Origin of the sequence: Legionella dresdenensis (assembly GCF_042649825.1) — a bacterium.
In the GTDB taxonomy this organism is placed as follows: domain Bacteria; phylum Pseudomonadota; class Gammaproteobacteria; order Legionellales; family Legionellaceae; genus Legionella_C; species Legionella_C dresdenensis.
Genome location: NZ_JBHSAB010000004.1, coordinates 47631 through 254601, shown reverse-complemented (window position 1 = coordinate 254601; position 206971 = coordinate 47631). Strand labels below are relative to the sequence as shown.

Sequence of the window (206971 nt, the reverse complement as noted above, 5' to 3'; positions counted from 1 at the left end):
GATGCCAGGCAAAAATTTGATAAGGCTTATGCTAGCCTCACATGTCAAAATTAAATGGAAATAGTACTAGATAATGATACTTTATTAGTTGGTCAAGAGGGCTGGGTAATTATCATAATACTCGAGTCGCGCTTAATGACAGCAGAATGATCTCTGATTTATTTCAAGAAAAGCTTGTAGGGCGCTCCCAATTGCTAGCCAAAATGCAACAACTTGCCGACTATGACGCCAGTCAGCTACAAGAACAACTGATGCAGCAGCAGCGCAGCGCCCCCAAAGGATTATTGTTTTAACTCATATTCCACCATTCAAAGAAGCATGTTTGCATGAGGGGAAAATAAGTGATAATGATTGGCTGCCTTATTTTTCCTCAAAAGCATCTGGTGATGTCCTGATGAATATTTGCACCACGCATCCTGATATCGACTTCCTGGTTTTGTGCGGCCACACGCACGATAAGGCAAAATACACCCCCATCCCAAATTTAACAATTGAGGCCGAGCATGCGGAATACGATCAGCCAGAAATTCAGAAAATGATAATTACTGAGCCATAACAGAGTCATAGAGTTGATATTTCAGAATCTGGAACAAGGAATGGTAAAAAAGTGATATCAACACAGTGTTTTATAACTTGAGAGGCGTTGAGTATAGTATGTCGATTTAAGCTCATTTAAGGAGTTTATTGTGAGAGGTTGGTGTTGGCCAGAACTACGATATCTTGTGATTTAATCATTGAGCATCACTCCTTATTCTATATTCTAGAATTTAAATACAGAATGCTATTAGTCAACTATAGAGTAGCTTTACCTAGCATTAATGCCTTTCTCAACACGAGGTCTTTGCTTGTTGTAAAGATATTTTTCCTCTGTAACGAGTCTTTAAATTTACGACTTATGTGTTTAAGCATCATAGAAAGTTCGGTTATAGCCAAACCAGATAAAAAAACATATCGTATAGTAGCCCATATTAATACCGAACCTTAATCAGTAGTTTCAAATTGACCTAACAGAGCACCTTCTAGTGAAGCATTTTTACAACCCGTTAGATCGGCCCCACGTAAATCTGTATTATAAAAATTAGCGCCTTTCAAGTTTGCATATCGTAAGGAGGCACCACGTAAATTTGCATTTATAAATTGAGCATCAGTTAAATCTGCTCCATCAAAATTTGAGGATATTAGTTGAGCATCATTAAAATGAACTCCTTTCATAGTACAATAAGCAAACATACTCATAAACCCTTTCAATTTTGATAAATCAGCATTATTAAACTTGCAATTAAAAAAAATTGCGTCTCTAGCGTAAGACTCAGACAAATCAGCATTTTCTAAATTACAGTCAATAAACACAACCTCTTGAAAATGATTTGAATATAAAACTCGCTTAGTAGCTTCAGAGCGTAAACTAAATTGGGTGAATTCGAAATCTGAATTTATAAATACAGACCAAGTAAAATGTAAATAAACAAAAACAGAATATGAAAAATTCATCTCAATACCTGCACACCAATTCCAATTTTCTATAATATTTAAGGACCCTTTATGTTTACGATAATCAAAATTTAGCCCTCTCAAATAAAGACTGGATAACTGAAAACGATTATTCACATATGCACATTTTAAAAGGTCCTTCTTTATCTTTTCTTTTCCAATATCGTGCTTCAAAAGTGTACGACATTCATTTCGAAGTAAAACAAAACCATCAGTAATAAATTTATCACAATTTTCTCGATATAAATAAAATAATCTTTGTAATGATACTTTAATTTTTTCTTGAAGAAGTAACCAATCTTTACTTTTAGCATGTTTGGCTAAGAGGTTGTATGCTTCTTTTTTTGAAATGTGGTTTATTTTTGAAATTTTTTTTGCATTTTCAGTATAAGTTTTAAAATAATCGTGCTCACTAGGATTATTGGAATAATAATCAATTAACTCGCAATTATTGAGTGCATACAACACCCTTTGAGCTAAATCCTTGTCGATTATATTATAGTTTGAATTAGTTATGCTTTTGTAAAATCTTTTAATAATTGCATTTCCCAAAAGATGATAAATCTGAGGATTATTTAAAGATGCTTGCAACATTTTATCAATTTGTGATTGATTAAACTCAGTATATTCTGAGAGAGACTCCACGGCCTGATAAATCTCATGAATAGCGGCGCTTTTTTCAAGTACTTTAATAGCTAATTCTTTTTCTAATTCCGTAGCTAATTTTATATCAGGGAAATGCTCTTTAAAAAATTGAGATAACCTTCGATAGGAAAAGACATTCGATTGTTTTCTCTCTTCCCATTCTTGTTTCAAAAACTGTTTAAGTTTATTATCATCTAATAATGAATAATAATCTTTATCATCTGTAACTATATACAGACATTCGCTATCAGGAATATTCTGTAAAAGACACTCCCAATTAATCGCATCGCCAAGAAGGTCATTTTTCCCTGGCGGGTTCCCGATATTTACCCTAAAAATTGCGCGATCAACTACGTTATAATTGATTTCAATTATGCGGGACTTAGAAAATAACTCATTAATATTTTCGTCTGCTTTAAACGTATTATTGGTAATGTCCGCATGTATTTTACTCATTAAGATATCAAAATGCTGATTGTATTTTTTTTCATAGCATTTTATCAATCTATAATCTTCATATTCTTTGCAGAACTGAGGAAATTGTCCATTGAGTCTTTGTTCTTTAAGTTTTTTAATCGCATCAGATATTTTATTTTCACGATTTCTATAAAACTCATCCATAACTTGCTTGGTAATCCACAGTTTAATTTCATTTTGTTCTAATAAGACTATTAACTTATGGATTTCCTCCAAATCGTCCTTAGATAAGTGAAAAAAAGAAAGAAAAATATTTGTATCAATAAATAAATTCATAACAATCCTAGTTGGATACCATCCTAAACATGATGATACAATATAACCCATATTCACAACACTAGTCACATGCAAACAAAGTTATGTTAATTTAAACTTCTTAAAAAAAAGTTTGAATATCAATGACCTTCAAATAAGATCAGATTTACTGTGCACAATTTCTTAAATTGTTGCTGTGGCAATACTGCAACCTGATTGAAAAAAATCCTTTAGAGTCCTTCTGATTTTTTAAACATAACACAGCTCGGATCACATATCTGAATGCTCAAGGATTAAAGCATTTTATTAATGACTGTTACAGAAGCAAGAATCACATGCGTACCAAGTTATATTTCAAATTGGCTGTTAGTACCTGAAAGTGAATATTTAAAATAAGGCACAAGATCTTTCGGTAATATCTTAAACCCTTTTTCAATTGTTGATTCCATTATTTTTTGATTGTATAAACAACCTGTAACTAATATTTTAGTAGCATCAAAAGGTGCATTTTCTAAAATATGTAAACCATTTTTATCCTCATTAAAAAATTCATAATCGCAAAAAATCACTATTTTTCTATTATTTATCTTTTTTAAAAAACTCAAAGCATCTTCCGCATTATAAAAGTGCTTGTAATCCGTATATTGCAAATCTCTTAGTTTCTCATCCCAAACATCATGTACAGATTTACTGTCATCGATGAAAATTAATAAGTCATCAACTTGAACCTGATATTCACTGATAGACCAAGGAGGAGTTATACAAAGGGGAAATGAAATATTTACTGTAGTTCCATTTCCTGCAGATGAAATTATATCTAATAACCCTCCTGCTTGCTTAACAAAATTAATTGCATGAGGTAACCCTAGATTAGTTTTTACTTTCTCACACTCGGCATTATCAAAAATACCTTTTACAAAATCGGGAGTCATTCCTCTTCCATTATCTTTAATTGCAATTAATACACCAATAGAATTGATTTCAAGACTTATTTCCACGACACCACTTTTTGGTAAAATACTATTAACAGCGTTATTGATTATATTAGATAACATTCTTTTTAAATTTACCGAACTTAAGTAAACCAGGAGGAAAACATTTTTCTGAGCGACATGAAGTTCAAATTCTATATTGTGTTTTACATACTCCATACGTTTTTCTGATAAAATTTCTTGTATGCAGGAATAGAGAAACACATAATTATTTTCATCAGCATGAACTGTTTCATTTTTATTTTTATATTTAGATAGCAAACTCCAAGCAATATCATTTAAGCGGCGAATTGCTCTTCTTCCTAAAATCCGCTCAGACTCATTTAGTTTTTTTTCTACTAAATGAAAAAGAGAATCTATAGCTAGCAATGGAGAACGTATATCATGTGCCACTTGGGCTAGACTTTTTCCAAGTTCAATTTCAAATTTATGTTCTTGATATTCTTCAATTTCCTTTGCAAGATAGTTAATTTCTTTTATATATTTGCGTCTCAAAGGTATATTATTTTTTAAATTTGTTTCAATTTCTTTAATAGGGTTTGCAAGGTATATATTGGTTAATGTTTTAACTAATTTTTGTGTTATCAATAGACCAAATGAAGAAATGAGTAAAATTATTATGGCAGGGATTAATAACGGGTATATGCTTGGTGAAATATGCTCTATTGAAATGAATTTTTTTTCAGAGTCACTAATGTAGAATGAACCAAATTTAGTCGAGCCAAATGGATCAACTTTTTCACATTTATAATATTGTTTTTTACATGCTTTTATATTTGCATTGATTCTAGAAAGTTGATTTAAATAATGATTTTTTGACATTAAAACCATAATGCTAGCATAACAATTACCAAACTGATTATTAATTTGTCCGCTCAGATAACAAAGATTAAGCTTTACATAAAATGCTGAATTAGTATCTCCAACACTCAATATTGGATCATTACCTTTTTTATAAACTTTTATGCCAGTAATAAGGTTATTATCAATAAAGTTATTAAATAGCAACATCATACTTACAGCATTTAATTTTCTGCTATACTCACCCTCATTAATATAACTGACAAAGTCCTGGTTATTTACCACTATACTAAGCTTTTCAGAAATATTTGACTGTAAAATTGAATTCGCATTAATAATTAATTTTTTATTATCGTTTTCGGATTTTTTTTCATATTGGTGATAACTTAAAAACATAGCACAAGCATTAAGGCATAAACCAAAAACGATCAAAAATGTGATCAGGCGATTTATAATTTTTTTATAAGAATCAAGATCATTAACTTCTAAAATAGATAAAAGCCAACTGGTAACTATATTTTGGCTCATAAATTAATTAGAATTATCTTTGCTAATTTGAAGCTTAATTTTATTCCAATTGTCATTATAATCTTTATCAAAATTTTCCACTGGTTGAATCATACGTAATTGAGAAAGAGTTTTTTTCGTTTTTTCATATAACTTAATATAGGATTTATCATCTATATGGTTTTTAAAATATGGAGAGAAATAATATGTCGATTTTTCAAAATGTTTTAATGTAGATTGATTTTGTAATACATTTGCAACGCAACTAGCCTCCGAAGTATCTTTCATTTGGACGATTAGATCTGTGCAAATTGAACTAGCATTAGATGGAATGACAAATTTATAGGGCTTCCCAGATTTTTTTATGTATAACAGTGCATCACCAGACCAAATATAGCTAAGTGCAAAATTTTTACTATCATAAATTTTATTAAAATCGCTCGTAATATATATTTTAGAATTTTGCGTCATACGTTTTAAATTTTTATAAGTTAATGAAACGGTGCCGTCCATATTTTTTTGAATATTCTGATCATCACTGAATCCAATTGTTAATAAATTTCCAATCTCACCTGCATCATCAACTAAAATTACATTGTTATCTTTAGCATCTTTAAAAATATCACTCATTTTTTCATCGTTCCTGATATGAATTAACTCAGGATTGTACATAAATCCTACTATGGCATGTGTAAAAAAAGCGGTATTATGTGAATAATTATGTGTTAGATAATATTTTTTAAAATATGGATAATAGTCATTAGATGATTTCCAAAGATTACTACTTTCTATATTGGGAAGTTGGTTTTTTATGCTTCCATATACCATATTGCTAAAAATCATTATATCATAGTAATTTCTCTGCTTATAAAAAGTATGGAGAAATTCTGCATTTGTATAATAAGAATCATGAAAAAACTTTACATTGCATTGTTTCTCAACGGCCTCTTTAATTTCAGGATCCTCTAAAAAACCATAAAAGGCTATTACATTGACCGTTTTTTGGGAGCCTAAATCACGCCGTTGGGAGGCTTGTAAATAATTTGCTAATGAAATAGCAATAAATAATATTAATAATTTCTTCATATTACATCTTATTTGATAATTTTTTTATTTTGTAGCATGATCTAACTGAGAGACAAGCTCTTGTGTACTTTGTATGCACGCAAATCCAAATGATAAATTTTTTAAAGTAGATAGATGTAAATCTTCGTTTAGCGTAGCAGTGGCATCATTGATAAAAAACACTCTGTATCCATGCATAAAAGCATCTCTTGCTGTTGTTTCACAGCAGCAATTTGCCATAACACCAATAATAATTACCTCTTTAATATTCTTTAATTTAAGCAAATTATCTAAATCAGTTTTAAAGAATGCGCTATATTGGTTTTTATCAATAACAGTCTTTCCTGAGGTATCAAATTCATCAATTAGTTTCCAGCCTTCACTACCATATTCTATTTTGTCTCCATTCCACCAATCTACCATGGACTTTGAAATTTCAGAGCTATCGTTATGTTGAACATAAATAATCTCCACTCCCGCTTTTTCAGAAGCTTCAATAATCGATTTAACATTATTAATTTGCTTATCACTTATTATATTTAAATCAGTTCGAAAAACATTTTGCATTTCGATAACAAGTAAGGCTGCCTGTTTTGGATTTACAATAAAGTGATGGGTTTTGTATTCATCTATTTTTTCTAATGAAAGGGTATAATTCATAGCTATTCCAATTTTAATATTTTTATATTTATTCTGCTAATTGCCCGGATTGAACAAGCATAACTCAGATGCAGGACCGGAATCCGGATTTCACTTCGTTTCACCCGGACTACATTAATTGGGAAAGGCCCGAAAAATATTCCATTCAAGGTGATGATCAAATGAATTGGTGGAGGCGGCGGGAATCGAACCCGCGTCCGCAAATCCTCTGCCGTTGGTTCTACATGCTTAGTTTTGTCATTTGAGTTTGACTGCGGTTCCTCCGACAAACAGGATTAAACGCAGCGAGTCTCTGAATTTTGCTTCCTGATGCGAGACACATCGGGTTGCTAGCTTATCTCTTATGACCGTTGATTCGATACCGATAAGCGGGCTCGGTCAACGGGGCGCTGGTTTTATGGCAGCACACGTTGGGCTTTCACTGCTTACGCAGCAATTGCACCTGCAAAGTTTTCTTCGTTTGCATTTATATTTACTTGAGTCTTATTAACGAGAGATCTCATTCTCGGCATGCCCCTCAGGTTTCGCAACCCGCGTCGAAGCCAGGTCGCCCCCAATTTGGTGGTCATTTTGATTATAGCATAAAAATATTGGAATTATACTGAAGGTAGTGAAAATGTTTTCCTTCTTCCGCTGTACGGGCGCCTTCTCCCGGTACGGGAGAAGGCAGATTGTTGGACGGTTAGTTTATTCCGTTGTGGCGCAGGAGCGCGTCTACGGTTGCCGGGCGCCCTCGGAAGTTTATGAAGGCTTCGGCTGCTTCTTTGGAGCTGCCTACTTCCAGGATGCTGTGTAAGAATGCACGGCCGGTTTCGGGATTCAGTACGCCTTCATCTTCGAAGCGGGAGAATGCGTCGCTTGATAGTACTTCGGCCCATTTATAACTGTAATACCCTGCCGCGTAGCCGCCGGCAAAGATGTGGGAGAAGCTGTGGGCGAAGCGGTTGTAGGGGGCGATGGGTACTACTGTGGTCTGTTTGCGCACTTCTTCCAGTATATCTGCCATGAAACCTGGGCGGTTGGTGAACTCCTGGTGGATGCGGAAATCAAACAGGGAGAACTCCAACTGTCGCATCATAGTCATGGCCGATTGGAAATTTTTAGCGGCAATCAGCTTCTGATACATTTCCTCTGGCAAAGGTTCGCCAGTATCGACGTGTTGTGTCAGCAGATCAAGCGCGCTTTTTTCCCAGCACCAGTTTTCAAAAATCTGGCTTGGCAGCTCAACCGCGTCCCACTCGACGCCATTGATCCCGGAGGCATCAATATAATCTACCCGGGTCAGTAAATGATGCAGGCAGTGGCCGAATTCATGGAACAGGGTTAACACTTCGTCATGCGACAGAGTTGCCATTTTATTGGCTGCCGGTTTGGCAAAATTGCAGGTTAATGTCGCTATTGGTAATTGTACGTTGCCATCGGGCAGTTTGAGTCTGCTCTGGCAGGAGTCCATCCAGGCGCCGCCTCGTTTATTCTGGCGGGCAAATAAATCGACATACACGTAGCCGCGCAGCTGGTTATCTTCATCAACCAGGCGATAGACACTCACATCAGGATGCCATGTATCAATCTGGTCGACTTGTTCCAGTTTGATGCCATACAAACGATGAATGATCGTAAACAGCCCTGTCATTACTTTATTTAATGGAAAATAGGGGCGTAAATCTTCCTGAGAAATAGCATAGTATTTTTGCTGCATTTTTTCTGAAAAATAAGCGAGATCCCATGGTTTAAGTTCGGTTATACCATATTCGCTGCTGGCAAATTTGCGCAGCTCTGCCATTTCCTGCTCTGCCTGTTTGTGGGCACGCTCAGCCAAGTCGGTCAGAAAACCGGTTACCTGAGCGGTTGATTCGGCCATTTTTCGGGCGAGCGATAATTCTGCATAGTTTGAGAAATCCAGCAATTTCGCCTTTTCATCACGCAGAGCCAGTATTTCATCAATAATCGCAGAATTATCAAACTCGCCGGCATTCGGGCCTTGATCGGATGCTCGAGTAGAATAGGCGTAGTGGAACGTCTCTCGCAAACTGCGATCCTCTGCATAGGTCACTACTGCGATGTAACAGGGAAATTCAAGATTTAATACCCAGCCATCCAGTTTCTTTTCTTCTGCCAATTCTCGGGCGGTGTTTATCGCGTGTTCTGGCAAACCAGCCAATCGTTTTTCATCTGTAATATGCAGACTAAAGGCCTGGCCGGCATCAAGCAGGTTGTTTTCAAATTGATTGGATAACTCCGACAGGCGTGTACTAATCGCTTCAAAGCGCTGCTTTTTATCCTCGGGCAAAGCAACGCCAGAAAGCTCAAAGTTCTGCAGGCTGTCATCAACAATTTTTCGCTGTGTCGCGTTTAACAGGCTTTGGTCTAATGATTTTATCGCCTGATATAGTGCCAGATTCTGACCAACCGCAGCATCATAGGCGGAAAGATGAGGCAGGCAAGCCTGATAACAGGCACGCAGCTCCGGCGAATTGACCACTGCATGCAAGTGGGTCATGGGAGATAAAAAACGCTCGAGCTTATCATCCATTCCCTCAAGCGGCTGCATTAAATTATCCCAGTTAAATGATTGTTGCGAGGTCAGCTTATCTATTGTAGCCAGATTGCTCTGCAACAATTGCTCAAGGCGTTTCGGATAAGTATCCAGATCGAGATGATTAATTGAAAATTGGGGTAATTGATTGGTTAACATAGCTATCCTTTAAATTTACGGCAATAAATAAAGCATAGCATTGAATAGGATGTGCCCTCAATTACAGTTATTAGCGGCGCGGAGAATTTCTAATGCCCTCTGTATCATATGGGGGCTCTTCCGGAAGCGCTGGTAGCGACAATCGCAAAGGCGATAGTTTTGGCGACAGAGCTACTGCTATCGGCGCAAAATCTGGTACCTCGATGTCTTTTTTCAGCTCATCGCAAAGCTCATAAGCCTTGTTTTTTCGGTTAAGCGCTTTTGAAATAATACAAGCTGTGATCGTGCTGGTTAGCAATAGTATTGCACCGACCAATCCAATCCAGGGAGAAACTGCCACTGAAGGCAGGCATAAGATAATGGCAACCAATAACACGGAGGTATTGACCACGCCAACCATCATTTTTTTTAATTCATGATATTCGCGTTCTTCGAGAAGAGCCATAAACTGTTTCACTTCAGCCTTTTCAGCTTTTAATTTCTTTTTTGTTTCTTCATCAGGCGCCTCTTTTAACAGACGCTTTATATCGACAACAATTTCTCTATATTGCGTAAGCATTTTCTGAAGACGCATATATTCAATGCCTGCTCGAATGCTGGCTAATAGCATGTCGTAGCCATACAAAACTGCATTGATCAACACACCAATATAAACGTGCGGCCCCAGCCAGACAAAGCAATTCAATACGCCGGCAATAAACCAGACGCTATCATTGCCCAATTCAAACCAGCGAAATTGCATTTGTATCTGCAAACGGGTTCCGACACCTAATTTCTTCTCGGTCTCGCTCATCCAGGTTCCAGGTATGGTATGCTTGCCCAGGAGAAAAAGGCTATTGGCAAGCCTTGGCGCAAAAAAGACCCAGCCAATATAGGCAATAACCGGATTAGTCACTCTATCAAGCGCCTTAACAATAGCGCGATAACGCTCGGCTTCCATTACCAAAGGAACAATGGCATTAAGTATGCGTTTAAACCGTAACCCGATTAGCCGTAACCAGTTTGTATCTCCCGTTGTTTCACCGACATATTTGGAAAATATGCCATTAAAGAGCAAACTGCTTTGGGTGCTGCGGCCTTCAAATTTAGCACGATACAGTTGTTGATATTTAATTTCGTGTTGTTGCAGCAAACGCCAAAAAATCTCCTGATCTTGCCGCATAGTATCCGCTTCACATTCAACGTTCACGCAGTAGGAATAGATATATTCCAATAGTTCAGCCATCATTAACGCCGAAGTCAGCTGGCTTATAAATTGATCTTTAGCAAGAGCTTCCGTTAATTTATAGTTTTCATTGAGCTGTTTTTTAATGACGCTATATTGCATTAATAACAAGGGCAGCTGAACGGCTATAGTACGATTCAAAACGATCTGCTGCTCCTCGTTTTTACAATGCTCTTGAACGAGATCCACAAATTTTTTGTTGGGTTTTTCCCAGAATCCTTTCACCAAATCCAGGGTTACAACTTGTTCTAACTGTTGTCTCAACGCGGTCATAAGCCCTCCTCCTGAATATTAAAAAGAAAAAATAACAAAATTTAAACAAAAAGTAAAATGTCAAACAACACCACACATATTTTCCCAATAATGCCGATAATTAAATCACTATAAACAGCTAACTTGCTGAATCGCCCTATCTGAGCGACAATAGCGCCTTTGTGATTGTAAGAAGAGAAGACATGAATTTTTCTAAAGATTTAGCTAATGCTATCCGGGTCCTGAGTATAGACGCCGTAGAAAAAGCCCAATCCGGTCATCCCGGAATGCCATTAGGCATGGCAGACATTGCCGCTGTGCTATGGCAGAAATTCATGAAACATAATCCTGGCAATCCCTTTTGGTTCAATCGTGATCGCTTTGTGCTGTCTAATGGTCACGGCTCCATGCTGTTGTATTCTCTTCTGCATTTAACCGGTTACAAGCTCTCTGTTAATGACCTTAAAAATTTCCGTCAACTGCATTCAAAAACGCCTGGTCATCCTGAGTATGATGAAACTCCTGGTGTTGAAACCACCACTGGTCCGCTTGGCCAGGGCCTTGCAAACGCGGTCGGGATGGCTATCGCTGAAAAGTTGTTAGCACAACAATTTAATCACACCGACTTAAACATCATCGATCATTTTACTTACGCCTTTGTCGGCGACGGCTGCCTGATGGAAGGAATCTCACATGAGGCGTGCTCATTAGCAGGCACATTAGGCTTGGGTAAACTCATTGCTTTTTATGATGATAACGGCATTTCAATTGATGGTAAAGTGGGCGGCTGGTTTAATGATGACACATCCGCCCGTTTTAAAGCTTATAATTGGCATGTTATTGGTCCTATTGACGGCCATGATTCGGCCGCCATTGCTGCTGCAATCGAGCAGGCGCAAGCCGAAACAGCCAAGCCTAGCCTGATTATCTGCAAAACGATCATTGGCTATTGTTCATCCGTTGCCGGCAGTGAAAAATCGCACGGAGCGCCTTTAGGCGCAGAAGGCGTCAATTATGTACGCAAACAATTAAATTGGCCGCATGAAGAACCTTTTTTTGTTCCTGATACTATCTATGCCGCCTGGGACCATAACGAACAAGGCCGGCATAACGAAAACCAATGGCTGGATTTATGCGAACAATATCAGCAAAAACATCCCGCACAATATGAAGAATTTTTAAGACGAATTAATGGCGATTTACCGGATAGCTGGGATACTGTCAGCGCTGAGTTTATCGATCACTGCCGCACGCAAACCAAAGCCCTGGCAACCCGCAAAAGCTCTCAATACTGTCTGGAACGCTTTGCCAAAGTCCTGCCTGAACTGTTAGGCGGCTCAGCGGATTTGACCGGCTCAAACAATACCGACTGGTCAGGCAGTAAAGCCATTACAGCGGATGATTTCAGCGGTAACTACCTTTTTTACGGCGTCCGCGAATTCGCCATGGCGGCGATCATGAACGGCCTGGCCTTGCATGGCGGTTTTATTCCCTATGGCGGCACATTCCTGGTATTCAGCGACTATGCCCGCAATGCTATCCGCCTAAGCGCGCTGATGCGGCAACGCGTTATTTATGTACTGACTCATGATTCAATCGGGCTTGGCGAAGATGGCCCGACTCATCAGCCGGTTGAGCATGCCGCCATGCTGCGCCTGACACCAGGCACGCACGTCTGGCGACCGGCTGATCTGGTTGAGACTGCGGTTGCCTGGCAACAGGCTATTGAACAACGGGGCCCATCCTGTATGTTATTATCACGCCAGAATCTGCCTGCCCTGCCGCATAATGACACCAGCGTCAGTCTGATTAACAAAGGCGGATATATTATCCGCGACTGCCAGGGCACGCCTGATGCAATTCTGTTAGCGACTGGTTCCGAGGTTCAGTTAGCGCTCACAGCTGCAGAAAAATTAACTGCCGCCGGGAAGCAAATCCGGGTTGTTTCCATGCCCTGCTGTGAACGTTTCCTTGCTCAGGATAGCGCTTACCGCGAGCAAGTCCTGCCTGATCAGGTGCGCAAACGAATCGCTATTGAAGCCGCAGCCAGCGGTTACTGGTATCGCTTTACCGGCCTGGATGGCGCGGTAATTGGCCTGGAGCGCTTTGGCGTATCAGCGCCTGCGTCTCAGGCCTATGAAGATTTGGGCATCACGGTTGACGCTATTTTAAACGCTTTCAATACACTTTAAAATTAGCCTCTATAGGCAATATAATAAATATTTGGAGAAGTAATATGACCCTTCGAGTCGCAATAAACGGTTATGGCCGCATAGGCCGTTGTATCCTGCGCGCTATTTATGAATATGGCCGTGAAAAAGAGTTTGATATTGTCGCAATCAATGACCTTTCAGGCATCGAAACCACCGCACACCTGACCCGCTATGATTCAACTCATGGCCGTTTTAATGCCGATGTACAAACGGAAGGCAATAAATTAATTATTAATGGCCATGCGATTGAAGTCATTGCAGAGCGCAATCCCGAAGCCTTACCGTGGAAAGAATTGAATGTTGACATCGTTTTTGAATGCACTGGCTACTTTACCGAGCGCGAAAAAGCCATGCAGCATATCACTGCCGGCGCTAAAAAAGTTCTGATTTCAGCCCCTGGTAAAAATGCCGATGCAACGATTGTTTTTGGTGTTAACCATGAGACGCTGAAAGCGTCTGATATCATTGTATCAAATGCCTCATGCACAACAAATTGCCTTGCGCCCGTGGTCAAACCGCTTCATGAAGCGATTGGCATCGAACATGGTCTGGTCAATACTGTCCATGCCTACACAAAAGATCAAATGTTGCTTGACGGCAGCCACAGTGATTTGCGCCGCGCCCGCTCTGCAACTCAGTCAATCATCCCGACCAAAACCGGCGCCGCTTCCGCGGTTGGACTGGTTCTGCCGGAACTGGCTGGCAAACTGGATGGTTTTGCAATGCGCGTACCGACATTAAATGTCTCTGTCGTTGATTTAACCTTTAATGCTAAACGCGAAACCTCGGTTGCCGAAGTGAATGACATTATGCGGCAGGCAAAAAACAATATTCTGCACATCAATGACACCCCTTTGGTATCCTGCGATTTTAACCATTACCCTGCTTCAGCCGTGTTTGATACCACCCAAACCAAGGTGCTTGGTAAACTGGTTAAAGTGGTAGCCTGGTATGATAATGAGTGGGGCTTCTCTAACCGAATGCTGGATACTGCAGCCTGTATGATGACCCGTTAAGGATGTAATCATGAACTTAATCCGAATGAGCGATCTGGATTTACGTGGTAAGCGAGTATTAATCCGGGAAGATTTAAACGTACCTGTTAAAGATGGCCTGATTACAAGTGATCAACGTTTACAAGCCGCGTTGCCGACTATAAAACAGGCGCTTGATGCCGGCGCAGCAGTGATTGTCCTCTCCCATTTGGGAAGACCGGAAGAGGGGCGTTTTGAAAAGCGTTTTTCCATGCAGCCGGTTGCCGATTATCTGGCAAAAAACCTGAACTACCCGGTACATTTTGCCAGCCAATACCTTAATGGCGTTGACGCTAAACCCGGCGAGCTGATTGTTTGTGAAAATGTCCGGTTTAATGTTGGCGAAAAGAGCAATAATAAGCAGCTCGCGCAGCAGCTTGCCAATTTGTGCGACATCTTTGTCATGGACGCATTCGGCACAGCCCATCGTGAACAAGCCTCAACCTGCGGTGTTGCGGAATACGCTCCCATTGCAGCAGCAGGCCCGTTACTGGTGAACGAACTCGAAGCGCTGCAACAGGTACTGAAAGAGCCTAAAAAGCCTATTGTAGCCATTGTTGGCGGTTCAAAAGTATCAACAAAACTCACATTGCTGAAACAAATGGTCGGCATGGTTGACTATTTAATTACCGGCGGCGGTATCGCTAATACCTTCCTGAAAGCTCAGGGTTTTGAGATTGGCGTCTCGCTGTACGAAGAAGGTTTGCTGGATGATGCGCGCGCTATTTTAAAGCTGGCTGAACAAAATGGTTGTCGTATGCCGCTGCCTTCAGACGTTGTGGTTGGTAAAGCGTTTAGTGAAAGCTGCCCTGCGTTTAATAAATCATTGGCCAATGTAGCCAGTGATGACATGATTATGGATATTGGCCCTGAAACTGTTGGTCGTTATGTCGATATTATCGATAAAGCGCACACCATTATCTGGAATGGCCCGGTCGGAGTATTTGAATTCCCTCAATTTGCCTACGGCACACGGGGTCTGGCAATTGCCATTGCTGACAGTGACGCATTCTCCATTGCAGGCGGCGGCGATACCCTGGCAGCTATTGACCAGTATAATCTAACCCAGCAAATTTCTTATATTTCAACCGGCGGCGGGGCATTTCTGGAATGCCTGGAAGGAAAAACACTACCTGCCGTAGCCATTTTGGAAAGAAGGGCAAATGATACTACGCCGCACTAAAATCATAGCGACATTAGGGCCTGCCTGCAGTTCGCTTGAAACGCTCCGCGCCATGCTGGTTGCGGGCGTTGATGTGCTGCGGGTTAATTTTTCCCACGCTGACGACAGCATTTTGGCAACAGTTGCCGCTGTCCGTCAAATTGCTCGGGAATTAAATCATCCATTAGCAATTATGGCTGATTTGCAAGGCCCCAAATTGCGAATTGGTACGTTTAAAAACGATCAAATCACACTGATTAACGGCCGACAATTCATTCTGGATTGTTCCCGCCAGACACCAGGAGATGAAAACGCTGTTGGCGTCGCTTATCAGACTCTGTGCTATGAAGTTAATCCCGATGATACCTTATTACTCGATGATGGCTTGATTGAGTTGAAGGTCACTGAGGTGAAACCGCCTTTAGTCATCTGTAAAGTCATTGAAGGCGGCTTGTTAAAAAATAAAAAAGGTTTAAATCGCCTGGGTGGCGGACTTGCGGCAGGTGCGTTGACCGACAAGGATCGTATCGATCTCGCCAAAGCAGTCAGTATGGCATCAGATTATTTAACGTTATCGTTTGTTAAAGATGCAGATGATATCGCCGAGGCGCGTAGACTGCTAGCCAGTGCCGGTGCGCCTGAACTTCCGGTCATTGCTAAAATTGAACGCACTGAAGCAATCCATAACCTGACTGAAATTATCCATGCAGCCGATGGTGTAATGGTTGCACGCGGTGATTTGGCAGTTGAAATCGGTGCAGCCGAAGTGCCGGCTATTCAAAAGAGAATTATTGAGCAAGCCAGACGGATGGATAAAATTGTAATCACTGCAACCCAGATGATGGAATCGATGATCCAGCAGCCTCAACCGACTCGGGCGGAAGTTTCTGATGTTGCCAATGCCATTCTCGATGGCAGTGATGCAGTAATGCTTTCTGCTGAAACAGCGTCAGGCAACTACCCAGTCAAAGTGATTACCATGGTTGATAAAATTTGCCTCAGCGCTGAAAAACATGCGGCTTTTTCCTATTACCGAGATGAAGACAGCTGCCATTACCGACGGGCTGATCAGGCTATTGCCATGGCAGCCATGTATAGCGCTAACCATTTCCCGATTAAAGCGATTATTGCTTTAACAGAATCCGGGGCAAGCGCACTGTGGATGTCGCGCCATCATAGCAATGTTCCGATTTTCGCCATCACTGCCGATGAGCGAACCATTAATAAACTCAGTCTGGTAAATAATGTTTTCCCTTTGTTTTTTAATTACCATGGCATGACGGCTACCCAAGCTAAACAGCAGATCCTGACACATTTAACCCAGTTTAATCTGTTGCAACCCAATAGCTTTGTCCTGCTCTCCTATGGTCAGGAAATAGGTAAATCAGGGGGCACTAATTGTATGGAAATTATCAAGGTTTAATGTGACTCGAACAAGTTAAGAAATTATGTCATTCCCGCCTTCGCGAGGAGTTTTACCGCATATCCAGCCCAAACTGGCAATGAGAAAGTAGCTATACTACAGATTAGCAAACAAGCATAATAATGGTATATTATTGGCTAACTTGTAAATCATAAAGTAATTTGGAGCGCAAATATGCCAGGCAATATCTATATTGAAGCATCGCGAGGTACTACCGTTAGTACCGGTTCTACTATAAGTTTCTTTAATTATACTTGGTCTAGTGGTCATTCCATTTCCTCCCGAAATGGTTATATTACGATTGGTAAAAATAATAAGACCTATACCTTTTTGGGAAACAACGTAAAAATCCATGGTGATCGATGGTTTGTTGATAATCGTGAGGTGACACCGTTAGATTCAGAAGAGATAAAACGCTATATTCCTACTTTGCATAGCCGATTACTCGCGTTAACGAGTCAATATTTGAGTAAAAAAGATATTACTCTTAACAAACGTCATTTATTTCAAACACTTAAAAATACGTTAGATAATAGTGGTGGCGGAACATTTTATCAGCGAATTGTTGCTTTTAAAGATGCATTGGAAAGCGCAGATCAGCAGCTGATAAGTCAGCACCGTACTGATACTTGGCTTAGGTATTTCTACAATGCGATTTCTTTGTTGACTATTATTCCTGCTCTAGTACGCGCAAAAAATAGCTATACGCAATACGGCACTCTCCAGTTTTGGAAACCTGATAGCTTGCAAGTGGCAGGAAGTTGTCAAGCGGCGACTAATTTGTTTGACTATAGCGCTGAAGAAAGTAGAGCAAGTAATTCAAATTCACTGTAAAAAATTTGCATGCTAGTGTCTATTAATATTCCATATAAAGCTGCTTCCATAAATCAGATTAAGTGAAAAGTCTGGTTTATGGCTTATTTTATGGGTTTTAGATACTCAGATTTAATAATAATAAATCAATTTTTATATTCAATTTCAAAAAAGAACGTTATAATCGCGCTTGGTTGTTAAAAAAATAGGACAGTACTATGTTTAAAAAAATAATATTAGGTTTATTAATCAGTTCCGCTGCCGGCTCCTCATTTGCTAACGAAACATTGTGCGGTTATAAAGATTTTTTTCACTTGGGTAATTCTACCGATGCAAATGTCTACATATACAGCTTCTTAAGTGACGGCGATATCCTATTGTATCCTGTAGGTCCGCGCAGTTTTATTATTGAAGATGGTGAAGATTGCCGCAAAGGGCACGGGCATGTGACATTTACCCATCCATTATGGGGCTCTTGCGTGCTGGATATTACTGACGGCCCCTATATGAGTCATCCTACTGTTGAAGCCAGTTGTAACGGTTATATGAGATTTGCCGGCATGACTTATGATGGTTATAAGACTTACTCTTACACCATCAATTTTGTTGCCTGATTCCGTACTCAACAACCAACTATTCCGGCCGGAGAAACTGGCCGGATTGTTCAGGCGTGCTTTGATGACGTCAAAATAATATTATTTGAGCAGTTTTCACACAGGCTTACATCCTGAAAATCCTCTTCTTCACCGGCGGCCAGCGGATCATAACTTGGCTCCAGATCATCACTATCTTCAATCTCGATTTTAGCGCCGCAAATATCGCAGGACTGAATAAAAGTCATAAAAATTCCTTGCATCATGTTATGCATTAGTAGTAGATAAGAAATAGCATAGCACGATTAAGGGGAAATAATATGATTTTTACTAATCCTCCTGAATTGGTAATTAATAACGAATTTAATGTGACGCTTGCCATCCAATGCCAACGAAAATGGGCAGGCTACGTCGAACAACAGGATAAAATCACAACTCCCGCATTGATTGCAGGGGTTGATATTGCTTACGATTATCCTAGTAACCGTGCTTTCAGCGCCGCTGTTGTACTCGATGCCAAAACGCTACAACCGGTCGAGATAAAAACTGCAATCAGTACCATTGAAATTCCGTATCGGTCCGGTTTTTTATCATTTCGGGAAGTACCGGCAATCAGCAAAGCGCTTGAACAACTGGAACATAAACCGGATTTAATTGTATGCGACGGCCAAGGTATTGCCCATCCGCGGCGCTTTGGCATTGCCTGCCATTTGGGATTATTGCATAACATTCCGACGATAGGCTGCGGCAAAAGCAGGCTTTATGGATTTGCCGAGGAACCACCAAATCAGCGTGGCGCATTCAGCTGGCTCTATGATAATAAAAAAAGTGTTATCGGTATGGTGTTAAGAACGCGCGTGAACGTCAAACCGGTATATCTCTCAATTGGTCATGGCGTGTCATTGCCTACCGCACAGCATATTATTTTACAATTAAGCCCGCGCTTCCGATTACCGGAAACAACACGGCTCGCTGACCGCCTGGCCGGAGAATTTAAGAAGGAAATTTTGGCCGAAATTAACATTTAAGAAGCTTGTGCCTATGTATTGCGCCAGGCCGCAATACGCAGGCACAATCTGGCAGAGTTCTACGGCAAGATAGGTGCGCCGCCGCTACGAGTCAACAAAAGTACAATCAATACCAGCAATATGACACTGACAATGCTCACGGGCCTATATCCCCACTCACGACTGTAAGGCCAGGTAGGCAATACTGCAAACAGGATTACGATTAATAATATCAGTCCTAACAGGCTCATAATAGGCTCCTTACAGCAAAAAATGTTATTTTTGTTTTTGTTATCAAACAACCCTGTTTGTGCAAAAATTGCTTGACATATAAATGTAAATTATTAGTGACTCAATTGTCAAAATTTATTTGTCAAATTATTATTAATCAGCCATCGGGATCTTCTCAGTAAGGCCTAATTAAATAAATTGTTAAATAAGAGGATTTATGAAAAAAGTCATCTACCATAAACAAAAGTTAATTGATTTACTTGGGAATTATGAAGATAAATCTATATTAGATTACGGCTGTGGTGATGGCGATTTTATTGATATTTTGCTTAAAAAAAACCAGAAACCAAACGTTATTTATGCGGTTGATGCAGAGCCAAAAATGATTGAAAAGGTTAACAACCGTTTTAAGAATTTAATTGATCAACAATTAGTTATCCCAAAACTGGTATCCACACCTCAGGAATTAGAACATTTAAAATTTGATAAAATCATATGTCATAATGTTTTAGAATGTATTGATGATAAGCTTACTTTTATCAATAATTTTAGTAAGTTGCTTAAGAGCCATTCCATTTTTATTCTTTCTCATCATGACTTTGATTCAGCATTATACAACAGTCACTTTAAAAATCTTACTCGTCAATTAGTGCATCATTTCTCGGATACCCAACAACAATGGCAAAAGTATTCTGATGGGCAGATGGGTAGAAAAATTCCTGGGTTATTGTCTCAAAGTATATTTAACGCACATTATCACTGTGAAACATGGCGGTTATTTGAAACGAAATTTATAGATGATAATTATGGCTTTTTAATGGCAGACATGCTGATGGATGCTGGAAAGGGACATTTTCCTGATTCGGAGTTACATCAATGGTATCAAGACTTGGTTAAAAAACATGATTCAGGCGAATATTATTTTGCAATCGATTTAGTTTATGCAATTTGTACCTTTACTATACCTTTTGCCACTCATAGCTGTAGCAATCGAGGCTCATAGAGGAGATAACTAGATTCTTCAGCACGCTACTCACTTATCACTTGCGTTGTATTTAATAAATTGCTTAATTAGCAAACAAGCCCCCCAGCAAGATTGAGCACGCCTGTTAATTAGGCTAGTATTTAATAAATCAGAATTAGTAGACGGTAATTATGGAATATAAAGATTATTATAAAATCATGGGGCTTGAGCGTAATGCCAGCCAGGATGACATCAAGCGCACTTACCGCAAACTTGCCCGCAAGTACCACCCTGATGTCAGCAAAGAAGCTGATGCTGAAAATAAATTTAAAGAATTGGGTGAAGCGTATGAGGTTCTGAGAGATCCTGAAAAAAGAGCCAAGTACGATCAATTCGGCCAATACTGGCAACAACAAGGTCAGCAACGCCCGGGGCAAGGCCAACAGCAATATCATTATCAACAAGGCTCAGGCCAATCCTCCGCTGATTTTGAAGAATTTATCAATAGTATATTCGGGCAGAAACGACAACAAAGACAGTCTCATTTTTACGAAAATTTTGATCAGGGACAAGATGTCCATGCCAGCCTCGATATCACCCTGGAGGATAGTTTTCACGGCGCAGAAAAAACGTTACAACTGCAGGAGCCTGTCGTTAACCCCGAAGGTTATGTCGAATACCGGCAACGGACAATCAAAGTCAAAATTCCCAAAGGTATTGCCGATAAACAGCAATTTCGCTTAAAGGGCCAAGGCGAAAAAGGCGGCGGTAAAGCAGGCGACCTTTACATCCAGGTCAACATTTTACCGCACGCTTTGTTTAACCTGAACAATAAAGACATTCTGCTGCAAGTACCTGTTACGCCATGGGAAGCGGCACTGGGTACAACTATCCAGGCACCAACACTGGGCGGTAAAGTTAATCTCAAAATTCCACCGCTGTCACAGGCCGGCAAACAAATGCGCCTGAAAGGACGAGGTCTGCCCGGCTCGCCTGCCGGCGATCAGATTATCACCTTACAAATTGTTATCCCCCCGGAAAGCAATGAGCAGTTAAACCACTTGTACGAGCAGATGGCTAAGACTGTAACCTTCAATCCGCGTGAAAAATTGGGAGTCGGTCATGGCAAATAAAGAATATATTACCGAGCAATGGTTTCAATTATCATTGCATGAGATTACTGATTCGTTTGGCGTCAGCGAAGAAACAATTATTGCCATTGTTGATGAGGGTATTGTTTCTGCTAAAATGAATGAACAGAATGAACTGCTTTTTGACAGTGATGCTGTCTGTCGCATTCGTACAGTCTTGCGTTTAAATAAAGATCTGGGTATTAATCTTGCCGGCGCGGGATTGGTGCTTGAATTGCTTGCAGAGATTGAAAGGTTGCGTAATCGGTTGTGATAATCGCAACTCGTCCGGACTGAGGAAGCCTTGCTATAGCGTGCGAAGCATAATGCCACGGCTTCGAGACAGTGCTTCGCACTTCCTCAACCCGAACGATTGTACAATTTCCTTCACTACACGGCTATCGGCGCCTTAATCGTTGGATGCGACTGGTAATTAAGAAATTCAAAATCGTCAAACTGGTAATCAAACAACGATGTCGGTTTGCGCTTAATCAACAGCTCAGGCAACGGCATAGGCTCACGTTCTAACTGAGTACGTGCTTGTTCCAAATGATTCAGATAGAGATGGCAATCACCGCCAGACCAGACAAACTCACCGACCTCAAGATTGCACTGCTGGGCAACCATATGCGTCAGTAACGCATAAGAAGCAATATTAAACGGCACACCCAAAAAGACATCCGCTGAGCGCTGGTATAACTGACACGATAATTTGCCGCCTGCGACATAAAACTGAAACAGGGCATGACAAGGCATTAATGCCATTTTATCAAGCTCGCCGACGTTCCACGCGCTAACAATTAGCCGTCTTGAATCCGGATTAGTCTTTATCTGCTCAATCACATCAGTGAATTGATCAATAATCCGGCCATCAGCGGCAGCCCAGGCTCGCCATTGCTTACCATAAACTGGTCCCAAATTGCCATTCTCATCGGCCCATTCATCCCAAATGGTTACTTTATTATCATTCAGATAGCCAATATTGGTATCGCCGTTTAAAAACCATAATAACTCATGCACGATACTGCGAGTATGTAATTTTTTCGTAGTGACTAACGGGAAACCGTCAGCCAGATTAAACCGCATCTGGTAGCCAAATACAGAGAGTGTACCAGTTCCTGTGCGATCGGCCTTCTTAAAACCGTTATCCAGAATATGCTGTAACAACGCTAAATACGTTTTCATCGTTTTTTCCACCATAACCATAAACCGCCAGCCAGCATTGGCAGCGACAACAGCTGCCCCATGGTCAGCCAGTTAAACGCGAGATAACCAATTTGCAGATCAGGCTCACGGAAAAATTCCACCACAATCCGGCATAATGAGTAAACTATCAGAAAAATTGCGGACACACAGCCAGCAGGCCGGGGCTTGGCAGCATACCACCAAACCACAATAAATAACACTACCCCTTCCAACCCAAACTCATAAAGTTGGGAAGGATGACGCGGTTGGCCATCAGAATTTGGAAAAATCATAGCCCAGGGAACATCCGTTACCCGGCCCCATAACTCGCCATTAATAAAATTACCAATCCGGCCGGCAGCCAGCCCTAACGGTACTAACGGCGCGACAAAATCGGATATTTCCCAGAACGAACGTTTCTCTTTGCGGGCAAAAATAATCAGGGCAACAATAACTCCAAGCAAACCGCCATGGAAAGACATTCCCCCTTCCCATAATCTGAACAACGACAGCGGATCGTGAGCCAGGCGAGGGAAATTATAAAACAGCATATAGCCGATACGTCCACCAAGAATCACGCCAAGCGCGGCATAAAAAATCAAATCGCCAATCTGGTTTGAATTCCAATTCAGCTTATAGTGACGCGCACGCCATTGGGCAAGCCCCCAGGCGGCAACAAAGCCAAATAAATACATTAATCCGTACCAGTGAACTTTAAGCGGTCCCAAAGTAAAAGCGACCGGTTCAATAACAGGGAATGTCAGCATAAGTCAGCCTTTATATAAATAACAAATTAATTGCAGTAATAACCAATATCACGATGAAACCATAAGTCAGCTGCTTTACTGGCAGCCTGTATGTCAGCCTGACGCCAACAGGCGCCGTCAGAACACTCGGAATTGCAACAGCAATTACCGCAGGCCAATAAATATAACCGGTTGCATAAGCCGGCAACCCGGCTTCGTTGGCGCCGGTAATTGCAAACATCAGGCTGCCGATTACCGCGACAGTCAGTGTACACAGCGCAGACACAGCAGCAATTTCATGCATCGTAACACCGCAATAGGACAGGTAGGGAATAACCAACGTTCCGCCGCCAACCCCAAGTAATCCCGAAACTGAGCCAATAACCATCGCCATCAGATTGTTAATCCATTGCCGTGGAAATTCATGCGTAAGTTTAACGGTATCGGTAAATGCCATTTTAAATGCTACGGCTAAAAGAAAGACCGCAAAAATCCATTTCAGCCAACCAGTTGAAATACTATCAGCCAGTAACGCGCCCGCTATTGTGCCGATAACGATACCTGGAGCCAGGCGGCGATACACATGCCATAAAATATTCCCTAATTTGTAATGTGCACTAATCGAAGCCTTTGAGGTTAGTACCATAATAGCCAGCGAAGTGCCTGAAGCCGCCTGCATGGCCAGCGCTTCCGGAACAACATGGGAATATTTAAAAACCGTTGCCAGCGCCGGCACGACTACAAGCCCGCCGCCCAATCCCAGTAATCCAGACATCAACCCGGCAACAACACCGGTTAATCCATAAGCAATAATACATAAAACAATTGACGATGAAATCACTGCTTTCCAGCCCTGACCAGTCCGCCCAGGCCCTCATCTTCCAGTGCCCGTTGCAGATACAATCTGATGGCATCAGGATGTTCCATTTCCAATACATCAGCCAAAATCTTGCGTGCTTTGGCCAGTGAAAAATTACGGATAACCCATTTCACCCGCGGCAGAGCGGCTGAATTCATGCTGAGGGTATCAAATCCCATTGCCAGCAACAAAATAACCGCCAACGGATCGCTTGCCATTTCACCGCAAATACTGACTTCAACACCGGCGGAATGCCCGCCATCGACTACTTTAATCAAAGTACGGAGCATAGCCGGGTGGAAGGCGTCATACAAATTGGCAACCCGGGCATTATTGCGATCGACTGCAAGCAAATATTGCGTCAGATCATTACTGCCAACCGACAGAAAATCTACTCGCCTTGCCAGTTCGCGGGCCAGATAAACGGCGGCCGGCACTTCGATCATGACCCCGACTTTGGGCTTTTCAATTTTACAGCCCTCTTCCAGCAATTCTTTATAGGCCTGATTAATCAGCAATAATGCTTCGTCCGCCTCACCCAGGGTGGTTATCATCGGCAGCATAATACGCAGGTTATTAATTTCCTCGCTGGCACGCATCATAGCCCGTACTTGCATCAGGAATACATCGGGATGATCGAGTGTTACGCGAATTCCACGCCAGCCGAGATAAGGATTTTCCTCTTCAATGGGAAAATAAGGCAACACTTTGTCTCCGCCGACATCCAGGGTCCTCATAGTGACATAACGGGGAGCAAACGCTTTTAAAATCTGGCGGTAAATAATATGTTGTTCATCTTCGGATGGAAAACGATCCCGGCTCATAAAAGGCACTTCCGAACGATAAAGTCCGACACCCTCGGCGCCGACGCTCATCGACAAACCGGCATCCATTTCCAGACCCGTATTGACTTGCAGCGACACTCGATAGTTGTCGCTGGTTTCTGCAGGCTTGTCGCGCAGGCTTACGAGACTCTGGTTTAATTCAAACTCTTCTTGCGCCAGCTTTTTAAATTCAGCCAGTAGCGTTCGGGTGGGCGAAATATAAACATGGCCAAAAAAGCCGTCCACGATTACTGCCCGTCCAGACAGATTTTCAAGTTTAAGGCCGCGCACTCCCATAACGGTGGGAACACCCAACGCACGAGCCAGAATGGCAACATGGGAATTATTGGCGCCCTTGGCAGAAACAACGCCAACCAGCTGACCCTCAGGAACTTCTGCAAGAGCTGAGGCAGGTATCTCATCGCCGACAAGCACTGTTCGTTTGGGATAGGCTATTTCCTGACGTTGGGAAAGCTGCAGCTCTGCCAGAACACGGCGGCCCAAATCACGAAAATCACTGGCTCGTTCGCGCAAGTAGTCGTCTTCCATGCTTTCGAACTGGTGAACATGCTTTTTTATAACCGCAGACAACGCAGCCTGGGCGCTTAGGCTTTCCTTGCGGATAATGTCTTCAACTTCCGCCCCCAGACTATCCTTATCAAGGATGCGCAGGTATACATCGAATAATGCATGCTCATCTTCGGCAACCGTTGCTTTCATGCGTCGGCTCAGACGCTGCATGTCTTCCCGTGCTGCCTGAAGTGCATCAAAAAAGATTGTGATCTCAGCTTCAATATCATCGACTAATTGCCGGGGCACTGCATCGATATCGGCCGGGGGATAAACAACAATAGCTGTTCCTATCCCAACGCCTGGCGTACTTCCTACGCCGGAAAAAGAGGTCTGCGGCAGACTGGTTTTTTGGTCTCCGGCCGGTTGCGGCTGAGTTAACTGCGCCAGCTCGCCGGTTGCTTCAGCCTGGGCGATAATGCCGCCCAACTGGGCGGCCAAGGTAATCAGGAATGCTTCTTCAGCATCATCAAAACGCCGTAATTCCGCCTGTTGAACAATGAGAACGCCATAGAGTTTACGGTGCTGGATAATCGGAACACCGAGAAATGCTTTTAGATGTTCTTCCCCAATCAGAGGATTTTGATGGAAATCAGGATGGTTTGGCGCATTCTCGACATTAATCGGCTCTTCACGCCGGCCTACCAGACCGATAATTCCGCTATCTAGCCCGACTCGTACCCGGGATTCAGCTTTTTTATTCAGACCATCGGTTGCAATCAGAACGTATTCCGCATTTTTGTTATCAATCAAAAACACAGAGACAGCGTCAGCGCTGACGGCTTTCCGCACGCGCTGAACAAGAATAGCCAATGCTTCACTTAAGTGACTTGCAGTTGTTACATCCTGTACTATTCGTTTTAAAGTCTTTAACATTTATCGATTCTGATTACCTCGTTTGCGACGCAGTCCGTAAGGCGTCCGTTTTTTCTTCAATAGCGGCTCAAGCTCTTTCATAGCCTGTGCATAAACTTGCCTTTTAAAAAATATCACTTGCTCTTGCGGCTCGTGATAATCTATCCAGCGCCAGCTGTCAAATTCTGGCGAGTCGCTTAAATCCAGCCTGAGTTTTTGCTCGCTGGAAATCAGCCTTAATAAATACCATTTCTGTTTCTGGCCAATCACTAACGGTTCACTGCCATGACGCAAATACTGCTTCGGCAAGCGATATTTCAACCACCGCCTTGTAACGCCGATAATTTCTACATCATCCTTTTCCAGTCCTACCTCTTCACGCAACTCACGGTACATAGCCTGCAGAGCGGTTTCGCCGGCCGCAAGGCCGCCTTGAGGGAATTGCCAGGCATCGTGGCCATTACGTCTGCCCCAAAAAACATGACCGGATTCGTTAACCAGGATGATCCCTACATTCAGCCGATAACCGGCTCGATCAATCACCATATCATCACTGCTTACACTAATCGCTAATTTGCTGATTTTTCCATAAATTGTAAGCTATTGGCAAATAAAATCGTATAACACGGGCAGAAAAACCTTGATTACGCTGCGCTGCATCAAGGCTACATTTATTTATATGGGTCAATAATAACATAAGCGATATCATTAAAATATGGTTATACTATTGTCATCAGGTTAGCTGGAATCGGCTACAATCTAGTATAAGATATGAGTTATGAACAAAAAGCGTATTCTAATCATCAACACTGGCGGTACTATCAGCAGTATCAAAACCGATCATGGCTATGAGCCGGCCAAAGGCTATGTCCAACAGGCATTAGCCAATATTCCTGCTTTGAAACATGCTGAAATGCCGGATTATGTAATCAAGGAATACGATCCTCTGCTTGACTCATCCAATATGACCATGACGGACTGGAACCGGATGGCAAGCGATATTGCCAATGAATATTCTCATTATGACGGCTTTATCATATTTCATGGTACCGATACCATGGCGTATACCGCATCGGCATTATCGTTTATGCTGGAAAATCTGGCTAAACCGGTCATTATTACCGGCTCACAAATTCCGTTATCCGAAGTGCGTAATGATGCGCTGGACAATGTCATGACCTCCCTATGGCTCTGCGCCCATCAACCAATAAATGAAGTCTGTATTTATTTCAATCAAAAGTTAATGCGCGGCAATCGGGCGCAAAAAGTCAGTTCCCAATTGTTAAATGCCTTTGATACACCAAATTACCAGCCGTTGGCATCTATTGGAATTACCATAGACGTTTTTAAAGAACTTCTTTTACCGCCGCCGGAAAAACCGTTTAATCTGCAGATGATAAGCCCGCATTATATTGCCAATCTGCGCCTGTTTCCCGGTTTTGCTACTGATATCCTGGCTTATTTGTTACGGCAGCCGTTGCAAGGCCTGGTGTTGGAAACCTATGGATCAGGCAATGCGCCGAATAATGATCCGCGCTTTTTACAATTACTGCGCGAAGGTTCCGAGCGGGGAATAGTTATTGTCAATTGCACGCAATGTCAGCAAGGGCATGTCAAAATGGGCGAATACGCGACCGGGCATTCTCTGAAACAGGCCGGCTTAATCAGCGGCCATGACATGACGCTGGAAGCGGCGCACTGCAAACTGCTTTATTTGTTCAGTAAGCAGCTTGCAGTGGATGAAGTCAAGAAGCTTATGGAAATTAGCCTTGCTGGAGAGCTTGGTTAAAGCGGGATTCCGCGCATAAAGCGCGGAACGTGGGTTTTGGTTTGATAATACATTTACTCTTAGTTAAAAAAATACAGATACAGCAGTTTGTGCAGGTTTAGCATGTGTTTTTATTTTAGTTTGAGACGCAGCGGGCTTATCTGCCACGCCGATAGCAACCTCTGCGTTCTTAATACATTTCAATAAATAACCTTGTTTGGGTCCAATGAAAGTAGGGATATTCGCTTGAACAGTGGTTCCGAATGCCACCCCGACCTCACCTTTAAAACCATACTTTCGCCCTTTGCACAAGGCAGCATTACCTTTTTTTAATTCATCCATTGCCTCGCCAACCCATATTCTGCGATTACGGAGCGTGTCATATTCTTTACCTCGTGTCTGTAAGTCCTTGAGACAGCCATATAGCGACAAAATAACCTGATCTTCTTTTTCAACTGATAAATCCGTCGTTTTTTCAGGCCACAGATATTTAGCGATTATTGACCCGACATTTTCTTTACTAGAGTACAAATGATTTATACAAAAATAATCCGCCATATGAAAGCAATACTGATTATAGGGTTCATCGTTGTTGTCCATATCCAGCAATCTGAATTCTGCCTTTTGCTTATGAATATGGTCTTTTTCCGCTATCATGCCCAGTATCTTAGGCAAAATTGGCTCAAGCTGCCTGGTTTCATTAAGAAATTTAAAATTTGGATTAATCCTGTCGAGCTCATCTTCAACTGTTTCACCTTCCGGAGTTATAACAGTGTAACATAATACCCCGCTCTTCAGCTCAAAATAAATTTTTTGCTTTTCAATAGCGCAATCAGGTGTCTTAAGGCAAATATCATACTCATCTTTACCGCCATTATACTTTTGAATTATTCCATTTTTTTGGTCTGATGCTGAAACCTCTATAATTTCTTTTGCTCTATCTTCTACCTCTTCAAACTTATTATACAAATCCTGTACAAATTTTATTAAGTGTTCCAGGCCCGGTTTAACAGTTCCTATGCCTGATTTCGATTGCTTATTTATTTTGTTTATTTTTTTGACATATCGATTGATTAATTGCTGTAAATCAAATAAATTCTGTAAATCAGTATAACCATCTTGAAATTTTTCAATTTTTCCATATAACTTATCGACCCAATTCGTCTTCGTTTCGGCAACTTCTGCATCCCTGAAAAATTTATTGATGGGGCTTTCGTTTTCTTTTGCTTGTTTTTTTTTTATCTCCATCAAGCCTGACAACAGATATTTTTTGCATATTTCCAAATAGATTGACATTACGCTACTCCCTTTGCGTGAACTTTTTTATGATAACAGTAATTTTCATCTTGGCAAGATTATGGCAGACTGCCTAGCTGAATTACTGCCCGTTATTAAAAGGCTCCAATTAAATAAGGAAACGACACAACTATGCCACTACATATTGTTATTCTTGCCGCTGGCATGGGCAAGCGCATGTTTTCTCAAGTACCCAAAGTACTGCACCGTATTGCCGGCAAGCCAATGTTATCCCGAGTGGTTGAATCTGCTCAACAATTAAATCCCACCGGAATCCATATAATTTATGGTCATGGCGGCGAATTAATCAAGCGCGAATTGGCAGATTTACCGGTTAACTGGGTTTTACAGGAAAAACAACTGGGTACCGGGCATGCGGTTTTGCAGGCATTGCCGCATATTCCTGATGACGCCCAGGTGCTGATTCTGTCGGGTGATGTGCCGCTGATTCAGGCGGATACCTTGCAGCAATTAGTAGCGCTGGAAGACGGCAAACGCCTGGCGCTCCTGGTTGCCAAAATGGCTGATCCAACTGGTCTTGGCCGGATAATCCGCGATATTGAAGGCACTATCCACGCAATTATCGAAGAAAAAGACGCGACTGCCAAACAGCGGCAAATCAAGGAAATCTACAGCGGAATCTGCTGTGCGCAAGCCAGTGATCTGCGCCGTTGGCTGCCCGCGCTCGGTAACAGTAACGCCCAGGGAGAATATTATCTCACTGAAATTATTGCGATGGCTGTTGCTGAAAATCAGTCTATAGCCTCGCTTTGCATTGAAGAGAATATGGAAATCCAGGGCGTGAATAATCGCCAGCAACTCCAGCAGCTTGAGCGGATCTGGCAACAAAAGCAGGCCGAGCGGCTGCTAATGGATGGCGTTACTCTTGCCGATGCCGCCCGTTTCGATTTGCGGGGTGAAGTGATTTGCGGTCAGGATGTGTATATTGATATCAACTGCGTTCTGGAAGGCAAGGTTATTTTAGGCAACAATAGCCAGATTGGCCCTAATTGTTATTTAAACAATGTCGCTATCGGCGCTGGTTGTGAGATATTCGCCAATAGCGTCCTTGAAAATTGTACTATAGGCGACAATTGCGAGGTAGGCCCATTTGCTCGTATCAGACCGGGCACCCGGCTTGGCAGTAATTGCAAAATCGGCAATTTTGTCGAGGCTAAGAATGCGGTATTTGGCGAGCACAGCAAAGCCAGCCATTTAAGTTATATTGGCGATGCCACGATAGGTAATCAGGTTAATATTGGCGCAGGAACTATCACCTGTAATTATGATGGCGCTAATAAACATCAGACTATTATTGAGGATGGCGTGTTTGTTGGCTCGGATACTCAGCTTATTGCTCCAGTCAGGGTAGGCGCACATGCGACGATTGGTGCGGGCAGTACTATTCGAAAGGATGTTCCCGCCGGGGAGCTCACGTTGACCGACAGCCGGCAAAAGACGGTTACCGGTTGGAAACGGCCGGTTAAGAAGGAAAAAATGTAGGTTTTGAGTTGGGCTTCAAAGCCCATAGCCTGGTCCAAATTTGAATTATTAATGTACGTTGGGCTGTAAAGCCCAACAACAGTGCTTAATCAGGGATCGAATGTTGGGCTTTACAGCCCAACCTACGCTCGTTTATGCAAGTCAGGGAGCTTTGACTCAACATAGCGGTCGCAGAGCGATAGAACTATGGGTAGGCAAATTATGCTGGTGATCAGCTTGTATACCCAGCTATTTAATACCAGCCCCATAATTTGCTCATAGGGATAAAAACCGGCAAACAGCAGGCTGTAATTTACCAGGCAGAGCAGCGAATTGGCTACCATATTGGCGATGATTACTCGAAATGCCCGGCTGGCGCCATAACTGCTCGCTTTCAGATTGCGTAATATCACTGTATTTGCAACCAGCGTTATAATGATGGCCGCCGTTGAGGCCAAAACCCTTCTTGGCATGACCAGCGAATAAAACGGGTTTAAATCAAAAAAATCCGGCGAAGGCAGCAAAATAATCGCCATCAATAAAAATTCAAACACCAGTTCAGCAATTATTAAAGCAGCAATCAATATACAATTGGCTTTAATATCATAAATTTCACTGACGACACTGCTGATCATAATCACAATGGGAAATAATAAAGCGCTGGATGTCATCAGCCAGCCATTGCCAAATTCAATTAACCGGTATTCGCACGAAAGGCAAATCAGCAGACTGATAACCGCTAAAATCGTCAATGAATAAAACAACGGCGGCTGATTCCGGGAGGGTTGATATTCAACATGCGGCGCTTGCATCAGCAGCGATAACAGGTACAGGATGCCGACAACCAGATGCAAAGCGAGAGTCACCAATACGGAATCAACCAGCATATGGCTAAACTGCTCAGCCTGCGGATCGGCAAACAGCAAGAGAAAATCAATAGTGAAGAAACTGAGCCCGCCGGCCAGAGCCAGCAACATCCGCTTTTTGGGATGTGACAAAAGCGCTTTATAATAATATCTGCTAAGAAAATAAGGAATATAAAAACAGGTTATAAACGCAGCCGTTGCAGAAAAAAACTTGCGCGGGATTGCTTCAAATACAATCTGATAAACAATATTGTCAAGGCCGCTGTCAGCGCCCGGCAAGTCCACTAACAGATAAATACCGATGGAAAACAGATATAAAGCCAGAAGCGACTGGTTTAACGCCTGTTGCTGTTCCTGCTCATTACAAAAAGATAATATTAGCAGGTAACACCCGGTGATTAGCGGCGAAATTAAGCTATTGGCGGTAAATAACAGATTTTGCAGCGCGATAATTTTAAACGAAACATTGATCAATACAATCAGGCAGCTTACTAACATGATGGTAAGCGGCAAGTAAGTTCGCAATTTAATTAGCGGAGTAAAATATCTCATAAAATGCCATGCTGTCCGTTTTTTTGCTTTCCTGCTGCAAAGTTTATCGCCGCTGGCAATATACCATTGATAGGTTTGGGTTACAATCAGAAAGAAATTTGGCTTGTGTTGCGCAGCGTATGCAGGGTTTAGTCATGTAGAAAGAAGGAGTATTGGGCTTTAGAGCCCAACCTATACTGATTTAATGCACACAAATTGAAATTGCAGTAATTTTATTTAACTCATACAATAAAATCCAGACTACAGCCAGGAGAGCATGATGGGAATAGGGAGTAGATTAAAGAGTTGGTTTATTGGTTCCAAAACTAATAATACCGCTCAAGGAGGCAATTCCAAAAATGGAAACAAGACAACTGGCAATAAAACCACTCCCGCAGTTGAAGAAGAAAGCAGCCCTGGTTTCATCTTGAATATGTTATCAGCCGGCAAATCGCTGGCCGCAGCAGTTCCTGCAACAGCGATGTCTGTTTACGCTCATCAGCCGACACGGGAACTGGCCGGAACCGTAGTCAAAATCTTGCGGGAAGATTTCGCACTGCCGCTCCTAATCTCTTTTGTAAATGATACTCTCGAGAAGGTGGCCCAATCCCAGGATGATGAACAGGATAATAATACCAATCCTTTTGTAAAGGGCGCTCTGGGCGTGCTTACACTTGTAGAATTGTATTATTGGATAACAAAAGGGTCACGGGGAACAGTCCGGCTTTTCGCCGTTGGAGCCACTGCCAGGAGCTCTCTGAATCTTCCCAAAGAAATAAACAATAATGAAATAGGAATCCGGACTGGGTCAAGGGAACTTGCGGTTGTAGTGGGTACCAAATTGTCTTTGTGGGGATTAAGTTTTAAAGCGCCTCTGTCTGCAAAGGTATTATCGCATATAACCTCTAGTCGTTATGCACTCAGTTCGAGAATTCCAGTACATGATGCTACAGCGCGCATGGATTATTTACAGCAGAATTTTGAATATGTCTTTTGTCTGGCTATAACTGAGGCTCTGGCTTCACTCTTGATAACCTATGCCATCGATTCTGACCCTAATATGATGCTGGAATTTTTAGTTGAGCAAATTGTTATGCTGGTTATGCTGAATTTAGTCGCACATATGACAGTGCCGAACGCGAATACGGTAAAACGCTGGATACCGGATCCTGTCGCCTATTATCAATCGTCTCTGGCGTTTGCGTTTGACCTTACCGTATTTGTCATTCAAAAAGCCATGCCTTTTATTATGAATCAGCCGCCGTCTCATTTTCCCTGGGATAAGGTCAAAGCATTTGCAGTACAGACCGTAGCTAAATTCAAGACACTCCGGCAAACGCCTTTCGTCCAGGAATGGATAGCGCCTACCGCAGTAAAAGTTGTGCCGGATATCTTCCAAAGTGAACTGCAGTTCAGGCTCGATCCGGTTCTGAGCCAATATTTAGGGCGTTTGCGTGTTTCTACTATCGAATTGATCAAGAGCATTGAGGAGATGCGTGAGACGCCTAAAGTCAGACTTGTTCTGTCGCTGCCAACCAGATTTGGCGCCTTCATTACAGCTTCTTTTGCTCATATCCATAGTAATGTTGCGAAAACGGCGCTGAAATTTTTCGCTAACCCGGAAATGATGCGCATTTTAGGCGATATCAGGCGTGTCTTGGAGATAACCCATACCACTCGCGCGCCCGCCGTAGAAACAGAAAGCAGCACGATTGCCATGGGCGAAAGTCAGGAAACACCATCACAGCCAGTCGAAAACCCGGTCAGGCATACTAGTCAGGAAGTCAGTGAGTTACTCAAAGCAAGCGCCGCGCAACCGGTAACGTCGACAGAAGACAAACCTGCTCCCAGATCCTCGTTGCAGGATATGGCTCAAAGGTTGGCAAAAAGCAAGAAAATTGATAAAAAACAACAGGTTGACATAAGGCTCAGTACGGTTACAGCGACACCGTTAGTAGTAACGGCGGCAGGCGCAGCACAACGGTCAACGCAAAAGCCGCCATCAAAAACCCCCGTAATTACGCCATCATCGCAACTTTTTTAAAGGGGAAGGCAGGATTTGATGCACGCTGTGTAATCATGGTTTTATATGAAGAAGTGTTGGGCTTTACAGCCCAATCTACGCTTTTTAGATTGTTTTTTCCGGGTATTCGCAGAGATCGTTAATCAGGCATTCTGCGCAGCGCGGTTTGCGTGCAACACAGATATAGCGGCCATGCAGAATCAGCCAGTGATGGGCATCCTTGAGAAATTCCGGTTCAATGTTGGCGAGCAATGCTTTTTCAACCGCTAAGGGTGTTTTGCCAGGCGCGATGCCTGTTCGATTTGCAACTCGGAAAATATGGGTATCAACCGCCATGGTTAGCTGATCAAATGCGGTATTTAAAACGACATTGGCTGTTTTACGGCCCACTCCAGGCAGCGCCTCCAGTTCCTCTCGCGTTAACGGTACCTGACTGTTGTGTTTTTCGATCAGTAGCTGGCAGGTTTTAATCACATTACTTGCTTTGCTGTTATATAACCCGATCGTTTTAATATATTCTTTCAGTTTTTCCACACCCAGCTCTAATATCGCTTTTGGTGTATTGGCAACCGGAAATAACCGCTGAGTCGCTTTGTTCACGCTGACATCCGTTGCCTGCGCAGACAGCATAACCGCAATCAGCAATTCAAAGGGCGTGGAGTAATCAAGCTCTGTTGTCGGATGGGGATTCGCGGCCTGAAACCGCTTGAATATCTCGCGCCGCTTTGCTTTATTCATTATTCTTTTTAGCCTTCAGACGAGCCATTGCCTGTTGAATATAGTCCTGTTTCGCCTGAATATCCTGCGTATCCTTATTAACCAGTTTACGCTTTTCACGATATGCCTGCTGTTGTTCATGCTGCTCACGTAAATGTCTGATCTGGCGTGCCTGATGATGAGCACGGGCTTGCTCTTTATCATAGGTTGATTCAACAACCGGATGCATTTCAATACAATCTACCGGACAAGGCTCAACGCATAAACCACAGCCTGTACATTCAGTGGTAATGATTGCATGCATTAATTTTGCACTACCGATAATGGCGTCCACGGGACACGCCTGAATACATTTGGTGCAGCCAACACATTCTGCTTCCCGAATAACCGCTAATGCGGGTTGCCGGGTATTGGCAATCGCCTGTTCAAAATAAGGCGCCGGATCAATATCCAATCGTGCAGCCAAAGCCTTAACCGTTGCCGCGCCGCCGGGCGGGCATTGATTAATCGCAGCACTGCCCTGCACTAACGCTTCGGCATAGGGCATACAACCGCGAAAACCACATTCGCCGCATTGGGTTTGCGGCAGTAAAGCATCGATTTCTTTAGCAGGAATTGTCATTTTACCTTCATGCCTGGTAATGCACCGCTATCCGGTTGTAACAGAAAAATTCCCTTCCCGTCGCCCGCTGCCAAAACCATTCCCTCGGAAATACCAAAACGCATGGTGCGCGGCGCCAGATTGGCAACCATAACCGTTAAACGGCCGATCAGTTCCTGCGGCTGGTAAGCTGATTTAATACCGGCAAAAACCTGTTTCTGGCTATCGCCCAAATCAAGCTGCAGGCGCAATAATTTGTCAGCGCCTTCCACCGGTTCAGCGGCCGCGATCCGGGCAATCCGTAAATCGATTTTGGCAAACTCATCAATTGAGACATAAGATTGCTCGGCAGACGTTGCTTTTTCGGTGCCGGCAACCGCTGTTTCAGCTTTGGTATCGGCAAGTATGGCATCAATTTTCTCGCGTTCTACGCGTACAATTAACGGGGTAAAGGCGGCAATTTTGTGCGTCAGCAAGGGCTTGTCAATCCCATCCCAGGTTAAAGGCGCACAATTGAGGAATTGTTCAACCTGTTCGGCCATCATCGGTAATACCGGCTTCAGGTAAGTCATTAGCACTCGAAACAGGTTAAGCGCCATGGTGCACACTGCTTGTACCTGAGCTAATTGCTCCGGATCTTTAACCAGTACCCAGGGTTTATTATTATCAATGTATTGGTTAACCCGGTCAGCACACTCCATAATCTGACGGATTGCGCGCGCATAATCGCGTTGGACATAAGCGTCAATGATCGCCTCACGCTCAGCAACTAATGCCTTATATAGTTCCGGCTCAGACAAGGTGTCAGAAAGTTGATTATCAAAGCGCTTGTTAATAAACCCGGCACAACGGCTGGCGATATTTACCACTTTACCAACCAAATCGGCATTTACCCGATTAATGAAATCATCAAAATTCAAATCCAGATCATCAACCCGGCCATTGAGTTTGGCAGCAAAATAATAACGCAGGTATTCAGGATGCAAATGGCGCAGGTAAGTTCGCGCCTCAATAAATGTACCGCGCGACTTGGACATTTTTTGTCCGTTAACCGTTAAAAAGCCGTGGGCAAAAACGGCTGTCGGCAAACGATGGCCGCTACCGGCAAGCATTGCGGGCCAGAACAGGGCGTGAAAATACACAATATCTTTACCGACAAAATGATAAAGCTCAGCAGTTGAATCCTTACTCCAGAACTCATCAAAGGACACACCATTACTATCGCAATATTTTTTGAAGCTGGCCATATAGCCGATAGGCGCATCAAGCCATACATAGAAATATTTATCAGCCGTACCCGGAATCAGGAAGCCAAAATATGGCGCATCACGGGAAATATCCCACTGTTTCAGGCCAGCAGCAAACCATTCATCAAGTTTGTTAGCTACTTCAGGTTGCAGATGGCCGCTTGTTGTCCATTCTTTCAATAATTTTTCATAGCGCGGCAAATCAAAGAAATAGTGCTCGGATTCTTTTTCCACTGGTCTGGCGCCGGAAATTGCCGAGACGGCATCAAGCAGTTCAGTTGGGGAATAGGTTGCACCGCAAGCTTCACAGTTATCGCCATATTGATCCGGCGTTTTACATTTTGGACAAGTTCCCTTGACATAGCGATCCGGCAAAAACATGGCTTTGGCAGGATCGTAGAATTGTTTGATCGATTTTTTTACAATGTCGCCGTTCTCTTGCAGCTTTTGGTATATTTGATTGGCCAGCTGTTGGTTTTCAGCAGAATGGGTTGTGTAGTAACTGTCGTAGTTAATCGCAAACGCTTTAAAATCCTGTTCATGACTTTGACGGATTTCAGTGGTTAGCTGCTCAGGCGTAATACCTGCTTTCTCGGCTTTCAGCATGATCGGAGTGCCATGAGCATCATCACCGCAGACACTGATGCATTGATGGCCCAGCATTTTTTGTGTACGAACCCAGACATCAGTTTGAATATGCTCGACCAGATGGCCAAGATGTAAATGGCCATTTGCATAAGGCAAGGCACTGGTTACCAGGATTTTACGAGTGCTCATAACGGTTTCCATCGCTCAAATGGCGAAGTATAACGCATTTATTACAGGCAATGAACCCTTTGACGAAGTGAATAGCGGATTACAAGCTGGTGAAAAAATCATTTTAAACCCGCCGGACTCTATTTATAATGGTGAATTAATCCGTGTAAGCAATAAAACAGAGCCATTATAGGAAATCATGACAAAACCACGTTTAATTATCGGGATCAGCGGCTCATCAGGTATTATTTACGGTATCCGTTTACTGGAAACGCTCTCAACGCTATACGTTGAAACTCATCTGATTATCAGCAAAGCCGCTCAACTGACCCATCACTATGAAACAAGCGCAATCACGCTGCAGCAGCTAAAAGGCATGGCCGATGTGCACCATGCCAATAGCAATATTGCAGCAAGCATTGCCAGCGGCTCTTTTAAAACGATGGGAATGATTATCGCGCCCTGCTCGATGAAAACACTGGGCGAAATTTCGCACGGCATTACCAGCACCCTGCTCACCCGGGCCGCAGATGTGGTTTTGAAAGAAAGAAGGCGGCTGGTTCTCATGCCCCGTGAAGCGCCGCTTCATCTTGGCCACCTGCAAAATATGACCCTTGCCACGCAGATGGGCGCCATTATTTATCCGCCCGTTCCTGCTTTTTATAATAATCCCCAGACTATTGATGATTTAGTCAACACAACCGTTGGCCGGGTATTGGATTTATTTGATTTGGACAGTGGTTTGGTCAAGCGCTGGGGAGAGGAATAAAAAAACGCGGCGTTTGCCGCGTTTTTAGATGCTGTACTACGCTTAAGTTATCCGTTTAAGCCAGAAGTCGCAGGAACATAACTGGGAGTAGAAGATTCAGCAAATACAGAGCTGGATTGGGGTGCTTCGTAAAAACTGGTTCCATGACCATGATGATGATCAGAAGGAAGTTCTTCTGCAACTACAGTCGTTTGTGGAGCTTCAGTTTGCTGGAGATGTTGGTTGTAGTAAGGATTTGTTGAAGTTGAGGTAATATTTTCATATTGCGCTTCTTCACGTCTCTCTAATACTAACTCATCAGAAGAGGTTTGTGTTTTAAAGCGATCAGTAAACAAACCAACAACATCTTTAACAACGCGTCTGACACCATCATAAACCAGACCAAGACCCAGTGCAGCAACAAAGCCAGCAACAGTCGCAACGGCTGGTGCAGCAGCAGCAATAATCATAGTGGCTACAGCAGCGCCGCCAGCAAAATTAAATAAAGAGAACAGTGGTGCAAAAATTGCAACGCCTTTAATTGAAACGGCAGCCAGAGCAGCAACTGCAGCTGGAGCAAAAGCATATACGAATACCGATGCCAAAGCCGCAACCAGTGCTAACGCAAGCAAGCCAAACAATATTTTGACATAATGTCTACCTAAAAAACCAGTAATTGCTTGAAACATAATTTTACTCCTAGGTTAAAAATCGAGGCCATAATAGCAACTAATTAATATAATTGAAATAAAAATGCCCAATAAGTTGTAACAAAATCGTAAATTTTTATCAAGGTCTGATTAAAAATAGATCGTTGGATCAGCACAACCAGCCTCGGCAAAACCTTTACGCCGATATTCACAACTATGGCATTTTCCACACGCTTCACCACCAGGCCCTGCCTGATAACAGGACACGGTCATAGCATAGTCTACACCTAATCTGCGGCCCGTCGCTATGATTTCCGCCTTGGTTAATGTCAGCAAAGGCGCATTGATAGTAATTGGCGCGCCTTCAACACCGGCTTTGGTCGCCAGTCTGGCCATTGCCTGAAACGCAGCCAGAAACTCCGGCCGGCAGTCCGGATAGCCGCCATAATCGACGACATTTGCGCCAATAAACAGATCATTAGCCTGCAAAACCTCAGCATAGCCCAAGGCAATTGAGAGAAAGACCGTATTGCGGGCGGGAACGTAGGTAACCGGTATTTCAGATTTTGCACTGTACTCAGGCACGTCAATCGCTTTATCCGTGAGCGCCGAGCCGCCGAATTGCCCGACATCCAGATTCACTATCCGGTGTTCGGCCACTTCAAACTGGTCAGCAATTCTTTTCGCCGCCTCTAATTCAGCTGTGTGTTTCTGACCATACATAAAACTAAGCGCATAACATTCAAACCCCTGTGATTTGGCAATTGCAACGCAAGTTGCCGAGTCAAGGCCGCCGGAAAGCAAAATCACTGCTTTGGCCATAATTAACCTCAATGGTGAAAAAATGAGATCTTAATGGATAGAAAAGTAATAACGCAAGAACCTTGTCGTTCCTGTGAAGGCATACTGCCGCACTGTCTTTCCCGCGAAGGCGGAATCCATTTCTCAAGTTGGCTCTTTACCTTGTTTGATGGATAGATCCCCGCCTTCACGGGGATGACAATTCGGTTAAGTGATAGATACTGTCATTCCCGCGAAGGCGGGAATCCATTTCTCCAGTTAGCACCTTACCTTGTTCGATGAATTGATCTCCCCCTCCGCAGGGGATGACACATTTTCTTAACTTAATGAAACGCACCTATCTCCAAACATAAGCTAAAATTATCTTTAGATAGGTTACATAATTGTAAATGGATATATTTTAGCCTTGTCCTTCAAATTCATACTGTGATATAAAAAAGAGCAAATTGAATTTTATAAATCACAAATCCCTTTATAAGGAGGCGGCATAATGACTGAAAGCAGCAGTAATAAACCAATGGCACCATTAAGCAAACTGATAGGCCAACATGGTTTAAATGCTGCTCGCCGCCGCTATCACGCCAGCAAAGGCGATTCCCGCAATCGCGATCAACTCCCGGGGATTGCCGAAATAGCAGAACTAAGAGGATTTTATCCGGCTTTGCTGGATTATTACCGTCAGCAATTAGACCAGACCAATTCTGCAATTTTTAAATTCCTGACTGAGCAACAGAAAAAAGCGCTGGCTGATAAGCTTATGCTCACCGGGTATTTACTGGATTTTCAAATTTTATTAGCTGAAGCGGAGCATCGAACTAAAGGCCTGGAAAAATTGCTTAAACACAAAGTCAAATGTAACCAGTTGCTGGAAATGCTATTACCGCAAGCTAATAACCCGGTTACCGCTGCAATAGCGCAAAATCACCAGGAAGAAGCCGCTGCAGCACAGCCAGGGTTTCTGCTAGGCTGGTTATTGGGATTAGGCAAAGCCATCGGCAAAACCATGATGAGTATTATGGACGATGGCGGCGAAAAATTGCTTACCTCGGCTGAAAAGAAAATGTCCAAAAGCAATGACCTTAGACTTTATTGGGTCTGGGGCGGAGGAATGCTGAGCGCCATTCTGGAAATGCTGCCGGCTGATTTTTATAATAACCAGCAGGCACAAGCCGCGCTAGGCGTGCCTGCGCCCATAACAGGTTACATGAGCTGGGTCTTATACTACACTCGGCTTGGAATTAACCTTTATCTGCTGACGAAACACGCTAATCCCTGGCTCAAAGACTCTCCGGAAGCGGAGATTCCCTGGCAAGAACGGTTTTTAACCCAATGGGATATGCGCAAATTCACAATATTGAATGACTTGTTCTGGGCGACAGCCAATCTTGCCTGTTATTTCTGGCTGGTTGGTTCAGGTGCGCTGGGAACAGCGGGTAATGCCGTAACCGCTGGCCTGTTACTGATGGACATTGCCTTGACCTGCTGGCGATTTTATGAAGAGCAAACGGCTTATAACAAAAAAATGCAGGACTATAAAGAAGCCATTGAGGATTTGGAAGAAGAAAAGACCAAATTAATCGCGGCCAAAGCCGATTATGAAAACGCTCTTGCCAAACTGAAAGAAGAAAAAGCCAACTTATTGGCAAACCAGGCTGGTAACCAAGAAGCGGTTATGAGACTAGAGGCAGCAGAAAAGGCAAGAGCCGAGGAAATCAGAGAAGCCCAGGAGTCACTGGAAACGATTGACAACCGGCTTGATGACCTCAGAAAGCAACAAGAAAATGAGCAATTTGAATGGAAATTCAAGCAGATGAAGCTGATTAACGATTTAACCTATGCCGTCAGCCTTTTCATTGCGTTTGTTCTGATGTGCAGCTTGTTTATACCCGCAGCGGCACCAGTTGCACTTGCACTGGGAGTTGCAGGCGCCGCCCTGAGTTTCGTCTTGACTCTAGCCACATCGGCAATCAACAGCGCGATTGAAATCGAACATTCAAAGCAGCTGCGCAATCGCATCAAAACCGACTGTGAAAAGTTGCTGCAGAAATTTGGCGAAGCGGAGGACGATCCGAATATGCAGAGGCAAATTTACCTGCTGCTGGCAGAACGGATGGCGGAGTCGGCTCATCAAAAATGCATGATCCGGTTCCAGGCGGTGCAATTGACTCGTTCGGTATTGATTGATGCATTGGTTCCGGCACTGGTCTTTACAGCCTTGGTCATGATGCCGATAGGCCCGGGATTAGGGGTGCTGGCGGCAGGTCTTGCTTTGGCAGTGCTTTCAAATATCCTTATTAACCGCTATAAGCCCACGCGCGGTAAACTGCCAGAGTTTAAAGAGGTTAAATTTGTCGCTTTTGAAGCCTGGTTCAACAAGGATCGCGCTCATTGCCTGGATCATTTCAACAAAGCAGGCCGCCCCGGACTTCTCCCATCCTTACCCAAGGCTGTCGATGAAGAAAAACCGTTGCTGCCCTCTGATCACTTCCAGGCCGCACCAGGCGCAGGCAATTAATTAATACTCCTGCCGCCGTCAACATTAATTGCCTGGCCGGTGATAAACGCATTCCCGGCCAGTGCAACTACCGCTTGGGCGATATAAACCGGTGAACCGTGACGCTTAAGCGGCGTCATTGCGATAATCTGTTGGCGCACGTCATCCGTTAACAGGTTTTCCTGTTCAGGCCAGGCAATCGCACCGGGAGCAACGGCATTTACCCGCACTTTGGGCGCAAGTTCGCGCGCCAGCGCCTTGGTCTGCATCAATAGAGCCGCTTTGGTCTGGCAATAGACGGCATACCCTTTTAACGGTTTTTCCGCATGAATATCAGTAATATTAATAATACTGCCTTCTTGCGCTTCAAGATAAGGCGCAGCCAGACAGCTTAACTGGAATGGGATTTGGACATTGACGGTAAATTGTTGTTGCCATTGCGCCATGTTCAAGTTGCCGCATGGGGAGCGGATAAATACTGATGCGTTATTCACCAGCAGATCCAGCCGGTTTTTCCAGGCTATTGCCTGTTCAATCAAACGCTCTGCCGCCTGGGGTTGAAGAAGATCCTGGCTGATAATCAGCGCGCTGTCTGGCCGGCGGCTATTTAGTTGTTCAGCTAAAGAACGGGCATCTGCGATGGAGTGATGACAATGTATAATTACGGCATAACCGTATTGATGAAGGTGTTCAGTAATCGTTGCGCCTATGCGGCGGGCTGCTCCCGTAATGAGTGCAATTTTTTCTGACATATGCATGAATCCCTGTTTAAGATGTCATTAATGTTGCCTGGGTGAAACGCGGTGGAACCCGGGTTACGGTCCTGCGGACCTCCACCCAGGCTACAGGCTACATTTATTATAAGATTCCACAAGTTTTTGTCGGTTGCTCCAGAGGCGCCTCATCCGGTGCGTGATGATAGAAGCTGTTGCTATTTCCGCCTATTGGAATCGCTACGAAGTCTTCTGCGGCTTTTTGAGCGCCGGGAACCGGCGGGCTCAATGGCTGCGAGAATACATTATCAGGCATATCGATATGATGACTGGCCTCTTGCACCGTTTGCGGCGCACATACTGGAGGCTCCCAGTGCTCAGGCATATCAATTCTGACATCATTACCGGGTGTTTGGGATTCAGAATATAGCCATTCAGGAGCTGGCGACAGGTTGTGTTCAAGGCCAGGTTCAGGTGCAAGCGCAGGATCAAAAACAGTTTCCGCATCCCGCAGCTCCGCTTTTTCCGATTCCAGCTGCGCGGCACGCGGTTTATGCCACCAGGAGGTAAAACCGGTTACAAGCTTATTAAGCACAGGCCCGACAGTCGCAACCGCAAAACCGACAATCGCACCAGTCGTAAAGGTGTTATTCAGCGTAGCCACAAACAGTGGGAGTTGGGCAATAGCCCCTGGCAGGATTTTGGTAACAACCACCGGCCAGGCAAAAGCGAATGCCGTACCATATACCGCCATAACCAGTCCAACAGCCGCAAACATAAATATAGCTTTATAAGCCAGATTGCTTCCTTTTACCGTCTCATAAATCCCGCGAATAAACTCAATAGGTGAAGTGAAAGCCTGACCAACAGTGTAAGCCAGCAAGGTTACTGCCATAGCAGCGTATAATAATAGCTGGATCAAACCTAAGACCACATAGCCAATAATCTCGCCAGGTTTTCCAAACAATCGAGATAAACCCTTTCCAGCCGACTCAGTGAGCAGCAATAATGCCTGTAAGGCAAAATAGGTTAAGCCGGGTACCAATTCTGTTACCGCTTTTACCAGATTCACAACCAGCCGTGATGGTGTTATCACCACATTTAATGGAATGGCAAAGAGCGCTGTTAATATATTTTTCCATCTGCTATGGCCCGGATTCCATCCCATAAAATTATTGAGAATCTCGGGCTCAGATTCTTTATCAAACTGACGGTTAGGCAAACCCAAAAACGAGGTTAACAAGGTTTTAAACCGGACCCGGTATGGATTTCCTATATAACGCTTTTCATCGCCATTGATGGTTTTTTTGATGTCATCAACGCCATCTGCCGGGTAGGTTTCAAAAATAAAATTAATAGCGGCTTCTGTATTGCCGCCAAGAGAAAGATCATGCTTCTGAGATTTTGTTAAACGATACATAGCAAACAATAAGGCTTTTTGCCTAAAAAATTAACATGCATGATGGTAACGATTTTGCGCTCTTTAGTCAAGCCATAGCCAACGAACAAGCTTGGCTTCATTGCCATTACACGAAGAAATTTATAGTTCCTGCGCGGGAATGACAATGAATTAACTCTTGTTTCCCGAATGAAAACGGAGTATTTTCCCTGTTTTATTCTCAACCAACTGTCCGATGAATTTACTTGAACGATTACGCGGCCTCATCCGGCAATATCAGCGGCTTGATTTTGCTGAATTCATGCAGCTTGCATTATATGATTTGCAATATGGTTACTATAGCAGTGGTTTGTTGAAATTCGGCAAGCATGGGGATTTTGTTACAGCACCCGAGCTTGGCCCGTTATTCGGCTATACGCTGGCCAATCAATGCCGCGAAGTGCTTGCCGGACTGGAAAAACCGGTATTATTGGAATTTGGCGCGGGCTCCGGCCGTTTATGTGTCGATTTATTGCGGCGGCTTGAGCAGCTTGATTGCCTGCCTGAGCAGTATCAGATCATTGAAGTCAGTGATAATTTGCGCCAGCGTCAGCAGCAATTAATCACAGCTGAAATCTCTCATCTGGCAAATAGGGTAAGCTGGCTTGATAGCTGGCCGGAAAAACCATTAAATGGCGTGATTATTGGCAATGAAGTATTAGATGCAATGCCGGTTCATCGTTTCCTGCAGACAGAGCACGGCATTGCAGAAAGTTATATTACATTGAATGATCAAAATGAGCTCATTGAGATTTTTGAGCCGAGCGCGAATGAGCAATTGCTTGCCCATGTAAAAAAGGTCTTGCCCGCTGATTATTCGCCATACTGTTCAGAAGCCAACCTGTTTATTGACGGCTGGATTGCGGAGTGCGCCTCTATACTTAATCAGGGGGCTATCCTGTTAATAGATTATGGTTTTCCCCGGCATGAATATTATCACCCGGATCGCAACCAGGGCACATTAATGTGTCATTATCGCCATCAGGCCCATACTAATCCATTGCTTCATATCGGCGAACAGGATATTACCGCCCATGTCGATTTTACCCATGTGGCCGAAGCGGGCCAGGCTGCCGGATTGCATGTGGCAGGCTATACTAACCAGGCTGCTTTTTTATTGGCGAATGGTTTGTTAAGCTTACTGGATGATATTGAAGACGGACCTGCACGTGTTAACGCGCAGCAGGCGGTCAAACAATTGACCAATCCCAGCGAAATGGGCGAATTATTCAAAGTAATCGCGTTGACCAAAAACCTTAATAAACCCTTAACCGGGTTTCAGCTATACGATAAGAGAGCGAGTTTGTAACCATGACCCGATATTTAACTACGGTAGAATTGCAAAAGGAGTCGATGAAATTTTCTGCCGGTCACACCACCATTTTTTCTGCAACGGAGCGAGAACCGCTCCACGGCCATATGTATGGCGTTTATCTGGCGCTCACTACCTGGGTGGAAGAGAATGGCATGACCTTCGATTACCGTTATTATAAACACCGGGTGCATAATCTCTGCCGTCAACTCAACCAGACTTTTCTGATGCCTGAGTTTTCTCCCTTTATGCAGATAAGCGAAGATGACGAATATTATTATTTTACGTTTAACCACAAGAAAATACCGTTTTTAAAGGAAGACGTCACCTTGATGCCGTTGTCTAATATAACAGTTGAAGAATTATCACGCTGGTTTGTTAACGAACTCATTAAGGATAAAGAAGAACTGGATCGTCATCGCATCGAAAAGATCGTGATTAAAGTTTTTTCTGCTCCCGGGCAATCAGCCAGCCATCAATGGCTGCGCAGCTGACATGACGGGTACGGATATTGTTCAGGTCTGTATCCCCAACACCAGCCGTGACTGGTTTGATTATGAGCCGGCAGGCTTGTTACCCGTGATCGGCGCCCGGGTGTGGGTGCCGTTTCGCAAACGGACCGAACTGGGCATTGTTGTCGGTTACGGCAAACAACAGGCCAATATCCAGCTTAAATCCATAAGCAGCATAATTGACGCCGCACCTTTAATAAGCCCGGCAATGCTGACGTTTTGCCAATGGATTGCGGACTATTATCAATCGCCTTTATCGGAAGTACTGCCGCTTGCCCTGCCAAAAAAATTGCGCCAGGGACTTGATGCCGATTTACCAGTAAGTCATTGGTATCAATTGGCCATGCCGGCAGATAACGCACATGCAGAGCTCAATCCGCGGGCGTTTAAGCAGCATGCCCTGCTTGATTATATCAATCAACATCAGCCTGCTGCAGAAAAAACGCTGGTTGCAGCAGGCTTTGGCAAAAAGCTGTTAACCACACTGTTAACCCAGGAGTTAATTTGCAGTCGGCAGGAACTGGATCTGGCGGCATATTGCGGCAGCGGCGAACAGGCGCCCTTAGCATTAAATGCGGAGCAACAACAGGCTGTCACAGCCATTAGCGAACGGTTAGGAAGTTATCATTGCTTCATGCTGCAGGGTGTTACCGGCAGTGGTAAAACAGAAGTTTATCTGCACGTGATCGCCCAGGTTCTGGCAGCCAAAAAACAAGTCCTGGTGCTAGTGCCGGAAATCGGGCTGACGCCGCAATTACGTTCCCGTTTTCATGCCCGTTTTAACGTGCCGATTGCAATTTTACACTCCAGTCTCAATGAGACGGAACGGGCAGCGGCATGGAAGTTGGCGCATGACAATCAGGTCAAGCTGGTAATCGGCACTCGTGCAGCGCTGTTCACCCCCTTGCCGGAGTTGGGATTAATTGTTATCGATGAAGAACATGACAGTTCATTAAAACAAATGGACGGCGTGCGTTATTCTGCCCGAGACGGTGCCTTGATTCGCGCTCATCAGGCCAATATTCCCATTATACTCGGTTCAGCCACGCCAAGCCTGGAAAGCATTCATAATTGCCAGCAGAAGAAATACACTTTATTGCGCCTTAATCAGAAGGCAATCAGCACCACGCCTTTATTTTATCAGGTTGTAGATTTACGTAATACTCCCATTCAACATGGGCTCGCGCCCGCGACAATTGCGGTGATTGATGAGCATTTGAAACAGAATAATCAGGTATTGGTTTTTATTAACCGCCGCGGTTTTGCGCCGGTATTATTATGTCATCAATGCGGCTGGATGGTTGATTGTAAAGCCTGCGACAGTCATTTGACCCTGCATACCCACAACCGCAGCCTGATGTGTCATCATTGCGGTTCAAATCAGGCAATTCCAACCTATTGCCGGCGTTGCCGCAGCCGGGAACTGATACCTGTCGGAGCAGGCACCCAGCGCATTCACGAATACCTGCAGCAAATCTTTCCCGCCACCGCAATGATGCGTGTCGATCGCGACGAAGTTCGCGGCAAACATGAACTGGATACCCGGCTGGAAATGATCAATCAGGAAAAAGTGCAGCTGATAGTCGGCACGCAAATGCTGGCCAAAGGTCATCATTTTCCGCGGTTAACGCTGGTTGTAGTCGTTGAAGCCGATGCCGGTTTTTACAATCAGGATTTTCGCGCCATTGAACAACTGGGACAATTGTTAACTCAGGTTGCCGGCCGAGCCGGCCGGGCGGAGCAGGCTGGCCAGGTATTAATTCAGACTCATCTGCCGCAACACCCCTTGCTCAATATTCTGATTCGTCAAGGCTATGATGCTTTTGCCGAATCTCTGCTTGCCAACCGCCAACTGGCAGCCCTGCCGCCGTATCAATATTTAGCCGTGATCCGGGCGCAGGATCGCAAGCAGGACAAAATCCTTCAATTGCTCCATGCAATGAAACAGTATTTAAACACCCACACTATCCAGACTTTAGGCCCGGCCCCGGCTCCGTTGGCGCGTAAGGCCAATTTATATCGCATGCAGTTACTGCTTAAAGCGCCGTCGCGAAAATTATTGCAATCGACATTGACCGCGCTGCGTCAGTGGTTAACAATTAATAAACACACTAATGGCGTGCGATGGAATATTGACGTCGATCCACAGGACTTATCATGAGCGAACAGAAAATCAAAATCCATGAAAAAACCTTTGCAATTGCCTGGGGTGATATGGATGCGTTAGGGCATGTTAATAATACCCGTTATTTTGATTACTTTCAGGAAGCCCGGATTGAATGGCTGGCAAGCCAGAATCTTGATATGAAGCAAAATATCGGTCCGGTTGTGATTCATATTGCGTGTACGTTTTTAAAACCGGTGGTTTATCCAGCAACGCTGACCCTGACCAGTACCATGCACAGCCTGGGGCGCTCCAGCTTTATTGTCGATCATGATTTGCTTCAGGATGGCCAACTCATGGCGCAAGGCACCAGTAAAATTGTATGGATTGATTATACTCAGGGCAAATCGGTTGAATTGCCTGAGGCAATTCGGAAAATGTTTGCTTAGGATTTAAGCCTGGGGCTTAAAGCCGCTGCGTCCTTGCAGCAGAGCACATCCTGTGCTGGTCCATGGCGCATTGACATCCTGTCAGACATTCCATGTCATCCCTTATGCTGAAAGTATATAGAATTCGCCCAAAAAATGCCTAGCGTGTTAAGCTGGTCGGCATCCAAGAAATATCTCAAAAGCGGCCAGGATTTTGGCGGAGTTGCTAAAATGGAGGGATATTGGAAGCAGGTTCCCGCTTGCGCGGGAACACCAAAGGGATGTTACATAACGCTGCAAGAACTGCCCGGATTTAAACCACAAACAGTTTTCTGACCCGGATTGCCCAAGCGTTTTTGATTGGTTGGGTTAGCTGCGCCAAATATTGAGTTCGTATTATTTCCAGGACTGGACTCAGCAGGCAGCTCTGTTGTTGCAGGAGCAGAGGTTGCAGATGCTGTCTCAGTAGCCGCTTCTGGAGCTGGTTGTGCCGCAGACGTTGCAGATGTTGTCTCAGCAGCCGCTGCTGGCGCTGCCGCAGGCGTTGCAGATGTTGTCTCAGCAGCCGCTTCTGGAACTGGTTGTGCCGCAGACGTTGCAGATGTTGTCTCAGTAGCCGCTTCTGGAGCTGGCTCTGACGCAGGCGTTGCAGATGTTGTCTCAGTAGCCGCTTCTGGAGCTGTCTCTGACGCAGGCGTTGCAGATGTTGTCTCAGCAGCCGCTTCTGGAGTTGGCTCTGAAATAGTCGTTTCAGAAGCTGGTTTATCAGCGGGTTCTGTACTTGTTGTTACTGGAACAGAATCTGCTCCAATTGTTGTCGTTTCCTCACTGCCGGAACGTTTTACCAATGCAGCATGCATAATACCAAATGATTGTTTTACTTCTTCATGATCCTCGGCATCGATTGCAGCAGTGATAGTTTGTAATTTTATTTTAGCTTCTTCTGTTGCTGATAACTTTCCAGCAATTGCCTGCTCTTGCCCCTTCAATTTACCAAACAATCTTGGGAAAAGATTAACCAGTTCACCGGTAAAACTGTTCCGCTTTACTATTTTCTCTGGATTATCCTGCAGCAGTGCATTCACATGCTTGCTGGCTTTGGTGGCCTGAGCCAGGCGTGTACCAAATGTAGTGCCAGCAAACGTATCATTAGCAACGTTTTTTAATTCGGCGCGCGCTGCTTTATTGTCAGCAAGCGTCATTGCAACATTTTCTGCATATTCAGCTTCATGTTTGGCGAAAAAATGCTTCGCTAACTCGGGGAACTGACGAAAAGCCTCTGTCTTAATATTGGCTACAAATTGCTCAGCAGTAGCAACATGTTTGGCACTACCGTTTATAGCTGCAATTTGAGCCCTTACTATACAGGCATTTTCTAAAGCTCTATAGATATTTACATAAGGTGCTGCGGCCTTCAATTTTCCGTGTAACTGCTGAAAATTGGCGTGAGAGCATTGTTTTACTAATTCTTCTGCCAGCGCATCTTGTTTTGCAGGTTCAAGCGCGTCTAAAGCTGGAGCATTTTCGGCCAAACCGCCATCAGTAGCGATCAATTTCTCATAAGGGTCCTGCATTATTTCTTCGTATGACAACACCATTGTTAATTCTCCTAAAACAACAAAAATAAAGCTCGCCAGAATCTTATACACAACATGATTAATTTTGGTCGAGTTGTCCTATAGTAACCAAAATGTCATAAAATGAATAGTTGTTACAATAATTCTTCTTGTAACGGACCATTCTGTAATCACTGCCATTAAGTTAAGGATTTTGTCATTCCCGCGAAGGCCGGAATCTATTTCTCAAGTTGACTCTTGACCTTGTTTGAGGGATGGATCCCCGCCTTCGCGGGGATGACAAATTTTCCCGCACGGAACTAAAAGCCAGGAGGATATTTTTTTAAAACCGGCTATACTTATTAATGTTGTTGCCTCAAACAATAAAAATAAGGAGAAGGCAATGTCTAAAAATCATCAGTTACAAGATCCGTTCTTAAATGAACTGCGCAAAGAAAAAGTTCCTGTTTCCGTATTCCTGGTTAACGGGATTAAATTGCACGGTATAGTGGACTCATTTGATCAATATGTTGTAATGCTGAAAAATGCCGTTACCCAAATGGTATATAAGCATGCGATATCAACGGTTGTACCTTCACGCATGATAAAAGTGCCTACTGGTGAAGACGAGGAAAATGTGGCAGACTGAGCAGACTTTGCTTAATAATCAGGTTTGTTGTGTTTGAACGTCCACAAGGCGGCGAGCGGGCTATTATAGTACAGCTGGCTCTTCCTGGCGTTGATGCTGAAAAAGCATTAGCCGAATTTGAAGAGCTGGCGGTTTCTGCACAGGCTGAAATTGTTGCCTGCGTTACCGGCTCACGGGCTACGCCCGATGCCAAATATTATGTCGGTCTTGGCAAGGCTGAAGAAATCCAGGAACTGGTTACTGCCTGTAATGCAGAACTGGTTTTGGTAAACCATGAACTCTCCCCTTCTCAGGAACGTAATCTTGAACGCCTGTTTCAATGCCGTGTCGTTGGCCGCAGCGGGTTAATCCTTGATATCTTTGCACAACGCGCCCGAACATTTGAAGGGAAATTACAAGTCGAACTTGCTCAGCTTGAACATTTGTCTACCCGGCTAATCAGAGGCTGGACTCACCTTGAGCGCCAAAAAGGCGGTATCGGCTTACGCGGCCCCGGTGAAACCCAGCTTGAAACCGACCGCCGGCTGTTACGCGAGCGAATTAAATCGATTCACAAACGGCTTGAAAAGGTCAGGCGCAGCCGTGATCAGAACCGTCGCGCCCGCCAGAAAGCGGCCATGCCGACTGTGTCGCTTGTTGGTTACACCAATGCCGGTAAATCAACGTTGTTTAATGCATTAACCGGCGACAGTATTTATGCCGCTGACCAGTTATTCGCAACCCTTGATCCAACCATGCGGAAACTGGATTTACCCGGCTCATCTGCCGTTATACTGGCAGATACAGTAGGGTTTATCCGTGATCTTCCGCATCAGTTAGTTGAAGCATTCCGCGCTACCCTTGAAGAAACGCAGGAAGCGGATTTATTGCTGCATGTAATTGATATCTCTGATCCGCACTGGCGGGAAAATGTCGCCGCAGTCCAGCAGGTTTTAGCTGAATTAGCCGTTGATGATATTCCCATGATTCAGGTATTCAATAAAATCGATCAACAGGAAGGCTGGCAACCACGGCTTGATCAACAGGATGATTCCTGCAAAGTCTGGCTTTCCGCTCAAAACGGCGCCGGACTGGATTTGCTGCAGGAGGCAATAGCAACAGCCTTACATGGCGCAGTAGTCAAAAAAGAAATTTACGTTGCGGTTGATCAGGCTAAATTGCGTGCGCGTTTATATGCTCTGGGTGCAGTATTAACAGAACAGGTTGATGATCAGGGCGGCTGGCAGATGACCATCAAACTTACCCAGACACAATATCAAGAGTTATTTCCGTAGGTTAAACATCTTAGCCCCATGAGATCAGTCATTCCCGCGCAGGCGGGAATCTATTTTTAACGTAGCACTGTGCCATTTTAGGAATAGATTCCCGCCTGCGCGGGAATGACATAAGATTAATCAAACAACCGTTTTGCAATCCCGGCCACATGTTTGCCCTGAAAACGCGCAATCTGACGCTCAATATCATTTGGCGTGCGGCTGCCGTCAGAACCGGCAATTGTGCCTGCGCCATAAGGCGAGCTTCCGCGCACTTCGCTTAAATCGGTTAATCCTTTTTCAGTATAAGGAACGCCAACCACAATCATGCCGTGATGCATGAGAGTATTCCAGAATGACAAAATGGTCGATTCATTACCGCCGCCAGTACCGGTAGAGACAAAAACGCTGCCCAGCTTACCTACTAATGCGCCGTTAACCCACAAGCCGCCGGTTTGATCAAGAAAATTACGCATTTGGGCGGCCATATTACCGAAACGGGTAGGAGTACCAAAAATAATGGCATCATATTCAGCCAATTCCTGAGGTTTGGCAATTTCGGCCTGCTGATTGAGTTTAACCCCTGCTTTTTTTGCAACCTCTTCCGGCATGGTTTCCGGTACTCGCTTGATTACCACACTGACTCCCTCAACTTCCCTGGCGCCCTTGGCGACTTCTTCCGCCATCGTTTCAACGTGTCCATAGCTCGAATAATACAGAACCAGTATTTTTGTCATTATTGCTCCTTGTCCAATTAAAAGCGGTGATTCCTGAAATCGTCCATTGCCTGCATAATCTCCGCCTGGGTATTCATGACAAACGGGCCAAGGCGGGCAATTGGTTCATGCAGTTTTTTTGCTGCAATCAGTAAACAACGGGTATCACTGGTCAGTGCTTTAAAGGTCAGGCTGTCGCCTGTGGTAAGCATGGCCAGATTGCCGGCTGGTATGGTATTGTCCTGGATTGATAATACACCGTCCAATACCAATACCATAGCCTGATGACTTTCCGGAATCGATTGGGTAATCGTAGACGGCAAGCGCATCTGAATATCAAACATTAACGGCGCGGTAGCAATACCGCTGATTGGAGAATGTGTTCCCTGCGCCGTTGAACCTGCAATAACTTTAATTGTAGTGCCCGAATCCTGTTGCTCAATGGGCAATTGCTCAGCGGTATATTCCTGATAGGCGGGCGTTACCATTTTGTTATCGGCCGGCAAGTTAAGCCAAAGCTGGATACCTGCAAGCCGCCCATGGTTTTGCGCCGGCATTTCAGAGTGAACCACACCCCGCCCTGCGGTCATCCATTGTACATCACCCGGCCCGATAATACCCTGATGCCCCTGATTGTCCTGATGCATCATTTTTCCGGCCAGCATATAGGTAATGGTTTCAAAACCACGGTGTGGATGGGCGGGAAAGCCGCCCAGATAATCCATAGGTTCTTCACTGTCAAAATAATCAAATAGCAGTACCGGTTCCCAGTCATTGCTCCGATCCGCGCCTATATAACGTTTTAGTTTAACGCCTGCACCCTCTCGAACAAGCATGCCATCAACAATCCGGGCAACATCAATCTCTTTCATAACCGTCTCCTTATTCCTATAGAATAGCTGAAAATGGAGAAGGATGCTTGAGGGTTTATGTTTAGTATCCCTTGATTATTTTTAAAAACAAAAAATGTGTTACCATCAATCAAAAGTAAGACGAGACAGATTATGTTACGGTTCCGATCCCTTTTATGCGGTTTTTTATTTTTCATCCTGCCTTTAGCCCATGCTGGCATCATCCTGACTACGCTTGAAGGTAAGCAAATCAATTTTTCAGCCCTGAAAGGAAAATGGGTATTAATTAATTACTGGGCAAGCTGGTGTCATCCCTGTATTGATGAAATTGCCGAATTAAACCGGTTCTATCAGACCCATAAAGACAATGTTGCACTATTCGCGGTTAATTTTGACGCCCTACCTCTGGCAGAGCAAAAAGATCTGGCTCGCAAATATGAATTGACTTACCCCGCATTGGCAGAAGATCCCGGCTCGGCATTGAATCTGGGCGATATTCGAGGCGTACCAGTAACCTTTGTGTTTGACCCTGAAGGGAATTATCGCGAAACGCTTTATGGCGGTCAGACAGAGGCAAGTTTGGCGAAAGCCGTAATGTAAAGCAATTCGATCCACGACGTCGGTTGGGCAAAACGAAGTGCAGCCCAACAATCGATGCCAGATTAATGAATGAATGTTGGGCTTTACAGCCCAATCTACGCGCGTCCATAGACATCTTCGAAGCGGATGATGTCATCTTCGCCCATGTACTCACCGCTTTGAACTTCAATCATGACCAGTTCCAGCACACCAGGGTTTTCCAGACGGTGTTTATGACCGGCGGGAATATAGGTTGATTCGTTGGCGCGGACAAACAGCTCCGTATCGCCATTAATTACCCGCGCCATACCGCTCACCACAATCCAGTGCTCGCTGCGGTGATGATGCATTTGCAGGCTTAAACTTGCGCCAGGACGAACCACAATTCGTTTGATTTTAAAATTCGCCCCTTCTTCAAGAACGGTATAAGTACCCCATGGCCTATGCACAGTACGGTGTAATTTGTGCGTTTCATGCCCCAGAGTTTTAAGCTGGGCATACAGATGCTTGACTTCCTGAGTACATGCCTGATCAGCTACCAGCAATGCATCAGGCGTATCAATAATCACCAGATTCTCTACGCCGACAGCCCCCACCAGACGGTCTTTGCTTTGTATATAGCAGTTAGACACACTATGCAACAACGCTTCACCTTCAATCCGATTGCCATTCTGGTCAGGACTTGCTAATGCGCCTAATGCATTCCAGGAGCCTATATCGCTCCAGCCGATATCACAGGGAACCACCGCGATTTTGTCAGAGCGCTCAATCACGCCATAATCAATAGAATTTTCAGCAACCGCGCTGAAGCTCTGCGGCTCAAGCTCCAGTTGCATAAAATCCTGCCCTTGTGCGGTAGCCGACTGTTCGCAGCATGTTTTCACTGCTAACAGAATATCAGGGCAGTATTGCTCCAGTTCATCAAGCATAGTGCCCGCGCTAAAGCAAAACATGCCGGAATTCCACAGAAAATTACCCTGCGCCAGGTACTGCTTCGCTTTCTCCAGAGAAGGCTTTTCCACAAAGCTTACTACCTGGTTGCCTTGTGCTTCAATATAACCATAGCCGGTTTCAGGACAATCAGGCGTAATACCGAAAGTTACAATTTTGCCTTGCTGGGCAAGAATTATAGCCTGATTCACAGCATCAGCAAATGCCCGCTGGTTTGCTATCAGATGATCGGCAGGTAAAGCCAGTATCAATGTCTCGCGATCAAAACGGGAAATAACCTGTATTACCGCTGAGGCAATTGCGGCAGCCGTATTTCTCCCGAACGGCTCCAGAATAAAAGAGGTTTTGATATTGTCTGAATTAACTTCATGAAACTCATCTTTGGTTTTAAAAAATAATTCGCGGTTAGTAACCGTTAATATTTCTTCAACACTGTTTAAAGCCGCGCCCCGCAAGAACGTTTTCTGCAGCAGACTCTGGCCATCGGCAAGACGAATGAACGGTTTGGGATGAAGTTCACGCGAAACAGGCCATAACCGTGAGCCAGCGCCACCACATAATATAGTTGGTACTAAGCGCATTTGCATCTCCCATAACCTTGAATAAACGCCGGTTATTATCGGAATAAGCGCCATACTTTGTCAATCACCCTGAACATTCATAATATTCCGTTAAGCAAAATTCTGTATAATGGTAGCGATTGCCAATTTCCATGTGGGTAGGATATGCCAGCTGACAGCGCTAAAAAAACTCTTGAAAAATACAATCACCGCCAATATGAACGCTTTCTTGTAAGCAGCGATGAAGAATTGCGTTTGCCGAAAGTTTCACCGGCTCCCGGTTTCAGCGCGTCAAAAAAATTGGACGTTTATACTAAAATCCGTCCCATTCATAACAGCCCGCATTGTGTAAATTTCATTCGGAAAAATGGCGAGCCTCATTCATTTGTATGGCAGACCACAGCCGCTCAGCTGAAAAAGGGTGTGCGTTGGGGTATTATCAAGCCTGAATCAATTACCGGCAAAGTGATTGCCTCGCTGGGGCAATATCATATTCTGGCGCATGAGCGTGTCGCCAAAGGAATTATCAGTAATACCCAATCGTTAAAGCTGAAACTGGTTAAATTAGCCCAACGGCGGATGGAAGCGCTCGAAGCCCTGGAGTCATTGGCAAACAAAAGTAATACCCTGGAAAAATATGACAAAGTATTCGACAATTACATCCGTTCACTAGAGGCAATCAGCCAGAATATTGACCGCCAGTTTGCCGCTGAAAACCCCGCGATAATTAATAGCGCCGTTAAACAGCAAATACGCGATGATTTGCAACAGGATATATCCCGCGCCCGCTCTTACCTGAAAGCGCTGAAAGACGGGCAAGTCTCGCTTAAAGAATGTAATCGCAGCCGCGGCCAGCATTCGATTGTTGAGTTCGTCAAACAACAGATGATGCAGAATCTCTATGAACTGCAGGGCATTAATCAGGATCTGTCATTCAGCCGCAAGCGTAATTTTACGCTGACCCGAGGCGAATTAAACGATTGCATTGAGGATGCACGCAAGGAAATCGACGATCATCGCGCCGATCCCCGTAATGCGGTAACCCGAAAGCATCATGGCGTGTTTTCTAAAAACGATGATGATCTGGTCACCTATGATTTTTCACATGATAACCTGACCCCAGCCCGCGAAAGGCAGGTTTTGCTTGGCATCAGCTTTATTGAAAAATGGGACAAAGTTGTCGGTAACACGGTGCAAAGCGGTAATAAGGAAGAAGCGCTTACCCCAATTAAAGCAACCCGCTGGCAGACACACCGTAATTTTAAAGCATTTGCCAAAAGCGTCGGCTATTTTCTGTTAAATACCTTAAAAAGCGCTTTTGATAATACCCGTACCTGGGAAGAAGAAGCCTGGAGTGATTCGGATTTCCATTTATTTGCTGCCAAATTGCGGGCTTACGCGACGCCAAATGCCCCAATGTGGAAAAAACCGGCTACTTTCATTAAACAATTTGCTTTTGCCATCCAGGATATTTTCCGCGGCGTTCGCGATGCGGGAGCAAAACTTGTTATTAGTTTGCCAATTGAAGTCCTGCATGACTGGGCATCAAGTAAAGCGCCAGAGGATTTTAACAAGGTAGCTGAAACGGCAAACAAAAAAATCAGCGAAATCGAGACAACTGAACAAAAGTATCTTGATGAAATTTTCTCCAAAATTCCAGATTATAGTCCGCCTGCGCTTTCGCCAGCTCAAAGTACGCTTGCCAGAACAGATTATACTTTAACCGCTGGCGAACAAAACGACATTTTAACCTCAGCAGTACGTGGCCTGACAGGTTTTTTCAGCTTCTTTACCCATTCTTATTATGGCAAAGATCCAGTAGGCGGGCTGTTATTTACCACAGGTTACCTAATCGGTGTCGGCGCAATCTTTATGCCCGGCTTAACCGCCTCGCTTTTTGGCGCCGGTTATGTTAGTTGGTTTAATAATTTTTCTTTCGCCATGGGATCGTCAAAAATGGGCGCGGCCGTTGCTGGCGGCTCGACTCAGGCCCAGATATTTGCATCACTCAGCGATCTCGTGAATAATGGCCCCAGCAGTGCAACAGTAAGCGCCGTTACCCAGCTTGCCGAAGACCCTCTGACCTACGGCAGCTATCTTGCTGCAGCATACGGATTAGGGTATGTCCTTGCCAATGGTGTTGCAGGTTACCCCATTCCCTGGCTAAGCAAGACATTGTCAGAGGATTTAGGCTCAGCGCCGGAAACAGGTTATCTGTTCATTGGCCTCAAATTCGCCCTGATTACTTACGAGGCCCTGGAGGAACACACGCAAAAGCCTTATCGGGTTGTTAAATTAAGCTATGATGGCAAGGAAATTGATCTGAAAGATTTTCATAAATCTGAACATCGACAGTTAGCGCAAAAAATGGCGCTGGCAAGCTGGCTTACTTTAAATACCGCTCATTTGCCCAAGCTCGACACTCACACGTTGTTTGCGATAGAGCAACAAATTGATACCCTCTTTACTTATAAAGAAGCAGCATCACTGAAAAAGCTGTTGTATCCTGCTTCGGCGCGCGAAAACTCCATTGCAGTGCAATTATTCTATATCCCATTAGCTTATATCCCTACCATTGCACGCGTTGGGTTATCGTTACTTCTGGGTGTGGCAGCCTTGATTATGGGCCGTCCGCATCCGGCCAGGCCGATTGAGCGAGCAGTGAACACCCTGACGGAAAAAACCGCTAAAGATATCTCTCGTGCTTTTGTCGCTGCTTCGGAAACCGCTCATTTTATGTTTGTTCTTGGTTCAAGCAACTTCAAGGCACTGGCGTTTACTATTAATATGGCGATTGGGCGGGTGGCTGGTTTATTTGATAGCCGCGTAGCCCATGCGATGCATAATGGCTTTGCCAAAGTACATATTTCCTTCCGGACTTTAGGCGAATTCCTCTATCCTGCACGCATGCTGAAAAAAGTGGTTGACGCACATCCGGCTCATACCATTATTGAAACTGAGCGTTCTTATAAGAAAATCCTGAAATCGTTGCCCCAACAAAAAGCTGAGCATGATATTGAACAGGTTAAACAAGAGCAGGAAAGACTGGTAGTGAAATATCCTGCTGGTGATGAACCTGTACTTGATGTGCCGAAATATAATACTGAGGTAACTGCGGCAGTAGGTATTTCTCTGTAAAGCCTTTCTGGTAACAATGTGTAGGTTGGGTCAAACGACCCAACCTACAGCACCGGGCGCAAACCCTGAGTTCATTTCACAGAGACTGTTCCAGTACCTTGTTTGCCTTGACTGCGCAACGCACATCTCGGCCGCCGGTCAGAGGTAAAATCATCCGTTCGACCACCACTCGAAAAGGCCGTAAAAACATGACCATCTGCCTGAGCGCCGCCCGGGTTTCAGCGGTAAGCGTCATATTCAATATTGCAAATACATTGCGCAATAACAGATCATCCTTTTTAGACGTGTATCTGGCGACATTATTAAGAAATAACCAGATATCGCGGGCCTGTGCCTGTGCCAGCGACATCACGGCCAGAGGCTCTTCTTCCAAATCAATAAAATAAATCGTCTCTTCTGCAAGAGTCATATCACGCAGCGAAGGACGGCCATGGCAGAGACCAGCCTGGTGCAATCTGGCCAGGCTATGTGCCGCAGCACAAAGGAGCTCCGATTTACGGGCATCATTATCTAACTGAGAAAGATAACCTTGTAATTGCAATCCGACATCGCTGGTAATAATAAATTCATCATTAACCGCAATGACCTCCGGAACAGGGATACTCTTTGACGCAAATAACCGCAATTGGGCAGCCTCTTGATTAAGGCTTTGCGCACCGCCTTTGGATACAGTAGACCGCAAGATCGGCAGACGAACCAGAAAGGTGAGGGCAGATTGCATCACATGCCAGAATCGCTTTTTTTCATGCGGCCGGCGTTTCACCCAAAAATATCGATCGCCATACTCAAGTTGAGTAATGAAATGTTGCGGAGAGGATATGAAATAATTTCGTGCCAGCTGAATCAGTGCCAGGATAGATGATTCAGGTAGCGGCTCTTGTTTAGTCTTGCACATTGATTAGCCCATGATTTAAGCCGTCAACACTGAACCGCCGCTTATCCTGCAGACGCAATGCAGTCAGTTTTCCCCCCCATAGACATCCGGTATCGATGGCATGAATATTTGGCACTGGACATTGCCCCATTAACGCTGCCCAATGGCCAAAAATAATATCTTCAGATAACGCCTTGCGTTCCGGTACTTCGTACCAGGGCATCAGATCTGCAGGCGCCTGCTGCAGGCTGCCTTTAAATCCCGCTGAGAAACACCCCTGAGCATCACAAAAGCGCATGCGGGTAAAAAAATTGGTTATCAGACGCAGGCGCTCATACCCGGTTAAGCCGTCTGACCAACACACTGGTTCATTGCCATACATATTCGCCAGAAAATCCTTATACTGCTCACCTGATAAAACAGCTTCCAGTTCACGGGCACAGTTTTTTGCCTGGGCGAGATCCCATACCGGGGCGATACCTGCATGTACCATGACCGCATTTAATTCACTGTCATGATAGAGCAGTGACTGTTTACGCAGCCAGTGGCCTATTTCTTCACAATCATCGGCTTGCAATATGGCATCCAGGGTATCATCTTTATTATTCCGCCCGCCCTGTTTAATGAAAATTTTATGCAACAGATGCAAATCATGATTACCCAGGGTAATTCGAGCCGGAACAGGCAAATTCATCACAAAACGCAAAACTTCCAGTGACTGTGGACCCCGATTTACCAAATCTCCGACTAACCATAGGCGATCTTGCCGATCATTAAAAGCAATTTTATCCAGCAGTTTCAGCAAGGGAGTATAACAGCCCTGAATATCCCCTATTGCATAATCAGGCACCGTGAGTAACCCCTTTATGTTGAGCGGGGGCAGGCTGTGAAACAGCTTGTTCCTGCCAGATTCCTGCCTGATTTATAGCCAGCAACGGAACAGGGGTCATATGTTGTTGCCGGGTAAAATGGTTATTATAGGGCGCCTGCTGAATCACTTCGACTGCAGAAGCAGTCTCTGTCTGGCCGGTATTGATATTATGAACCTGTACCTGATTAGGCAGCACAACACCATAGTGGCGTACCACAATGCCTTTAACAACGCGCTGATTATTGTTCTGCTCAAAGCTTGAATGGATATCGCCATCGGCTGACAGGCTATGCAGCCTGAGGGATAAAAATCCGCTTTGCACAGCCTGCCAGTTCTTATATTCAGGATGTGATCTGACAAATAATTTAAACATATCAGGCAACATCAGCAGTCCGCCAGGCACCATCAGCAGAGGCGCCTTGTTAACCATAATCAGGCCAGACTCCAGCGCATTGGTAAGCCAATGGATAAATTCAACGCCAATATGCTGTTCCAGTTCTCGAACGGCTTCAGGCGTAGTGCCTGTGAATGTGCCTGCCCGGCCAAAGCGGCCTCCTTTAAAAGCATTTTTCTTAAGCGCCAGTTGATTCAGATAACGCTGGATTGCAATGGCATCAGCCCGGATTAGAATTGCCCCTAAAGTGCCGGCGGAATAATAATCTTCGTTTAACAAAGCTAACCAGGTTTGTAATACGAGCGGTTTTGACGCTATCCAGGAGAAACCACTGGCCGGCATTAACATTTTGGCAAACACTATATTCAAGCGTTGCCTGAATGTCATTTCACCTTCTTTCTGAAAACTGTAACTGTAGTGGCTGCCTGTCAGGATCATATTTTCCAGTAACGGATTCCACTGCTTTAAGAACTGGCCGTTGTTGTCATACAACTCAACCGTATAATCAACAAATAATTTGCCTGCTCCCTGCAGAATTGCCGCAGATAGTAAGGCATATTGCCAGAGTTTCTGATCTTCAGAAAATTCATTGCTTTCATCGGTAATGACAAATTTTTTGAATAAACCCAGTGCCGCCTCGGTGCGATTCAGAGCGTAATCAAGCAGTCCGCAGGGTTCTGAATAATAACTGTGAGAACTGTCCGGGAGTTGTTGACAATAGTTAACCAGATTATGCACCAGCACTTGGCACAGACTTTCAAAACGGGCGTTTTCCAGCTTGCATTCCTCCCGGATCTGTTGCATCAGGGTAGTCCGTTTTTCGTCGGCCAGCAAATGCTCCGCCGTAGACATCCTGGTGAGATCTTTCAAGGGCTTTGCGTGTACGGTCACTCCCTTTTTACCCATTCGATGAAACAATTTTATCTCCACACAATTTGTTACTACTGGTTGGTTTGATGATTAGCCAAATCGACATATTGTGCAACCGTTATTTGTTCTGGCCGTAAACCCGGATCAATTCCCAGCGCTTCCAGCTTATCTGCGCTGATTAACGGTTTTAAATTATTTGCCAGCGTTTTCCGGCGCATTCCAAATGCCGTAGCCACCAGTTTTTCCAGCACATCAACAGCTACCCGCTTAAAAGGCGGTGTGCTATAGGGCGTCAATCTTACTATTGCCGAATCAACCTTCGGCATGGGCTCAAAGGCCTCTGGCGGAACATCGAACAGGTACTCAACTTCGCAATGGTATTGAACCATAACACTTAAACGTCCATAATCACGAGTACCCGGCTGACCTGCCAGACGTTCTACGACCTCTTTTTGCAGCATGAAATGCATATCCCGGATTATATGAGTATACGACAGTAAATGCAGTAACAAAGGCGTTGAGATATTGTAAGGCAAATTACCAACGATCCGCAAATCATTTCCCCACTGAGAGTAATTTATGGCCAATGCATCGGCACCGATCAGGTCCAGCTTTTCCTGAGCCTCCGGTAAGGACTGCCAATAGGCCTGCAAATCTTTATCAATTTCAATTGCTGACAGCTTATCAAGCCGGCGTAATAAAGGCTTGGTCAATGCGCCAAGTCCGGGACCGATTTCGACAACTTTGTCATCGTGCTGCAAATTAAGGGCGGCAAGTATGGTTTCAATTACAGGCTGGCTTTGTAAAAAATTCTGGCCAAAACGCTTGCGGGCTCGATGATTCACGGAAAACCTCATGCTAAAAGGCGTATTATATACCCAATAAGCTTGAAAAGGCGATTTTTGCTATTGCGGCAGTACATAAAATGACGCCGCAAAAAAATTGAGGTATATTTACGCAACCTGCCAAAAGCTTCAATTATCTATGTTAGGCCATTTACTCGAATTACGGCAACGCGCCATTAAAATACTCTGTACGTTCGGCGTTCTATTTTTACTCTGCTTTTATTACGCCGATTCCCTGTTCACCATTCTGGTTTCGCCCTTAATGCACGCATTGCCGGTTGGAGAGCAACTCATTGCGACGCAAGTTACCTCACCCGTGTTTACGCCGTTGGCACTCGCTACTAATATTGCTCTCTTCGCTACGGCTCCGGTTTTTTTGTGGCAGGTATGGCGGTTTGTTATTCCCGGTCTTTATCGCCGTGAACGTCGGTTAATGCAAGGTATTATTTTGACAAGTCTTGGGCTATTTTGTCTGGGTGTTTTATTCTGTTTTTGGGTTATCTTGCCGTTCATGTTCCGCTTTTTTCTGCAGGCAGTTCCTGCGGGCGTAAAAATGCTGCCGGATATGGCGAATGCAACTGATTTTATTACCCGTATGTTGCTGCTATTCGGTTTATGTTTCCAGGTACCGCTTATTGTCCAGACACTGGTTCAATTCAGGCTGGTTACGGTTGACCAACTGATCAAAATCAGACCTTATATAATCGTTGCCGCCTTTACCGTAGCAATGTTGTTAACCCCGCCTGATGTTATGTCGCAGATAATGCTTGCCATTCCATTATGCCTTCTTTATGAGTTTGGTATTCTACTAGCTCGCGGGCGACATTTTTTTGTCAAAAAAATACAATAATTGCTCAAGAAAAGTCATTGCAAACCGATAATTAAGGTGTAAGCAACGAATTGGGAGGCTGCGATGAACAAGACTGCAAAATTTAATATCGGTGACTGTGTTATGCATATGCAATTAGGTTATCGCGCTATCGTTGCGGACATTGATCCCCTATTCCAGGCTTCCGGAAAATACAACCCTCAAGCCATGCAACGAGCTTTCGCAACTCGCAATCCATGGTATCGATTACTAGTAGATGAGAGCAGCCAAGTAACCTATGTTGAAGAATGTCAATTGGTTCCTGACAATAGCGGCCTGGTCATCGACAACCCTAATCTCGATGATTACCTGGTAGAGGAAGGCGGACGTTTTTATAGCTGCTCACAACAACATTAAGGGTTCTGTCATTCCCGCCTTCGCGGGAATGACAATATTAAGTTGCTCTGACCAGAAACACCAGAAAAGCGACAAAAGCGATTAAAATCACCGCCAAAATCCCCATTGTCGAAAAACTTTTGCTAAAATTTTCACGGCTGAAAACATCAGGACGGCTCTTGACGCTGCGGTACATAAACCAGACGATTAAAACTGCACCAACCACACCCAAAACCTGATATAACGTTTCCATTTCAACTCCTGGCTTCAAAACTAAAGGCATCAGAATAAAGTCGTGACCGCTCAATCCCATGATCAAGCAGTTTGTCGCGTACAGAGTAAACCATATCAAACGGGCCGGCAAACACTATCTGATAATTGGCCAGATCATGGCCATGCTGTTTGAGTACCGACTTAGCCAGAGCATCCTTCTGGTTCCGATCCGAATGTTGGGAAAAATAGCTAAAATTACTGACATGAGTTTGCCATTTCTGTACCTGTTCATCCAGATACAAATCACTCTGGCTGCGGGCGCCCCAATAAAGTTCAAATTGCCGCTTATCGCCTGTCGCCAGTAATTGCTCTATCATGGCTTTAATCGGAGCAAAGCCTGTGCCGCCGGCAATAAAAATAATCGGTAACCCGGTATCAAGTCTGTTCAGATGACAATCACCATAAGGCAAACTGATAGTCACAGATCCCGATTCCCGGATTTCTTTAAATAAAGGCTGTTGATAAGGATTGCCTTTATGCCGGATGTGTAATTCATACTTATGGCTGCCCAGAGGCGCATTTGCAATTGAGTAGCTTAAGCGCTCGCCGGCGGAAGTAATTTGCAGGTATTGGCCTGGCTCATAATCAATATATTGCTCGGGAATCAGATGCAGCCTCAGGATGCTGTCAGTCAGCGGCATTATCTGATCAACCTGTGCTCTGGTTTGTTTAGTCACGCTCATAATCCCAGCTGCTGCCAATAATTATCTACAGTTTGCAGCACTTCCTCAGCCATGACAATGGGCTTGCCCCACTCGCGCTGAGTTTCACCGGCCCATTTGCTGGTAGCATCCATACCCATTTTTGAACCCAGGCCAGATATGGGCGACGCAAAATCAAGATAATCAATCGGAGTATTGTCTATCATGACTGTATCGCGCGCGGGATCCATACGGGTAGTAATTGCCCAGATAACATCCTGCCAGTTACGGGCATCAATGTCGTCATCACAGACAATAACAAATTTGGTATACATAAATTGACGCAGAAAAGACCAGACTGCCATCATGATCCGTTTTGCATGGCCGGGATACTGTTTTTTAATAGTAACCACTGCGAGCCGATAGGAGCACCCTTCCGGCGGCAAATAAAAATCGACGATTTCAGGAAACTGTTTTTGTAACAATGGAACAAAGACTTCGTTTAACGCAACGCCTAGCACAGCTGGCTCATCCGGCGGCCTGCCCGTATAGGTGCTATGGTATATAGGGTCTTTACGATGGGTAATTCGCTCGACGGTAAAGACTGGAAACGCTTGTACTTCATTATAATAACCGGTGTGATCGCCGTAAGGGCCTTCATCTGCCATTTCATCAGGTGCGATGTAGCCTTCAAGGATAATCTCTGCGCTTGCCGGAACATGGAGCTCATTTCCGATACAACGAACAAGCTGAGTGCGTTGACCGCGCAGCAAACCGGCAAAAGCATATTCCGACAAGGTATCTGGTACGGGAGTAACCGCAGCGAGAATTGTCGCCGGATCAGCACCCAGAGTAACCGCTACAGGAAACCGTTCGCCTGGATATGCTTTCTGCCAGGCTTGAAAGTCCAGCGCGCCGCCGCGATGGGATAACCAGCGCATGATTAATTTATTTTTCGTCAGCAGTTGCTGACGGTAAATCCCCATATTCTCCCGAGTCTGTTCAGGACCTTTAGTTGTCACCAGCCCCCAGGTAATTAAAGGCGCGGCATCTTCCGGCCAGCAGGTCTGTATCGGTAATCGGGTTAAATCGACCTCATCTCCTTGCCAGACAATTTCCTGACAAGGCGCGTTGCTAACATATTTCGGCGCCATATTTAGCGCCTGTTTTAGCAGCGGCAGTTTGCTGAACGCATCTTTAAATCCTTTTGGCGGTTCCGGCTCTTTTAGCGCCGCAAGCAATTTGCCTATCTCACGCAATGCCAGGATATTTTCTTCACCCATTCCAAGCGCCACCCGTTCGACAGTGCCAAACAGATTGGCCAGAACCGGCATGGTTGAATTTTTAGGATTGGAAAATAATAAGGCAGGGCCACCGGCTTTTAATACCCGATCGCTGACAACTGTCATTTCCAATTTGGGAGAAACCGGGTAATCAATGCGTTTTAATAAACCACGCGTTTCCAGCTGGCTAATAAAATCCCGTAAATCTGTGTATTTCATCAGGGCTCAAAATATAAAACAAAGTGTTTATTATGACATGGAATAGGTACTTCTCATAATAAAACCCGTACAGGTCGGACTGTAAAGCCATAGCAGTCAAGCTCACTGCTATAAGGATACGGTCATTCCCGCGAAGGCGGGAATCCATTTCTCATGTTGGCTCCTTACCTTGTTTGAGAGCTGGATCCCCGCCTTCGCGGGGATGACAAATTTCTTACTTAATAGCAGTGGCAGTCCAGCTATGCCCCGACTCCTGCGTGTATCAAGGCGACAGTTTATTTCGATATTGCGCTTGAAGATCAGAATCTTCACTGCCAGAGGCGGGGGGATAGAAAGTCGGTGTATATGCACGCTTTCCCATATAAATCAGCAAAGATTCTTCCCATTCCTGTAACATGTCTATCGCGCAATCAATATCAGCCTCGTTATTACTTTTTCGCTGATATTGGGCAAGCTTATTTTTCAGATTTAGCTGCTCGCCAAAGGCGGTACAAATATCCTGATAAAATTTGGTAGGCCATTCTCCATATTCCTGGATATGGACTAATGCAAGAACTACTATCAACCGTGCAAAGGCATACCGTGAAAAATAGTCGCCCTGCAGACGACCACATATAGTAAGCGCACTGCTTTTAAATTTATTGTTAAATTCATCCATAGGAATTTCTTCCTTGACAGTTACTTCTCCATCGTCTCTATATGTATTACAGATCAATTGTTTATCTGAAAAAATATTAAGAAAATCGTCCAGAAATGTTTTGGAAGCGGCCTTTTCATTCTTCTTTACTGTCTGCAGTAATGTGTCACGGAACTTTGAATCAAACATGCTTCAATCCTGCGTGTTTCTGATTTTTGTCTATACTTAATAATACAGATAAATAACTTACAGGAGCAATCATGACTTCAGTGACAATGAAAAAGGATAAAGACCAAAAGGAACAGGTGCAAAGTAAAAAACAGGAAAACCGTTATCAAACTTATAAACAACCGGTAATTGAGCAAAAAACCAAATCAAGCGAAGAAGAAAAACACTTTTTTCGGGGTTACAATTAATCGGTAATAAGGTATTGTTAACTGGATAGCATCTCCCTCTAAACGACAGGGAATTAAACATCGTCTCGCATTTTTGAACACCATTACTTATAATGAATCAATTTGCGAGGAGTTAACATGGCGTTTTTTAAACCTCTGTTAGATGCCGTTGGCTCGGGAGGCGGTGTTGCCTGGTCAGCGTTCGGAATTATTTCGGCAACGATGGGTCTCGCATCGGGGGGCGTTTTATCCCTGATTTTTGGCTATTCGGCAATTAGTGCTTTTTTGCTTATTTTTTTTCCGGTATTAATTCTTTCTTATCAAGCCGTCCAGAAACAACAGCAGCAATTGGCAGAAAAAATTATTGAAAGCTGCCAAATGCTGCAAATTCAGATCCGGGATTACCTGGAACTATGCCATAAACACTTTTTAAAACGTTCTCCAGGTGGCAATATTGATGAATTCCGTACCAGCTTAAGCCGTAAAATTGATAAAGATCTGAGAAAATTACGCCTATCGAATAAAGGTTGCCTGGCTGATTTTCTGCAACAGATTTTTGATAGAAATACCCTGAATCAATTTATACATCACAAATACAATACAGGCCCATTGCCTGAAATTAATATTAAGTTTCCGGCAGATAAGAGGGCACCGTTTTCGACCATAGCAATCGCCTCTTTTTTTGGCTTTATCGGCGGCTTTGGCGCCGTGGCCGGAGGCAGTGCAGGTATTAGCGGCCTGTTAATGGGAATGGGGCTTTTTGCCGGCTTTACCGCAATGCCAATATTGGGCTGGTCACTGCTTGCCGCTGCACTGCTTGTCGCGGCTCTTGCCGCATTTGTAACCGGTTATGACGCCAATTCAAACCATCAAATGGCCAAACGCCATGAGTTTGTCAAAAACCAATATCAGTCATTATTTGAGATCAATCTGGATAAAGATCTCGGCCTGGCAGTTTCTGTCGTTCCGCTGGCAAAAGAAGACAAACGGGCATTGGTATCATCAATAAAAGAATCGCTTATCGGCGTTAAATTGTCCAGGCACAAACTAAAGGCCGTTCATCCGGCCTTTTTCGAGGCATCGGATAACGGCATTGAAGCTGCTGAGAATATTGAAATGGAAGATTTAAACCGTCAGCTAATCGTACAGGGCATGGGTGCGTCAACTAGCATTAATGCCTCAAGATGAAGATCAGGTTGCGGCTTTTTCTGCTGCGGCATTGTTGATTGCGGCTGAGTATACCTGTTAAAAATTATCGCCGGTACACAACTGCGCAAGCAGGGAAACAGTATCTCAGGAATCTGGCCATCGAAGGGAATTTCGCGCTTAAGAAGCGCACATTGCCCAATCTTTTCAATCGCTTCTTTAACAGCCGCCAGCTGAGAATCGGCCAATTGGTTACAGTATATTTCTGCCTCTGTCAGAGAAAGCTTGTCACAGATTTCGGTGAGGGTCTTTTGATAATAAAGCCTCTCTTTATAGAGAGCTCGCGGCCAATGAACCTTATGATCCTCGACCAGCATTGCCAGAATCACTGTCCCGGCAATTACAATATCATAACGCTCCCTGCTGGCATCGGCAGCAATCTCTTCAAGCAAATAAGCCGCAGCGGAGAGGACGCTTCTGGTTTCGACTGCCGGCCGGCCGGCCGCAACATCCTCTTTTATAGCATTTATCGTTCTGGCTCTAAGGTCATTTTGACGAACGGGCATATCCATATACTCCATTGAGTTACAATTATACAGAACAAAAGCGCTATGTTTATTACTTTAATTTAAGAATATCGGGTTTGGCAACTGGAGGGAAAGAGAAAAACAAAAACCACTATAGCATAAATTTATAGTGGTTTTTGGGATAAGAAATCTTTATTTAGTTCTTGGGCTGTTAGTGCTGTGGCTGCTATGGCCAGTTGATTTTGAGCCCAGAGAAGCTGGATTGATATTGCCTTTTTGAGCATTACCTTTAGCATCTTTCCAAGTTTTGTCCTGGCTGCCTGAACGCATAGAGCTAGAGGAGGAACGGTCTATTGAACCAGTTTTGCCCTGAGTAGTATTACGTGAATCGGCAGAAATTTTAGTAGAAGAAGTGCTGCCTTTTTTAGCGCCAGCCAAAGTTTTGTTGGCAGTAGTATTGGTAGTCGTTTTAGAACCATTTCCTTTGATATCGCGAGAAGTCATTTCATTATCCTCATATTGATTAGTAATAAAAATTGCTTGTAGCACAATTAAGGCTAGTCAATGTTTATTTGTTTTTCCAATATTTATTGCAAAAAAACCGTAAAAAAACGTTAATTTTTTGTATTAATATAATTTTTGTCCCGTACAAAGATCATCACCATTCATTAAATTACCGTATTTTTTACCGTAATATATGCATAAATTACGATATATGATTGAAGTCAATCCTGATCGAGCGAGGATTCCTCGACCTGTGCCAACAGATTGAACTCAAAAAACTTGATACGTTAAAACGTAATTTACTAGAAAGCGATAGTAGAGAAGCATCATTTATTTTAGTTTGGCGACTCCACGCGTGGATTAGCCAAGCGCATATGAGCTGCCAGTTTGATCCATTAATTTACGAAGTGTTGAGTAGGATTTTATCTCAAGAATCAACAAGAGTGTCATACGGTTCAGACAGATCTGCAAAAAGTGGGGCAAGCCTAAATGGAAAGGCGAAAGCCATCGTTGAGTTAAAGCAGGCGCTTAATGGTTCTTATATTACCCCATTCCCAAATCATGATAGATATAGATTAAACAACCTGCTTAAGTCTATCCATACAGAAACATCCCCAAGGCAGTTATTGCGGTTGCTTGAAACTGCAGAACAAGACTTAGACTACGTAAAAAGCGCCAGAGCGCTTAAATTTATAAAAAAATCAGAGATAGAATTTATAGAAACTGCAATTATAATCACTGCAACTCAAATAGAAGAGAACGTGTATGATGAAATGAAAATGCTAGGTTTAAAACAATTATTACGGAATTATCCGAGTAAAAAACCTTATAGACCTAAGCCTTCAGAAACACTCACAACAACCAGTAACACTTTACAATTGACTGCTAACAGTGCAACTATCGCGAAAGAGGATAAATTGCATTTGGAATGCCTGTTTTTAGCACAAGAAGAGGAAGCACAGTCCTTATTTGCAAACAGTCCTCAATCCTTTTTTAAAAGGAAGCATTTAAATATAAATAAGAGCCGTGGAAGCACCGCAGTTATCCAGCATCATAACAAAAAATCTATGTGAAAATTGGGGAAGGAGTATATATGCAAGTTACCATTATCGGAATCGCTGGAGCATCTGGTTCCGGAAAGACAACAATTGCCAAAGAACTTTGTGCTCACTACGGTGAGGAGAATTGTACAATTATCTCGGCTGACAATTACTATAAAGGCTTGTCTTTAGAAGGAATCCCACCAGAAGAACAGCGAGATGTCAATTGGGACCATCCCGATAGAATTGATTTTCAACTTTTGGCTGAACATCTAAGCAAATTAAAATCAAATGAAACAATCCAAATTCCATTATATGATTTTAAAACCTCAAGCCGTATGGAAGAAACGAAAGAAGTCAAACCAAAGAAATTTATTATTGTCGAAGGCATTCTAGTCTTACATCCTAATTGTCTGGCGAAATTGTTTAATACTAAAATTTTTGTAAAAACTGACTCTGATTTATGTTTTATTCGACGGCTAGAGAGAGATACTGAAGAGAGAGGATTCACTCCAGCTGAAGTGGTAAAACAGTATAAGAAATCTGTAAAACCAATGTATAAAGAATATGTCAAACCGTCTAAAAAGCGGGCCGATTTGATAGTTGAGAACAATAAGGATTTTACAGAGCATTTACATTTTGACATGACCCCTATAACTCAAGCTGTAGAGCAAGCTGGAACTCATAAAAAACAGAAGCGATATGAATTATTTTCGAAATCTTTAGCACAAGAAGCGGGACAGGAGTCGTCTCTTTCCACATCTTCCTCTTCTTCCTTATTCGTAACCTTTTGCAAAAATTGAAATTTTGTATATGCTTGCAAATTCAGGCCAACATGAGGAATAATCTGGATTATGGACACTACCGCTGAAACGCTTTATCAAGTTCCAGTCACCACGATGAACAATGAAACAACAACGCTTGGCAAATACAATGATCAAGTGCTGTTGATTGTTAACGTAGCAAGCCGCTGCGGCTTCACCCCGCAATATGCGCAGCTGGAGCAGCTTTATAGCAAATATAAAGACCGGGGCTTTGCAATTCTTGGCTTTCCCTGCGACCAGTTTATGCATCAGGAACCTGGCAATAATGATGAAATTCAGGCGTTTGCAGAAAGCTGCTACCGCATCACCTTCCCTTTATTTGCCAAAATCGATGTCAAAGGTAAAAATCAGGCGCCTTTATATGCTTATATCAAGAAAAACCTGAAAAAGAGACCCTTAAAATTTATCCCATGGAACTTCAGCAAAATATTAATCGACAGGAAAGGAAATGTCCTGAAACAATTCCTCCCCACCACGTCATTTACCAAAATTCGCAATGAAATCGAAGGCTTACTTTAATGCAGGCCAATCGGTATAGCCATGTTCATCGCCGCCATACCAGGTTTCACGCGGAGCCTGAGCAAGCGGCGCTTGCAGAAGCAGCCGATCCACCAGGTCCGGATTGGCGATAAATGGCCGCCCAAAAGCAATCAAATCAGCCAGGTTGTCCTGCCTGGCTTTGATTGCCAAATCACGATCGTAACCATTATTTGCCATGTACAAACCATTAAATGAATGGCGCAACTTCTGAAAGTCGAATGTATTATTGGTATCACGCGGCCCTATTGTCGTTCCCTCGACGCAATGAATATAAGCCAGCTTAAATCGGTTCAGCTGTTCGGCCAGATAACCAAAAACGGCCTGCGGGTTACTATCAGCAATATCATTGAGTGGGCTAATAGGAGAAATTCGAATGCCAACCCGCTCTGCTGGCCAAACCCGGGTAACTGCGTCAATCACTTCCAGCGCTAATCGGGTTCGATTTTCAATACTGCCGCCATACTGATCTGTCCGCAGGTTCGTTTTATCGCGCATAAATTGATCCAGCAGATAACCATTTGCCGCATGGATTTCGATACCGTCAAAACCGGCTTTTTTCGCACAAGCAGCAGCATGAGCGTATTGAGCAATAATTCCCGGCAACTCATCCGTTTCCAGAGCACGCGGGGTTACAAAAGGCTTAAAGCCAGTATTGGTGTATGCCCGCCCCTCGGGTTTCAGCGCCGAAGGCGCAACCGGCAATTGGTTATCCGATTGCAAATCAGGATGCGAGATACGCCCGACATGCCAAAGCTGAGCAAATATCCGCCCGCCGGCTTGATGCACCGCACGGGTTACCAATTGCCAGCCTGCAACCTGTTCCGGCGAATAAATGCCAGGTGTAAACGCATATCCCTTACCTTGTGGTGAAATCTGTGTGGCTTCGGAAATAATCAACCCTGCAGTCGCACGTTGAGAATAATAGGTCGCATTCATTTCCCGGGGAACATCATTTTCCCCCGCTCGACTGCGTGTTAACGGCGCCATTACAATTCGATTAGGCAAATGCAGTGAACCCATTTGCACTGGCTGAAACAAATCGGATTGTTCGGAATTATTGTTATCCATAAAATTATGCCCTTATTAGTAATTTTACTGATAAGATTATCAGAGAAGCACGGCCGTTAGGAATAGAGTGTTAGGCTGTGAAGCCCAACACTCCTTTAAAAAGTTTGCTTCAAACCTGCAATTAAACAGGCTAATATAGAATGATTATTGTTGTCCGGAAAAAATATGCGTGAATTGAGTCTTGTCGATCAGATTATTTCAGAAATTGATGTTGCCTTGCGCACTGTGTTTCCCCCGCAAAACCGGGAAAGCAGCCGGCCGAATCCGGCTGTTGTAAGTGCTGACACGACCCTAAGCCAGACTCAAAAGAAACATATTGCTGGTCTGATGCGGGTTAATCATTCTGGCGAAGTATGCGCCCAGGCATTATATCAAGGGCAGGCGATGACTGCGCAGTTGACCCAGGTTAAACAGCAAATGGCGCAAGCTGCTGCCGAGGAAGCGGATCATCTGGCATGGTGTGAACAACGGCTCAGAGAGTTAGATAGCCAACCCAGCCGATTAAATCCAATGTGGTATTTCGGTTCCCTGACTATCGGCGCACTGGCCGGGTTTGTCGGTGATCGTTTCAGCCTGGGATTTGTTGCCGAAACCGAACGGCAAGTAGGCGCGCATCTGAAAAAACATCTGGAAAATCTTCCTAAACAGGATAAACGTTCACAGCAGATTCTGCAGCAAATGTATGATGACGAAACCCATCATGCCGAAGTAGCCAAAGAGGCAGGCGCTATGGAGTTACCGCCTTTTATCCGTAAGCTCATGCAGGGTGTTTCAAAAATTATGACTAAAACCAGCTACTACATTTAATTATATGAATAACTTGTTCTTGCTGTTACTTGCCGGTTTTCTGGTCCTGCTTAATGCCTTTTTCGTAGCGGCAGAATTTGGCATGGTCAGACTTAGGCATACCCGGGTCGCAATTATCGCTGAAAAATATCCCTGGAAAGGCGCTATTCTTGCGAAAGTACACAAGCAGCTCGATGCATATTTGTCTGCCTGCCAGTTAGGAATTACACTGGCATCGCTCGGTTTGGGCTGGGTAGGCGAACCCGCGTTCTCCAACCTGTTAACGCCCATGCTGCATGCCATTGGGTTGAGTCAGCCGGCTATTATTGAGTTTATCAGCTTTATTATCGCCTTCTCGTTGCTGTCCTTTCTGCATATTGTGGTTGGTGAATTAATGCCGAAATCGCTTGCTATTCGACAAAGCGAACAGATTTCCTTGTGGACTGCCGTTCCGCTTTATGGTTTTTACTGGCTGATGTATCCGGTAATCTGGTTATTAAACTCGTGTTCAAATCTCTTACTCAAAATACTCGGACTCGATGAGGCAAACCCCGGGGAACACTTCCATTCAACCGATGAAATCAAGCTTATTCTGCGCTCAAGCCAGGTTCATGGCGAATTGACCAATCAGGAAACCAATATTCTCGCCCACACTCTGGAGCTGGCTGATTTACAGGTTATGGATGTGATGCGCTCATATGACGATATGGTCACGCTGGATAATATCATTACCAAAAGAAAATTGATTGGCATACTTAATCATTACCGCTATAGCCGGTATCCGGTTTATAACCCGGAGACTCAGGAAGTCATAGGTCTGGTTCATGTTAAGGATTTACAGCCCATTTTGCATGAAAAACGCAGCAATGATGAAATCGATTTACAACCGCTGCTCCGGCCGGTGCCTGAAATTTCTTATAAAATGCCTGTATTGGCTTTGTTGCGTAAATTTCAGGGCGGCATGCCGCATTTTGCCCTGGTCAATAATCGGCAAGGCACCAGCATAGGCTTTGTCACACTCGATAATCTGCTTCATCTTGTATTAGGCGTAATTAAAGATGAATTCCATAAAACGCAGGATGCCTGGGTAGAACACAGCGATGGCACATTATCCGTTAAAGGCGATAGCCCATGGTTTGCGCTTGAACGCGCACTGCAGCATGAATTGACCCTGAGTCAGGAACAACAAGAAGAAACGGCGACTATAGCGGGTTTAATCCTGAATCAGCTTGGGGCGGTTCCTGTTGAAGGCCAGGTTATTGAGTTTACCGATTTTATCGCCACGATAGAAAAAATGCAGGGGGCGCGAATTTTAGAGGTCAGGATTCAGCCAAAGCCGCAAGCGGAGTAGGTTGGGTCTTTAGACCCAACAAGATTTCAATTTGCTGGTTTAAGGTTTTTCCGAAGCAGGCTTAACCAGGGTTACAGCAGTCTCAGGCTCTCCCTTGGCCAGATGACTATTGAAGCGGCTGTAGGCAAAATAGATCACTAATCCCAGCGCCATCCAGATGGCAAAACGCATAATAGTAAACATCGGCAGGTTAATAATCAGATAACTGCAACTGATAATGCCAAGCACCGGAACCAGCGGCATGAAAGGTGTTTTGAATGGCCGCGGCAATTCAGGATGGGTATAGCGCAGAATAATCACGCCGGCACACACCGTAATAAAGGCGAACAGAGTTCCAATATTTACCAGTTCAGCCAGATCGCTGATCGGCACAAACGCTGAAATGATGGCCATGGTAACACCGCACAGTACGATAATACGAACCGGGGTTTTGGTATTAATATCGACATAAGCAAAGAACTTAGGCAATAAACCATCACGGGACATTGCAAAAAAGACCCGGGTCAGCCCATAGAACAGAACTAACATCACAGTAGAAAGGCCGGCAATGGCGCCAACGCCAATTAAGCCCGCAGCCGCTTTATGCCCAAGCGCTAACATTGAATGACTGATCGGGGAAGCGACATTAAGCCCGCTATAATGGATTATCCCAGTCAACAAACCGGATACTACAATATATAATAAAGTACACAATATCAAAGAGCCGATAATGCCGCGCGGCAGATCCCGTTGTGGATTAACCGCTTCTTCCGCTGCCGTTGAAACAGCGTCAAAACCTACGTAAGCAAAGAAAATTAACGCCGCACCATGCATCACGCCGCTAAAACCAAACGGCATAAATGGCGTCCAGTTAGCAGTATCCACATTTAAACTGGCAATCATAATAAACAGGAATATAACTGACAGTTTGACGGCCACCATTATATTATTAACCCGTGAACTTGATTTAATGCCCCAGATTAATAATAAGGTGAGAATTAAAATGATTGCCATCGACAGAATATTTATTATACCGCCGGAAGCCGGGCTATGCAGCAAGTATACCGGCATGAAAACATGCATGGCACGCAACATGTCATTGAAATAACCGCTCCAGCCGACAGAAACTGCCGATACTGAAATTGCGTATTCGAGAATAAGATCCCAACCGACTATCCAGGCAACCAATTCGCCAAACCCGGTATAGGCATAACCATACGCACTGCCGCAGCCCCCTATGGAAGCTGCCAGCTCAGCATATGCCAAGGCTGAAAACGTGCAAGCCAAGCCGGCAATTACATAGCATAGTACAATCGCAGGGCCGGCCTGAGTTGCTGCCACAATACCGGTTAACACAAAAATTCCCGCGCCGATAATGGCGCCTACACCCAGCAAAACCAAATCAACCGCTGACAAACATCGGGCGAGACGTGCCTCATCATCGACAGAATCAATAATCGCTTTTTTACGAAACAAGTCCATGTTAGTATGCTCCTCAACGGATGATTAGGGGCTGAGCTTTTATTCGCTCTGGCACTAAAACTTGCTCAACAGGAACTATCGAGCCTTACATTTCATGAAAAAGATACCGGGTTTAATATTTTTTATATCATGTTTTTTTATATTGCAGGATGCAATTTCGATGCCAGCTCAACAACCCTGTCAAGGCTTGGGTAAATGGATAGAAAAGGCCTGCTCCCGCTTGCACGCCATCTGGACTGAGGGCGATGTCGATCTCTATCTGACAGGTTATGCCTGGCATAATCGTTATACTTATACCAGCGAACGCGTTAAAACCTATAATGAACAGGCATGGGGAACAGGGCTTGGCCGAAGCATGTATGACCAGGATGGCGATTGGCATGGGCTGTATGCTGTGGCCTTTCTTGATTCCCATAAAAACTTCGAGCCGACAGCAGGATATGCTTTTTTAAAAACTAAACACTGGCAAAATAAACTCAACGCAGGCCTTGGTTTTTCAGTACTGGTAACTGCCCGCCCTGACATTATGAAAGGAATTCCATTTCCGGGCGCCGTACCTATGGCATCAGTCGGGTATGATCGCTTTACTCTTTACGCGGCGTATGTTCCTGGCCGGCAGGACAATGGAAATGTTTTATTCGTCTTTGGAAAAATACGTTTTGATAAACTCTAGGAGTGGAGATGAAATCATTTAGTGAACAGGCTCAGTTCTACGGCCAGTATCATCAGAAAAAAGCAACACTTTACAGTCATTTAATTGGCGTACCATTGATTATATTCAGTCTGATGGTACTGCTTGGTTTTGTGAAAATCATTGTTCCTTCCGTATTCGCCACTACACTGGCGGGCCTGACCACCCTGGGCATGTTTATTTACTATCTACTGTTAAACTGGCGGCTGACGCTTTTACTCGCTCCGGTTTTAATAATTTTACTTTGGTTAAGTACTTTTTTCAGTCACGCCGGTCCTACTGCAACCGGATTATGGGTTTTTGCGATCACCTTTATCGCTGGCTGGACTGCGCAATTAGCCGGTCATGTGATTGAAGGCAAACGCCCTGCACTGGCTGATAATCTTGTACAGGCACTGGTTGCGCCCCTGTTTCTGGTAGCCGAAGTCTGTTTTATGGCAGGCTATATGACCGGCTTGAAAAAGGAACTGCACCCGGAAATGTAGGTTGGGTCGTTTGACCCAACTACAAACATTTACAACGCCTGAATCAGAAAACAGTGATGAATGCGCTGATCACGCTTAAAGTCCAGATCAATGGTTTCGGCGCTGATATCCTTAATCTGATATTTCTCCCTGATTTCCGGTAATAGCTTGAATTGTCGCAAATTGGTTGAAAAATAGAGACTGCCGCCCGAATTTAACAAACGCATAGCGCCATCAATCAGCATCAGTTGATCACGCTGGACATCCAGTGTTGCCTCCATGCGTTTCGAATTGGAGAAACTGGGGGGATCAAGGAAAATTACATCAAATTTATCGCGAGTCACTTGTAACCATTGCAGGCAGTCAAAGTGAACAAACTGATGGCGTGATAAATCAATCTGGTTCAGCCTGAAATTATCCTCCGCCCAGGTTAGATAGGTTTTCGACAGATCGACACTGGTAGTATACGCTCCAGCCAAAGCAGCATGCACGCTGGCAGTTGCTGTGTAGCAGAACAGATTCAGAAAACGGGTCTTGGGCGGTAAATTACCAAAACGCAACCGTAACGGCCTGTGATCAAGGAAAAGACCGGTATCCAGATAATCATAAAGATTAACCATCAGTTTTGCCCGCCCTTCCTGCACTACCATGGTGCGCCGGGTCTGGCCGATTTTCTGATATTGCTGACTGCCTTTTTGTTGCTTACGCTGTTTCACTACCAGCTTGTCTGGCGCAATGCCTAGCACAACAGGTACCGCCTGAATCACTTCAAGGCTGCGTTTTTCCGCTTTATGGGCTGCAATAGATGCAGGGGCGGCATATTCCTGTAAAACGGCGTAATCATTATAACGATCTATTGCAAAGGCATATTCCGGCAAATCAGCATCATAAACCCGATAGCACTGAATATTTTCCCGCTTTGCCCATTTCTGCAGATGCTGGAAATTTTTTTGCAGGCGGTTGGCAAACATTTGGGCGCCGGCAGAAAACGATGTCTTATCCGTATTATTCTTTAACTGATTATCGCTATTAATATTGATGCAATAAAGCTTACATTCCAATTGGCCATTATAAAGCGTATATTGCTTGCCGGCACGCAACCCTATTGCTTTCGCCAACATGGGATTGGAAGTCAGAACAGCCGCTTGCCAGCCCTGGAAATGTTGATGGGCAACAGCGCCGAGTTGCTGATATAACGGAATTAACTGCGTTGGTTCACCAAGCCTTTCACCATAAGGCGGATTACTTATTAATAAACCTTGTTCGGCAATAGCACGGCAATCGCTCAACTCCTGATGAACAAAGTCCACCATAGGCATGACACCTGCCCGTTCAGCATTGGCACGAGCAATGGCAATCAGTTTACCGCTGCTATCTGAACCCCTGAGCTTGATTTTAATCGGCTTGACCTGCTGCAGGGCTGTAGCACGTGCTTTTTCCCATAATGCCGGCTGGTGGTTCACCCAATAAATAATTGACTGATCATGGCGTAACAGCCCGGGAGCAATATGGGCAGCCATCATTGCCGCCTCAATTACCAACGTACCTGCTCCACAGAAAGGATCCTGCAACGCATAGCCATTAGCGGCAAGCGTTGGCCAGTTAGCCCGGATCAACATGGCGGCGGCGACTGTTTCTTTCAGCGGAGCTTCGCCAGCCTGAGTGCGGTAACCACGCTGGTGCAGGCTGTAACCGGTTAAATCCAGGCTTACGGTTATTTCGTCATGCTTTAAGTAGGCATGCAATCGAATTTGAGGACGCTCACGATCAATAGTTGGCCGGGTGTTATTCAGTTTGCGGAAGTGATCGACGACTGCGTCTTTAATCACTTGTGCGCCAAACATCGTATTCCGAAACTCGCGTGAGGTGCCGTGAAACTCAATGGCCAGTGTCTTATCCGAGGCAAAAACCGTCTGCCAGTGAAATTGATGACACAGTTGATACAGGCTTTGCTCGTTATGCGCCTGGCCGCTGAATAAAATAAGCTGGATTCGGTTGGCAAGCCGTGACCACAGGCAAAGCTGGTAAATAACCGGCAGGCTGGCTTCGCCATAAACGCCCTGCGGATTAACATGGCTGACTTTAAGCCCAAGCTCTTTTAATTCCGTTTCCAATAAGTATTCAAGTCCTTTTGCGCAACTGATAAATAGCGAATAATTCATTACAAACACGACCTTAGAAAACGAAACAGAGCTTTACTGGCGCCTATCGGTTTGCCGATAGTTTTTTCATCCACCGCTTTTTTAATTAACTGGCGTAATTGCTGCACATCCGCCGGCTGGAATTCCTCAATAAACTCGGTTAAAGCGTCTTTTCCATCTGCAATCAGCCTTTCTCGCCATACTTCCAGCTCATGAAAAACAGCATTTTGGGCACTGTGCTCGGCCATCATTTCCTGATAGCCGGCAAGAATAGCTTCACTGTCTGCCGCACGCATCAATTTGCCGATTAACTGAGCCTGGCGCCGTTTGGCGCCATGACTTTTAATCGCTTTAGCCTGGACTATTGCCTGACGCAACACATCAGTTAATGGCAATTGATCGAGCTTTTCCATTGGCAGCTCAACTAACTCCACACCCACTTTCTGTAATGCGTCAGCTTCACGTTTTTTCTGCGATTTACTTATAGGTTCTTCCATCAATCAACTCGGTTTAGGTGGCTTTAACGTCCGGCAATACCGCTTGCAAGTCTGTCTCACTGATTAACTGCGCCACTTTCTCAGCAATCATTTTATGGACAGCGGTTGTCGGATGCACTTGATCCCAAAATACATAGCCTTCACAATACGAAGGTTCATCCTGTACTGACCTGGGCAACAGGCTATACCAGTATGCTGCCAGCGCCGCTTCTCTCAGTTGCGGGTTGTTGCGAATCATTTGCCATTGTTCTTCCGTCATTTGCGGAGAACGTTGCTTCAGGCTTTCATATAACGTCTCATCATCGGATTTTAACTCGGCTAGCCAGCCGCTATAACTGCCAAGGTAACAAGGCTCCGTGGTATTGAAAAAGCCAAAGTCGCTGGCATGATCAATAGACTCATTAAACAGAGTATACGCATCGAAATAAATAAACAGGCAATCGGCATGCTTTACTTTCAAATGTTTAATCAATGCTTCCAGCTTGCGATTATGCGTTAAAGTTAACTCCGTTAACAGCCCCTTATGCGATGAATTGGATGCTTGCGGCAACCGGGCAAGATCGGGCAGGTTGGCAATAATAAACTTATTGCCGCCATGAGCAATGAGGCGTTCCACCCCCTCGCTGATGGCATCGACAACCCTGTCCGTTATGTTTTCAACATTGGTTGGGCCGTTAATGTAATTATTAGCGCCTATCCAAAGCGTATAAAGGCTGGTTTCCTGCCTGCCATAGGTATGCCAGTAAAAATAATCGTTCAGCTCGATCCCGAGAGTAAACGGTAAATTCTGCTTATAAGAAAGTACCGCGCCTGCGCCGCCGACAGCATAATCCTGAAATCCCCGCTGATTCATCCCATCAGGGAAATAGCTGTCATACAGGTATTCAACCCACACCTGACCATTGGCAAAATGGCCTTCAAAATAAGGCGGCGACACAGGTAATAAATGCCACAGGTAACGATACAGATTACCGTTATCGGATAAGCTGTCTCCAAAAATTACCATATTATCAAAGCGGTTATCGTATGCCCTGGCACCAAACGATAACAATACAGCCATCCAGAGAATCAGCAGTTTTTTCATTTTTCATCCTTAAAAGTAAATAATCCTTTTTGCTGTTGTTATCCCGCGCAGGCGGGAATCCATTAATCCGCTACCGCAAGTCCATCGCCAGCGTCATGGCGATTAATATAACCAGCGCGATTTTTCAAGTAAGTGCGGCTTATTGCATAAAAGTTATAGATTAAAATAATCAGTAACAATGAATGTAACCAGGTTACAGTCAGGCTGGTAAAAATCTGCATGGTCAGGAAAACCCCGATACAGCCGGAAAGACTCAAAATCAGGGTTTTTTTCAACGGAATACGATCTTGCTGCAGAAACACCAGAGTAGTTAATGGCTGCTGCATAGCGCCCGCAGTAGTCATAATCGGGAATGCCACCATTGGAGATACATTCAGTAAGAATAAAACCCCTTGAACCATAACAAACAAGCCAATACCAACTGACGTCAAACCACCGCAGATAATCATGGCAATAAAACCTGCCGCCAGCTTCCAGCCGTGAAGCTCGGTCACATCACCGCCGGCCGGCATAACATGCAGCTGATGACAGACCAATAACGTAATAATTCCGGCGAAACAGCAAATCATTGCCAGACGAATTGCCTGCTTGCTCAATTTACTGACAACCGCGCCACCGATTAAACCGCCGATGCAGGTACCTACTACCAGCGTCAGCATGGTTGTCAAATCAACATCAACCAGCTTCATGAAAAATAACGATTCTATAGCGCCGGGGATAACCTGCGCTCCATTATTCACTGCGGGCAACTCTTCATCAGGAAAAGTTCCCAGTAATTTGGCCAGCGCGACATTGACAGCAAAACTGCCAACGCCGAGGGTATCGGCGATAAAAGCAACAATGCCGCTAAAGCCCAATTTAATATAATCCACAACTTTCAGATGAACCGGAGGCTGCCTGCGAAGTTTGAATATCATTGCAATTACGCAGATAAAACTGATTAAAAGAATTACGTAGAAAATTAAATCAATAGCCATGAAAGCCTCACAAAACCGTATCACGCCGTCCTGAAATATCGCCGGACAAAGCTCGATTATACATGATTTAATGCAAGCCAGCCAAGGGTTTACTGGTTATTTTAAAAACTTGGTGTTTATTTTTTGATTCAAATTGGTTAAAATAGGAGCTGTGGATAAATTAAACAAGGAAGCGCTATGTATAATATCATTGATCCAACCTGCTTTTCACCCTCCGAAGAACAGCTCTTAATCGCCTTACTGCAATCCAAACCTGAAAGTGCCGTTTGGCAGCCAGGAAAATATTACTCGGTTAAGTTAGCTGAACCTGCGCAATCTGAACAAGTCCTGCTACCCTTTTATATTGTCAAAGCCCGATCCCGAAAACGCGGATACAAATACCATGTGGTTACCTCTGAATCCATAGGCAGTGGCTCCTATGGCGATGTCTATCCGGTTATAAGAAGTTATTGGATTGAAGAAATCGATGGTGTTTTACAGTTAAAATACAAAGAAAAGCCTTATGGAAAACGCAAAGTTGATAAAATTGTAGATACGCTCAAGCACGATGATTCAGAAAGTCTAACCATTAACGAATATATTCAGAATAAACGGACGCCAAGCCTTTCTCCTAAACCCTTAGTAAGATCCGGAACTGAAATTCATGCCATTATGAACCGGAAAGAAGGAGATGAATTATTTGAAATAATATCGGCTGAGCGTACCCCTGTCCGTGATCCGTTAACATTTGAAATGCGTCTACCTAAACCGCTAACAATCAAAGAGCGCTTTAAATTAACTATTAACTTACTTCAAGCGCTACAAGAGGAAGTAATTGATGCAGGTCTATTACATCGTGATATTAAACTCGAGAATATCCGGGCTGACGTTAAAACCGGAACAGTAAGTTTTGTCGATTTTAATCTGTCGCGAATTGCCACCGATGTTATGCTTCCGGGTTCAGATGGAGCTGGCTCCTACTGTTATGCCGCGCCTGAGATATTTCAAAATAAAGGTTGTTCGCTCCAAAGCGACTTGTTGGCCACAGGCAGAGTAATCGCGCTGATATGGGGAGATATCAACCCATTGATGGATAGTGAGGGAAGAATAGGCCGCGAAGCGGACATAGCGCTTGCTTACGCACGATCAAACACATTCCACAATTTGTTTTCTCAACCAGAGGGCGCCATGTCGAGTTTAAAACCGCAGGCAAGAAAGATTATTCTTGAAACCTTAATGCAAATGACTGCTTTTAATCCCAGAATCCGTACTGATTGCCAAAAAGCGCTTGAACAATTTAAGCAAGCTTACGCAGCACAATTTCGCCATGAATATGGAACTGACGAAAAAAAGAGCGCAAGAAGGAGCTTAAGCATTGCATTATCCAATATTGCAGAGGCAAGCGATGCATCGAAAAAGGCTGTCAATACAAAAACAACTGTAAAAACTGCACTTGGCAAAGCGCTGAACTTCTTTAAGCCTCATAAGTCACAGTCAGAAAAACAGGCGGCATTTGCACAAAAGGAGGCAAAAAGAATATCAGCTTAAGGAAATGCAGCCTTGATGCAGTGCAGTGTTTGAATAAAGCGTGTAGGTTGGGTCGTTTGACCCAACAAAAATGTTGCCAGCCAGTATAACCTTGAGGCATGCAGCGTAATCAAGATTTTCATTCCTGAAATCGTACCCTGGTACAGGTCCGCAGAACCGGAACCCGGGTTACACTTCGTTGCACCCAGGCTACAAGCTTATTTCTCTAAAACAGCATCCATTGTAATTTCGGCTTTGAATAATTTTGATACCGGGCAACCTTCTTTGGCATTTTTTGCTGCGCGTTCAAAAGCAGTCTGTTCTGCACCGGGAATTTTTGCAGTAGTCTGCAGATGAATTTTAGTAATGGCAAAACCGCCATCTACTTGTTCCAGAGTCACATTGGCAGTCGTGTTAATGCTTTCTGCTTTTAAGCCTTCTTTTTCCAATTGACCTGAAAATGCCATGGTGAAACAGCCTGCGTGCGCTGCAGCGATTAATTCTTCAGGATTTGTTCCATTTACTCCTTCAAAACGCGTTTTAAACGAATAAGGGGTGTTGGATAATACGCCGCTGTCTGCAGACAGAGTTCCTTTGCCGTCTTTCAACCCGCCTGTCCACATTGCATTTGCTTTAGCTTTCATTTGATAATCTCCCATTGATTGAATGTAACGCTTTAAAGGTAGACTAAAAACCCTTTTTGGTCGACAATAATTTGCGTGTGATTTCAACAAGGATAAATTTGCCATGATGGCTCTATTATTTCTGCTCTATTTTGCAGTCGGCGTTCAGATCGTTTTTGCGCCCAACCGCTTTATCTTATTGCAATTCCTGGCCTGCCTGCTACTCACCCTGGGTTGTTTTAACCTGCATAGTCATTTGGTGATATTATGATCAATCAACCTAAACTGCATTTTTGGGGCAATTTTCTCGGCTTGTTATTTATTTGCATCTCGCTGGCGATAGCTTTCTGCGATCAACTCATAAGCCATGACTTGCCTTGCCCGCTCTGCCTGTTACAACGCCTGTGCTTTATAGCTACAGGGCTGGCATTATGCATGAACATCCGTTATGGCAGTAAACCCGCCCATTATGGCCTGATGTTGTTATCAGCCTTGTGCGGACTGTCAATCTCGGTGCGCCAATTATTCCTGCACATTGCGCCGCAAGATCCTGGCTATGGCGGTGAAATCTGGGGCCTGCACTTATATGCCTGGTCTGCGATCATTTTTATAGGCATTATTACGACGATTGCAATTGCCTTGTTATTTGATGAGGGGTTTACCGAGCGGCCGGTTTTTATCAAACGCTGGGTCGATTTACTGATGAGTATTTTCCTGGTTCTTATCCTGGCAAATAGCGTCAGTACGTTTATCGAGTGCGGCTTTACCCGTTGTCCTGATAATCCGGTTGCTTATTATTTATTGGGGCAAATGCCCTGAAACGGAGTGTTGGGCTGTAAAGCCCAAAACATCATTACTTAACCCGCCAAATCTTCTGTCTATGGATCAGGCAAACACGGCTCTTTTCTCCAATCGCCTGCTCAAACGCCAAAGAGGCAATATCCAGACCGCCGGTATAACTGCCGAATGCCGGCATGACCAGTGTTTTCTGATTAAAAGCAAAACACTTGCCTCTCACTGCATTAATCGTTGCACAGGGATGATAATGGCCGATAATCTGGTAAACATCACCTGCCAATTTGTCATGACTGAGAATAATAGAATCGATAACATGGTCATTTACACAGGATATCGCGGCTAACTCAGGCGCTGATAATTCATTCTGATCATGATTGCCGATAATCCAGAGCCACTTTACAACTTTAGCGCTGATGGCTGCCAAAAGTTGCCTATGTTCAGGCAACATCCGTTTTAAGCCCTGCCAATCATGGACATTATCACCCAATGATACCAGTATTTTCGGCTGATAATATTCCACCATCGCCTGTAACCGAAGCAAGGTGTCCAGGGTATCATGGAGTGGCAATGGGCTCCCGTGCCGGGCAAGGAATGAACCTTTTTCCAAATGCAGATCCGAAACTATCAATATTTGATAAGCCGGCCAAAACAGGCAGGCATTGGCATCAAGGATCAATTCATGACCTGCAAATACTATCTCGATACTGCTTTTATGTCGCATTCAGTTCCCCATCAAGATCGGTTTTTACCGCATTAATCATCTCGACTGCCTGCGCTTCAATTTCCGCATAAGACAACAATTCTTCCTCGGCTTCACCCTGTATTTTTTCAGTTTTAAATGTCGTTAATATCGGTATCGCAAAAGGCGATGGTTTTGTCAGTTTTTTGATGACTATTTTATCAACAAAACGCATTAACATCGTAGATAATCTTTCAATATCCAGCAAGGTTTTTGTCACATCATGCCGGGTAATTGCCAATAAAACATGCTCAGGTTCGTGACGTACCAAAACATCGTAAATTAAATCGGTACTAAACGTCACTTGCTTCATCGTTTTACGCTGTCCGGCTATCTGACGCTGAGTTAATCCGGAAATTACAGCAATTTGCCGGAAAGTCCGTTTCAGTAAGGGTGATTGCTGCAACCATTGTTCCAGCTGCTGATAAATAATTGCTGTTGATAACAGACTATGAATTAATTCCGCAGATGCTTCACGTAAAGCTCCCAGGGCAAGACCATAATCTGTCGCGGTAAAATTTAACGGCTTAAGCCCTTTTTCTTCCATCCGCCGGCTTATTAACATGCCCAGCGTGTAATTGGCGCGCCGGCCTTCAAAACTGTAAATAATAATATAATGCGTTTTTCGATAATAAAATTGCTCAACCAGAATGGTATCATTCGCCGGTAATTGGGAGTAACGCTGCTGCAGCTTCAACCAGTTCTGCACTTTGTCGGGTAACGCGCCCCACTGTGCCGGACTATTTATCAACTGCCGGACTTCAGCTGCCAGATAAGTTGATAATGGCATAGTGCCGCCATTATACGAAGGTATTTTTGCTGTTTTCGCCTGCCCTTTTCGAACCTCGACCATCATATCCCGAATGGCCACAAACTCCAGGATTTCGCCCGCGAATAAAAACGTATCTCCGGGCGTAAGTTGTTGGGCAAAAGCCTCTTCCACATCACCGATTATTTTATCTTTACGTTTGTTAAGTACTTTAATTTTCAGCCGGGCCGCCTCAATAATCGTACCAATATTCTGACGGTGCCGGCGGGTAACCCGGGCAGACGCAATCTGATAACGGTACTTACCATATGGCAGCAAGCGATGGTATTGCTCATAATGCTGTAGGGTATATCCCCCATTGACGGCAAACTGAAATAACTTCTCAAACAGCGTTTTTTTCAGTTTACGGTAGGGGTAAGCCATACGGACTATTTTGTACACCTGATTTATGCTGACAGGACGGCTGCAGGCAGCGTTAATAATAAATTGCACAACCACATCAAGCGACCCGGGATGGAGCTCTTCGCCATCAATTCCGCCCTTATTGACAGCATTGATAGCGGCCTGGCATTCCAGGGCGTCAAAGCAATTTGCCGGCACCAGATAAGCGAGGCTTGATTGATCAAATTGATGGTTAGAACGGCCTATCCGTTGCAATAGCCGGCTAACCCCATGGGGCGCGCCAACTTGAATCACCGCATCAACATTACCCCAGTCAATGCCAAGCTCTAACGCCGAAGTGGTAACTATAGCCCTGATTTTACCAGCGACTGCCATGTGTTCTGTTTTCAAACGCTGTTCTTTGCTTAACGAGCCATGGTAAACAGCAATAGGCAGGCTATTTTCATTGGCCAGCCATAGCCGATGAAATAAAAACTCGACCTGGGCCCGGGTATTCACAAAAACGATCGTGGTATTATTGGTTTTTATAATTTGGTAAATGGCATCAACGGCATATTGCGCCATAAAGCCGCTATAAGGCACTGCATCGGAGGTCAATAAATGTAATTGCGGTTTATGGCTGGGAACAACCGGCAAAATAGTCACCTTTTTTTTCTGAAAAGATAACCAGTTTGCCAATTGTTCGGGCTTTGCAACGGTTGCGGATAGCCCGATAGCCATCAACTGCGGTGAAAAAGCATTAATTTGCGCCAGCGCAAGGGCGAGCAAATCTCCTCTTTTGGTTGGTACGATATTATGTATTTCATCAACAATCACCGCTTTTAACTGGCTAAAGTACTGATCCGCGTCCGGGTAGGAGAGCATGAGCAGCAATGACTCCGGGGTGGTTAACAGGATATCAGGCGGTTTCTGACGCATACGCTGGCGCTGATAAGACGAGGTATCTCCGGTTCGGCTTTGGATAGTGACATTTAATCCCATTTCTTTAACCGGCAATAATAAATTACGCTGAATATCATTGGTTAATGCCTTTAAAGGTGAAATATATAAGGTATGCAGGCCTTTATAATGATTTTGATGAATATCAACCAGACTCGGTAAAAAACTGGCAAGGGTTTTCCCGCCGCCGGTTGGAGCAATTAATAATACGGATTGTCGCCCGGCAGCCAATTTAAACATGCTTTGCTGGTAGTCGTGCATCTGCCAGCCTTTTTGGCTAAACCAGTTTATTATGTAGTCAGGTATCATCTTTTTTTACTAAAATGGTTTTATTTAACCATAACATACTTTTGCAGATCGGATCGTTGGGTCAGACGACCCAGCAGGATGTGGCACAAGATTTAAATCGGGATATTTTCGGTCAACGAACCGACACAGATACGCTGGATTTCAGCGCGAATTAATGCTAGAACTTAAAAGTCCAACGCCATTATTTGAACATGGAGCAGAAGTATGGAACATCCCAGAACCTGGTTATCCATAAAAAACGAAGGCTTATACTGTGAGCCCGGCCAATTTTATATTGATCCGCACTCTGCTGTGAATGCGGCCATTATTACGCATGGCCATGGCGATCATGCCCGCTCCGGCCATAACAAAGTTTTAGCGACGCCGGCGACCTGTTCAATTATGAAAAGCCGTTATGGTGAACATTGCGCCGTATCTTTTCAAAGCATGAACTATCAACAAGCGATAACCATTAATCAGGTTAAAGTGTATTTGCTTCCAGCAGGCCATATTCTTGGCAGCGCACAGCTGGTCATGGAATATCAAGGTACACGGGTAATCGTTTCCGGCGACTATAAACGGGCACCAGACCCAACCTGCACACCTTTTATGGCGGAAAACTGCGATATCTTTATTACCGAAGCAACATTCAGCCTACCCATTTTCAGGCATCCGCCAATTGAAGCTGAACTGGCTAAGTTATTAAATTCAATAGCAATTCATCCTGACCGCAGTCATTTAGTTGGCGCGTATGCCTTGGGCAAATGCCAGCGTTTAATTAAATCGCTCCGTCTGCTTGGGTATGAAGAGCCTGTCTATCTTCATGGCGCGTTAATCAAGCTCTGTGAGCTTTATCAGCAAACAGGAATCGACTTGGGCGAATTAAAACCGGCATCGGAATTAGATGCCAAAACCTCTGCTGGAAAATTGATAATTTGTCCGCCCTCAGCCTTACATGATCGCTGGAGCCGGCGTTTTGCCAACCCGGTAATCGGCAATGCCTCGGGCTGGATGCAAATCCGGGCTCGGGCTAAGCAGAAAGGTATAGATTTGCCGTTAATTATTTCTGATCATGCCGATTGGTCAGAACTTACCCAAACTATTTTAGAAGTGAATCCATCAGAAATCTGGGTTACGCATGGCCGTGAAGAAGCATTGGTGCATTATGCCCGGCAAGAGGGTTATCGGGCTCAGGCGCTCAATCTGCTTGGCTATGAAGAAGGTGAGGATTAGGCATGAAAGAATTTGCGCAATTGCTTAATCAATTATATTTCACCTACAGTAATCTGGCTAAAGCTCAATTATTACAACAATTTTTCCGCAACACACCCGATCCAGAGCGTGGCCTGGCCTTGGCGGTGATTGCAGGCACACTCCCCTTTCCGACATTTAAGCGGGCGTTGATTAAAGAGTTAATCAGCACCAAAATTGATCCGGTATTATTTGAGTTATCCTATGATTATGTCGGTGATCTCTCCGAAACGATTGCATTATTATGGCCCGATAATCATGCTGATGAACAAAGCGATTTACCTACTTTAAGTGAAATAATTAAGGCCTTTGGCCAATTGCAACCCGCAAAAATCGCTATCTATTTAAGTCATTTATTAGATAACTGCTCAAGCAGTGAACGTTGGGCATTATTAAAACTGGGAACTGGCGGCAGCCTAAGAATCGGCGTCTCCGAGCGCTTTTTGAAAAAAACTTTGGCGCAATACGGCAATGTGGAAGTCAGCGCCATCGAAAAAATATGGCATAGTCTGCAACCGCCCTACGAAGAGTTATTTGCCTGGCTGGAAGGGAATTCTTCCTTACCCGAATTGGCAAACAGCATTTTTTTTCATCCGGTTATGCTGTCTCATCCACTGTCGGATCAGGAATTGCTTGTGCTTGATCACCAGCAATTTGCTGTTGAACGAAAATATGATGGCATACGGGTTCAGATTGTGACCAATCATACCAGTAAGGCCTTATTTTCACGGACGGGTGAACAGATCAGCAAGGCATTTCCTGATCTGCTGGCTGATATCAACGGTTCAGTCGTTCTGGATGGCGAATTGATTATTCAACACTCTCACGGCGTCGGCAGTTTCAATGATTTGCAGCAAAGGCTTAACCGTAAAACACCAACCAATAAACTCATGCAAAACCTGCCGGCCGGGGTAATTTTATATGATATTTTAGCCGTTAACGGCGGTGATTTAACCCTGTTGCCTTTTAATGAACGCCGCCTGCATCTGGAGCAATGGTTTGAGCGTAATCAAACAAGCCGATTATTACTGTCAGATTTATTAACGATGGAAAACGGACAAACTTTGCTGCAATTAAAGCAAGACATTCTGGCTGAAAAACATATTGCCGTCGAAGGATTAATGTTAAAGCGTAAAGATAGCCCCTATATTCCCGGCCGGCCAAAAGGCTATTGGTATAAATGGAAGCGTGATCCCCATCTTATCGATGCGGTATTAATGTATGCCCAACGCGGTCATGGCAAACGCTCTTCTTATTATTCCGATTATACCTTTGGCTTATGGCGCGGCAACGATTTGCTGCCTATAGGCAAAGCCTATTTTGGCTTTACCGATGAAGAGCTGGCTTTGCTTGATAAATGGGTAAGGCATCATACTGTACAACGCTTTGGGCCAGTACGGGAAGTGGAAAAAGCCCTGGTGCTTGAAGTAGCTTTTGACGCGGTAAACCGATCCTCCCGTCATAAATCAGGAATCGCCCTGCGTTTTCCCAGAATTAGCCGTATTCGATGGGATAAACCTGCCAGCGAGGCAGATATCCTGGAAACGCTGGAAATACTTTGTGAGCCGAAATAACTACGTCATGGACGTGTTGGGCTGTAAAGTCCAACACTCTATCAACAGAAATAAACCTTGATTACGCTGCGCTGCATCAAGGCTACATTTGGCATCATTTTACCATTCTGATTATTTCGTTCAGTTCATCGCTATTAATTCCGCGATCATGCTCTTCAAATTTCCTGATCTTTTTAGCTAAATTACGGCGCTGCTCCAGGACATCGTGGAAAATGCCTGGTACAGAACGTGTTCCATGTTCAAGGTTTGTTTTCAGTTCCTTCGCAAGCAAATAGTTTGCATGGCGGTTAATTGCTCTTGACTGTGCAAAGAAGAAAAACCCTGCCGCAAAATCAATAACTTCTTTTCCCTTTACCGTTTTAGTGTTTTTTTCAATTCGATTGATATAGTGATTTAATTTGTTAATCAGCGTTGCGCTCCTGGAATCAGGAGGGTAGGCCGTAGATAAAGGGGTTGGTTGAGGCGGTTGATAAGCGTGCACTGTTGGGAACTGCGGCAAATTTTGCGCGTATGGGACAGGAGGAGGAGGATAAGCGTTTACCGGATAGGTGTGAGCATTAGGGTCATATGGGAAATCAGGGAGATAAACTTGCCCAGGCATCCGAAGTACATCGACTTCCGGGAGTGTGCCCACGGAGTAATGGCTGTGAATGTGGCCCAATGGATCACCAAAGTTGAATTGCTGGGGAGGCTGTATAGCATAAGGCGGCACTGCATAACTCTGGGCTGGTACTTCAGTCTGGTTGTGAGGTTCGGCTTGCCTGTTTTGTTCTTCCATCCTGCGAATTTGTTCATACATATCGTCAATCTGCTGACTCAGTCTTTTTTTCTCAAGCTCTTGAACCTTCTCGGCAATACCGGCATTATCTGGACCTGTCTGATCAAACAGTGTCTGATATTGCATAACAAACGCCTCTCTGGTCAAATTACCGTTTAAGTATTCCTCTTCCAAATGCTCGGTTTTCTGCTTTTTCTCTTCTATCTGCAACTTAAGGTTTATTTCATCGCCAGGCATAATACACCATCCTTTACTTATACAAACTGAAACTATTATAAACCAAAATGATTAATTGGCTACTCTTGCCAGCTAACCAGACGGCATGGTTCAAGCATTTCATCAGCGTGCCGGGCAGTTAGTAACGACCGTTGCGATAAATAGAGCATAAACGCACTATAGGGTAAAAAGCACACCATATCGAATGGAAATTTTAATAGGCCAATACCGCCGAAAGAGCCGAGATAAGAAATCAAGGATAATGAACTCATGTAGGAGACAAACCAAATTAATGGCGCGCCGCCGGTAACAGGGCTTTTACGATGATAAACAAGATAAATGCCAAGACCGAACAATAATGCGATATCCAATTTCCAAATTACGGAAAAACCGCACCAATACAACATTAAATTACACACATAAAATGCGGTATGTGAGAGCAACAGGCTATTTGCCAGTTTAAAAGGCCGATGCATATCAGGTTGCAGTTTACGCATTGCGAGTAAGCAAATGGGGCCAATACCATAAGAAAGAATACTGGCTGAAGACAAAAATGCCACTAATTTTTGCCAACCCGGAAAGGGTAAAAAAGCAAAACAACCGACTAAAAAATTAGCATACAGCGTCACATAGGGAATATTATGACGGTTTACTTTCAAAAACAGTTTCGGCAAATGATTATTTAACGCCATACCATAGATAATCCGAGAGGTGGCAGCGGTGTAGACGAATGTTGTTCCAAATGGTGAAAACGCGGCATCAAACATTAACAGGGTTGCAACAATACTCAGGCCTAATAATAACGTTAACCCCACTAAAGGCCCGCCATCGCCAGGGTAACTTAACGCATGCCAGCCTGCGCTTAAGTATTTCTGAGGAATAGCCGCAATAAAGCTGAATTGCAGCATAAAATAGAGAATAAGCCCGATTAAAACTGCACCGAGTATTGCAATGGGAATATTTTTCTGGGGATTTTTTACTTCCCCCGCAAGCATCAGACCATTTTGAAACCCGGTAAAAGCAAACGCGATACCGCCGGCAGAAAGAGCAGTGAATATTTCCACCCACTGCTCTTTGCCGGATAGGTCAATATGAATGTTTGCCAGTGAAGGCGATTGTTGGATCAAGGCAAAAATGACAATGCCGGGCAGAGCAAATTTAATAATGCTGGCGTATTTATTACATTCCGCCAAAAATTTAATTCCATAAGAATTCAAAATAACCACTAACAGCATAATCCCAATGGCGGCAATATAACCATAATTGGAAAGAGTAAGGGTTGCAGCATCATTATCGATTAAACTGGGAAAGAAGTGACTGGAGTATTGCAGGATAGCTTGTATTTCAATGGGGGTCATCACAACATAGGATAGCCATGACGTCCAGGCAAATAAAAACCCTACTTCACGGCCATGGGTAAAGGTTGGATAATTAGACATCCCGCCAGAGACCGGGAACATGGTTCCTAACTCACAAAGCGGCAATGCAATAAAGAGCATAAATATTGCGGCAATGACCCAGCTGATTAACGCATTGCTGCCTGCCATCTGTGCACTGATAAAGGGACTGAATAACCACCCGGACCCAATCATCCCGCCGGCAGAAGCGATTAATATATTTGTTGTTGATATATCCCGTTTTAACATGCGTAATCCTTCAATGGGTAAAAGGCATCGACATATTAGGGTAGCAGACAGCGCGAAAGAAAGTAATCAATTGTATCCATGACCGATAAAAAATTCTTCCTCATCAAGGAACATATTCCCCTAATAACTCTGCGATCTCCTCTTTGGAAAGCATTTTTCGTATCTCTGGCAGAGCCGTTCCGAAATTGGCTGCATTGAAATTTTTCAAGTCATGAAGAATATTTTTCTTTTCCGTAATATTGAGGGCTGGCAGGAGTTGTTTTAGCATTTCGACTATCTCATCGCTGCTCATACCCTGATAAATGGGTTTGTCGATAGCTCTGATCTCATCGTCAGTTGCCCGCTCTTGCAATAGGCTTAAAAAGCTTGTTTCTTCTTTATAAAAATGGACAAGATTGGATGCATAGAATTTTCTAAAATCAAGATATACCAGTTTTCCCTTGCAAACTCGAGTTGGAGGAGCGAGGTTCGAAATCATTTTAAGGACCTCGATTATTTTTTTCCCTCTGCTTTCAAGATTGGCGTGTTTTTCAAAAAATGGCAAAAGCTCTTCGCGGGTAAAGAAGCGATTAAAAATATATTCTTCTTCCCACCGGGCATGATTCTCCAGCGTGGTTACATAGTCTTCGACCTGACCGCAAATACTCCCGATTTCCCGCGTATCACGGAAATCAACTTTGGCCAGGCGAGTCAAAAGTTCGCCGCCAATGGCTTCAAGGTATTTATGACAAGCAAATAGATGTGAATCCCTTTTCATCGTCAGACCAATTTCCAACCCCGGAAATATAAATAATAGCACAATCGCAGCCTGGATGCAGGTCCTGAAGAATCGGAACTCAGGTTTTGCTGCGCTGCACCCGGGCTATAATTGCTTTTAACTATTTTTAAATTTTGAGGCAGAGAGCAAGCCAGGATCTGCTTTTTCATTACCCAAAATTTCTTTTTGGAATTTATCCAAGGCTTGTGACGCAGGCGTTTGATTTAAGGCAAAGAAAGTATTTGCAAATTGTTTGCGATGTTCCGATTTCGCTAACCCTTGACCGACTACGGCACCGAGAACCATGCCAAGACCTGCAAATAAACCCACGACCGCTTTGATTAAAACCTCAACTGCCCGGTATAACCAGCCATGCCCCATAATTTTATCTGCACTTTTAATGTTCTGTTTACAAAATTTACGAAAACCAGCAATTGCGGCTATTACCTCATTTTCCTTTGACTGCGGAGTCAAGGACTCGAAAAATTGTTCTTGCCGGTCTCTTAAAGAGACATATAATTCTACTCCCGCCTTTGTACAGGCAGAATCATTTTCAGTGTGCTTTTTGAGCTCTTTCTGCAGCTCCTTTAATCTGCTTTCAAATTGCGCTTGAATGTTGTTTTTCTTGTTCTCGAAATCACTGATATTTTTGGGAGCAGCGCTGCTATTCTGTACCAAAGTTATGCCTGAGGCCGGCACAACTTCTATCATCTCAGGGGTGACATGAGAAGTATAAAGTTCGGCCAAATGTTTATACCCTACTATCTGGTTATTTTCCGGGAGCATTGCATAGGCAATACCGTGTTTTGAATTATATGCAATTTCCGTCACTTTTGAGTCCGAACCAAATTGCCCCATGGCAAACATCGCCAGCACTACATCAGAACTTGCAAAAGACACGCCGTCATCGGTTGATCTTCCATTACCTGTAAACACTTGATTTTCCCAAATGTCATTCCCGGGAAAAGAAAAATGATCCCATGCCACGATTTTGATTAATCGGAACTTAGTATAATCAGTGCCATCTTTTGGAAACTCTAACTGAGATGCAACCAGGCCAGGCGCGCCTTCTGGCAACCCTCGTAATGGCCTTGCCATTAGCCTGATTTGAGTATTAGCTGCCTTGGCAACCGTAAATTCATCCTTCTCAAGCGTCTCAAAAGGATCATAATTCACCGTGTGAACCATATCCAATTTAGCGCCATGCGTTTCGAACAGTCTTTTTAAAACACGAGGCAATGCAGCTCTAATTGCCCTGGCATGAATACCTGCGAATTGACTGCACCCTATTCCAGGAATATTAATGACGAGCGGTATATTATCTTTTCTCGCTTGTTCATTTTGGATCAATAACCCAGGCAATAAACGACGTTCGTATAATTTATAAAAAGCCTCTTCATTCAACTTGCCATTAACAAGTACATCTTTCATATCAGAGGTCAGATGCCCATTATCATTTCTTAATAATGCGCCGGCTACAAAAAGAAAATTTGCAGCAAGAGGAGCAGCATGATCTTTGTATTGACGATAATGAGCGCCATTATTAAATGCGTGCGTGCCTGTTGTGCTGAATGCGATATCGCCAAGAATGGCATTTTCCTGTAAATTCCAGTCAGATCCATCGAGCTGCGGCTCGGTTTCTGCAAATATTTTCGGCTGGCGGGTGTTCATCAGCAAAGCGATTAACTGTTTCGCATCAACCACACCCTTAAATGCAGTTAAAATTTGAGCTAACCGGCGCCCAGGTTTAACTTGACCTGCGTTTAATGATTTTAAATAAGATTCGGCTTTTAACAATGTTTCTTCTGAGCAGAGGTAACGGCCTGTTAATTCTGGCATTTTTTCTCCATAAAAGAGGAATTCATTGGCTATATTTTATACTGTTTGTGCGTTTAAAACAAGAGCATTAGTATTCGATAGTCTGGGCGCTGGGCGCAACACTGGCGCTGACGCAAGCTTTAGATTACAATCCATCACGGCGTATCCTTGTTAATCTTTGTTCCCGTCAGAACAATCAACAGAATACGCCGCCTACTGAGATTAGAATTAAAAATTATCATTTAATCTATTTAAAAGATGCTTCAGAGCGCTTTTTTCTTCTTCTTTAAAGCCATTTAAAGCAAATTGATTTAACTCATAAACACACTGATCGATAATTTTCTGACAATCCCGCCCTTTTTGGGTCAGCCTGATTTCAATAGCACGTCTGTCCGTGGCGCTTCGAATCCTTATAATCAGCCCATCACGCTCCATACGATCAAGCGTTCTAACAGCCGTAGGTTGTTCGATACCGATCTGTTTATGCATTTCAGATTGAGTCAAACCATCTTGCTCATAAAGAGCCATTAGAAAATAAGTATAAGCATCTTTAAGTCCATAGGGCTTCAATAATTCGTTGGCTTTTTTAATTAATAAGCGACTTGCTTTTTTAATCAGAGTTGAAGGATACATTTTTCTGTCCAATTTACATAGCTTGCTATATATTAACAAGCTATGTAAAATAAATCCAGGCTCTATATTTAAGCTTAATTAATGAGGATAATCACATGCTCCCCCTCCATATTCAAACACCTCTTATTGAATCTCAATATTTAAAAAATAAACTAAATAAACAAATTTACTTTAAACTAGAATGCATGCAACCACCTGGCTCCTTTAAACTGCGAGGCATAGGCAGGTTGTGTCAAGAAGAATTACAGCAAGGCGCCAAGGCCTTTGTCGCTTCTTCAGGCGGGAATGCAGGCATTGCTGTCGCTTATTGCGGGATGAAATTAAATATTCCTGCTACTGTTTTTATTCCTGCCTCTAGCAACCCCGTTTATATTGATGCAATTAAATCATATGGCGCTAATGTCATTGTAGCGGGTCAAGTGTGGGATGAAGCGCATCAAGCTGCATTAAATTTTGCTAAACAACATGGGGCCGCTTATATCCCTCCGTTTGATCACCCTTCTCTCTGGAAAGGTCATGCTTCTATGATTACAGAGACAATACAACAAGGCCTTTCAAAACCTGATGCCGTAATTCTATCTGTTGGCGGTGGCGGCCTTGCTTGCGGCGTTCTGGAAGGAATGCATCAACATGGATGGGAGAATGTGCCGCTTGTTGCCGTTGAAACACAAGGAGCTGATGCGTTTGCTCAATCTGTAAAAGCCAATAAATTAGTTACTTTAGACGCTATTACCAGCAAAGCAACGAGTTTAGGGGCAAAACGAGTTGCACAAAAATTAATGGATTGGACAAAAATTCATAAAATAGAAAATATGATTGTTACGGATGACGAGGCTGAACAAGCATGTTGGAATTTTGCGCATGAGCAGCGAATTCTGGTGGAATTATCCAGCGGTGCTTCATTGTCTTTAATTTATAATGATCATCCCGCGCTTCATGATGCCGAATCAATTTTGGTTATTGTTTGCGGAGGGATAAATACTTCTTACTTTAATTTAAAGTAGGCATGCAGAAATAACTTCATGTTACACTAATAAGTTTTTACCTCAAGTACCGTACTCCGATTTAAAACCAATTGCTTGCTGTCTTGAAGTTGAAGAGTAACAAATAATATCGAGGCACCTATATTAGGGTGCTTTAATTTGAGCACACCTCTTTAAAGCAGTGACGAAAATGATAATATCTATAAAAAACCAGTAACGTTATAGTGGGCTTTTATGAAGCAATTAAATATAGATAAATTAAGAAAAGAAACTCCAGGATGTCAGCATGTTTTGCACTTTAATAATGCCGGGGCTTCTCTTTCACCTGCGCCCGTTATCGAGGCAATTAAAAGCCATCTTGAATTAGAGGCCACTATAGGTGGATATGAAGCAGCCACTCAGGCATTAGAATGCTCAAATAAAATGTACACTGCTGCGGCGCAATTGATTAATTGCACGTCTGAAGAAATTGCATTTCTGGAAAATGCTACTCGTGCCTGGGATATGGCATTTTACAGCTTTCAGTTCGCGCCAGGAGATAAAATACTAACTTGTGTGTCGGAATATGCCAGTAATTATTTGGCTTTCCTCCATCGGGCTAAACAGACGGGAGTGAGGATTGAAGTTATTAAAAATGATCATAGCGGCCAATTGGATTTAGATGACTTACGGCATAAAATTGATGGAAAGGTTAAATTAATTGCTGTAACTCATGTGCCAACGCAAGGTGGACTCATTAATCCTGCGGAAGAAATTGGCAAAATAGCAAAACAATTTAATATTCCTTACCTGCTCGATACAACCCAATCGATTGGCCAAATGCCTATTGATGTTCAAGCGATTGGTTGCGACTTTTTGTGTGCGACAGGCCGTAAATATTTAAGAGGCCCGCGAGGAACCGGTTTTTTATATGTGAATAAAAAAATAGTGAACCAATATAACCCGCCTTTTATTGATTTGCATGCGGCCAAATGGGTTGCAGACAATGAGTATGTTTTAAATTCAAATGCTCTTCGTTTCGAAACCTGGGAACAAAATATTGCTGCCAAAATTGGGCTAGGTGTAGCAATTGAATATGCTCTTGAATTAACCCTTCCTACCATTTGGGAGCGAATCCAACATTTAGCGCAATATATGCGGCAAAATTTATTGGATGTAGGGGTGCAGTTGCAAGATTTGGGCACCAACCAATGCGGCATCATTACATTCACTTCTTCAAAAAAATCTGTTGAAGAAATTCAGGCTTATTTGGCTAAAGAACATATCAACGTATCGATATCTCTTCAAGAATATGCAAGATTAGATTTGGCAAAGAGGAACATACCAGCTTTAGTGCGTGCTTCCGTGCATTATTATAATACTGAATCTGAAATAGATCTCTTTTGTTCTGCGCTTCGCAATTTATTAAAATAAAGTGCTGGCAAATTGCCGCAAACATGCAAGCGGGAGAAGGATCACGGAAAAGCTGAGGCCGCCTTAGCGGCCTCGAATGCTCTCAGGCATCCAATTTTTTAAACTCAACTAATTGGCAAGCACCAAAGAAACGTCCTAGCAATCTCTCCATGAACGCTGGTATATATTTACCTATACGAGTAACATGAGGCCTTGCGAAATAATAATTTTTTCGCCAAACTTCCTTTAAAGGAGACATGGCTTTCCTTAATTCAGCATCACTGAGAAATAGAGAAACAGGCGCATTATAATCAATTAATCGTCCTAGTTTGGCATGTAGATACATAAGGCTTGGTTTTCTATAAACCATAATTAATGCCTTGCCTCCCGGCTTAAGCATCCGATTAATTTCTTTACAGATTTCAGGAAAAAGTGGAGAGTGATGTATAGAACCATGACTGTAGATTATATCAAAATGTTCATCGGGCAAATTGGTTGCATGGCTAGAGGCATGAATAAGCGATAATTCTTTTCCTGGAAATACCTCCTGTAGAAACTCTTTGGCGAGATGGAGACTTGCTTTACTAAAATCCACCGAAGTTAACTTACTGCCCTTTTGAATTAGCTCTCTGGAATCAATACCGGTACCACAGCCCAATTCTAAAACCATTTTGTTTTCTAAAGACATCGTCCGCAGGTACTGATATATTTCAGGACAATCAATCTGGCGTAAAGCCATGAGGGAATCAATTTTTTCTACCTGGTTTTTACCACTTACAACCTCCATTCCACAGGGTTGAGTGTCCCAAAGTTCGCTTGCATCGTTATTCAGTTTAATACGCTGATCCATTTTAAATCTAAGTAAATCTTTTAATACAATGATTGACATTACTTTTTATCCTAAAATATAAATAACTAGAATTTTTATTCATAAACAATTTAAGACCTGGAGGTTTTCTCGACAGATTTGAATACACTTGCTTCTGAAAGCCGAATAGTTCAGCTTTTTAATAAAAGTTCCTTAAATATCATAAAGTATAAAGTAACTCAAATGCAACCGGTCTTGAATGGTCGCTCACTATATAAACAAAAGGCTATACCGGATCAAGTGATATGATCACATGCTTTAGATATGAGTTCCATACGAACTTCCTGAATCAAAGCAGGATTTTGTGGTGTTAGTGTGAAGTTAATTTTAAGGTTAGCCTTCTTGCCTTCTATAATAAAATGCCCGCTTAATAGATTTTCAGGAATTACTTCATTTATTCGAATTATGCCGCCTGTTTTTTCAAAAAAAGAAATAGACTCTTGTTTACGCGCAGCAATCGATGAATCCAGAAAAAAATTATCAGCCAAAAATGTAATTGCATCAGGGTTATCCCAATTTTGGAGTAGCTTAACCAAGATGGCTTGTCTGTCTTTTAATAATGTTGTAGGTGGAAAGACCCTGGGTTGTAAATTTGCGTCTTTTACCAGCTCGTTTAACACCTGAAGATTTACTTCGGCTGCGGGAGCATAAGTACTATTAGCAAACAGGATAACCCCAATACCATAATCAGGCATAATGAACCAATTGCTACCAAAACCAGGTAAGCCACCGCTATGGCCTACATAAGTTCTTCCTTCGCAATCTCTTAGCCATTTTAAACCATAACCATAAGCACTGGACATAGTACATTGATGCCCATTTAAAAATTGATAGTGAGTATTCAACTCTTGAAATCGCCAGGCTTGTTGCATCTCGCGTATCGAACTTCTTTTGACAGGGCCTGTTTCGGGATCATTACGTGGCGGCCATACATCTTGTTGAAGAGCGACATAATGGCTGAATGAATTAAGCGAGCTAATCATTCCCCCCATTGCACCAAAAGCGCCATCAGATAACATTTTTTCTTGATTCCACTGTGTCTTATTCCAATGATACCCCTGCACTAATTTTTGAGAGGGTATTTTGGAAACTTCCCAGCTCACATCGTTCATATTCAAAGGCTGCCAGATATTTTTCTCAATATACTCTTGATAAGGCATTTTTGATACTTCATCTATCACCATACCTAACAAAGCAAAACCCAAGTTACTGTATTCATAAGAGATACCCGAGGTATTTGAGAACGAAAGTCCTTTTTTTAAAAGTATCTTCAATTCCTTTTTGCTCATATTTAATTGCCTGTCGCCCCAGGCATTATCCAAAGGGAAGCCGGCTGAATGAGTTAATAAATCTCGTATCGTAATTTCTGAAGAATCGCTTGTTACATGCTGATTTTTAATTTCAGGAATATAGAGAGAAACGGGATCATCTAACTTTAATTGTCCATTATCTCTTAATTTTAAAATAGCCATCGCGGTAAAGCCTTTAGTCATGGAAGCTATGCGGAACATTGAGTTTGGATCAGAAGGTATCTTCTTTTCGATATTAACGTATCCTTCAGCCTCTGAATAAATAAGCTTTCCATCAACCATAATACCAAAAGCAAAAGCAGGAAAATGATTTTTTTCTGCATAATCTTGATAGATTTTTTTTATTTTAGGGAATACTTGCTGTATTTTTTCAAGTCTCTGCTTATCAGAAAATTCTGGGTGAGCATAAGATTTTTGAATGTTAGCATTCATAGTTAATATCGCCATAAATGAACAGAATGTTTTTACAAAAAATTTCATCATAATAAGTTGTACTGTATTATTTTTAGCAACTTTAAACTAAAAGATATATAGCAGACAAGCAGCATCAACTCGATTCTTTCAAATAAACGCAACTTTTTATCGAGGACATACAGTGCGCAATGTATGAAAACTTATGATGATTCATTGCGTCTTAATTAAGAAGTTGGGGCAGATATCATTCGCTCCTTAAAATCTTTCATGCCTTTGAAGATTGGTTGTGCAATTTTTTCTGGGAAGTGGCTCGGTAATTGTGCTGTGACCTCATCGATAGCAGAATCAATACGGTCAATCACTTGTTCAAAAATCTGAACTGCTTTAATTTTAGAATATTGAACGTATTTTGCTGTTTCAATAAAATGTCTTTTTTGAATACCGTCAATCTTATAATGACTATTTTTACCATATAAAGCCATTGCCATTTTCAATTTCTTAAAAGATAGCTGTTTTTGTTCCACGAGAGGATAGGCTGAAATGATGTCGTATAAGGGGGTGAGCTGGTAACCGCCTTGTGGTTGTATACTTATACTGAAATTTTTGGCATGCGCATCAATAGCACCAAGGCACCAGTAAACAACCTGTGCTCTGAAAAATTCATCTCTATCTTTTTGAGGCTGCTGTGAGCCATTAAGTAGCTGCATAATTTCTTTAATACCCGGGCCACCATCTGACTGATATTTTAAATTTGGTGAATAACCCAATGCTTGGCATAGGTCTTCTTGCGGTAACCTGAGTATATAACGGTTATCTCGACTCCATTTTCTATCAAATCTTTCGACAACCAGCACCTTTTCATCTTCGAATTGTAAGATTTTTGATTTTGCAACATCTAAACCAAATTTGCTGGCTAGTAATAAACAGAGATGTTCATTTTCACAACTCTCACTTAAATCAATTCCTTGATGTGGTAAATATCCAATAGGTAATTTGAATATGTGAGTTGTTGGTGTAGGTCCAAATGGTTTATGCCATTCATTTTGGTAGTATAGAAAAGCTGTTTTTTCCTGAGCACCAGCTATTGAAATTCTAAACTCATCATCCTCTTTATCCATTCCCAGCGGTGAGGTTTGGTAAGAACGTAAAGTATGAGCTATCTCGGCATCACTGACAACGTGACTTTCAATGCTTAGATGCTGTGCCTGAGGAATACGTTCAACAATTTGTATTGCCCCAACACAATCACTGCCAATTAACGCCAATAAATCAAACGGCCGCGATGATTTTGCCTGAAAACGAGCTTGAATTCTGGCTCTTATCTGTGGATTGTCGGGAAGTAAATTATCAAAAAAGTTATAAACAACTTCTCCTGAAAATTTTTGTTTTACTAACGGTAACGATAAAGATACTGGTCGTGAATGTGGCTTGGAAATCCAGTCCTCAACATAGGAAAAACCTAAGCCTCCTCCATTATCCTGGGTAAGCTCTCCCACGAGCTCATTGTTCATCAAAATGTATAATTTACGCATTACCATTCTATCTCTTCATGAGTTTTCTGCCCTTTTTCAACAAGACTAATGTTTAAATTTAAGGCGGACAATATCCTAAACAGGGTATCAACTCGGCTATTGTCGGGACTATTTTCAAATTTTGATATGGTATCCTGTTTTAAACCCACTAAATCTGCAACTTCAGATTGACTCATTTTAAGTTGCTTGCGCCTGTCATTCAAATATAATGCCAAATCTTTCGCTGATCGAATGATCATAAAATCCCCTCTTTTTACCCCCAATTGCCAATAATTTTTACTATACCCCCAAGTGCGGGTAAAATCAATTATACCCGCATTTGAGGGTAAAAATGATTGAATAATACTTTTCCACGGTAATGCTCCTTTTCTTGGCCGATTAGACATTACCATAATTTGCTTTGTATTAATCCGTTTGTTGATGCCTTATGTAGTGTGGCTCCCCTTAGTAAGTATATACGGAAGAGAGGGACAAGTGGGGCACTCATGTCATTTCTGATTTGGAGCAATCCTTCCCCATTTTTCACTACTGGAACGCATGGAACATTATATGTCCAACGATAACCTTATTGATAAAAAAAAATATCTCGATAATGGCGCTAATGTTGTGATGGTTGCCGAAAAAACAGACGAAATACCTAATCATACTCTTTTTTCAGAGAAAGCGATGGTTGTAGCGATTGATTTCACGGATGAAAAGCAGATAAATGCTGCTGTTAAAGCAAGCATTGAGCGATTTGGGAGTATAGATATCCTCATCAATAATTACAGTACTTTTAATTTTAAAAGTACCGCCGATACTACGCCAGAGATGTTTCATCAAGTGATGACCAATGTATTTGCTACGTTTTTCTTTTCACAGGCTTGCGCACCTTATTTGAAGCGCGCTGACAACCCGCATATCATCAACATATCGCCCCCTTTAGATATGGATGCCGCTAAATTGGCATGCGAGCATCATCTATTATTTTCAATTTCCAAATATGGCATGAGTTTCTCTACGTTAGGTATGGCAGAAGAATTTAGACCTTTGGGAATAGCGGTTAATTCGTTATGGCAAGAACGTCCTATTGCCACAAAAACACTCATCGATAATTTTGATAACGAAGTTGTGCGTGGGAGTAACCGTCCAGAAGTGTATGCTGACGCAGCTTACTTGATATCGCTCAAATCTGCTCAAGAATTTACAGGAAATTATTGTATTGATGAAGATATTTTGCGTGAATCAAATATCGATCTTGCTCAATATGCCGTTAATGCTGAGGCCTCGCCTGTAAAAGATATTTTTCTTCCAGGTGTTGATTATACGCTCCTAAAAACTGTATTTTGAAACAGCAAGATTATTGGTTTTAAGGTAGGGAGAGCCATGTTTATTATTGAAATTACTTACAAAAAATCACTGGAGCAACGATGAAGGCACTGCAATAGTTGGTGTAATAGTCTAGTTACCTCTATGAACTGCTATTATCACGTAGCCAAAAAAGGATGAATGAGTATGTTTTTCCTGGCTTAGGCGCAGGTCATATTATTGAGCCACGAAAACAAATGGCCAATGTAACCAAGCTCTCAGGCATTCATTTTACGGTTCATGATTTAAGACGAACGTTTATTACCATTGCTGAGGGTCTGGATATCTCGGCTTATGCTTTAAAGCGTTTGATGAACCATAAAATGAACAGGGATATCACTCCGGCTACATCGTGACTGATGTTGAGCGGTTGAGAAAACCAATGCAACAGATTACCGATTATTTTTTAAAGTGTATGGGTGTCCAATCGTCCACAAGACTAATTGCAGCTCAACAACAAGAAGTAGTTCATGATTAATAAACTCCAAGTTTTTACACGGCTTATCCTGAATTCAAAATTGGTGCACAAGCTGTGTCGCATTTACCATAAGGACATATTGTACGCCTTTTGCAGATGGTTAAAGATGACCGTTAGTGGCTGAATAAAAATTATTTACATGAAATTTTAATAAAATTTTTTGCAAAACAGATAGTGATTGCATATAATATAACCATGAATACATTAAAGCGTGACAACCTATATTCCCATATGAAAGCCGGCCTCGTTTACCGGAGAGAGGACTTATTATCTTTTTCAAGCAATTTGGATAGAGACCTCCATGCCTTGGTAGAAGCAAACAAGCTCAAAAAGCCAGCAACAGGCTTATATTACAAACCAAAGCATTCCCGTTTTGGATTACTACCACCGACTGACGAGGCACTTGTTAAAGGTTTTCTTAATAAACCTTTTCTCATATATTCATGGAATGATTACAATAAACTGGGCTTAGGCCTAACACAGCTTTATAACCAAGTAGTTGTTTATAACAGTGAACGCCATGAGGATAAAAAGCTTGGAAATCGTGTTTTTTCTTTTAAACGCCCAAGCAATGGTTTCCCAACTAAACTGACTAAAGAATTTTTACTGGTGGACTTATTAAACAATGCGAAATATCTAACGGAAGATGTGAGTCAATTACAATTAAAAGTTGCTAAAAACCTCGATCAGTTTGATAAAGTCCAGTTGATGAAACTATCTGTCAAATATGGCAAAGTTGCCACCAGAAAATATTTACAGTCTCTTCTTGGAAATTAATATGTTTTTACATGAATTACCTGATGCAAAAGATTTATTCATGGTTATTTCCGAAGAAAAAGGTATAAGCCCCAGCATTGTTGAGAAGGATTATTGGGTTATGCATGCCTTGTGGGGATTGCAACAACAGCATGATTTTGAATTAAAAGGAGGAACATCATTATCGAAGGGATTTAACCTCATCAATCGATTTTCTGAGGATATTGATGTCCAAGTACATCCCAAGCCAGAATTGAACCTGAAGATTGGCAAGAACCATGACAAGGCAAGCCACATAGAAGCAAGAAGCACATTTTTCGATGATGTATCTGACCAACTGACAATACAAGATCTGTCTTTTAGTCGTGATCACGAGTTTGACGATAAAAAAATGAGAAGTGCGGGAATCAGAGGTCAATATATCTCGCATTTTGAGCCGCTTAAAGCCCTGAAAGAAGGTATTTTGTTTGAAATGGGATTTGATAAAACAACGCCATATGAAGAAAAAGATATTAGCTCCTGGGCTTATGACAAGGTAATAACATCTGGTATTAAAGTATTTGATAACCGTGCATTAAAAGTTAAATGTTATTGTCCTGAATATACCTTTGTAGAAAAGCTACAAACCATCTCCACAAAATATCGGAGAAATAAAGCTGAAAAAACCACATCACCAGTTAATTTTATTCGGCACTATTATGATGTCTATATGTTATTACAAAATGAAAGGATACTTAACTTTATCCGTACAGAGGATTACGAAGCATACAAGGCTGAAAAATTTGGTCGAGATGATGAATTAGATCTATGCAAAAACCCTGCTTTTTTATTATCTGAAGCTGGAGAGTTGGATACTTTTAGCAAACTTTACGATCAAAAATCCGAAATATATTTTGGCAATCACCCGCAATTCAATGAGATTCTTGAACTTATTAAGCAGTTCAGTACAAAAATATAGGAAATCCACATATAAGGTAAATTTTTCCTGCACCTTTAGGCATGAAATTCAGGAAGAGTTTATTTTAATTTCATTATTTCGAGTAATACTAGAAATTTTAGGTTAAATATAAACCTTTAAAGTGAATCGGGCGCGTATTTCCTGAAATAATTCTTGTTTGTTATGCACTAACCATTTTCTGAAAAACAGGGATCTAAATGAAATCTTGAGTAATGCGATGGTATGCTCAGCTTTACCGACGAATTGAATTTGCGAAACGGTAAGTTTCGCAATTACTACGGGGCACATTGCACCTCTAATGCAGATGAGATGCTCTTTTAAAAATATACAGCGGATGAAGCAATTTGCCACGCTTGCCCTGAGTTAATAATTACGACACAAGCTGTGCAGCAATATATCTTATCTTAATCAATTCCCTTGATTTAATAGGTAGCTTAACGCGTCATCAAGCTGGAAAAATGATAACATTGAGTTATCATATAAGATAACATCTGGATTAAATTAAGTGCATTGGATTGGTGATTTTTATAATGAATACGTAGAGGAGCCTATCTTGAGAATGCCCCCAAAATAGAGAAAACGAGAGGGAAAAATTATGAGACTTAAAACATTAAAAGAGAAAGCACTTAAAAATGAGGACGTAAAGCAAGCCTATGACGCATTAGAGTCAGAATTTGCATTGATTGACTCTTTACTTTCGATGCGTCAAAAAGCAGGGTTAACTCAAGAGCAGCTTGCGGAGCGTATGGGAACACAAAAAGGAAATATTTCTCGATTGGAGAATGGGAGCAGCAACCCAAGTTGGAAAACATTGGAAAAATACGCACATGCCTGTGGTTTTGATATCTCTATGACATTTAGGCGAATTGCACCATAACGGAAAAACTGCGGGACGCCGGGGACAAGCGGGACAGCCGCGTCATTACTGGGTTTGAGCTGCCCCAATCGTTTATTGAATTGATGGGACGTAAGGGACACTTTGATTTTAAAAACTATTTTCAGCATCGATCAAAATCATTCGATAACACTTCTTTGAATACAGTCTTTTCCCCTTGGCAATCTTTGAGGGAATACGAGATACTTTTTCCGAGCTTGAGGTAGAAGCTTTCATAGCCAAAAGGCTAGTGAATATCAATTATTTATCCAAGTCTAGTTGGATAGGCATTTGAATTCATCTCCAGGGATGGTACAGGTCGGCATTATGCTGAATGAATAACCAATTGCGGAGATCCTTATGTCTGCTCAAAAACCATCCCGTTTACATCTATTAAACGAATTAATTACTAAATTGGCTCAAACTGGGGCTACAAATTATGAGCTGTTTAAAAAATTTGATCCTGAGGAACTAGAAAAAACACGAAAAAACCTCTGTTGTATTTCTGAATTTCAGAATTTCTTGACCCAAATCCATTGCTACACTTGCTGAAAAGACAGACAGCGGAGAGTTTTAGAACAATCGACACGTAAAATTTGAAACTTTGATGATTTGGCCTAAAAGCCTTATGGAGTGTGGCTCCCCTTAGTAAGTATATTACGAACTCAGAGGCGGGAGGAAGTGGTGAATTTTGGACGGTGTTATTCGTCAATTGCAGTTGTTAATGGGAGAATGAATTTTGGTGAGCAATCTTTGCAACCACGATTATAGTACTCTTTCAAGGAAGCTTGTGATAAATGATTTTTCTTGCATTTCCAAGATATTTGTTCTGTATAATTAACTGTTATTGGACTAAATTTATTGTTATCAAAGTCCCACTCCAATAATATAGAAGGGTATCTTATTGCAATTGAATCGATCCCAGGGACGTCGTTCAACTCCATGGGAAACTTATCTTGTATCCATAACTGAACTAGCTCGCACCAAATCTCTAAAATCAGATCCCAATCCATGGTTGAAGATTCTCCAGGAAGGTCATCTATTCCTTTAACAGACTGATAGTTACTTTCTGCTAATTGTTTTCTTGTCTTCTCCCACTCTTCTTCATCCAGGGGATATCGATTAAAAAATGTATCAATTTTTCTTAGTTTGCTCTCTAATTCCTTACCCAGATTAAAGCCTATTAATTTGGATAAATCGTATACGAAGTGAATGCGAGGAGCTTCTTTTTCATCCCAGATTAAAAAACCCTTTAATAATTGTTCTATAGCTAAATGACCCAGAAGAGAACTAATATCAAGATAATTCAAATCTGAGCTCAGCTTGTTGCCAGCTTCTAAAAATTTGGATGCGTTGCGTATAAATAATTTCGCATCCCATTTACCTCTTTGCTTATTTTTCATTTCTTTTGATATGGTCTAATAAGTTATTACCTTCAATAATTACCCATAACTGCCCAATGTGGCTGCCATTATAATTATTTATAAAATTTCTGGCCTCATTTTCCGAGGGGAAACTTTGAACCAGTTGTTCAACAAAGTATCCTTCATTCGCCTTAAATAATCGAACAATATATTTACCACTCATTTTGGCTTCCTCAGTTAGAAAATTGTAAAAACATTTATTTTCAATCAGTTATTTTTCGATTAAATCTCCATCAACTTCATTTATGTATTTCAACTTAAACTAACAATGGGGCATATTACATTTATCAAGTTGTGTAAAATTTCCATTAGATTGCCAGGAAAAACATTTACCTTCCCCAATCTTTTTGATTGCTTGTGCAAAGCCTCCTTCAATCATAGAGTGAGACAGTGAATCATCAATAACTATATGATTAAAACTCCTAACTTTTTTATCACCATTATAGACTCTCCGTACCAAAATATATGAATATGTGCTCATGTCATGGAATAACCATAATTTGGGGATTTCTTCAGTTCCTTCATAATGCTCAAGAATAAAGGGTCTCCCACCTCGTTCCAGATCTACTAATACCTTTTCAGTAACTGATTTATCGTTCAATTTTGTTTTCATAATATGTATTTCCTTATCCTAATGAAGTTAAATTCCAATTACTGGTGTCTAATAAGTATTAATTTCCGGGCATTTCCTTTCTCAGCTAATCATTCTAAAATCCTACAGTAACCATGGAATTGAGATGGCATTGCTCCTGTAAGCGGGTGATAGCCGTGACGTGAGGTGACGGCAATATAGGCTTTGTGGAAAAGGAATGTCTTTTTTTGGGGTTCAGAATTAATTTTTTTATCTCCTAAATATGATGGGAAAACGGTTGTGTATATAAAATTCCCTATTTCGGTTTGTTCAATAAAAGTAATTCCAGTTGGTGATGCAAAAACTAGAACATCCGTAGCCCCCATATTTCCTATCAGTCTAGCTCGCCCTTTACCTGAACTATCAATATTGTCAAAATGAATCGCATTAGAAAAACGATCTTCTTCTAGTTTCATCGATTTTCCTTTCCAATTTGCAAACGAGCCCAGAGGAAAATAGCATTCTATACTTTTTGCAGATTTGAGCTCATTGATGGCCATTTCGTATTCTGGGGGTAGCTTCCCATTGGCAGAGCCCTCAGCTATAGCTAAAGACGGCGCAATTAAAATAAAAAATAGAATACTCAATGCGAACTTGATCACGAGGCTCTCCTTTGCCTAATACTTTCAAATATAGCATAAAAATTAATCATAGATATTTGGGTATGATAATTAACTGCCTCTACGGAATGGCATAACTCCTTGAAATTTTTCGAATCGGTTAATTCTAAAGTAATTAACACAAAAATCATTGTTAAATAGGGAGAATCAACTAATTGAATATTGCTATAAAATCAGTCTGGCGTATGATGACCAACGAAAAAATGGGGTTAAACACCTGTTAGGTTTGGCGCTGGCCTTTAAATAGAAACTAAGAATATAATGAACTCTAAACAACCAATACACTTTTCAGAACATTTCAATGTAGATAAAGCAAGACTCAATGAATTAGGGGTTTTTGACCCTATATTGAATTTTGATACCAAGGTTTTTGTTGAGCCTCTTTTATTAAAAGATAGTGCAAACGAAATAATTAGAAACGCTTATAACACCTATAAAACCTTCTTTGCCAATCTGCTCCTCTTATTACAAAAATCAAACTACGTGGGAGATAAATGCTGGCGAGCGGCCAAAAGAATGGTGAACTTTCCTGAATATCAAAATACCTGCATTGGTTATAGCTCAGGCAATACAGAAGGACGAGGATCAGGTATCGAGTTTAATGACAAGATACTTCAAAGCGCGAAAGAGATTGTTGATTTAGCGGAGGGTAACCCTGAAATTTTCTTGCTCTTACCTTTGCTCGAAGACGGCATAGCGGGCGATAGAATTAGTGATATGGTTCAAAATATTATTGATGATGACATTTGCCGATACACACAAGAGATAATGGCTCAACTTGATATAAAGGGTAATCGTCCCCATACCTCAAGAAGTCATAACCCTTACAAGCTTCTTTTCAATCCTTATGCAAAACAAGCGATTAAACTTCTTCCTTGCGATATTTTGGTAAATCTACCCGTTGCAGATAACGTAGACGCTATTGTTGAAGAGTTAGCAGTTTATAACGAACGATTACGCGATGTAGTAAACAGGGACATAGGTAATATTTGGCTTGATACCACGAAGGCATATCGAAAAGAAATCTTGCTAAAAGAGTTAAAGACAAACAAAGCGTTTTTTGTTGAAACCTTAACGGCTTTAAAAGACTATAGCCCTCAACATTATGATTTTGAAAAAGACTATGAAGGGCTTTACAAGTGGCTAAAAGATAGCCAAGAATTTATCAGTGTTGAATTACCAAAGGAAGCCAAGGATTGCCCTGATAATCTTGAATCACTAATGCTTGCTGTAACCGGCATCATTCATCATTACAGGGATGCCATAGAAAATAAGGAAATGTGGCGTACATTCTGGACGCTGCACAATTCAGAGTATAAACATGTCAGAAGCCATTACTCCTATATGTTATTTTTTACGGTTTGCAGGGCTTGGTTAATCTCGCAGAATAGTAATATATCCATCAATTTTAAACAGCGTGACGGGCAGCCAACGCTTGAATTCACCATATCCGGTAAGAATCGCCTGATCCTTCACATTAAACATGCTAATAACACCAGTCTTGCTAAGGGTTATAAGAGCGTATTAGAAAAATATAGACACGTGAAGAATGAAAAACACTGCTATCTAATAATGAACTTCAAGGCTGCACCCGCTATCCAACTAAAGGAAATTAGAGTTATTCAAAATCCAATATGCGAGATATTTGAAATCGATGTGACTAAAAGAAGCGATGAACAAACCGATGAAATCTTCAAGCTGCTTGAGCCTGAGTTCGAGTTCAATTTATTAGAATTTGAGGATATGCTGTTTGAAGACAGTCCTTACACGGAAGAAAAGCGTAAGGGAGGGAAAAATTCATACCAAGCATACAAACCACTCAGGGAAAAGGTAGAAGCCCTTTGTAAAGAAGAGTTATCAAGTAAAGAGTATTTTTCGGCAAACCAATTATGCAACACTATCGCCAGTAGACTGGTGGCGGAGCATTCTGAATTGTTAAGCTCATTTCACCCCTACAACAACTATGAACTCGCAGGTAATGATTGGAAAAGACCCACCTTATATGAGTGGTGTAACAATCATTTTAAAGCAATAAAATCTAAGTCCAGCTTATCAACATCCGAAAGCTAGGCGATGATAGAAAGACTTCATCAGAACAAAAATCTGTGTTAATTCTCCTCCAATATAACTAAATATGATATACTGTAAGAGTATAAACACAAAAAATAGCCTATGAAAGCGCTTACTTTTATCAATGAATTACGAAGCCAAGGACGTTTTTCCTTTACCACTGCGGATGCAGAAAAGGCGCTCGCCCTCGAAAAAATCCCCTGTCTAAACGCCTTACATCGTTTGAAGAAAAACAACTTGATAGTCAGTCCGGCAAAGGGATTTTACCTTATTCTACCCCCAGAGTATCAAGTGTATGGCTGTTTGCCAGCTGATATGTTTATCCCTGATTTGATGCGTTATTGGGATTCGCCCTATTATGTTGGCTTTTTAAGTGCCGCTCAATATTATGGAGCAGCGCATCAGAAACCACAGCGATTTCAGGTAGTCACACTAAAAAATCGCTCACCTACTCATTGTGGTCGCATACACATTGAATTTATTGCCAAAAAGCAGATAGACAAGCGATTGCTTAAAAAATTTAATACGCTGGCGGGGGTGATTGATGTTGCTACTCCTGAACTACTGGCTGCTGATTTGGTCAGTTCGCCACAACATGCGGCAGGGATCAACAATGTAGCAACTATTTTATCTGATTTAGCTGAAACATTAGATGCCAAAAAATTATTAGAACTAATGCAGATTAATACTGAATTATTCTGGGTACAGCGATTAGGCTGGTTTCTTGAGTTCTTAGGGGTTGAAGATCTTGCTAATACGTTATATACCGCTTTGGAGGGGAAAACATTGCATTGGGTGCGCCTCGCGTCCCGTGTACCGTATAACCCCATTGAACGCAATAAAAAATGGCATGTGATTGTCAATACTACGGTGGAACCTGACGAATGATCCCTCTCGCACAAATTATCCAATGGAGACAAACTGCACCATGGACAGATGATATGCAGGTAGAACAAGATTTAATTTTATCTCGTGCTATTGTTGAGATTTTTTCTAATCCGTTTTTAGCAGATCAATTAGCATTTCGTGGAGGCACTGCCTTACATAAGCTATTTTTTTCACCCGCTGCTCGATACAGTGAGGATATCGACTTGGTTAGGACTTCCAAAGGTGGTATTAAAGAAATTATTGATGCGCTAAGAGACTGTTTAGAGCCATGGCTTGGACAACCCAAAACGCGGCAAACAGGACAAAGCTTCAAACTTTTCTTTTACTTTAATCCAGAAATTTCAGCGTCAAGCAAACAAAAGATAAAAGTTGAAATCAATATCCATGAAAATTTTTCTATCCTCGATCGTTTAAGTAAGCCCTTTACCGTTAAGTCTGATTGGTTTAATCAGGATGCAGAGGTTAATACCTTCCAGCTTGAAGAATTGCTTGCTACAAAATTACGCGCGTTATATGAAAGAAAAAAAGGACGTGATGCATTTGATTTATGGTTGGCGATCAAAGAACAAGACTTTGATCCGGCAAAAACCATGGCTGTATTTTCTGAATATATGACTCGTGGTAACAAAACAATCACTAAAAAATTATTTGTTAATAACTTAGATTTAAAGTTACAAGACTCTGCTTTTCTCGATGATATTGAACCCTTGCTTGCACCTCGATTAAAAAATAATCATTCTCGCCCTTTAGGTTTTATCACAGAGGGTGGTCAAGGTATTGCAACGGAAGGATGGAGCTTGTTGGATACAGTGGAAACGATTAAATATACCCTTATAGACCAGTTAAATTAAAGTTCTACAGTTTAAGGCCACAATCTGTGACCTCAAGTTTGAAGCAATACGTTATATTTGTTCGCAACTCGCCCTTATAAGCTTGCTCTGCTTTCGAAAAGTAAATCTAGTAAACCTCTTTATTTTAACGCCTTCTATTGAGGTCGAAAATTTCGACTTCAATTGTTCTCATTCCTCTTACAATACCGATACAAGAAGATACCATCATGTATGACCACTAGAGGTCATACATGATCTCTAGTGGTTGCTTATATTTTTATCAAAAAACCCATTATCTTGGACTTATACCGTTAAAAATTGTATGAGCCATGTCAAATTTGACCGATTCAATTAAAGAATATTACGAAGATATCTCAGCAGGGGAAGCACAGCTTGCCGCAGATAACTTGGTGAACCTCTTTAAGATTTTGGAACAAGTAGACGCAAGACTGGCTCAGTCTAAACAACATCATGAGCCTAAAAATGAAGATATCAGAAGTACACATTGAGTTCATCAAGCCTCGCGATGGGTTAATTGGTTTCGCAAGCCTTGTTATTGAAGACAGCTTTTATATTTCCAGTGTTGCTATTCATAAAAAACTAAATGGTGATGGTTATCGGCTGACTTACCCCAGTAAAGGCAATTTCACCATATGCCATCCAATCAATAAGACAGTCAGTCAAGAAATAGAAACAGCTATTTTCAGCAAATTAAAAAATGTAATGAATAAGGTGAATCAAAATGTTCAAATATTACAATTCCCACCTTGTTAAGCAATATCGCTCATATACCGTTGAGCAAATTTGCGACTTGTTCAAAGAGAAAAAGCTCCATCCTCAAACGGTTAGAGATTGGGTAAAGTCTGATGATCTGGAAACCATTACCAGAAAACCGATCTTGATATATGGTGCGACACTTAAAGATTTCCTAGAAAAAAGAAATGCCAGCCACAAGAAGCAGCTTGAGTTTAATCAATTCAAATGCCTGAAGTGCCAAGAAATAATTATCCCTCAAAATAACACCATATCCATGTACAAAAATAAAAATGGCAGCATTAAAGCGGCGGCTACTTGTCCTGCATGCAATAACAAAATAGCTCGCTTCTATAAACAAAATGAGCAAGTGAAATTAGTGGAGACCTTCGTTATCAACGAGGCTCAACTGGTGACAATATGTAATCTTTCACCCACCGCCTGCAAGACTCACTTAAATAGCACAGCAAATAATGGTTCAAGTGAGCCATCTCGAATAATGCAAGATACCTCTTAATGTTCTGCCTCAAAACTCATCGAGCACCATAATTATTATTAGCGGAGTACATATGAAAAAGACCAAGTACAACTCACAAAACGAGTTAATAAAAACCAAGTTTTTTGGAATGCTTGAAAACGCCAAAGGACGTGATCCAAAAACAGTGGATTGTTATGTTAAAGCCATCCATGAGTTTGAGGTTTATTCTAATTTTCTCGATTTCAAAAAATTTAATACCAAGCTAGCAGTGGGCTTCAAAGAATACTTGTCAGATAAGAAAAACATGCGAACTGGTCAAAATATTTCTAAATCTTATTTGCGGCATTGCACCTCTCAGCTAAGAGAGTTTTTCGAATGGCTAAGCAGACAAAAGGGTTATGACCGATATATCCAATATGATGATGTACAATATTTCACTCTTTCTCGAAATAACCGTAACAAAGCTAGAGCTACAAATTATCAGGAGAGTTATACCATTGAAGAAATTATCTCGACTATACGTAAGATGCCTTCTGGAACCCCCATTGAAATGAGGAATAAAGCCATTATAAGTCTGGCGCTTCTGACCACTCCAAGAATCAGCGCATTACAAACTGCACGTATAGGCTCTATTAAGTATTATAGAGATTTCGATGCATGGGCTTTTGTACAAAATCCAAATTTGGTCGATACAAAATTTGCGAAACATATTACAGCTTTCTTTATTGGAAACGTACAGGATTTATACAAGAATGTATTAGATTTTGTTGAATTTCTTAAACTCCAAGGCTTTACTGACACATGCCCTCTTTTTCCTAGGATAATATCTAGTTTTACCAAGGAAGGTTTACCATGCTTAGTATTAGAAAAGGATTTTGTTAAGTCCCAGTCCACCATTAGAGCGATTTTCAAACAGGCATTTCATAATAATGACCTTCCATATCATAAGCCTCATTCATTTTTAGACATGCAATCACGCGAAGAATGATGCGAAGTGATCGCTCCCCCTTGTTAATATCCAATTTAGCTCAAAATTTAGGACATGAGAAAGACCAGGGCGTTATCATTTCATGTTATGGTACTAGCCCTGAACATGACAGGGCGGGGATTTTAAAGGCATTTGAGCTGGAGTAGTAGCAATTTTAAAGAGGTAATGAATTATGAAAGCCGTAATATTCGCCAGAGTATCATCAAGAGATCAAGAAGATGGTCATTCATTGGATGCACAAATTCAATGCTGCTATGAATATGCCATAAAAAAGAATTTTAAGGTCATAGAGCAATTCAAGATTGTCGAAAGCTCCACCGCGACTGGAAGGCCAGAATTTTCAAAAATGGTCAATTTTGTTAAAGGCCAAAAAGATAAGATTATTGTTCTTTGTTATGGAGTTGACCGGTTGCAGCGAGATTTTGACGAACAATACATCGAGTTGCAACGGTTAATTAAACAAGGCCGGATCGAGATTCATTATGCGAAAAGTGAATTTATTGAACATAAGGATATGGATAGCTCCGATAAATTTAGAAAAAATCTTGATGTGCTGCTTGCTAATGATTACCGAAATAAAATCTCAGACAATGTGAAGCGCAGTGCTAGAAAAAAGCTGGCTGATGGTACGATCCTTGGCGATTCACCTCTTGGTTACCTCAATAGCAAACGGATGGATAAGAAAAAAGAAAAAGTAAACGTTTATATTGATCCGTTGCGTGGAAGCCTTGTTAAAAAAATGTTTGAGGATTATGCCACAGGCATGTATTCAATGAACGAAATACGTTTGAGAATAACCGAGGAAGGACTGAGAAGTAAAAAAGGATGCCAAATAGGCAAAAGTCAGGTTGAGCAGATTCTACAAAACCCGTTTTACTATGGGTATATGAAATACAATGACATATTGTACAAACATGTACATCCAGCGTTAATTTCTAAAGAGCTATACGATGAATGCCAATTGGTCAGGCAGGGCAAAAGAAAAAGTAAGTCTAAACGAACACAAAAGCCCTTCGTGTTAAAAGGATTATTAAAATGTCATCACTGCGGCTGTGGTTATAGCCCTGAACTAAAGAAGGAAAAATATGTTTACATGCGTCCCACGAAAAGCAAAGGTGATTGCTCTTACTGCCATCACTTGAGTGAAGAAAAAATATTGATTCAAATAGAGGACGTTTTAAAAGGGATAAAAATACCAGACAATATTTTAGCCGAACTAAATACCGAGCTTAAGAAAAGCTCCGCTGCTGAGTATGAGCATCAGATTCAAGAAAGCAATAAATTACAAACGCAGTATCAAACCATTCAGACTCGAATAAAAAGGGCTAGAGAGCTGTTTTTGGATGCTCAAGTCTCAAAAGAAGAATACGATGAGATGATGACAGGCCTACAAGCTGAAAGGCATAATGTAGAAGTGAGGCTGCAAAGATTAACCGAAGCAGACGATGGGTTTAATAAATCTCTATCAACTATATTTGCATTAGCATCCAAAGCTCATGATTTGTTCAAAAGTTCGGAACTGGAGGAAAAAAGACGAATTATCACAATATTATTTCCGAACTTGGAAATGAACGCAGGAAAGCTAATGTTTACAACGAGGAAACCGTTTGATGTCTTCTTAAATATGCCACATCGACCTAAGTGGCTCCCCGGACAGGACTCGAACCTGTGACCTAATGATTAACAGTCATAAAATTACGGCTTTTAACTCCTTTTACCAAATTTTAAATTATCCCAATAACCCTTTATTTATAAGGGTTATCGCCTATTTTTATAGCATAACTACTTTTATTATGTTTTAATTATTTCTTCGACACATATTCGACACGCTTGAATACGAGGTAAAATGAAAATCACAAAATCAGCCGTTGATAAATTACCCTTACCTGTTTCAAAGGCTCCGGGCAAAACCGCACAAAAAAGATATTACGATGATGCAATGAAGGGATTTGGTGTAAGAGTTACATCCGGTGGTACAAAAGCTTTTTTTATTGAAAAACTGATAAAGAACAAACTGTCTCGCATTACATTAGGCCGTTATCCCGAGCTGACAGTTGAAATGGCCAGAAAGGAAGCTCAAAAGTTGCTCGGGCAAATTGCGACAGGAATGGATCCTGTTGCCGAAAAGCGCGCTGAAAAAATGCGTCAGATCACCTTAAACGATGTATTCAATGATTACATCCAAGTCCGTAAATCGCTAAAACACAATACTCTTTATAATTACAAAAAGGTATTAGCAACAGGATTTGCAGGCTGGATTAATAAACCCTTGCTTGCCATTACCAAAGACGGCGTTGCAAAGCATCATAAAAAATTAGGGCAAGAACATGGAGAGGCTTATGCCAATTTAGCCATGCGTCTACTGCGCGCCCTTTTTAATTTTGCAGCCGGTCAATATGAAGATTCACAAGGTAAATCATTGATTACCGAAAATCCGGTTAAGCGCTTATCACAAACCCGAGCCTGGTATCGGGTTGAGCGTCGCCAAAGTTTTATTAAAGCCCATGAATTGGCTGCCTGGTACCTTGGCGTGCAACAGTTACAAAATGAGGTTTTGCGAGATTATCTATTGTTAATCATACTAACGGGATTGCGCCGACAGGAAGCTGCAACCTTACGCTGGGATCAAGTTGATCTAAACGCAAAAACGTTAACCGTACTTGATACTAAAAACCATGAATCTCATACCCTACCCCTTTCTAGTTACCTCTATGAACTGCTATTATCACGCAGCCAAAAAAGGATGAATGAGTATGTTTTTCCTGGCTTAGGCGCAGCAGGCCATATTATTGAGCCACGAAAACAAATGGCCAATGTAACCAAGCTCTCAGGCATTCATTTTACGGTTCATGATTTAAGACGAACGTTTATTACCATTGCTGAGGGCCTGGATATCTCGGCTTATGCTTTAAAGCGTTTGATGAACCATAAAATGAACGGTGATATCACTGCAGGCTACATCGTGACTGATGTTGAGCGGTTGAGAAAACCAATGCAGCAGATTACCGATTATTTTTTGAAGTGTATGGATGTCCAACCATCTGCCACTGTTTTAGAAATCCAACCACATGGAGTAGTTCATGAGTAAAGAAATTAAAGTTCAAGATGCCGCATTACACTTAAACCAAGATTACAAGCATTTTTTAACCGAAATCAAAACAAGGTTACAGACAGCTCAAATCCGTGCAGCACTGGCTGCGAATAGTGAGTTAATTAGGTTCTATTGGGAGCTTGGTACTGAGTTAATTGAAAAGCAAAAGAATCATCAATGGGGGTCGCATTTTCTTGAGCAATTCTCACATGATATGCGGCGGGCATTCCCTGAAATGCAGGGGTTTTCTAAAAGAAACCTTGAATACATGCGGCGATTTGCCCAGCTTTATCCTCAAATTGAATTTGCGAAGCAGCCCGTTTCGCAATTGCCTTGGGGACACATTGTGCGTTTAATGCAGATGGTTAAAGAGGAGTCAAAGCGAGAATGGTATGCTGAACAAACTATAAAAAATGGTTGGTCACGAACTATACTTGAAATGCAGATTGAGAGTGGATTATTTGAGCGCCAAGCCATTACCAACAATAAAACCTCAAATTACCACAAGCATTTACCTGAATTACAATCCGATTTAGCCAATGAAATATTGAAGGATCCTTATAACTTTGATTTTCTGACCATTCAAGGCAAAGCCCATGAACGATCTATTGAAAATGCGTTAATTACCCATATCCGCGATTTTCTCATTGAGTTAGGCCAAGGCTTTGCCTTTGTTGGTTCTCAAATACCCCTTACTTTTGATGATCAGGAGTTTTTTGTTGATCTATTGTTTTACCATCTGGAACTACGAGCATTTATTGTCATCGAATTAAAAAATACGAAATTTAAACCAGAACATACAGGGCAGTTGGGTTTTTACCTTGCTGCTGTTGATGACCAATTACGAAAATCTGGAGATAACCAAACTATAGGGATCTTGCTATGCAGATCGAAAAATAAAGTCATTGCAGAATATGCTTTGCGAAACATTAGTGCTCCCATAGGGGTATCAGAATATACCTTATCTAAATCAATTCCCACTGACTTGAAAGGTAGCTTACCGACGGTTGAAGAAATTGAAGCAGAATTAAATGAGTCGGTAAAAGAGGATTAAAGTGTGAAAATCCCAAAGCAGGAATTGAATTTGGCTTTGCAGAGAAAACGAGAGGTAGAAAAATTATGAACCTTAAAACATTAAAAGAGAAAGCACTTAAAAATGAGGACGTAAAGCAAGCCTATGACGCATTAGAGTCAGAATTTGCATTGATTGACTCTTTACTTTCGATGCGTCAAAAAGCAGGGTTAACTCAAGAGCAGCTTGCGGAGCGTATGGGAACACAAAAAGGAAATATTTCTCGATTGGAGAATGGGAGCAGCAACCCAAGTTGGAAAACATTGGAAAAATACGCACATGCCTGTGGTTTTGATATCTCTATGACATTTAGGCGAATTGCACCATAACGGAAAAACTGCGGGACGCCGGGGACAAGCGGGACAGCCGCGTCATTACTGGGTTTGAGCTGCCCCAATCGTTTATTGAATTGATGGGACGTAAGGGACACTTTGATTTTAAAAACTATTTTCAGCATCGAGCAATATCATTCGATAACACTATTTTGAATACAGTCTTTTCCCCTTGACAATCTTTGAGGGAATACGAGATACTTTTTCCGAGCTTGAAGTAGAAGCTTTCATAGCCAAAAGGCTAGTGAATATCAATTATTTGTCCAAGTCTAGTTGGATAGGCATTTGAATTCATCTCCAAGGATGGTACAGGTCGGCATTATGCTGAATGAATAACCAATTGCGGAGATCCCAATGTCTGCTCAAAAACCATCCCGTTTACATCTATTAAACGAATTTGAATCTGCGCCCCATTCTGCGCTTTTTAATCAACAAACTATCGCGGCTGTTTTAAGCTGCTCCACACAGTTACTTGAGCGTAACCGTTGGTCGGGCGGTGGTGTTCCCTATTTAAAAATTGGTCGCAAAGTTTTGTACCGAAAAAGCGATGTGCTGGATTTTCTTCAACAACAAAAAATTTATCGCTCAACCAGTGACGAAGGTCAGTTGCCACTCGTTGAAAATGCATAATTTTAAAAATCATCAGAATGAGTTTGCTTCATTTCGATGGTTTGAGTGTTGTTTGGAGAAAAATGTATGTCACAAAATCATGTTATCGAATTAGTTAATAGAAAGCAGCGCGCAATTGTCTGTGATTATGCTGGCGGCTGCTTTCGATTAACAGCTGAGGGGTTAACCTTTATCGGTATCGATAAGGATGGCAATCCATTGCCACCTCGCTGGATATGCGCGCCATTGTATGTCGTGGCCAAAACTCGGGATGCCCAAAGCGGTGAATGGGGTCGTCTGCTGGAGTGGCAGGATGATGACGGAATCACCCATCAGTGGGCAATGCCACTATCCTTACTGCAAGGCGACTCCTGCGATGTGAGGCGAGAGCTGGCACGATTGGGATTAAGTATTTCACCCAATCGGACTGCTCGCGATTTGTTAGCCTCCTATTTGCAAGTCTTTCCAGTAGACGCACGGGCACGATGTGTTGATAAACTGGGTTGGCATGGCGATGTCTTTGTCACAGCTTCCCAATGTATCGGGCAATCAACAGAAAAAATTGTCTTCCAGAATACCAATGCCATTGAGCCGGCTGTATCGGTCAAGGGTAGTGTTGAAGAATGGCAAGATTCAATAGGCCGGCTGGCATCAGGTAACTCAAGACTGGTCTTTGCCATATCTGTTGCTCTTGCACCTGTATTGGCAAAGATTGTTGGCGAAGACTCCGGCGGTTTTCATTTCAGAGGTACGTCTTCATCAGGTAAAAGCACGGCATTGAGTCTGGCTGCCTCGGTTTGGGGAAACCCTCAATCTTATTGCCGTTTATGGCGCAGCACTACTAATGGGCTTGAAGGCTTGGCGTCATTACACAATGATGGATTGCTGATTCTGGATGAACTTAGTCAAATGGATCCCAAGGAGGCTGGGGAAGCGGCTTATTTGCTGGCCAATGGCCAGGGAAAAACCCGTGCCTCTCGTGCAGGTACAGTCAAGCAATCCTCCCGATGGTTCTTATTTTTCTTATCGGCTGGAGAAGAATCTTTAACCGCACTGATGGCAAAATCAGGACTGCGCATTAACGCAGGTCAGGAAATCAGGCTTGCTGATATTGAGGCGGATGCGGGTTGTGGGATGGGGATCTTTGAAACGATTCACGATCAGCTAAGACCAGCCAGCATGGCTTTATCGCTGAAACAATATAGCAACCGATATCATGGCGCAGTTGGGTTAGGGTGGCTTAATCAGGTGGTTGCCAACCGACAAACAATCAGTCGATTTATCACCGATACCATTCAAACTTTTATTAATGCAGCCATCCAGCCTGATGCTACAGGCCAGATTATCCGTGTTGCCAGACGCTTTGCACTGGTTGCTGCTGCCGGAGAATTAGCCAGCCAATTTGGCCTGACTGGTTGGCAAAAAGGCGAATCTTTTGTTGCTGCGAAAACCTGCTTTGTTGCATGGCAGGCTGCTTTTGGAGTTGGTGGCCAGCGTGAAGACCGCGCTATTATGGCGCAAGTACGCGCTTTCTTTGAATCGCATGGTGCCAGCCGTTTTGATAATGCCAACTCACCCAACAATGACAAGATCCTTAACCGAGCAGGATTTTATCATACCGATAGCGAAGGATTCCGAATCTACATGGTATTAACTGAGGTATACAAAAATGAACTGTGCAAAGGCTTTGATCAACGCACCGTAACAAGAATTTTATTACAAGCCGGCTGGCTGAAACCCGCTCCTGATGGCAATGCTTCACACAAACCAAGAATTAAAGGGATAGGAACACCAAGGTTATATGTTTTTACCGGCAAAATTTGGGGAGGCGAATAAAAATTGCTTGTGCCGGCTGTTTTTTTCGTTGAGCACCGAAGGTGCGAATAAGACTCGTGAAGTTTGGCAACCAGCTCGCTGGTTAGCTAACTTCACCTATCTTGCCCTGCATTTTGAAATTTATATTGGAAACGCAATTGGGTAATTATTCGTTAATGAGCGTTATATAACGATTAATAACACAAAGAATCATTAAAAAACGGAAATAAATAATAAATTACCGAAAATTACCAAAAAGGGCTTGCCAGTGACTGAAAAGGCTGAAAATAAATAAAAATAAACTTAAACGCCTCTCTCTACGCCCCGCTGCTTGTCAGCGGGGTTCAGAGGGCTGTAACAAACAAACTATAAAACTCAAAAGATTGAATAAACCAATAATATGGAGAATCAACCATGAAAAAATCCTTAACAGAAAACATAATGACTTCTCAACACAAAACGAACGCCAGAACAAATAAAGTGGCATTCTTGGCTATGCGCGAAGACATTTCCGAAGCCCTGGAAAAAGGGTGGTCGATGACCGTCATATGGGAAACTCTTAGAGAGGAAGGAAGTTTTACTGCAACTTACAATACATTTAGGTTATATGTATTAAAATACTTGAATGGTCAAAAGCCAGGATATTCACAAAAAGATGCCAACGATCGGCAACCGAAGAAACTTGCAGAAAATCAGGACAAAGAGAAAAAGCCAACCGCTATGCCTTCATTTACCTTTAATCCAATACCCAATTTAAAGGAATTATTATGATGGAATGGATTTTTATTGGTGGGTACAAGTATTAATAAGTCCCACGTGCCCCACCTTAATTGCAAAGGGTGGAGACAGCTAAAACCTAGTATTGACGGGCCTGCCCCAAATATCCCCTTTGTCCCTGAGATTTCGGCAACATGTTAATCTGAATTACCTTCGTAATTATAAAATGTAGATCAACAAGCCTAGCCCATTCATTCATGCTGTACAAACAGAGTTTGGCGAGTGAATGGATTTGAAATATAAACCTGGGATACGGCCCTTTGGGCCTACTCCCAGGCTACATACTGATAGTTATAATTTTTTTAATTCTTATTCCATATTAAAAGGCACTATTGAGTTCATAAGGATAAATATTTATCTGATTAAATGTCAAAATCAGAAAATATTTGTACTAAAATTAAACTACCGAGAACATAAGGATTTGTTATGAGCCATAGTCCTCCAAGTATTTTTATAGGTAATGGGATAAACAAAGCTTTAAAGCTTATTAATCCTAATGCTGAAATAAATTTTGATTATGAAAGCATCTTCCAAGAAGTTTTAGAGCGTTTGAATTCCAGTGACGGGGAAATATGTGAGTTTTTAAGTATGGCTGAAAAGAATAAAAATAAGGATTTGGAGTACTTATTGTTAATTTTAAAAAACTCAGATGAATGTTTGAAATATGCAACAAAATATTACTGTAAACCTACTCGCGATTGCTCAGAAAAAATTGCTCACTATAGGAAAGTTTTAAAAAAAACTGTAATAGAAGTATTAACTGACTCTAAATTTCACCCATCTTATAATGCAATTTTTGGTGATTCCTATACTGAGGCTCCAGACTATATTAATCAGTGCGGTAAAAATTTACGAAATTTCGAGCGAATTTTTACTATAAATTATGATCTGATTTTATATTGGCTAATGATTGATCAAGGTTTATTAACAAAGACAAGCTCTTTAAATTCTTCTGCTCAAAGAAATTTCAAGGATGGCTTTTCTCAAGAAAATTGTTATTTTCATGATTTAGATGATGCAAATGAAGTTAAAGAGCATCTTTATGGTCTATCTATGAATAATAATCATCCCAATTTTTTTTATTTACATGGGGCTCTTCATTTAGTCCAAAAGAATAATAGTGCCTATAAAATCGTAAGAAAAGGCTCTTATATGACGCTGACAAATTTGAGAAATTTTTTATTAAAGGAATATCCAAGCCTGGAGAGTTTGATTATTTTTGATGCAACAAATGACGAAAAAATCGATAGTATTTTTGCCAATTCTTACTTGAATAAAGCATATGATAAAATTACACCGATCAAGGGTGACATAGTTATATATGGTTGTAATTTTTTAGATAATACAAAAAATAACATAAACTTAGGAAATGATATTCATCTGTGGCAAAAAATTATTAACTCAGATACTCAAAATTTATTTGTGAGTCTTGGCAAAGAACAATATGAGTTAGATTTATTTAATCAAAAATTAGGGGCTGCCTTTAAAAGATTAAAAGTAAGAGCTAATGTAGGTATCAATGTTCATTGTTTTTCTCATTATACTGTAGATATTTGGAAATCTAATAATTTTTACGATGATGTCCGCCTATCTGCTTCAAAGCCATACCGATTGAATTAGCAAGGATGGGTCAGTCATTTTGACCTAACCTACTCGCTCATATAATAAGTTAATGGAAAAATAATATGACAAAAGAGTTAATTACAGATCCCAATGAAGCTCGCAAACTTCTTCAGTTATGGTCTCAAGAAGTAAATTTAAATAACATTGTTAAGTTCCATAATGTAACAAAGGCATTAATAGAACAAGAGGTAAAGAGACTTTCTCTATTAGCGCAAGTGGAAGAAGATCCTAAAGAGTTAGAGCTACAGGAAAAAATATTTCAATCTGCTCTTCATAACTATAATGAGTATTTAACTGATAATGTATTTTTGATGATGTATTCTCATGTTGAAGAATGGCTTTTTATTCATGCCGATTCAGACACTGATCACGGAGGTGCGTTGGAGCGTTTTGAGCGTAGTCTTGTAATGAAGGGATTGAACACAAGCTCTTCAGAATGGCAAAGCTTGCTTAAGGCAGAAAAAATTAGAAATTGTCTTTTACATGCTAATGGACGGTTATCATTTATAAAAGCATCCGATAAGGCTTGTGTTACTCAAATCATAGGGCAGACTAAATATTTTGGAAGTAAAAATGATCGAATTATTATACAAAAACATTATTTACAGTATTTTAAGAACCAAATACTTAAACTATTTAAGCAATTTTCAAAATAGTAATATAGGGAGTCAGCTATTGAATGGTTCTGTGTTAATTACATTCTTCCTTGAATAATCTGTCTACATTACGTCTACATAACTTTTTCGAACTCACTGAAAACTACCGTAACTACTTGAATTTATTGATTGATCCACTAGGACTTAACGGATTATGGGTTATATATAAATTTATATAATAGATCCCAAGCTTCACCTGAAACTTCGACACATATTCGACACGTAAAATTTGGAACTTTATTGATTTGGCCTAAAAGCCTTATGGAGTGTGGCTCCCCGGACAGGACTCGAACCTGTGACCTAATGATTAACAGTCATCCGCTCTACCGACTGAGCTACCAGGGAATATGGCCGAATCTTAAAGTGATTCGGCCTTGACGTCAATAGTTTTTTTGAATTTTTTACTGGCAGAAGCGTTTTAGTCTGTCCATTGCATCGCGCAGGGTTTCCATGCTGGTTGCGAATGACAGGCGGATGCAGCCTTCGTTGCCGAATGCGGAACCTGGGACCAAGGCGATGCCGGCTTCCTGAAGCAGTTTTTCAGAAAATTCGACATCGTTAGCGTAGCCGCGTTTCTCAATAATTTCCTGCACGCTTGGGAAGCTGTAGAACGTACCGTCAGCCGGAATAACTTCTATGCCGGGGATATCATAAAGACGATCAACCAGGTAATCATGGCGCTGGTGGAAGGCTTCGACCATTTTCTCTACTGTTTCCATACCGCTGTTTAATGCCGCTACGGCAGCGCGCTGGGCGATTGAACAGGGATTTGATGTCGATTGCGACTGGATGGTTTTCATAGCATTAATCAATGGCGCAGGGCCTGCGGCGTAACCGATGCGCCAGCCTGTCATTGAGTATGCTTTTGATACTCCATTCATAACTACTGTGCGTGAATATAATTCTGGCGTCGCGTTCAGAATGTTGGCGAACGGCTGAGTCCAGAGAATATGTTCGTACATGTCATCCGTTGCGATCAGTACATGCGGATGCTTTTTCAGCACTTCACCCAATTGTTTCAACTCGTCCAGCGTATAAGCAACGCCTGATGGATTGGATGGGCTGTTTAAAAATAATAATTTTGTTTTGGGCGTAATTGCTTTTTCAAGCTGCTCGGCAGTAATTTTAAAACGGCTGGCTGGCGTTGAAGGGATAATAACCGGGGTTCCGCCTGCGAGCAGTACGATATCGGGATAGGATACCCAGTAAGGCGCAGGAATAATAACTTCGTCGCCTTCACTAATGAATGCCTGACAAAGGTTATAAACGCTTTGCTTACCGCCGACAGAAACCAGAATCTGATTTAATTGATATTCCAGGTTATTATCGCGTTTGAATTTGTCGCGCACGGCCTGTTTTAATTCAGGAATACCATCTACCGGGGTATATTTGGTGTAACCAGCAGCAATGGCTGCTACAGCGGCATCTTTAATGTGCTGGGGCGTATCAAAGTCAGGCTCGCCAGTACCAAGACCGATAATATCAAAACCATCAGCCTTCATTTGAGCGGCTTTTGCAGCCACAGCCAAGGTAGGTGAAGGCTTGACCTGTAAAACGCGGGGGGCTAAAACAATAGTCATGTATGCTCCTGTCTGAAAATTTACAACCTTTTTTTGAATAAAATTGTTACACTAATCAAGTAATCGGTTATAGTTAAAAAAAGACTCCTGATAACTGCGATTTTATGCAACTCTCGCATCGATGCAAGCAATTTTATAAATTTAACAAGCAGACTGGCTATTATTTTTCATTTTTACCGGTGATCACGCTATGAAAAATGTATTTAAAATCGACTCAAACTACACGCCCGCTGGCGATCAGCCAACCGCGATTGCCTCGTTAATAGACGGTGTGCAGTCAGGACTTGCCCGGCAGATCCTGCTTGGGGTTACCGGCTCGGGTAAAACATTTACCATTGCCCATGTCATTCAGACATTGAAGCGCCCTACTTTAATTATGGCACCAAATAAAACACTGGCAGCCCAGCTTTATGGCGAGTTTAAATCATTTTTTCCGGAAAATGCGGTTGAGTATTTTGTTTCCTATTATGACTATTACCAACCAGAAGCGTATGTCCCGGCATCCGACATGTTCATTGAAAAAGACGCCTCCATAAACGAGCATATTGAGCAAATGCGCCTGTCGGCAACTAAAGCGCTAATTGAGCGCAAAGACGCGATTATCGTTGCCACCGTCTCGGCAATCTATGGCTTGGGCGATCCGGATTCGTATTTAAAAATGGTGTTGCATGTCTCTCGGGGCGAGCATACCGACCAGCGCAAAATTCTGAAAAGGCTGGCAGAAATGCAATACAAACGTAATCCGCAATCGCTTGAGCGCGGCCAGTTTCGAGTCAATGGCGATATTATTGATGTTTTTCCGGCTGATTCTGAAAAGGAAGCCGTGCGTATAGAGCTGTTTGATGATGAGGTGGAAAACATTTCCCGCTTTGATCCGTTAACCGGCGAAGTAATCCAGCGGCTGCCCAGGATTACTATTTTTCCCAAAACGCACTATGTCACCCCACGCGAACGCCTGCTGCAAACCATTGATTTGGTCAAAGAAGAGCTAAGAGGACGAATTGAAGAACTAACCCGGGAACATAAGCTGGTTGAAGCCCAACGCCTGCAGCAACGCACTGCGTTTGATATCGAAATGATGTTAGAGTTGGGCTATTGCTCAGGTATTGAAAACTATTCCCGCTATCTCTCTGGCCGCAATGTTGGCGAACCACCGCCGACCTTGTTCGATTATTTACCGCCAGAGGCTTTACTGGTTATCGATGAATCGCATGTTACTGTTCCCCAAATCGGCGGAATGTACCGGGGGGATCGCGCGCGTAAAGAGACTTTGGTCAATTATGGTTTTCGCCTGCCATCAGCGCTTGATAACCGGCCATTGCGTTTTGAAGAATTTGAAGATCGCTCGCCGCAGACTATTTATGTCTCCGCCACTCCCGGTCCTTATGAGCGGGATTATTCTGATAATATTGCCGAACAGGTAGTAAGGCCAACCGGACTGATTGATCCGCAGGTTATTATTCGTCCGGTCAAGAATCAGGTTGATGATTTGCTATCGGAAATCAGAACGGTTGTCGCCCAGGGCGAGCGGATTTTAGTAACAACACTGACTAAGCGAATGGCAGAAGATTTAACGGAATATCTGCATGAGCACGGGGTTAAAGTACGTTACCTGCATTCGGATATCGATACGGTTGAGCGGGTAGAAATTATCCGTGATTTAAGATTAGGCGAATTTGACGTGCTGGTTGGAATTAACCTGTTACGTGAAGGGCTCGATATGCCGGAAGTTGCCCTGGTTGCCATATTAGATGCCGATAAAGAAGGTTTCCTGCGTTCGGATCGCTCCTTGATTCAGACTATTGGCCGTGCGGCGCGTAATGTGAATGGCCGTGCCATTCTCTATGCGGATAAAATCACGGGCTCGATGAGCCGGGCTCTGGAAGAAACAGACCGCCGCCGGCAGAAGCAAATTTCATTTAATGAGCAACATGGCATTACCCCCAAGGGTATTAAAAAAGCCGTTGACGATATTATGGAAGGCGCTTATAGCAGTAAGCGCAAAAGCCAGGTTGCAGAAAGGCAGCCGGCTTATCAACTGCTTGATCCGGAGCAATTGGCAAAACAAATCAAAATGCTGGAAAAACAAATGCACAGCCACGCGCAGAATATGGAATTTGAACTGGCAGCAAAAGTACGGGATGAGTTGTTGCGGCTGAAAGAACAGCTAAAAACCTGATAGAGCCCGACAGACTGGATTTTGAACCCTGAGGTTCAAGTGGGAAGCGAATGAGCCAGTTCAGGCTTCCCGTTCAGGACGGGCATGCACAACACTGTCAACAGGAGGCTCCCCTGGATATCAATATTGGTTCAGAAAATCACTCACTGCCGGGTTAGCCGGATTATAGCAGCAATTAAATTGCGCTATCAATCCGCTTGCTCGGTCTGGGGCTCGAAATGTGAACCGCCTTGCACAACCTGGTTGATTTTGTTTTCCAGCGAATTAATAAACTGGGTCACCTGATTGCGTTGTTTTTCCTGTTGTTTCTGGCAGGTAATCAATTCATGGCTGATATGGAGCGAGGCCAGAACCAGATTCTGGAAGTCATCAAGCTGTTTGAATTTGCGTTTGTTTGAAAGCAATTGCTCATTCAGACGCTCTGCCGCTTTTTGCAAATTAGCCGCTTCATTTTCAGGGCATTTGATTTCATAACTTTTATTTAATAATTTTACTGAGCATGATTTGGTAGCTGTCATAATTAATTCACCTTAAAAGGTAATATGTAAACCAAATAGTAACAATTTTGTTTTGCAGGGGCAAATTGCTCATGCAATAAAACATCATTTCACAGAGAACACGGCCACGGGAAAAACGAAACGAACCCGGATTTCGTTCCTGCGGATCTGCACCCAGACTACATTTACAAGGGTAATCTAGCGTTTTTATTTCAATAACGGGCTCAGATCAGTTATTATTATAATATTATCTTTTTTACAATGAGCAGTTTTTATATGTCCGGTGAAACCCCTCTTGAGCATTTGCCTCCCTATAATACATTTAGTGAAAATATCGCCACTCTGGCATTACCGATATCAAGCAGTGAATTGCATGGTATTATGTGCGGTTATTTGTGTGCCGGCGCCTATAATCAGGGCGAGTCCTACCTGCAGGCTCTGATTTCCATGACCACGCGTCAAAAAGACGATATGGTTCGCGCTGCAGCGATGGCTATGTTCGGTGTTTATACTTTAAGCCAACAGCAACTGATTGCCCTTGATTTTGATTTTCAGCTCATGCTGCCAGACGATGAAGAAACCCTGGCTGCGCGTGCGCGCGCCTTCAGTGAGTGGTGTGACGGCTTTACCCAAGGGCTTGCCATGGCCGGCATTACCCACGAACACTTTGAAGATGAAGAATCACAGGATGCACTGCAACATTTAATCGAATTTGCCCAACTCGATTATGAGAATCTTGATGTCAGCGAGGAAGATGAAAAAGCGCTGGTTGAAGTCAGCGAGTACGCAAGAATGGCCATATTACGTTTATGTAATGATTTACAGGCCAGCAAGCGCATAAAAACTGGCGGCGGCTCGTCAGGCACCAGGCATTAATTGGTTTTAATAAGGATATAACCATGATAACCCAACAAGAATATCAGGACCGGCGACGTTCATTAGCCAGTCAATTGGCGCCGGGCTCGGTCGCATTAATCTGGGCAGGCAAGGAAGCAATCCGCAATGGCGATGCACATTATCGCTTCCGGCAGGCCAGCGATTTCTACTATTTAACCGGTTTTGGCGAGCCTGATGCATTGCTGGTAATTATGGCTGGCGACAATGGTGAAAGCTATTTATTCAATCGCGAGCGTGATCCTGCTCAGGAGCAATGGACTGGCAGACGCCTTGGTCAGGAAGGGGCCTGCAAGCAGTTGGGTATGAAAGATGCGTTTCCGATTACCGAAGTAAACCAGATCTTACCCCAGCTGTTGGCTGGCCGATCGGCCGTATATTATGCCATCGGCCAGCAAGCCGAGCAGGATCAACAGGTTCTGCAAGCCACACAACGGTTAAAAGAGCAAGTCAGAAGAGGGATAAAAGCGCCTGAGATATTTCAGGATATTTCACCCCTGATCAGTGAAATGCGTCTGTTTAAAAGCGAAGCAGAAATAGAATTAATGCGCCGTGCTGCTGAAATTTCAGTATCTGCCCATATGCGGGCAATGTTCACGTGTTACAAATTTGACAATGAATATCAACTGGAAGCGGAACTCTTGTACGAATTCAGCCGCAATGGATGCCGTAGTGTCGCTTATGATCCGATTGTAGGCGCTGGTGCAAACAGTTGTATCCTGCATTACACCGACAATAATCAGCCCTTGAACCAAGGGGATTTGGTTTTAATAGATGCAGGCGGCGAATATGAAAATTATGCCTCTGATATCACCCGCACTTTTCCAGTCAGTGGTCAGTTCAGCCCTGCACAGAAAGCGATTTACGAACTGGTACTGAAAGCACAAAAAGCCGGTATTGCCTGCATTAAACCAGGCGCCCTGTGGAACACGGTTCAGCAAACCATTGTACGGATTTTAACTGAAGGCCTGTGTGAGCTGGGTATTTTGCACGGTGATGTTGATACGTTAATAAGCAATGAGGCATACCGGCCATTTTATATGCATAACTCTGGTCACTGGCTGGGGCTGGATGTCCATGACAGCGGCCATTATAAAATTAACGGTGAATGGCGGCCATTTGAGCCGGGTATGGTATTAACTGTTGAGCCCGGCTTATATATCAGTGCCGACATGGATGCGGTTGATGAAAAATGGTGGAATATTGGCGTACGGATAGAAGACGATATCCTGGTTACCGCTGATGGTCATGACAATTTGACCGGTGCGCTGCCAGTGGAAATTGAAGAAATTGAGGCTTTAATGCGTGGCTGAACAACAAGTTGACATTTTAATCGTAGGCGGCGGCCTGACCGGCGCCGCCTTAAATCTCGCGCTTGCAGGCAGAGGGCTTAGCATACGCCTGATTGAAACCAACTCCTTTGATACCCGGTTAAGCCCTGATTTTGATGCCCGCACTATTGCCTTATCGCCTGCCAGCGTGCGTATTTTACAAATGCTGAAAGTATGGCCATTATTGGAATCGCACGCGACGGCAATAAACACCATTCATGTTTCTGATCAATATCATTTCGGCACGGTCAATCTTCAGGCCAAACAAAATCATTCATTAGGGTATGTGGTTGAAATGCAGCAAATTAACCGTGCGCTGCATCAGCTGCTTGATCCGGCAACGATTATGGCGCCGGCAAGTCTGATTGAACTTGATGTGAATTCAGCAGTAGCAACCATTGAGCAAAACGGCCGCGCCAGCCGAATCAAAGCCAAACTGATTGTCGCTGCCGATGGCGTCCATTCTTCGGTACGCACGCTGGCCAATATGAAAGTCAATGTTAAGGATTATCAGCAGCAGGCTATAGTTGCCAATATCGGTTTAAACCGGAGCCATCACAATTATGCTTATGAACGCTTCACCGCCAATGGCCCGCTTGCGCTGCTGCCAATGAGCGAACAACGCGCTTCACTGGTCTGGGCAGTCAAACCGGAACGCGCCCACGAGCTGCTCAAACTGGATGAAACACAATTTCTTAAGCAATTACAACTCACTTTTGGCTATAAAGCTGGCCGTTTTATCAAAGCAGGCAAACGCTTCGTCTATCCCTTACGGCAGGCAATTATGCCGATACAGGCAGCCTGGCCGCTGGTTTTTGTAGGCAATGCCGCCCACACCCTGCATCCGGTAGCCGGCCAGGGTTTTAATCTCGGCCTGCGTGATGTCGCAACACTTGCGCAGTGTCTGATTAAAGATGGCTTAAGCGCGATCATGCTGGGCAACTATCAACAGATGCGGCGTTATGATCAACAGGCGACAGCCCGCTTTACAGATAGTCTGATTGCCGTTTTTACCAATAAAATTCCGGGTTTTGGCATGGCGCGCAGCCTGGGATTAATGGCTGTTGATAATTTACCCGGTTTAAAAGCATTATTAACCCGCCATGCACGCGGGTTTGCGGGCACGGTGCCTGATTTGGTCTGCGGTATTGAATTAGCAGGAGGGAATAATGAAACAGCCATTTGATTGCCTGATTATTGGCGGCGGTATTGTCGGCCTGTGTACAGCGATTGCCATGGCTGAGCGGAAACAGACAGTCGCGTTGATAGATGCCGGCTCGCTGACTACGGACACCAGCAAACAGGATGCCCGGGTCTATGCGATCAATAAAGCCTCTGAGTATTTGCTAAACCAGTTACAGGTTTGGCCTTTAATCAAGCCAGAACGCATTTCGCCTTATCGTCATATGCATGTCTGGGATGCTGTAAGCAAAGGATGTATTGATTTTGATGCCCGAGAGATTGCGGATAGCAAGCTGGGAGTCATCCTGGAAGAATCGATATTGAAAGAAGCGCTGCTTAATCGGCTGGCAGATTTTCCCAATATACAGTGTTTTGCCGGTAGCCCGGTTACGCAGCTGGATTGCCGAGGAGAAATTGCGCTGGCAGGCAGCGCAAAGCAGCAGTGGCAAGGCCGATTAGTACTGATTGCTGACGGCGGCGAATCGCCGGCACGTAAACGTTTGAACGTCGGCATCACAAGCTGGCCTTATCATCAGCATGCCTTGGTAGCGACAATCCGCACCGAAAAACCGCATCAGTATACTGCCTGGCAAGTATTTAACCCAGATGGTCCACTCGCCTTTTTACCGCTGCCGGATGAGCATTATTGCTCAATTGTCTGGTCAACTACTCCAGCAAAAGCTCAGAAGCTGGTCGATGTAGAGGAGCAAAAATTCAATGAACAACTGGCAAGTGCATTTTCCCATAGGTTGGGCCAGGTAGAAGTGGCAGGCAAACGTTATCAGTTCCCATTAACCATGCGCCATGCCAAACAATATGCCGGAAAAAACTGGCTGTTACTGGGCGATGCCGCGCACACTATCCACCCATTGGCCGGGTTAGGTTTAAACCTCGGCCTGGCAGATGTCGCAGCCTGGCTTGATTGCTTTGATAGGGCCGCGAATCCTTTTGCTGCTAAAACGCTGGGGCGTTATCAGCGCCAACGGAAACAGGCGGTCTGGCAGGCAATCTGGTTAATGGAAGGATTAAAAATGCTTTTCGCCAATCCACTACCACCAGTCACCGCATTGCGTGGTCTGGGGATTAACTTATGCAACTCCTTATCTCCAATTAAACGCCTGTTTATTGAGCATGCAGCAGGGGGATAATAACACTATGCTATTGATAGCTTTAGTGTTTCGTTTTATAGTGTAGCGTTTAACCCTTTTGAAATGTTGTAGTTTTAAAGCCATGCTTATGTGTTTATAAGGCTTATCATAATTTGCGATAGGTTGAGGGAATATTTGATACTAACATAGGACGTTTATGTATTATAGGTTAGTCATATTTTATCGAAAAAAAAGTTATTTGTTACTTTTAGCAATTTTGAATTTATGCGCAACCACAGTAAACGCTCAGCCGACTAACCCCAAATTTGAAGATTCTAATCGTTATATAATTGGTCTAAATACTGGCTCTTCCTGGTCATACCCTGGTAAAACCCAGACATTTTATTCAACACCTGAAACAGAAAGAACCTATGCTGCCATCACAGCGAAAAATACGTTAGTAAATGCAGAGTTATTTTTAGGTATACAAAAAGCCTTAACTACTTTTTTGCAAATACAGCTTGGTTTGGCTATAGCAAAAACGGAAAAAGCGACTCTTTCTGGAAATATTTGGGATGATGCTGATCCGGAATTTAATAATTATAGCTATATATACACCGTTCGGCATCTGTATTTAGGAGTGAAAGGGAAAATCCTCGGCAATCCATACCTACGTGTAAAACCTTATGTTAGCAGTAGTTTTGGGTTCGGATTTAATCAAGCATCAAATTTTAATAATGCTCCACTCGAATGTGGTGTTGTTGCCGTACCTAATTTTAGGGGTAATACCTTGGCACAATTTAGTTATACTCTGGGAGCAGGATTGCAATATGATTTATCCAAAAATTGGCAAATTGGCTTGGGTTATGAATTTTCAGATTGGGGAAAAAGTCAGCTAGCTAGAGCGCCTCAACAAACATTAGGTAATGGCCTAACCCTCCATCATTTATACACCAACGGATTATCCTTCAATTTAACTTATTTGGCATAACCATCATTATGAAAACAAATTTTCTAATTAACATATTTCTCGCTAGTTTAATTGGGTTTTTATTTGGCTTTAATGTAAATGCATCACCTACTTTAGAATTATCACCTAGTTCAAATTCAAACGCATTACAACCTTTATGGACATTTACTCCCCTTACTGCTACCACTATATCTGTGGCAGCTAATGCTACAGCGATTATTCAATATCGCGTTACCAACCAATCCCATAGATCACATACCCTTATGATGTCGCCTATTCAAGGGATTACTCAAATCACTTCTGGTGTAGGAATCTGTGGTGAGGCCTTCACATTAGCTGAAAAAGGATCTTCTTGCATTCTATCTTTACAAGTGAATGGTGCTCAGTTAAAAAACAATATTACCAGTGGCCCTCTTATCTGTCAGAGAAATTCAAATGGCCAATGTTGCATACCATGCCCATCAGACATGTTGAATATTACTCTGATTGATCCGCAATACACCATTGGCGGAGGAATCAGCGGCCTGAATGCAAATGGACTCGTTTTACAAAATAATGGCGGCGATAATTTAAGTGTCAACTCTGGTGATACCTCTTTCACTTTTGCGACCCCAATAACCGAAGGCAGTAGCTATAATGTTACAGTACTAACCCAGCCTTCCGGATTAACCTGCACAGTTAGCAATGGCTCCGGCATCAATGTGTCTACAAATATCACTACTGTTAACATTACCTGTAACTCTAATACTTTTAGCATTGGCGGTAGTATCTCAGGCTTAAATGCCAGTGGACTGGTATTACAAAATAACGGTGGAGACAATTTAAGTGTAAGTTCCGGGGACACTTCCTTTACTTTTGCTACCGAAATCGCCTATGGCGGCGGTTACAACGTTACGGTGCTAACTCAACCTACGGGTTTAGTCTGTACAGTTAGCAATGGTTCTGGCGTAAATGTGACGGCAGATATTACCAATGTTAATATCACCTGTGCTGCCGCTACTTTTACTATTGGTGGTAGTATTGCCAATCTCAGTGCCAATGGATTAGTGTTACAAAATAATGGCGGAGATAATTTAAGTATTAGTTCTGGTAATACGTCCTTTGTCTTTGCAACTGAAGTTGCTTATAACGGAAGCTATAATGTCACTGTTCAAACCCAGCCTACGGGGCTAAACTGTATTGTCAGTAATGGCTCAGGTTCAAACGTGACCGCTAATATTAATAATGTCAGCATAACCTGCTACCAAAATTTTTTCTATGTAGGGAATGTAACTAATTTTACGGTCACGCTTTGTAATTTTTTATCTAATAGTGCTTTAAGTTGTAGTGGTCCAACAGGAAACGTTGTCTTTACTCAACCCACCAGGGGAGTAACCGCAACATCTGCTGCAAGTACAACAGGCGCACATGTTTATATCACTTATTATAACGGCGTGAACTATTCTATTTATGTTTGTACAATTCAAAGCACTGGCCAATTAGATGGGTGTGTTGAGCAGGTACTAGCTGGTTTTAATAACCCGTTTAAAGTTGCCCTTAACTCTACTGCAACAAAAGCCTATATAGTGAATGCTACAGGGAACGATGTTCTTCTTTGTGATGTTACTGCAGTGACAGGCTTATTAACTGCTTGTGTATCAACAGCCTCTGGCTTTAATCGCCCAGAGAGTATTACTATTAATCCTTCTAATACCTTTGCCTATATAACCAATTTTAATGGCAATAATGTTTATCGCTGCGCGATTAATGGGACCACTGGCGCTTTATCAGCTTGCGCGGTAGTGGCAGCCGGGATTACGGGTCCAGAAGGTATTGCTATTGATCCGAGTGGTACACATGCTTATATTGCTAGTTATAACACAGGTAGCGTTTTTTGTTTTAATATTACCGCGGGAACGGGTGCATTAACGGCTTGTACTCCGGCTTCAACAGCTGGTTTTAACTTTCCGACGGCTGTTGTTATTAATCCACAGGGAACCTATGCTTACATAGGTAATTATACGCTCAACACTTTTTCCTACTGCAGTATTAATCCCAGTAATGGTAATTTAAATTCCTGTATTAGACCTACTGGGTCTTTCTTTAATGGTCCCACTTCAGCGACAATCAGTGGCTATTAGTATTTTAAATCTGAGTTGATAGCTGGAATCATTAAAGAGAACGCTGAGTGATAAGTGATTTATAAAAGTAGTGGATTTATTTGATTATGATATAGTACATCCATAGTCAGTTAGCTCTTCAAAATCTGGCTGGTTGTGTCGGGATAGATTAGTGAGATCAGCTACAGCAGCTTCCAGTGCACTAACGTAGAAATTTAATGTCGGCGTACTAAAGAAATTTGTTACCGCCCCAAAAAGCCCGCCTGCATTATTATCCTGAATAGCAAATTTTCGTTTATATTTGGCGAGCAGTAATGATATTTTTTCCTGAAAAATATGGATATCCCGCTTTATAATATCTTCCGGATTTTGAAAAAAATTATCAATCTGTCTTTGTAATTCATCGCTGAATAACTCAAGTAAATTTAGGTGATTTATATTTTTCATATTAGAAGGAGGTGTATTTACATTGCAGGCAAAAGCCAGTGGCATGACTACAGCGCCTCGTAGGTTACCATATCTTGGATTGTTTTGGCAAAAAACCGTCAGGTCAAAGAGTTTTTTATAAACATTTGCTATCTGAGGAATCTTTTGATTTAACACAATCTGCGGCTGATTAACACTTAATAATTCATCACCAATAAATCCTCGGCCAAACTCCTCATAATTCTTTTCGCAATACTTAAATTTATGTATTCCTTGAGGAAAATAATTAATTTTATTTAGCGCTTCGATTAAACGGACGATTTCAGGATTTGAGCGTATATAATGATCAATTTCCTCTTCTGGAATAGTTTGATTTTTAGGGATAATCACTACTTCCATTTTATTGGGACAGGGATCACGGGTGATTTCAACATACTTTAACTCTTTAATACTGTTGCGAAATGGTTTTAAGCGGGGGCAGCCGCTAATAACAATAAAACCATCATCGCGAGTCATATCGTAAATATTTTCAAACCCGTTTCTTTCTATTTCGGGTAATTTAAGTTTTGATAAATATTCAGGCGCAAGATTATAGGCATACCAATCGAGGTTTTCCAGAAAAACGATTTCAAAACGCTGGTAAAGATCCTGAGGTAGGGTTGTTGTGACATCAAAAACAAAATCCGGTTGCAAATGCTGTTGGATATCAATAGAGTAATAGTCTTCCTCCGGATGAAGTTGCCCTTTTTCGGAACAATGTCCATGATTATGGCCGCATCCGATAACTGCGTATTTTTTGTTAAATTTTGCCAGATTTCGAGGCATAAAATTCCATAAGACAGAAAATAAAAATTATTATATAAAAAATTGCTTAATGATTTATTAACAAGTGTTAATTTTTGGCACTTTGCGCTGAACCATATTAATCACTGTGTGAGTTTTGGGTTTGTTTGAAAAAGAACCTTGTTGGCCCGAAACGATTCAACCCACATCTGGTGCATTATGATAGTATTTTCATTAAAAATATGTTTTAATTTTAAACATTATTCGGTTATGGTAAAACAATGGCTATAAGGCATACGTTTTCAGCCTGCGGTATGATGCTGATTCACGGCCTGTTTAGTGTGAATATCTGGGCAGCATCAGCACCGGCAGCGCCACAAAAACCGGCTGAATCCTCTAGTCTGTATCGATGGGTGGACAAGCCGCATGACGAAGCATCTCGAATTGATGCGGCTCAGACACGCCTGCAACAAGCTATTACCCAACCTGAATTTATGCTCAACAACTGGCTGGAACTACCCTCTTCGCCCGATGTAAAAAATAAAAAACTGTTTCATTTAAGCCTGCGCGAAGCTATTTTGCTGGCGTTACGCTATAACCCCAATATTCAAAATGCCGAGCTTGACCGTATTATTCAACGCTATCAGCTTCGGCTGGCCAAAAATGAATTTGAGTTGCAATATGCTCTCGCTGGCTCAGCCGCTATTGAAAAAAGTCATTTTCAGGGCGTAGGCAGTTCAGAAAACAAAAACTTTCTGGCTACTCCCGAACTCAATTTAAAAACCAAAACCGGTACCCAGCTTACCCTGAATATGGAAAATAATGTGTCGGGCTATAGCAGCTACAGCCCTGTGCTTAATTTTTCTGTTACCCAGCCGCTGTTGCGCGGCTTCGGTAAAGATGCCAATGAAGCGGCGTTATTAGATGCGCTTGATAACGAATGGCTTAATAAAATCAATTTGCAACAAGCGGTCATTGACCAGATTACCCAGATTATTAATGGCTATCGTGCCTTGATCCTGAGCGGCAATAATCTTGAAAATCAAAAGCGACAGCTTGACGAAGCCAGAAAAACTTTCGAAAGCAACCAAAAGCGTATTGAGGCAGGGCAATTGGAGCCTACTGGTAATATCCAGCCGTCTTACCAAATTGAATCGCTCAATCTGATGGTTGAACAGGCTGAAAATGACTTTAAAACCGCCGCCCAGGATTTACTGCAAATGATAGGCCTTGATCCCAATATGCATATCGCCGTACCAAGCGACATCAACGTTGATAAGATCACGATTCCCAATTTACAACAGTCAATAGATATCGCCCTCAATCACAATGTGCAGTTTCTGGCGTTGAAAATGCAACTGCGGGCTGATGAACGCGCTTACAAAGCCGCCAAGAACCAGCAATTATGGCAACTTGATTTAGGCGCTAACGTCCAATCCGGGATGGTTTCAGACGTTGGAAATAATACTCAGGGAATTCAATCAATTTATAATGGCCGTAATGTCAACGAGTCAGCACGCCTGACTCTGACTATTCCCATCAATGACATCAGCCGGCGCAGCACGCTGATTAATGCCAAGGTAAAACTTGAGAAAGATCGTATTAATATGATCGCAGCCCGCCGGGCATTGATTACCAGTATTACCAATATTATCAATTCAATTGAAAGCCAGGCCAAACGCTACCGGCTAGCGGAAAAACAGGTGAAACTCGCTGAGCAATCCTACAATCTTGAAAAGAAAAAACTGCAGGCCGGCATTGCAAGCTCGCTCGACGTCAATAATACTCAGAACCAGCTCATTCAGGCCCAGGCAGGTCTTATTGGTGCAAAGATTGCTTACCTCAACCAGTTGTCTGCATTGCAACGATTATTAGGTACAACCCTGTCCGAATGGCAGATTAAACTCAGGTATGGCTCATGAAAACCGGCATAAAAATTTTAGTAATAACATTACTGGCAAATCTGCTCATTGCTTGCAGCGACGATAAGGCAACCGATACTCCACGACAACGCACTTATGAAGTGAAGAGCGAGCAGATTCATAAAAGCCTGTATTTTACCGGCACTATAAAACCGCTGCGTGAAAGTCCGCTGACTGCACCGTTGGAAGCCAATATTGAAGCAATGAATTATCATTATGGTCAGATGGTAAAAAAAGGCACGGTGGTATTTATTTTAAATTCCGCAGAATTACAAAAACAGTTTAATGACACGCTCACCGATTATCTGAAGGCCAAAGACAGTTTTACCGTCGCCAAAGCCAAATTCAATGGCACTCAGGAGCTTTGGGATGCAGGATTAATTTCCAAAAATAATTATTTAAGTGAAAAATCAAGCCTTAATACTTCACGGGTGACGCTCATTCAGGCTACGCGCAAGCTGAGTGAAATGCTGGATAAAATGGATGAAGATAATAAACAGGATTTATCCACACTTAATATTGCCGAGTTTGAAAAAGTCCGGCAGGCATTAACCGGACAACATAATTTAATCCGCTTGAAAGCCTCTTCCGAAGGCATTTTGCTGTATCCGCCCAAATCAACCGGCGATGAAGGCAGCGGACAATTAACGGTTGGCTCTTCCGTCAAATCAGGCCAGGTTTTGGCGTTAATCGGCGATTTAAACGGCGTAAGCGTTGAAATTGATGTGCCGGAAATCGACATTGATAAAATCCATGCCGGGATGAAAGCAAGCATTACCGGGGTTGCACTCGGCAAACAGACGCTGAAAGGGGAAGTCGTTTCCGTCAACGCTCAGGCAGTTGCCGGCAGCAGTTCGTCTTTACCCTCATTTACTGCTGTGGTCGAGGTGAATAAGCTCACCCCTGAGCAAAAAAAATGGATTAAGGTTGGTATGAGCGCATCTATTGCGCTTGAAGCCGATACCGAATCGCAAATACTGGTACCCCTGCTTGCTGTCCGTCAGGAACGAGGATTAAGCATGGTTACCGTGCGCACCCAAGATGGCCGCCTGATAACAAAACCCGTGGTTACCGGCGGCGCCCAGAGCGATAAGGTAATTATTCAATCGGGTTTGCAGGCTGGCGATGTGGTGGTTTATGACCAGTAACGCATTGATTGAGATCAAAGATATTGTTAAGAGCTATACTATAGGCGGCGTGACCAGTCAGGTTTTGAAACAAGTCTCACTGACAGTTAATGATGGCGATATGCTGGCCATTGTCGGTGCATCGGGTTCTGGTAAATCGACCCTAATGAATATTATCGGCTTGCTTGATAAGGCCGATGAGGGCGATTACCTGCTGAAGCAACGTAATATCCGTGATTTAAACGAAGATGAGCTGGCATTACTGCGCAACCAGCATATTGGCTTTGTTTTTCAACAATTCAATTTATTGCCGCGCTTTACTGCCCGTCAAAATGTTGCCCTGCCCTTGATCTACCGCAATACAGTGCCTGCTGAAATCGAGCGCCTGGTTACCGAGGCGTTGGCTCGGGTTGGGATGGCAGCGTATGGCGATCATAAACCGACCCAACTTTCAGGCGGGCAGCAACAACGGGTCGCAATCGCCCGCGCGTTGGTTGGCAAACCCCAGGTGATACTTGCCGACGAACCCACCGGTGCACTGGATTCCCGTACCGGTACGGAGGTTATGAGTTTATTTCTGGATCTGCATCGTGAAGGCCGAACGCTTATCATGGTTACTCACGACAGCCATGTTGCAGCCCAATGCGCGCGCCAGATTACGATTGCCGACGGCCAGATTGTCAGTGAGACAGCCAAATGAATTTATTCAGCCATTTTCAGCAGGCAACCATTACTTTGGGAGCAGCCAAGCTCAGATCATTTCTGGCGGTTCTGGGCATTCTGGTTGGAACCGCCGCAGTGGTGGCATTAATCAGCAGTGGCCAATTGGCTACTGAAAAAGCGCTGGAGCAATTCAAGGCGCTGGGTACAGATTTGCTCGCTGTGTCGGTATTTGAAAAAGACCGCGGTTCATCGAGCAATAGCGGCAATACTGTTCCCATCGAATTATGGCGCGATCTCGCCGGCCGGATTCCGTCGGTTAAACTGGTAGCGCCTTATACTACGGCTTATCAGTCAGTAAGTTTTGAAGGCAATAAAATTCAGGGAAGTATTATCGGTGCCGACGAAGCATTGGCTCAAATTGTTCATATTGAAGTAGCGCAGGGAAATTTTGTTTCGTTTGTTGAAACTTATGAACATTATTGTGTAATCGGTGACAGCATTGCCCGGCAATTACGGCAGATTACTATTGATAATCCGATTGGTAAACAATTACGAATAGGAAAAACGCTCTATACCATTGTCGGCACCCTGAAGCCCTGGCAGGAAAGCGCATTTTTTAACGAAGATGTTAACCAGGCCGTTTTTATTCCCATTCTGGGTATGCCGCTAATTAGTAAAGACAGCAAAATTAATAACGCCATTTTAAAATTAAAGCCCGATAGCCCTATTGATACCGTCATCAACCAGATTAAACAGATTATTAATAATCAGGCACCCCAGTTAACGGTGTTTCCACGCAGTGCCAAACAAATCATTGCCAGCATGGAAAATCAGGGGCAGATTTTTACGTTATTGCTGGCGGTAATTGGCGGTATCTCGTTACTGGTTGGCGGCATAGGGGTAATGAATGTCATGCTGGTATCGGTCAGTGAGCGCAAAAAGGAAATTGGAATCCGCAAAGCGGTTGGCGCAAAAAACAGTGAAATTCAGGCGCTATTTCTGGTTGAATCGGTCATGCTTTCGCTAGTAGGGGGAACGTTGGGTGTACTGTTGGGGCTAATCTTTACCTGGCTTGTAGCATATTTCAGCCAATGGCCGTTTTTTATTAACTTAATGCCGCCCCTGGCTGGTTTTGCGGTTTCGGTTGCGACCGGAATTTTCTTTGGCTTCTATCCTGCGAGGCGTGCTGCCAAATTGCAACCGATGGAGTCATTGCGGAGTGAATGAGTGAGAAATTGCTCCCTCTCCCGTATCGGGAGAGGGTTGGGGAGAGGGCAATACATCAGCACCGATCCTGAAAGCGCTTACACAGGACCACTATAGATCGGACTATTTTTATGGTAGTATGAAGCTTTGTATTAACTCCAGAACACTCCTATGACCAACCGCCAATACCTACTGCTCATCTCAGCCCATTTATTCATTATCTGCCTGAGTAACTTGTTGGTGCAGCATCCGATGGTCATTATGGGATACCATACAACCTGGGGCGCGTTCAGCTATCCGCTGATATTTGTTTTATCGGATTTGACTACCCGGCTTGCCGGCCCAAGAGCAGCGAGAATAATTGTTTATTGTGCCATGCTCCCGGCGTTATTGCTTTCCCTGGTGATCTCAAATTGGGCTGAACACGGACAGCTATTCGTTTTAAACCTGCTGGTCCTGCGCATTGCGGCTGCAAGCTGCTGTGCCTATACAGTTGGCCAGTTAATTGATATCGCTTTTTTTCAGAAATTACGCCAGAAACAACAATGGTGGATTGCGCCTGCCGTATCTAATATTTTCGGTAATATTCTTGATACTTATATTTTTTTCTTTGTCGCCTTTTATCAAAGCAGCAACCCGTTTCTGAATCAACATTGGCCTGAAATAGCCTGTGTTGATTTATGTTTCAAATTGTTAATCAGCTTCCTGTCTGTAATCCCGCTGTATGGCCTGATTTTGAAAAAATTACTATCACGGCGACAAATTGTTGCGATTAACTAAAAAAATCAAAAAAATATATTTTTTTTGTTGAAAATCAATTAAATTAACGAAAGGTTTCTTAAGGATAAAACAATGAACTACAAGACGTTAATTTTAGGCGCTACTTGCCTGCTTTCTTTTCAAGCAACCGCTGGAAGCATGGGCGACATCTTACCTTCATGCTCAAAAGTTATTACTTTTAGCGGGGGCCCTGCCTGGTACAATGAAGGCAGAAGCCAAACAATCCAATTACAAGAAGACGTTACCAAATATTATCAGGCGCAATCGTCAACCAAAGCATTGGCAACGGGCGAAATATTTTTTGGCGTTAGCTCTCCCTTGTCAGAAACTTTTAGCGGTCAATTAGGTTTAGCCGTTGCTCACAATGGCTCCGCAAGTCAAAGAGGTTTTATTTGGGAAGATGCCGATCCCAATTTTAGCAATTATCGCTACGACTATAATATCAGCAATACCCGAATAACGGTGAAAGGGAAATTATTATCCGCTACCCCATATCCCTGGCTGAACCCATATATCAGCGCTGGTGCAGGTATCGGGTTTAATAAGGCAGATAATTTTTCGATAACGCCGCTTATTTATCAGGAAGTTGCCGCACCGCCTTTTGCCTCCAATACTGAAACAGCTTTCAGCTATACGGCAGGAGCCGGATTACAATTCCCGCTCAATCCGAATTGGCAGGCAGGGATTGGCTATGAATTTGCGGACTGGGGTAAAAGCCAGTTAAACCGGGCCAGTAATCAAACGATGAATACCGGGCCGAAACTGAGCCATTTTTATACCCATGAATTACAAATCAGTCTGACCTACATTATTGGTTAAACCAGTTTACCGCGAACCCGTTTTCTGACATATTCCCGTGATTAATTCACGGGAATCCTCAAAACCGTGCAAAACGGTATGAATCCTGCTTGTCTGGAAATATGAATAAAAATTAAAAAGGGGAATGGCGATGAAAACATCAGGCGCGCGGTGGCTTGGGCTGGTCTTGATAGCAGTATCCCAACTGGCTTTAGCCAATCAGCAAAGCTGGAACAATTGGGTTGCCGGTGTACGGCAGGAAGCGTTGGAACAAGGCGTTTCACCCAGAGTCTTTGATGAAGCATTTTCTGATATCCGTGAGCCGAGCCGGCAGGTAAAAAGCCTTTTACGCTCGCAACCGGAGCATAGACTGACTTTCAGCAAATACCTGCATTCACGGGCGGATAATTACCGCATTGCCATCGGCCGCAAACAATATACCCGTAATAAAGAACTGCTCGATGAAGTCGGGCAACACTTTGGAGTTGACCCCTGCTTTATCGTTTCTTTCTGGGGCATGGAAACAAGTTATGGTACCTACATGGGTAATTTCCCGGTTATTAAAGCGCTGGCAACTCTGGCTTATGAATCTAATCGTAAAGACTTTTTCCGTAAACAGTTATTAATCGCGTTAAAAATCGTCAATGACGGACACGTTACCCTGCAGAAATTTAAAGGCGAATGGGCAGGAGCCTCTGGCCAGCCCCAATTTTTGCCGTCAAGCTGGGTAGAATTTGCCGTTGACTATGACGGTGATGGCCGCAAAGACATATGGGAAAGCAAAGCTGACGTTTTTGCCTCTATTGCTAACTATATGAAAAAGAACGGTTGGCAAACAGGCGAGCCCTGGGCAATTCAGGTTAAACTGCCAGCAAATTTTGACCCGAAACTTGAAGGTAAAACCATTACCAAGCCCGTCAGTGAATGGAGTGCAATGGGTGTACGCACGGAAAGCGGCCAACAACTGCCCTGGCAAAACCTGCAAGCAAGTATCGTTCAACCTTATGGCGGCCCGGTATTCCTTGCCTATCCAAACTATAAAATGATTTTACGTTATAATAATTCTATCTACTATGCTGGTGCGATAGGGTACATGGCGGATAAGATTTGCGGCAGGGTGAAGTAAAACCCTCTTCCGCCCAGCGGCACCTTCTCCCATACGGGAGAAGGAGGGAGAATACGACATGGCAGCATTCGTTGATAAAATTAACAGCCTGACGCCGGCGATAAAGCGGATAATCTGCTATAAGGCGACAGAATACCCATTTACTGGTCAATATAATAAAACAACCAGTTATGGCACTTATCTCTGCAGACGCTGTGGACTGGCACTGTTTCGTTCGGACAGCCAATTCCACTCGAACTGCGGTTGGCCAAGCTTTGATGAATCTATCCTCAAGACTGTCGCTCAGGTTCCCGATCCTGATGGCGAGCGCACAGAAATCACGTGCAGCCGATGCGCCGCTCACTTGGGCCATGTTTTTACCGGCGAGAATTTTACCGCGAAAAATTTGCGGCACTGCGTCAATTCCGCAGCGCTGGATCTTGTAGCCGGCAACCAGGTGCAAGACACCGAAGAAGCCATTGTTGCTGGCGGCTGCTTCTGGGGCATTGAACATTTTATGCGGCAAATTCCAGGCGTGTTAAAGGTTGAAGTCGGTTATATTGGCGGGATAAAGCCTGAGCCAACCTATGAAGAAGTCTGCAGCGGATTAACCAGGCATTATGAGGCGGCCCGCATTGTATTTGATAATAGCCAGACAAATTACCATACCGTTATAAAACGTTTTTTTGAGATTCATGATCCAACCCAACGCAATGGCCAAGGTCCAGATATTGGTTCACAATACGAAAGCGCTATTTTTTATTACAACCTTGAGCAGCTTACGGAAATTCAGGATCTTATCGCCTTACTGAAAAAACGCGGGTATCAGGTTGCTACCAGCTTGCGGAAAGCGGTAACATTCTGGCCAGCAGAAGATTATCATCAGGCCTATTATAGCAAACAGGGTACATTACCTTATTGCCACCACCCCGCTGATCGGTTTGGCTAACGGTCATATTTGACATGCTTTTGTTGATAATTCGGCAAAATTTTTGTTTACAGAGCATGTAAATCATTTATTATCAATAACTAAAACAGTAATTATACTATTTGGTAAGGGAATACTATTGTGAAAGTTATATATAAAAATATTAGAATTTTATGTTTTATTTTGGCATACCTTATTTCGCATAACATCCATTCTAACGCACAAGTAAAATTTAGTATAGTTCCTTTAACAAGTACGGTTATTAATGTTCCGTCTAATACAACCGCAACAGTCCAATATGTGGTGACTAACAATACCCCGGTTACCCGTACTTTGACTATGCAGACAATTCAGGGAATAAGTCAGCAGACAGCGGCGCCAGGAACATGCCAGTTGCCCTTTACTCTCTCTCAGGGGCAATCCTGTACCTTGTCTCTGCTTTTGGATGGCAGCGCTTTACCTGCCAGGGTAACAGGCGGCCCTGTTGTCTGTAAAACTCAAGGACCCAATAATCCAAATCCCGATCCATTTTTATGCTCACAACCGCAACTTCCTCATATTTTGCAAATTACTACAACCGCGCCCAAACCAACTTTAGCCATATCAGGTTCAAATAATATCAGTATGTTTGCAAATGGTCCGTTTACACCTTATTTTACTGGTCAGGTAACAATTACTAATACATCGACCGTAAGCACTGCCTACGACATTGCTGCCGAAATTCCTCCAGGCCTGGGAGGACTGCGTCAAGACGCAAACAATTGCAAAACATTGCCGCCGGGTGCTTCATGTCAATTAATTTTTGACTCAGGATATGCAGCCTTTAGCAGTACTGCTGTACAAGTTAGCGGTAGTAATACCTTGGCTCCGGTAACAATTTATTTAACAGTTAATGCGCCATGGGTTACCAATGGCGATGTTAACGCTATCGCTTATAATCCAGCTACCAATCTCGTTTATCTCGGCGGTCAGTTCACCCAGGTAGGACCAAGAACCGGCACTGGCGCTCCTGTTGATGAGACAAATGGCCTATTAGTAACACCCTATGGTTTGCTAAATAATTACATTGAAACAGCCATATCAGATGGTTCAGGCGGCTGGTATGTGGGCGGTAATCTGTTCTATGTCAATGATGCCAGTTCTCCATATATCGCCCATATTCTGGAAAACGGCAACATCGATAATAACTTCCAGGCTAAGGCAAATAATCGTGTTAAAACTATGCTGCTTGATGGCTCAACACTGTATGTCGGGGGGCTATTTACCAGTATTGGCGGCCAAACACGTAACAGGCTTGCCGCCCTGGATGCATCCACAGGACAAGCGACCAGTTGGAATCCAAATGTCACTGGCTCCGAGGTCACAACCATGACGAAATTGGGAGGCACGGTTTATATCGGCGGGTTATTTACCCAAGTAGGTTCAGATAGCAGAACCAATATTGCGGCAATTGATGCTGTATCGGGAGCCGTAACAGCGTCCTGGTTAAACAATCCGGCAAATGGGCAGGTGGTAACACTGATTAACGATGGCGCGCTAATTTATGCAGGTGGCGCATACTCCACAATAGGAGGCGCTGCGCGTACCCGCGTGGCTGCACTTGATCCTGTAACAGGCGTTGCAACTGCATGGGCGCCTACTGTAAATAATGCGGTTTTAGCTCTGGCAATTGGCGGCGGCAAGGTTTATCTTGGCGGTTGGTTTAATGCCGTCGGCGGACAGACCCGTAATCGTATTGCCGCAGTTGACCAGATTACTGGCGCTGTAGATATGGCATGGAATCCTGATGTAACCGGCCCTAGTTCAACTGTTTATGCTATGCATTTGCATAATTCAAAACTTTATTTTGGAGGAGTATTCACGGCCGTTACAGGCCAGCCACGCAATTATTTTGCGGCGGTAGATGCATCAACCGGTAATCTTTTGCCTTGGAATCCAAATGCCAATTCCGAGGGAACTACTCTCGCATCTTACAATTCAATAGTGTATATCGGTGGAAGATTTACCAGCTTAGGCGGTCAAAGCAGAAGCAATCTAGCGGCAATTAATGCAAATGATGGTACATTAAATACAGCCTGGAATCCTGGGGCCAACAATATTGTTTATGCTTTACTGGCAAATGGCTCTCAAGTGTATGTTGGTGGAGATTTTACTACAATTTCTGGACAATTAAGAAATAGAATTGCCGTGTTGGATGCTGCCTCGGGAACGGCTGGGAGTTGGAATCCATATGCCGATAACTCTATAAGAGCTTTTGCTGCTAATGGTGCAATTATTTATGCCGGGGGCCTTTTTGGAACAATAGGGGGACAAATCAGGAATCGTATTGCCGCCCTTGATGCAACGACTGGCCTTGCTTTGCCCGGTTGGGATGCCAATGCAAATAATCCCGTTTACAGTTTGCTTACTGATGGCGCAAAACTTTATGCAGGCGGGGCGTTTACTACCATAGGCGGCACTGGCCGTAATCGTATCGCCGCCCTTGATTTAACTAATGGTTCAGCATTGCCTTCCTGGGATGCAAATGTCGGTAATAATAATGTCTTTACTCTTGCTTCATCTGGTACAACTTTATATTTGGGTGGAGACTTTACCAGTGTAGGCGGAATTGCCCGTAATCGAATTGCTGCAGTGAGTCTTGCTGATGGAAGTTTAGTGAGCGCATGGGATGCGAGCGCAAACGCGGCAGTTAATGCACTTGCAGCCAATACATTGTCGCTTTATGCTGGCGGAGCATTCGCAACAATCGGAGGCAATTCATCTCGGCGTTTTGCTACATTAAATTTGCTTACTGCTGCTCTTATTCCACCTAGCTATTTTCCAAATAACACAGTTAAGGCATTAGCGTTAAATGGTAATTATTTCTATGCAGGGGGGAGTTTTACTGTGTTTGGTGATCTACCCAACTCCTATTTTGCTATTGGATACGCTCAACCTGACTAACAGGCAAAAATGCTTTCTTAAACAATAGCCGCGCTGCCTCATGATTGATTTTAGTCGTTCATGGCTAAAATCAACCCGCCAGTGTGCGAAGCTAAAGGCCAAGACTTGTCCTACGTCCGCTCCCACCAGCCGCCCAGCGCCTGAATGAGTGCGACATTATCAGCCTACCGATTGGCCTGGGCACGAATTAAATTAAGTCTTGCCTGTTGATAGAACTGCTGGATAGCTACCAGCTCTAATGCGCTAATATCACCTAACGTTAATTGCTGCCTTGCAATAAGCAGACCTTTAGCGCCGCCTGTTCAGCGCTAACCGCGGTTTTTAAAGCCCGCGCATCAATTTGTATTGCCTGCAGGCTATCTGCAACATTTAACTTTCGTCACTACCTGCGGGATAGGCGGCTCCTGAAACAGTGACACCGAGGCAGTTCCCCGGACATGTCTCAATACCGAAATAATTTTATTGCTTATTTTGCGCGCTTCTTTCAAATCATTACCGTAAACACGCAATGCCAGAGGACTATGGGCACCGCCGACTGAATCGTTGATGCCATCATAATAGGCTGGCTAATCCCGATTGCAAAGCCTGGCATATTCGCAAATCGTTGATTTAATTTGCTGATAAACTCTGCCTTGGTTTCCTGATCCGGCCATTCTTTATAAGGTTTAAGACCAACCGGAACCTCGATATGGGAGGGGGTCCACGGATCGGTTCCGGCATCACTGCGGCCTAGCTGAGTCACAACATAGGAAACCTCGGGGTATTCCAGCAAAGCCGTGCGTAGTTCTTCTGCCATTTCATCCCTCTGCTCCAATCAAAACTCCGTTTCGCGTCTATTCTGGCTGATGGCCGGTTATTTGTAACATTTTAAATGTGCTGGGATAAACAATGTGCAACTTACTGTTCTTTTATTTAAAATGGAGTGTTGGGCTTTACAGCCCAAGATTCATTCATTGCAGATTCCGATAAACGGAATCTGCCTGCTCTGCTTTTCGCTGGTTTTCCTGCAGCTGTTGGCGCGCAAGTTCTGCCTGCCATAATTGATTGGCCTGGTTTTTTAACTGATTAAATTTTTTAACCGCCTTGGCAACATGTTCGGCCAACATAGGCAACTTCTCCGGCCCGAATACAACAATGGCAACGGCCAGAACAACCAGTAATTCACCGCTCATTATTTTGATTACCAGAATCGGTTTCATCATTCAGCGCTTTTTTAAAATTCTTGATTGCACTACCCAAATCAGTACCAATATTTTTTAATTTATCTGTTCCAAACAACGCTAAAATAATCAATAAAATTAATAATAATTGTAAGGGACTAATTCCGCTTAAACCCATAATTAACTCCCGTCAGTTGAACGATGCATAAAAGCGACAAAACCGCCGGCAAAGGCAGCAAGAAGAGCAATGCCAGTCAGTCTGTCAAAATCTATCTGCTCCAGATAGCTGAATCCTGCCAAAGCCGTCATGGCAATAAAAACCCCAAGACCAAGACCACGGTAGAATCCGTTGCGTTTAGTTAATTGATCCTGTTGGCTGCTTAAACGATCTAACTTCTGCAATTTTTGCTGTTTGCTAAGCTGCAGCACTTCAAACATCAGCTTTGGCATATGAGGCAGCTGCTCGGCAAAAAATGGCCGGTTTTCACGTAACTGGCGTAGCAGAGAACGAGGTCCGATTTGCTCTTTCAGCCATTTTTCCAGGAACGGCTTTGCGGTTGCCCATAAATCCAGTTCGGGATAAAGCTGACGTCCAAGACCTTCAATCGCCAACAGAGTTTTTTGCAACAATACTAATTGAGGCTGTACTTCCATATGAAAACGCCGTGCAACCTGGAATAAACGCAGGACGACCTGGGCAAAGGAAATATCTTTTAACGGTTTTTCAAAAATAGGCTCGCAAACCGTGCGGATAGCGCTTTCAAATTCTTCCACTCGTGTAGTGCGTGCAACCCAACCTGATTCAACATGCAATTCGGCAACCCGACGATAATCGCGATTAAAAAAGGCGAACAGATTTTCAGCCAAATAGCGTTTGTCATTATCATTCAAGGTGCCGATAATGCCAAAATCAATACAGATGTATTTCGGTTCATCAGGATGATGATAAGAAACAAAAATATTTCCCGGATGCATATCAGCATGGAAAAAACAATCGCGGAATACCTGGGTAAAAAAGATCTCAACCCCTCTTTCCGCCAGTTTTTTAATATTAATCCCGTATTCATTCAAAGTTGCCACATCAGCAACCGGAATACCGTGAATACGCTCCATAACCAGAATATTGTCCCGGGTATAATCCCAGTAGATTTCAGGGATATACAACAGAGGCGAATCCTGGAAATTTCGTCTTAATTGGCCAGCATTGGCCGCTTCACGCTGTAAATCCAGCTCATCAATCAGGTTATGCTCAAATTCATTAACAATTTCTTTCGGTTTTAAACGCTTGCTATCCGGCAAATAACGATCGGCTAAGTTGGCAATCGTATGCAGAATACTCAAATCCTGTTCGATAATCGGCCGCATATTGGGGCGTAAAATTTTAACCACAACCTCTTCGCCGGTTTTTAATTTGGCTGCATGCACCTGAGCCATGGATGCCGAAGCCAGCGGCAGCGGATCAAACTCGGCAAAGACCTCAAAAGCTGACAGGCCATAACTTTCTTCAACAATTTTTAATGCCTGCTTACTGGGAAAAGGCGGTACTTTATCCTGTAATTTGCATAACTCCAGCGCAATATCGGGTGGTAAAATATCGGGGCGAGTTGATAGCGCCTGACCAAATTTGATGAAGATAGGCCCTAATTCTTCCAGCGTTTTCCGCAAAGCTTCCCCTCGGCTTAATTTTGGCCGGCTGAGCCATCGCCGCGGATGTAAATAGATAATAAAACGAAATAATGCAAATAGCGGAAAAGCAATTATTACTTGATCCAGGCCGTTTCTAGCCAGTACATTATTGATATAAAGCAAGCGCCATAACTGTTTAAGTGATTTCATTACAAGCCATTAATAAGTTTACATTCGCCTGCAACCGCTCGGTATCCAGGGCAAGTTGGTCGATATCGTTAAAAAAATCGTTAATTTCCTCACGCGGCGGAAATACTCGCAATTCTTCCTGCAGATAATCAGTCATATTATGGCGCAGGGAATTATCAACATGTCTGGTAAAAGCCAATCCTTGCCGAAACAAAGAGCCTACCTGGTTAGCAATCACGTCGCCAGTAAAATTGGCCAGGTGGCCTTCCCAATCGATATCAAGCTCATCAAAAATTTTCTTAATCTGCTGGCCAAGCTCAATATCACCCGACATCCGTATTTTATCATTAAACAGCGAGCGCGCTTTTGAAGCCGGTAAAAAGCTGAGCCTGATTAACCCCAGCGGGCTGCTATGGATAATTGTATCAGGCCGCTGGTCATAATTATCGAGCAAAACCAGTGTTTTATCCCTAAAAGCGATATAAAAATTAACGCTTAATGGCGCGACAATAATTTCAATCACCTTGCCTTCAAGCGCTGCCAGCCTGTCAGGCATACTGACATCCAGTGCGAGGGCGTGATTAACTGCCTTTTGCAGTGCCTTTAGTGTATATTTTTTAATCATAACACTCTCAATACTTATACGCGATGTGTAATGCAACAATACCGCCGCTTAGATTATGGTAATGACAATCCTCAAAACCGGCATCCTCAATCATCTTTTTTAACCCTTGCTGGTCAGGATGCATACGGATTGATTCTGCAAGATACTTATAGCTTTCAGCATCGCCGGCAAAAAACTTACCCATTTGAGGCAGTATATTAAACGAATACCAGTCATAAACCGGTTTTAAACCGGGAACAACAGGGGTGGAAAACTCCAATACCAATAACCGGCCGCCCGGTTTGCATACCCGATACATAGAGCGAAGCGCCTGCTCTTTATCCGTGACATTCCGCAAGCCGAAACCGATAGTAATGCAATGAAAGCTGTTATCGGCAAACGGCAAGTATTGGGCATTTGCCTGCACATATTGCACATTGGTAAGCACCCCTTTATTCAATAACCGATCACGGCCGACATTCAGCATCGCCGCATTAATATCCGCCAGAACCACCTGGCCTTTTACCCCGGTTTTTTTACTTAATAAATAAGAAATATCGCCGCTTCCGCCAGCCAAATCCAGCACAGACTGCCCTTCTCTGACCTGGCTTAATTCGACAGCAAAGCGTTTCCAGACATGATGGATACCCAATGACATCAGATCATTCATTAAATCGTAATTTTTAGCTACCGAGCGAAAAACCTCACCCACTTTTTTTTCTTTTTCATCCCAGGCAACGGATTCGAAGCCAAAATGAGTCGTTTTTTGATCTTGAGTCATTGATTGTTTTTGTCTGGTAATAATATGACTATATTACTCTAGTGCGGCAGATGTTAAAACAAAAAAGTTGGTATTAGGCGGGGAATAACAACAGGCCGGTTCAGGTTAACCGGCCTGATGATGTCACAATTAAGATTGTGGAGCAGAGTTGTCGCCTGAACCATTGGAAGTATTGGTAGTTGTACTGTCGGTACCAGTAGAAGTACTGTCAGTAGATGGCTGAGTTGTAGTAGTAGTTGTCGTTGTGCTGCCATCAGGGTTAGTAGTAGTTTGTTGAGTAGAAGTGCTATCTTGTGATGTAGTAGCATCAGAAGTAGCGAATGATGCAGAAGCAACGAAAGCCAAAGCCATAACAGCAACTAATTTTTTCATGGGTCTCTCCGTAGATTTATAAAAATAGTTAGTTAACCAACTAATCATAGCTTAAAAAAATAAAAAAACCAGTCTAACCTTTTATTAAATTCGTTAAATAAGTCAAATAATTATCCTCATTCGGCACAGTTCGATCACGCTGAGCTTGCCACAGGCACTCTGCCAGACAATCCATCATCAAATGCTCTGCTGTTAAGCCATCGCCTTTCTTTTTTGATAGCTGCCGGTAAATTTTTTTAATCCCGGCAGGCCGGTCAAGACTAATCTGATCACGAACCGCCAGATGCAATCCCAAATGCAAGAAAGGATTCACTTGCCCCAGTTCGGGAAAATATGCCTGTTCAACCAATTGCTCTTCGTGATTAAACATTGCGTGGTATTCGGGATGGCAAATAATCACATCCACTATCTGCTGCTCCAATTGGGTCAGGGGTTGTTTTGCCAGATATTTGCGCCAGCTGCCAAAAAACATCTGCCGGGTATCCTGCACTTGATCACCGTAAAACATACATTCTCTCACTCTAACATCAATCACATAGTTTACGGCAGGCAAATCAAATAGACAAACAGTTGACAAAAACAACTTGTTTATGAGATATTAACCTTGCGAGGTTGGACTTGCTATGTGTCATTCCACTGGGTCAATTGGCGACACACTGATTGACCCTTTCTAATATCCCTTATCCTGATAATTCTTTCTATTTTACGCTTTATATCTCCAGATTTGCTCGATATTGCGCTGAAGATTTTGCTTTGGCCATAACCTTAATGATATAATTAATAACATTCTGCTTAATATTTACCAGGAAATTTATGCCAACCCCAGCTGAAACCATTGAGCAATTGACGCGAATTATTGACTATATTGAAAACACCATGTCATTTAGTGCCAAGTTAAATACCGGGACAATTCCATCAACTGTAATGCTTTTTCACAGCCAAGGCTTATCTGCCTCTGATTTTCAGATTCTTCGCCAGCTCCTAACCAGATATGCCAACACATTACCAAGATACGATCAGGAATTCATATTACCCCAAAAGGATGTCCTGAAAATCCTGAATGATACACTGTCACAACTTCAAGCCTCAACAGCCCATTCTACGGATCAAGCTACGCCAGCGGGAATTACGCCTTCAGAGCCGGCAGCACCTCTGTCAGAAACACCTGCGGTTACTGTTAATACGGCTTTGGAGGAAAGAGAGGAAAGTAGCGTGCTATCGCGTTTAATACAACTACGGGATCACCTGGTTAAAATGGATAATGAAGTGTCTGGATATGCCGCAGCATCAACAAACCATCCCGATAATCAATCTGCACCAGTGGGAGTTACGACTTCAGAACCGGCAACACGTCTGTCAGAAACACCTGCGGTTACTGTTAATACGGCTTTGCAGGAAAGAAAGAAAAACATCTCACAATCGAACTTAAGACAAATACTGGCATCTTATAAATCAACTTCTTTTTTAGGTTTTTTGAGTTCGTTATGGTTTTTCTCTTCATTCATCTCGCCGATGAGAAGCAAAGCCATGATAGAGTTGAATTTGCTGCTTCAATATCAGGAAATAAGCAGTGATCAGATTAAGCAGGCAATTTCCAAAGACAGTGATGGGAAACGGCGGCTATCACTCTTTCAATCAGAAGATAATGCTATAAAAAATAATAGCTCAAGCACCGATAATGTAATTGAGCAATTAAAACAATCTTTAATGTAAACAGGCCTCTTCAATCCTACAGCCTTAATTCCTTACCTTTAGCACTGCTTCACCCCCCTCTCCCGTATCGGGAGAGAGCTGGGGAGAGGGTAAACCTTGCTTCTCATAAATATGAAGTCTGTGTCGGTACAATTTTTCTTTTTCCCTCTCCCTAACCCTCTCCCGATACGGGAGAGGGGACTTGTTTTTCAGCACTGCTCCACCTTCTCTCCCGATAGAAGAGAGGGGATTTGTTTTTCAGCACTGCTCCTCCCCCTCTCCCGTATCGGGAGAGGGCTGGGGAGAGGGAAAATCTTACTTCTCATAAATATGAAGTCTGTGCCGGTACAATTTTTCTTTTTCCCTCTCCCTAACCCTCTCCCGATACGGGAGAGGGGACTTGTTTTTCAGCACTGCTCCACCTTCTCTCCCGATAGAAGAGAAGGGACTTGTTTTTCGGCACTGCTCCACCCCCTCTCCCGCATCGGGAGAGGGCTGGGGAGAGGGAAAATCTTACTTCTCATAAATATGAAGTCTGTGCCTGAACTATTTTTCTTTTTCCCTCTCCCTAACCCTCTCCCGATACGGGAGAGGGTATTTGTTTTTCAGCACTGCTTTACCCCCTCTCCCGTATCGGGAGAGGGCTGGGGAGAGGGGACTTGTTTTATTGTACCCGGGTTAAAATCAAAAAAGTTGCTTTCTCCCTCTTCAATCCTGCCAATATTTATGCTTACAATTCAATTTTTCAAAGGATGGAGAAAAGCATGCCGTTAGATAATATTCTCAATAACCATTTCGATCCCAAGTCCAGGGAGCATCTCAATTTTATTAGCGAAAAAACCAGCGCATTTAAAGCGCTCGTAGTCCGAGTGCATGCACTTAATACAACGGAAGCCCGAGCGGTTATTGGAGCAATTGGGGGGTATGCCGCAGCATGGACATCCTTACCATTCATTGCCTCATGTGGTGGTCTTACGCTGCTTATAGCAGTCGCATGCGGCGGCTACATGCTGAGTACATGGTGGAAGGCTCATGTCCAGTTTGCACAACAACTTCAAGAGTTGAAGGAGGTATATAGCTGGGTAATGAAGGATGATACAGTTCCAGTAAGAAATAAACTTGGTTATACAGAGTTTCAGAATTTGATTTTAACATTGGGACCGTGGGTTGACGAGGGTTTTGCCTGGGGCTGGGATGAGAAGGATTTACAGGAAAGCAGTTCTGTTGCCACTTATGTGGCCAGTTATATTCCCGTTTTCTTTTCCCCAGTGCCCGCAGATAGAACCGATATTGATGGAAAGATATTAGGAAGTTTAAAAGATTTAATCAATGGTAAAGCCGAAAAACAATCTGCATGGGCGTTAACTGCCGGCGCATGGGATGCTACATGGATTACGGCTCAGATTGATCGAATGACAGCGAATATAGAGAGTAATCTGCCGGAGACAATGACAGCGGCGGCGGTAAAAAAAGTAATATGAATGGTGTAGGTTGGATCGTTTTGACCCAACATTCTTTTTTATCTGGCCATCTTTTGTTGGGTCAAACGACCCAACCTACTCGTGGTAATAATTTAAATCAAGCTCTCTGGCTGCCTTGACGTCATCCAGCCGTTTAACGGGCAGAGTATGCGGCGCATTCTGCAGCAGCTCGGGATTCTGTTTTGCTTCTTGCCGGATTATCTGCATTGCCGCGACAAAGCGATCCAGTTCTTCCTTGCATTCCGTTTCAGTCGGTTCGATTAATAAACACTCAGGAACCAATAGCGGGAAATACGTGGTTGGCGCATGAAAACCATAATCAAGCAACCGTTTTGCCAGATCCATTGCCGTCACGCCAAATGCTTTTTTCTCCTGACTGAGAGTCAGTACAAACTCATGACTTGCCCGCCGTTCAGGATAAGCTGGGGTGAAACCAGAGGCGGTTAATTTGGTCAACAGGTAATTGGCATTAAGCGTCGCATATTCCGATACCCGCAACAGGCCTTCTTTACCCAGAGTCTGAATATAAAAATAGGCGCGTAATAGAATACCGGCATTGCCCATAAAGCACGACAACCGGCCTATGCTTTGCGGATAGTCCGTCTGGGTTGCCCAGCTGTAACCTGTATCACGCTTAACTACAACCGGCAATGGCAGATAAGGCAACAACCTCTTGCCTACTGCGACCGGACCTGAACCGGGACCGCCGCCGCCATGAGGGGTGGCAAATGTTTTATGCAGGTTCAAGTGCATCACGTCAAAGCCCATATCGCCTGGCCTTACTCGCCCGAGAATCGCATTCAGATTGGCGCCGTCGTAATATAATAACCCACCAGCCTGATGAACTATCGCCGCAACTTCTTTAATCTGCCGCATAAACAAGCCAATCGTTGATGGGTTGGTCAACATAATGCCTGCCGTTTTTGGCCCGACTTTTAACTTGAGTTGCTCAAGATCAATATCGCCGTCTTTGGCTGTGGGAATTTCCACCACTTTAAATCCACACATTACGGCCGAAGCAGGATTGGTGCCATGCGCCGCATCAGGGATTAACATTTCATCACGTGCGGTGTCGCCGCGTGATTGGTGATAAGCCTTAATCATGGCAACCCCGGCAAACTCGCCCTGCGAACCGGCCATAGGCGTTAACGATACACCAGCCATACCTGTAATTTCAGCAAGATAGTTTTGCAGGGTATATATGGCATGCATAAAGCCCTGGCTGGCGTACTCAGGCGTCAGCGGATGGCGGTTAATAAAACCAGGCAAGGACGCTGCCTTATGAACGCCGCGCGGGTTATATTTCATCGTGCAGGAACCAAGCGGATAGAAATTGCTGTCAATAGCAAAATTCTTCTGCGACAAGCGGGTAAAGTGACGCACGACCTGTAATTCCGAGCAGCTTGGCAAACGCGGCGGTTTCTGACGAAGCATATGGGCAGGGATCAGTGTTTTGGCAAGTGATTTGCCAGGAGCCTGGGCAATGGCCTGTCTTGCTGGTTGTGAAAGCTCGAATATCAACATAATTTCCCCTCTGAATCCTGAACTATATCCTTTAATTGCTCACAATGCTTAACCGGAACAAACTCGATAAGTTCATAATCGGTAATCTCAGCCAGGTGGTAAGGATCCTTCTGCAAAATTGCCTCAAGATAAGCCCGGTCTTTGGTTGCCGCAATAATAATTCCGCCGGTACGGGGTTTTAATGGGCCAGACATGATTAGTAACCCTTGCTTGTAATAATAATCAAGAAATTCCCGATGAGCCTGCAAATACTTGTCTACTTCCACCAGCGGCGCTTTATACGTTAATTGGACGATAAACATGGGTTACCTCATTTGGTCATAATCTGTTTTAAGGTCTGGGCATACAATGCAACATCAGCATCGGTCCGCGTTTCGGTCGCACAAACCAGAATGGTATCCGTTAACTCAGGATAATGGCTCTGGACAGGATAACCGCCGTTAATGCCCGCTGCCTGCAATTGATTAAGTACTTCGTCAGCCGGTTTATTGATCTTTAATAAAACCTCATGGAAATAAGGACTTGTGAACACTTGATCTACACCTTCGATTTGCGTTAACGCCGCTACCAGTGCAATCGTGTTGTGATGACATTTTTCAGCAACCTGCTGGAGACCTTCAGGACCAAGCAAACTCATATGGATAGTCGCCGCAGTAACCAGTAATCCCTGATTGGTACAGATATTGGAGGTTGCCTTGCCGCGGCGGATATGCTGTTCGCGTGCTTGCAGGGTCAGAGTAAATCCGGTTTTACCGTCTTTATCTACCGTACGCCCGATAAGACGGCCAGGCATTTGTCTGACATGCTCCATGCGGGTACTTAAAAAACCAAAATACGGACCGCCCGAAGCCATAGGCGCACCAAGCGGTTGCCCTTCGCCGCAAACGATATCAACACCATGATCACCCCATTCCGAAGGCGGTTTGAGCAAGGCCAGCGAAACCGGATTCACGCATGCAATTCTCAGCACATCGTTGGCATAAGCCCAATTGGATAATTCATCAACCTGCTCCAGGCAGCCAAAAAAATTAGGCTGGGCAATGACCAGAGCAGCGATATCCACGCCATCATACTGTTGCAAGGCATCGAGCCGCAGCGTACCGAGCACTAGGTCATAAGGCAGGGTAATAATTTCGATATGCTGATTTCGGACAACGGTTTCCAACGTTTCGCGGTAAAACGGATGGAAAGTACCTGCCACTAAAACCCGATTCGACTTACTCTTCTTATGACAGCGCACCGCCATCAACACGGCCTCTGCAACCGCTGTTGCCCCGTCATAGAGCGAAGCATTGGCGACATCCATGCCGGTTAATTCGGCAATCATGGTTTGAAACTCATACAATAACTGCAGTGTTCCCTGGCTGGCTTCTGCCTGATAGGGCGTATAAGCGGTTAAAAATTCCCCTCGCGAAGCAATATCCCAGACAGCTGCCGGTATATGGTGGTCATAACAGCCTGCCCCCATAAAACAGATACTGTTCTGATTAAGCGTTGCCAGCTGCTGCGCTTCCTGCAGCATCGCCATTTCATTGCTGCCGGCAGGAATGTTCTTCAACTCGCTATACAGCAGCTCTTTGGGTATTTCATCAAATAATTCTTCAGTCTTGCTAATACCAATATCGGCCTGCATAGCCCTGGTGTCTTGTTCAGTATGGGGAATATAAGGCATCGTTAATCCTCGGCGATTTCTTTACTGTATTGCTCACTGTTTAACAACTCATTCAATTCAGCGCTATTGCTGGCACGCAGTTTCACCAACCAACCAGCGCCGAAAGGATCGCTGTTTACCAGCGCAGGGTTTTTACTCACTGCCTGATTGACTTCGACAACCACGCCACTCACGGGCGCATAAAAATCGGAAGCTGCCTTGACGGACTCAACAACACCCAGTTCGTCGCCAGCACTGACTTCATCGCCTTCTTCCGGCAGCTCAACGAAAACCATATCGCCTAATAATTGCTGGGCATGATCAGAAATGCCTATTACCATCACATCACCATCAGCCTTTAGCCATTCATGAGTACGGGTAAATTTTAAATCGCTCATTTGTTGTCCCTTATTATTTATAAAAGTGATTTTCCCTGTTTAACAAAGCGTGGTTTAACAACCTGGGCCGGTATCAGTTTGCCACGGATATCAACCATGACCTGCGAACCGGTTTCAACCGGAACGCGGGCAAGGGCAATTGATTTTTCCAGGGTTGGCGAATAGGTGCCGCTGGTGATAACGCCATCATTATGGCCGGCTACAATAACGCGCTGACCAGAGCGCATAACACCGCGATCTTCAAGTACAAGGCCAACCATCTTACGCTTGATGCCGTTTTGTTTTTGAAACAGCAACGCCCCCATGCCGATAAAATCGCGATCTTCCGGCTCAAGTTTAACCGTCCATGCAAGGCCCGATTCAAGCGGCGTTGTCGTCTCATCCATATCCTGGCCGTATAACAACATACCTGCTTCCAGTCTGAGTGTGTCGCGAGCCGCTAACCCACAAGGTTTGACGCCGGCAGCAAGCAAGTTATCCCAGAACGTTTCAATTTCAGCGGCAGGCATAACAATTTCAAGACCGTCCTCACCGGTATAGCCAGTGCGGGCAAAGAAGTAATTGTCAACATCAACGCATTCAAACGGGCGCAAGGTAGATATAGCATCAGCCTGGGCAGGCGTCAGTATAGTCGTGGTTTTAGTGATCGCTTGCGGGCCTTGTACCGCCAGCATGGCATATTCTTTGCGCTCCTGCAGGCCAACAGCGAAGCCTTCGCTTTTTTTCTGCAGCCAGGCCAGATCATCACTGCGGGTAGCTGAATTAAGGACGACCCGGTAATTGTCAGAGGCACGCTGATAAACAATCAGATCGTCAATGATGCCGCCATGCTCATTACACATGCAGCTATAGAGCGCAAGCCCGGTATGGTCCAGTTGATCAACGTCATTAGCCAGTAATTTGCGTAAAAACAGACGGCCGCCGGCACCGAGGATATCAACAATAGTCATGTGGGAAACGTCAAAAACGCCGGCATCATTACGAACGGTATGGTGTTCTTCCAGCTGTGAGCCATAGTGAAGCGGCATTTCCCAATCGTGGAAATTAACCATCCGAGCTCCTGCCGCCAGATGTTTAGCGAATAATGGTGTTCTTGCAATCATTGCGTTCCCCTCTTCGTAAGGCATTATGCAAATGATTATACGCTCTTGAGACTTCTCGGCAAGTAGCCAGGGTGCAATGACACTCAACATAAAAAAACCCGGTAATAACCGGGGAGAACTGGCGTGTCGCTTAATGACACGCCCCGCCAAAGAGGGGCTTTGTTGAATAAATAGAGAGTAGCCTTGATGCAGCGAAGCGTAATCAAGGTTTCTATCACTGTTTAGGCATCAGTACCTGAACGCGAGATCAATCCTTGATTACGCTTCGCTGCATCAAGGCTACATCTATTTATTGAACAAAGCCCTTCCGAGACGGGAGAGGGCGTAATTTCAATTTCTGCAAAAAGAGGGTACGATGAAGGCTAGTATTAATCTGCGAGTAACTAATGATTAACTGGCTTTTATCCTGGCGCGGCCTTATTGATATTGCCTGGCTTGTTTTTTTATTGGCCATGCTCCGCCATTTCTGGCAAGAGCGCTGGTTTTTAAGTGAAGCCCGTTACTGGTTAATCGTCAAAGGCCGAATTACCCGGCTGGAATGGAGTCAGGAAGGGAGTCGGTTGTGGCCCAAAATTGAATATAGTTATCAAGTCAATGAGCGGGACTTTCTAGGCGAATACCTGTTTCTGGATACCTCGCACAACACGCCAAACAGCCGCTACGCCCGCAAGCTTGCTTACCAGGTCGCTATGGCATTCAAAAAGGATGAAGAAATTACTGTCTTTTATAATCCCGACAACCCGACACAATCAGCCCTTGATGTCCATATTCCAACAAAATTAAATCTGATTATCGGGCTGATTATGTTTTTGATTATTGTACATTTAGGGGTAATTGTGTACCGCCTTCTTTAACCGGCACACACTGACAGGGCGGCTCAGCTGCAACGGACTGCAGGTGGGTGATCGCAAACCCGCGTACCCCTTGTCCTGATGGCGCCTCACCAAAATCAATCGTTACATTTAAGGTCTGTTTCTGCTGGAATTGCACATTTTTATAAACCACCAATACCGGCATCACCGCCTCCCAGTTATTGCCGATTTGCTTAATTTCCGGCGGCATGGTAGCTACCGCACTTACCGTATAATCATTTTTAAGCACTACACTCGGCACGCCAGATGTAGCCAGGGCTGAACTGTAAGCTGTCCAGCCATCGGCGGTAAAATACTTCGCCAACGCTTTTTGCTGATCCATAAAATTCTGATAGTCAAAAGTATAGGTCGCAATAATGGCTTCATTTGCCCAAACCGCAAGCTGGGTTTTGTCAGGCGCGGCATAAGCTGTCGGTATGCTGCATAAGGCTGCAACGGCCATAATCAGAGTGGTTAGTCGCTTCACGATAACGTCCTGTTTAAATGATTATAATGTCTAATTGTAGAACGAGTTTCGCCATAAAAAAACCCCGGCTTGTATGCCGGGGAGAACTGGCGTGTCGCTTAATGACACGAAACCCCATCCAAGAGGGATAGACGGGATTGAGCCTTCATGGAGAGTGCTCATTAAGTTAGACACCGGTTGGGCAAAAAAGTTCCATTGACAAATATTGAGCTTTTTGTCCAATTAATCTATAATTGCCCGCTGTTGTTTATGTCGTTCCTGCGCAGCAGGAATTTTCAGTGCCAGGAAACTATTCATGCCCAATATTCTTTTTGATCGTAATCACATTAAAGAAGAGGAAATCAAAAAACACGGAGGGTTAATCGCTGATATTTTAGCCGGTACGCTGCGCTATCCCAAGGTTAAACAACTGAAAGGAGCAGACTACCATGGTGAAAACGTTTTTCGCGCCAAAATCAATAAAAAGGACCGGTTAATTTATACCTGGCATAAACATCAGGATCAGAACAAACTGTTTGTTCTGGCAATAAACGATCACAATTACAAAAAATTAAAACGGCAATTTATTGACCGAAGGACTCCCAACTATCAAGAGCTGGAAATAGCAGACGGTGATGCGCCGCCAGTGATGAATCCTCCGGCCGAAAAGGAGCAACCCTTGGAATTTACGCCTGTAATTCCATATAAAGGTAACATTTTAATTCTCGATTCCAGCCAGCTGAATACCTACCGCAAACAGAGGCCGCTGGCTCTCATTGGCCCACCGGGTGCAGGGAAAACCAGTATCTTGTACAGCCTCATGCAACAGAAGCGCAATGAGAAACCCGCTATTGAGGAAACGCAGCAACCGCCAGTTCACCCGGCCTTGTTCCTCTCCCCCTCTGAACCACTGGTTAATAACCACCGGGATATGTACCAGGCAGAAAGGTCGGCGGAAGAACCGGATGGCGGTGTGGTGTTTATCACTTGGGCAGGCCTGCTGCAAAGCAGTTACCCGAATTATACAATGCTCAATAATGATGCAGTTTTTGCCCAATGGCTGGGCAGCGAGAAAGAACAAGCGCCAGCTAAAATCGTCCATTACGAACTCAGCCTGATTGTCGCACTGGGAGTTGAGAAATACCGTACGTTGGGACAGCGCCAATGCCATTATTCCGCCAAAGATCCGATTCATGGCAAAGAGAATGCGGCCAAGCAGGAGACATTCATCAGCCTGCTCGCCAAATGGCAGACTTATCTGGAAGAAAACCGCCTCATCGACCCCATGGTCAGCACTCTGCCGCCACAGGCACACCCTTATTCAAGCATTTATCTCGATGAAACTCAAAACTTGCCTCCTGTAGCGATTAGCTCTGTAGTGCCTCTCGCTCTGAACGGCCAGATAGTCGCGGCCCTGGACAGCGATCAAGCCCTGTTCTCATCGCCTTATATGCACAACTGCCTGAAAGAAATCTTTTATAGCACTATAAAACAATATAACGAGCATCAACTGACCACCGACTGGCGCAGTTGTCCGGAAGTTACCGCAGTCGGCAATCATCTTATTAACATGAAATATAAGATGGATAGCGGCGACAAACGCCGTCCTTACAAAGATATCGATTCAGCTCTCCCCCAAGGCGGACAAGTCAACTGGATTGATAACTCCCATTTTGCCAACCTGAAACCATACGGGCAATATGCCGGAACTGTGGTCATCGTCTTTCAGCCGCCTTCGGATGAAGAGCGCGAACAGATTAAAAATTCATTGGGCTGCGACAATATTTTAACTCCGGCGCAAGCCATTGGGCTCGATTTTGATACCGTCATACTCTGGAACCCGTTTTCACAGGCACCGGGGATTAAATCCCTTGCTAAAAAAAATGCCGGAATGGAGCTTTCTCTGGATCAGTGGAACGCCTTAAACGCACTCTATGTGGCCATCAAACGCGCTAAATTCCGCGTCTTTTTTTACGACAAGGAACAGCTGCGATGGCGAAATCTCGCTAGCACCTTGCTCGGCAAGATTACGGCCATGGAAACAAACCATCTGACATTACCCTTGCATTCCGATAATGAAAAAGTCCGCTGGCAACAGCAGGTTGAGCATCATCTGCAAAACAAAAATTATCTCGAAGCCGAAAATATTATGGCAAACCATTTGCAGCGGACTAAACAGGAAATTGAACTTACAATCAATCAGGCCAAAGGAACACAAGTTCCGGCCACTGCCGCAACAGAGGCTCCTGCTTCGTCCTCTGGCAAGCGGCGAAGACGGAATAAAGCCCGTAAAAAAGCAGCTCTGTCAACTACAGCAGCACTCACATTACAACCGGCAACGGCCACGCCAGAGCAGGTGGCTCAAGCTCGTAAAAAACCTGTAGAGGAAGTCGATCTTCGCCAATTGATTGCATTAATTCAAAGAAATATTCGCGGCTCTATTACAAAATTGTTAAAGCTTCCCGATGCCGAGCGCCACTTGATCAATACATCCAACATGAAATCCGTCAGCATCCTGGAATGGCTGATTGAGGATCATAAAAAACAACTATTGGCGGCGATGTTGGAGGTACTCTCGGAGCGGTCAAATACAACTGAACAACTTATGAATTATATGCGCACACTCTGCACTATGCACAATGGCGCTTCTCTGTTTAAAGCATGCTTCATTGAACTGGTAGAAAGAAACCCTGTTTTAATAAAATCTATTCTCGAACAAGTTGGAGATGAGCCTTTTGTAGCTGCCTGCTTAAATGCGCCTGGTAAGAATAGAGAATACTTAGTCTTGGATTGCGCTGCCTACGGCCATCCGAAAACACTGCAATATCTGAAACTGGCAGGAGCCGACCTGGATGTAGCTAACAGGCACGGTTCGCGTCCTATTCACATTGCAGCGTTATATGGTCACGTCAAAATAATTCAATTCCTGAAAGAAGCGGGTATAAGTCTGAAAACGCCCAATAACCATGGCACAACACTGGCTCATATCGCTGCTCAAAACGGTGATATAGACTTACTTGAATACCTGGGGCAAGAAGGGGAAAACCTCGATACACCAAATAAAAAGGGGGAAACCCCTCTTCTGGTTGCAACTAAAAAGGGATTTTTTAAGCTAGTCCAACTTTTATGCCTGAAAGGGGTTAATTTGAATACCTCTGATAAGGAAGAGTTAAATATTGCCTGTATGGCTGCCGGTAGCGGCAACGTTGCGATAGTTAAACTTCTTCAGGAAAAAGGAGTGAACTTTGAAACATCTCCTGAGTCCGGCATGTCCCCCATTCTTCATGCAGCCGAAAATGGACACCTTGGAGTAATCAAATTCCTGCATAGGGCCGGTATTAAGCTCGACACAGCCCGTAAAGATGGTATGACTATGGCTCATTTCGCTGCTCGAGAAGGTCATCTGAACATACTTTTATTTATGACTCAGGAAAAGGTAGATCTCCATATCAAAAATCAGTATGGCGCAACACCGCTTCATTATGCGGCGCAACAAGATAACGTTGAAATAATGAAACACCTTTACAAAGCCAAAGCTGACCGCAATGCCGTCAATAATGATGGTGAAACCCCAGCATATATTGCAGCCTGGGGCGATAAGATTAAAGCACTTGAATACCTGCATCAGATTGACGCAGATCTAACGATGCCAGCTAACGATCACTCAACCCCTCTGACTGCTGCTGCATCGGCAGGACGTGTTAAGGCCATCAATTTTCTCTGCAGCGTTGGCGTTAATCCTAACAAAGCCGATGCAGGAGAAGGGTATACTCCGGCATATGTTGCCGCCCGGTTTGACCAGGTTGCCTCCCTCAAAGCCCTGAACATGCTTGGAGCTGCTCTCGACACACCAGCCAGGGATGGTACTACGCCGCTTTTTATCGCTGCAGCCTATGGCAAGCTTGATGCCGTTGAGTTCTTATTAGGCAAGCAGGTGTCGCCGCACACTCCCGTAACGATCGCGGTCGAGGTATTGCATCAAATTATGACCGAAACGCCTCTCAAGACTCAAAAACGGGTAGAAAAGTTCATACAAGATAAACTCGGCTCTCCGCATGCAGAAAAACAGGATATCGCCATCTTGCCTCATGAAATCGCACAAATGATGGGGCATACAAGAACTGAAAGCGCTCTGCTGCAACATCGAAAATCTCTCAGTGCGGCCGCCCAGATTGGCTTTTTCAGCGCCCAGAAACCAGCATTAGAACAAAAAGCAAACAAGCTTAATGCGTTTATCCAGGAAATCATAAAAGGCACAAAAGATGCAATCAGGCAACTGCTGGCATCGCCTGACGCAGAAGAGCATCTGACCAATAAACCATCTTTCATGACAGTCAGCGTACTGCAGTGGCTGATTGCAGAACATAACGATAGCCTTCTGGCTACAGCTATTGAAATACTTTCTGATCAGCAAAAAAGCCCCCATGAACTTTTTCCATTGTTGCGCGTTCTATTCAAAATAAACCATTCTACGGCCTATATTATTTCCTTAATGGCCGTTGAGTACGGCCGGCTTGAAATAATGAAGTTCCTGGATGAGGAAAAGATAGACCTGAACCGTATTTCCACTGTCAATGGCGCAACCCTGACTTATATTGCTGCGCAATATAATCAATTAGGGATAATGGGCTTTCTGATCAAGAAAAAAGTAAATATCAATACTCCTACAGATAAAGGCGTTACACCGCTACATATGGCCGCGAGAAATGGCCAGGTTGACGTAGTCAGGTTATTGTGTGAAGCTGGTGCCGATACAACAGTAGCCAATAACGATGGAATGACTTTGGCTTACGCTGCTGCTTATAACGGTCATCTGGCAGTACTTGAATTCCTCAAACAAAAGCAGGCCAAGCTTGATATCCCGGATAATAATAATTTTACCCCGCTCCTTATTGCAATTCAACGAGGCCACCTTGCAGTAGTTCGCTTCCTGTATGAATCAGGCGCGAATATTAAAGCAGTTGATTTTAATGGTGCGACAGCAGCCTATTTAGCCACGCTGCATAACCGCCTGGATATACTCCAATATTTGCACCAGATTGGCGCCCCTCTTGATACGCCTATAAAAACAGGCCCTACACCTCTTGTAACCGCGGTCAAGGGCGGGCAGCTCGAAATTATGAGCTTTTTATTAGACAATAATGAATATCCTCTTCAACCCGCGACTATGCATATCAAGCTGCTGAAGCGTTTTATTGCCCAATCTTTGATCTCGGATTGGGAACGGGTAAATATATTCATCCATAATAAAATCGGCTCTTCGCCCAAAAAAGAATATATTTCCATATTGCCTCACGAACTGGCACAACTTATGGGCAATCAGGAAGCCATAAACTTGTTGAAGGAACATCCGAAATATAAAGCACACTATAGCAAAGAGCTTGCGGTTGACCTTTTCAGTCCGGAAGAAATCAGGCTTACAATAGCGGCAATATAGACATATTGAACTTATTATTTTTATTAATTTATACTATTTCTGTACACAGGAACACCATTCATGCTCAGCATTTTGTTTGATCTTAACCATATTACAAAAGAGGAAATCTTAACCCACCAGGAACTGATTCAGGGTATTCTATCCAACGAACTGCGCTATCCGCAGGTTAAGCCCCTGAAGGGTGCAAATTATCAGGAAAAGCCCGTTTTTCGCGCTAAAATTAATAGAAAGCAGCGGTTAATTTATACCTGGCTCAAGCATGAGGGCAAGAATAAACTTTTAATCCTGGCAGTGAACAATCACAATTACAATAGATTAAAACGGCAGCTTGCAAGCCTTGGCGAGCCAAAGCATCAGGAGCTGGAAATACCAGAAACTCAAACACTGCCTGCGAATAATCCTCCGCCAGCACCAGAACAACCGTTGGAATTTGTTCCCGCTATTCCGTATAGAGGAAGCACTTTAATTCTGGATAGCGGCCAGCAAAAAGCCTGTGAACTCTCTAAACCAATAGTATTCTTAGGGCCGCCGGGTGCAGGGAAAACCAGTATCCTGTTCAGCGTCATGCAACAAATGCTTAATGCGAAACCCGTAATTGACAACGAAAAACAGAACGAAGTCCTCCCCTGTCTGTTTCTATCACCCTCTGATCCATTGGTTAATAACCATCAGGCCATGTATCAAGCAGAGTGGTCAATCGAAGAAGCGCCTGCTATCTCCGCGGTATTTTCGACCTGGCAAAGATTGTTGCAAAATAATTATCCGGATTGCAGAATGCTCAATAGCGCTGATTTTGCCGAATGGCTGAAAAGCCAGAAAGTGGATGAGCCCGCTAACACTGTACATTACGAGTTCAGCCTGATTGCAGCGCTTGGCCCTGATAAATACTGTGAATTGGGTCAACGTCAATGCCATTATTCCGCCAAAGATCCGAGCCATGGTAACGACAATGCGGTCAAACAGAAATTGTTCATCGGCTTGCTCGCTAAATGGCAGGTTCATTTGCTGGCAAACGGTTTTCTTGACCCCATGGTCAGCGCCCTGCCCCAGAAGGCTCCATGCTACTCCAGCATTTATCTCGATGAAACACAAAATCTGCCGCCAATAGCAGTAAGAGAATTGGTTCGCCTGACCAGGGATCGGCAGGTAGTCGCCGCCCTGGATAGTGATCAGGCCCTGTTTTCATCGCCTTATATGCACAATTGTCTGAAAGAAATTCTGTACGATATAAACCATCCCTATACTGAACACTCACTTCTCACCGATTGGCGCAGCCGGCCGGAAGTGACCGCAGTCGGCAATCATCTTCTGGACGTGAAATACGAGATGGATACTGGTAGCGGTAAGCGCCGTCCATACCGAAAGATTCAATCAGCCCTGCCCGAGGGCGGGCAGGTCAACCAAATTCATAATACCCATTTGCCTGCTATCAAACCGTATGGACAGTATGCGGGAACTGTCGTTATCGTCTTTGAGGAATGCTCGCAAAAGGAGCGCGAGCACATTAAAGACGTGCTAGGCTGCAGCAATATTCTAACGCCTGCACAAGCCATTGGTCTTGATTTTGATACTGTGATTCTCTGGAATCCGTTTTCACAGGCACGCGGGATTAAATCTTTGACTAAAAAAAATCCCAACCTCGAGTTAACCCTTGACCAATGGAATGCTTTAAATGCCCTATATGTCGCGCTAAAACGCGCCCAACTGCGACTTTTTATTTACGATAAGGAACAGCCGCGATGGCAAAAACTCGCCCAAACACTCCTCGGCGAAATTGCAGTCCTGGATGCGAACAACCTGAAATTACCCGTAAAATCAGAGAACGAACAGGCCCGTTGGCAGGCTCAGGCGGATCATCACCTGCAAAACAGCAATTTTGAGCAAGCCCGAATCATAATGAAAGACCATTTGCAGCTTCCAGATCAGAAAATTGACCATATCATCAATTCGTCTTTGGAAGCACAAGCCGCAGCTAATCCCACAACACTTGCTCCATCAGTCAAAGAGCCGCAACCAGCTCCCAAACCAGTAGCCAATATACCTGCGGCTCAGGCGGCAGGTCGCAGCCGACCTGTAGTTGTATCCTCCGTAAAACCTAAATCGGAAAAAAATACACGTGCAGCCTCTCCAGCAGCAATAGTCAGGAAAAATCAGGCTGTTAACAACCTGGTGCAACAAATTAAAAATGGCACAACAGGCGCAATCAAACGGTTACTTGAATCGCCGCAGGCAGAACAATATTTACTCGACACCTCAATTCTCACAATCACTCTTATGGAATGGCTGCTTGATGAGCATCAGCCAAAATTACTGGCAACAATTAATCAACTGTTTCCCGCCCCCCAGAAAAATACTAAAAAAAATTCCGTAAAACCTGTCCCTCGATCCGTAATACGCGCTCTCTGTACTACATACAACGGCATCTCCCTTTTCAAACAAATTTTCTGTGAATTAAGCCATCACAATCCGGCCTTGTTGAAACGTATTCTTGATAGCGCTGGAAAAGAGCCTTGTGTAGCAGCCTGTTTAAATGCCACTGTTACATTGGGCAGAAGAAAGGCAGGGTATTTTGCTATAATTTGCGCAAAGAACGGCGATTTGGAAACACTTCGCTTTTTAAAACAAGCCGGCGCTAACCTGGATATAGAGGATGAACAGGGTCGTCGTCCCATGCATGCGGCAGCTAAAAATAATCATGTTGAGATACTCGATTTCCTGCTCAAGGCTGGCGCTGCTATCGATGCGTCAGGGGATGATTGCTCGACTCCGCTTTTTGTTGCAGCCCGGGCAGGAGCTATTAATGCAGTCCAATTTCTCCATCAGGCAGGCGCCGATCCGCAAGCGGCGAATAGTGATGGCGATACCCCGGCATACGTCGCCGCAGTTAATGATCAGGTTGAAGTACTCCAATACCTGCAGCAAATTGGGGTTAATCTTCAAAGTCCTATCGAAGATGGCTCTACCCCCTTTTTTGCCGCCGCTCTGGGCGGAGCTGTTAATGCGCTTAAATTCCTTTATAAAGATGGTGCAAACCCCAACGTTGCTGACAGTATCGGAGAAACCCCGGCGTATGCTGCTGCTCAGTATGGCCAGGTTGAAGCGCTCCGGTTTCTGGACCTCATTGGCGCAGATCTCAATATTCTTACCCCGGAAGGATATACCCCGCTCTTTATCGCTGCAGAGTATGGCCATGTCGAGACAGTCCGCTTTCTACACCAGGCGGGTTCCGCTCTCGACATCGTTGCAAAGGATGGTTTTACGCCTCTTTATTGCGCAGCGGCGGAAGGCAAACTCGAAGTCATTAACTATTTACTAGAGCACAATGTCTCTCCATTTAACCCCGTCACAGTCAAGAGCGAATCATTAGAATTGTATATAGCCCGGAAACAGTTCCTGGCTCTGAGGCAGGTAAAGCAATTCATCAAAGATCAAACCGACTTATCGTCAGAAGCGCCAGACATCTCTGTATTGCCTCATGAAATAGCAAAACTCATGGGCCATACAGAGATCGCTGCTTTGCTGGAACAATACCACCAGAACCAGAAGCAGCGCAGTCCGATAACTCGGATTGGGTTTTTCAACCAGCCGGAACTTGCGCCAGAACAGACAGAAAACAGGGCCGTTACTGCCTCTGCATCATCCAGCCAAAATGAAACGCTTGAAAGAATTATTCAACAAATCGGCAAAGGAAAAGCAAGCGCTTTCTGGCGATTGCTGGAATCATCTCAGGTAGCATCCTATTTGTCAGACATGTCGATTTTTACTTATATGTCAGTATTAAAGTGGCTGGCTACAAGACATTCCTCTTCCCTGAAAACTGCAATAATACAATTAATTACAGCTATGCAACAGAAAACTCTGAATGAAGCTGAGCTAAAACATTTCAGGACTCTGATGTTCTCTCAGGACCAGGACGATCTTTGCCTGTTAATAATCATTGGCCCAGAGATTGGGGATAACTATAATTTACTCGAATTTCTCCTCAACATACTGGGCAAACAAGAAGTCAAGTTATTCTTAAGCAAGCCTTTTGCCGGGGATTCAATTATACCCGCCATTTATGAACCCCATAACACAAAATGGCTGCAATTTTTAAAACAGGCTGGCATTTCGCTGGATCAAACGTTCAAGCAGGACATTCATCTTACCCATATTGCAGCAGCGGCAGGCGATATAGCGACCTTAACATTCTTAAAAGCGGAGGGAATACGTTTTGATAAGCACTCTACAGAAGGAATGACGCCTGCATTTTATGCCGCAGCCAGAGGCCGTGTTAATGTTCTGCAATTTTTACATGAACAAAAAATTAGCCTTGATGATGTTAATACTGAGAACCAAACTGCTGCTCATGTTGCTGCCCGGTATAATCAGATAGATGTACTTGAGTTTTATCATTCATTGAAATTGCCGCTCGATAAGCTCGACAGCAATGGACTCTCGCCAGCCTTCTTAGCCTCTTTACTTGGAAAACAGGAAGCCGTTTCCTTTTTACTGGATCACCAGGCTTGTGAGTGTGTAGCAAGTACTTTTCCTGTCAACGCACTGAAAGCCCTCGCCAATTTATTACACAAGAAAGAACTGCATAACAAACTTCAAACCTTGCTGGATGACAAGATTCGTCTCTTTCCTCAGTGTGAAAATATTCCTATATTTCCTCACGAAATAGCAGCGCTTCATGGAGGCAAAAAGTTGGTAAACCTGATTCTGAACCATCCGCATTATCAGCAACCTGATGTATGGGGGAAATACGCCTGGACTCCATAAGCTGTTTTTAGTAATTGTACAGAACCTAAAACTACCTGGACTGGTTAAAATTGTGATACTCTTACGGAGCTGACTGATTTCCGGTTATTTACGGCTTTGTTGAATAAATAGTACTGTCATTCCCGCGAAGGCGGGAATCCATGTCTCAAGTTAGCTCCTAACTTTGTTTGATGGATGGATCCCCGCCTTCGCGGGGATGACAAATGGCCGGTTTGATTATTTTACATACAATCAAACTTTCCCAAATGATTTATTCAACAAAGCCGTTATTAACCGGAAAAAGGAACAGTGTATACCCAAGATCCTTCATTACGTTCAGGGTGACAGATACGCTGTGTACGACAGGCATGTCATTTTACTAATTATATCTGCAACGTTTATTTAAATCAGGAGAAAACTTGGTGCGCAACAGCCATTTTTACTTTGCTAACCGTGAAAATGTCGGTCGCTTCGTTAATCGATGGGACTTGCTGCTGCTAATTTTGATTTTATCAACTCTGTTTTTCCTGGGCTGGGCCGGCAATCAGATGGCAACGCCTTATCAGCTTGGCCAGCCGCTGCCAATTTCCCTTGATCCGTTTCATTTGCCTTTTTATGCGTTAAGAACTGTATTACGCATGTTCATTGCGTTAGCGCTTTCCATCCTGTTTACTTTTGCGGTCGGCGCTCTGGCCGCTAAAAATCGAAGAGCGGAACAATTGATAATACCGGCTATTGATATTTTGCAGTCAGTACCGGTTTTAAGCTTTTTATCCATTACGGTAACCGGCTTTATTCATCTGTTTCCCGGCAGTTTGCTAGGGCCTGAATGCGCATCCATTTTTGCTATTTTTACCGCTCAGGTATGGAATATTACCTTTGGGTTTTATCAGTCGCTGAAAACATTACCGCATGATTTAAAAGAAGCGTCCGCCATGTTTCAGTTGTCAGCCTGGCAACGTTTCTGGAAGGTTGAAGTACCTTTTTCCATGTCCGGTTTATTGTGGAATATGATGATGTCGATGTCAGCCAGCTGGTTTTTCGTTGTGCTGTCTGAAGCAATTGCCGTTGCACACCAGGATATTCGCCTGCCCGGCATAGGTTCTTATATTGCCCTGGCTATAGAACAACGCAATCTCCATGCTGTCGGCTATGCAATATTAACCATGGTTATTGTTATTTTCCTGTATGACCAGATTCTGTTTCGCCCGCTTATCGCCTGGTCAGAAAAATTCAAGGTCGAACAAACCCAGGATGAAGAAGAATATCAATCCTGGTTAATTGACCTGTTGCGGCGCAGCAAATTGATGCGGCGGATCGGCGGCCATTTCGGCGCAATCAAAGAGCGGTTTGTTAATGCTTCCCTGCTGACAAAACGCGGGCCTGCCCCGGTCAAGGAAATTGACTATGGCCGGCAGAAAAAACTCGACTGGCTCTGGAATATCTCGGTACTTATGGTGATTGCTGCCGGTGGGTGGTTATTGCTCAACTTCATTTTGGCAGAACTGACAACCAAAGATATTGTCCATGCATTTGCGCTGGGGGCGGCAACGGGGCTGCGAGTGATCGTTTTAATTGTTATCAGCTCTCTGATCTGGATTCCGGTCGGAGTATGGATAGGATTAAGACCGCGCATTGCCCAGAAAATACAGCCAGTCATTCAGTTTGTGGCCGCATTTCCGGCTAATTTATTTTATCCCTTATTTGTTATTGCTATCGTCCGCTTTAATTTAAGCGTTGAAATCTGGGTAACGCCGTTGATGATTTTAGGCACCCAGTGGTACATCCTGTTTAATGTGATTGCCGGGGCGTCAATGATTCCACGCGACCTTTATCTCGCAGCCGACAACCTTGGCCTTAAAGGCTGGTTATGGTGGAAGCGTCTCGCTTTGCCAGGCGTTTTCCCATTTTATATCACCGGAGCCATCACCGCAGCAGGCGGCGCCTGGAATGCCAGTATTGTTGCGGAATGGGTAAGCTGGGGCCATACTACCCTCAGAGCAACCGGCCTTGGCGAATACATTCAGGCGAGCACTATAGCCGGCGATTTCCCCAAGATCGCCCTGGGAACAGCCATGATGTGTATTTATGTCCTGGCTTTTAATCATTTAATCTGGCGTCCGCTATACCGGCTAGCGGAAGAGCGCTTTAATTTTAATTGAGTATCATATGTCTGAAACCATTATCGCTCTGGAAAACTGCACTAAGTCATTCAAAAAAGCATCAACGCAAGATCTGCTGGTGCTTGAGGATGTCAATTTTCAATTGCGGGAAGGTGAAATTGTTGCATTGCTTGGCAAGTCAGGTTCCGGTAAATCAACGCTGTTGCGTATTATTGCCGGCCTGGTTGCGCCAAGCTCAGGCAAAGTAACTTACCGCGGCCAACCGGTTACCAAACCGGTTCCCGGGATTGGCATGGTATTTCAATCCTTTGCCCTCATGCCCTGGCTGACGGTATTACAGAATGTGGAACTTGGGCTGGAAGCACAGGGAATCGGTCGTGAGGAACGCCGCCGCCGGGCTATTGAAGCAATTGATATTATCGGCCTTGATGGCTTTGAATCCGCTTTTCCGAAAGAATTATCAGGCGGGATGAGACAGCGGGTCGGTTTTGCACGGGCGCTGGTCATTAATCCGGACGTGTTGTTAATGGATGAACCGTTTTCCGCACTTGATGTATTGACCGCCGAAAATTTAAAATCAGACTTGCTTGAACTATGGCAGGAAAAAAAAACCAACACCAATGGCATATTACTGGTCACGCATAATATTGAAGAAGCGGCAATGCTGGCCGACCGAATTATCATTTTTGGCAGCGATCCCGGCTACATTCGCGCTGAACTGCAAGTAACCATGGAACAACCGCGCGATCCGGAAACTGTCGAATTCCGCGCAATTGTAGACAAAATCTATACCTTAATGACAACCGGCCCCAAAGAGCGGGCAAAACGCGCTATACGCGAGCGCCAGATTGGACTTGGTTATCGTTTGCCGGACGTTGATCCGTCAGAACTGTCAGGCTTGATTGAAACCATGACTTCATACAATGAACGGATCGATTTGCCAGAGCTTGCCGATGAGTTAATGATGAATATTGACGATTTATTCCCATTATTGGAGACATTGGAAATTCTGGGCTTTGCCAAAGTTTCCGATGGCGATATCCAGTTAACCCCGCTCGGCGGACAGTTTGCAGAAGCTGATTTGCAGTCACGCAAACAGTTATTCGCTCGCCGGCTGTTGGAGAAAGTACCCCTTGCCCGCTATATCAGACGCATACTTGATGAAAAATCAGGCCACTATGTATCAGAAGAGCGCTTCCTGACCAAACTGGAAGATTACCTCAGCGAGAAAGAGGCGGATCGCGTATTGCGTACCATGATTGACTGGGGCCGTTATGCCGAAATTTTTGCTTATGATTTCAATACCGGAATTTTAAGTCTGGAAAACCCCGGGAATCCGGATGACGAAGTGATGTAATCTGTAGACTGTCATTCCCGCGAAGGCGGGAATCCATTTCTCAAGTTGGCTCCTTACCTTGTTTGATGGATGGATCCCCGCCTTCGCGGGGATGACAAATTTCTTAACTTATTGGCAGTGGGCCCGCGCCCTCAAGCTCCCGCCTTATTCACCAAATAATCCAGAATCCTGATAAACCGCTCTTCGCTCTGAGCCATCCGAAGATCCGTTTTATACCTATTGCTAATCACTACTGCCGGCACGCCGCTGATCTGATAACGCCCCATCATGGCATTGCCTTCATTGACTTTCAAATCAACAATCGTAGAATTATTAAACGCGCTTTCTGCCGTTTCCTTATCGACTCCTTGCGCGACAAAAAAATCCACCATCGCCTGATTGTTGGCCAAATCCTGTTTATCAGTCTGGATCGCTTTAAATAATTTCGGATCCAGTTTTGCACCCAGACCAAGCAGATTAGCCGCATAGTAAGCCTTGGCGTAATAAGCCCAGCTCTTGTTAAAAGCAACCGGAACCCGGGAAAAATTGATTTGCCCTTCATGTTTTTTAACCCATTGATTTAATGCCGGTTCAATACGAAGACACCATGGACAGCCATAGCTGAAAAATTCGGTCACACTGACCTTGCTTTCCGCTGCCGGCGCTGAACCAATCAGTTCATAATCCTTGCCGGCAACAAACTCATCAGCAAAAACCAGGGTTGGAATCAATAAGGCGATAGCCAGAAAACGTTTTAACATGGTTTTACCCTCTAGTAATAATCAATGAAGCCCCTGAATATAATAAGCGACAGCGGCCATATCTTCAGAGCTTAATTTAGCACTGATGTCCTGCATAATGCCATTTAAATCATTCGTGCGCTTGTGCTCTTTAAACGCCTGCAACTGCTCGATAATATAAGCAGCATGCTGCCCCGAAAGCGAAGGAAATCCGGCTTGGCCATTCCCCGTGCCTTTTGGGCCATGGCAAGCGATGCAAGCAGTAATCTGTTTGGCAAAATCCCCGCCGCGATAAAGTTGTTCACCCCGTTTTACATAGCGCTCGGGCGTAGCGCCTTCAGCTATCGGCTGCAGGCTGTAAAAAACCGCCAGATCAGCCATATCCTGTTCACTTAAGCTGTTGACAACCGCAGACATGGCGGCATCATTACGGCTGGCGCCGTGCTTATAATCCTGTAATTGCTTAAGAAGATAATTGCGGTGCTGGCCTGCGATATTGGGCCACTGCGGATTAGTGCTAATGCCTTGAGCGCCATGACACGCGGCACAAAGCGCTGCATTTGCCGGCGGACTAGCATTTTCCGCGGACAGAGTGCTAAAATGCATCAACATCAACGCAATAGTTAATACTATTTTTTTCATACTGGCTCCGCGGCTTAACACCGCATAATGGTACACTGCCGGGTCTGAAAACCCAAAACGAATTTACTAAAATGTTAACAAATCCTTATTCTAAAGCAGAATTTCTCAAAAGCGCAGCCAAAGTTAGCCAGTTACCTGATGATCTGGGCTACGAAGTAGCATTCGCCGGCCGCTCCAACGCCGGCAAATCAAGCGCCCTTAACTGCCTGACCGGCATCAAACAGCTGGCCCGTACCAGTAAAACACCTGGCCGTACCCAGTTAATCAATCTGTTTAATCTCGATCCGGAACGAAGGCTGGTCGATCTGCCAGGCTATGGCTATGCTAAAGTTGCGCAAAAAGTTAAAGAAGAATGGCAAAAACATCTGGCCCATTATCTTGAAGTCAGAGAGTGTCTGCGCGGCCTGGTACTGCTTATGGATTGCCGTCATCCGCTCAAGGATCTCGATAAAACAATGATTGACTGGGCGATTGAGTGCGAACTTCCTGTACATATCTTATTGACCAAAGTTGATAAAATCAGTAAAAGCGATGCCAAAAATACTGTTAATAAAGTTGCTGGACAGTACGAATTAATGAATGATCTGATTACTGTACAGGCTTTTTCATCTTTAAATAAAACCGGACTTAATGAGTTAATTGTTAAATTAAATCAGTGGTACGAATATAAGTAGGTTGGGTCGTTTGACCCAACATTACCCCGCCCGCTGCTTTATCAGACTCTCAACAATTTGCGGATTAGCCAGTGTTGAAAGATCGCCTAAATCATTCATAGTCACCGGCGAACCGGCAATCTGACGCAGGATTCGGCGCATGATTTTTCCAGAACGGGTTTTAGGCAGATCTGGTACAAACTGGATTACGTCCGGTTTCGCAATGGCGCCAATATTGGTTTTTACAAGCTCCATTAATTCATCGCGCAATTGCTCGCCAGGCTCATGACCAAGTTTCAAGCTGACGAAAGCGTGAATGCCTTGCCCCTTTATTGCATGGGTTATCCCGACTACTGCCGCTTCAGCAACAAATGGATGGGAAACCAGCGCGCTTTCTATTTCTGCCGTACCAAGACGGTGGCCGGCGACATTGAGCACATCGTCAACCCGACCGCTAATCCAGTAATCACCGTCTTTATCACGGCTGGCACCGTCGCCAGTAATATAATAGCCATCGGCAAAATAGGTTTTGCAGTAACGGTCATGATCGCCAGCGATTGTTCTTGCTATGGCCGGCCAGGGTTTTCTAATTGCCAGCAATCCCTTGCCGACTCCTTCAATTTCATGATGTTCTTCATCAAGCAATACCGGAAAAATACCGGGCAAAGGCTGGCAGGCAGCGCCGCCTTTATTGGTTTCAGTTTGCGGGCATATCATTATCCCGCCGGTTTCAGTCTGCCACCAGGTATCGATCATCCGAGCCCGGCCTTCGCCTACCTGATCACGATACCATAACCAGACTTCCGGATTGATCGGTTCGCCGACACTGCCAAGCATGCGCAGGGACTTCCTGGAGCTGGTTGCAAGCCATTCATCGCCAGCGCGTTTTAAGGCCCTGATTGCGGTTGGAGCGGTATAAAATACACTGACCCGATATCTATCAATAATTTTCCAGCTACGATCCGGTTCAGGCCAATTAGGAATTCCGGCATACATTAATGTAGTAATGCCATTGCATAACGGTCCATAAACCAGATAGCTGTGTCCGGTTACCCAGCCGACATCTGCCGTACACCAGAAAACTTCCCCCGGTTTGCAGTTAAAAATATGCTGGAAACTGTAGGCGATCTGCACCAGATAACCGCCTGTAGTGTGCACCAGTCCTTTAGGCTGCCCCGTACTGCCAGAGGTATATAGCATAAACAGCGGGTCCTCGGCATCCATAATTTCAGGAGCGCATTCGGAACTTGCCTGCTCACGCATTTCATGCCACCAATAATCGGTTTCCGGCTTAAAATCAATTGCATTTTTACCATGCTGCACGACCAGTTTTTTGACTGATAACTGGCTGCAGGCTTCATCAGCCTGTCCTTTTAACGCAAAAAACTTGCCGCCGCGGTAATAACCATCTGCAGTAATTAAGACTTTGCTTTGTGATGCGATTAAGCGTTGATGTAAAGCGGTTGAAGAAAAACCGGCGAACACGACGGTATGAACAGCGCCAATCCGGGTACAGGCCAACATAGCAACTGCTGCTTCCGGTATCATCGGCATATAAATCGCAACCTTATCGCCTTTAGCGACACCCAATGTTTTCAAAACATTGGCCATCCGGCAAACTTCTTCATGCAGTTGAGCGAAGGTCAGCTGCTGCTGTTCTTCTTCCTTATCACCCTGCCAGATAATCGCCGGCTGGTTTGCTTTATCTGCGAGATGACGATCAAGGCAATTAAATGATACATTCAGTTTGCCATTAACAAACCATTGGATATCGCCCTGATCGAAACCGCCGCTGACGGTTGTCTGCCAGGGAGTGAACCAGGTAACGTATTGTTCGGCAATTTTTGCCCAGAACTCGGCAGAATCACCCATGATCTTTGATCCTGTTAATAATTGCTGAAAAATCTTTCTGCCCAAAACCGTCATCATTAAACTGCTGATAAATACGGGTTGCCAGTTCACCCAGACTAATATGGATGTTTGCCTGTTCAGCAGAATGCTGGCTAAGCAGAAGATCTTTCAACATCATCGCGGCGGTAAAGCCTGGTTGATAATCATTATTGGCCGGCACATTGGGTAACAGGCCAGGAACAGGAACATATTTACTCATGGCCCAGCATTGGCCCGAGGAGTTGTTAACTACCTCAAATAACTTGTCGGCCGATAAACCGAGCTTATCCGCTAATACAAACGCTTCGGATACGGCAATCATTGAAATACCAAGAATCATGTTGTTACATATCTTGGCTGCCTGCCCATTACCGCTGGCGCCGGTATGGATAATGTTTTTTCCCATGGCCTGCAGAATAGGCAACGCGGCGGCAAAAGCGTCATTGCCGCCGCCAACCATAATCGTCAAGGTACCGGCTGTTGCACCTCCAACACCACCCGAAACTGGCGCATCAACTGCGAGCAACCCTTTTTCAACCGCAGCCTGATGTAACTGCCTGCTGCTTTCAACATCAATCGATGAGCAATCAATATGCAATGCCTGATTGGCCAATGCATATAAACCTGTGGCTCCGAGGCAAACCTGCTGAACCTGCTGCCCGGTCTGCAGCATGGTAATGATGATTTGTTGCCCGCGTGCGCAATCGCCTATGTCCTGAGCACAACGGCCGCCTTCATTGGCAAAAGCCAGCATTGCGCCCTGACTCAAATCAAATCCGGTCACCTGATGACCAGCCTTGACCAAATTGGCAGCCATAGGCAATCCCATATGACCTAACCCGATAAAACCGATATTTGCCACTGTTATCTCCTGTCAACAGGCTTTAGTCATGCGTTGGCATGACAAAGGAATTTTCCGTCATAGCGCTTACAGGCCACTTGGTCGTGATCGTTTTCAACTGAGTGTAAAAATGGATACTCTGACTGCCATGCATATTAGTATCGCCAAACACCGACCGCTTCCAACCGCCAAAAGGATGGCTGGCAACCGGTACCGGAATAGGGATATTGACGCCAACCATACCAGCCATCACTCGTTGGCTGTATTCCCGAGCGGTATAACCATCACGCGTAAAAATAGCGGTACCATTACCGTATTGGTGGCGATTAACCAGGGCGAGCGCTTCATCAAAGCTGTCAGCACGCATAACAACTAATACCGGGCCAAAAATCTCATCCTGATAAATCGACATTTCTTCAGTTACCTGGTCAAAAAGGGTAGGTCCGAGATAATAGCCTTGCGGGTGTTGTTTGTGTGTAAAAAATCGGCCGTCAATAACCAGCCTCGCCCCTTCTTCAATACCTTTGTCAATTATAGTCAAGACCTTTTCCCGGTGCCTTTTGCTGATTAACGGCCCCATATCGCAACCAGGTACATCACCGCTATCGATATTGATTTTATTGATTAACGGTATCATTCGGGATAACAGCTTATCAGCGGTATCATTACCGACGGTTACAATAACTGAAATCGCCATGCAGCGTTCGCCGGCCGAGCCATAAGCAGCGCCGGTCAAGGCATAGGCTGTCTGATCCAGATCGGCATCCGGCATGACCACGCAATGATTTTTTGCACCGCCAAAGGTATGGGCGCGTTTGCCCTGGGATATGGCGGTGGTATAAATATATTCAGCGACCGGCGTTGAAGCGACCGCAGTCATCGCGCGAATATCAGGATGGTGCAGCAGATAATCGACCGTTAATTTATCGCCATGCAGGCAATTGGCCACACCTTCCGGTAAGCCGGCATCAGTTAACAATTCCAGCAAGCGCACCGGCGCCGATGGATCTTGTTCAGAGGGTTTCAGGATAAAGGTATTACCGCATGCAATCGCCGGAATCATCATCCAGACCGGCACCATAACCGGAAAATTAAACGGTGAAACACCGGCGCAAACCCCTAACGGCTGGCGAATGGTATGGCAATCAATATCTTTAGCGACATCGGCTGAAAAATCGCCCTGTAACTGGGTGATAAGACCACAATGCAATTCAACGACCTCAATTGCGCGTGCCACGGAACCCCGGGCATCATCCAGGGTTTTGCCATGTTCACGGGTAACTATTGCAGCCAGCTCATTTTGGTTTTTTTCCAGTAAATCGCGGAATTTGAACAGAATGCGCGCCCGCTTTACCGGTGCTGTTTCAGCCCAGGCAGGCCAGGCCTTTTTTGCAGCTTCGACCGTTTTATGGCAAACCGCCTCATCGGCAAACTGTACCTGACCAATTACTTCACCCATAGCCGGGTTATAGATAGCCTGCTTTTTTCCTGAATCATGTGGATAAAGCTGACCGTTAATATAGTTTTTTACTGTATAAGCCATTGCTAACTCCTTTTAGCGGTGGAGCTACCTATTTCATATAGGTAGTTAAAGTTACCTGATACTGCCGTTTATCATTAGCCATTTGTGAGCTACGCGTTTCAACAACCATAAGCTGATTATACTCTTTCGCTTTGTTTAACGCTTCTTGCAGCGCATCTTGTAAGCTGGTATCGGAATACCCGGTATGATCTTCGGTTTTTATCGCAGTCATTTGCAACCTCTCTTTTTCCAAAAGCAGCAGTGTAACATGTTCCAGGCCTATGAGTTAAGTGTCGGTTCCGTTGCAGAATTACCAATCTTCCTGATTGTTTCCTGGCTTTATTTATTCAATAATGGCTAGGGGTCTGCGAGCAGACCCCTAGCCAACGCCAAACAAGGAGTTAGTCGCAATGCCAAATAGAACAATTGTAAGGGTTGAGGAAGGCACTCAGGTTTCTAATGATGTATACGAGAAAATCAAAGAAATTATGGGAACTCCCGAACTGATAAAGGAAGAATATCCAATCGCCCCTGATTTGGAAAAAAGTTACACCGACCGCATACAAATATTAAGAGAATCACTGCAATTTATTATCGACAACTTTCCTCGAAAACGAGGCGCGCTCAGTGATAATGATTTCAACCGATATTTAGGCTGGATCGACCGGTTTCTCCCGTTAGAAAAGCAGCAAACTCTGGAATATTACCAGCAAAGGCTTTTTGACTATAACGTTATGGTACTTGGATTATTGATCAACAACTGGGATCTTCCTCATAAAAAAAATAAAGAGACCCCAACCACTCAGGCAATTGAATGGCTTAATCGGGCAGAGCAATTCGTTTTATTGCAAAAGGGCCGGGATAATCTGGCGACTTTATCAGAAATTTCTTTCACGAATGCTGAAAACAAACAAGAAAAAAAACTGGTTTTACAAGTTGATAAAATACTGAATCCCTGTACTGCCGACGCATTAAAAGAATTAAAGACCATACAAAATAAAGAAAAAAAGAGTTCAATACCCAATCAAGTGCCCGACTGGTTTAATGAGTTAACCGTTTTTCAAAAAATGTTTTTATATCATTTTGAATCAAAATCACAGGGAAAAACCGATATAGTTTCCTTTGCCCAAATGCTTCTGTACCACTTTAAGGAAATGTCCAGGAAACCAGAGTTTGCCCAAATTGTGATAGATATTCATAGCGGCAAAAAACCCAAAAACTATGCGCAATATAATGAGTACGAAAGGTTTTTAATAGATTATCTCATTGATGAAAAATATATAAACAGGGACTGTACGCTAGAAGCGTCGATTATATCAAACCTGGAGGAGCTTAAGCAGAAACTTTCAGACATGGATGAGAGCTATTTTGAGGGTAACGAAAGCCCTCGCCGGGCTATATCCCGACTTCCGGTATGGTATCTTCTATTACAGCCTTTTGAACAAAAAATGCTTAAAGCTGCTCTTGATAAAATAGATTTGGATAAACCAATAGCGGTTTCCAGCCGTTTACGTATTTTGCCTGTATTGGCAAATGCGACCGGGCATGTGATGTATGTGGTTGAGTATGATGGGCGCATTATTTTTCAAACAGATGTCCGCCTGAGAGCAAGCCATTTGGCTTCGCGCGACATCCTTGATCTGCCTGGGTTAATCAATACCCTTTATACGGAAAGAAACATTAATTCCATTCTGGCGTTGTCAGAAGGCAAGGACTTATTGATTCAAACACTGATAAGCCCTATTGGCACCGAAGGAGTTGCGGCGGATATTGCCAAAATGTTTATACCAGATGTCAAGCTTGACCGGGAACTGAGAAAGCAGATTGCTAAAATCAAAGAAAAACAGGAAGGCCGATCAGAGAAATTATTTTTTACTAATCATCCTCAGAATATGGCCGCTCTGGTATACCGTACTGAAAGCAATGATCCTGAATGCAATGCGTTTTTAAATCATGCCAAAAGCCATTTGGCAAAACTTGAAGGGCTGCTGATATCAGACCAAACAGGGGAATTGGAAAAAACTAAAAAGTATATCGAAGATCTCAGTGTACTTATCAATGAGTATGATCTGGTACTTCATCACCTTAAACAAAGTTCTAGCAAAATAATCCAGGCCGTCAAATCAGTCATCGTAGATCCCGTAATTGATCCCTTAATTGATTACCAATATCAACGGGAACTTCAATTAAGTTCTTTGGAAAGCCTGTTAATTCACTATATTGAAGGCTCCAGTTTCGGGTGCTGTGTTAGCGCTAAAGATCGCAAAGGGCTGGAATTTTTGCATACCAATGCCATGTTTATTCATCGTCTCTTTAGTGGCCGCTGGCCAAGCTGGAATGATGAAGGAAGCGCTCGTCAGTCCTTTGATAATTTGTTTGCCGATCTCTATACAACCTGGCATGCTCAGGAAATTGCCGGCCAAAATGCCAAGGGCGCAAATGGGATAAAAACGCCTGATGGTTATCTGCGAAAAAGCACCATTGATGCAATTAATAGCAGAACTAAAAGTAAACTGGAAAGCAAAACAGGGCGCAAAACCGGTCCTGTTGATATTGCAAAAATTGATGAATATATAGCAAGTAATAACGAAATCAAAGATATCAAAGGAAAACTAATCGGCAGCAAGACTACCGTTAAAATGAAAAAAGTGGATTGTCAGAAAGAGTCCGCATTTATGCCGGCTTTGCTTAAAATGAATGCGGCAAGCATGGCTACTCTTGCCAGCCTTTTCAAGTCAATAGCAACAAACTGGTCTGAACATAAAATGGGAATTAAATATCTTAGAACAGCAGCTTTTCCGGGCGGGATCAGGCAAATGAAAGGGCAGTTACATAAGAATGATGCCGAAATAGTGAATGATTTTTTAAAAATTATCGCTGATCATATCGATAAAAATACAGGCAAAAGGAAACCCGAGACAACACATTTTTATGGGCTAATAAAAAGAGTTTCGGAAATTCTGACTGGCTCCCGGAATGAGGATAAAGGTAAGGATATTGAAACATTGCTGCAAGAACCCATAGCCGGGCTGGAATCGCTTTCAAATAAGTTGATAGCCAGAAAAAGAGAGGCCGGCGCTGAACCGTTCATCCCCAAGAGTGTTTCTGCTCCCTCGTTGTCATGACAAGGATCAAACCAGGCCTCAACGGCCAATTGCCGCGGTTTTTCCGCGGCATCCATATTACAAAATCGCTTCCATCCCATACAGCAATTTATCCAACTGCAGCACTTTCAGACAACATAAAACCACGCCTGGCATAAAGGATGCCCGATCAATACTGTCATGGCTAATGGTTAGTGTTTCTCCCTGATTCCCAAAAATAACCTGCTGGCGTGCCAACACCCCTGGTAACCGCAAAGAATGGATCGCGACGTTATGATGCTTACCGCCTCTGACCCCGGCAATTGCCTCATGGGAAGATAGATGTTTGGGTTGCTCCGCACGTGCCGCAGCCATCATTTCAGCCGTTTTAGCCGCTGTACCCGAGGGTGCATCATATTTCTGCTGGTGATGGATTTCGATAATCTCCGCCTCGGGCAGATAGCGTGCAGCCTGCGCGGCAAATTTCATCATCAGCACTGCGCCAATTGAAAAATTAGGCGCAATAATTCCCCCAAGCTTCTTGCTGGCAGAGATTTCCTGAAGGTGAGCAACTTGCTCTGTGGTTAAACCGGAAGTACCAATCACCGGATGCGCGCTACTGTTGATAATAGTTAAAGCATTGGTATACGCCGCATCAGCCCGTGTTAAATCGACAACGACTGTCGCACGCGTATCCTTAATGGCTAAAGCCAGATCATCGCCGCGGGTAAGCTTGCCAACCAAAGTAAAATCAGGATGCTTCTCAAGCGTTTCACAGGCCAGCGCGCCCATTTTTCCCAATGCCCCATTAACAATCACTGCGGTTTGCATGATAGCTTCCTTTGTTAAGATGTTTTTTTTGTTTTTTTATTTTTTTGTTCCCGTTCCTTAACCAGACGCAATGCCCAAAGTCCAGCCGGCAACCAGCCAATAATTGTCGCCTGCATCGCGAGCGCAACAAACGCACCGCCTGGATTATCATACATGAGTAAAACTACCCACGGGAAAGCCAGAGCAAGGAATTTTAGAAATAATCTTCTGAACATAATATTTTACTCACTTGACGGACTTATGCTAACTAAGAAAAAACACGCCTACTATAAATTAGTATAGAATAAATAATAATATCAATAAGTAGTATATCAAGTTAAAGGATTAACCATGAAAAAAATAATTCTTACTGCACAAGGGCTGGCACTATTATTTTCACCGGCTTTGTCGCTGGCGGCAAACGATCCATTGTCACTCTGGAATGATACTGCCGATAAGCAAAAAATTATCCAGTTTGTGACCGGCATCACTACAGACAGCAGTCCAACTGCTTTGCCTCCTCCAGAGCGGGTAGCCGTGTTTGATAATGATGGCACGTTATGGGCAGAAAATCCTGTACCGCTTCAATATCAATTCGCTATTGATCAATTAAAAGCCGTTCAAAATCCCAATGTTCCAGGTCTTTCCGCCAGCGACATACAAAATTTGCTTAAGGATCCGGCGAAAGGACTGGCTGGATTAAACGCTGATCAAAAACAGGCGCTGCTGAAAAAAACCCATACATTGACTCCCATTGAATACAAACAGGCAGTCACTTATTGGCTGGGCAGCGCCTCCAGCCAGGCACTAGCCTGTCACTATAAACAATTAGCTTATGCGCCTATGGTTCAACTGGTGGATTACCTTGAGCAATCCGGTTTTAAAATTTATATTATTGCCAGCCCTGATTCTGTGGATTTTACTCGAATTCTGGCAGAGCAAATGTATGGTTTGCCTGCAAGTCAGGTATTGGCTACACCCAATACGGATCAGACAAACGAGCTGCGGCTTGATCGCATAATTGGTAAAGAACCTGTCTTCGCCGTCGGAAATTCGGATGCGGACATTCCCATGCTGCGTTATACTTCGCTTAACTCACCTGCTTTGCCTGTGTTAATTCATCACACTGATGCCGCCAGGGAATGGCAATATGATCATGATGCTGCTTATGGCCAAATGGACAAAGCCTTAAATGATGCAACGCAATATGGCTGGCTGGTGATAGATATGAAAAATGATTTTAAAGAAATGTTTATGGGCAATAATTGCCATCATTGATTGCTATTTAGCTGGCTAGAAATTTTTCCTTTATTTTTAGCCAGTATATTTGTTAAATAATAAGAACTGTGGCAATATATGTTGCGTTTCAACCCGCTATAATGCACAATATGTAAATATTTGAAGCACATTTTAAAAATCCAACCTAAGGTAATTTATGAGTAGGCAAGAACTTCATCCGCGTACAATTATTATAAACAAAGCACAAAAATTACAATCAAAAAATGCACGTAATGATGCCTTAAGCTGGCTTGCCGAGATGTTTCCAGAAGTATTTGATAACACCAAACGTATCAGACCTTTAAAAACAGGTATTATGACTGATATCCTGATGCATGCTGAAAAAGCGGCGGAAGCAGGAATATCTAAAAGTAAAATCAGAGAAGCTGTTGTTTTGTTTACCCGCCGCATCGATTATCTTACCTGTCTGAAATCACGCGAAATGCGGATTGATTTGCAAGGCAATCCGGTTGAAGCAGTCACCGAAGATGAAGCGGAACGCGCTGCGTTGAAAATTAAGAAAAGAATTGAAAAAAGCGTGCGAAATGCCCGTAAAACCGCAGCGACCAAAATCAACCCGGCAGTAACTCCACAGCCATCACGATACACGACGTATAACAAGCCCGTTCAGGCGGTACAGACAAGTTATTATACCCGCTCCGATCGCAATGATTTTGATTTAGCATATTCCGATCGTCAGTCGTCCCAGGGCTTGGGCGGTAATTTCACCACCGCAGCAAGATCATCAGCTGTTGTTGTTAAACATAAAACATCAAAACAGTTTGATCCCAATGCAGTTGCAAGGCTGAAAGAAAAATTGGGCTTATCAAGAAAAGCAGAAGAAAAAGAAACAGTAGAGTAGGTTGGGTCGTTTGACCCAACGTTTTTGTCATTCACCATTTTTGTTGGGTCAAACGACCCAACCTACAATTAGACGTCAATATTCTCAGCTTCCAGCGCATTACTTTCAATGAAATCACGTCTGGGTTCAACCTGATCCCCCATCAGCGTAGTAAAAATTTCATCAGCAGCAACAGCATCTTCAATACTGACTTGCAACATACGGCGTACAGCAGGATCCATGGTTGTTTCCCACAGCTGATCGGGGTTCATCTCACCCAACCCTTTATAACGTTGGATAGTCTGACCTTTTTTCGCTTCACCCATTAACCAGTCCAGGCCTTGTTCAAATGATTCAATAGCAAAGACTTTATCGCCACGCTTAACATATGCGCCTTCTTCGATTAAAGAACCAATTTTAGCGCCCAGGCTAATCATTTCCTTATAATCTTTTGAGAAGAAAAACTCGGCATTCAACACAAAATGATTATCCATTCCGTGTTGAGTGATTGAAACCCGAGGCAAGTGATGATCATTTTCTTCATGATGGAGCACTTCTACCCGGAACTGATGGTTTTTATGCCCCAGTTGCTGCAGACTCTGATGCAGTTTCACCGACCAGCTGTTAATAACTTCCCTGTTATTAAAATCTACATTTTGCAATGCAGGTAAATAAACCATTCGTTTTAATACTTCCGCATTATAACGACGGGAATGGCGATTGATAATTTTCTCTACTCGTCTGAAATGTAAAACCAAATCCTCCAATGCTTTGGCAGAAATCGACGGTGCATCTTTAGCAGGAAATAGTTCTGCATTATCAAGCGCACTCTGGGTCAGGTATTCATACAGCGCTTCATCATCTTTAACATACTGTTCCTGCTTGCCGCGTTTTACTTTATAAAGCGGAGGCTGAGCAATATAGATATAGCCTCGCTCAATAAGCTCACGGGTCTGACGGTAGAAAAATGTCAGTAATAAAGTACGAATATGCGAACCGTCAACGTCGGCATCAGTCATGATAATAATACGATGATAACGGATTTTGTCTGGATTATACTCATCTGGGCCGATGCCGCAGCCTAAGGCTGTAATCAGAGTTGCAACCTCCTGCGAGGAAAGCATTTTATCAAAACGCGCTTTCTCAACGTTAAGGATTTTACCTTTAAGCGGTAAAATCGCCTGAAACTTACGATCACGGCCTTGCTTGGCTGAACCACCCGCAGAATCACCCTCTACGATATACAACTCAGATAAAGCCGGATCTTTTTCCTGGCAATCCGCCAGTTTTCCAGGTAAACCGGCAATATCAAGCGCACCTTTACGGCGTGTCATTTCACGCGCCTTGCGTGCCGCTTCCCGGGCGCGGGCAGCATCTAGCATCTTGCCTACAATCGATTTGGCAGCAGCAGGATTTTCCAGCAGAAAATCATTAAATTTCTCAGCGACCAGTGATTCAACAGCAGCTTTTACTTCTGAAGAAACCAGTTTATCTTTTGTTTGAGAAGAAAATTTGGGATCAGGCACTTTAACGGACAATACAGCGGTTAAACCTTCACGCGCATCATCACCGGTCGTTGTGATTTTCGCTTTTTTGGCGAATCCTTCATTTTCGATATAATTATTGAGTGTACGGGTCAGCGCCGCTCTAAAACCGGCAAGGTGAGTTCCGCCATCCCGTTGTGGAATATTATTGGTAAAACAAAAAATTGTTTCCTGAAACGAATCATTCCACTGCATGGATAACTCAACGGTAATTCCATCCTTTTCACCGCTGAAAGAAAATACAATCGGGATTATTGGCGTTTTATTACGGTTAAGGTGCTCAACAAACGCTTGTATTCCACCTTCATAATTAAAAGTATCTTTCCGTTGTGTCCGTTCGTCATATAAATGGATACATACGCCAGAATTCAAAAAGGACAGTTCACGTAATCTTTTTGCCAGAATATCGTAATTGAACTCAATATTGGAAAAAGTCTCGCTGCTTGGTTTAAACCAAACCTGCGTTCCGGTTGATGTCGCTTCGCCCGTGACAGCCAGCGGCGCATCAGGTACACCATGGCGGTAATGTTGCTCATGAACCTTGCCATGCCGTCTGACCAGCAAATGCAGTTCCTCTGACAAGGCATTAACAACCGAGACCCCTACCCCGTGCAAACCGCCGGAAACTTTATAGGAGTTATCATCAAATTTACCGCCAGCATGCAAGATCGTTAAAATAACTTCTGCTGCCGATCGGCCTTCTTCTTTATGGATATCAACAGGGATACCGCGGCCATCATCTTTTACCGTAATGGAATCATCGGCATGGATGGTAACAAAGACCTCTTTACAATAACCGGCAAGCGCTTCGTCGATGGAATTATCAACTACCTCAAAAACCATATGGTGCAAGCCAGTACCATCATCTGTATCCCCAATATACATTCCAGGTCTTTTTCTAACTGCATCCAATCCTTTTAAAACTTTAATGTTAGATGAGTCATAACTGGCATTAACACTCATAAATGATCCTCTTTCACTCTGCTCGACTTACGGCCGCAAAAAAAGGTAATTATACCATGCTTTGTCAATCGTTTATATGGTTGTGCTCGGTTTAGAGTAGTGCAATCTTTTCGATCATAATAAAAAGCAATCGACCATAATGTTTTAATTGTGATAGCATTTCGCTACTTTAATGCTATTCATGGTATATTATGGTCAAGCCAATTGAAGTAATCCGAGAGAAATTATCCCAACTCCCGGATCCGATAGATCCCGGCAATAATCAAATTCGTTATGGGCAGCTCTATCGCGATGTGGAAATTCATGATGTCAGAGCAAGCGAGAATGAAGCAACAAGGAATGAACGCCAACGATTTTGGGATGAACAGAAAATCCAACGCCATCTAAAGCAGCGGCAGAGACAGACCAGATATCAGACTTCGTGGCGCAATTGGGAGTCTGACCATAAAAGAAAACAGCAATTGCGCCGACAAAACCGTAGCCAATTCTGGCAAAATCGATCTGAAAGATACCGTCGACAAAATTTGGAACGAGAACAATACTGGCAGGAATATTGGCAAAGCAGAACTGAAACCCGGCAAATTAATGATCAGAATCGCGAGAGCCACCATTCCAACTTATCAACAGTCCGCAGTGAAGAACGTAATCAGTCAAATAATCTGAGAATTCAAAACCGGGAAAACTTCTGGCAAGTATATCGGGATAGTGTACCAAATCACGAACTGCGTACTACAGCCAGACAAAACCAACGTCAACAGCTCAGGCAGGATAATAATAATCAGCTTAACGAAGCCATTTCCTATTGGACAGGGTATTGGCCCGAGCAGGAACGAATGGCAACGCAGGACAGAGATACTGATGCTCTGGTCTGGTCGCATTTCTGGCAAAATATGGATGATAATTATCAACACCAAGACCGTGAAACGGCTAACGAACGCAGTTTAAGATCAACAGCGCGCGCTGAGCAATACACGATTGAAACGCAACAACGGCAAAATGACAGAAACACAGATCGGAACGCCCGCTCAGAAGCGCAGCAGGCTTTTATCCAGGCAAGAGAAGCCTATTGGCAAAATTATTGGTTAAGCCGCGCACGATCCCATACTGAGCAGCTACAGACCCAACGTCAGAACCACGATATTTTTCTTCTGCATCAGACTACTGAGTATCATAATAACAGGCAACAACGTGTTGCTGAACAGGAAAATTATTGGACTGATTATAACAACGCTAATGACGAAGAGGATAGGCAAAGAGCGCAATTCATAAATGATTTCTGGGGTAATTTTTTTACTAGTAATGCTATTATCGACGATAGTATTGCTCAGGCCTGGCGCAATTACTGGCCCAATCAGGCCATCAGCTACGAAGAGCAGGACTGGATACACAGCCTGGCAAGTTTGCGCTCGCGAATAAATACTTCACTTGCTCGTCAGCAACAAGATATCGCCCGCGAACAAAACAGGTTCAATACTCGCCAGTTACAACAACGCTACGATGAACAACTTGAACAGCACTCTGCGGGTTGGCAGCAATTCTGGATTAATGATACTGTGAATGAACGTGCTTTTCTGCAACAGTCTACAATCAGAAATAATCAGGTTTGGTATGCTCTTAGGGCTGAAGCAAGCGGGGCAGAAAATGCATTAACAGACATATTAACGCTGTTTGCTAATTCCATCCAAATCCAGTTAAGTGCTGACTATCTTGCCATTCAAAACAGTACCCATTTGTTCTTACAATTGCGGGAACCGATTTATCTTCAAAATATTGCAACAGCTCAGCGTTCTTATACAGTAAATAGCATTGCAATAAGTACGACTTATCAACAACTCAAACAACAACATTTGTTATATTGGCAAAACTACTGGCCTGGTTTGGCTCAGGAACGCGCTGGCAATGATGCTGCTCGTTTGCTGGAACAAAATAATGAATGGGAACAACGCTATCAGGTTAGCGCGTATAAAGACGAAGCAAGACGTCAGGGTTGGCTTGCCTACTGGCAAGATCGAAACAGCGCCCAAACGTTCAACGGGCAACAGTTTAAACTGCAATGGGAAAATTTTTGGCAGAACCGAAGAGAGACCATTGAAAACGCTGACAGGCAAATTGGCGCTGACCGCAGTGAATTCTGGCATCGACTGACTGAAGAGCGTCGCTGTGAAGACGAACAGGTTTCTGCCCGAAATAATTTCTGGCGTGATAATAACTTTTATTTACCAGTCTTTTATGGCGCTTTAGCACATGGAGCTACCCGCATTTTTTCACGGCCGATTCAGAATATTCTTTTTAAAAGCTATGAATTTGTTATTGATTTTTGCCGTTTTGTAATCCGTTTTTTTGCTGATGCTGGCTATTACAGTTACTATTTATTTTCTTATGCCATAAGATATTTCAATCGCGCAATATCTTACGCACTACTACTAATATATGAACAATTACAACTTATTGCTATTCCAGTTGTTCGCAACAATTACCATGCTATATTGCATGCTGGCGAATACGGTTATCAGGCAGCACTCAAAGTCGGCCGCGTATTATTTTCTGGATTAAAAACGCTGGAGCAAAATATAAAAGCAAGCTACCTGTTAATAAATAAATGGTACCACCATACCCTCCTTTTTCTTACTGCCCAATTACGGCTTGCTTATCTTACTCTCAGCTTTTGGCTATCTTATCCCTTACGGACTTTATATCATGGGTTGGCTCTCCTGGAGATAATCATAAAATATCTCTTTATCAAGCTCAGCTCACTGATTGTTGTACTGTTTGTTAAGGCAGCAGCTACATTTTTAAGCCTGTCCTTCCTGGCAATTTCAATCTGCAGTAGTGTTTCCAATTCATTTGCACTTTCCATTTACCAGCTTTTGCATACTGCCGCTTATAAAAGCGCTGAGCTTATCAGCTTATGGTATATAAAGCTTTCTCATCTGTGGACAACGCACACAACTGCATTTATTCACAATCTGACTGATAGGTTAAGGCCTTATTATCGCTTCGGCGCTGACTTTTTTAATCGTAGCCTTGAAATGCTTGCAATAGGCTCAATTTATTCTTATCGTGTTGTGCACGGCATTTACAGATATTGTGAGTATTATTTAACCCGTTTGGCACGATTTATTCATCGTAATGGAAGTATTGCTTTTTACCAGGGCAATTTTGTAATTACAGGATTTATTGAACAAATAATTCTGCGTAACATTTCCATCTTGTTTAAAAAAGCTCTTGAAATGCTTCAGGCTATTTATTATCCATCAGCCTATGCCTTGGCTATTGGTTTTCATTATGTCAAAGAGTTTATTTTAACTGCTGTGATCAAAAGTTGGCGTGCCATAACTTCTTTGACCGCGTTCTTGCAACAATGCGCGGAAAGATTGTTCATCCCACCTGCTCTTAAGCTACATACTGCGCTAAGCGAAAGTTATCTGGCCCTTAAAAATCTGGCCTTTCATAGCGGTTATCACTTGCATACAGGTATGATACAAATAAGTAATAAATTTATCGATTTTACTCATTTTTGTAAGCGTAAAGCAGGTATTGCCGCTTATTATTCTTTGGAAAAACTGCAGATAATCATTCATCATGGCATACGAGCGTTACACTGGTTAGCCAGTCAATTCAGTTTATTGTTAGTAAAAATTTATTATCCTGTTCGTTCTGCTATTTCTCTCAGTTCGTTTACCTTGCTTAATCTGTTCACTGATTGCTATCAGGCGATTATGCGTGCGGCAGCTTATCTATGGCATATCTGTATTGAAGCGCTTGAGGATATTTTTATCCCTTTAGCACAGGCAATTTATGATTCAAGCCTCGAAATCGTTTATCTCACAGAAAATATTTTAATAAATTCTTATCGCACCCTTGAAGGGACTGCTATGAGTGCTGCTGAATATATATCTAATCCCCTAAATCATGCCCGCCAGGCGTTAGGCTTTTTTGCTCATAAAACTAAAGATGCAGGCAAATCTGCTTCCGATCATACCAGCAAAGCCGTTGATTACTCTGTGTTGGCAGCCAGCGAGATGATTGGTGCAGTAGCAATTAAAGGAAAAGAGTTGTTCCAGGATATCGCGAAGCATGGCGAGGAAGCGGGGGAAACTACAAAGCGGGCTATTTACCGTTTTGCCAGCGATCTCAATCCTACATCTGCTTTCTGGCGCCGATATGAAGAGCGTGTTTTATTCACTAATGCAGATGAATATCAACGTTTACCTAATATTCGTGGCGGTGCAGCAAGGGAGAGTACGTTAAACACACAGGATATTCCAATTCCTGCTCCTAGGTGATTATTTCAAAGCAGATGTGATGTTCAATTAGTGTTGGGTTGGGCACATCCTTCTGACAACACGATTTCCTTAATATCACCATCAATCAACCCGGTAATATGAATATCATCCGGGCGTAAAGTTATAAAAAACTGCCCTTCGGTGGTACTGATATAATTCGTCAAGCGCTTCACGTGTTCCTGATCAAGCTCTGATGTCATATCATCAATAAGATACACACATGGCTTATTAATCAATTTTGTTTGCGCAAATTTTAACGCAAAAAGAATAATTTTCTGCTGTCCGCGCGACAGGTAATGTTTCGCTTTAAATTCTTTACTGGAAACCAATAAATCAGCATGGTGAGGGCCATGCTGTGTATATTGACGCTGCATGTCTTTGTCATAATTTTCAAACAGGATTTCTTCAAGGCTTTTTAAATCGTCCTTTTTCCCCCAACCACGCTGATACTCCAATCCACATTTCAGTGAGGTTAGTTGCTGCAGAATTTCTTCAAATTGGGTATTCAATTCGACAATGTATTTCCTTCTCATACTATCGAGATCTGCAGCCAGACTGCTCATTTGTTTATCCCAGGGGATTAATAAAGATTGCCTGGCTTTTTGTTTTAGCAATGCATTTCTTTGCTTAAGTACTCGTTTATAGTTTTTCCATACTGAAAAATAATTATGTTCCACGTGAAACATGCCCCAATCAAGCAAGTTCCTCCTGATTGCAGGGCCAGCATCAATAAGCTGAAAGATATCCTGATAAAAAACTTGACATGGCAAAAACGCTGCCAGCTCACTGCTTGATTGACAAGGAACTCCATTAATGCGGGCAATGGTGGGTGAATTAAGCGCTTTTTGGATACTTATTTTTTGTAAATCTGTTGTTTTAGCATAAATAGTTAAAAAATCCTGGCCATGATTTATCAAGTGAGAAATTTCCCGGGTACGAAAAGAGTGACCGCTACTTAACAGATATATTGCTTCTAAAAAAGAGGTTTTACCGCTTCCATTGACGCCCGAGATAAAATTAATTGCAGGGTGTAACGTTACTGCCAGAGAGGTGATATTTCTCAGGTTAGTAACCTTTAGCTCATCGAGCTTCATATTTTCATCGGCATAATAATATATTGATAATTTTCATCCGCCAAAGACTCGACCAAAATACTTCTATCGGTTGTTGACATTGATAATCTAACAAGTCCATCAGGCAAGAAATTCAATACATCCATTAAATAACCGGCATTAATCCCAATTTTAATTTCATTACCATCTATACTGGCTTCAATGGACTCCATTGCTTCTTCCTGTTCAAGGTTATTGGCAATCAAAGTCAAACTATTAGGCTGAACCTGCAGCATTACGGCTTTTGATTTTTCATGAGCAAGAATAATGATCCGCGCCAATGCACGTTTCAATGAATCCTTATCAATTAAAACAAACTTGTCATTATCAACAGGTATCGCTTTACCATAGGGAGGGAATCTTGCCTCAATTAAACGCGAAACAAAAGTATAGCCAGAACTTGTTATCCGAAAATGTCCTTTTCCGGCAGCAATAACGATTTCTTCATCCGTTATTGCACTTAATAAGCGCAGCATTTCCTGAACACCCTTGCGTGGTAATAAAAAACGATGACTGCCAAGATTTTTTTCACAATTCAGCTTACAAATTGCCATTCTGTGACCATCAGTAGCAACTGTAGTCATATGATTACCTTCAAACTCCAGCAATAAACCATTCAGAAAAACTCGAACATCCTGTTGCGACATGGCAAAATGAGTAGACTGTAACAAATGCATAAATTCATTTTTGGATACAGTATGCTCAATATCAATACTCTCCTGCTCACTTACTGGAAATTGATCCGCTGGCAATGTAGCCAACTTAAATTGGCTTCGCCCTGCTTTAATAACTGCAGTATTGTCCTGCACTTTAATTGTAGGTGTAACTTCTTCATCCAGAGAGCGAATAATATCAATAAACTTTTTCGCAGGAACTGTAATTTTTTCTGAAGAATGGCTACCGCAAGGCAAAAAAGCAGAAATTTCAATTTCAAGATCAGTTGCGGTCAGAACAATCTTCTCACCCTCAATTGCAATCAGAATATTCGATAAGATCGCTAATGATTGACGTTTATCTACAGCGCCTGCTACGGTTAACAAACAGGGAAGCAACTGGGCTTTATCAATGGTTAGCTCAAACATATCTGATTTCCAATTTAAGACGACAATGTTCTAAGTAAATTTTTATAATCCTCGGCAAAATCACTTTCTTCCTGGATTAATTCCTTAACCTTACGGCAGGCATGAATAACCGTAGTATGATCCCGTCCGCCAAAGTGATCGCCAATTTCCGGCAAACTATGATTGGTCAATTCTTTGGCTAATGCCATCGCCATTTGCCTCGGCCTGGCAATCGATCGGCTACGTCGCTTTGATAATAAATCAGCCACTTTGACCTTATAATACTCAGCCACGGTTTTCTGAATATTTTCAATTGTTACCAATTTATCCTGTAAAGCCAAGAGATCTCTTAATGCTTCATGAACAAAATCAATAGTGATCGGTTTGCCGGTAAAATGAGCATTGGCAATAACTCGCCGCAGCGCACCTTCCAATTCGCGGACATTAGAGCGTATACGTTTGGCAATAAAAAACGCCACCTCATACGGCAGGGCAATATTCGATTGTTCTGCTTTACTGATTAAAATAGCTACTCGTGTTTCCAGCTCAGGCGGTTCAACGGCAACAGTAAGCCCCCATCCAAAGCGCGATTTTAAACGTTCTTCTACCCCGTCTATTTCTTTAGGGTAACGATCGCTGGTGAGAATTATTTGTTTTTGTCCTTCCAGCAAGGCATTAAACGTATGAAAAAACTCTTCCTGTGATCGATCCTTTCCAGCAAAGAACTGAATATCGTCAATTAATAACGCATCAAGAGAGCGGTAAAAGCGTTTGAATTCATTAATAGCATTGGTTTGAATGGCTTTAACCATATCGGCTACAAAACGCTCAGAATGCAGATAAAGCACTTTAGCTTCTGGATTATTCTTTAAAATAGAGTTTCCTATGGCATGCATCAAATGGGTTTTACCCAATCCTACGCCGCCATATATAAATAAAGGATTGTATGCGTCGCCTGGCTTTTCAGCTACTTGCAAAGAGGCAGCTCGAGCCAGTTGGTTAGAATTACCTTCAACAAAACTGCCAAAATCCATTTTCTTATTGAGAAAACTACTCTTGTAATCAGCAGCTGCTTTCTTGGGCGCTTCAGTTTTATTAACCGTTTTGGTATCAATGACTTTATTAACAACAACTGGTTGAGCAGCTTTGGTGCCCACTTCAAGGCTTACTGATGAAATAAGGTTTCCTCCATGCTGAAGGACTAATTCTTTAATCCGGGCAAAAAAGTTATCTTTGATCCACTGAACAACAAATCTATTTGGAGCAAGAAGAACCAAATTACTGTCTTTAATTTCATGCTGTAAAGGACCCAACCAAATTTTAAATTGAGAAGGATACTCAACAGCCAAAAGATCTCGGCACTTTTTCCAAATATCTTCAGACACAAGTTCAGACACGCATAACTCCTCTCCAGAACAATGCCAGCAATAATACTGCTGCCACAGAGATCCATACTGCCATTGAATGCATTATTCAGGCAAGCAAAATCAATTGCTCCAGGACAATAATAAAAAAGGATTACAGAATAAGCCTACACAGAACCGGAGATTATACCGCTATCTGAATAAAAAAATAGAGTTATCCACAGAAAAAAGTAAATTGGTTGATTTTATCATCATAAAGATATTGTTCAATTATACCTCAAAATAACTGAGGATAACTTAAATAATAACTTACTGATAACATCAGGATAAGAAGGGTAATAAATACCGGCTTTCACATTTCAGGCTTAGTTAGCCAGACTTTACTATGAGATTAATCAGACATTACCAACAGCAATAAAAATCATGTAACTTATTGTTTTTATTTGTAAAAAACAAATTACTCACAGATTTTATAAAGCTAATAAATAATAACAAGAAAATGATCATATTAAATTATAATTATTACGCCGCCTGATAATGACCCAACCTGCACTTCATAATTTCATAACACCGTTCAGGCTGGCGAAGAAATTAACTTTCTACCTTTCATCACACATTCGGACTGAGGAAGCGCTTTAGCACTGTCTCGAAGTCTTTAGTACAGTGCCAGGTCTTCGAAATAAACTGCACATTTTACTCAGGCCGAACGGTTATGAGTTTTATAGCTCATATAAGAAGATGTGAATAAGCTAATAGTATTTCCCTTAATATATTCAGGATAAGATCCTATAAGAGAACCGGCTTAAAAGATAATCACAATACAAAAATTGCTTAACCACCTGTTTCCAACAGAGTTTATTAAATCATAACTACTTGAATTTAATGTAAAATACATAGTTATTAACAGTAAGGTTGAACTATATAATAATAAAAAAATATAAGAATATTAACTTATAATAATTATAGGCCAGCCAAGAAATGCGACAATCACGCCTGCCGGTATATGCCTGGAAATACTATGCAGATAAGGGATTTTCGCTTTAATTGTTACTAACATTTGACAGCGTATGTAAATTTTTCTATCATTGCCAACCTCTAAAAATTATTTCTACAGGTTTTTTAAAAATGAAACGCACTTTCCAACCCAGTAATTTGAAAAGAAAAAGAGATCATGGTTTCCGTCAGCGTATGGCAACACGTGGCGGCCGTTTGGTATTAAAACGCCGTCGTGCTAAAGGACGTAAACGTTTATCAGCTTAAGTGTATTGTTTTAGCAAGGCACGGCGACTAGTTAAGAAAAGTGATTACAATCGCGTGTTTGATGGCGCGAATAAAACTGTAACACCGGATTTTGTGATTTTGCATTGTGCAAACACATGCGGACGCGCCCGAATTGGCTTGGCGCTATCGAAAAAAAAGATAGCGAAAGCCTGTCTCCGTAATAAAGTTAAGCGTTTATTACGAGAGAACTTTCGTAAACAGCTTTTACCACCGATTGATATGGTTTTCCTGGCTCGTTACCCAATGAAAAAGGTAGAAACCAAAACTATCACGGCAAATCTGGAAACGGCATGGGACAAATTAATTACTTTTTACGCCAGATGATTATGTTACCGGTAGTCCTGTACCGGTTATTCATCAGTCCAGTTATTAAACCATCATGCCGGTTTTATCCAACCTGTTCTGAGTATGCCCTGGATGCCATTCGATACTATGGCATCCTGAAAGGAACCTATTTAATTTTTCGCCGAATATTACGCTGTCATCCCTGGTGTGATGGAGGCTATGATCCTGTATTACCTAACAAAGAGAAACATTAATGGATACAAGACGAGTAATTTTATATGCCGCATTTGCCTTGATTGTCTATACCCTGTGGACAAAATGGCAGATTGACTATCCGACGCAGCCTGTGCCTGCAAGTTCAACTCAGGCGCCCGTTACCAACGGTAACTCACTATTGCCGGATATGTCCGGCGGGCAGGCTTCTTCAGAGCAGCAGGCAACGATTGTGAAATCCGATACGCCTGCTTCAGAGAAATCACAGCAGATTCGGGTTAAAACCGATGTAATGAATCTGGCAATCGACCTTAAACAGGGCGACATCGTCAATATGCTGTTACCTGCTTATCCTGTCAGTGCAGACGAACCTGAAAAGCCAATACAATTGCTTTATGACCAAAACGGCAAGCGTTATGTAGCAAACAGCAGTATTTTTACCAGTTCAGGTAACAATATTGAAACCATGGATTTTAATTTTACCTCTGCCCGGGAGGAATATAAACTGGAATCGGGGCAGAAAGAGTTGGTAGTTACACTCAATGGTAAAACTGATAACGGTCTGGCAGCTCAAAAAACATTTATTTTCACGCCTGGCAGTTATTTGATTAAAGTAAACTACCAGCTTGAAAATCAGAGTGATAAAGCCTGGCTAGGTTATTTCAATACCCAATTGCTGCGCAGCATGCCGGAAGAGGATAAATCAAGCATGTTCCATGTGGGCACATACACTGGCGCATCCTATTCCAATCCAGGTAAACACCGCTATCAGAAAGTCAGCTTTAAGGATATGACCAAAAACAACCTGAATGCCGACGCACAAGGCGGATGGGTAGCTATGCAGCAGCATTATTTTGTTACCGCCTGGGTTCCCGCTCAATCAAGCAAAAATATTTTATATACCCGTAATAGCGGTGACGATTACACCATTGGAACAGTTAGTCAGTCGTTAACGATTGCGCCGGGTGAAAATAAAACTATCGGCGCTGAATTATATACAGGCCCTGAAATTACAAGCGATTTAAAAGCTATTGCTCCAGGTCTTGATATGACGGTTGACTATGGTTTCTTATGGTTTTTATCTTCGGCCCTATTTTCACTGATGAAGGCAATCCATTCATTTCTGGGGAACTGGGGATGGTCTATTGTCGTAGTAACCATGTTGATAAAACTGGCTTTTTACCGTTTGTCTGCCACCAGTTACAAATCTATGGCTGGAATGCGCAAGCTACAGCCTAAATTACAGGCACTGCGTGAGCGTCATGGGGATGACAAAGCTAAATTAAGCCAGGCTACTATGGAGTTATACCGTCAGGAAAAAGTTAATCCGCTTGGCGGCTGTTTGCCTATCCTGGTTCAGATTCCGGTATTTATCGCGTTATATTGGGTTCTTCTTGAAAGTGTCGAATTAAGGCAGGCACCGTTCATTTTCTGGATAAAAGATTTGGCAGCGGCAGATCCTTACCATATTTTACCAATCATTATGGGTGGAACTATGCTTATCCAGCAACGGTTAAATCCTGCGCCTCCAGATCCGGTACAAGCCAAAGTTATGATGTTTTTACCGGTGCTGTTTACCGCTCTGTTCTGGAGTTTCCCTGCCGGACTGGTATTGTACTGGATAGTAAATAATACCCTGTCTATCCTGCAACAGTGGTACATAACCCGTAAATACAGCGAAGAAAAACCACAACACAAGAAATTAATACCTGCCAAATAATATGTATAGTCAGGATACTATCGCAGCGATTTCGACTCCGCCTGGACAGGGCGGAGTTGGAATTATCCGGTTATCAGGACCAAAAGCCTGCCCTATTGCCCTGGAGCTGACCAGACTGGAAAAACTTGCCGTGCGTATGGCGACTTATAATGCTGTTTATAATCGTGCGGGTGAGGTGATTGATAACGGAATTATTTTATATTTTAAAGCGCCCCATTCATTTACTGGCGAAGATGTGGTTGAACTGCAAATCCATGGATCGCCGGTTATTCTTGATTATTTATTGACTGAATGCATTGCTTGCGGCGCCCGGATTGCCAGGCCTGGTGAGTTTTCCGAACGTGCTTTTTTAAATGATAAAATTGATTTAGCCCAGGCTGAAGCAATTGCTGATTTGATTCATGCCAGCTCGCTGACGGCGGCTCGGATGGCAGTACGTTCATTACAGGGTGATTTTTCCAGCCAAATCAATCAGTTTAACGAAAAGCTTATCCACTTACGGCTGTATGTAGAAGCGGCCATCGATTTTCCAGATGAGGAAATTGATTTCCTTGGCGATGGTAAAGTAGCTGCCTTACTCACGGAGTTACTTGCCGAGTTACTGGATATTCGCGCTAATGCAAGCCAGGGTGCGTTAATGCGCGAAGGCATGTCTATTGTGATCGCTGGCCGTCCGAATGCTGGCAAGTCTACGTTGATTAATTGCCTTGCCGGCCGTGAAGTGGCGATTGTCACCGATGTTGCCGGTACTACCCGCGATGTCATGCGCGAACATATTTTAATTGATGATTTGCCGGTTCACATTATTGATACCGCCGGCTTACGTGAAAGCGATGATATTGTCGAACAGGAAGGCATACGGCGTGCCTGGAAAGAAGTAGCACAGGCGGATTGTGTTTTGATGGTAGTTGATGTCAAGCGACCAAGCGACAGCGAATTATTGATCAGTGAAATTCAGAATAATATTCCTTCAGAAGTACCCGTTCTCAAAGTGTTTAATAAAATCGATGAGACGGGTATACAGCCCGCTGTTACCGAGAATTCAATTTATTTGTCAGCCAAAACAGGCAATGGCGTCGCCCTGCTAACAGAAAAAATCAAAGCACTGGTTGGTTATCAGCCCGCTGAAGGAAAATTCATTGCCCGCCGCCGGCATTTGCATGCTATTGATAAAGCTTTGGATCTTTTGAAAAACGGCGAACAACAGTTATCCGAGTATCGTGCCGGCGAATTGCTTGCGGAAGATTTGCGGCTGGCTCATCAGGCTCTGTGTGAAATAACAGGTGAGTTCAGCTCAGATGATCTGCTCGGGAAAATTTTTTCAAGCTTCTGTATCGGCAAGTAGGTTGGGTTTGAGTGTTGGGCTGTAAAGCCCATAGCCGTCAAGCTAAGGAATTAAATTTCTACATTTCACAATATCGTTCGGGCTGAGGAAGCGCTTTAGCGCTGTCTCGAAGCCTGTGATACAGTGCCACGC

Annotated in this window: 184 protein-coding genes, 1 tRNA gene, 2 other RNA genes and 1 pseudogene; 98 read left to right on the top strand and 90 right to left on the bottom strand. The window is 43.3% G+C overall.

The features are described 5' to 3' along the window. The first annotated feature begins 146 nt into the window (after window positions 1-146). Entirely contained in the window at window positions 147-293 is a 147-nt protein-coding gene (locus tag ACFORL_RS04840; protein ID WP_382341633.1) for a hypothetical protein, read from the top strand. A 101-nt stretch (window positions 294-394) separates the two neighbouring features. Beyond that, window positions 395-556, top strand: a complete 162-nt coding sequence (locus tag ACFORL_RS04835; protein ID WP_382341631.1) for a hypothetical protein — start codon at window positions 395-397, stop codon at window positions 554-556. Window positions 557-981: 425 nt separating this feature from the next. Here ACFORL_RS04835 and ACFORL_RS04830 read toward each other — a convergent pair whose 3' ends face one another. From ACFORL_RS04830 to ACFORL_RS04800, 7 genes are all read right to left on the bottom strand, one after another. Beyond that, window positions 982-2889 (bottom strand): PIN domain-containing protein, encoded by a 1908-nt coding sequence (locus ACFORL_RS04830; protein WP_382341629.1) that lies wholly within the window; start codon window positions 2887-2889, stop codon window positions 982-984. A 326-nt stretch (window positions 2890-3215) separates the two neighbouring features. After that, window positions 3216-5189 carry a hybrid sensor histidine kinase/response regulator gene (locus tag ACFORL_RS04825; RefSeq protein WP_382341627.1) on the bottom strand — a complete coding sequence of 658 codons (1974 nt, stop codon included), beginning with the start codon at window positions 5187-5189 and terminating at the stop codon, window positions 3216-3218. Window positions 5190-5192: 3 nt separating this feature from the next. After that, on the bottom strand, window positions 5193-6254 hold the full coding sequence (locus ACFORL_RS04820; RefSeq protein ID WP_382341625.1) for a hypothetical protein: 1062 nt from the start codon (window positions 6252-6254) through the stop codon (window positions 5193-5195). A gap of 24 nt (window positions 6255-6278) precedes the next feature. Next, on the bottom strand, window positions 6279-6893 hold the full coding sequence (locus ACFORL_RS04815) for an isochorismatase family protein (RefSeq protein ID WP_382341623.1): 615 nt from the start codon (window positions 6891-6893) through the stop codon (window positions 6279-6281). Window positions 6894-7060: 167 nt separating this feature from the next. Continuing rightward, window positions 7061-7448, bottom strand: a transfer-messenger RNA (tmRNA) gene (ssrA, locus tag ACFORL_RS04810). A gap of 127 nt (window positions 7449-7575) precedes the next feature. Then, window positions 7576-9588 (bottom strand): M3 family metallopeptidase, encoded by a 2013-nt coding sequence (locus ACFORL_RS04805; RefSeq protein ID WP_382341621.1) that lies wholly within the window; start codon window positions 9586-9588, stop codon window positions 7576-7578. A gap of 70 nt (window positions 9589-9658) precedes the next feature. Next, window positions 9659-11086: a hypothetical protein gene (locus ACFORL_RS04800; protein ID WP_382341619.1), complete on the bottom strand. Its 1428-nt coding sequence runs from the start codon at window positions 11084-11086 to the stop codon at window positions 9659-9661. Window positions 11087-11268: 182 nt separating this feature from the next. Between ACFORL_RS04800 and tkt the strand changes: the two genes are divergently transcribed. From tkt to ACFORL_RS04770, 6 genes are all read left to right on the top strand, one after another. Further along, the gene (gene tkt, locus ACFORL_RS04795) at window positions 11269-13257 is read left to right on the top strand and encodes a transketolase (protein ID WP_382341617.1); all 1989 of its coding nucleotides are present in this window, start codon (window positions 11269-11271) and stop codon (window positions 13255-13257) included. Window positions 13258-13301: 44 nt separating this feature from the next. Continuing rightward, the gene (gene gap / locus ACFORL_RS04790; protein WP_382341615.1) at window positions 13302-14294 is read left to right on the top strand and encodes a type I glyceraldehyde-3-phosphate dehydrogenase; all 993 of its coding nucleotides are present in this window, start codon (window positions 13302-13304) and stop codon (window positions 14292-14294) included. Window positions 14295-14304: 10 nt separating this feature from the next. After that, complete coding sequence (locus ACFORL_RS04785; RefSeq protein ID WP_382341613.1) at window positions 14305-15495, top strand: phosphoglycerate kinase; 1191 nt, start codon at window positions 14305-14307, stop codon at window positions 15493-15495. Next, window positions 15479-16897, top strand: coding sequence for a pyruvate kinase (gene pyk, locus ACFORL_RS04780; protein WP_382341653.1), 1419 nt, complete (start codon window positions 15479-15481; stop codon window positions 16895-16897). Before ACFORL_RS04785 ends, pyk begins: the two co-directional genes overlap by 17 nt. A 174-nt stretch (window positions 16898-17071) precedes the next feature. Then, entirely contained in the window at window positions 17072-17731 is a 660-nt protein-coding gene (locus ACFORL_RS04775; RefSeq protein ID WP_382341610.1) for a hypothetical protein, read from the top strand. A gap of 197 nt (window positions 17732-17928) precedes the next feature. Continuing rightward, window positions 17929-18324, top strand: a complete 396-nt coding sequence (locus tag ACFORL_RS04770; RefSeq protein WP_382341609.1) for a hypothetical protein — start codon at window positions 17929-17931, stop codon at window positions 18322-18324. A gap of 50 nt (window positions 18325-18374) precedes the next feature. On the opposite strand, the gene ACFORL_RS04765 is transcribed toward ACFORL_RS04770, so the two are convergent. Next, the gene (locus ACFORL_RS04765) at window positions 18375-18551 is read right to left on the bottom strand and encodes a hypothetical protein (protein WP_382341607.1); all 177 of its coding nucleotides are present in this window, start codon (window positions 18549-18551) and stop codon (window positions 18375-18377) included. Window positions 18552-18623: 72 nt separating this feature from the next. On the opposite strand from ACFORL_RS04765, the gene nfi reads away from it, so the two are divergent. Then, a complete protein-coding gene (gene nfi, locus ACFORL_RS04760) occupies window positions 18624-19331 on the top strand; it encodes a deoxyribonuclease V (protein WP_382341605.1) in 708 nt (235 codons plus the stop codon). Between the two features lie 59 nt (window positions 19332-19390). Here nfi and ACFORL_RS04755 read toward each other — a convergent pair whose 3' ends face one another. Further along, window positions 19391-19561 (bottom strand): DUF3309 family protein, encoded by a 171-nt coding sequence (locus ACFORL_RS04755; protein WP_382341604.1) that lies wholly within the window; start codon window positions 19559-19561, stop codon window positions 19391-19393. Between the two features lie 197 nt (window positions 19562-19758). Between ACFORL_RS04755 and ACFORL_RS04750 the strand changes: the two genes are divergently transcribed. The 3 genes from ACFORL_RS04750 (at window position 19759) to ACFORL_RS04740 (ending at window position 21909) form a co-directional block, all read left to right on the top strand. Beyond that, entirely contained in the window at window positions 19759-20544 is a 786-nt protein-coding gene (locus ACFORL_RS04750; protein WP_382341602.1) for a methyltransferase domain-containing protein, read from the top strand. A gap of 152 nt (window positions 20545-20696) precedes the next feature. Continuing rightward, window positions 20697-21638, top strand: coding sequence for a DnaJ C-terminal domain-containing protein (locus ACFORL_RS04745; RefSeq protein WP_382341600.1), 942 nt, complete (start codon window positions 20697-20699; stop codon window positions 21636-21638). Further along, the gene (locus ACFORL_RS04740) at window positions 21628-21909 is read left to right on the top strand and encodes a chaperone modulator CbpM (RefSeq protein ID WP_382341599.1); all 282 of its coding nucleotides are present in this window, start codon (window positions 21628-21630) and stop codon (window positions 21907-21909) included. Before ACFORL_RS04745 ends, ACFORL_RS04740 begins: the two co-directional genes overlap by 11 nt. A gap of 116 nt (window positions 21910-22025) precedes the next feature. Here ACFORL_RS04740 and thyA read toward each other — a convergent pair whose 3' ends face one another. The 5 genes from thyA to ACFORL_RS04715 are packed head-to-tail and all read right to left on the bottom strand — an operon-like array spanning window position 22026 to window position 27220. Further along, a complete protein-coding gene (gene thyA / locus ACFORL_RS04735) occupies window positions 22026-22820 on the bottom strand; it encodes a thymidylate synthase (RefSeq protein WP_382341597.1) in 795 nt (264 codons plus the stop codon). After that, on the bottom strand, window positions 22817-23587 hold the full coding sequence (lgt, locus tag ACFORL_RS04730; protein ID WP_382341594.1) for a prolipoprotein diacylglyceryl transferase: 771 nt from the start codon (window positions 23585-23587) through the stop codon (window positions 22817-22819). The genes thyA and lgt overlap by 4 nt, the downstream gene beginning before the upstream one ends. Before the next feature lie 10 nt (window positions 23588-23597). Continuing rightward, the gene (locus ACFORL_RS04725) at window positions 23598-24407 is read right to left on the bottom strand and encodes a sulfite exporter TauE/SafE family protein (RefSeq protein WP_382341593.1); all 810 of its coding nucleotides are present in this window, start codon (window positions 24405-24407) and stop codon (window positions 23598-23600) included. Then, window positions 24404-26695 (bottom strand): phosphoenolpyruvate--protein phosphotransferase, encoded by a 2292-nt coding sequence (gene ptsP, locus ACFORL_RS04720; protein WP_382341590.1) that lies wholly within the window; start codon window positions 26693-26695, stop codon window positions 24404-24406. The genes ACFORL_RS04725 and ptsP overlap by 4 nt, the downstream gene beginning before the upstream one ends. Continuing rightward, window positions 26696-27220 carry an RNA pyrophosphohydrolase gene (locus tag ACFORL_RS04715; protein ID WP_449280258.1) on the bottom strand — a complete coding sequence of 175 codons (525 nt, stop codon included), beginning with the start codon at window positions 27218-27220 and terminating at the stop codon, window positions 26696-26698. Between the two features lie 232 nt (window positions 27221-27452). Here ACFORL_RS04715 and ansA point away from each other — a divergent pair, with 232 nt between their 5' ends. Further along, window positions 27453-28463: an asparaginase gene (ansA, locus tag ACFORL_RS04710; protein ID WP_382341589.1), complete on the top strand. Its 1011-nt coding sequence runs from the start codon at window positions 27453-27455 to the stop codon at window positions 28461-28463. Between the two features lie 63 nt (window positions 28464-28526). Here ansA and ACFORL_RS04705 read toward each other — a convergent pair whose 3' ends face one another. Continuing rightward, window positions 28527-29738 (bottom strand): hypothetical protein, encoded by a 1212-nt coding sequence (locus tag ACFORL_RS04705; RefSeq protein ID WP_382341587.1) that lies wholly within the window; start codon window positions 29736-29738, stop codon window positions 28527-28529. Between the two features lie 132 nt (window positions 29739-29870). Here ACFORL_RS04705 and glmU point away from each other — a divergent pair, with 132 nt between their 5' ends. Beyond that, the gene (glmU, locus tag ACFORL_RS04700) at window positions 29871-31241 is read left to right on the top strand and encodes a bifunctional UDP-N-acetylglucosamine diphosphorylase/glucosamine-1-phosphate N-acetyltransferase GlmU (protein ID WP_382341585.1); all 1371 of its coding nucleotides are present in this window, start codon (window positions 29871-29873) and stop codon (window positions 31239-31241) included. 122 nt (window positions 31242-31363) lie between these two features. Here the strand turns inward: glmU and ACFORL_RS04695 are convergent, their stop codons facing one another. Then, window positions 31364-32638, bottom strand: a complete 1275-nt coding sequence (locus ACFORL_RS04695) for a VUT family protein (RefSeq protein ID WP_382341582.1) — start codon at window positions 32636-32638, stop codon at window positions 31364-31366. Between the two features lie 256 nt (window positions 32639-32894). Here ACFORL_RS04695 and ACFORL_RS04690 point away from each other — a divergent pair, with 256 nt between their 5' ends. Then, window positions 32895-34661: a hypothetical protein gene (locus ACFORL_RS04690; RefSeq protein WP_382341581.1), complete on the top strand. Its 1767-nt coding sequence runs from the start codon at window positions 32895-32897 to the stop codon at window positions 34659-34661. 84 nt (window positions 34662-34745) lie between these two features. On the opposite strand, the gene nth is transcribed toward ACFORL_RS04690, so the two are convergent. From nth to metG, 3 genes are read right to left on the bottom strand one after another with little or no spacing between them, the layout of a single operon-like run. After that, on the bottom strand, window positions 34746-35378 hold the full coding sequence (gene nth, locus ACFORL_RS04685; RefSeq protein ID WP_382341579.1) for an endonuclease III: 633 nt from the start codon (window positions 35376-35378) through the stop codon (window positions 34746-34748). Next, the gene (locus ACFORL_RS04680) at window positions 35371-35979 is read right to left on the bottom strand and encodes an RnfABCDGE type electron transport complex subunit B (protein ID WP_382341577.1); all 609 of its coding nucleotides are present in this window, start codon (window positions 35977-35979) and stop codon (window positions 35371-35373) included. Before ACFORL_RS04680 ends, nth begins: the two co-directional genes overlap by 8 nt. Next, complete coding sequence (gene metG / locus ACFORL_RS04675; protein ID WP_382341575.1) at window positions 35976-37982, bottom strand: methionine--tRNA ligase; 2007 nt, start codon at window positions 37980-37982, stop codon at window positions 35976-35978. The genes ACFORL_RS04680 and metG overlap by 4 nt, the downstream gene beginning before the upstream one ends. Between metG and ACFORL_RS04670 the strand changes: the two genes are divergently transcribed. Beyond that, on the top strand, window positions 37975-38154 hold the full coding sequence (locus tag ACFORL_RS04670) for a hypothetical protein (protein ID WP_382341573.1): 180 nt from the start codon (window positions 37975-37977) through the stop codon (window positions 38152-38154). The genes metG and ACFORL_RS04670 overlap by 8 nt on opposite strands. Window positions 38155-38157: 3 nt before the next feature. Continuing rightward, window positions 38158-38730: a UbiX family flavin prenyltransferase gene (locus ACFORL_RS04665; protein WP_382341649.1), complete on the top strand. Its 573-nt coding sequence runs from the start codon at window positions 38158-38160 to the stop codon at window positions 38728-38730. Window positions 38731-38777: 47 nt separating this feature from the next. Here the strand turns inward: ACFORL_RS04665 and ACFORL_RS04660 are convergent, their stop codons facing one another. Continuing rightward, window positions 38778-39398 carry a hypothetical protein gene (locus ACFORL_RS04660; RefSeq protein WP_382341571.1) on the bottom strand — a complete coding sequence of 207 codons (621 nt, stop codon included), beginning with the start codon at window positions 39396-39398 and terminating at the stop codon, window positions 38778-38780. A gap of 111 nt (window positions 39399-39509) precedes the next feature. Continuing rightward, the gene (gene queC / locus ACFORL_RS04655) at window positions 39510-40181 is read right to left on the bottom strand and encodes a 7-cyano-7-deazaguanine synthase QueC (protein ID WP_382341569.1); all 672 of its coding nucleotides are present in this window, start codon (window positions 40179-40181) and stop codon (window positions 39510-39512) included. Between the two features lie 469 nt (window positions 40182-40650). Here queC and ACFORL_RS04650 point away from each other — a divergent pair, with 469 nt between their 5' ends. Further along, window positions 40651-42675, top strand: a complete 2025-nt coding sequence (locus ACFORL_RS04650) for a hypothetical protein (protein ID WP_382341567.1) — start codon at window positions 40651-40653, stop codon at window positions 42673-42675. Here the strand turns inward: ACFORL_RS04650 and ACFORL_RS04645 are convergent. After that, a complete protein-coding gene (locus tag ACFORL_RS04645) occupies window positions 42672-43406 on the bottom strand; it encodes a pteridine reductase (RefSeq protein WP_382341565.1) in 735 nt (244 codons plus the stop codon). The two genes, ACFORL_RS04650 and ACFORL_RS04645, sit on opposite strands and share 4 nt — an antisense overlap. A gap of 106 nt (window positions 43407-43512) precedes the next feature. Beyond that, window positions 43513-44787: a hypothetical protein gene (locus ACFORL_RS04640; protein ID WP_382341564.1), complete on the bottom strand. Its 1275-nt coding sequence runs from the start codon at window positions 44785-44787 to the stop codon at window positions 43513-43515. A gap of 214 nt (window positions 44788-45001) precedes the next feature. On the opposite strand from ACFORL_RS04640, the gene ACFORL_RS04635 reads away from it, so the two are divergent. Genes ACFORL_RS04635 through ACFORL_RS04620 form a run of 4 tightly spaced genes read left to right on the top strand, consistent with a single transcriptional unit; the run spans window position 45002 to window position 49182 of the window. Further along, window positions 45002-46114, top strand: coding sequence for a class I SAM-dependent methyltransferase (locus ACFORL_RS04635; RefSeq protein WP_382341562.1), 1113 nt, complete (start codon window positions 45002-45004; stop codon window positions 46112-46114). A 2-nt stretch (window positions 46115-46116) separates the two neighbouring features. Beyond that, complete coding sequence (locus tag ACFORL_RS04630) at window positions 46117-46611, top strand: 6-pyruvoyl trahydropterin synthase family protein (RefSeq protein WP_382341561.1); 495 nt, start codon at window positions 46117-46119, stop codon at window positions 46609-46611. Window position 46612: 1 nt separating this feature from the next. Then, window positions 46613-48790, top strand: a complete 2178-nt coding sequence (locus ACFORL_RS04625) for a primosomal protein N' (protein WP_382341559.1) — start codon at window positions 46613-46615, stop codon at window positions 48788-48790. Continuing rightward, a complete protein-coding gene (locus tag ACFORL_RS04620; RefSeq protein WP_382341557.1) occupies window positions 48787-49182 on the top strand; it encodes an acyl-CoA thioesterase in 396 nt (131 codons plus the stop codon). Before ACFORL_RS04625 ends, ACFORL_RS04620 begins: the two co-directional genes overlap by 4 nt. Window positions 49183-49445: 263 nt before the next feature. On the opposite strand, the gene ACFORL_RS04615 is transcribed toward ACFORL_RS04620, so the two are convergent. Beyond that, on the bottom strand, window positions 49446-50759 hold the full coding sequence (locus ACFORL_RS04615) for a hypothetical protein (protein ID WP_382341555.1): 1314 nt from the start codon (window positions 50757-50759) through the stop codon (window positions 49446-49448). Between the two features lie 361 nt (window positions 50760-51120). Between ACFORL_RS04615 and hfq the strand changes: the two genes are divergently transcribed. Together hfq and hflX are read left to right on the top strand one after the other, a co-directional pair. Next, a complete protein-coding gene (hfq, locus tag ACFORL_RS04610; RefSeq protein ID WP_382341554.1) occupies window positions 51121-51366 on the top strand; it encodes an RNA chaperone Hfq in 246 nt (81 codons plus the stop codon). 29 nt (window positions 51367-51395) lie between these two features. After that, entirely contained in the window at window positions 51396-52640 is a 1245-nt protein-coding gene (gene hflX / locus ACFORL_RS04605) for a ribosome rescue GTPase HflX (RefSeq protein WP_382341552.1), read from the top strand. 116 nt (window positions 52641-52756) lie between these two features. On the opposite strand, the gene wrbA is transcribed toward hflX, so the two are convergent. Together wrbA and ACFORL_RS04595 are read right to left on the bottom strand one after the other, a co-directional pair. After that, window positions 52757-53356 carry an NAD(P)H:quinone oxidoreductase gene (gene wrbA, locus ACFORL_RS04600; protein ID WP_382341550.1) on the bottom strand — a complete coding sequence of 200 codons (600 nt, stop codon included), beginning with the start codon at window positions 53354-53356 and terminating at the stop codon, window positions 52757-52759. A 17-nt stretch (window positions 53357-53373) separates the two neighbouring features. Next, window positions 53374-54207 carry a pirin family protein gene (locus tag ACFORL_RS04595; protein WP_382341548.1) on the bottom strand — a complete coding sequence of 278 codons (834 nt, stop codon included), beginning with the start codon at window positions 54205-54207 and terminating at the stop codon, window positions 53374-53376. Between the two features lie 132 nt (window positions 54208-54339). Here ACFORL_RS04595 and ACFORL_RS04590 point away from each other — a divergent pair, with 132 nt between their 5' ends. Further along, the gene (locus ACFORL_RS04590) at window positions 54340-54786 is read left to right on the top strand and encodes a TlpA family protein disulfide reductase (protein WP_382341547.1); all 447 of its coding nucleotides are present in this window, start codon (window positions 54340-54342) and stop codon (window positions 54784-54786) included. Window positions 54787-54881: 95 nt separating this feature from the next. Here the strand turns inward: ACFORL_RS04590 and ACFORL_RS04585 are convergent, their stop codons facing one another. Continuing rightward, window positions 54882-56297: a mannose-1-phosphate guanylyltransferase/mannose-6-phosphate isomerase gene (locus tag ACFORL_RS04585; protein WP_382341545.1), complete on the bottom strand. Its 1416-nt coding sequence runs from the start codon at window positions 56295-56297 to the stop codon at window positions 54882-54884. Window positions 56298-56441: 144 nt separating this feature from the next. Between ACFORL_RS04585 and ACFORL_RS04580 the strand changes: the two genes are divergently transcribed. Beyond that, window positions 56442-59414 (top strand): hypothetical protein, encoded by a 2973-nt coding sequence (locus ACFORL_RS04580; protein WP_382341543.1) that lies wholly within the window; start codon window positions 56442-56444, stop codon window positions 59412-59414. A 76-nt stretch (window positions 59415-59490) separates the two neighbouring features. On the opposite strand, the gene ACFORL_RS04575 is transcribed toward ACFORL_RS04580, so the two are convergent. From ACFORL_RS04575 to rsmA, 4 genes are read right to left on the bottom strand one after another with little or no spacing between them, the layout of a single operon-like run. Further along, on the bottom strand, window positions 59491-60309 hold the full coding sequence (locus ACFORL_RS04575; protein ID WP_382341542.1) for a hypothetical protein: 819 nt from the start codon (window positions 60307-60309) through the stop codon (window positions 59491-59493). Next, window positions 60296-61138 (bottom strand): symmetrical bis(5'-nucleosyl)-tetraphosphatase, encoded by an 843-nt coding sequence (locus ACFORL_RS04570; protein WP_382341540.1) that lies wholly within the window; start codon window positions 61136-61138, stop codon window positions 60296-60298. The genes ACFORL_RS04575 and ACFORL_RS04570 overlap by 14 nt, the downstream gene beginning before the upstream one ends. Further along, window positions 61131-62471 (bottom strand): conjugal transfer nickase/helicase domain-containing protein, encoded by a 1341-nt coding sequence (locus ACFORL_RS04565; protein WP_382341537.1) that lies wholly within the window; start codon window positions 62469-62471, stop codon window positions 61131-61133. Before ACFORL_RS04565 ends, ACFORL_RS04570 begins: the two co-directional genes overlap by 8 nt. 23 nt (window positions 62472-62494) lie before the next feature. Next, complete coding sequence (rsmA, locus tag ACFORL_RS04560) at window positions 62495-63268, bottom strand: 16S rRNA (adenine(1518)-N(6)/adenine(1519)-N(6))-dimethyltransferase RsmA (protein WP_382341534.1); 774 nt, start codon at window positions 63266-63268, stop codon at window positions 62495-62497. 139 nt (window positions 63269-63407) lie between these two features. Here rsmA and tatC point away from each other — a divergent pair, with 139 nt between their 5' ends. Both tatC and hspQ read left to right on the top strand, forming a co-directional pair. Continuing rightward, complete coding sequence (tatC, locus tag ACFORL_RS04555; protein ID WP_382341532.1) at window positions 63408-64118, top strand: twin-arginine translocase subunit TatC; 711 nt, start codon at window positions 63408-63410, stop codon at window positions 64116-64118. Window positions 64119-64181: 63 nt separating this feature from the next. After that, window positions 64182-64493, top strand: a complete 312-nt coding sequence (gene hspQ / locus ACFORL_RS04550; protein WP_382341529.1) for a heat shock protein HspQ — start codon at window positions 64182-64184, stop codon at window positions 64491-64493. A gap of 37 nt (window positions 64494-64530) precedes the next feature. Here the strand turns inward: hspQ and ACFORL_RS04545 are convergent, their stop codons facing one another. From ACFORL_RS04545 to ACFORL_RS04530, 4 genes are all read right to left on the bottom strand, one after another. Further along, on the bottom strand, window positions 64531-64725 hold the full coding sequence (locus tag ACFORL_RS04545; protein WP_382341527.1) for a hypothetical protein: 195 nt from the start codon (window positions 64723-64725) through the stop codon (window positions 64531-64533). A gap of 1 nt (window position 64726) precedes the next feature. Continuing rightward, window positions 64727-65386 (bottom strand): NAD(P)H-flavin reductase, encoded by a 660-nt coding sequence (locus tag ACFORL_RS04540; protein WP_382341647.1) that lies wholly within the window; start codon window positions 65384-65386, stop codon window positions 64727-64729. A gap of 38 nt (window positions 65387-65424) precedes the next feature. After that, window positions 65425-66888, bottom strand: a complete 1464-nt coding sequence (ubiD, locus tag ACFORL_RS04535) for a 4-hydroxy-3-polyprenylbenzoate decarboxylase (RefSeq protein ID WP_382341525.1) — start codon at window positions 66886-66888, stop codon at window positions 65425-65427. A 262-nt stretch (window positions 66889-67150) separates the two neighbouring features. Beyond that, a complete protein-coding gene (locus ACFORL_RS04530; protein WP_382341523.1) occupies window positions 67151-67714 on the bottom strand; it encodes a hypothetical protein in 564 nt (187 codons plus the stop codon). A 71-nt stretch (window positions 67715-67785) separates the two neighbouring features. On the opposite strand from ACFORL_RS04530, the gene ACFORL_RS04525 reads away from it, so the two are divergent. Further along, window positions 67786-67941: a hypothetical protein gene (locus ACFORL_RS04525; RefSeq protein ID WP_382341522.1), complete on the top strand. Its 156-nt coding sequence runs from the start codon at window positions 67786-67788 to the stop codon at window positions 67939-67941. Window positions 67942-68058: 117 nt separating this feature from the next. Next, window positions 68059-69108 carry a hypothetical protein gene (locus ACFORL_RS04520; protein ID WP_382341520.1) on the top strand — a complete coding sequence of 350 codons (1050 nt, stop codon included), beginning with the start codon at window positions 68059-68061 and terminating at the stop codon, window positions 69106-69108. Here the strand turns inward: ACFORL_RS04520 and ACFORL_RS04515 are convergent. Together ACFORL_RS04515 and ACFORL_RS04510 are read right to left on the bottom strand one after the other, a co-directional pair. Continuing rightward, window positions 69054-69632 (bottom strand): hypothetical protein, encoded by a 579-nt coding sequence (locus ACFORL_RS04515; RefSeq protein ID WP_382341517.1) that lies wholly within the window; start codon window positions 69630-69632, stop codon window positions 69054-69056. The two genes, ACFORL_RS04520 and ACFORL_RS04515, sit on opposite strands and share 55 nt — an antisense overlap. A 153-nt stretch (window positions 69633-69785) precedes the next feature. Beyond that, window positions 69786-70097 carry a hypothetical protein gene (locus tag ACFORL_RS04510; protein WP_382341515.1) on the bottom strand — a complete coding sequence of 104 codons (312 nt, stop codon included), beginning with the start codon at window positions 70095-70097 and terminating at the stop codon, window positions 69786-69788. Between the two features lie 215 nt (window positions 70098-70312). On the opposite strand from ACFORL_RS04510, the gene ACFORL_RS04505 reads away from it, so the two are divergent. The 3 genes from ACFORL_RS04505 to ACFORL_RS04495 are packed head-to-tail and all read left to right on the top strand — an operon-like array spanning window position 70313 to window position 72480. Then, a complete protein-coding gene (locus tag ACFORL_RS04505) occupies window positions 70313-71170 on the top strand; it encodes a hypothetical protein (protein WP_382341513.1) in 858 nt (285 codons plus the stop codon). 20 nt (window positions 71171-71190) lie between these two features. Beyond that, the gene (gene udk, locus ACFORL_RS04500) at window positions 71191-71940 is read left to right on the top strand and encodes a uridine kinase (RefSeq protein ID WP_382341511.1); all 750 of its coding nucleotides are present in this window, start codon (window positions 71191-71193) and stop codon (window positions 71938-71940) included. A gap of 51 nt (window positions 71941-71991) precedes the next feature. Continuing rightward, window positions 71992-72480: a glutathione peroxidase gene (locus tag ACFORL_RS04495; RefSeq protein ID WP_382341510.1), complete on the top strand. Its 489-nt coding sequence runs from the start codon at window positions 71992-71994 to the stop codon at window positions 72478-72480. Here ACFORL_RS04495 and ACFORL_RS04490 read toward each other — a convergent pair. Further along, entirely contained in the window at window positions 72472-73569 is a 1098-nt protein-coding gene (locus ACFORL_RS04490) for an alkene reductase (protein ID WP_382341508.1), read from the bottom strand. The two genes, ACFORL_RS04495 and ACFORL_RS04490, sit on opposite strands and share 9 nt — an antisense overlap. 165 nt (window positions 73570-73734) lie before the next feature. Here ACFORL_RS04490 and coq7 point away from each other — a divergent pair, with 165 nt between their 5' ends. Further along, window positions 73735-74376, top strand: coding sequence for a 2-polyprenyl-3-methyl-6-methoxy-1,4-benzoquinone monooxygenase (gene coq7, locus ACFORL_RS04485; RefSeq protein WP_382341506.1), 642 nt, complete (start codon window positions 73735-73737; stop codon window positions 74374-74376). A 4-nt stretch (window positions 74377-74380) separates the two neighbouring features. Further along, window positions 74381-75706, top strand: a complete 1326-nt coding sequence (locus tag ACFORL_RS04480; RefSeq protein WP_382341504.1) for a hemolysin family protein — start codon at window positions 74381-74383, stop codon at window positions 75704-75706. 39 nt (window positions 75707-75745) lie between these two features. On the opposite strand, the gene ACFORL_RS04475 is transcribed toward ACFORL_RS04480, so the two are convergent. Next, window positions 75746-77167, bottom strand: coding sequence for an amino acid permease (locus ACFORL_RS04475; protein ID WP_382341502.1), 1422 nt, complete (start codon window positions 77165-77167; stop codon window positions 75746-75748). A 94-nt stretch (window positions 77168-77261) separates the two neighbouring features. Between ACFORL_RS04475 and pagP the strand changes: the two genes are divergently transcribed. Beyond that, entirely contained in the window at window positions 77262-77840 is a 579-nt protein-coding gene (gene pagP / locus ACFORL_RS04470; RefSeq protein WP_382341500.1) for a lipid IV(A) palmitoyltransferase PagP, read from the top strand. Window positions 77841-77848: 8 nt separating this feature from the next. After that, the gene (locus ACFORL_RS04465) at window positions 77849-78343 is read left to right on the top strand and encodes an Mpo1 family 2-hydroxy fatty acid dioxygenase (protein WP_382341498.1); all 495 of its coding nucleotides are present in this window, start codon (window positions 77849-77851) and stop codon (window positions 78341-78343) included. 29 nt (window positions 78344-78372) lie between these two features. Here the strand turns inward: ACFORL_RS04465 and rlmKL are convergent, their stop codons facing one another. The 4 genes from rlmKL to ACFORL_RS04445 form a co-directional block, all read right to left on the bottom strand. Next, window positions 78373-80484: a bifunctional 23S rRNA (guanine(2069)-N(7))-methyltransferase RlmK/23S rRNA (guanine(2445)-N(2))-methyltransferase RlmL gene (gene rlmKL, locus ACFORL_RS04460; RefSeq protein WP_382341496.1), complete on the bottom strand. Its 2112-nt coding sequence runs from the start codon at window positions 80482-80484 to the stop codon at window positions 78373-78375. Then, on the bottom strand, window positions 80484-80960 hold the full coding sequence (yjgA, locus tag ACFORL_RS04455) for a ribosome biogenesis factor YjgA (RefSeq protein WP_382341495.1): 477 nt from the start codon (window positions 80958-80960) through the stop codon (window positions 80484-80486). Before yjgA ends, rlmKL begins: the two co-directional genes overlap by 1 nt. Window positions 80961-80973: 13 nt before the next feature. Further along, window positions 80974-82044 carry an SGNH/GDSL hydrolase family protein gene (locus ACFORL_RS04450; protein ID WP_382341493.1) on the bottom strand — a complete coding sequence of 357 codons (1071 nt, stop codon included), beginning with the start codon at window positions 82042-82044 and terminating at the stop codon, window positions 80974-80976. A gap of 62 nt (window positions 82045-82106) precedes the next feature. Beyond that, window positions 82107-83021: a sulfite exporter TauE/SafE family protein gene (locus tag ACFORL_RS04445; RefSeq protein ID WP_382341491.1), complete on the bottom strand. Its 915-nt coding sequence runs from the start codon at window positions 83019-83021 to the stop codon at window positions 82107-82109. Between the two features lie 177 nt (window positions 83022-83198). Between ACFORL_RS04445 and ACFORL_RS04440 the strand changes: the two genes are divergently transcribed. Further along, on the top strand, window positions 83199-84548 hold the full coding sequence (locus ACFORL_RS04440; RefSeq protein WP_382341489.1) for a protein kinase domain-containing protein: 1350 nt from the start codon (window positions 83199-83201) through the stop codon (window positions 84546-84548). Between the two features lie 197 nt (window positions 84549-84745). Here the strand turns inward: ACFORL_RS04440 and ACFORL_RS04435 are convergent, their stop codons facing one another. After that, window positions 84746-85171, bottom strand: coding sequence for an OsmC family protein (locus ACFORL_RS04435; protein ID WP_382341487.1), 426 nt, complete (start codon window positions 85169-85171; stop codon window positions 84746-84748). Window positions 85172-85274: 103 nt separating this feature from the next. Here ACFORL_RS04435 and ACFORL_RS04430 point away from each other — a divergent pair, with 103 nt between their 5' ends. Together ACFORL_RS04430 and ACFORL_RS04425 are read left to right on the top strand one after the other, a co-directional pair. Then, the gene (locus ACFORL_RS04430; RefSeq protein WP_382341485.1) at window positions 85275-85421 is read left to right on the top strand and encodes a DUF5993 family protein; all 147 of its coding nucleotides are present in this window, start codon (window positions 85275-85277) and stop codon (window positions 85419-85421) included. Continuing rightward, complete coding sequence (locus tag ACFORL_RS04425) at window positions 85418-85969, top strand: disulfide bond formation protein B (protein WP_382341483.1); 552 nt, start codon at window positions 85418-85420, stop codon at window positions 85967-85969. The genes ACFORL_RS04430 and ACFORL_RS04425 overlap by 4 nt, the downstream gene beginning before the upstream one ends. Window positions 85970-86003: 34 nt before the next feature. On the opposite strand, the gene pdeM is transcribed toward ACFORL_RS04425, so the two are convergent. After that, window positions 86004-86669: a ligase-associated DNA damage response endonuclease PdeM gene (gene pdeM / locus ACFORL_RS04420; RefSeq protein WP_382341481.1), complete on the bottom strand. Its 666-nt coding sequence runs from the start codon at window positions 86667-86669 to the stop codon at window positions 86004-86006. Beyond that, window positions 86659-89106: a ligase-associated DNA damage response DEXH box helicase gene (locus tag ACFORL_RS04415; RefSeq protein WP_382341479.1), complete on the bottom strand. Its 2448-nt coding sequence runs from the start codon at window positions 89104-89106 to the stop codon at window positions 86659-86661. Before ACFORL_RS04415 ends, pdeM begins: the two co-directional genes overlap by 11 nt. A 204-nt stretch (window positions 89107-89310) precedes the next feature. On the opposite strand from ACFORL_RS04415, the gene ACFORL_RS04410 reads away from it, so the two are divergent. Continuing rightward, complete coding sequence (locus ACFORL_RS04410) at window positions 89311-90318, top strand: ligase-associated DNA damage response exonuclease (RefSeq protein ID WP_382341477.1); 1008 nt, start codon at window positions 89311-89313, stop codon at window positions 90316-90318. A 2-nt stretch (window positions 90319-90320) separates the two neighbouring features. After that, complete coding sequence (locus ACFORL_RS04405) at window positions 90321-91910, top strand: cisplatin damage response ATP-dependent DNA ligase (RefSeq protein WP_382341475.1); 1590 nt, start codon at window positions 90321-90323, stop codon at window positions 91908-91910. A 94-nt stretch (window positions 91911-92004) separates the two neighbouring features. Here ACFORL_RS04405 and ACFORL_RS04400 read toward each other — a convergent pair whose 3' ends face one another. The 5 genes from ACFORL_RS04400 to ACFORL_RS04380 form a co-directional block, all read right to left on the bottom strand. Then, window positions 92005-92925: a hypothetical protein gene (locus ACFORL_RS04400; protein ID WP_382341473.1), complete on the bottom strand. Its 921-nt coding sequence runs from the start codon at window positions 92923-92925 to the stop codon at window positions 92005-92007. A gap of 59 nt (window positions 92926-92984) precedes the next feature. Then, window positions 92985-94550 carry an APC family permease gene (locus tag ACFORL_RS04395; RefSeq protein ID WP_382341471.1) on the bottom strand — a complete coding sequence of 522 codons (1566 nt, stop codon included), beginning with the start codon at window positions 94548-94550 and terminating at the stop codon, window positions 92985-92987. Between the two features lie 103 nt (window positions 94551-94653). Then, window positions 94654-95349, bottom strand: coding sequence for a hypothetical protein (locus ACFORL_RS04390; protein ID WP_382341469.1), 696 nt, complete (start codon window positions 95347-95349; stop codon window positions 94654-94656). Between the two features lie 75 nt (window positions 95350-95424). Beyond that, a complete protein-coding gene (locus ACFORL_RS04385; RefSeq protein WP_382341467.1) occupies window positions 95425-97146 on the bottom strand; it encodes a hypothetical protein in 1722 nt (573 codons plus the stop codon). Between the two features lie 207 nt (window positions 97147-97353). Continuing rightward, window positions 97354-97758 carry a MarR family winged helix-turn-helix transcriptional regulator gene (locus ACFORL_RS04380; protein ID WP_382341465.1) on the bottom strand — a complete coding sequence of 135 codons (405 nt, stop codon included), beginning with the start codon at window positions 97756-97758 and terminating at the stop codon, window positions 97354-97356. A 95-nt stretch (window positions 97759-97853) separates the two neighbouring features. On the opposite strand from ACFORL_RS04380, the gene ACFORL_RS04375 reads away from it, so the two are divergent. Further along, the gene (locus ACFORL_RS04375; RefSeq protein ID WP_382341463.1) at window positions 97854-98762 is read left to right on the top strand and encodes a pyridoxal-phosphate dependent enzyme; all 909 of its coding nucleotides are present in this window, start codon (window positions 97854-97856) and stop codon (window positions 98760-98762) included. Window positions 98763-98975: 213 nt separating this feature from the next. After that, complete coding sequence (locus tag ACFORL_RS04370) at window positions 98976-100154, top strand: aminotransferase class V-fold PLP-dependent enzyme (RefSeq protein WP_382341461.1); 1179 nt, start codon at window positions 98976-98978, stop codon at window positions 100152-100154. Between the two features lie 82 nt (window positions 100155-100236). Here ACFORL_RS04370 and ACFORL_RS04365 read toward each other — a convergent pair whose 3' ends face one another. The 4 genes from ACFORL_RS04365 to ACFORL_RS04350 form a co-directional block, all read right to left on the bottom strand. Beyond that, a complete protein-coding gene (locus tag ACFORL_RS04365; protein WP_382341459.1) occupies window positions 100237-101022 on the bottom strand; it encodes a class I SAM-dependent methyltransferase in 786 nt (261 codons plus the stop codon). Between the two features lie 215 nt (window positions 101023-101237). After that, window positions 101238-102794, bottom strand: a complete 1557-nt coding sequence (locus ACFORL_RS04360) for a serine hydrolase domain-containing protein (protein ID WP_382341458.1) — start codon at window positions 102792-102794, stop codon at window positions 101238-101240. Between the two features lie 155 nt (window positions 102795-102949). Further along, window positions 102950-104257, bottom strand: coding sequence for a type II toxin-antitoxin system HipA family toxin (locus ACFORL_RS04355; protein ID WP_382341456.1), 1308 nt, complete (start codon window positions 104255-104257; stop codon window positions 102950-102952). Then, the gene (locus ACFORL_RS04350) at window positions 104257-104649 is read right to left on the bottom strand and encodes a helix-turn-helix domain-containing protein (RefSeq protein WP_382341454.1); all 393 of its coding nucleotides are present in this window, start codon (window positions 104647-104649) and stop codon (window positions 104257-104259) included. The genes ACFORL_RS04355 and ACFORL_RS04350 overlap by 1 nt, the downstream gene beginning before the upstream one ends. A 157-nt stretch (window positions 104650-104806) precedes the next feature. On the opposite strand from ACFORL_RS04350, the gene ACFORL_RS04345 reads away from it, so the two are divergent. The 5 genes and pseudogenes from ACFORL_RS04345 (at window position 104807) to ACFORL_RS04325 (ending at window position 108673) form a co-directional block, all read left to right on the top strand. After that, window positions 104807-105586, top strand: coding sequence for an SDR family NAD(P)-dependent oxidoreductase (locus tag ACFORL_RS04345; protein ID WP_382341452.1), 780 nt, complete (start codon window positions 104807-104809; stop codon window positions 105584-105586). Window positions 105587-105696: 110 nt separating this feature from the next. Then, window positions 105697-106082 (top strand): annotated as a pseudogene (locus tag ACFORL_RS04340) (integrase); the annotation flags it as partial. 195 nt (window positions 106083-106277) lie between these two features. Then, on the top strand, window positions 106278-106859 hold the full coding sequence (locus ACFORL_RS04335; protein ID WP_382341451.1) for a hypothetical protein: 582 nt from the start codon (window positions 106278-106280) through the stop codon (window positions 106857-106859). Between the two features lies 1 nt (window position 106860). Then, window positions 106861-107796 carry a nucleotidyl transferase AbiEii/AbiGii toxin family protein gene (locus ACFORL_RS04330; protein ID WP_382341448.1) on the top strand — a complete coding sequence of 312 codons (936 nt, stop codon included), beginning with the start codon at window positions 106861-106863 and terminating at the stop codon, window positions 107794-107796. A 595-nt stretch (window positions 107797-108391) separates the two neighbouring features. Further along, window positions 108392-108673 carry a helix-turn-helix domain-containing protein gene (locus tag ACFORL_RS04325; RefSeq protein WP_382341445.1) on the top strand — a complete coding sequence of 94 codons (282 nt, stop codon included), beginning with the start codon at window positions 108392-108394 and terminating at the stop codon, window positions 108671-108673. Window positions 108674-109371: 698 nt separating this feature from the next. On the opposite strand, the gene ACFORL_RS04320 is transcribed toward ACFORL_RS04325, so the two are convergent. The 4 genes from ACFORL_RS04320 to ACFORL_RS04305 form a co-directional block, all read right to left on the bottom strand. Further along, window positions 109372-110073: a HEPN domain-containing protein gene (locus ACFORL_RS04320; protein WP_382341444.1), complete on the bottom strand. Its 702-nt coding sequence runs from the start codon at window positions 110071-110073 to the stop codon at window positions 109372-109374. Next, complete coding sequence (locus ACFORL_RS04315) at window positions 110063-110257, bottom strand: hypothetical protein (RefSeq protein WP_382341441.1); 195 nt, start codon at window positions 110255-110257, stop codon at window positions 110063-110065. The genes ACFORL_RS04320 and ACFORL_RS04315 overlap by 11 nt, the downstream gene beginning before the upstream one ends. Window positions 110258-110356: 99 nt before the next feature. Continuing rightward, complete coding sequence (locus ACFORL_RS04310; protein ID WP_382341439.1) at window positions 110357-110707, bottom strand: hypothetical protein; 351 nt, start codon at window positions 110705-110707, stop codon at window positions 110357-110359. A gap of 89 nt (window positions 110708-110796) precedes the next feature. Continuing rightward, complete coding sequence (locus ACFORL_RS04305) at window positions 110797-111327, bottom strand: hypothetical protein (protein ID WP_382341436.1); 531 nt, start codon at window positions 111325-111327, stop codon at window positions 110797-110799. 279 nt (window positions 111328-111606) lie between these two features. Between ACFORL_RS04305 and ACFORL_RS04300 the strand changes: the two genes are divergently transcribed. From ACFORL_RS04300 to ACFORL_RS04225, 16 genes are all read left to right on the top strand, one after another. Beyond that, window positions 111607-113415: a hypothetical protein gene (locus tag ACFORL_RS04300; RefSeq protein WP_382341434.1), complete on the top strand. Its 1809-nt coding sequence runs from the start codon at window positions 111607-111609 to the stop codon at window positions 113413-113415. Window positions 113416-113517: 102 nt separating this feature from the next. Continuing rightward, window positions 113518-114303, top strand: a complete 786-nt coding sequence (locus ACFORL_RS04295) for a type IV toxin-antitoxin system AbiEi family antitoxin domain-containing protein (RefSeq protein ID WP_382341433.1) — start codon at window positions 113518-113520, stop codon at window positions 114301-114303. Next, the gene (locus tag ACFORL_RS04290; protein WP_382341431.1) at window positions 114300-115154 is read left to right on the top strand and encodes a nucleotidyl transferase AbiEii/AbiGii toxin family protein; all 855 of its coding nucleotides are present in this window, start codon (window positions 114300-114302) and stop codon (window positions 115152-115154) included. The genes ACFORL_RS04295 and ACFORL_RS04290 overlap by 4 nt, the downstream gene beginning before the upstream one ends. Before the next feature lie 308 nt (window positions 115155-115462). Further along, window positions 115463-115642 (top strand): hypothetical protein, encoded by a 180-nt coding sequence (locus tag ACFORL_RS04285; protein ID WP_058462962.1) that lies wholly within the window; start codon window positions 115463-115465, stop codon window positions 115640-115642. Continuing rightward, window positions 115617-115907 (top strand): septation protein SpoVG family protein, encoded by a 291-nt coding sequence (locus ACFORL_RS04280; RefSeq protein ID WP_058462963.1) that lies wholly within the window; start codon window positions 115617-115619, stop codon window positions 115905-115907. Before ACFORL_RS04285 ends, ACFORL_RS04280 begins: the two co-directional genes overlap by 26 nt. Beyond that, on the top strand, window positions 115876-116403 hold the full coding sequence (locus tag ACFORL_RS04275) for a helix-turn-helix domain-containing protein (RefSeq protein WP_382341428.1): 528 nt from the start codon (window positions 115876-115878) through the stop codon (window positions 116401-116403). The genes ACFORL_RS04280 and ACFORL_RS04275 overlap by 32 nt, the downstream gene beginning before the upstream one ends. Window positions 116404-116455: 52 nt before the next feature. Next, window positions 116456-117352: a hypothetical protein gene (locus ACFORL_RS04270; protein ID WP_382341426.1), complete on the top strand. Its 897-nt coding sequence runs from the start codon at window positions 116456-116458 to the stop codon at window positions 117350-117352. Between the two features lie 172 nt (window positions 117353-117524). Beyond that, window positions 117525-119024 (top strand): recombinase family protein, encoded by a 1500-nt coding sequence (locus tag ACFORL_RS04265; protein ID WP_382341424.1) that lies wholly within the window; start codon window positions 117525-117527, stop codon window positions 119022-119024. Between the two features lie 174 nt (window positions 119025-119198). Continuing rightward, the gene (locus ACFORL_RS04260) at window positions 119199-120440 is read left to right on the top strand and encodes a tyrosine-type recombinase/integrase (RefSeq protein ID WP_382341422.1); all 1242 of its coding nucleotides are present in this window, start codon (window positions 119199-119201) and stop codon (window positions 120438-120440) included. Then, a complete protein-coding gene (locus ACFORL_RS04255; protein ID WP_382341420.1) occupies window positions 120433-121497 on the top strand; it encodes a PDDEXK nuclease domain-containing protein in 1065 nt (354 codons plus the stop codon). The genes ACFORL_RS04260 and ACFORL_RS04255 overlap by 8 nt, the downstream gene beginning before the upstream one ends. A 65-nt stretch (window positions 121498-121562) precedes the next feature. Continuing rightward, the gene (locus tag ACFORL_RS04250; RefSeq protein WP_382341418.1) at window positions 121563-121844 is read left to right on the top strand and encodes a helix-turn-helix domain-containing protein; all 282 of its coding nucleotides are present in this window, start codon (window positions 121563-121565) and stop codon (window positions 121842-121844) included. A gap of 357 nt (window positions 121845-122201) precedes the next feature. After that, window positions 122202-122477, top strand: a complete 276-nt coding sequence (locus ACFORL_RS04245) for a DNA-binding protein (protein WP_382341416.1) — start codon at window positions 122202-122204, stop codon at window positions 122475-122477. Between the two features lie 66 nt (window positions 122478-122543). After that, window positions 122544-124292 (top strand): DUF927 domain-containing protein, encoded by a 1749-nt coding sequence (locus ACFORL_RS04240; protein ID WP_382341414.1) that lies wholly within the window; start codon window positions 122544-122546, stop codon window positions 124290-124292. Window positions 124293-124685: 393 nt separating this feature from the next. After that, window positions 124686-125042 carry a TraK family protein gene (locus ACFORL_RS04235; RefSeq protein ID WP_382341412.1) on the top strand — a complete coding sequence of 119 codons (357 nt, stop codon included), beginning with the start codon at window positions 124686-124688 and terminating at the stop codon, window positions 125040-125042. Window positions 125043-125474: 432 nt separating this feature from the next. Beyond that, window positions 125475-126668, top strand: a complete 1194-nt coding sequence (locus ACFORL_RS04230; protein ID WP_382341410.1) for a DUF4917 family protein — start codon at window positions 125475-125477, stop codon at window positions 126666-126668. Between the two features lie 65 nt (window positions 126669-126733). Then, window positions 126734-127327, top strand: a complete 594-nt coding sequence (locus tag ACFORL_RS04225) for a hypothetical protein (RefSeq protein WP_382341408.1) — start codon at window positions 126734-126736, stop codon at window positions 127325-127327. A gap of 269 nt (window positions 127328-127596) precedes the next feature. Here ACFORL_RS04225 and ACFORL_RS04220 read toward each other — a convergent pair. Both ACFORL_RS04220 and ACFORL_RS04215 read right to left on the bottom strand, forming a co-directional pair. After that, window positions 127597-127672, bottom strand: a tRNA-Asn gene (locus tag ACFORL_RS04220). A gap of 56 nt (window positions 127673-127728) precedes the next feature. Then, window positions 127729-128907: a pyridoxal phosphate-dependent aminotransferase gene (locus ACFORL_RS04215; protein ID WP_382341407.1), complete on the bottom strand. Its 1179-nt coding sequence runs from the start codon at window positions 128905-128907 to the stop codon at window positions 127729-127731. A gap of 190 nt (window positions 128908-129097) precedes the next feature. Between ACFORL_RS04215 and uvrB the strand changes: the two genes are divergently transcribed. Further along, window positions 129098-131086 carry an excinuclease ABC subunit UvrB gene (uvrB, locus tag ACFORL_RS04210; RefSeq protein WP_382341405.1) on the top strand — a complete coding sequence of 663 codons (1989 nt, stop codon included), beginning with the start codon at window positions 129098-129100 and terminating at the stop codon, window positions 131084-131086. Here the strand turns inward: uvrB and ssrS are convergent. Continuing rightward, window positions 131086-131254: non-coding RNA, 6S RNA (gene ssrS, locus ACFORL_RS04205), on the bottom strand. The genes uvrB and ssrS overlap by 1 nt on opposite strands. 20 nt (window positions 131255-131274) lie before the next feature. Continuing rightward, complete coding sequence (locus ACFORL_RS04200) at window positions 131275-131604, bottom strand: cell division protein ZapA (RefSeq protein WP_382341403.1); 330 nt, start codon at window positions 131602-131604, stop codon at window positions 131275-131277. 255 nt (window positions 131605-131859) lie between these two features. On the opposite strand from ACFORL_RS04200, the gene ACFORL_RS04195 reads away from it, so the two are divergent. From ACFORL_RS04195 to ACFORL_RS04170, 6 genes are all read left to right on the top strand, one after another. Then, window positions 131860-132459 carry a UPF0149 family protein gene (locus tag ACFORL_RS04195; protein ID WP_382341401.1) on the top strand — a complete coding sequence of 200 codons (600 nt, stop codon included), beginning with the start codon at window positions 131860-131862 and terminating at the stop codon, window positions 132457-132459. Between the two features lie 23 nt (window positions 132460-132482). Further along, window positions 132483-133790: a Xaa-Pro aminopeptidase gene (gene pepP / locus ACFORL_RS04190; RefSeq protein WP_382341399.1), complete on the top strand. Its 1308-nt coding sequence runs from the start codon at window positions 132483-132485 to the stop codon at window positions 133788-133790. Beyond that, window positions 133783-134994 (top strand): 2-octaprenyl-6-methoxyphenyl hydroxylase, encoded by a 1212-nt coding sequence (ubiH, locus tag ACFORL_RS04185; RefSeq protein ID WP_382341398.1) that lies wholly within the window; start codon window positions 133783-133785, stop codon window positions 134992-134994. Before pepP ends, ubiH begins: the two co-directional genes overlap by 8 nt. Beyond that, window positions 134978-136138 carry an FAD-dependent oxidoreductase gene (locus ACFORL_RS04180; protein WP_382341396.1) on the top strand — a complete coding sequence of 387 codons (1161 nt, stop codon included), beginning with the start codon at window positions 134978-134980 and terminating at the stop codon, window positions 136136-136138. Before ubiH ends, ACFORL_RS04180 begins: the two co-directional genes overlap by 17 nt. A 157-nt stretch (window positions 136139-136295) precedes the next feature. Next, the gene (locus tag ACFORL_RS04175; protein ID WP_382341394.1) at window positions 136296-137069 is read left to right on the top strand and encodes an outer membrane protein; all 774 of its coding nucleotides are present in this window, start codon (window positions 136296-136298) and stop codon (window positions 137067-137069) included. 8 nt (window positions 137070-137077) lie between these two features. After that, window positions 137078-139168, top strand: coding sequence for a beta-propeller fold lactonase family protein (locus ACFORL_RS04170; RefSeq protein ID WP_382341392.1), 2091 nt, complete (start codon window positions 137078-137080; stop codon window positions 139166-139168). Between the two features lie 84 nt (window positions 139169-139252). Here ACFORL_RS04170 and ACFORL_RS04165 read toward each other — a convergent pair whose 3' ends face one another. Next, on the bottom strand, window positions 139253-140398 hold the full coding sequence (locus ACFORL_RS04165; protein WP_382341391.1) for a hypothetical protein: 1146 nt from the start codon (window positions 140396-140398) through the stop codon (window positions 139253-139255). A gap of 239 nt (window positions 140399-140637) precedes the next feature. Here ACFORL_RS04165 and ACFORL_RS04160 point away from each other — a divergent pair, with 239 nt between their 5' ends. From ACFORL_RS04160 to ACFORL_RS04120, 9 genes are all read left to right on the top strand, one after another. Then, window positions 140638-142278 carry a TolC family protein gene (locus tag ACFORL_RS04160; RefSeq protein ID WP_382341389.1) on the top strand — a complete coding sequence of 547 codons (1641 nt, stop codon included), beginning with the start codon at window positions 140638-140640 and terminating at the stop codon, window positions 142276-142278. After that, window positions 142275-143426, top strand: a complete 1152-nt coding sequence (locus ACFORL_RS04155; protein WP_382341387.1) for an efflux RND transporter periplasmic adaptor subunit — start codon at window positions 142275-142277, stop codon at window positions 143424-143426. Before ACFORL_RS04160 ends, ACFORL_RS04155 begins: the two co-directional genes overlap by 4 nt. Further along, window positions 143416-144105 carry an ABC transporter ATP-binding protein gene (locus tag ACFORL_RS04150; protein ID WP_382341384.1) on the top strand — a complete coding sequence of 230 codons (690 nt, stop codon included), beginning with the start codon at window positions 143416-143418 and terminating at the stop codon, window positions 144103-144105. Before ACFORL_RS04155 ends, ACFORL_RS04150 begins: the two co-directional genes overlap by 11 nt. Continuing rightward, on the top strand, window positions 144102-145295 hold the full coding sequence (locus ACFORL_RS04145) for an ABC transporter permease (protein ID WP_382341382.1): 1194 nt from the start codon (window positions 144102-144104) through the stop codon (window positions 145293-145295). Before ACFORL_RS04150 ends, ACFORL_RS04145 begins: the two co-directional genes overlap by 4 nt. A gap of 150 nt (window positions 145296-145445) precedes the next feature. After that, complete coding sequence (locus tag ACFORL_RS04140; protein WP_382341380.1) at window positions 145446-146054, top strand: 7-cyano-7-deazaguanine/7-aminomethyl-7-deazaguanine transporter; 609 nt, start codon at window positions 145446-145448, stop codon at window positions 146052-146054. A 72-nt stretch (window positions 146055-146126) separates the two neighbouring features. Continuing rightward, window positions 146127-146873 carry an outer membrane protein gene (locus tag ACFORL_RS04135; protein WP_382341377.1) on the top strand — a complete coding sequence of 249 codons (747 nt, stop codon included), beginning with the start codon at window positions 146127-146129 and terminating at the stop codon, window positions 146871-146873. Between the two features lie 130 nt (window positions 146874-147003). After that, window positions 147004-147978 carry a lytic murein transglycosylase gene (locus tag ACFORL_RS04130; protein ID WP_382341375.1) on the top strand — a complete coding sequence of 325 codons (975 nt, stop codon included), beginning with the start codon at window positions 147004-147006 and terminating at the stop codon, window positions 147976-147978. Between the two features lie 58 nt (window positions 147979-148036). Continuing rightward, complete coding sequence (locus ACFORL_RS04125; RefSeq protein WP_382341373.1) at window positions 148037-148906, top strand: bifunctional methionine sulfoxide reductase B/A protein; 870 nt, start codon at window positions 148037-148039, stop codon at window positions 148904-148906. Window positions 148907-149026: 120 nt separating this feature from the next. Beyond that, window positions 149027-151828 carry a hypothetical protein gene (locus ACFORL_RS04120; protein WP_382341371.1) on the top strand — a complete coding sequence of 934 codons (2802 nt, stop codon included), beginning with the start codon at window positions 149027-149029 and terminating at the stop codon, window positions 151826-151828. Window positions 151829-152312: 484 nt separating this feature from the next. Here the strand turns inward: ACFORL_RS04120 and ACFORL_RS04115 are convergent, their stop codons facing one another. The 8 genes from ACFORL_RS04115 to ACFORL_RS04080 all read right to left on the bottom strand — a co-directional run bounded on the left by ACFORL_RS04115 (window position 152313) and on the right by ACFORL_RS04080 (window position 157068). Further along, the gene (locus tag ACFORL_RS04115) at window positions 152313-152624 is read right to left on the bottom strand and encodes an efflux RND transporter permease subunit (RefSeq protein WP_382341369.1); all 312 of its coding nucleotides are present in this window, start codon (window positions 152622-152624) and stop codon (window positions 152313-152315) included. 154 nt (window positions 152625-152778) lie between these two features. Continuing rightward, window positions 152779-153003, bottom strand: a complete 225-nt coding sequence (locus ACFORL_RS04110) for a Sec-independent protein translocase subunit TatA/TatB (protein ID WP_382341645.1) — start codon at window positions 153001-153003, stop codon at window positions 152779-152781. Further along, the gene (gene tatA, locus ACFORL_RS04105; RefSeq protein WP_382341367.1) at window positions 152990-153166 is read right to left on the bottom strand and encodes a twin-arginine translocase TatA/TatE family subunit; all 177 of its coding nucleotides are present in this window, start codon (window positions 153164-153166) and stop codon (window positions 152990-152992) included. The genes ACFORL_RS04110 and tatA overlap by 14 nt, the downstream gene beginning before the upstream one ends. 2 nt (window positions 153167-153168) lie before the next feature. Then, on the bottom strand, window positions 153169-154824 hold the full coding sequence (ubiB, locus tag ACFORL_RS04100; RefSeq protein ID WP_382341365.1) for a ubiquinone biosynthesis regulatory protein kinase UbiB: 1656 nt from the start codon (window positions 154822-154824) through the stop codon (window positions 153169-153171). Further along, window positions 154811-155428 (bottom strand): ubiquinone biosynthesis accessory factor UbiJ, encoded by a 618-nt coding sequence (locus ACFORL_RS04095; protein WP_382341363.1) that lies wholly within the window; start codon window positions 155426-155428, stop codon window positions 154811-154813. The genes ubiB and ACFORL_RS04095 overlap by 14 nt, the downstream gene beginning before the upstream one ends. A 7-nt stretch (window positions 155429-155435) precedes the next feature. After that, window positions 155436-156188 (bottom strand): bifunctional demethylmenaquinone methyltransferase/2-methoxy-6-polyprenyl-1,4-benzoquinol methylase UbiE, encoded by a 753-nt coding sequence (ubiE, locus tag ACFORL_RS04090; RefSeq protein WP_382341361.1) that lies wholly within the window; start codon window positions 156186-156188, stop codon window positions 155436-155438. 129 nt (window positions 156189-156317) lie between these two features. Next, window positions 156318-156539, bottom strand: a complete 222-nt coding sequence (locus tag ACFORL_RS04085; RefSeq protein WP_382341359.1) for a hypothetical protein — start codon at window positions 156537-156539, stop codon at window positions 156318-156320. 94 nt (window positions 156540-156633) lie between these two features. Then, entirely contained in the window at window positions 156634-157068 is a 435-nt protein-coding gene (locus ACFORL_RS04080) for a DUF1841 family protein (RefSeq protein WP_382341357.1), read from the bottom strand. A gap of 305 nt (window positions 157069-157373) precedes the next feature. Between ACFORL_RS04080 and ACFORL_RS04075 the strand changes: the two genes are divergently transcribed. Continuing rightward, a complete protein-coding gene (locus tag ACFORL_RS04075; RefSeq protein ID WP_382341355.1) occupies window positions 157374-158273 on the top strand; it encodes a hypothetical protein in 900 nt (299 codons plus the stop codon). A 743-nt stretch (window positions 158274-159016) separates the two neighbouring features. After that, window positions 159017-159733 carry a hypothetical protein gene (locus tag ACFORL_RS04070; RefSeq protein ID WP_382341353.1) on the top strand — a complete coding sequence of 239 codons (717 nt, stop codon included), beginning with the start codon at window positions 159017-159019 and terminating at the stop codon, window positions 159731-159733. 75 nt (window positions 159734-159808) lie between these two features. Here ACFORL_RS04070 and gcvPB read toward each other — a convergent pair whose 3' ends face one another. From gcvPB to gcvT, 5 genes are read right to left on the bottom strand one after another with little or no spacing between them, the layout of a single operon-like run. After that, window positions 159809-161257 (bottom strand): aminomethyl-transferring glycine dehydrogenase subunit GcvPB, encoded by a 1449-nt coding sequence (gene gcvPB, locus ACFORL_RS04065; RefSeq protein ID WP_382341351.1) that lies wholly within the window; start codon window positions 161255-161257, stop codon window positions 159809-159811. Then, on the bottom strand, window positions 161251-161559 hold the full coding sequence (locus ACFORL_RS04060; RefSeq protein ID WP_382341349.1) for a YciI family protein: 309 nt from the start codon (window positions 161557-161559) through the stop codon (window positions 161251-161253). Before ACFORL_RS04060 ends, gcvPB begins: the two co-directional genes overlap by 7 nt. A gap of 8 nt (window positions 161560-161567) precedes the next feature. Next, a complete protein-coding gene (gcvPA, locus tag ACFORL_RS04055) occupies window positions 161568-162929 on the bottom strand; it encodes an aminomethyl-transferring glycine dehydrogenase subunit GcvPA (protein WP_382341347.1) in 1362 nt (453 codons plus the stop codon). Window positions 162930-162931: 2 nt separating this feature from the next. Beyond that, a complete protein-coding gene (gcvH, locus tag ACFORL_RS04050) occupies window positions 162932-163306 on the bottom strand; it encodes a glycine cleavage system protein GcvH (RefSeq protein WP_382341345.1) in 375 nt (124 codons plus the stop codon). A 17-nt stretch (window positions 163307-163323) separates the two neighbouring features. After that, on the bottom strand, window positions 163324-164409 hold the full coding sequence (gcvT, locus tag ACFORL_RS04045; protein ID WP_382341343.1) for a glycine cleavage system aminomethyltransferase GcvT: 1086 nt from the start codon (window positions 164407-164409) through the stop codon (window positions 163324-163326). Window positions 164410-164798: 389 nt separating this feature from the next. Between gcvT and ACFORL_RS04040 the strand changes: the two genes are divergently transcribed. Continuing rightward, complete coding sequence (locus ACFORL_RS04040; protein WP_382341643.1) at window positions 164799-165263, top strand: DUF3592 domain-containing protein; 465 nt, start codon at window positions 164799-164801, stop codon at window positions 165261-165263. On the opposite strand, the gene ACFORL_RS04035 is transcribed toward ACFORL_RS04040, so the two are convergent. Continuing rightward, window positions 165223-165747 (bottom strand): DotI/IcmL family type IV secretion protein, encoded by a 525-nt coding sequence (locus tag ACFORL_RS04035; protein ID WP_382341341.1) that lies wholly within the window; start codon window positions 165745-165747, stop codon window positions 165223-165225. The genes ACFORL_RS04040 and ACFORL_RS04035 overlap by 41 nt on opposite strands. Window positions 165748-166042: 295 nt before the next feature. Between ACFORL_RS04035 and ACFORL_RS04030 the strand changes: the two genes are divergently transcribed. The 4 genes from ACFORL_RS04030 to ACFORL_RS04015 all read left to right on the top strand — a co-directional run bounded on the left by ACFORL_RS04030 (window position 166043) and on the right by ACFORL_RS04015 (window position 179386). After that, window positions 166043-171163 carry an ankyrin repeat domain-containing protein gene (locus ACFORL_RS04030; RefSeq protein ID WP_382341339.1) on the top strand — a complete coding sequence of 1707 codons (5121 nt, stop codon included), beginning with the start codon at window positions 166043-166045 and terminating at the stop codon, window positions 171161-171163. Window positions 171164-171223: 60 nt separating this feature from the next. Next, entirely contained in the window at window positions 171224-175927 is a 4704-nt protein-coding gene (locus tag ACFORL_RS04025) for an ankyrin repeat domain-containing protein (RefSeq protein WP_382341337.1), read from the top strand. 401 nt (window positions 175928-176328) lie between these two features. Then, on the top strand, window positions 176329-178068 hold the full coding sequence (locus tag ACFORL_RS04020; protein ID WP_382341641.1) for an ABC transporter permease: 1740 nt from the start codon (window positions 176329-176331) through the stop codon (window positions 178066-178068). Window positions 178069-178075: 7 nt separating this feature from the next. Then, window positions 178076-179386, top strand: coding sequence for an ABC transporter ATP-binding protein (locus ACFORL_RS04015; RefSeq protein ID WP_382341335.1), 1311 nt, complete (start codon window positions 178076-178078; stop codon window positions 179384-179386). Window positions 179387-179517: 131 nt separating this feature from the next. On the opposite strand, the gene ACFORL_RS04010 is transcribed toward ACFORL_RS04015, so the two are convergent. Beyond that, the gene (locus ACFORL_RS04010; RefSeq protein ID WP_382341333.1) at window positions 179518-180126 is read right to left on the bottom strand and encodes a thiol:disulfide interchange protein DsbA/DsbL; all 609 of its coding nucleotides are present in this window, start codon (window positions 180124-180126) and stop codon (window positions 179518-179520) included. A gap of 21 nt (window positions 180127-180147) precedes the next feature. After that, a complete protein-coding gene (locus ACFORL_RS04005; protein ID WP_382341331.1) occupies window positions 180148-180747 on the bottom strand; it encodes a c-type cytochrome in 600 nt (199 codons plus the stop codon). A gap of 71 nt (window positions 180748-180818) precedes the next feature. Between ACFORL_RS04005 and yihA the strand changes: the two genes are divergently transcribed. Continuing rightward, window positions 180819-181421 carry a ribosome biogenesis GTP-binding protein YihA/YsxC gene (gene yihA, locus ACFORL_RS04000; protein WP_382341329.1) on the top strand — a complete coding sequence of 201 codons (603 nt, stop codon included), beginning with the start codon at window positions 180819-180821 and terminating at the stop codon, window positions 181419-181421. Window positions 181422-181442: 21 nt separating this feature from the next. Here yihA and acs read toward each other — a convergent pair whose 3' ends face one another. From acs to ACFORL_RS03980, 4 genes are read right to left on the bottom strand one after another with little or no spacing between them, the layout of a single operon-like run. Continuing rightward, window positions 181443-183272, bottom strand: a complete 1830-nt coding sequence (gene acs / locus ACFORL_RS03995) for an acetate--CoA ligase (protein WP_382341327.1) — start codon at window positions 183270-183272, stop codon at window positions 181443-181445. Next, window positions 183265-184152 carry a 3-hydroxyisobutyrate dehydrogenase gene (gene mmsB / locus ACFORL_RS03990; protein ID WP_382341325.1) on the bottom strand — a complete coding sequence of 296 codons (888 nt, stop codon included), beginning with the start codon at window positions 184150-184152 and terminating at the stop codon, window positions 183265-183267. Before mmsB ends, acs begins: the two co-directional genes overlap by 8 nt. A gap of 22 nt (window positions 184153-184174) precedes the next feature. After that, entirely contained in the window at window positions 184175-185674 is a 1500-nt protein-coding gene (locus ACFORL_RS03985) for a CoA-acylating methylmalonate-semialdehyde dehydrogenase (protein ID WP_382341322.1), read from the bottom strand. A 28-nt stretch (window positions 185675-185702) separates the two neighbouring features. Further along, a complete protein-coding gene (locus tag ACFORL_RS03980) occupies window positions 185703-185885 on the bottom strand; it encodes a hypothetical protein (RefSeq protein WP_382341320.1) in 183 nt (60 codons plus the stop codon). Window positions 185886-186063: 178 nt separating this feature from the next. Between ACFORL_RS03980 and ACFORL_RS03975 the strand changes: the two genes are divergently transcribed. Then, a complete protein-coding gene (locus ACFORL_RS03975; RefSeq protein ID WP_382341318.1) occupies window positions 186064-188778 on the top strand; it encodes a hypothetical protein in 2715 nt (904 codons plus the stop codon). Between the two features lie 57 nt (window positions 188779-188835). Here the strand turns inward: ACFORL_RS03975 and dapB are convergent, their stop codons facing one another. Together dapB and ACFORL_RS03965 are read right to left on the bottom strand one after the other, a co-directional pair. Continuing rightward, a complete protein-coding gene (gene dapB / locus ACFORL_RS03970; RefSeq protein WP_382341316.1) occupies window positions 188836-189567 on the bottom strand; it encodes a 4-hydroxy-tetrahydrodipicolinate reductase in 732 nt (243 codons plus the stop codon). Between the two features lie 14 nt (window positions 189568-189581). Then, a complete protein-coding gene (locus ACFORL_RS03965) occupies window positions 189582-189782 on the bottom strand; it encodes a hypothetical protein (RefSeq protein ID WP_382341314.1) in 201 nt (66 codons plus the stop codon). 115 nt (window positions 189783-189897) lie between these two features. Between ACFORL_RS03965 and ACFORL_RS03960 the strand changes: the two genes are divergently transcribed. Both ACFORL_RS03960 and ACFORL_RS03955 read left to right on the top strand, forming a co-directional pair. After that, complete coding sequence (locus tag ACFORL_RS03960) at window positions 189898-190824, top strand: HAD family hydrolase (protein ID WP_382341312.1); 927 nt, start codon at window positions 189898-189900, stop codon at window positions 190822-190824. Between the two features lie 157 nt (window positions 190825-190981). Beyond that, the gene (locus tag ACFORL_RS03955; protein ID WP_382341310.1) at window positions 190982-191686 is read left to right on the top strand and encodes a ProQ/FinO family protein; all 705 of its coding nucleotides are present in this window, start codon (window positions 190982-190984) and stop codon (window positions 191684-191686) included. A 68-nt stretch (window positions 191687-191754) separates the two neighbouring features. On the opposite strand, the gene gyrB is transcribed toward ACFORL_RS03955, so the two are convergent. Further along, complete coding sequence (gene gyrB, locus ACFORL_RS03950) at window positions 191755-194172, bottom strand: DNA topoisomerase (ATP-hydrolyzing) subunit B (protein WP_382341308.1); 2418 nt, start codon at window positions 194170-194172, stop codon at window positions 191755-191757. A gap of 191 nt (window positions 194173-194363) precedes the next feature. On the opposite strand from gyrB, the gene ACFORL_RS03945 reads away from it, so the two are divergent. Continuing rightward, window positions 194364-198458 (top strand): hypothetical protein, encoded by a 4095-nt coding sequence (locus tag ACFORL_RS03945; RefSeq protein ID WP_382341306.1) that lies wholly within the window; start codon window positions 194364-194366, stop codon window positions 198456-198458. 23 nt (window positions 198459-198481) lie between these two features. On the opposite strand, the gene recF is transcribed toward ACFORL_RS03945, so the two are convergent. Genes recF through dnaA form a run of 3 tightly spaced genes read right to left on the bottom strand, consistent with a single transcriptional unit; the run spans window position 198482 to window position 202016 of the window. After that, on the bottom strand, window positions 198482-199552 hold the full coding sequence (gene recF / locus ACFORL_RS03940) for a DNA replication/repair protein RecF (RefSeq protein ID WP_382341304.1): 1071 nt from the start codon (window positions 199550-199552) through the stop codon (window positions 198482-198484). After that, window positions 199549-200652, bottom strand: a complete 1104-nt coding sequence (dnaN, locus tag ACFORL_RS03935; protein ID WP_382341302.1) for a DNA polymerase III subunit beta — start codon at window positions 200650-200652, stop codon at window positions 199549-199551. The genes recF and dnaN overlap by 4 nt, the downstream gene beginning before the upstream one ends. Window positions 200653-200666: 14 nt before the next feature. Next, complete coding sequence (gene dnaA, locus ACFORL_RS03930) at window positions 200667-202016, bottom strand: chromosomal replication initiator protein DnaA (RefSeq protein ID WP_382341639.1); 1350 nt, start codon at window positions 202014-202016, stop codon at window positions 200667-200669. Window positions 202017-203120: 1104 nt separating this feature from the next. Here dnaA and rpmH point away from each other — a divergent pair. From rpmH to mnmE, 5 genes are read left to right on the top strand one after another with little or no spacing between them, the layout of a single operon-like run. Next, a complete protein-coding gene (gene rpmH, locus ACFORL_RS03925) occupies window positions 203121-203255 on the top strand; it encodes a 50S ribosomal protein L34 (protein WP_019215662.1) in 135 nt (44 codons plus the stop codon). Then, window positions 203256-203600, top strand: coding sequence for a ribonuclease P protein component (gene rnpA, locus ACFORL_RS03920; protein WP_382341300.1), 345 nt, complete (start codon window positions 203256-203258; stop codon window positions 203598-203600). Continuing rightward, window positions 203567-203815, top strand: coding sequence for a membrane protein insertion efficiency factor YidD (yidD, locus tag ACFORL_RS03915; RefSeq protein WP_382341298.1), 249 nt, complete (start codon window positions 203567-203569; stop codon window positions 203813-203815). The genes rnpA and yidD overlap by 34 nt, the downstream gene beginning before the upstream one ends. Continuing rightward, the gene (gene yidC, locus ACFORL_RS03910) at window positions 203815-205494 is read left to right on the top strand and encodes a membrane protein insertase YidC (protein ID WP_382341296.1); all 1680 of its coding nucleotides are present in this window, start codon (window positions 203815-203817) and stop codon (window positions 205492-205494) included. The genes yidD and yidC overlap by 1 nt, the downstream gene beginning before the upstream one ends. Window position 205495: 1 nt before the next feature. Then, entirely contained in the window at window positions 205496-206839 is a 1344-nt protein-coding gene (gene mnmE / locus ACFORL_RS03905) for a tRNA uridine-5-carboxymethylaminomethyl(34) synthesis GTPase MnmE (protein ID WP_382341294.1), read from the top strand. The last annotated feature ends 132 nt before the right edge of the window (window positions 206840-206971 follow it).

Bases quoted from the DNA above. Each gene is read 5' to 3' on its own strand.
- ACFORL_RS04840 (WP_382341633.1), top strand. From the start codon at position 147: ATGATCTCTGATTTATTTCAAGAAAAGCTTGTAGGGCGCTCCCAATTG.
- ACFORL_RS04835 (WP_382341631.1), top strand. From the start codon at position 395: ATGAATATTTGCACCACGCATCCTGATATCGACTTCCTGGTTTTGTGC.
- ACFORL_RS04830 (WP_382341629.1), bottom strand. From the start codon at position 2,889: ATGAATTTATTTATTGATACAAATATTTTTCTTTCTTTTTTTCACTTA.
- ACFORL_RS04825 (WP_382341627.1), bottom strand. From the start codon at position 5,189: ATGAGCCAAAATATAGTTACCAGTTGGCTTTTATCTATTTTAGAAGTT.
- ACFORL_RS04820 (WP_382341625.1), bottom strand. From the start codon at position 6,254: ATGAAGAAATTATTAATATTATTTATTGCTATTTCATTAGCAAATTAT.
- ACFORL_RS04815 (WP_382341623.1), bottom strand. From the start codon at position 6,893: ATGAATTATACCCTTTCATTAGAAAAAATAGATGAATACAAAACCCAT.
- ACFORL_RS04805 (WP_382341621.1), bottom strand. From the start codon at position 9,588: ATGTTAACCAATCAATTACCCCAATTTTCAATTAATCATCTCGATCTG.
- ACFORL_RS04800 (WP_382341619.1), bottom strand. From the start codon at position 11,086: ATGACCGCGTTGAGACAACAGTTAGAACAAGTTGTAACCCTGGATTTG.
- tkt (WP_382341617.1), top strand. From the start codon at position 11,269: ATGAATTTTTCTAAAGATTTAGCTAATGCTATCCGGGTCCTGAGTATA.
- gap (WP_382341615.1), top strand. From the start codon at position 13,302: ATGACCCTTCGAGTCGCAATAAACGGTTATGGCCGCATAGGCCGTTGT.
- ACFORL_RS04785 (WP_382341613.1), top strand. From the start codon at position 14,305: ATGAACTTAATCCGAATGAGCGATCTGGATTTACGTGGTAAGCGAGTA.
- ACFORL_RS04775 (WP_382341610.1), top strand. From the start codon at position 17,072: ATGCCAGGCAATATCTATATTGAAGCATCGCGAGGTACTACCGTTAGT.
- ACFORL_RS04770 (WP_382341609.1), top strand. From the start codon at position 17,929: ATGTTTAAAAAAATAATATTAGGTTTATTAATCAGTTCCGCTGCCGGC.
- ACFORL_RS04765 (WP_382341607.1), bottom strand. From the start codon at position 18,551: ATGACTTTTATTCAGTCCTGCGATATTTGCGGCGCTAAAATCGAGATT.
- nfi (WP_382341605.1), top strand. From the start codon at position 18,624: ATGATTTTTACTAATCCTCCTGAATTGGTAATTAATAACGAATTTAAT.
- ACFORL_RS04755 (WP_382341604.1), bottom strand. From the start codon at position 19,561: ATGAGCCTGTTAGGACTGATATTATTAATCGTAATCCTGTTTGCAGTA.
- ACFORL_RS04750 (WP_382341602.1), top strand. From the start codon at position 19,759: ATGAAAAAAGTCATCTACCATAAACAAAAGTTAATTGATTTACTTGGG.
- ACFORL_RS04745 (WP_382341600.1), top strand. From the start codon at position 20,697: ATGGAATATAAAGATTATTATAAAATCATGGGGCTTGAGCGTAATGCC.
- ACFORL_RS04740 (WP_382341599.1), top strand. From the start codon at position 21,628: ATGGCAAATAAAGAATATATTACCGAGCAATGGTTTCAATTATCATTG.
- thyA (WP_382341597.1), bottom strand. From the start codon at position 22,820: ATGAAAACGTATTTAGCGTTGTTACAGCATATTCTGGATAACGGTTTT.
- lgt (WP_382341594.1), bottom strand. From the start codon at position 23,587: ATGCTGACATTCCCTGTTATTGAACCGGTCGCTTTTACTTTGGGACCG.
- ptsP (WP_382341590.1), bottom strand. From the start codon at position 26,695: ATGTTAAAGACTTTAAAACGAATAGTACAGGATGTAACAACTGCAAGT.
- ACFORL_RS04715 (WP_449280258.1), bottom strand. From the start codon at position 27,220: ATGGTGATTGATCGAGCCGGTTATCGGCTGAATGTAGGGATCATCCTG.
- ansA (WP_382341589.1), top strand. From the start codon at position 27,453: ATGAACAAAAAGCGTATTCTAATCATCAACACTGGCGGTACTATCAGC.
- ACFORL_RS04705 (WP_382341587.1), bottom strand. From the start codon at position 29,738: ATGTCAATCTATTTGGAAATATGCAAAAAATATCTGTTGTCAGGCTTG.
- glmU (WP_382341585.1), top strand. From the start codon at position 29,871: ATGCCACTACATATTGTTATTCTTGCCGCTGGCATGGGCAAGCGCATG.
- ACFORL_RS04695 (WP_382341582.1), bottom strand. From the start codon at position 32,638: ATGAGATATTTTACTCCGCTAATTAAATTGCGAACTTACTTGCCGCTT.
- ACFORL_RS04690 (WP_382341581.1), top strand. From the start codon at position 32,895: ATGATGGGAATAGGGAGTAGATTAAAGAGTTGGTTTATTGGTTCCAAA.
- nth (WP_382341579.1), bottom strand. From the start codon at position 35,378: ATGAATAAAGCAAAGCGGCGCGAGATATTCAAGCGGTTTCAGGCCGCG.
- ACFORL_RS04680 (WP_382341577.1), bottom strand. From the start codon at position 35,979: ATGACAATTCCTGCTAAAGAAATCGATGCTTTACTGCCGCAAACCCAA.
- metG (WP_382341575.1), bottom strand. From the start codon at position 37,982: ATGAGCACTCGTAAAATCCTGGTAACCAGTGCCTTGCCTTATGCAAAT.
- ACFORL_RS04660 (WP_382341571.1), bottom strand. From the start codon at position 39,398: ATGTTTCAAGCAATTACTGGTTTTTTAGGTAGACATTATGTCAAAATA.
- queC (WP_382341569.1), bottom strand. From the start codon at position 40,181: ATGGCCAAAGCAGTGATTTTGCTTTCCGGCGGCCTTGACTCGGCAACT.
- ACFORL_RS04650 (WP_382341567.1), top strand. From the start codon at position 40,651: ATGACTGAAAGCAGCAGTAATAAACCAATGGCACCATTAAGCAAACTG.
- ACFORL_RS04645 (WP_382341565.1), bottom strand. From the start codon at position 43,406: ATGTCAGAAAAAATTGCACTCATTACGGGAGCAGCCCGCCGCATAGGC.
- ACFORL_RS04640 (WP_382341564.1), bottom strand. From the start codon at position 44,787: ATGTATCGTTTAACAAAATCTCAGAAGCATGATCTTTCTCTTGGCGGC.
- ACFORL_RS04635 (WP_382341562.1), top strand. From the start codon at position 45,002: ATGAATTTACTTGAACGATTACGCGGCCTCATCCGGCAATATCAGCGG.
- ACFORL_RS04630 (WP_382341561.1), top strand. From the start codon at position 46,117: ATGACCCGATATTTAACTACGGTAGAATTGCAAAAGGAGTCGATGAAA.
- ACFORL_RS04625 (WP_382341559.1), top strand. From the start codon at position 46,613: ATGACGGGTACGGATATTGTTCAGGTCTGTATCCCCAACACCAGCCGT.
- ACFORL_RS04620 (WP_382341557.1), top strand. From the start codon at position 48,787: ATGAGCGAACAGAAAATCAAAATCCATGAAAAAACCTTTGCAATTGCC.
- ACFORL_RS04615 (WP_382341555.1), bottom strand. From the start codon at position 50,759: ATGGTGTTGTCATACGAAGAAATAATGCAGGACCCTTATGAGAAATTG.
- hfq (WP_382341554.1), top strand. From the start codon at position 51,121: ATGTCTAAAAATCATCAGTTACAAGATCCGTTCTTAAATGAACTGCGC.
- wrbA (WP_382341550.1), bottom strand. From the start codon at position 53,356: ATGACAAAAATACTGGTTCTGTATTATTCGAGCTATGGACACGTTGAA.
- ACFORL_RS04595 (WP_382341548.1), bottom strand. From the start codon at position 54,207: ATGAAAGAGATTGATGTTGCCCGGATTGTTGATGGCATGCTTGTTCGA.
- ACFORL_RS04590 (WP_382341547.1), top strand. From the start codon at position 54,340: ATGTTACGGTTCCGATCCCTTTTATGCGGTTTTTTATTTTTCATCCTG.
- ACFORL_RS04585 (WP_382341545.1), bottom strand. From the start codon at position 56,297: ATGCGCTTAGTACCAACTATATTATGTGGTGGCGCTGGCTCACGGTTA.
- ACFORL_RS04580 (WP_382341543.1), top strand. From the start codon at position 56,442: ATGCCAGCTGACAGCGCTAAAAAAACTCTTGAAAAATACAATCACCGC.
- ACFORL_RS04575 (WP_382341542.1), bottom strand. From the start codon at position 60,309: ATGTGCAAGACTAAACAAGAGCCGCTACCTGAATCATCTATCCTGGCA.
- tatC (WP_382341532.1), top strand. From the start codon at position 63,408: ATGTTAGGCCATTTACTCGAATTACGGCAACGCGCCATTAAAATACTC.
- hspQ (WP_382341529.1), top strand. From the start codon at position 64,182: ATGAACAAGACTGCAAAATTTAATATCGGTGACTGTGTTATGCATATG.
- ACFORL_RS04545 (WP_382341527.1), bottom strand. From the start codon at position 64,725: ATGGAAACGTTATATCAGGTTTTGGGTGTGGTTGGTGCAGTTTTAATC.
- ACFORL_RS04540 (WP_382341647.1), bottom strand. From the start codon at position 65,386: ATGCCGCTGACTGACAGCATCCTGAGGCTGCATCTGATTCCCGAGCAA.
- ubiD (WP_382341525.1), bottom strand. From the start codon at position 66,888: ATGAAATACACAGATTTACGGGATTTTATTAGCCAGCTGGAAACGCGT.
- ACFORL_RS04530 (WP_382341523.1), bottom strand. From the start codon at position 67,714: ATGTTTGATTCAAAGTTCCGTGACACATTACTGCAGACAGTAAAGAAG.
- ACFORL_RS04525 (WP_382341522.1), top strand. From the start codon at position 67,786: ATGACTTCAGTGACAATGAAAAAGGATAAAGACCAAAAGGAACAGGTG.
- ACFORL_RS04520 (WP_382341520.1), top strand. From the start codon at position 68,059: ATGGCGTTTTTTAAACCTCTGTTAGATGCCGTTGGCTCGGGAGGCGGT.
- ACFORL_RS04515 (WP_382341517.1), bottom strand. From the start codon at position 69,632: ATGCCCGTTCGTCAAAATGACCTTAGAGCCAGAACGATAAATGCTATA.
- ACFORL_RS04510 (WP_382341515.1), bottom strand. From the start codon at position 70,097: ATGACTTCTCGCGATATCAAAGGAAATGGTTCTAAAACGACTACCAAT.
- udk (WP_382341511.1), top strand. From the start codon at position 71,191: ATGCAAGTTACCATTATCGGAATCGCTGGAGCATCTGGTTCCGGAAAG.
- ACFORL_RS04495 (WP_382341510.1), top strand. From the start codon at position 71,992: ATGGACACTACCGCTGAAACGCTTTATCAAGTTCCAGTCACCACGATG.
- ACFORL_RS04490 (WP_382341508.1), bottom strand. From the start codon at position 73,569: ATGGATAACAATAATTCCGAACAATCCGATTTGTTTCAGCCAGTGCAA.
- coq7 (WP_382341506.1), top strand. From the start codon at position 73,735: ATGCGTGAATTGAGTCTTGTCGATCAGATTATTTCAGAAATTGATGTT.
- ACFORL_RS04480 (WP_382341504.1), top strand. From the start codon at position 74,381: ATGAATAACTTGTTCTTGCTGTTACTTGCCGGTTTTCTGGTCCTGCTT.
- ACFORL_RS04475 (WP_382341502.1), bottom strand. From the start codon at position 77,167: ATGGACTTGTTTCGTAAAAAAGCGATTATTGATTCTGTCGATGATGAG.
- pagP (WP_382341500.1), top strand. From the start codon at position 77,262: ATGAAAAAGATACCGGGTTTAATATTTTTTATATCATGTTTTTTTATA.
- ACFORL_RS04465 (WP_382341498.1), top strand. From the start codon at position 77,849: ATGAAATCATTTAGTGAACAGGCTCAGTTCTACGGCCAGTATCATCAG.
- rlmKL (WP_382341496.1), bottom strand. From the start codon at position 80,484: ATGAATTATTCGCTATTTATCAGTTGCGCAAAAGGACTTGAATACTTA.
- yjgA (WP_382341495.1), bottom strand. From the start codon at position 80,960: ATGGAAGAACCTATAAGTAAATCGCAGAAAAAACGTGAAGCTGACGCA.
- ACFORL_RS04450 (WP_382341493.1), bottom strand. From the start codon at position 82,044: ATGAAAAAACTGCTGATTCTCTGGATGGCTGTATTGTTATCGTTTGGT.
- ACFORL_RS04445 (WP_382341491.1), bottom strand. From the start codon at position 83,021: ATGGCTATTGATTTAATTTTCTACGTAATTCTTTTAATCAGTTTTATC.
- ACFORL_RS04440 (WP_382341489.1), top strand. From the start codon at position 83,199: ATGTATAATATCATTGATCCAACCTGCTTTTCACCCTCCGAAGAACAG.
- ACFORL_RS04435 (WP_382341487.1), bottom strand. From the start codon at position 85,171: ATGAAAGCTAAAGCAAATGCAATGTGGACAGGCGGGTTGAAAGACGGC.
- ACFORL_RS04430 (WP_382341485.1), top strand. From the start codon at position 85,275: ATGATGGCTCTATTATTTCTGCTCTATTTTGCAGTCGGCGTTCAGATC.
- ACFORL_RS04425 (WP_382341483.1), top strand. From the start codon at position 85,418: ATGATCAATCAACCTAAACTGCATTTTTGGGGCAATTTTCTCGGCTTG.
- pdeM (WP_382341481.1), bottom strand. From the start codon at position 86,669: ATGCGACATAAAAGCAGTATCGAGATAGTATTTGCAGGTCATGAATTG.
- ACFORL_RS04415 (WP_382341479.1), bottom strand. From the start codon at position 89,106: ATGATACCTGACTACATAATAAACTGGTTTAGCCAAAAAGGCTGGCAG.
- ACFORL_RS04410 (WP_382341477.1), top strand. From the start codon at position 89,311: ATGGAACATCCCAGAACCTGGTTATCCATAAAAAACGAAGGCTTATAC.
- ACFORL_RS04405 (WP_382341475.1), top strand. From the start codon at position 90,321: ATGAAAGAATTTGCGCAATTGCTTAATCAATTATATTTCACCTACAGT.
- ACFORL_RS04400 (WP_382341473.1), bottom strand. From the start codon at position 92,925: ATGCCTGGCGATGAAATAAACCTTAAGTTGCAGATAGAAGAGAAAAAG.
- ACFORL_RS04395 (WP_382341471.1), bottom strand. From the start codon at position 94,550: ATGTTAAAACGGGATATATCAACAACAAATATATTAATCGCTTCTGCC.
- ACFORL_RS04385 (WP_382341467.1), bottom strand. From the start codon at position 97,146: ATGCCAGAATTAACAGGCCGTTACCTCTGCTCAGAAGAAACATTGTTA.
- ACFORL_RS04380 (WP_382341465.1), bottom strand. From the start codon at position 97,758: ATGTATCCTTCAACTCTGATTAAAAAAGCAAGTCGCTTATTAATTAAA.
- ACFORL_RS04375 (WP_382341463.1), top strand. From the start codon at position 97,854: ATGCTCCCCCTCCATATTCAAACACCTCTTATTGAATCTCAATATTTA.
- ACFORL_RS04370 (WP_382341461.1), top strand. From the start codon at position 98,976: ATGAAGCAATTAAATATAGATAAATTAAGAAAAGAAACTCCAGGATGT.
- ACFORL_RS04365 (WP_382341459.1), bottom strand. From the start codon at position 101,022: ATGTCAATCATTGTATTAAAAGATTTACTTAGATTTAAAATGGATCAG.
- ACFORL_RS04360 (WP_382341458.1), bottom strand. From the start codon at position 102,794: ATGATGAAATTTTTTGTAAAAACATTCTGTTCATTTATGGCGATATTA.
- ACFORL_RS04355 (WP_382341456.1), bottom strand. From the start codon at position 104,257: ATGCGTAAATTATACATTTTGATGAACAATGAGCTCGTGGGAGAGCTT.
- ACFORL_RS04350 (WP_382341454.1), bottom strand. From the start codon at position 104,649: ATGGTAATGTCTAATCGGCCAAGAAAAGGAGCATTACCGTGGAAAAGT.
- ACFORL_RS04345 (WP_382341452.1), top strand. From the start codon at position 104,807: ATGTCCAACGATAACCTTATTGATAAAAAAAAATATCTCGATAATGGC.
- ACFORL_RS04335 (WP_382341451.1), top strand. From the start codon at position 106,278: ATGAATACATTAAAGCGTGACAACCTATATTCCCATATGAAAGCCGGC.
- ACFORL_RS04330 (WP_382341448.1), top strand. From the start codon at position 106,861: ATGTTTTTACATGAATTACCTGATGCAAAAGATTTATTCATGGTTATT.
- ACFORL_RS04325 (WP_382341445.1), top strand. From the start codon at position 108,392: ATGAGACTTAAAACATTAAAAGAGAAAGCACTTAAAAATGAGGACGTA.
- ACFORL_RS04320 (WP_382341444.1), bottom strand. From the start codon at position 110,073: ATGAAAAATAAGCAAAGAGGTAAATGGGATGCGAAATTATTTATACGC.
- ACFORL_RS04315 (WP_382341441.1), bottom strand. From the start codon at position 110,257: ATGAGTGGTAAATATATTGTTCGATTATTTAAGGCGAATGAAGGATAC.
- ACFORL_RS04310 (WP_382341439.1), bottom strand. From the start codon at position 110,707: ATGAAAACAAAATTGAACGATAAATCAGTTACTGAAAAGGTATTAGTA.
- ACFORL_RS04300 (WP_382341434.1), top strand. From the start codon at position 111,607: ATGAACTCTAAACAACCAATACACTTTTCAGAACATTTCAATGTAGAT.
- ACFORL_RS04295 (WP_382341433.1), top strand. From the start codon at position 113,518: ATGAAAGCGCTTACTTTTATCAATGAATTACGAAGCCAAGGACGTTTT.
- ACFORL_RS04290 (WP_382341431.1), top strand. From the start codon at position 114,300: ATGATCCCTCTCGCACAAATTATCCAATGGAGACAAACTGCACCATGG.
- ACFORL_RS04285 (WP_058462962.1), top strand. From the start codon at position 115,463: ATGTCAAATTTGACCGATTCAATTAAAGAATATTACGAAGATATCTCA.
- ACFORL_RS04280 (WP_058462963.1), top strand. From the start codon at position 115,617: ATGAAGATATCAGAAGTACACATTGAGTTCATCAAGCCTCGCGATGGG.
- ACFORL_RS04275 (WP_382341428.1), top strand. From the start codon at position 115,876: ATGTTCAAATATTACAATTCCCACCTTGTTAAGCAATATCGCTCATAT.
- ACFORL_RS04270 (WP_382341426.1), top strand. From the start codon at position 116,456: ATGAAAAAGACCAAGTACAACTCACAAAACGAGTTAATAAAAACCAAG.
- ACFORL_RS04265 (WP_382341424.1), top strand. From the start codon at position 117,525: ATGAAAGCCGTAATATTCGCCAGAGTATCATCAAGAGATCAAGAAGAT.
- ACFORL_RS04260 (WP_382341422.1), top strand. From the start codon at position 119,199: ATGAAAATCACAAAATCAGCCGTTGATAAATTACCCTTACCTGTTTCA.
- ACFORL_RS04255 (WP_382341420.1), top strand. From the start codon at position 120,433: ATGAGTAAAGAAATTAAAGTTCAAGATGCCGCATTACACTTAAACCAA.
- ACFORL_RS04250 (WP_382341418.1), top strand. From the start codon at position 121,563: ATGAACCTTAAAACATTAAAAGAGAAAGCACTTAAAAATGAGGACGTA.
- ACFORL_RS04245 (WP_382341416.1), top strand. From the start codon at position 122,202: ATGTCTGCTCAAAAACCATCCCGTTTACATCTATTAAACGAATTTGAA.
- ACFORL_RS04240 (WP_382341414.1), top strand. From the start codon at position 122,544: ATGTCACAAAATCATGTTATCGAATTAGTTAATAGAAAGCAGCGCGCA.
- ACFORL_RS04235 (WP_382341412.1), top strand. From the start codon at position 124,686: ATGAAAAAATCCTTAACAGAAAACATAATGACTTCTCAACACAAAACG.
- ACFORL_RS04230 (WP_382341410.1), top strand. From the start codon at position 125,475: ATGAGCCATAGTCCTCCAAGTATTTTTATAGGTAATGGGATAAACAAA.
- ACFORL_RS04225 (WP_382341408.1), top strand. From the start codon at position 126,734: ATGACAAAAGAGTTAATTACAGATCCCAATGAAGCTCGCAAACTTCTT.
- ACFORL_RS04215 (WP_382341407.1), bottom strand. From the start codon at position 128,907: ATGACTATTGTTTTAGCCCCCCGCGTTTTACAGGTCAAGCCTTCACCT.
- uvrB (WP_382341405.1), top strand. From the start codon at position 129,098: ATGAAAAATGTATTTAAAATCGACTCAAACTACACGCCCGCTGGCGAT.
- ACFORL_RS04200 (WP_382341403.1), bottom strand. From the start codon at position 131,604: ATGACAGCTACCAAATCATGCTCAGTAAAATTATTAAATAAAAGTTAT.
- ACFORL_RS04195 (WP_382341401.1), top strand. From the start codon at position 131,860: ATGTCCGGTGAAACCCCTCTTGAGCATTTGCCTCCCTATAATACATTT.
- pepP (WP_382341399.1), top strand. From the start codon at position 132,483: ATGATAACCCAACAAGAATATCAGGACCGGCGACGTTCATTAGCCAGT.
- ACFORL_RS04180 (WP_382341396.1), top strand. From the start codon at position 134,978: ATGAAACAGCCATTTGATTGCCTGATTATTGGCGGCGGTATTGTCGGC.
- ACFORL_RS04175 (WP_382341394.1), top strand. From the start codon at position 136,296: ATGTATTATAGGTTAGTCATATTTTATCGAAAAAAAAGTTATTTGTTA.
- ACFORL_RS04170 (WP_382341392.1), top strand. From the start codon at position 137,078: ATGAAAACAAATTTTCTAATTAACATATTTCTCGCTAGTTTAATTGGG.
- ACFORL_RS04165 (WP_382341391.1), bottom strand. From the start codon at position 140,398: ATGCCTCGAAATCTGGCAAAATTTAACAAAAAATACGCAGTTATCGGA.
- ACFORL_RS04160 (WP_382341389.1), top strand. From the start codon at position 140,638: ATGGCTATAAGGCATACGTTTTCAGCCTGCGGTATGATGCTGATTCAC.
- ACFORL_RS04155 (WP_382341387.1), top strand. From the start codon at position 142,275: ATGAAAACCGGCATAAAAATTTTAGTAATAACATTACTGGCAAATCTG.
- ACFORL_RS04150 (WP_382341384.1), top strand. From the start codon at position 143,416: ATGACCAGTAACGCATTGATTGAGATCAAAGATATTGTTAAGAGCTAT.
- ACFORL_RS04145 (WP_382341382.1), top strand. From the start codon at position 144,102: ATGAATTTATTCAGCCATTTTCAGCAGGCAACCATTACTTTGGGAGCA.
- ACFORL_RS04140 (WP_382341380.1), top strand. From the start codon at position 145,446: ATGACCAACCGCCAATACCTACTGCTCATCTCAGCCCATTTATTCATT.
- ACFORL_RS04135 (WP_382341377.1), top strand. From the start codon at position 146,127: ATGAACTACAAGACGTTAATTTTAGGCGCTACTTGCCTGCTTTCTTTT.
- ACFORL_RS04130 (WP_382341375.1), top strand. From the start codon at position 147,004: ATGAAAACATCAGGCGCGCGGTGGCTTGGGCTGGTCTTGATAGCAGTA.
- ACFORL_RS04125 (WP_382341373.1), top strand. From the start codon at position 148,037: ATGGCAGCATTCGTTGATAAAATTAACAGCCTGACGCCGGCGATAAAG.
- ACFORL_RS04115 (WP_382341369.1), bottom strand. From the start codon at position 152,624: ATGGCAGAAGAACTACGCACGGCTTTGCTGGAATACCCCGAGGTTTCC.
- tatA (WP_382341367.1), bottom strand. From the start codon at position 153,166: ATGGGTTTAAGCGGAATTAGTCCCTTACAATTATTATTAATTTTATTG.
- ubiB (WP_382341365.1), bottom strand. From the start codon at position 154,824: ATGAAATCACTTAAACAGTTATGGCGCTTGCTTTATATCAATAATGTA.
- ACFORL_RS04095 (WP_382341363.1), bottom strand. From the start codon at position 155,428: ATGATTAAAAAATATACACTAAAGGCACTGCAAAAGGCAGTTAATCAC.
- ubiE (WP_382341361.1), bottom strand. From the start codon at position 156,188: ATGACTCAAGATCAAAAAACGACTCATTTTGGCTTCGAATCCGTTGCC.
- ACFORL_RS04085 (WP_382341359.1), bottom strand. From the start codon at position 156,539: ATGGCTTTGGCTTTCGTTGCTTCTGCATCATTCGCTACTTCTGATGCT.
- ACFORL_RS04080 (WP_382341357.1), bottom strand. From the start codon at position 157,068: ATGTTTTACGGTGATCAAGTGCAGGATACCCGGCAGATGTTTTTTGGC.
- ACFORL_RS04075 (WP_382341355.1), top strand. From the start codon at position 157,374: ATGCCAACCCCAGCTGAAACCATTGAGCAATTGACGCGAATTATTGAC.
- ACFORL_RS04070 (WP_382341353.1), top strand. From the start codon at position 159,017: ATGCCGTTAGATAATATTCTCAATAACCATTTCGATCCCAAGTCCAGG.
- gcvPB (WP_382341351.1), bottom strand. From the start codon at position 161,257: ATGTTGATATTCGAGCTTTCACAACCAGCAAGACAGGCCATTGCCCAG.
- ACFORL_RS04060 (WP_382341349.1), bottom strand. From the start codon at position 161,559: ATGTTTATCGTCCAATTAACGTATAAAGCGCCGCTGGTGGAAGTAGAC.
- gcvPA (WP_382341347.1), bottom strand. From the start codon at position 162,929: ATGCCTTATATTCCCCATACTGAACAAGACACCAGGGCTATGCAGGCC.
- gcvH (WP_382341345.1), bottom strand. From the start codon at position 163,306: ATGAGCGATTTAAAATTTACCCGTACTCATGAATGGCTAAAGGCTGAT.
- gcvT (WP_382341343.1), bottom strand. From the start codon at position 164,409: ATGATTGCAAGAACACCATTATTCGCTAAACATCTGGCGGCAGGAGCT.
- ACFORL_RS04030 (WP_382341339.1), top strand. From the start codon at position 166,043: ATGCCCAATATTCTTTTTGATCGTAATCACATTAAAGAAGAGGAAATC.
- ACFORL_RS04025 (WP_382341337.1), top strand. From the start codon at position 171,224: ATGCTCAGCATTTTGTTTGATCTTAACCATATTACAAAAGAGGAAATC.
- ACFORL_RS04015 (WP_382341335.1), top strand. From the start codon at position 178,076: ATGTCTGAAACCATTATCGCTCTGGAAAACTGCACTAAGTCATTCAAA.
- ACFORL_RS04010 (WP_382341333.1), bottom strand. From the start codon at position 180,126: ATGTTAAAACGTTTTCTGGCTATCGCCTTATTGATTCCAACCCTGGTT.
- ACFORL_RS04005 (WP_382341331.1), bottom strand. From the start codon at position 180,747: ATGAAAAAAATAGTATTAACTATTGCGTTGATGTTGATGCATTTTAGC.
- yihA (WP_382341329.1), top strand. From the start codon at position 180,819: ATGTTAACAAATCCTTATTCTAAAGCAGAATTTCTCAAAAGCGCAGCC.
- acs (WP_382341327.1), bottom strand. From the start codon at position 183,272: ATGGGTGATTCTGCCGAGTTCTGGGCAAAAATTGCCGAACAATACGTT.
- ACFORL_RS03985 (WP_382341322.1), bottom strand. From the start codon at position 185,674: ATGGCTTATACAGTAAAAAACTATATTAACGGTCAGCTTTATCCACAT.
- ACFORL_RS03980 (WP_382341320.1), bottom strand. From the start codon at position 185,885: ATGACTGCGATAAAAACCGAAGATCATACCGGGTATTCCGATACCAGC.
- ACFORL_RS03975 (WP_382341318.1), top strand. From the start codon at position 186,064: ATGCCAAATAGAACAATTGTAAGGGTTGAGGAAGGCACTCAGGTTTCT.
- dapB (WP_382341316.1), bottom strand. From the start codon at position 189,567: ATGCAAACCGCAGTGATTGTTAATGGGGCATTGGGAAAAATGGGCGCG.
- ACFORL_RS03965 (WP_382341314.1), bottom strand. From the start codon at position 189,782: ATGTTCAGAAGATTATTTCTAAAATTCCTTGCTCTGGCTTTCCCGTGG.
- ACFORL_RS03960 (WP_382341312.1), top strand. From the start codon at position 189,898: ATGAAAAAAATAATTCTTACTGCACAAGGGCTGGCACTATTATTTTCA.
- ACFORL_RS03955 (WP_382341310.1), top strand. From the start codon at position 190,982: ATGAGTAGGCAAGAACTTCATCCGCGTACAATTATTATAAACAAAGCA.
- gyrB (WP_382341308.1), bottom strand. From the start codon at position 194,172: ATGAGTGTTAATGCCAGTTATGACTCATCTAACATTAAAGTTTTAAAA.
- ACFORL_RS03945 (WP_382341306.1), top strand. From the start codon at position 194,364: ATGGTCAAGCCAATTGAAGTAATCCGAGAGAAATTATCCCAACTCCCG.
- recF (WP_382341304.1), bottom strand. From the start codon at position 199,552: ATGAAGCTCGATGAGCTAAAGGTTACTAACCTGAGAAATATCACCTCT.
- dnaN (WP_382341302.1), bottom strand. From the start codon at position 200,652: ATGTTTGAGCTAACCATTGATAAAGCCCAGTTGCTTCCCTGTTTGTTA.
- rpmH (WP_019215662.1), top strand. From the start codon at position 203,121: ATGAAACGCACTTTCCAACCCAGTAATTTGAAAAGAAAAAGAGATCAT.
- yidD (WP_382341298.1), top strand. From the start codon at position 203,567: ATGGGACAAATTAATTACTTTTTACGCCAGATGATTATGTTACCGGTA.
- yidC (WP_382341296.1), top strand. From the start codon at position 203,815: ATGGATACAAGACGAGTAATTTTATATGCCGCATTTGCCTTGATTGTC.
- mnmE (WP_382341294.1), top strand. From the start codon at position 205,496: ATGTATAGTCAGGATACTATCGCAGCGATTTCGACTCCGCCTGGACAG.